The following is a 230686-nucleotide window of genomic DNA, read 5'->3' on the forward strand; positions in this document are numbered from 1 at the left end:
TACTGATTTTATGCTTAATAATTCTTTATTTTCCATCGTCTTATTAGATAGGTAAAGGGAAATCACCTATCGTTCTCCTCTCTAGTTTATCTTAAAAATTTAGTCGAGTTGAGTCGTCCAGCTATTAATAGTGAAATTTTTGTTTTGCTGCTCGATATAAAGGTTGCCAAACAAAGGCGATACATAAACCAACAACGAAACACATCGCTAAGGTTCCTAAGGCAGATTTATCTTTTACGCCATCGTTTGCCGCAATATATTGTCCTAGGCCAGTAACATCTATTGATTTTTTGCCCCATTGAATGCTTTCTGCTGCGATATCAGCGTTCCAAGCAGCACCAGCAGCGTTAATAATTGCTGTAATGAGGTAAGGTAAAATAGAAGGGATCAAAAATTTTGTCCACCATTGCCATTTAGATAATTTAAAAAGTTTGGTTACGTCACGAATATCATCAGGGATGGCTAAGTAGCCAGCAATTACATTAAAGAAAAAATACCATTGGCAACCAACCATGATGAGTGGTAAAATCCACCATTCTAATTTGTTGAAGCCCATACTAATAATCAACACAATGAATGGAGTATAAACATTTGACGGAATGGAGCCTAAAATTTGTCCAATCGGTTGAACGATACTTAAGCGCCGATTATCATTCGCAACCCAGATTGCTAAGGGAGTAAAGATAATGCCAGCAACGACCATAGCCAAGGTAACCCGTAGCGTAGTATAAAGTGTTAATCTAGGAATCATGCTGAAATCTTGATGGGGCAAAAAATGATAGAGCTTAATAGAACAATAAACCCCAATAATGGTTAAGCTGACATACCATAATGTTTTGAAGAAATGGCGTAATTTTGCTAGTAATCGATAGAGATAGTCTAGCTTGAAAAAGTACCAAACTTTTGGTAAATCGTAAATCCAAAAATGACTGAATTTCACAAAAGCTTTTGAAAAGTATTTCGTTAAAGTTGCTTTTTTTAATAAATGATAAATGATGGATTTAGGTGGCGTCGTACTTTCGACATCTGTTTCATATTTAAAATAATAAGTGGCTCGAACTAAAGGTTGAAAAACTAAAAAGTTTAAAATCACCACATTGATTAATAAGGCAAAAACAGCCCATAAACAGGATTTAAAGTCGGCTCGATTTAATGCTACTTGGATATAAGAACCAATTCCTGGTAAATAAAGGTTGGTTTCTTTAGGAAAGGCAACAGAAGCTTGTTCGCTGGCCACCAAGGCAAACCAAGCCGCAGTTTGAGAAATAATAACGTTCCAAAGTAAGCCAGGAATTGAGTAAACAAATTCAAGACGCCAAAATTTTTCCCAAGCATTGTACTTGAACTGATCGGTCACATTCACTAGATCTGAAGGAATAACTTCCATTATTTGATAAAGAGTCAACATGATGTTCCAAGCTTGACCTGTGAAGATGGCAAAAATAGCAACCGCTTCTGCGCCCATCACATTTCCTGGAAATAAACCAAGTAACCAAGCAGTTGTAAAGGTCAAAAAACCTAGCAATGGAACAGATTCAAGGAAATTAACTAATGGTAAAATGACTCTTCTTGCCGTTTTATATTTTACGGCTAAAATACCAAAAACAAAGGAAAACAGGAAGGACCAAGCCATACCCACAATCATTCGAAACATGGTTCGAATTGAAAAGTAAAAAAGATTTGATGGAGATAAGAAATCATCTGTTTTACTTGGTGTTGCGAGGAATTCTTCTGAGGGAAGGGTGTGGAGAGGGCGATTCATTTTTAGCCAAGAGAAGACGATGATAAAAATGAAAATGCCTAAAATGATGAGCAAGGTAAGATTCCCGATACTTTTAGCAAGTAGGGTATTTTTCTTAGATGATGCAGTGACAGCTTTCAATTTAAAAACCTCCAATTAATCATATTAAAGAGGTCGCCGAATAAAAGAAGAAGATTATAGGGTAATCACAATAATTGAGCTTTGGCTTTCTGAGACGTAAGAAAAAAAATTCTAGTTATCTTAGGAAAGCCTTAATTCGACAATCCCTGCTTTACTCGTTACTGTCTCTCGACATTTCCGAGCGATAACCTGTGTTCTTCAGAGTAACCTCACCTAATATGATTCTATTTGATTTACATGCTTATCATACTCGTGACTAAAAATAAAACAATTTCTAGCTGGTTATACCTGAATTACTGTTTGTTGTTATTCTATTCAATGATTCTTAAAAAGATTGCCCACATTCTGTTTTTTTAGGGGAAAATTATCAGATGAGTATGTTATGTAACCCGAGGTTAATAGCGTAGGATGTTGTATTTTTAGTTTGTCTCGTTTACTGTTAAAGATGTAAGTAGTAACTATACGTGAATGGATAAAATTTTGGGAGGTAGTGTATTGAAAACAAAAGTGATAGTAATTAGCGGTGTGACAGCAAGTGGAAAAACGACACTCATTAATGCTTTATCTGATACTGTTGAAAATGCTTATGTACTTTCATTCGATGATTATAGTATTGATGCTTTGCCATCGGCACCATCCCATGCTTTTTTATTAAAAAATTTCAACGTTGCAGTCAATTTATTCGATATTACCCAGTTAATGAAAGACTTTTTTTCTGTGAATGCTCAAGGCAAATTTAATTATATTTTTATAGACTTTCCATTTGGCTATTTACACGATGATTTGAAGCCTTTTATTGATATTGTGATCTACCTGAAAACGCCATTAGATGTTTGTTTTGCTCGCCAAGTGATTAGAGATTATTCTTATTCTCAAGGAGAAAGTATTATTAAGTGGGCCCATAACTATTTAAATAATGTTAGACCGCTATTTATAGAACATGAAAAAAATGTATCAGCAAGTTCAGACTATCTTTTAGATGGCACACATAGCGTAGATGAACAAATACAAAAGCTAAAAAAATTAAAAGTAATCTAGCACCTAAATTAAACAACAAAGAAATTTGTTCAGAAGAAAGGAAATTATGATGATTATTTGGTTAAACGGTGCGTTTGGAGCCAGAAAAACGATCATTGCACATGAGTTACAACAAAAACTTCCCAATGCAATCATTTATGATCCAGAAATTATTGGTAGTGCATTGATGGAGCTAGTTCCCGAAGAAATGAAAGAAAATGATTTTCAAGAGTATCAGGAATGGCGTTGCTGGAATGCTCATTTATTAAAACGAATGTCCAAAGAGTCTGGACGGCCGATTATTGTTCCAATGACCCTTTATAAAAATGAATATGAAGAAGAGCTGATTGGATATCTGAGACGAGCAGGCATTGACGTTTATCATTTTTTGTTAGCGGTCGAGAAAGAAGAAATTTTACAAAGATTATTGAAAAGAAATGATGGAACTTTTGAATGGGGAAAAAATAAGTTGCCCGAAGTACTTGAAGGTTTTCGTCAGATTCAGTTTACCGAGATTTTTAGAAATCATTCAGCTGACACGACAGAAATTGTAGCAACCATTCTTAATAGAATAACCGAATAAAAACAAAATAAGGGACCTAAGCCGAAATGACTTAGGTCCTTTATTTTCTACTTCTTAAGATAATCAACTACCAGCTACCCTGATTTCTTCAAACTTTAAGATCGCACATTTACGACAATCTATTTTTACACTGTCAAAATTTTCTTTCAAGTCTTGCATTTTGTTATTTTTAGCAGTATATTTTAGGTGTACCTAAAATATATTAGAGGTTAACCTTCTAACGGGAAGGGCCTTTTAAAATTATTGCAAAACGAAAGAAGGAATTGAATTGAAAAATTCAGAAGAACATGAACCAAAGCAAAGACATCATTTGATTGAATATGCAAATGGTCCTTCGCTTGAAGAAATTAATGGCACCATCGACGTGCCTAAAAATATGAGTTTTTGGAAAACGTTATTTGCTTACTCAGGTCCAGGGGCATTGGTAGCAGTGGGGTATATGGATCCAGGAAACTGGTCTACTTCAATTACTGGGGGACAAAATTTTCAATATTTATTGATGTCGATTATTTTAATTTCCAGTTTGATTGCAATGTTGCTCCAATATATGGCTGCTAAATTAGGCATTGTTTCACAGATGGATTTAGCACAAGCGATTCGTGCTAGAACTAGTAAGACGTTAGGTATTGTATTATGGATTTTAACAGAGTTAGCAATTATGGCTACAGATATCGCTGAAGTTATCGGGGGCGCAATTGCCTTATATTTATTATTTCATATTCCTTTAGGTCTGGCTGTCTTCATTACGGTATTTGATGTTTTACTTTTGTTGTTATTGACAAAAATTGGTTTTAGAAAAATTGAAGCTATTGTTGTTGCTTTAATTGTTGTTATTTTTGTGATTTTTGCTTATCAAGTGGCATTGTCAAATCCAGTATGGGGAGATGTAATTAAAGGGCTGGTTCCTAGCGCAGAAGCTTTTTCTACATCACATGCGGTGAATGGGCAAACGCCACTGACAGGTGCATTGGGGATTATTGGTGCAACAGTGATGCCTCATAATTTGTATTTACATTCTTCTGTTGTGCAAAGTCGTAAAATTGATCGTAAAGATAAAACCGATATTCAACGCGCTTTACGCTTTTCAACTTGGGATTCTAATATTCAATTAACGATGGCATTTTTTGTTAACTCTTTATTATTGATTATGGGTGTGGCCGTTTTTAAATCCGGCAGTGTCAAAGATCCTTCATTCTTTGGTTTGTTTGATGCTTTATCAAATCCAGCGGTTATGAGTAATTCTATTTTAGCGCATATTGCAGGTTCTGGAATTTTATCAATTTTATTTGCGGTAGCCTTATTGGCATCAGGACAAAATTCAACAATTACAGGAACGTTAACTGGTCAAATCATTATGGAAGGGTTTATTCATATGCGCGTACCAATTTGGTTACGTCGGATGGTCACACGTTTGTTATCTGTTATTCCTGTCTTAATCTGTGTTTTAATGACCAGCGGAAAAAGTACAGTGGAGGAGCATATTGCGATTAATAATTTAATGAACAATTCACAAGTTTTTCTAGCATTTGCTTTGCCATTTTCGATGTTGCCTTTACTGATGTTTACAGATAGCCGTGTTGAAATGGGTGAACATTTTAAAAACTCGTGGTTAATTAAATTGTTAGGCTGGGTTTCTGTCATTGGCTTAATTTACCTCAATATGAAAGGCTTACCTGATCAAATTGAAGGATTTTTCGGTGATAATCCGACAGCGAGTCAAATTACGTTAGCCGATAATATTGCTTATGTCATCATAGCACTCGTCATCCTCTTGTTAGTTTGGACGGTTGTGGAATTATATAAAGGCGATAAACGATATGCACAGCAGCTTGCAGCTATGGAGCAACAAGTAGAGGAGGTTAAATAATGAAATTTTCAAAAATTATGGTTGGTGTTGAAGAGTCGCCAGATGCGTTAAAAGCATTTCATTATGCTATCCAAAAAGCAAAAGAAGAACAAGCTGAATTGGTTATTGTTTCGATTTTAGAAGAGAAAGAGATTAATGTTTACCAATCGTTAGATAAAAATTATTGGCAAGAACAGTTGGCGAAATTAGAGAAACAAACGGAAAAATATCAACAAGAAGCGTTAGCGAATGGCATCGATAAAGTAAGTGTAATTGTCAATGAAGGGAACCCAGGAGAATTAATTATTAATAAGCTTATTCCTTTGAATAAACCAGATTTGTTAATTATTGGCTCCAAGTCAACTAGCAAATTAAAAAGCTTTTTTGGTAGCCAAGCAGCTTATATGGCTCGATATGCCCCAATTTCTGTAATGATTATTCGCTAACAAAATTGAAACAGTTAAAAAAGCCGCCACGATTTACTATTCGTGGTGGCCTTTTTATAGTAATTTTTGTTTATATAAATAAACAGCCAAACTTAGTTGTAGCGAACTATCAGGAAATTCTAAAGTTAAGTGAAGAATCTCTTCTATTTTTTTTAAGCGGTAAATAATTGTATTACGATGTACATACATATTTGTGGCAGTCAACGAAATATTTTTATTCGATTGAAAGTAGGTGTTGATGGTTTCTAGTAGGGAACTTTCATGTTTTTGATCTTCTTTTTCTAATGGTTCAATCAATCGTTGATATATTTTTTGTTTGGCTTGTTTGGTCAGGGTTTCGATCATTAAACGATAAAAAAAGAGGTCGTCATAATTCAAAATAGTTCGTTGTTGTAATTCTTGACTTGCTTGTGCTAAGTGGAATGTTTCTTGTGCTAATTTATAAGAATCACACAGATTGGTGATTTTTTTGACAGTTGGCCCAATCGCTAATTTAAATGATAATTTTGGATTCAGTTTCATTAGTTGCTCTAGTAAATTCTTGGCAAGATGAGAGGTTTGTGCAAGGTAGGTGGCTTCCTCTTGTGCTGGATTTTCTAGTAATAAAATAAAGCCAGTTTGTGTAGGAAAGGCAGTAATTTTTTGTCGATATCCTTCTAAAATATAATTCAATTGATGGCCAATGCTATTCATTTGAATAGTCGGATTAAACAGTTGTTCCAATTGTTCAATGGCTACAAGCAAGAGACTAAATGTATCTTTTTCATTTAATTGCAGATAATTACTAAATTCTTGCCAAGCTTGAGGATTGGTATTTTTTTCTTGGATAAGGTCTTGAAACAGCGCCCCGATCTTTTGCCTCGTTGTTAAATTTTCCGAAGATTCTAATTGAAGTTGTGGTAAAAGGTAGTGAGCACAGACCTCCACAGATAATAAATCAATCGTCTGTAATTTTTTGGTAGTTTGCCAAATCACTAAGTAAGATAAGCTGAGATTTTTCTTTTTGATGGGTAAAATTCGCAAAGATAACTGATGGTTCGCTAAGGAAAATTCAACAGTCAATGGTTCTTTATAAAATAATAGGAGCTCATTGTTCTGGGCTTTTAAAGCTGTCTCAAACTGTTTTTTGAGAGTCGCGTTGTTTAAAATACTGGTGATTCTTGTTGGCGCATCAGGTAAATCAAAATGATTCATAATCTGAAAACGCTCGTCTAAAAGCATTACAGGCGCTTGAATCGCGGCACTTAATACTTCCAGTAATTGGGTACTTTTTCCGCCAGCTTTGATAATTGTATAAAATTTATTATGCATATGAACAGAATGTTGGCTAATCGTTTCGTCAGGTTGATTGACTCGGCGATTGACCAATGAAATAATTTGAGAAAAGTTGTAATTATAAGGTATTGAGAGAATTGGTAATCCGACGTCATTCGCTAATTGGATCATCTCTTGTGGAACTTCATTGAAATAACGTTGGACTTTAAAGCCTAGAGCAGCGCAGTTCATATTTGCTAGTTCTTGAATAAGACGTTTTTGCAAGCAAGGCTGATCTTTGAAAATATAGCCGGTAGTTAATAAAATTTCTCCTGGCGTTAACCAGTCAAAAGCATCAGGATTTTCTAAAATATTTGCTTGTAGAATTGGCGCATCTAAATTGGTCTCGTGCGTCAATAAGGTTAAACCAGGTAGTTCTTCTGCATGGAGTAGATCATTGACCGTCATCATTAGCAAGGCCTCCTTTTGTATGAATTATCTAAAAATTAAGTGTATTTATTGTAAGATGTTACAAAACTATTTTAGGGAAAATAAGGTATCCTTATACTAATAGAAAAAAGTTCCAAGTCATCACGTGATTGGTAGTCACAAGTGACCAAATAAGAACAATCAGCGCTTACAACCTATAGAAACGCATCGTTTAAAGATATAGCAATAGTATACTTAATTTTTAATGCTTTTACTATTGTTTCAGCTACTTTAAATTTCTCAAGTATTTCTATAATCTGTAAGTTTTTTGAGACTCTTATCAGATATGCTTCTTTTTCTATATTTTATCAGAAAATTCTGGTAACTTTGAAGGTTATAGTTTGTAAAATGGAGGGATCGGTATGAAGAAATTAAAAATGTTAGGATGCGTCGGTTTGCTTTTAGCTTTAACGGCTTGTCAGGCGGGAACGGGAAACTCGGCTGATAGTAACAAAGCAGCGGAACAAAAAATTGCAATTAGTTCTGAAGCGGCTATTTCGACAATGGAACCACACACAGCGGGGGATACGACCTCGACTTTAGTCATGAATCAAGTTTATGAAGGACTCTATGTTTTAGGTAAAGAAGATGAATTAGAGTTGGGGGTCGCTGCCGAAGAACCAGCGATTTCTGAAGATGAAACCGTTTATACATTTAAGATTAGAGAAGATGCCAAATGGTCGAATGATGATCCAGTAACAGCAAACGACTTTGTTTATGCATGGCAACAAGTTGCTTCCCCTAAATCAGGATCGATTCATCAAGCTTTATTTTTTGATGTCATTAAAAATGCTAAGGAAATTGCTTTAGAAGGCGCAGATGTGAATACTCTTGGGGTTAAGGAGCTAGATGATAAAACGTTAGAAATAACTTTAGAACGGCCCACCCCTTATTTGAAATCATTACTTTCGTTTCCTGTTTTGTTTCCACAAAATGAAAAATATATCAAAGAACAAGGGGATAAATATGCTACTGATGCAGAACATTTGATTTATAATGGTCCTTTTAAATTGAAAGAATGGGATAATGCCTCTTCTGATGACTGGACCTACGAAAAAAATGATACGTATTGGGATGCTGAAAAAGTTAAATTAACAGAAGCGAAAGTTTCAGTAATTAAGAGCCCAACGACAGCGGTGAATTTGTTTGACTCGAATGAATTGGATGTAGTGAATAAGCTAAGTGGTGAATTTATTCCTGGTTATGTTGATAATCCAGCCTTTCTTTCAATTCCTCAATTCGTCACATACTTTTTAAAAATGAACAGCGTTCGTGATGGAAAAGAAAATCCGGCTTTAGCGAACAACAATATTCGTAAAGCGTTGGCACAAGCTTTTGATAAAGAAAGTTTTGTAAAAGAAGTCTTGCAAGATCAATCAACGGCTACAGATCAAGTAATTCCGCCGGGACAAACGATTGCGCCAGATGGAACAGATTTCACAAAACTAGCTGCTAAGAAAAATAACTACTTAACCTACGATACAGCGAAAGCAAAAGAATTCTGGGAAAAAGGGAAAAAAGAAATTGGTCTGGATAAAATCAAATTAGAATTTTTAACAGATGATACAGACAGCGCCAAAAAAGCTGCTGAGTTTTTCCAATTTCAATTGGAAGAAAATCTAGATGGATTAGAAGTGAATGTTACTCAAGTTCCTTTTACTATTCGTGTTGATCGTGATCAAACGAGAGACTATGATTTAGAATTATCTGGTTGGGGAACCGATTATCGTGATCCATTAACAGTTATGCGCATCTTTACTTCGGATAGTACCTTGGGCGGCGTAACGTTCAAGAGTGATACGTATGATCAATTAATCCAAGAGACTAGAACAACACATGCGGCTGATCAAGAGGCTCGTTTAAATGACTTTGCTCAAGCACAAGATATTTTGGTGAATCAGGAAACGGTTTTAGCACCAATCTACAATCGAAGCATTTCTGTATTAGCTAATCAAAAAATCAAGGATCTGTATTGGCATTCATTTGGACCTACGTACAGTTTAAAATGGGCTTATGTTAACTAATTGAATGAAGGTAGGAAGGGGTTTGTCATGCTTTTAAAAAACTGTAAATTAGAAACAGGATTTTCTACTGTGAATCAGCGAATTGTTGCGACAGAAACAGCTAGCTATGATATTCGAATTGAAAACGAGGTCTGTACTGCGGTCGCACCGCAGTTAAGGCCTTTAGAGAACGAAACAGTTATCGATGTGAATCAGCAACTCGTTTTACCTGCTCTAAGAGAAATGCATATTCATATTGATAAAACGTATTTTGGGGGACCTTGGAAGGCCTGTCGTCCACTAACGAAAGGAATTTTAACACGTATTGAAGAAGAAACTTGGCTGTTACCTGAACAATTACCAACTAGTTTAGAACGTGCTTGCCAAGTTATTGAGCAGTATATTCAACAAGGCCATTATCATATTCGCAGTCATTGTAATGTAGATCCATCTATTGGAACGAAACATATTGAAATCACTAAAGAAGCATTTAGTCGATATGAACAATACATTACTCATGAAATTGTGGCTTTTCCTCAACACGGATTACTCCGCTCACAAGTCGAACCTTTGATGCGCGAAGCCTTACGCATGGGGGCAACTCATGTCGGCGGCGTTGATCCAGCCCTTGTGGATCGTCATGTGGATCATTCAATTGCAAAAATATTTGAATTAGCTACCACATTTAATAAAAAAATTGATGTTCATTTACACGCCCGTGATACTTTGGGACTTTATGAATTTAATAAATTTGTTGATTATACAGAACAAGCAAAAATGTTTGGCAAAGTTACTTTAAGTCATGCTTTAGCTTTGGGGAGCTTAGAAGAAGCAGCAATTAGAGATGTTGCGCAAAAATTCATCGAAACAGGTATTGATTTGACTTCGACTGTACCGATTGGAATGCCCACCATGCCGATTCCAACCTTGGTTGAACAAGGTGTTAAGATCTCCGTGGCTCATGACAGTTTGACGGATCATTGGTCGCCTTTTGGCAGTGGCAATACAATAGAAAAATTAAATACAGCCGCTCAAAGATTTAAAATTAGCGATGAGTATCGCTTGAATCGTTTATGGGGCTTAGCGAGTAATTTTGTAACGCCTCTTGATCCTAACGGGCAGCAAGTTTGGCCTAACGTCGGCGATTCTGCAGATTTCCTACTATTTAATGCTGAGAGCACTGCTCACGTGATTGCACGCCAACAGCCAATCCAACAACTGATACTAAAAGGACAACTGGTTGAAGCCGTTCAAAAGGGGGAAAAAGAATGACAGCATCCATTGTTTATTTGAATAATGTTCGTTTAGAAACTGGTTTTGCTAAAGACCACCACGAATTAACGTATACTAAAACCGCACGCTATACTTTAGCGATTCAAGAAGGGAAAATCCAAGCGATTATTCCGCAAAATCAAGTCACTGAAAAGCAACAAGGCACTGATTTAAACGGACAACTGGCTATTCCCGCTTTTCAAGAGAGCCATAATCACTTAGATAAAACCTACCTTTCATTAGGCTGGCGTGCTAGCCAACCTGTTAAGAATTTAAAAGAGCGTTTAGCAGACGAAGCCAGTGAACTTAAATTGTTAGCTCCGTCAACAGAACAACGAGCGACGGCCATGATTGAAAAATTGATTGGTTATGGAGCCTCTTATATTCGGACACATGTCAACATTGATCCTTATGTAGAACTAGAAAACTTCTGGGGCGTCAAAAGAGCCTTAGAAAAATATGCGCATGTGATTGATTATGATATTGTTGTCTTTCCACAGCATGGATTATTAAAAAATCCCCAAACGGTTTTACTCATGAGAGAAGCCCTAAAAAATGGTGGAACAATGGTTGGCGGTTTAGATCCTGCAGGCATTGATTATGCAATTGAAGAATCTTTAGAAACTATTTTCGATCTGGCAGAAGAATTTCAAGTAGGAATCGATATTCACTTGCATGATACGGGGGAAGTGGGTGTTTATACAATTGATAAATTTTTAGACATTTTGGAAGAACGAAAATTTACTCAGCGAACAGCTATCAGTCACGCCTTTGCGCTGCTAGATGTACGACCAGCAGAAAAAGAAAAACTATACCAACGCTTGGCAACGCATCAAACAGCGATTATGTCTACAATTCCCTATGATCCTCGTTATTTATTGCCACCAATTGATGTGTTACGCCAAGCTGGTGTATCGGTTCATTTAGGTAGTGATGGCTTTTTTGACTCTTGGAGTTCTAATGTTTCAGGTGATTTATTTGAAAAATTACGTAATTTTTGTGAAATGACAGGAAAGATTACAGAAGAGCAACTTACTCAAGCTTACGTCCATGGCTGTGGCAAAGAAGCACCTTTTTCATTTGAAGAAGAACGCCTTTGGTTTACAGAAGGCGACGAAGCAAACTTTATCTTTACAGAAGCAGCTTCTACAGCAGAAGTGATTGCTAGAAAACCGCAGAAACGCAAGATTATGTTGAAAGGACAATGGGTTTAACTTGCTTTAAAATTAGGTAGAAATAGAATGCTAAAAAGCCAAACAGAGGAAACAGGGTTCAGCTCTGAGCAACGCATAGTGTCAGTCCTGCGGTTACTCGTCACAGTTTAATCCTTATAAAGTGCTTCTGCTCACAACGTGGATCAGCGTTTCAAGTTTGTTTGTCTCACTTTAACATAGCACTTTTGCGTGTCTTCCTTTATAATAAGACAAAATGAAGGAGATGAACCAAGCATGACTGAACAAACGAGAGAAAACAAAAAAGCAGCCTACGAATTGTGCTTACAACAATTGAGCGGTTTGTTAGAAATAGAAACGGATGCTATTGCAAATTTAGCAAACTCGTCCGCGTTACTTGCACAAACGTTACCAGACACCGTTTTTGCTGGGTATTATTTATATAAAAATGAAGAATTAGTTTTGGGGCCTTTTCAAGGGAAAGTCTCTTGTACCAGAATTAAAATGGGCAAAGGTGTCTGCGGTGAATCAGCGGAAAAACAAGCTACATTGATTGTTGATAACGTGAAGACACACGCCAATTATATTTCTTGTGACTCAGCTGCGATGTCTGAAATCGTTGTACCGATGGTAAAAAATCATCAATTGGTCGGTGTTTTAGATATTGATAGTGGTGTAACAAATAGCTATGATGCGGTTGACCAACTGTATTTGGAAAAATTTGTTACCTTGTTACTAGAAAAATCAGATTTTTAAGCAGACTATTTTTGCTTTCTGACAAATCATGAGAAAATAAAGTATAAAATTTGATCATGAAAGAAGGTGAGTCATTTGTTAGAGCTGTATATAAATTTTAAAGGTGAAGCAAAAGAAGCAATTGCGTTCTATGAAGATGTTTTTGATACAAAATGTCAAAATTTAATGACTTTTGGCGAAGCACCTGAAGATCCTGAGCATCCTATAAACGACGAGATAAAGGATTTAGTGATGAACGCAAGTATCATTATTGAAGGAACCTATGTAATGATTTCAGATGTTCCTGATATGTTTGGTTTTGAAGTTACGGAAGGAAATAACCTTTCGCTCGTGGTTAGCACAGATGATGATGAAAAAATTGATCGCTTATTTAAGCGATTATCTGAAGGTGGCACTGTTACAATGCCGTTATCTGAAACTTTTTGGTCCAAAAAGTATGGTTCCCTAAAAGATCAGTTTGGCATCCATTGGATGTTTAATTATTATGAAGAAGATTAAAAAAATCCCCAATCCGTTATTTTCATTGGATTGGGGATTTTTTATTCATGAAAGAATTGCTTCTTAGCGATTTGATACTGCCGTTGCTTTTCTGTCCAAAATTGCTGATCGTTTTCATCAATTTTGCGAATGACTTTTGCTGGATTACCCCCAACAATCGTGTTGCCAGGAACGTCTTTTGTAACCACAGCACCAGCAGCAACAATAGCGTTTTTTCCAATTGTAACGCCAGGTAAAATGGTGGCACTTCCGCCAATCCACACGTTATCTTCAACAATAATTGGCGTACCGAATTCTAATTCTGCAGTTCGAATCGTTGGATCAATTGGATGGCCGGCAGTATAAAAACTAGCACGAGGGCCAACCATGACATTATCACCGAAGATGATTTTGTTTACATCTAAAAAAATGCAATCCATATTTGCATAAAAATTTTCTCCTACCTCAATATGGCGACCGTAATCTACATAGAGGGGTGGGGTGATATATAACTCATTGCCAGTTTTTCCTAATAATTCTTTTTCTAGGGCCACAATTTCTTTCACGTTATCGATAGGAAGTTGATTGATTTTTTGAGCTAACACCTTGCCTTTTGTTGATTTATTTTCGGGTAAAATGGTTGGGGCGTAATATAATTCACCTTTTAACATTTGCATATAATCAAAGTCATTTTGTTTCATGTAAGCGCTCCTTTAGGCTTTTTCTCTATTGTATCAAATCAACACAATAAGTCGAGGAATATGTAAAATAAAAAAGGATAGATAGCAAAATAGCCTTGCTTATCTATCCTTTACCTAAGGTTATCCAATTTTTTTAACTCTCCCGCCAATTTTATCTGCTAATTTTTGTGCTTCTTTTTCAGAGTGGTAAACTAAACAACCTGATTTATCTCGCGTACGTTTACCATCTGCAGTTAAATAGCCATGAAAAAATTTGATTGCATACATAGACATCACCGCCTTTCTAATTGAAAATAGTGTAAATGGAGCGATTAAAAATGTCAAATAATAGAAGTGCTCTTAACCATTCTTATCTTTTTTAGTTCGAAGATAAGCTTGGTTAAGAGCACCATTTCACTTAATAAATTAGTTTGAAACGGGTCGTTGAGTGAAATTCCTGTTCAGGTGAGAGGGTGATAGAACCGAACAACGGAAATCTTTCAGCACCAGGACAGACTTGGGTTTCAAATGTGAGCGCTCCGTGATTGACTAATTTTTGCCCTTGAATATCGGGACCGTTATCAGCAAAATTTGCTGAAAAAATAACAACTGAAGGTTGATCAGTGAACATCTCTAAGGTGATATCTTTAGTAGGACTTTTTAAGATAACATCTGGGTTAATTAAATCATGATTGGTTAAGATGAAAGGGTGATCGAAGCCGTTCATCTTTTGAATTTGTTCATCGGTACTTGAAAAAACCTCAGCTAATTTTTTAGGTTTTTGTAAATCAAAAGCTGTCTGGTCGACGGAAGCTAATTCTCCAAGCGGTAAAACTCTTTCATCAAGCGGGACAAACTTTTGGGCATTTATTTGTAACTCATGCGCATCAATGGGAATTGCAGGATTTCCAGTTAAATTAAAGTAGACATGATTGGTTGGATTAAAAAGTGTTTGTTCATCTGTAGTTGCCTGATACTCAATTTGCCATTCATTTTCTTCAGTCAATGTATACGTGACTGAAACAGTGAGATTTCCAGGAAAACCATTTTCACCAGCAGGACTCTCTAGCCAAAATTTCACAGAAGGATTCACTTGTGCCTCTTGGATTTCGCTGTGCCATTTTTTACTTTCAAACCCAGGTGTGCCGCCGTGAAGTGTTGTTTGAGTAGGAGTATTAATCATCGTTTGATACGTTTTACCCGCTAGTTCAAAGGAGCCATCGGCAATTCGACCAGCTGTTCGACCAATTGTTGCACCAAAATATAAGTCTTTAGACAAATATTCATCTGCTGAGGGAAAGCCTAGCACGAGTGATCGGGATTCATTTTTTGTAAGAGGAACGTCGAGCTCAACAATTCGCGCACCAAAATCTGTTGCTTTTAAAGTCACACCATTTTTATTTGTCAGTGTGTAAAGAAGCATTCCTTGTCCAAATGATTCAGTTGAAATAGTCAAAATAATCAATCCTTCCTTTAAGTAAATATTTAGTAAATTTAATTTTGTTTTTTAGATTATTTAAATAGTCGAAAAGAAACACTAAGAAAATAAATCTTTATTTAATTATATTGTACACGTTTTCAACCGAAATGACAATTAAGGAAATGTTAAGTAAATATTTGCAAAAGTTTAGTAAATATTATACAATTTGTTTACTAGTGAAAGGAGCGATTAGTGATGGAAGAACTGTTAATGAATCGATTTGTAGAAATATTTGGTGAGAAAGGGACAGCCTGTTATTTTGCCCCTGGAAGAATTAATTTGATTGGTGAACATACAGATTACAATGGCGGTCATGTTTTCCCAGCGGCTATTACGTTAGGGACATTTGGTGTGGCAAGAAAAAGAGACGACCAAAAAATTCGGATGTTTTCTGATAATTTTAAAGAGGTTGGTCTCATCGAATTTTCATTAGAAGATTTAACCTATTCAGATTCAGATGATTGGGCAAATTATCCGAAAGGCGTTTTAAATTACTTGATTGAAAGCGGACACAATATTGATTCTGGCTTAGATGTGCTCTTCTACGGTACGATTCCTAATGGTGCTGGCTTGTCTTCTTCTGCTTCTATTGAACTTTTAATGGGAACGATCTGTAATGATTTATATGCTTTACACTGTCCAATGCTTGAATTGGTGCAAATCGGTAAAAAAGTGGAGAATGAATTTATTGGCGTTAATTCGGGAATTATGGACCAATTTGCCGTAGGAATGGGAGAAAAAGATCAAGCTATTCTACTAGATACCAATAATATGCACTATGAAATGGTTCCCGCCAAATTAGGTGAGTATACGATTGTTATTATGAATACTAACAAACGTCGCGAATTAGCAGATTCAAAATATAATGAACGCCGTGCAGAATGCGAAGAAGCCGTTCGTTTGCTTCAAAAAGAGTTATCTATTGAATTTTTAGGTGAATTAGACAGCGAGACATTTGAACAATATCAAGCATTGATTGGAGATCCAACGTTGATTAAACGAGCGCGTCATGCCGTCACAGAAAATGAACGAACTTTATTGGCAAAACAAGCGCTAACTGAAGGGGATTTGGAAGAATTTGGCTTATTATTAAATGCCTCACATCGTTCGCTAAAAGAAGATTACGAAGTAACTGGCATTGAGTTGGATACCTTAGTGGCTTGTGCGCAAGAACAACCAGGCGTTTTGGGCGCACGGATGACTGGTGCAGGGTTTGGCGGTTGTAGTATTGCTTTGGTACCAAAGCAAAATATAGATGCATTTATTGAAGCTGTTGGCCAGAGTTATCAAGATAAAATTGGCTATGCTGCTGATTTTTATCCTGCATCAATTGATGATGGTGCCAGAAAGTTATTTTAGAAAGGAAGGCTTTAAATGTCTATTTTAGTATTAGGTGGCGCAGGCTACATCGGCTCACATGCCGTTGATCAATTAATTTCAAAAGGATATGCCGTTGTTGTTGTTGATAATTTATTAACGGGGCATCGTTCAGCAGTTCATGAACAAGCGACTTTCTATGAAGGCGATATTCGTGATAAAGCTTTTTTACGTAGTGTCTTTGAAAAAGAATCAATTGAAGGGGTGTTGCACTTTGCGGCCAATTCTTTAGTAGGAGAATCCGTGGAGAAACCGTTAATGTATTTCAATAACAATGTTCACGGCACTCAAATTGCCTTGGAAGTCATGCAAGAATTTGGAGTGAAACATATTGTTTTTTCTTCCACAGCGGCCACTTATGGCGAACCAAAAGCAATGCCTATTACAGAAGAAACCCCAACGAATCCTAAAAATCCGTATGGGGAAAGTAAATTAATGATGGAAAAAATCATGAAATGGTGCGACAACGCTTATGGAATGAAATATGTTGCTTTGCGTTATTTTAATGTTGCAGGAGCAAAAAAAGATGCCTCAATTGGTGAGGATCACACGCCAGAAACGCATATTGTGCCAATTATTTTACAAGTGGCATTGGGCCAACGAGCAGAGCTAAGTATTTTTGGGGATGATTATGATACACCAGATGGCACGTGCATTCGAGATTATGTTTATATTGAAGACTTGATTGCAGCACATATTTTGGCTTTAGAATATTTGAAAAATGGCGGCGAAAGTGACGTCTTTAACTTGGGAAGCAACAACGGCTATTCTGTTAAAGAAATGTTAGATGCTGCTCGCGAAGTGACAGGCCAAGAAATTCCTGCAACAATCGCGCCACGCCGAGCAGGGGATCCTAGTACGTTAATTGCTTCTAGTGAAAAAGCCAAACGAGTTTTAGGCTGGCAACCAGAAGTAACTGAGGTCAAGGATATTATCGCCACCGCTTGGCAATGGCATGTGAAACATCCTCAAGGCTATAATGAATAGGAGAACATCAGATGATGAAAGAAAGTAGTAAATGGATTGCTGCATTTGTAGAGATAATCATAGAAAATGGCGATTGGACGGAAACAGACCGTTATTATTTGACGAATCGGATTGCCAAACTAGTTGGCTGTGATTTTTTTGAACAACCAGAAGCGGTTGCTTGTGAGCAAGAACCGTTGCGTGTGGTGGAACATCTTTTAAACATTGCACAAGCCAATCACCAAATCGATGACTCAATTACGGAAGCAGAACAACTAGAAGCGGAGTTAATGGATTTTATTACGCCGACCCCAACCATCATTAATCAGAAGTTTATGGATTATTATCAAGAGTCTCCACGAAAAGCAACGGATTATTTTTATCAGTTATGTAAAACGAATAACTACATTAAAACGAAAGCAATCGCCAAAAATATTATTTTCCCAATGGACTCACCCTATGGTAAACTAGAAATTACCATTAACTTATCGAAGCCAGAAAAGGATGCTCGAAAAATTTTGGCTGAAAAGAAAATGAGTCAAAAAAAATATCCAGCGTGTATGTTATGTATGGAGAATGAAGGCTATTATGGCCGTGTAAATTATCCAGCACGTACAAACCATCGGATTATCCGACTAAATTTAGAGGACGAAGCTTGGGGCTTTCAATATTCGCCATATGCTTACTATAATGAGCATGCGATTTTCTTGGACCAACAACATCGAGAAATGAAAATCGAGAAAAAAACGTTCCAGCGACTCCTTAAAATTACGGAGTTATTCCCTGAATATTTTGTGGGCTCTAATGCAGATTTGCCAATTGTTGGTGGTTCTATTTTATCTCATGATCATTACCAAGCAGGACGTCATACATTTCCAATGGATTTAGCACCAATGGAAAAAAGATTTTCTTTGAAAAAATATCCTGAGATAACTGCTGGTATTTTAAAATGGCCGATGTCTGTGATTCGTCTTCAAAGTGATCGTCAAGAGGAACTAGTTGAGGCGGCCGAATTAATTTTGACCAAATGGCGCAATTATTCTGATGAACGTGTCTCAGTTCGGGCCTATTCAGAAGATGGCACACCGCATCATACGATTACGCCAATTGCCCGACGCAAAGGGTCATTATTTGAATTGGATTTAGTTTTACGAGATAATAATGTTTCGGAGGAATTTCCAGATGGCATTTTTCATCCACATCCAGAAGTACAACATATTAAGAAAGAAAATATTGGCTTAATTGAAGTAATGGGACTAGCTATTTTGCCACCAAGGCTGGCACAAGAATTAAGAGAAGTCGAAAAGTATTTATTAAAGCAACCCAATCAAATTGCTGAAAGTCATCGAGCTTGGGCGGATGAACTCAGTCAGCAAACCATCACTGAAGCCAATGTCAAAGAAGTGATCCAACAAGGAATTGGGACAATTTTTGTTCAAATTTTAACAGATGCCGGCGTCTTTAAACGTGATGAAGAAGGCCGTCGTGCTTTTGAACGATTTATTCAATGTATTGAAAATGATTAATTTGAGGTGAGGAACATCGTAACCATTAAAGATATAGCAGAGCAAGTCGGTGTTTCTTCAGCGACAGTTTCGAGAGTTTTGAACTATGATGAAACATTATCAGTTAGTGATGAAACGAAGAAGAAAATATTTGAAACAGCAGAAACGTTAAATTATAAAAAGCGAGCCAGAAAAAAACAAGCAGGCAAAAAGAAAATTCGGTTTGTCCAATGGTTCAGCGATCCAGAAGAACTGGATGATATTTACTATTTATCGATTCGTTTAGGTGTTGAAAAGCGGGCAGAGGAATTGGGTTTTCTTTTAGTCAAAGAATCTCTGACAAACCTGTCTCAAAAAAGATTTGATGGGACAATTGCCCTAGGAAAATTTGATGAAAAGCAAGTGGCGGCCTTAGCCGCCTTAGGCGCACCTCTTCTATTTGTAGACTTTGATGCAATGGCTTTTGGCCAAAACTCCATTGTTGTTGATTTTGCTGGAAGTGTTAAAACAATTGTGCAAGAATTTTTGGCGCAAGGGCATCAGAAAATTGGTATGCTTTCTGGGCAAGAATATACGAAAGAGTCCCACGTGGCATTGGTTGATCCACGTTTTGTCGCTTTTAAAGAAACCTTAAAAGATCTGGACCTTTATCATCAAGAATGGGTTGTCGAAGCAGCTTTTTCTGTTGAAGAAGGCTATCAAGCGATGAAAGACTTTATTGAAGAAGCGGACACTCGTCCAACCGCTTTTTTCGCTGCAAGTGATACATTGGCGATTGGTGCAATGCGGGCGTTACAAGAAGCAGCCATTCGTGTGCCAGAAGATATTTCTATCATTGGTTTTAATGATATTAGTGTCGCAAAATATGTTTCACCAACATTAACAACAGTTAAAGTTCATACTGAATGGATGGGTGAGCTAGCCGTTGAGACAATGAAAGAGTTATGCTTGAATACCCCCCCAGTTCCTAGAAAAATTATTGTCGGAACGGAATTCATTCAGCGAGATTCAACGAAACATTCATCAAAATAACAGCAAAACTTGGAGAGTTTTTTCCAAGTTTTTTGCTCTTTTGTGCTGGTTTTCAACAATCAAGAAAATGGAGGGAAACAGATGCAACCGAAATTAATTATTTTACGTGGTAATTCTGGTAGTGGTAAAACAACGATAGCTAACGCGCTTCATCAGTGTCTTAAAGAACAATCGTTATTGATTTCTCAAGATGTGGTGCGCAGAGAAATGCTTCGTGTTAAAGATGAAACAGGTAATCTAAGTATTGCTTTGTTAAAACAGTTGGTAGCTTTTGGGTATCAAGAATGCCAGTATGTGATTGTTGAAGGGATTTTTCAAAAAGCCATTTATCATTCCTTTTTTCAGGAAATAATCCATCTCTTTGAAGGAAACGTTCAGGTTTATTATTTTGATATTTCTTTTGAAGAAACGTTGAAAAGACATAGCCAGAGAAACAAGAATCAAGAATTTGGTGTCGTGGAAATGAAACGTTGGTGGCTACCAGAAGATTATTTAGGGCTTGCGGGAGAACAGCGGTTATCTGAACAACTGTCTGAAAAGCAGATTATCAGGCAAATTTTAGCAGATATTCAGTAGTAAGTGCTGCGCTTTTTAGAGAAATGGATGTTGTGGTATGATAAAAAAGAAGGAGTGGTTTCAATGGATTACCAAGAACGATTAAAAAATTTACCACCTGAAGTCATGACAGCTTTTTCAGAATCATTTATTTTTTTAATCAGTAACGATAAAGTTCAACATTTTCCTGCACGAGACTTAACGCAAGCTGAAATGATTCAACGAGTGAAAGAGAAATTAGGTGAAGCGGTGACGTGGTCCTTATGGCAAGGGTTCGTTATTGCTGTTAATTCAGAAAAAACATGTGTTGCTGTTTTGCCCAAATATCATCAACTCGATGGTTTTTGAAAATGAATAAGGGAGCGAAGAAGTATTCGCTTCGTTTTATAAAATGAAAACGCTTTTCGGGAGGAAATGCTAATGTCTGAGCTAGTGGTTATTAGAGAAATGCAAGAGAAAGATATCTTAGCGCTGGATACTCAATTTGTCCAACAAGGTTGGCCAAGTCGCCAAGAGATTTTAATGAACTATTTAGAAGAACAATTAGTCAAGCAACGAACGGTTTTTGTAGCGGAGAAAAAGGCAACGCTGTTAGGTTATGTGACGTTACTGCCATTAGCTAAGGAAGGACCTTTTAAAAATTTATATCCTGAAATAGCTGATTTCAATGTATTCTTGCCATTTCAAAAACAAGGAGTGGGGCGGTTATTATTAAATCGTGCAGAAAATGTTGCCAAAAGTTATGCAGATACTGTTTCTTTGGAAGTAGGCCTGCATCCTGGTTATGGTGCAGCGCAAAGATTATATATCAAACAAGGATATGTGCCAGATGGTTCAGGAGTCTGGTTTCAAAATAAGCAGCTGAAACCAAACGAACGGTGTGTTAATGATGATGAGTTAGTTCTTTATTTATCGAAAAAACTATAGAGTAGCCAAAGTAATACTCTATAAATATCATTTAGGAGGTTGTTACCCTTGATTAGAAAAATGAAGCCAACAGATGCAGCGGCGTTAACTATCATTAATAAAGAACAATTGGGCTATGAAGTTCCCGTTGACGTGACCTGTAAACAGATTGAGAAATTACTACTAGCCAGTGACAGAGAGTTTTTATATGTTTATGAAGAAACGAAGACAGGGAAGATTTTAGGCTATGTGCATGCGCAACTGTATGAAACAATTTATTCCCAAACGTTATTGAACGTTCTGGGGTTAGCAGTGGCAAAAGAATCAGAAGGCCGTGGAATTGGCAAACAATTAATGACGAAACTAGAAACGGAAGCTAAAAAGTGTAACTTGTCTGCGATTCGCTTAAATTCAGGGGAACAGCGTACAGCAGCACATCAATTTTATGAACACATTGGCTATGTTTCTGATAAAAAACAAAAGCGATTCATTAAATACTTGGATACTTAAGTTATGTCTTTAAAAAATAACAATTTCCTTTAAAAAAATAAGTAAAAACTAGTGAAATTTTCAGTGAATTAGTGTAAAATGTATCTCAATGACTCAACGAGTGTTTCAGCCGAAACACTGTCAAAGAAAGTACATACAAAGAAACAGAAATAGCCATTTTTGATGGCTGTTTTTTTATGGAGGAGGCAAATTATGACGAAAAAAAATAGTATGATGTACTTAGCAATTTCTAACTTATTTCTTGTTTTTCTAGGCGTAGGCCTAGTCATTCCCGTAATTCCCCAATTAAAAGAAGAAATGCATTTTTCTGGTACCACAATGGGAATGATGATTTCTATTTTTGCGATTGCCCAATTAATCACGTCGCCAATCGCAGGTGTCCTTTCGGATAAAATTGGTCGGAAAAAAATGATTGCGACGGGTATGTTGGTTTTTTCAATTTCTGAGTTATTATTTGGTTTAGCCCAAGCGAAAAGCGGTTTTTATATTTCTCGTGGTTTAGGTGGGATTGCCGCCGCTTTATTAATGCCGTCAGTGACAGCTTTTGTGGCAGATATGACCACGATTTCTGAACGTCCGAAAGCGATGGGACTTGTGTCAGCTGCAATTAGTGGTGGTTTTATTATCGGACCAGGAGTTGGTGGTTTTATTGCTTATTTAGGCATTCGCGCCCCGTTTTTTGCCGCCGCATTTTTAGCGTTTATTGGTTTTATTTTGACATTAACTGTTTTGAAGGAGCCAGAGAAACGAATTTTAGCCGCTGTTGAAGCGAAAAAAGGTTCATTTATGGATATTTTAAGAAATCCAATGTTTACCTCATTATTTGTGATTATCTTAATTTCCTCTTTTGGCCTGCAAGCGTTCGAATCTATTTATAGTATTATGGCGACTATTAATTTTGGCTTTACCACAAGTGAAATAGCAATCGTGATTACGGTTAGTGGTATTTTAGCGTTGATTTGTCAGTTGTTTTTCTTTGATGCAATCGTCCAAAAAATAGGTGAAATGGGTTTAATCCAATTAACCTTTTTTGCAAGTGCCATTTTTATTGCCGTGATTGCCTTTACAAAAAATAATTTAGTTGTTGTATTTTCAACGTTTATTGTCTTTTTAGCGTTTGACTTGTTTAGACCAGCAGTAACTACTTATTTATCCAAACATGCTGGAGATCAACAAGGAACCATCAACGGACTAAATTCGACATTTACAAGTTTTGGTAATATTTTAGGACCAATGGCAGCAGGAGCTTTATTTGATATCAATCACTTTTTCCCTTATTATGTTTCAGCAGTAATTCTGTTAGGAACGGGCTTTTTATCGTTATTTTTAAATCGAAATAAGATATAAAATAAAAAATAAGTATTTGGAATATAATAATTCCGAATACTTATTTTTTTTTGATCACCGACCGTTCTTGAAAAAAACAAAAAAATAAACAGTGTTCGCTTGATTAATCGAACGTTTGTTCGTATAATGATTTTGCAAGTGAGGTGATGTTTATGAAATTTGATTATGAAAAAGAACCTAGTCGCGATATTCTTTGTATTGATTGCAAAAGTTTTTACGCTAGTGTAGAATGCGCAGAACGTGGGTTAGATCCGTTGAAAACGATGTTGGTAGTGATGAGTAATGCCGAAAATGCGGGGGGATTAGTTTTATCAGCATCGCCAATGGCAAAAAAAGTTTTAGGTGTTTCAAATGTTACGCGTAAAAATCAAGTGCCCGCTCATCCTGATTTATATGTGGTTCCGCCACGAATGAATTTGTACATGAAAAAAAATCAAGAAATTAATAATTTATATAAAAAGTTTGTCGCAGATGAAGATCACTCTGTGTTTAGTGTAGATGAATCATTTCTTGATGTAACGGCTTCTTTAAGTTATTTTCATTGTGAAACTGCCTATAAAATGGCTCGGATTATCCAAAGAGTCGTTTATAATCATGTGGGTATTTATGTGACCGTTGGGATAGGGGACAATCCGTTACTGGCTAAATTGGCGTTGGACAATGGCGCCAAACATTCGCCAGATTTTATTGCAGAATGGCGGTATGATCGTGTACCAGATACTGTCTGGCAGTTGCCTTCTTTGACAGATTTTTGTGGGATTGGTCGCAGAATGGCTAAACGACTGAATCGTTTAGGAATTGATTCTGTATATGAGTTAGCGCAAGCGAATCCGCATCTTTTACAAGAAACATTTGGCGTGATGGGGCTTCAATTGTATGCTCATTCATGGGGGATTGATCGTACCTTTTTAGGGAAAAAAGCGCAACATAAAGCTGAAAAATCATTTGGAAATAGTCAGATTTTGCCGAGAGATTATGCGCGAAGAGATCAGATTGAACTAGTCTTAAAGGAACTGACAGAACAAGTGGCTGCTCGTTTAAGAAAAGCGCATTGTCAAACGGAATGTATCACAGTCTACGTTGGTTATTCCAAAGGTCAAATTGACTGCGAAGGACGAACTGGTTGGCGAAAACAACAAACGATTCCTGCAACAAACAATACAAAAGTTTTGATCACCTATGTATTAGCCCTTTTTAGAGAACATTATCTAGCGGGAACAGATGTCCGGCAATTAGGGCTTTCTTATGGGAAATTAGTTTGGAATGAATCTTTACAATTAGATTTATTTTCGGAACCAGAAGAGCAAATTAGTGAAATGGAGTTAAACTATCTGATTGATAAAATCCGACAAAAATTTGGCTTTCAAGCTTTAATCCACGCCTCTTCTTTGTTGGAAGGCGCGACGGCAATTCATCGTTCAGGATTAGTCGGTGGACATGCTGGAGGAAATGTCGGTTTAGGAGGATAACATCATGAAACGAACAAAAAAAGAATTTACACCTTATAATGAGTACCATGATCGGCCCTTTGAACTGAAATGGGCGACCGCTTTTGCATTGGGGGAGTTACAAGAAGGAATCGAAGCTTCTGACGAATATTCTAAGAGAGCGTTTGAACGCTTACCGCAACAGACAACAGAAGAAATTGAAGAATACTTAGAGCAGTCTTTAAAAAATAACCAAGTTTTAGAAATCCAATTGAATACTTTGGATGATTTTGGCCGTGTTCAACCGCCAATTGTTGGTGTTTTTGAAGGGATGAGTTCAATGGAGTATGCAAAAGTTGGAAATACACATATTTTATTTGAAGAGATTCGGCATATTAAAAGTCATGAGTTTACAAAGTGGTCGAGCCTTGATTAAAAAACTATTGTTATACGTGCGTTTTGTGAAAACATATGAGATAATGTTCATAGGTAATAGAAATAAAAATTATGGAGGTGGCTAGGATGGGACATCATTTAAAAGGACACCATGGCAAAAAAACAAACGCAAATGGCGGCTTTTTAACAAAGTTATTGGCAGGCGGCGCCTTAGTGGGCGTAGGAAAAAAGTTATACGACAATCGTGAAAAAATTAAAGAGCTGTTAAGTGACGACAAAGAAAAAAGCAACGACACTGAAAACAAATAAAGGACTGGATTGACGGAATGGTAAAAGATGCAGCGTATATTATTGAAGAGATTACCACGATTTTAGAAGGAACCTATTTTGTGATAACCAAGAAAGCGAATAAGCGCCGCATGTGTTTACATGTTTCAGATACCGCGAAAGAATTTTTACGTTGTCGACTGGAGTATGAAACATTCTTAGAGCAACAGTTTGATTATGCCACAAGGTTTTTAGAAACATGTACGGAAGATGTTTCTGTTGAAATTCAAACGGGACTACTTGAAGAAACAAATTATCAAGCATTAACCGTGGAAAAATTACAACAAATAGCCACTAAAATGTAACACAGCTGTTGTGTTAGTTTTGATTCTTAATTTGGTTAAGGAGGCGGATAAAATGTCAGTATATCAACATATTTTGGTTGCTCTTGATGGCTCAGATCAATCTGAAAAAGCTTTTCATGAAGCTGTCAGGATTGCCAAAGAGGAACAAGCCACTCTTTATTTAGCTACAATTATTAATGATGCTGAATTTACGACGAGTCCATTTTCTTTTGAAGAATTGTATGATTTAGAAAAACACAAGTCAGAAGAGATGCTCACTGAAAAGGCAAAACAAGCGAGTGAAATTGGTGTAAAAACAGTCAAAAAAATTGTTGAGCTTGGGAGCCCAAAACGTTATCTTGCCAATACGATTTCTGAAAATTATGCCATAGATTTAATTGTGCTAGGTGCTACGGGAAGAGGTGCTATTCAACGAACCTTGATTGGTTCTACTACAGATTATGTAGTTAACCATGCTTTGTGCAATGTTTTAGTTGTTCGCTAATTGTGAGTAAATAATCAAGGGAACAATGTTTTATCGGGACGTTTTTTTAAATTAAACGAGAGGTGAGTTTATGAAAACAAAAATCGGAAAAACAGTTATCTTGTCAGCGTTTTTATTCACAAGTTTCCTTTTACTGAGTGGTTGTACCTCGGCTGGCGAAGAGATGGAAAAAACAATTGATTGACAGAAAGAAAAAGTCGATAAAACGGTCGATAAGCAGAAACATAAAAATGAAAATTCCATGGAAAGTTACGACGAAAAAGTTGACCGTTCTTTAGATAGTCAAGAAGACAAAATCGATACTACTGAGTAACGGGAAAGCTTTCAACTATCGGCTAGTAAATAAATAATATACAAAAGGGAGCATCCACTGCAGTTATTTCTCACAGCGGATCCTCTATTTTGTGGTTAAAAAGAAAAAGTTAACTGCTCCCCAACAGTTAACTTTTAATCATGTTGCACATAGTTAAAACACTCTATATATCATTTATATCATTTGAAACGGGTAGTGTAAAAAGAAATCTCTTGAAAAGAGTCTCCATTTATAGGGAAGATTTCCCATAAAAAAGAGAAACGTATAATCACAGAGAGTTAGAGAAAGCAAAGGGAAATAAGTATGTTAAAATAAGAAGCAAGAAAGAATACAAGTATGCAGAAAATAACAACTAATTAGGTGAAAATAATGGAAATACATTTTGAAAAAGTAACAAGCGATAATCGTAAAGCAGTGGAAAACCTACAAGTTTTCGCTGAACAACAAACCTTCATTGAATCAATGGCAGAAAATCTAAAAGAATCGGACCAATTTCCAGAATGGGAATCGGCAGGTATTTATGACGGCAATCAATTAATCGGCTATGCCATGTATGGACGTTGGCAAGATGGGCGCGTTTGGCTAGACCGCTTTTTAATTGATCAACGGTTCCAAGGACAAGGTTATGGGAAAGCAGCCTGTCGACTTTTAATGTTAATGCTAATAGAAAAATACCAAACAAACAAGCTATACTTGAGTGTTTATGATACGAACAGCTCAGCAATTCGGTTGTATCAACAACTTAGTTTTGTATTTAATGGTGAATTAGATACGAATGGCGAGCGGGTAATGGAATGGACATATCAGAATAAGTAGATAGAACAGGTGAGACAAAAGCCACAGCGCATTTTGTTTCACCTTTTTCTTTTAATTGGCTTCATTTGTTTACTTTTAGTAAGTAAAATGGTAAATTTAGTTCAATCTGTTTTGAAAAAAGAGTTACTGGAGGGTAAGGATGAAAATAGAATTTTTCCATGATGTTATTTGTAGTTTTTGTTTTCCAATGTCTGACCGCATGCATGAGATTCAACAAGAATTTCCTGAAATTGAATTGATTCATCGGTCGTTTGCGTTGGGGTGGTCCGCAAACGATTTTGAAACAATGTTTGGCTCACGAGCAGCAGTAAAAGAAGAAGTTTTGACGCATTGGGTGCATGCCAATCAAAACGATTCAAAGCATCGTTTTAATATTGAAGGGATGAGGAAGCAACGATTTGATTTTCCAACATCAAAGAATGCATTATTAGCAGCAAAAGCAGCTGGATACATTGGCAACCAAGACACCTATTGGTTACTGTTTGATAAGTTACAAGAAGGTTTATTTATGAGAAGTTTAAATATTGAAGAGCCAGAAGTAATTGAGGAGCTAGTGAAAGAGACAACGATTGATTTTGCTTTATGGAAAGAAGCTGTTGCTTCCGAGGCTGTTTGGACGGCGGTTCAAGAAGATTTCGCGCTAGCTTCTGCTTATGGTCTACAAGGAGTTCCCGCACTAATCATTAATCAAAAATATTTAATTAATGGTGCAGTACCGAAACAGCAAATCAGCCAAACTATTCAAAAAATTCTCGCAGAAGAAAAACAACAGCAACCGTTAGTTTCATTAACTCCTTCTTCTGAAGAGTCAGCTTCGTGTGAGTTTAAGGAAGGCACATGGACGTGTCATTAAGCGGCATAAAATAACGTTATTCTTTGACAAAACGAAAGACTTCTGTAATAGTTAATGCGGGGGTGATAATATGTTTAACGCGTATAGAGAATACTGGAATAATATTACAACAATGAATGCGTCAGCAACACGAGCACAATATTGGTGGCCACAATTAATTAATTATTTGGTGTTAGGGATTTATTCAGCAATTACGGGCGTTTACAGATATATTGAAGTAACACCCAATGATGGAACAATCATTAAAGAATGGAATACTGTGACCATTATCTTTTTCTTGCTGACTGCTTTAATTTGGTTGGCAAACTTTACTGTTCGAGCAAGAAGATTGCATGATCGCGACCACAGTAACTGGTGGATTTTATTCTATTTACTTCCTTTTATCGGTACTTTAGTGATCTTCATTACATTAATTTTGCCAAGTAAAAGTCACACAAGATGGCCAGTGAATCAATCAGAAATTTAATTTGCTGGTTTAGCTGATTATCTTAAGAGTGAAAATAGGACATAAGTCATTTCGACTTATGTCCTATTTTCTTTTTTATTTCAGAAAAATAAAAATATCTTCTGTATGATGGCACCTCACATTACGCGGTTCTTGCTAAAAGGGCTATCTTTTTGGTAGATAGGGAAAACCATTAAGACGTTAAAAGTTTAATAAATCGAGCAATTCTCTTTTGTTAGAAAATAAGATAGCATCATTAATTAAAATACTTGGAACACTGGTTTCAATAATTGGTTGATTGGTAATAATCAAGTCAAATTCTTCGAGTCGATGGTCACCTAATTGTTCTTCCGTAATTGCTAACGTATTTGAACGAATCCGATGCAAAGCTAAAATATCGTGGACATAGTTTCCAATATATTGACTATGATTCAGGCCCATGTCGCTAATAATCAAAATCTTTTTTGAGTCGAAACTCTGGTTAATTTCTGGAAAAGTATTAAGCAACCAAAAAATATAAGAAGATGAATAGTTTAATAGATTTGTTTCTAAAAGAGCGGAAAAGAAATGCAATTCTGCTTTTAATCGTGCATATAAGTGAAGCTGAGTAAAATGAATTTGTCGAGTGAAAAAGGTGGCCCTTTGTGTCAATTCGGAGGTGTCAAAAGGCACTAATTGAGAAAACAAATAAAGACAGGTTAACAAGTGAACAGCGAAGTCGACGACTTCTTCTGTTAATTGTTCAATCTGTGAAAAAGCATTAAATTTTAAATTTTCACGTATTCTTTGACTGATGACTTCTTGGTCTTCGGAGTAGTATTGCTGAAAAGCGCCTCTTTGAAAATACCGGAGAACTTCCCGATAGGTTTCACGGCTGAGCCCAGTAAAATGACGACTGAGTAAAAGATAATCTTCCATTTTGATTGGACTCTTTTTATCTGTTTTTTTCTGGAAACGTTGCTGAAAGCCTTGATGCTCTCTTAATAAATCAACAATAAAATACATAATAAAGAAATCGTGTTCATAACTGTTATCCATACTAATAATATTTAATTGGCATTGATTACGACGCATTAATTGTTTGATTTCCTGCTTATCTAATTGATAAGGCAATTCATAATGACCATAATACATTAAAAAGAAAAAGGTTGTAAAAATACGTAAAGGCAATTCTTCTGTTTGGCTAGTTAATTGATAGCCTTGATCAACGATAACGCGAAGAGAGTAAGTTTCCAAGACCTGATTACACTGCTTCAATTTTCGAGCAAAAGAAGAGCGACTAATATTAATGGTATCGCAATAATATTCGATGGTTTTGCCAGGATTTTGGATAAACTCATGGAGCAATTGGGTGGTCGTTGACGTTTTTGCCATATCCGTCAGCACGTTTAAATATAAGGACACATTAAAGTTTTCTAAACGATAGCCTAATTTATGCGATGTTTTAATGGTTAAACTTTCGCCCCAACGCTGTTTAATCTCCTCAATATAACGAATAAAAGTAGACTCAGAACTACCAATATATTTTGCAAGTTCTTTTTTAGTCATCCATTTATCAGAAATGGATAAGACACGAATGATTTCTTCCATTTTCCGATAATTTTTTTCTAAAAACCTAATCATATTGTTTCCTCCCAAGTCCTTTACTTTAATGAAACAATCATCGAAACAATAACGCAATTTCAGAAATGAAACCGCTTGGTATGAAAGCTGGTGTGATTTAATGAGCTCCTTCTCTGTATAATAATTATCAGATTAGAATAATGAAATTTTACGTGCTAGGCAATTCTAATTTAACTGTTAATTCATAAAAGAAAGGAGAGAACAGACATTAAATTACTAAAGAAATTTGGGGTTTTCGGCGTAGTCTTTTTACTTGTCTCATCCTATTTCATACCGCTCATTGGCTATGCAGAAACAGCCAAAGAAGTTGAAATTACATCCGCTCAAATGATAACAGATGAGAATGATAAAACGAATATTAATATCGAGTTAAATCTTCTCAACCAAACAGAGCAGCCATTACAACGAGAAATTCAATTGAAAAATGCACAGTTCATGGATACTGCTGTAATTGAAAAAGACGGATATTCTTACCAAGTGACTAATGGTACGCTTTATCTGACTTTGGACGCACAAGTAAAAAAGCCGGTACAGCTTTCGTTAGCTGTTGAGCAAAGTTCGCTTCAAACAGCTCAGCCACCTAAGTTATTGTATGAAAACAACGAATATGATGTTTCAGTTACTTCTGAAAAAATAACAGTAGAGGATTCTGCTAAAGAATCAACTGAACCAGAAAAAATAACTGTACCAGAAAATACGAAAGAAACTAACAAAAATGATTCGGCTCCAGAAAAAACAGAACAGCCGACCGCAACAGAAGAGGTAACCAATCCATTTGCAGAAGCAAGAATGGCGCCAGCTACTTTGAGAGCGAATCTGGCACTGCCTTTAATTGCACCACAATACACGACGGATAATTCTGGGACTTATCCGACAGCTAATTGGCAGCCCACAGGCAATCAAAATGTGTTAAACCATCAAGGGAATAAAGACGGTAGTGCACAATGGGACGGCCAAACGAGTTGGAATGGGGACCCTACTAATCGCACAAATTCTTATATTGAGTATGGCGGTACAGGAGACCAAGCCGATTATGCCATCCGAAAATATGCTAGAGAAACAACAACACCAGGGCTTTTTGATGTATATCTTAATGTGCGTGGGAATGTTCAGAAAGAAATCACGCCATTGGATTTGGTCTTAGTCGTTGACTGGTCCGGAAGTATGAATGAAAACAATCGGATTGGTGAAGTTCAAAAAGGAGTGAACCGTTTTGTTGATACATTGGCAGATAGCGGTATTACCAATAACATCAACATGGGCTATGTTGGCTACTCAAGTGACGGTTATAATAACAACGCCATTCAAATGGGACCGTTTGATACAGTCAAAAATCCAATTAAAAATATTACGCCAAGTAGCACTAGAGGAGGAACTTTCACTCAAAAAGCATTAAGAGATGCTGGTGATATGTTAGCAACGCCAAATGGACATAAGAAAGTCATTGTACTTTTAACGGATGGCGTCCCAACCTTCTCTTATAAAGTGAGTCGAGTTCAAACAGAGGCGGATGGTCGCTTTTACGGGACACAATTTACGAATCGACAAGATCAACCAGGTAGCACTTCTTATATCTCTGGTAGCTATAATGCGCCAGATCAAAACAATATCAATAAACGGATTAACAGTACGTTTATCGCCACGATAGGTGAGGCAATGGCCTTAAAACAACGTGGGATTGAAATACATGGATTGGGCATTCAATTGCAAAGCGATCCACGAGCTAATTTATCTAAACAACAAGTTGAAGATAAAATGCGTGAGATGGTGTCAGCCGATGAAAATGGAGACCTTTATTATGAATCCGCGGATTATGCACCAGACATTTCTGATTATTTAGCGAAAAAAGCCGTTCAGATTTCAGGAACGGTTGTAAACGGAAAAGTAGTTGATCCAATTGCTGAACCTTTTAAATACGAGCCAAATACATTATCAATGAAAAGTGTGGGTCCTGTTCAGGTTCAAACATTACCAGAAGTGTCGCTAACAGGCGCTACAATTAATAGTAATGAGATTTATTTGGGTAAAGGGCAAGAAATTCAAATTCATTATCAAGTACGTATTCAAACAGAGTCAGAAAACTTCAAACCTGATTTTTGGTATCAAATGAATGGTCGGACAACGTTTCAGCCATTAGCCACGGCCCCTGAAAAAGTTGATTTTGGGGTTCCTTCGGGAAAAGCACCTGGCGTGAAGTTAAACGTGAAAAAAATCTGGGAAGAGTATGATCAAGACCCAATAAGTCGGCCAGATAACGTGATTTATGAAATTAGTAGAAAGCAAGTAACTGACACAGCCAACTGGCAAACTGGGTATATTAAATTATCAAAACCAGAAAATGATACCAGCAATAGTTGGGAGCGCAAAAATGTAACCCAACTTTCCAAAACCGCGGATGAAAGCTATCAAGAAGTTCTTGGACTTCCCCAATACAACAATCAAGGACAAGCTTTCAATTATCAAACAACCCGTGAATTAGCAGTTCCTGGTTACAGTCAAGAAAAAATCGACGATACTACTTGGAAAAACACGAAGCAGTTCAAGCCATTAGATTTAAAAGTAATCAAAAATTCTTCCTCAGGTGAGAAAAACTTAGTGGGAGCCGTCTTTGAATTGAGTGGTAAAAATGTTCAAACAACATTAGTGGACAATAAAGATGGGAGCTATTCCTTGCCAAAAGATGTGCGCCTACAAAAAGGGGAACGCTATACATTAACTGAAGTAAAAGCACCTGCAGGACATGAGTTAGGTAAGAAAACGACTTGGCAAATTGAGGTGAATGAGCAAGGCAAAGTAAGCATCGATGGACAAGAAGTGACCACCACAAATCAAGTTATTCCATTGGAAATTGAAAATAAATTTTCTTCTTTGCCAATCAGAATTAGAAAATACACTATGCAAAATGGCAAACAAGTGAACTTAGCAGAGGCGACTTTTGCGTTGCAAAGAAAAAATGCTCAAGGAAGTTACCAAACTGTGGCAACTCAAAAAACAGATACTGCAGGATTGAGCTATTTTAAAATTAGTGAACCTGGTGAGTATCGAATGGTGGAACAATCAGGACCATTAGGCTACGACACTCTTGCTGGAAATTATGAATTTACTGTTGATAAATATGGGGAAATTCACTATGCAGGCAAAAATATTGAAGAAAATGCGCCAGAATGGACACTGACACATCAAAATCATTTGAAACCTTTTGACTTAACGGTTCATAAAAAAGCCGATAATCAGACGCCACTTAAAGGAGCGAAATTCCGTTTAACAGGACCAGATACGGATATTGAATTACCAAAAGATGGCAAAGAAACGGATACTTTTGTTTTTGAAAACTTAAAACCAGGGAAATATGTCCTAACAGAAACCTTTACGCCAGAAGGATATCAGGGGTTAAAAGAACCAATCGAATTAATAATTCGTGAAGATGGTTCAGTCACGATAGATGGGGAAAAAGTAGCAGATGTTTTAATTTCTGGAGAGAAGAATAATCAAATTACTTTAGATGTTACGAACCAAGCAAAGGTTCCTTTACCTGAAACTGGTGGCATAGGACGCTTGTGGTTTTACTTGATAGCGATTAGTACATTCGTGATAGCGGGTGTTTATCTCTTTATTAGACGACCAGAAGGGAGTGTGTAATCAATGAAAAACGCACGTTGGTTAAGTATTTGCGTCATGCTACTCGCTCTTTTCGGGTTTTCACAGCAAGCATTAGCAGAGGCATCGCAAGCAAGCGTTCAAGTTACGTTGCACAAATTATTGTTCCCTGATGGTCAATTACCAGAACAGCAGCAAAACACAGGGGAAGAGGGAACGCTGCTTCAAAATTATCGGGGCTTAAATGACGTCACTTATCAAGTCTATGATGTGACGGATCCGTTTTATCAGCTTCGTTCTGAAGGAAAAACGGTCCAAGAGGCACAGCGTCAATTAGCAGAAACCGGTGCAATGAATAGAAAACCGATCGCAGAAGATAAAACACAGACAATAAATGGAGAAGATGGAGTGGTTTCTTTTTCATTAGCTAGCAAAGATTCGCAGCAACGAGATAAAGCCTATTTATTTGTTGAAGCGGAAGCACCAGAAGTGGTAAAGGAAAAAGCTAGCAACCTAGTAGTGATTTTGCCTGTTCAAGATCCACAAGGGCAATCGTTAACGCATATTCATTTATATCCAAAAAATGAAGAAAATGCCTATGACTTACCACCACTTGAAAAAACGGTACTCGATAAGCAACAAGGCTTTAATCAAGGAGAGCACATTAACTATCAGTTAACGACTCAGATTCCAGCGAATATTTTAGGATATCAGGAATTCCGTTTGTCAGATAAGGCGGATACAACGTTGACACTTTTACCAGAATCAATTGAGGTAAAAGTGGCTGGAAAAACAGTTACTACAGGTTACACATTGACGACGCAAAAGCATGGATTTACGCTTGATTTTTCAATTAAAGACTTACAAAACTTTGCAAATCAAACAATGACTGTGTCGTATCAAATGCGTTTAGAAAAGACCGCTGAACCAGACACTGCGATTAACAACGAAGGACAATTAGTCACGGACAAGCATACCTTGACTAAAAGAGCCGCAGTTCGTACAGGCGGCAAGTCTTTTGTCAAAGTTGATAGTGAAAATGCGAAAATCACCTTGCCAGAGGCTGCTTTTATCGTCAAAAATCAAGCGGGGGAATACCTCAATGAAACAGCAAACGGGTATCGTTGGCAAAAAGAAAAAGCATTAGCTAAAAAATTCACGTCTAATCAAGCCGGTGAATTTTCAGTTAAAGGCTTAAAAGATGGCCAGTACTTCTTGGAAGAAATCTCTGCACCAAAAGGTTATCTTCTGAATCAAACAGAAATTCCTTTTACGGTGGAAAAAAATTCTTATGCAACGAACGGACAACGAACAGCACCGTTACATGTAATCAATAAAAAAGTAAAAGAGTCAGGCTTCTTACCAAAAACAAATGAAGAACGTTCTATTTGGTTGACGATTGCAGGCCTGCTAATCATTGGGCTGGTAGTCATTTGGCTATTTTATCAAAAACAAAAAAGAGGAGAGAGAAAATGAAGCAATTAAAAAAAGTTTGGTACACCGTTAGTACCTTGTTACTAATTTTGCCACTTTTCACAAGTGTATTAGGGACAACAACTGCATTTGCAGAAGAAAATGGGGAGAGCGCACAGCTCGTGATTCACAAAAAGAAAATGACGGATTTACCAGATCCGCTTATTCAAAATAGCGGGAAAGAAATGAGCGAGTTTGATAAATATCAAGGACTGGCAGATGTGACGTTTAGTATTTATAACGTGACGAGCGAATTTTACGAGCAACGAGCGGCAGGCGCAAGCGTTGATGCAGCTAAACAAGCTGTCCAAAGTTTAACTCCTGGGAAACCTGTTGTTCAAGGAACCACCGATGCAAATGGGAATGTCACTGTTCAGTTACCTAAAAAACAAAATGGTAAAGATGCAGTGTATACCATTAAAGAAGAACCAAAAGAGGGTGTAGTTGCTGCTACGAATATGGTGGTGGCGTTCCCAGTTTACGAAATGATCAAGCAAGCAGATGGTTCCTATAAATATGGAACAGAAGAATTAGCGGTTGTTCATATTTATCCTAAAAATGTGGTAGCCAATGATGGTAGTTTACATGTGAAAAAAGTAGGAACTGCTGAAAATGAAGGATTAAATGGCGCAGAATTTGTTATTTCCAAAAGCGAAGGCTCACCAGGCACAGTAAAATATATCCAAGGAGTCAAAGATGGATTATATACATGGACAACGGATAAAGAACAAGCAAAACGCTTTATTACTGGGAAAAGTTATGAAATTGGCGAAAATGATTTCACAGAAGCAGAGAATGGAACGGGAGAATTAACAGTTAAAAATCTTGAGGTTGGTTCGTATATTTTAGAAGAAGTAAAAGCTCCAAATAATGCAGAATTAATTGAAAATCAAACAAAAACACCATTTACAATTGAAGCAAACAATCAAACACCTGTTGAAAAAACAGTCAAAAATGATACCTCTAAAGTTGATAAAACAACACCAAACTTAGATGGTAAAGATGTGGCAATTGGCGAAAAAATTAAATATCAAATTTCTGTAAATATTCCATTGGGGATTGCAGACAAAGAAGGCGACGCTAATAAATACGTCAAATTCAATTTAGTTGATAAACATGATGCAGCCTTAACTTTTGATAACGTGACTTCTGGAGAGTATGCCTATGCGTTATATGATGGGGATACAGTGATTGCTCCTGAAAATTATCAAGTGACTGAACAAGCAAATGGCTTCACTGTCGCCGTTAATCCAGCGTATATTCCTACGCTAACACCAGGCGGCACACTAAAATTCGTTTACTTTATGCATTTAAATGAAAAAGCAGATCCTACGAAAGGCTTTAAAAATGAGGCGAATGTTGATAACGGTCATACCGACGACCAAACACCACCAACTGTTGAAGTTGTGACAGGTGGGAAACGTTTCATTAAAGTCGATGGCGATGTGACAGCGACACAAGCCTTGGCGGGAGCTTCCTTTGTCGTCCGTGATCAAAACAGCGACACAGCAAATTATTTGAAAATCGATGAAACAACGAAAGCAGCAACTTGGGTGAAAACAAAAGCTGAAGCAACTACTTTTACAACAACGGCTGATGGATTAGTTGATATCACAGGGCTTAAATACGGTACCTATTATTTAGAAGAAACTGTAGCTCCTGATGATTATGTCTTGTTAACAAATCGGATTGAATTTGTGGTCAATGAACAATCATATGGCACAACAGAAAACCTAGTTTCACCAGAAAAAGTACCAAACAAACACAAAGGTACCTTACCTTCAACAGGTGGCAAAGGAATCTACGTTTACTTAGGAAGTGGCGCAGTCTTGCTACTTATTGCAGGAGTCTACTTTGCTAGACGTAGAAAAGAAAATGCTTAATTTCTAGCATCACCGAAGAAATTTTTAGAAAAACAAAGAGCCTGGGCCAATCACTGTCCCAGGCTTTCATGCTTTATTTTTAAGGAGGAAGCAATGAAGTCAAAAAAGAAACGTCGTATCATTGATGGTTTTATGATTCTTTTACTGATTATTGGAATAGGTGCATTTGCGTATCCTTTTGTTAGCGATGCATTAAATAACTATCTGGATCAACAAATTATCGCTCATTATCAAGCAAAAGCAAGCCAAGAAAACACCAAAGAAATGGCTGAACTTCAAGAAAAAATGGAAAAGAAAAACCAAGAATTAGCGAAAAAAGGCAGCAATCCTGGATTAGATCCTTTTTCTGAAACGCAAAAAACAACGAAAAAACCAGACAAATCCTATTTTGAAAGTCATACGATTGGTGTTTTAACCATTCCAAAAATAAATGTCCGTTTACCAATTTTTGATAAAACGAATGCATTGCTATTGGAAAAAGGAAGCTCCTTGTTAGAAGGAACCTCCTATCCTACAGGTGGTGCGAATACACATGCGGTCATTTCAGGCCATCGTGGTCTCCCTCAAGCCAAATTATTTACAGATTTGCCAGAATTAAAAAAAGGCGATGAATTTTATATCGAAGTCAATGGGAAGACGCTCGCTTATCAAGTGGATCAAATAAAAACCGTTGAACCAACTGATACAAAAGATTTACACATTGAGTCTGGCCAAGATCTCGTCACTTTATTAACTTGCACACCGTATATGATAAACAGTCATCGGTTATTAGTTCGAGGACATCGTATCCCATATCAACCAGAAAAAGCAGCAGCGGGGATGAAAAAAGTGGCACAACAACAAAATTTACTATTATGGACATTACTTTTAATTGCCTGTGCGTTAATTATTAGCGGCTTCATTATCTGGTACAAGCGACGGAAAAAGACGACCAGAAAGCATGGAAATTAACGATTCGTATAATAAAAGTGACTATGTTTTTATTTTTTTAAACCCTTTACGTAGTAAATCAATGACCAAACCTAAGCAAAAATAAGTACAAAAATGAAGCCCAGAAGAAATCAACATTCTGGTTGTTAAAGGCTGCTGGGAATAATAAGTATCCAGCACAGGCGTTTGGTGAATAATAGAAAAACCTAGAAAATCTGTAAGGGCCAATAGAAATCCCTTACTATCATATCCAGAAAACCAAAGTAGTATGACGAAAAGGCTAAACATACTAAAAAAAAGAGTAAAAAAATAGCTTTTCAATTTTTAATCCTCCTTATCGTGCATAATTGAACCAGAGAAACAGAAGTATTAACGAAATAACTAAAAGAGCAAGCCCTGAATAAAAAGCGACAAAGGGCCAATCAATCGACTGTTTAAATTCCTGCCAAGTTTGGATTTTTCTGTTTTTTTTCGCGCTATCCTCAAGCGTGAGTAAATAATTCAATAGTAAGAGGAGCAGCAACACCGTGAAATCATTTGTGGTAAAAAGCACATGTAAAAATAGAATGACAAAGACAACACGGGATAACACTCGATTCCGCAAAATTAAAAATAACTTAGCACGCATAATAAACCACCATTTCTTATCAGAGATAATGAATCTGTTTTTGTCTACTCTTTAGTTATATCATAAAATTCTTAATAACGAAAAAATGATTCGAGAAAATAATTGAAAAAAGTTTTTTTCCTGAATCATTATTTTCGTAAATAAAGAATAAACGTGTTACTCTTGGCTTATCAAATTTGGAAGGAGTGTTAAAAATGAAATATCTGGATATTATTGCTTTAATTTTATTGATTGTCGGAGGTTTAAACTGGTTATTAGTTGGTGCATTTAATTTTGATTTAGTTGCAACAATTAGTGGCGGTGCAACCACACCATTAGCAAAAATTATCTATATTATTGTCGGAATTTGTGCGATTTATTCTATTAAGTTTTTAGCTCCTTTGTTCCGCGAACCATAGGATTGATTTAAAAGATTTAGATAACGTGAAGTTATTTTGACTTAGCAATTGAGAGTTTCCTTGAGAAAGGGGACTCTTTTTTTATTTTCTATATTCGTTTCAGAAGGTTTAGACAAGCTCAAAAAATATTTCAAGAGAGCTGCGTTGTTTTCAAAATAGAACCTAGCATTACCTCGAACGTACCTCAAATAACCTGTGTCTTTTTTTGAATCATTAGTTCAAATTGATGTGATCACTAGTGAGAAAAATCAGCTCTAGGATATATAGGAAAATATAAGCATCAAATAGGGATTTTGATGATAAATTATCTTTTTCCTTGTTATGATTATAACAAGGAAAAAGAAAGTAGGGATTTATTTATGGAATTACAGGTGACAAAAAAGGCTAAATTTTTTTGTTTGGCGATGGCATTACTAATGACATTAGGTATTTTTATCAGCGCTGGTACAAGTGTTTATGCATCTGACCAGCTAGAGGATTCAGAAGTTGAGGCTGTAGCAAAAGGACTGGAAGAAATGTATGCGAATGGAGTGACGGAAGATAACTTTAAAAACTATGTCAAAAATAATTTTGCTCAGCAAGAGATTTCTTCAGTTGAGGAAGAGTTAAATGTAAATATTTCTGATGCTTCAACAGTAGTTCAAGCACGTTTTAATTGGAATGCATTAGGAAGTTGCGTTGCTAACAAAATCAAAGATGAGTTTTTTGCAATGATTAGTATCAGCGCAATTGTAAAAGCTGCACAAAAGAAAGCCTGGAAAGAATTAGCAGTGACTGTATTACGCTTCGCTAAAGCCAATGGGTTAAAGACGAATGCTATTATTGTAGCTGGACAACTAGCTTTATGGGCAGTTCAATGTGGGCTAAGCTAATGAATTTAAAAGATCATGTTACGGAAATAGTAATTACTTTTATCATCGCTTTTGTGTATACTTGGATAGATTCAGGAGAAATTGAAATCTTAAAAACTCTTTTGATAACAATAATATTTTTAGCCATGTTCTATGCAATACCCAAAATCACCAATAGAAAAAGAAAATGAAGTGGTTTTAGAAAGATAATGTGATAGGAAGTGTAAGAGGAGGTAACGAGCCTTCTCTTGCTTATAGAAAAAAAGAGCTAAAACCTTTATTTTATAAGGTTTTAGCTCTTTTTTGTTTTTCTCTACTTTTCTAAAAATGGAGACGGCGGGAGTCGAACCCGCGTCCAAACATATTGCCACTTAAATCTCTACGTTCATAGACACTCATTTAAAGGTTCGCTTTACAGCGTGCCGAGTGACAGGCATTCTGTATTGCTAGTCTGGTAAGCTCCTCTAAATTTTACAGACGGAAAAATTTAGCGTATCCCACTTCGATTAGGACCCTGACCCGAGCACATGGGCGATGCCGGGAGGATCTTCGCTAGCTGGTTTTTAGGCAGCTAAAGCGAAAGAATTGTTTTCGTTTTTAGCAGTTATATTTAACTGTAACGTTTTAACGTAGCCGTAACCTACGAAACGCAATTCAAGCTCAACTATGCCTGTCGAATCCGTAACGCCCCCGAAATAACATAAGTATCCCTTGATACTTATCAAAGTATAGCATAAATTCCTTGTTTTTTCAAAGAGTAGGATAACACTCTGTTAGATATTCATAAAAAGAGGAAGGATGGACCGTAACTCAGTTCATCCTTCCTCTTTTTATGAAAGTGTGTGGGTATGTTTTGTAATCCATTGTTGCAAACGGATATTCAACCAAAAACCATAAATTCCTAAAGTAATTATAGTTAATAAAAGCCATTTAATCCAATGACCGAATAATTGCATAGCTGTACCGTCAAAATAAAGGCGTTTACCATCAATAACGGTATGCTTGATTTTCCAGTTGTACATCATACAAATTCCCCAAGGTGCGCAAATGCCTAATGTAAAGACAGTAATCAAGGTTGCTAAAATTGAAGTCCCGATATACGTGGCTAAATCACCGTCAAAATATGAATTTTTCATTCTTTTCCTTCTTATCTCATAACTTTTATTATAACAAGAATAAATGGCCTGGGAAACAAAATGAGGATGAAATAAGTATTTTTATTCATTATTGATGTGAAATATGTTATTTATGCAACTCAAACTTGGCAGCATTAGATATTTTGTAACAAATGTTATCTAATGTAACTACCATAATAAAACGTTTTCCTTAGGAAGTGAATTAGAAATTTAAAAAAAAGGCTACTTAAATGAGCATTAATATTGTACGAGACATATCTTTTTGCTATTGTCAACTTCTGAAAAAGACCACTAAGTGGAAAAAATAAGAGAAAAGAAGGGTGAATAATTTTTTATGACAAAAAGTGTAAAATTTTTAGTGTTACTGTTGGTAATGATTCTACCAATTGCGGGGGCGTTATTGATTGGTCCAATTTCGTTTGGCGCCGAATTGAGCAAAAGTTCAATCGTTGACAAAGTAGAATTAGATCACACTACTTTATATCAAGGAGAGATGACCTCAATTAAAGTATCTTTTAGTGACAAAGAAAATCAGAAAATAAAACCTGGCGATACTATTACTTTAACTTTACCAAATGCATTAGTTGGAATGACCGAGAACGATGGCTCACCACGAAAAATCAATTTAAATGGTTTAGGGGAAGTTTTTATCTATAAAGATCATGTTGTAGCAACATTTAATGAAAAAGTTGAATCTTTACATAATGTGAATGGGCATTTTTCTTTCGGGATTAAAACGCTTATCACCAATAGTTCGCAACCGAATGTGATAGAAACGGATTTCGGAACAGCAACGGCGACTCAACGTTTGACGATTGAAGGAGTGACCAACACAGAGACTGGCCAAATTGAGCGAGACTATCCGTTTTTTTATAAAGTAGGCGATTTGGCTGGAGAGTCAAATCAAGTACGTTGGTTTTTAAATGTGAACCTCAATAAATCCGATGTCACAGAAGATATTTCAATTGCGGATCGACAAGGAAGTGGTCAACAATTAAATAAAGAGAGTTTTACATTTGATATTGTGAATGACAAAGAAACTAAATATATTTCACTTGCCGAGTTTGAGCAACAAGGTTATGGCAAAATTGACTTCGTAACAGATAATGACTTTAATTTACGTTTTTATCGGGATAAAGCACGCTTTACTTCCTTTATCGTCCGTTACACTTCGACAATCACGGAAGCAGGCCAACATCAAGCAACATTTGAAAATAGTTATGACATCAATTATCAACTAAACAATCAAGACGCAACGAATGAAAAAAATACATCACAGGTTAAAAATGTTTTTGTAGAAGGCGAGGCAAGCGGCAATCAAAATGTGGAAATGCCAACAGAAGAAAGTCTAGACATTCCTTTAGAGACAATAGAAGAATGGGAACCAAAGATACCTACTTCGGAACAGGCAACAGAAACAACTGAAGAGAATGGCGCAACAGAAACCGCAGAAAGCAGCCAACCAGAAGTTCATGTCTCACCAACAGAAGAAGAAAATCCAGATGAAAGTGAAACGTTAGGTACAATTACACCAATTATTCCTGAAAAACCAAGCGTAACAACTGAAGAGAACGGCGCAACAGAAACTGCAGAAAGCAGCCAACCAGAAGTTCATGTCTCACCAGCGGAAGAAGAAAATCCAGATGAAAGTGAAACGTTAGGTACAATTTTACCAATCCTACCTGAAAAACCAAGTGTGACAACTGAAGAGAATGGCACAACGGAAACTGCAGAAAGCAGTCAACCAGAAGTCCATGTGTCGCCAACGGAAGAAGAAAATCCAGATGAAAGTGAAACACTAGGCACGATTGCACCAATCCTACCTGAAAAACCAAGCGTAACAACTGAAGAGAATGGTATAACGGAAACGGCAGAAAGCAGCCAGCCAGAAGTTCATGTCTCACCAACAAAAGAAATTACTACAACTGAGAAAAAACAGCCATCCACAGAAACAACTGTGGAGACAAATAAAAATGTTACATCAAAAAATCAACCACAAATACTAAACGCTCCATTAAATACATTGAAAAATGAAGGAAGCCCACAGTTGGCTCCCCAACTGCTTAGTGAACCAATTCAAAAATTAAATGAAGCAAACGGGCAACGAGAACTTCCCGAAACAGGCACAACAAAAACACCGTTTATGCTAATAGCAGGAATACTGGCAAGTACATTTGCCGTTTTAGGTGTAAGTTATCTACAAATCAGAAAGAATTAACAATAGAAAAGCCATCCAGCTTTCGCTGGGGGGCTTTTTTATTATCTGGAGATAAATTGCTGATAGGCGCCAATCAAAAACTATGCTACAGTAAGGTATGTACTGCTCGAAAAGGAGGGAGTAAATGACTAAAAAAATATGGTCGCACTTTCAGAAAAGCTTCACTTGGTACATTTTGATTGGTGTGATTGTTTCATTATGTAGTGCTTTAGCAATTTATTTTTTTCAACAGTTGTTAGATCATTATCAAAAAAGTTTCCAACTAGGGTTGTTAGTAGCGTATGGAACAACAATTATTTTAATTCCGCTATTGTCTTACTGTGAACAGAAACCGAAAGCTTACTTAACTAATGGCATCTATTTCTATTTGAAGAAATTAAGTTTAATAAAAATGAGCAAGATTTCCTATGAAGAATATCTAAAACTGGGAGCGGGAGCTTTACTACAAAAAGTAGAAGTTGGTGCAGCAGCTGGGAGAAATATCCACTTGAATTTTTATGGGCGCTTATTTCGAGAGCTAATTCCAGAGACGTTATTTAATTTGTTTTTCATAGCATTGATTGATAAAAAATTACTGCCAGCAATTCTAATTGGTTATGTGATTGTATTTATTTTAACCAAAACGCTTTTGAAAACGCTACAAAAAATGAAAGAAAAAACACTTATTTCTGAAGAAGCAATGAATGCTACTTTGATACGAGGGATGACAGAACTAGTAACTTTTAGAATTAATCGAAAATATAAAAAAGAGATTGAAAATTACGCGTTAATGGCAGAGGAAAATAGTCAAAATATAACAAAAATGACTATGATCCATGAATTTTTCTTTGGCTTTTTTGCCTTGTTAGTTGCACTTATCAAAGTAAGTATTGTCGTACTTAGTTTTACTAACGTCGTGACGCTAAGTTTAGGTGGACTTGTAGCGATAGTGATGTATATCGATCGAATTTATACGCCGATAGCCATATTTAATGTTTTATTTGTTCAATATAATTTGGATAAAGTAGCCTATCAGCGCTTGGAAGATTTTTATAAAAAAGAAGATGATCCTGACTTAATGGTTTCCGGCAAAGCGTTACCTGAAATTCAAACAATTTCATTAAAAGATGTATGTTTTAGCGTAGATAGTCAAACGATTATGTCCCAACAAAATCGACAATTTTCAATGAATAAAACCTATGGCTTGATTGGAAAAAGTGGGACAGGTAAATCTACCCTGATTAAATTGATTTTAGGATTATTGAAGCCGACAGAGGGGACAGTTTATGTGAATCAATTTCCTCTAACACAATTCAATTTGGAAGATTATTATGAAAAAGTTTTTTATTTATCGCAAGATGTGCCAATATTTCAAGGAACGTTGAAAGAAAATATTGTATTGAATCAAGAAATTTCTGATGAACAAGTAATTGAAGCTATGTATCGTTTTCAGTTGGGGGAACTTTATGAACGGTTACCGGAAGGTTTAAACACTATTGTGAGTGAAAAAGGAATGAATTTTTCTGGTGGCGAGAAACAACGGATTGCTTTCACACGCTTAGCATTTACACAAGCAGAGATCCTTATTTTAGATGAGGCGACTTCTGCATTGGACGAAAAGACCGAAGAAAAAGTGTTACAAGAAGTACAAAAATTTACCCACAATAAGTTGACTATTTTGGTTACTCATCGACCTAAAACCCTGCGATTTGTAGATGAAATTATTGATTTAAATGAGTGAACTTGTTAGCTCTTTGGCGCTTCTTTTGCTACACTTTTTATAAGAATTGAGAGAAAGGGGCAATTGTTGATGAATAATAATGAGCAAGAATTGGCGGAATTTTGGGATGAATTTGCAGAAGAATATGAAGAAATTCAACAAGAATCGCCATTTCCAATTGCTCGAGAATTACGTGATTTCTTGGTCCAAGAAGGCATTTTTCCGTGTCAGACATTTCTGGATATCGCAGGTGGGACAGGACGATACTTACCTTTTTTTCAAGAGCAAGTCACGGAGTATACGCTAGCCGATATTTCTCAGAGAATGTTGGAGATTGCGGAAGCAAAAGCACAAAGCAACGTTGTTTTTCTTCACCAAAGCCAAGAAAGACTGATTGAGACTGGGAAAAAATTTCAAGTCGTTTTTTCAGCGATGAACCCTGCTTTGGATACGCCTGAAAAAGTTAATGCATTGTGCCAATTAAGTGAGAAATGGTGTCTTATATTTCGGCTAGTGGAAGAGCAAGATTCGTTATTTTCTCCTTTTGAGCAAGAGAGCAACCCGCAGTTAAATTGGATGGCACAATACAAAGCATTTCTAAAAAAAGAACAGCGACCTTTTTTCACAAAAAAATTTTTCTTTGAAGCATCAGAAGCTATTTCAAAAGACTTTTTCCGCAGCTATTTTGAAGAACAATGGTCAGTTCCAATTTTAGAACAACGCGTACAAGAAATTTTTGGTTCTCATGAAATTAAGCAAAATCAGCGTACCATTATTTATGAATTAATTGTTATTCCATGTAAAAAAACAACCAGCGATGACTAATTATCGCTGGTTGTTTTTCGGTTATTTAATTGTGCGAAAGCTTTTTCTGGTATCTCTTTTTTATCAATTTTGACAGGAGATTGGATGATTCTTTTTTTACTAATGGTTGCTTCTATGTAAGCATTCGGTTCCAAAGGTTGAGGATTTTTGTCTGTCCGTTCGTAATCCATGACTTGCGTTTTTCCATTACTTTTAACAAAAGTTAGTCGATAGTGTAAAGAATATTGGCCATCTATGCTTTTTTGATTGTCATCTACTGTTTGTTTTCGTTCAGGAATTTCTAGAGGAACTTGTGCATAGGCTTTTTCACCCTTATATGTATCTGCATAATAACGATAGCCTGTATAACCACCAACAATAAATAAGCCAATAAATAAAATAGCGCCGATTTTTTTCATTTTTTCTCCTCCTAACAATTTACAAAAATAGCATAGCAAAAGAAGAAGGAGATGGAACATCGAAAAAACGAACAGTTGTCTTACAAAACTGTTCGTTTTTTTTGGTCTATTTAGCTTTCATCAGAGAGTAGAAAGGAATCATTTTTCTTACGATAACTAAAGAAAATAACAAAGTACAGTAGGCCTGTTAAAAGAGTGACGCCTAACGAATTTGTAAATAAGATGCCAATAAAGATGAGACCTAAAATGATTAAAGCAAGGAGATTAATACTTTTTTCAAAGAGAGACCCTCGTTTTAAAGAAAGAACAAACGCCGCAGCGCTAATTAAAATCCAAATTAGCAAGACAGTGTAAGAGAGAGAACCGGCTAAGTAACCAAATAATTCATCGCCAACAAAATAAGAAAGGATAACGCCCAGATATAAAACACTGGCGCAGAAGAAAACTGAACGTTGAGGTACTTGGTGCTTGTTTAAAACCGCAAGTTTACTCATGGGTCCTTTTTTATCTTTTAAGCGAAAATATAAAAGGCGAGAAGAGGCGTATACTCCAGAATTAATAGAAGAAAACAAGGCTAAAATAATCACAAAATTTACGATGTCAGCAGCAAAAGGAATATTCATTTTTTCAAAAACCATAACAAATGGACTCACCGTTGTGCCTGCTAAGGTATTCCAAGGGAAAATAATCAAAAGTAAGAATAATGGAATGATATAGAAGGAAATAATCCGTCCCATCACACCACGAATCGCTTTAGGAATGGCTTTTTTAGGATCATCTGCTTCACTGACAGTAATCGCGATTAATTCTGAACCGCCATAAGAATAAATAACTACTAATAAAGAATTAACTATACCTTTCATGCCATGTGGGGCGAAGCCACCATGATCGGTGATACTTTGTAAAGTAGGGAAGACACCACTGCCTAGCATTTGTTGTCCCACCAGATAAACACCAAAAATAATTAACAAAATGATGACACTAATTTTAGCAAACGCCAACCAATATTCTGTTTCTGCAAATAAACGAACCGAGTAAAGATTAATGAGCGTCGTTAAAATAGCTAAAATAAAAACAAAAAACCAAGCAGGAATATTAGGAAACCAAAGTTGTAAAAAGGAAGCTGCGGCAACCGCTTCTGCGATAATATTAATTGTCCACATGGAATAATAAACCCAATCAATAAAATCAGCAGAATGTGCACCTAAAAATGGTCGAACCAAGCCAGACAAACCATGATGTGTGTCTCCGCCATCTAAAACAAGTTTTCCTAAACCACTCATGACGATGAAGAGAACAGCACCGCCAATTAGAAAGGCGATTAAAACAGAAGGACCGGCAATACCAATTGCTTCGCCACTTCCTTTAAAAAGACCTGCGCCAATCGCTCCCCCTAAGGCTAACATCGTAATATGGCGCGAGCTTAATTGTTTTTTTAAGGTTGTTTGTTGTGTTTCACTCATAGGATTCTCCTTTAATTGAAAAAAATAATATGAAAATAACTTTCTTTATTATATACAATTTTCTGACAATTACAACTATTCTGTCAATGAAAATGAAAAAATAAGTGAAAAATATTATGAAAATAAAAAAATCGAGCAATTTAAGTGATTAAAATCGCTCAATTTTTTTATTAATTTTTATTTTTTAATAGAGTCATAATTGTTAATGGAACAGTAATGACTACATAGCCGATGATACTAGCCACTACTAAATAAGCTATAGGACTTGAGAAATTAAATAAGTCCGTTAAAAGTATTGCGACAATCATTGAAATAGCATAACAAATGAATAATTGAATAAACCGTTTTGCAGACAAAAAATCACCTCTTCCTAATTAGTTAAAGTCTCTTTTCAATCATTTAGTATACACCTGAAAAGAAGAATAAACTATCATTAATTAAAAGAAAAAGTGAAACAACTAGCGGATTTTTTGTTCAGCTGATTATCTTAAGAATTAGAAAATGGGACATAAGTCATCTCGACTTATGTCCCATTTTCATTTATGACGTTGGCTTCGTGTAAATTGAGAAGTCTCGTCCTCTCTAGTGGTTGGTTGCTGCGTTCGTTGTACGGCTTGCTTTTCCGGCTCGCTCTTTTTTGCAACATCAGTCACAACATTTGGCTTCTGAGAAGGGGGAACAGTTGTTTTTTTGTTTAAAGTTGGCGTAGTTCTTTTTGTTTCTTTCTTTTGTTTCTTTTTATTATTTTTATCATTTCCAGTGACTGTCAAATAGATAATCAGAAAAATCATTAGGATCGTTGCAACAATTAATAGAATAAACATGTTAAATGAAATGAACATGCATGGCCCTCGTTTCTCGTTTTTTCTTAGTTTACCAAAATTTCAAAATTTCGTCACTCTTTTCTTCAGAAAAAACGAATTTCAAAGGGGTTAAAAGAAACTTTTATAAAAAAGCCTCCTTTTTTGTGTGAAAATGCACAAAATTTCTGGAATCGTTTGCTGTTAAAACCAGATACTGGTAAAATAATTATTGTATAAGAATCATTTTAAAAAACGATTTTTGTTACAAATAACGTATTTGTTGAAAAGGCACTGTGAAGTAGTTAGAGACGACAGCCAAGTGACTTTTAATGACAGCCGCCCGATTGATTTCATGGAGCCTTTTCGTAGAAAACGAGGAGGTTATTTTGCGTGAAAGTGAGTATATTTTCGACATGCGTGGTGGATTTACTTTTTCCAAATGTAGGGCAAGCAATGGTAGAGGTTTTGGAACGTTATGGCTGTGAAACGGTTTTACCAACAAGCCAAACGTGTTGTGGTCAGCCAACGTATAATAGTGGCTATGTGACAGAGAGCACGACAACGCTTAAGAATCAAATTGATAGTTTTGACGGTGCCGATTATGTGGTGGGACCTGCGGGGTCTTGTGTCGGCATGATGAAAGAATACCACAAATTTTTAGCAGATGATCCTATTTATGGACCAAAAGCACAACGTTTAGCTGAGCGAACTTACGAGTTTAGTCAGTTTCTTTATCGTGTCTTAGGGGTCAAAGATGTTGGCGCAACGTTACATGGGAAAGCAACTTATCATCGTTCTTGTCATATGACGCGAATTTTAAATGAACGAGAATCACCCTTTGTTTTGTTGGATCATGTGAAAGGATTAGAAATGATTCCTTTAGGACATCTTGAAAATTGTTGCGGATTTGGCGGAACGTTTTCAGTGAAAATGCCAGCTATTTCTGAACAAATGGTGACGGAAAAAATGAACGATGTGATTGATACAGGCGCAGAAATTTTAATTAGTGCGGATATGGGTTGCCTGATGAATATCGGGGGTAAATTCAATCGTGATGGGAAAAAGATTAAGATTATGCATATTGCAGAAGTCCTTAATCACGAAGTGGATGAAGCACGCATGGATCAACCGCAAATCATATCGGTAGGGTAAGGGGGAAGAACTGTGGGATTATCAACGAGCAATAAGCCGTTAAGTGAACGAATTGAAGAAAGTAAAAAAGATGTGTTTATGCAAAAGGCTGTCGCCAAAGCACAAGATGCCCAATGGGAGAAACGAGAAGGTGCGCGGGAAGCTTTAGGCAATTGGCCACAATGGCGTGAACTGGGAGAACAAATTCGCCAACATACAATTCAATATCTGCCTGACTATTTAGAAGAGTTCAGTGATAACGTCGCCAAACGAGGTGGCAAAGTCTTTTTTGCTCAAACCGCCGAAGAGGCCAATGAATATGTGAAACAAGTGGTTCTAGAAAAAAAGGCGAAAAAAATTGTGAAATCTAAATCAATGGTGACGACCGAAGTCGATATTGATCCAATGTTATTGGGATTAGACGATGTCAGTGTGATGGAAACAGACTTGGCGGAATTCATTTTACAAATGGATGACTGGGATGAGCCGTCACATATTGTTTTCCCAAGTATTCATAAAAATCGCGAACAGATTCGTCAGGTTTTTGCGAAAAAATTAGGGTATCAAGGGGATAATGACCCGGTAAATTTGGCACGCTGTGCACGAGAAGTGATGCGCAAATTCTTTTTGGAAGCGGAGATTGGCATTACAGGTTGTAATTTCGCTATTGCGGATAGCGGCTTAATTAACTTAAATACAAATGAAGGAAATGCTGATTTGACCATCAGTATTCCTAAGACACAAATCGTGTTAATGGGGATGGAAAGAATCGTACCAACAATGCGTGAAGCAGAGGTTTTAGATAACCTTTTAGCCAGAAGTGCCGTTGGTCAAAATTTAACAACGTATGTGACGTTTGCTGGGCAAAAAAATGCGGATGAATCCGATGGTCCAGAAGAATTTCACGTGGTCATTTTGGATAACGGGCGTTCAAAAGCGTTAGGAACAGCCTTTCAGCCAGTCTTACAGTGTATTCGTTGTGGGTCTTGTCTGAACGTTTGTCCGGTCTATCGCCATATTGGTGGGCACGGTTATGGCTCTATTTATCCAGGCCCAATTGGTGCTGTGCTTTCTCCAATTTTGGGTGGATATAAACAGTTTGGGGAATTGCCTTATGCGTCTAGTCTTTGTGGGGCATGTACGGAAACGTGTCCTGTGAAAATTCCATTGCACGAATTATTAATTGAACATCGTAAAGTGATGACCGATGATCTGAAAATGAAACATGGATTTGAAGATTTCCAAATGCGTATGGTAGGTAAAGCCACTGGTTCACCAGCAATGTTTAAAGCAGCCATGAAAGTCGATCATGCTGCAGCGGGCATTTTAAGTAAACAAAAAGACATTACTGTTGAAAACATGTACAATCATGGAGGCTACCTTGATAAAGGACCAGGGTTAGTAAAAGGTTGGACCGATGTTCGTGATTTGCCAAGACCACCAAAATCTTCAGAAAACTTCAGAAGTTGGTTCAAAAAACATCAAGAAGGTGAAAAAAATGACTAATGAAGCGATTCAAAATCGAGAACCTTTTTTACAAAATCTACGAGAAAAATTAGGCGTAGAAAAACAGCCTGTTTCGGCCCATCCATTTGAGCCAGTTAATCATTTACCAGAAGAACAGTTGGCAGATAAAACACCAGCAGAGCTATTAACGATTGTGAAAGAACGTGTGGAAACGATTCACACGAACTTAGTGGAAACCACACAAGAAAATTTACTGACGACGATTCAGCAAATTGTTGCTGAGTTTGGTGGGGGCAATCTTTTATTGCCAACAGATGCACGTTTTGAAGCCTATGGATTAGCTGATTTAGCTAATTCATTAGAGGCTGTTTCTGTTAAGCAATGGCAACCTGGAAGTGAGCAACGAGAAGCGAATATTCAAACAGCTGCTCAGGCAAATATCGCGATTGCCTTTGCTGAGTTTTTACTAGCTGAATCAGGAACGATTGTGGTGGAGTCCAATGCGGGGCAAGGCAGAGCTTTACACTTTTTACCGAAGCATTACATTTCAATTATACCGTTTAGCAAACTCGTTCCACGTTCGACTCAGCCAGCAGCTTTTTATACAGATAAAATAGAAAAAGGCGAAAAAATCGGCTCAGCGATTCACTTTATTTCAGGGCCTTCTAATTCAGGAGATATTGAAATGCAACTGGTTGTCGGGTTGCATGGTCCTTTAGAAGTTTGTTACGTGGTTGTGATGGATCGCTAAAACGCTAGAAGCATAATCAATTCAGCCCTTTTTAGAATTGATTATGCTTTTTTTATGAGCAGGATCAAAAAAGTAAGAATCAAATTTGAAAGAAATACGTTTTTTTTCTGACTATTTTGTAAAAAAAGCGTACATAAAAATTAATTGGGTGTTAAGCACTATAGGATTGATTTACTTTGTGGTAGAATATGAGACATAAGATAATAAGGTTTTTGGAGGAATGAGTTTGAAATCAAAAGAATTAATTAAAACAGTCGTCTTTTTTGCCTGTTTAGCTTTGGGTCTGTTTTTACTGAGACAATTTGTATTTACGCCTGTCGTAGTGAGAGGTCATTCAATGGATCCAACGTTAGCAGATGGTGAACGGGTAATTACGTTAAAAAACACAGAAATTAATCGTTTCGATATTATTACTTTCCCAGCGCCAGATGAACCAGATAAAAATTATATTAAACGTGTGATTGGTTTACCTGGAGATACAATTGCGTACAAGGATGATACGTTGTACATCAATGGAAAAGAAGTTGACGAACCCTATTTAGATGAATTTAAAAAAGCCTTAACAGATGGTCAACCTTTGACAGGCGATTTTTCATTAAAAGAAAAAGTACCAGCAGATAGCTACTTTGTTTTAGGTGATAATCGACGGAATTCAAAAGACGGTCGTGTCATTGGTTTTATTCATAAAAAAGATATTTTGGGTGAAGTGAAATTCGTTATGTGGCCATTCTCACGGTTTGGTCCAATACCAGAAGTGTCAAAACAATAAAAGAGACAATGAGTAAAAGAGAAGGACGGAAATGTGTAAAAACAAACACATGTTTCCGTCCTTCTTTTGTGGTAAAATAAAGGCAGTGCAAAGGAAAAGGATGTGAAACCATGAGTGTGCAGTTTATTAGAGGAACCGCCGTGGCAGACTTAGAAGCGCCACTTATACAGGCGACAAAACAATGGCTAGAGGAAGACGCACAGCATGAAGTATTCTATTTAGTCCCGAACCATATTAAGTTTGAGCAAGAAATTCAAGTCTTGCAAAAGTTACGTCAATTACACACAACTACGTCTGATTCAATAACCAGTACCCGTCTGCAGGTTTTTAGTTTTTATCGTTTGGCTTGGTACTATTTACAACATACACCTTTTTACTCGGCAGATGTTTTATCTGATGCAGGTGCTGCGATGATTTTTCGCAAAATTTTAGTAGAAGCAGAAGAAGAGTTACAAATTTTTAGAGGTGAAATTAACAAGCCTGGCTTTATTCAGCAACTATTTCAGCTTTATCAAGAAATGCGCGAAGGCAATATTGAGATTGCGGAGCTTTATCCATTTTTAGAAAAACAAACGGAGAACCCTAAAGGACAAGATTTACAACTTAAGTTTCAAGATTTAACGTTAATTTTTACGCGATTCCAATTGCAAATGAGTCAGTATGGCTATGAATCAGCGGAGATTATTCAACATTTAAGCGAGTATTTACAAACGGTTGATTTGTCGAATGTTCAATTCGTTATTTCAGGCTATCAGCAGTTTACTGCCAGAGAATTAAAGTTGATTGAAGTGCTAATGGCGCAAGCAGGTTCTGTGAAAGTAGCCCTTTTATTGGACAAACAATATCCGCATGACTTACCTGATCCGCGGTCGTTATTTTATGAAGCGGGACAAACCTATCATCAGCTTTATCAACTAGCAAGACAGAAGCAAATCCCGATTCTTTCAGATTATGTGGAAAAGAAAGAGGTATTAATTACAAATCCAGATTTGCAAGGATTAAACGATTATTGGATTCAATCGCAAGAACACCTGCCTCCATTAAGCGCAGCTGACTGGAGGGGCGATGGCTTATTTCTGTGGCGTGCTGAAAACGTTAAAGAAGAATTAACACATGTTGCAACCGAAATTCGCCGTTTAGTGGTGGAAGAAGGGTATCGGTACAAAGAAATTCAGGTGTTGACTCGTGATTTAGATTGTTATGAAAATTTATTAGAACCGATTTTTGCGGAACACGAGATTCCTGTTTATGTCGACCGAGATATGGCTATGGATCGGCATCCTTTAGTCGAATGGATTGAATCTTTATTTGCTATTCATTCGTACAATTATCGTTATCGTGATGTGCTCCGTTTTTTGAGAACGGAATTATTTATGCCAATGAATCAACTCGCTACTTCTGAAGAAAGCTTGACTGATTGGTTAAACCAACGGAACGCTTGGCGCAGAAAAGTTGATATTACCGAAAATGTAGTCCTGGCATACGGCTATGAAGGTTATTATTGGTCACAAGAAAAAGATTGGGAATTTATTCGGTATGATTTTGAAGCGGAAGAGCAAGAAGATGTCGCTACGATGGAAGAAGAGTCAAATGCGATTCGTCAATCGCTTCAACGGCTGCTACCTAGTTACTTTCAAGCAATGATAAGTGCCAAAACTGGTTTGGAAGCAGCGACCGTCTTCTATCACTTTTTACTGCAAAGTGGTGTGGCAACACAATTAAAAATGTGGCGCTTACAAGCTATCGAAGCAGGTCAACTAGAAACAGCTCGTAACCATGAACAGACTTGGGATGCATTGATGTCGTTACTAGATGAATACGTCACTGTTTACGGAGAAAGTTCGTTTGATTTTACAACGTTTCAAGAAATATTTGTTAGTGGCTTGGAAGGTTTGCACTATAGTAAAGTGCCGACAGCGATTGACCAAGTACAAGTTCGCGCAATGGATTTAACTCGACCTGGCGCTGCCAAGGTTACTTTTGCTATTGGGATGACGGAAGAAATTTTTCCACAAAAGATTGAAAATAAAACACTATTGTCTGATGAAGAACGTCAGACAATCAATGATACTTTAACGGAAAACCAATATTTACGTGGGACAACCGGACGCAAAATTGCGCAAGAACCTTATGTTGCGTATCTCGTCTTTTCTTCAGCGCGAGAACGGTTATATTTAACCTATCCAAGTGTTAAAGACACCGCTCAAGAAGTCAAACCGTCTCCTTATTTTAAAAATATCCAAAAAGATTTAAACTTGCCCGTTTTTGAAAAAAATGAAACAACCATTTTCGATGATGAAACGACCAGTTTAGCCCATATTAGTACGTATCGGACGTTAATCGGTGAATTAACGCGTTTGAAAAGACAACGGAAAGAAACACAAGAAGGATTGTTGCCTTTCTGGTTAAATATGGAAAAAGCGCTAATGAACCAATCAATTGCGCCGCTAGCCAAGCAAGTTTTCGAAAGTTTAACGCATCAAAATATTCCTGAAAAGATTGATGAGGTCTTAGCAGAACCTTTATATGGTAAAGATATTTATACGTCCGTTTCTCGGATGGAGAGTTTTTATCGCTGTCAGTATCAATACTTTTCTCGCTATGGCTTACGTTTGAAAGAAAGAGATGTCTTTGGGCTTTCGCCAGCAGCTACAGGGGAATTTTTCCATGAAGCATTGGATCAGTTCTTTAAATTATTGATTATGAATCAACGGAACTTATCTGAATTAACCGATCAGGAAGTCAATTTATTGGCGGAGGAAGTGCTAAATAGTATTTTAGGGGATGCGCGTTTTTCTGTATTAACGACCTCTAGTCGCATGAACTATATTCGCTATCAATTGAGTCAAACAATTAAAAAAGTCAGTTGGGCGCTGAAACGTCAAAGCCAACGAAGTGGCATGACGACTGTTCAAACAGAAGTGTTATTTGGCCAAATTGCCGCTAAAAAAGGAATTTCTGGTTTGGAATTACCATTAAAAAATCAAGGGAAAATTCATGTTCGGGGGAAAATCGACCGGATTGATCAATTGGTTACACCCGAATCAACCTATTTAGGTGTGATTGATTATAAATCGAGTCACCGTAAATTTAATATGACAGAAGCGTATTACGGCTTAGCCATGCAAATGCTGACGTACTTGGATGTGGCTTTAATGGATGCTGTGCAATTAGTTGGTCAAGAAGCTAAACCTGCTGGCTCACTTTATCTGCATGTACACAATCCTACATTATCTTATGAAGGCAAAGACGACATTGAACAACAAATGCTTAAAAAATATCAGTTTGATGGTCTTTTGATGAAAGACCCAGATTTATTGGATCATTTAGATACGAGTCTGCAAGCTAAACAAAGTTCGTTGCTGTTTCCGATTGAAGAATCCGCCAAAGAACAAATTAAACCTGGTCGTCGCCAAGAAGATAAATTTGTGACAGAACCAGAATTAGGCGCGTTGCTTTCCCATAACCGAAATAAATTTATTGAAGCGGGGAATCAAATTATTGGCGGCGAAGTTCAACTTAATCCCGCTTATCAAGGCAAGGAACGGATTGCTTGTCGCTATTGTCCGTTTCGAAGTGTCTGTGATTTTGATGTGATGTTAAAAGAAAATAATTATCATCGTATTGAGAATTTATCCAAAGAGGAAATTATGGCGCGCTTGTTAAACAAAGATGAGGAAGGAGCAACCGAAGATGAGTAAAACAATTCCACTACGTCCAGCCAATGAGCAATTCACCGACAGTCAATGGCAAGCGGTGTTTGATGGCGATGAAAATATCTTAGTTTCTGCTTCGGCTGGCTCAGGAAAAACCACTGTTTTAGTCCGCCGTGTCATTGAAAAAGTCAAAAGCGGCGTCGATATCGATCGTCTCTTGATTGTGACGTACACTGAAGCCGCCGCCCGTGAGATGAAAGAACGTATCCAAGTGGCTTTACAAAAGGCAATGAATGAAGAACAAGATCCAGAAAAAAGACGGCATTTTTCTCGTCAAATTGCTCTTTTGCCAACAGCCAATATCAGCACGTTACATGCCTTTTGTTTAACTGTTATTCGTCGTTTTTATTATTTAATTGACATAGATCCAGTTTTTCGGATGTTAACAGATGAAACAGAAACATTGTTATTAAAAGAAGATGTTTGGGATGCATTACGTGAACAATTTTATGCGGAAAATCAAGAAGCGTTTTACCAATTAACAGCGAATTTTTCCAATGACCGTAGTGATGACGGACTCACTAACTTAATTTTTTCTTTTTATGAATTTGCCAAAGCCAATCCTGATCCAGAGGCGTGGATTAATGGCTTAACACAAGCCTACGAAGTAGGGGATCAGCTAGGCGAATCAACGTTATTTCAGACGTATTTAAAACCGCTAGCCGTTGAGACGTTACAACGAACTCTTCAGCGTTACGAAGAAATGGTGACCTTAACAGAGGGCGAAGAGAAACTTCAAAAGATTTGGTATTTAGCTCAAAATGAAAAGGAACAAACAAAACAATTTTTACAATTTTTAGAGAGAAATGATTTAGAAAGCGCCTATAATTTGACTGAATTGTTAAGCTTTGACCGCTACCCAACGGTTCGTGCCGAAGAGTTGAAACCAACCGCGGAACAAGCCAAACAGTTACGAGAACAAAATAAAAAAGCGTTAAATGATTTGAAAAAGCAACTGTTTACACTTTCTCCAGATGCCATGAAACAAGTCTTGAAAGAGGCCACGCCCATTGTTCAAGAAATGGCTCACGTGGGGAAACAATTTATGGAGGCCTATGGCGCAGAAAAACGGCTTAAAAATTTAGTGGATTTTAACGATTTAGAACATTATACGTTAGCTATTTTAGCGAAAAATCAGGCAGATGGCTGGCAAGCATCAGAAGCCTCTCTTTACTATCGCGAAAAATTTGATGAAGTGTTAGTCGATGAATACCAAGATATCAATCAATTACAAGAATCTATTTTGTATTGGTTGCGCCGTCCGCTTAGCACAGAAGGAAACCTTTTTATGGTAGGGGATGTGAAACAGTCTATTTATTCTTTCCGCTTGGCAGATCCTACATTGTTTATTGAAAAATACAATCAGTATGGGCAAGGCGAAGAGGGCAAACGAATTATTCTAGCTGAAAATTTTCGTTCCCGCAAAGACGTTTTAGACTTTACGAATTTAGTATTTAGTCAATTAATGGATGAGCGAGTGGGCCAAATTGCTTACGATGAGTCAGCTGCTTTGGTTCATGGTTTTGATCAATTTTCGGAGGCGGCTGATTATTCAACTGAATTGCTAATTTATGAAAAAAAAGCAACAGAATCAGTTGAATTTCCAGAATTACAATCCCCTGAGTTGTTGATTGAAGATAAGACAGAAGGGGAACTTTACGTTACTGCTTTGAAAATTCGTGAATTAATTGACCAAAATTTCTTGATTTATGATAAAAAGCTGAAAACGGATCGACCGATTACTTATCAAGATATTGTCTTATTAACGCCTACGAAGAAAAATAATTTAACTATTTTAGATGTTTTTAAATCATTAGAAATTCCAGTTCAAGTCAATGATGCTCAAAATTATTTCCAAGCAACGGAAATTCGTACAATGATTGCCTTGCTTCAATTGATTGATAATCCTTATCAAGACATTCCTTTGGCAGCTGTGTTACGTTCACCAATTGTTGGATTAAAAGAAAACGAATTAGTGCTTATTCGTTTGGCTAATAAGGAAACCAGTTACTACGAAGCATTTTTAACGTTTAATCAAAAGATGGAACCAACCATGGAGGAAGCAGTTGTTCAGGAAAAAACTATACGTTTTGCTGAATCATTAGAAAAATGGCGGGAACAGGCTCGACGCAACCAGATTAGCACCTTGCTGTGGACGATTTATCGGGAAACGGCCTATCTTGATTATGTTGGCGGGTTGCCTGTTGGCAAACAACGCCAAGCCAATTTATATGCGTTGGTCGATCGGGCCGCGGCGTATGAAAAAACAACCTTCCGCGGATTATTTCAATTTGTTCGCTTCATCGAAAAAATGCAAGAAAAAGACAAAGATTTAGCGGAACCAGTCGTTTTAAGTGAAGAGAATGCCGTACGCGTCATGACGATTCACGCTAGTAAAGGGTTAGAATTTCCGGTGGTATTCGTTTTAGATATGACCAAAGAATTTAATGTCAGTGATTTGAATGAACGCTATATCTTTGAAGAAAATTTAGGGGTAGGCATTCGTTATTTACAACCTGAAGAACGAGTTATGTACGATACTTTACCATTTTTGGCGATTAAACAAGTACGATTGAGAAAATTACTATCTGAAGAAATGCGGAAGCTATATGTGGCGTTGACACGTGCAGAACAGAAACTTTTTCTGGTGGGCTCCTATAAAGACCAAGCGGCGATGTGGAAAGAGTGGCTGAAAGTTGGCGATGTAGAAACACTGGTGCTACCAGCTGAAAATCGCTTGCAAAGTAAAAGTAGTTTAATGAATTGGGTTGGGATGACATTGGTACGCCATCAAAAAGCCGATGAATATCAGCAAGAAGTAGTAGTAAGTAACGTTCCGCAAGTCAAAAAGCACCCAGCTAACTTTCATATTCAGTGGTTCAACGAAGAACAACTACGAGCAGCCATTCAGCAATTACAATTGCCAGAAAGACAAGCAGAGGATTTAGCCGAAAAAGCGCAATTATCTGCTGACAAAATCAATCGTGGTCTTGCACGGTTAAGTTTCAATTATCCGTTTGAAGTGGCTACTCGGACCACCAGTTATCAGTCTGTTTCTGAAATCAAGCGAGTATTTGATGACCCCGATAACAAAGAAATTGGTAAAATTGAGGTTCGGGAAGACAATACTATTCAAGCGCAACCGTTGATTGTCAATCGAATGATTGAAGGAGATTTAAGTAAGCCTAAATTTTTAGATACGGTTCAAGCGCCCTCAGCAGCTGAAATTGGGACAGCAACCCATTATTTATTACAACTAATTGATTTAAGTAAGCAACCTTCTTACGAGGAAGTGCGAGCTGTTCAAGAACGCTTAGTGGAAAATAAATTGATTTTACCAGCAATTGCTGAAAAAATGAATCTGGAACAAATCGTGGCCTTCTTTGATACCGCCTTAGGAAAACAATTGATTCAACACCATCAAACCGTTAGAAGGGAACAACCTTTTTCTATGCTGATTGAAGCAGAAGAGCTCATTCAAAATTATCCAGAAACGACACAAGATGATTTATTAATTCATGGGATTATTGATGGCTATATCGAATTAGACAATCAATGCATTTTGTATGACTATAAAACCGATCATGTAAAAGGCACCTCTCCCCAAGCGATTTCTGAAATTGTCGAACGGTATCGCGGACAGATGAATCTTTATCGTAGAGCGCTACAAGAGGCAACGCATAAAGAGGTGTCGCACGTCTATTTAATTTTATTAAATGGAGGAGTAATTATTGACATGCAGACAGGAAATGTTGTAGATTTTATAAAGTAGAAAAAATTAGAAGCAGAAACACTTACATTTTGTAAGGAATGTGCTATACTCATTGAAGAGGTGAGGAAGATGGAAAAAGTAAAAACAGAATCGTTTGTACTTTGTCCCAAATTTGAAAAATCATTTTCAATACTTGGTAAAAAATGGAATGGTTTAATTATTGATGTTTTATTAGAACGAGGTCCTCAACGTTTTGGCGAATTAAAAGAAAAAATTCCAATGTTAAGTGATCGTGTCTTAGTAGAGCGATTGAAGGAACTAGAAGCTGAAGGAATTATCACCAAAGCTGTTCGTTGCGGTGAAGGAAATCGCTTAGAATATTTCCTAACCGAAAAAGGCGAAGACTTGCAATTAGCAATGGAACAAATTCAACATTGGGCAGAAAAATGGGTAAAAGACGAAGAATGCAGTTGACCGCAAGCAAAACTTCTTGTAAACTAAACGTAATTAAATAACTAAAAAAACAGTGATGGAAACAAGTAGTTTGAATTGACGTGTTTTAGGGAGAGTCAGCCAGAGACTGGAAGCTGATTTACACAGTCACCAAGCGAAATTCACTTCCTGAGTTTGTTTGTTTTCAAGAAGAAAGCAAACCGGTAATTGCCGTTAAATGAAATGAGTGCATGACAACAATTTGTTATGAATTAGGATGGTAACACGATAGCTCGTTCCTTTGAAAGGAATGGGTTATCGTTTTTTTTAGTTTAAATAAAAGATAGAGGGGAACGCATAATGACATTACAAGCGCAATTAGAAGCTCTTAGAGACAATACGCTCAAAGAAATCGCACAAGTTGCTACTTTAAAAGAATTAAACCAAATTCGCGTAGAAACATTAGGGAAAAAAGGGCCAATCACCGAAGTATTAAGAGGCATGAAAAACCTTTCACCAGAAGAACGACCAGTGGTGGGGGGCTTTGCAAATGAAATTCGTGATTTATTAACAGAAGCAATTGAAGCGCGCAAAGTTGTTTTAGAAAACGAAGCATTAAATGCGGCACTAAAAGAAGAAAGTTTAGATGTAACTTTACCTGGAAAACAAATGCCTCAAGGCACACGTCATATTTTGACACAAGTTATGGAAGAGATTGAAGATATTTTCTTAGGCATGGGTTATCAAGTAGTGGAAGGATACGAAGTAGAATCCGATCATTATAATTTCGAACGCATGAATCTACCAAAAGATCATCCGGCACGCGACATGCAAGATACGTTTTATATTTCAGATGAGATGTTAATTCGTACGCATACTTCACCAGTTCAAGCTCGAACAATGGAAAAACACGATTTTTCAAAAGGTGCATTACGAATGATTTCTCCTGGGAAAGTATTCCGTCGTGATACAGATGATGCGACACATAGTCACCAATTCCATCAGATTGAAGGCCTTGTTGTCGATAAAAATGTCACAATGGGTGATTTAAAAGGGACGTTAGAAGTCATGATGAAAAAAATGTTTGGTGAAGATCGTAAAATTCGTTTACGTCCTAGCTATTTCCCTTTTACAGAACCTTCAGTCGAAGTAGATGTTAGCTGTTTTAAATGTGGCGGGGCAGGTTGTAACGTCTGCAAACATACAGGTTGGATTGAAATTTTAGGTGCGGGGATGGTTCATCCAGATGTGTTACAAATGTCAGGGATTGATCCAACAGAGTACTCAGGCTTTGCCTTTGGCTTAGGACCAGATCGCGTTGCTATGTTACGTTACGGTGTAAATGATATCCGTAATTTTTATCAAAATGATTTACGTTTCTTAAATCAATTCAAGGTAAAGGAGTAGTTGAAAAATGTTAGTTTCTTATAAATGGTTAAATGAATATGTTAATCTTTCAAACGTTACTCCGCAAGAATTAGCGGACAAAATGTCTGTGACAGGTATCGAAGTTGAGGGCGTTGCTGTACCTGAAGAAGGATTAAAGAAAATTGTTGTCGGTGAAGTAAAAGAATGTGTTCCTCATCCAAACTCTGACCACTTATCAATTTGCCAAGTAGACATCGGTGAAGAAGAATTGTCACAAATTGTTTGTGGAGCACCAAATGTAAAAGCCGGAATTAAAGTCATCGTAGCATTACCTGGTTCAAGAATTGCAGGAAATCAAAAAATTAAAAAAGGCAAAATGCGTGGCGAAGTCTCTAACGGAATGATTTGTTCGTTAGAAGAGCTAGGATATTCAGATAATGTCGTACCAAAAGCCTATGCTGAAGGGATTTATTATTTACCTCAAGAAGCAGTGAATGGGACACCTGTTTTCCCTTATTTAGACATGGATGATGCGATTATTGAATTATCAATTACACCAAACCGTGCAGATGCACTAAGTATGAGAGGGGTAGCCTATGAAGTTGGCGCAATTTATCGTCAAACACCTCAGTTTAATGATCCCGAACTCAAAGAAGATGCTTCAGATAACGTGGAAAATTACGTAACAGTGACTGTTGAAGATTCACAAGATGCGCCAGCGTATCAAATTCGTGTTATTAAAGATGTGACGATTGCAGAAAGTCCTCAGTGGTTGCAAAACCGATTGATGAATGAAGGAATCCGTCCGATTAACAATGTGGTGGACGTGACAAATTATATTTTATTATTATTTGGTCAACCATTGCATGCATTTGATTACCAAAAATTAGATAGCAAAGAAATCTTGGTTCGTCGAGCAACAGCAGCAGAAGAACTAATTACATTAGATGGTGAAACACGTCAATTAACAGAAGAAAATATCGTCATTACGAATGGAAAAACGCCTGTCGGCTTAGCCGGTGTAATGGGTGGGGCTAATTCTGAAATCAGTCAAGAAACAACAACTGTGGCTTTAGAAGCGGCATTGTTCAATCCATTGTCTATTCGCAAAACGTCTAAACAATTCAATTTACGGAGTGAATCTTCAAGTAGATTTGAAAAAGGCATCAACCAAGCGACAGTGGGGCTAGCTTGTGATGTGGCAGCCGCGATGATTGCAGAGTTAGCCAACGGAACAGTGGTCTCAGGCACTGCAGTTGGTTCTGAAGTGGCCGTTAAAGAAGCGCAGGTAGCTGTGACTTTAGAGCGAATCAACCAATATTTAGGCACTGCATTAGATGAAGCAACGGTGAATGAAATTTTTGAAGCACTCGGTTTTGCTTATGAAGTAAATCAAGGCGCATATGAAATTACGATTCCACCAAGACGTTGGGATATTGCGATTGAAGCAGATATTATTGAAGAAGTGGCGCGCATTTATGGATATGATCATTTACCTTCAACATTGCCAAGTGGAGAAACAGTTGCTGGAAGTCTAACCAAAGCACAACATGTTACGCGCCAATTAAAGAGCTTACTGGAAGGTCATGGTACGAGTGAAGCCATCAGCTATGCATTGACAACAGAAGAAAAATCCCGTCAATTTATGATGAAAGAAAGTCAAACAACACGTTTGCAATGGCCAATGAGTGAAGAGCGTTCTGTGTTACGTATGAACTTAATTTCTGGTTTATTAGATGATGTCGCATACAATGTGGCACGTAAAAATAATAATATCGCCTTCTACGAAGTAGGACGCGTTTTCTACCAAACAGAAGATCCAACAAAAAATTTACCTACAGAAGAAAATCACTTAGCACTTGCTTTAACTGGTAATACAATGGTTAAAGATTGGCAAACAAAAGCAACAGCCGTTGATTTTTATACAGTAAAAGGCTTAGTGGAAAGTATTGTAGCTGTTTTAGGATTAACAGAAAAAATCAGTTATCAAGCGACAACGGCGATTCCAGAAATGCATCCAGGCCGGACAGCATGGATTTATTTAGAAGATGAAGTGGTTGGTTTTGTCGGACAAGTTCACCCAACGACAGCAAAAGCGTACGATATTCCTGAAACATATGTTGCTGAATTAAACTTGCAACAATTAGTAGCCACAGAAGCAGGCGGGGTTACTTATGAAGCAGTTTCTAAATTCCCAGCAGTTTCTCGAGATATTGCTTTATTAGTCGATGAAACAGTTACCAATCAAGAACTAGTTAAAACTATTTCAGATAACGCAGGTAAATATTTGAAAGAGATTCATTTATTTGATGTATATCAAGGTGAAAAACTAGGCGCTGGCAAAAAATCAATGGCGTATAGTTTAACTTTCGTTAATGCAGAAGCGACATTAGTGGATGAAGAAATTAACCGTTCAATGGAAAAGGTTGAAAAAGCGCTAATTGAAAAACATCAAGTAGAAGTAAGATAAAATAAAAACAGGAAAGTGGGGCATAAGTCGAAATGACTTATGCCCCACTTTCTAAATCTTAAGATAATCAGCTGAACAAAAGCAGCTCCTTCGGAAATAAGCCGAAATTCTCCAAAAATTAAAGAACAATTTTCGGAAATTCCTTCTTATTTCTTGGAGCTAAACACTTTTGTCTCAGCCTCCTGTTTTTAACTACATTAATAACTTTTCGCCCAATTTCGTGATAGCCAACGTGAAAATTGCGAGATACTAAAGTTAATAATGAAATAAATTAGGGCGACGATTCCGTAAAGAGTGAATACTTGTCCTGTTTGTGCGTAGCGCCCCATTAAGATATAAGATTTGCCAAAGAGTTCTTGTAAAGCAATTACGGAATACAAGAAACTTGTATCCTTGATGACAGTAACAAACTGAGAAACGATCGCTGGTAAAACATTGCGAATGGCTTGAGGCAAAACAATATGATAAAGAATTTGCCAATTTGAAAACCCTTGAGAACGCGCCGCTTCAATTTGGCCTTTATCAACACCATTTAAACCACCACGAATAATTTCCGCTAAAGCAGCGGTAGTAAACACAGTAAAACTCACAATTCCAGCAGGTGTGGATTTGATTTTGAAAATCAAAAAAATAACATAAATCCACAATAAGTTTGGAATATTACGCACCACTTCTACATAAATACTGGCAAGTAACTTCAGTGGTCCATGGGTTTGATTTCGCAAAACGGCTAGAATGGTGCCAAAAATCGTACTCAAAATAATTGAGACGAAGGAAATATAGAGCGTCAATTTTAAGCCGTTAAATAGAAATTGAAAATTATTTGCTGTCAGTAATTGACGCATTTCTTCTGAAAAAGGCATCTGTTTTCCTCCTATCTGCTATATGCTTTCTTATTTTTTTCTTCCATTTTTCTAGCCAAATTCGCTAATGGGAAGCAAAGAATGAAATATAAGAAACCAGCAAGCGCAAAGGCGGGAATATAGTTCAAGTTGACAGACGACCAACTATTGGCAGCAAACATTACGTCAGCGCCAGAAATAATGGCAACTGTTGACGTATTTTTAATTAGATTCACGACTTGATTAGTTAAAGGCGGTAACATAATCCGCCATGCTTGTGGTAAAATCACATACCGCATCGTTTGACCATACGTTAATCCTTGGGAGTAAGCCGCTTCAAATTGCCCTCTTGGGACAGCTCCGATTCCTGAGCGAACCACTTCAGAAATGTAGGCGCCATGATAGAGGCCTACACACAGAATGGCAATCGTAGTAATAGAAAATGAAAGCAGCGGGCTTAGCAGAGGAAAGCCGTAATAGACTACGATAAATTGAATCAACAAAGGTGTGTTTTGAAAAAATTCTACATAGACACGACTAATTGCGTGTAAAAGTTTACTTTTGGTCGCTGATAAACTGCCAAAGAAAATGCCTAAAGCAAAGGCAACTAAGATCGCTCCTAAAGAAAGCAGAATAGTATAGAGAAATGCCTGACCAAAAATTCGCCAATCTTGAAATAAAGCTTCCCAACGATATAAGGCAAATGGCCCTTCTTCAAGCCAGGAAATATTGGCTAACAAAAACATAAAAATCCCTCCTAAAATTTTTGATTCTTCAAGTCTTAGGAATGATTAATTTTTTAAGCCCCAGTCTTGATAAATTTTTTCTAGTGTGCCGTCTTTTTCCCATTTTTCAATTAAACCATTTAGATAATCATTTAATTCAGTATTTGCTTTCTTTGTGGTAATTCCATATTCTTGTGGCGAAAAACCATCTTTTAAAATTTCTGTCTTGCCATCCACATAGCCAGATAGGATTGATTTATCCACTGAAAATGCATCAATTCGTTTAGAAGTTAACGCTGTTTTTAATTCTGGATAGGAACCTAATTCTTGATAAGTAAATTTGATTCCTTCCTCTTGCGCTTTTTTCTCTAAGTTTTCTTTTGTCGTAGCAGATTGTGCAACGCCGATTGTTTTTCCGTCTAAATCTTTCATACTGGAGAAGTTATCCTCTTTGCGCACAAGGAAACCAATCTCATCTGTATAATAGGGAGTTGTAAAATTATAAGTCTTTTTACGTTCATCAGTAATTGTAAATGTAGCAATTACCATATCTAGTTCACCATTGTCTAAAAGGGGACCGCGCGTTTTCGCTGTCACGCCCACAAATTCCACATTCTCTTCGCTGCCGGTAATTTCTTTCGCAATCAAGCGTGCAATATCTGGTTCCATTCCTTCATTTTTGTTTGTATCAGGATTCATATAGCCAAAATTAGGAATGTCTTCTTTGACACCTACTTTAATTTTCCCTGCTTTTTTTAATTGTTCTACTGTGACCGTTTTGTTTGATGAAGCACTTTTGGAAGTTGAGTCATTGTTGCCGCTACCACAGCCAACAATGATGCCTGCTAATACAAGTAAGGAGAGTCCAGCTAGCCATTTATTTTGTTTTTTCATTGTTCATTCCTCCAATTTTTTGTTTTTTTATTCATTACCCGTTATGAATAATTTTGCTTAGAAATTCTTTTGCACGAGGGTTTTCAGTGCTTGTAAAGAAATGTTCAGGCGTTCCTTGTTCAATAATCTGTCCTTGGTCCATGAAGATTACACGGTCAGCCACTTGACGAGCAAAGCCCATCTCATGTGTGACACAAACCATGGTAATATTTTGTTTGGAAAGATCGACCATTACATCTAAAACTTCTTGAATCATTTCTGGATCAAGTGCCGAAGTCGGTTCATCAAAAAGGATAATCTCAGGATGCATATTTAAGGCACGAGCAATAGCGACCCGTTGTTGCTGCCCGCCAGAAAGCTGCGAAGGATAAGCAGAAGCTTTATCAGCTAAGCCGACCCGTTCTAAATACTCCATGCCAGTACGAACCGCTTCGTCTTTGGAAACGCCCATCACTTTAATCGGTGCTAACGTTAAATTATCAATAATCGTTTTGTGAGCATATAAGTTAAAATTTTGAAAGACCATGGCAACTTTCTGGCGAACTTTTTGAATCGGTGCTTTCGGTTTGGTGATGTCAATGTTATCAATTACGACGGAACCATCATTGACTTTTTCCAATTGGTTCATACACCGAATTAATGTACTTTTGCCAGAGCCGGAGGGTCCGATAATGACAATTTTTTCTCCTTGCTCTACATTCAAAGTAATATCTTTTAAAACGTGATGCTCCCCAAAATACTTATTTACATGTTCTAAAGAAATCATAGGCAGTCTCCTTTGCAATCATTTGGTAGAAAAGATAACAGAGGATTCGGTGAGAAACATGTTATTTAAATTAAATTAACCAAATGTATTTCTAATTGTATTCTCAATGTTAGGAATTATAACATACAAAAAAATGAATTACTAGTTTTTTAATCGAAAAAGATTTCCTTCAAAAAAAGAAATAAATGAGAGCAAAACAGGAAAAATTGACAATAGTCCTTAAAAAGTAGAAAATAAAGGCAGTGAATAAAAGGCAAAGGTAGGATGAGAATGAGCAATCAAGAAGCCATTGGATTAATTGATTCTGGCGTTGGTGGATTAACTGTTTTAAAGGAAGCGCTAAAACAATTACCAAATGAACGATTAATTTATTTAGGAGATACAGCCCGTTGCCCATATGGTCCACGACCAGCCGAACAAGTCGTTCAGTTTACTTGGGAAATGGCCGATTTTTTATTGAAAAAACGAATAAAAATGCTAGTAATCGCATGTAATACCGCGACGGCTGTCGCATTAGAAGAAATTAAAGCTGCCTTGCCAATTCCAGTTGTCGGTGTTATTTTACCTGGCGCACGAGCAGCCGTTAAAGTCACAAAAAATAACAAAATTGGTGTCATAGGTACCTTAGGTACAATCAAAAGTGCTTCCTATGAAATCGCCATTAAAAGTAAGGCACCAGCAATTGAGGTGACTAGTTTAGCTTGCCCTAAATTTGTCCCCATTGTTGAAAGTAATCAATATCGTTCTTCCGTAGCAAAAAAAATTGTGGCAGAAACACTTCAAGCACTACAATTAAAAGGACTTGATACGTTGATTTTAGGTTGTACCCATTACCCGTTGTTACGTCCGGTGATTCAAAATGTGATGGGGAGTCATGTGACATTAATTGACTCAGGAGCCGAAACAGTTGGCGAAGTCAGCATGCTTCTCGATTATTTTGACATTGCCCACACGCCTGAAGCGCCTACACAGCCCCATGAATTTTATACAACTGGTTCTGCAAAAATGTTTGAAGAGATTGCAAGCAGTTGGCTTGGTATAGAGAACTTAAAAGCACAACAGATTCACTTAGGAGGAAACGAAAATGATTAGACATGATAGTCGTGCACCAAAAGAATTGCGAAAGATCACTATTGAAACCAATGTTTTTAAACATCCAGAAGGTTCGGTGGTTATTTCGTTTGGCGATACAAAAGTAATTTGCTCAGCCACTGTCGAAGAAAAGGTTCCCCCATTTTTACGAGGCGGGGGAACAGGTTGGGTAGCAGCTGAATATAGCATGCTCCCTCGCGCGACGAACACAAGAAATATTCGGGAAAGTGCGAAAGGAAAATTAACAGGGCGAACAATGGAGATTCAACGTTTGATTGGGCGGTCATTGCGAGCTGTTGTTGACTTAGAAAAGTTAGGGGAACGGAGCATTGTTGTCGATTGTGATGTGATTCAAGCAGATGGGGGAACCCGTACAGCTAGTATTACAGGCGCTTTTGTTGCTCTACGCTTAGCAGTCAATCATTTATTGATGACTGGTGCGCTAGCGGAAGACCCAATTAAAGAGCATTTAGCTGCTGTCAGCGTGGGTATTTTACCCGATGGTTATTGTGTGCTGGACTTAGATTACGCAGAGGACTCGAATGCTGCAGTGGATATGAACATCGTGATGACCGAGTCTGGTGAATTTGTGGAAATTCAAGGAACGGGTGAAGAAGCTACCTTCTCAGGAGATGAGTTAAATGCCATGCTCTTTTATGGAAAAACAGGGATCGAGGAATTAATTGCGTATCAGAAAGAAGCGCTTTATGCTTTAGCCTCTGAAGAAGTCCCTTCGCAAGATTCAGAAGAGAAAGTGATTGTCATTGCAACTAGAAATCCTGGTAAAGCGAAAGAGTTTAGTTCAATTTTTGCTGAAAAAGGATATACGGTTAAGACGTTATTAGATTATCCGAATTTGCCAGATGTAGAAGAAACTGGTCGAACATTTGAAGAAAATGCTCGTCTAAAAGCTGAAACAATTGCAGAAATTTTACAGAAACCAGTATTAGCAGATGATTCAGGATTAATTGTTGATGCGTTAGGGGGAATGCCAGGAATCTATTCTGCTCGTTTTGCTGGTGAACCAACTAACGATGCTTCAAATAATGCGAAACTATTGCATGAGTTAACGGGCGTGCCAAAAGAAAAAAGACAAGCGCGTTTCCATTGTACATTGGTTTTTGCTGAACCAAAGAAAGAAAGTCTGGTGGTCGAAGCTGAATGGCCAGGAGAAGTCGGCACGATTCCTCGTGGTGAAGGAGGCTTTGGGTACGATTCACTTTTCTATGTTCCAGAGCTTGGTAAGACAGCAGCTGAATTGTCTGGAGAAGAGAAAAATAAAGTTAGTCATCGTGGACAAGCAGTGGCAAAATTAAAAGAACAATGGGAAGAATGGCTAAAAAAATAGGAGTTGAAACGTATGAAAATCTTGGTAGTAAGCGATAACCATGGCGATCGCGACTGTTTAGTTGACTTAGTGAATCATTATGAAGGACAAGTCGATGCACTCTTTCACTGTGGTGATTCTGAATTAGAACCGACAGATGAACTTTGGCAGAAATTAATTGTAGTCCAAGGAAATTGTGATTTTTATGATGAATTTCCCAAAACTGTGACTAAAAAAGTGGGGGATCAAGTTATTTATATGACACATGGTCATTTAGCCAATGTTAGAATGGGACTCACGACACTTGCTTTACAAGCGGAAGAAGCAGGAGCGACAATTGGCTTATTTGGTCACACTCATGTACTCGGCGCAGAGCGACACAATAACATTCTCTTTGTTAATCCGGGAAGTATTCGTTTACCTCGTGGACCAGTTCAAGAGAAAACATATGCCATAATTGAAAGTACACCTGAACAATATCTCGTTCAGTACTATAACAAAGAGCACCAACCATTGGAACGATTAAAGGCAACGTTTACGAAGTAAGTGAATGTTAAGAAATAAGTGCTACTTTTTTATTTATCAGATTTTGAGCGTAGGACAAAAATCCAAAAGAGATTTTTGTCCTACGCTCTTTTTTTAGTCGACTTGGATAACCTTTAAGCCGGTCTTACGAAGTTCTGTAATTAAAGTTGATGAGCAATGTTTGTCTGTAATCAAACAATCAAAAGCGGTAATATCAGCAATTTTAAATTTAGACGTCAAGCCGATTTTTCGATGGTCCGCGACCAGAATTTTTACTTTTGTTGTTTGTTTTATCATAAGCTCATTAATTTTTGCTTCATTGAAAATTTTTGTAGTGACGCCATGTTCTAAACTGACCCCGCTACAGCCAATTACGCAAACATCGGCATGCGTTGCGGTGATTGTGTTAATGGCAATATCTCCTACCAGAACTTCTTTGGGAAAACGTAATTCGCCTCCGGTCAAAATATAATTGTATTGAGAAACATGAGGCTTGGTGGCAATTTTTAAATTATTCGTTACGATGGTCAGATGGTCGGCCTTTAAATAATGGAGAATATTCAAAGCAGTGGAACTTGAATTAATGAAAACGGTATCATAATCACTTAGATAGCTACAAGCAACACGAGCAATGGCTTGTTTTAATAACTCCGGTCCTGATTGATCAAAGTCTTTCTGATTTTGGTCGTTGTAAATACAATACCCATATTTTCGAATGATGTCATTCTTAGTTTCTAAGACATTTAAATCACGACGAATTGTGCTTAAGGAAACATTTAAAGCATCTGCTAATTTATAGGTAGTCATTTGTTTGTTTTTTTGCAGCAGCGCGAGAATGTTTTGTTGCCTTTTTTCAATGGTTTCTAATGAACTTTTCAAGTAATACAACCTCCTTTAGTTATTTTTTTGGACACGGTCCCCCATGAAATAGTATAACTCATAGGAAAACAAAACACGTAAAAGAATCATTAAAAGTGCAAACAATCATATAAAAGGGTTTTCATTGTGATTTTTTGCGGCTATGATTTTCTTATAAAGCATAACACAATCATTTGAGAAGAGGAGTGGTAGCATGAACAAATCGATTCATGAAATTACAAAAGAAAGTTGGTTGAAGGCGACATTTCCAGAATGGGGCACTTATTTAAACGAAGAAATTAATCAGACAAATGTGCTTCAAGGAACGGTTGCACTTTGGTGGCTTGGTTGTACAGGTATTTGGCTGAAAACGCATGAGAACACGAATATTTTATGTGATTTATGGTGTGGAACAGGAAAACAAACGCACGGGAACGGCTTAATGAAAAATGGCCATCAAATGATGCGCATGAGTGGTTGCCAAAAAATGCAACCTAATTTAAGAACACAACCTTTTGTGATTGATCCTTTTGAAATAAAAGAGGTAGATGCTTTAGTTGTCACACATATTCATTCAGACCATTTGGATATTCACACAGCTGCTGCTGTTCATCAAAATTGTCCTAAGGCTCTATTTATTGGTCCAAAAGAAGTAGTGAAAACATGGCAACGTTGGGGTGTTCCGGCAGAAAAAACACGGGTTATAGAACCTGGTCAAGAAATCAAAGTGAATGATGTGAATGTAGTGGCCTTGGAAGCTTTTGATCGAACCGCGCTAATTACTTCTGATGATCCTGAAAATACATTTAAAGGTAAAATGCCTCAGGACATGAATGAACTAGCTGTCAATTATCTATTTGAAACCTCAGGTGGTACGGTATATCACGCCGGAGACTCTCATTATTCTAACTTGTTTGCGAAACATGGTAATCAATATGCAATTGATGTTTGCTTAGGAGCATATGGCGAAAATCCTCGCGGTATCACAGATAAAATAACTTCTGTTGATATGTTGAGAATGGCAGAATCTTTAAATGCGAAAGTAGTCATTCCCGTTCATTATGATATTTGGTCTAATTTTATGGCGGATCCAAAAGAAATCATGGAAATTTGGAAATTTAAAAAAGATCGTTTACATTATCAATTTAAACCATATATTTGGCAAGTGGGTGGCAAATTTGTTTATCCAGATGACAAAGACAACTTAGAATTTAACTTTGATCGTGGCTTTGATGATGTTTTTGTTAAAGAAAATGATACACCATTTCCTTCATTCTTGTAAGAAAGGCTGGATGTACAATGTTAACTTATTTTTGGGAACAAGAGCTTATTCATTACCCTGATAAAGAACCGATTAGTTGGCAAGAGGCGATTCAGGAAAGTTGTTTGATTTTACTCCAAAAACACATCATCGATCAGAGTTACGTCGATGAGATTATCCAGTGTGTCGAAACGTTTGGACCTTATATCATCATTGCTCCTGAAGTAGCTATGCCACATTCATCAGAGGAAAGCGCAGGTGTTTTTGGAACGGCCATTTCTTTTACAAAATTTAAGCAATCTGTCACTTTTACTGGCGATCAAGAAGCAAAAACAGCAACCTTATTTTTTACATTGGCAGCCCAAAATCCCGCCGAACATCTTGAAAATATTCAGCAATTGATGGATTTATTGATGACGGATGGCGTGATTGCTGACTTGTTAGAAACAAACACGCCAATGGATTTTAAAGAAGTTATGGAGAAATATCAATTATAGGGGGAAAAATCAATGGGGGAGTTCTTGTTAAATAGTTGGACTTATTTTGCTACGAACGTTTTAACACAGCCAGCATATTTGATTGGTTTCATCGTGTTATTAGGTTATCTCTTGTTACGGAGGCCCTTTTATGAATGTTTAGCAGGTTTTCTGAAAGCGACAGTTGGTTATTTTATTTTGAGTGTTGGTTCTGGTGGTTTGGTTAATAATTTTCGCCCTATTCTAGTAGGCTTGAAAGAGCGATTTAATTTACAGGCGATGGTTACCGATCCATATTTCGGGCAAAATGCAGTCGATGCAGGATTGATGAAAACCTTTGGACGAACCTTTGGTGATGTGATGATTTTGTTATTGATTGCATTTATTATGAATATTTTGTTGGTTCGTTTTCAAAAATATACAAAATTGAGAGCCGTTTTTACAACAGGGAATGTTCAGATTCAACAAGCAGCTACCGCTTTCTGGATTTTACTCTTTTGTTTTCCTAACTTAGGTAGAATCGAAGTACTAATTTTTATGGGCTTAATTCTTGGGTGTTATTGGGCAGTTGCTTCAAATTTAACGGTAGGGATTACGCAGGAATTAACAGAAGGTGCTGGTTTTGCGGTAGCCCATCAACAAATGTTTGGCATATTTATTTTTGCAAAATTAGCAGAATGGTTGAAAAAACGTGATCAAAAGAAACATCGTTCAGAGAAGGTCGATAAAAAATTGGAAGATATCGAATTACCAGGATTTCTATCCATTTTTAATGAAAATATGGTTGCTACGTCCATTTTGATGCTCTTTTTCTTTGGCATTATCTTGCTTGTTTTGGGACAAGATTATTTAATTCAAGCTAAATTTATGCAAGAAGGGCAGAGTTTCTTCTTTTATATCATGACCACTTCATTAAATTTTGCTGTCTACTTAGCTATCTTACAATTAGGCGTTAGAACCTTTGTCGACGAGTTGACGCAGTCATTCCAAGGGATTTCAAATACCATTTTACCAGGCGCTGTTCCTGGGATTGACGTAGCAGCGACTTTCGGATTTGGCTCGCCCAACGCAGTAACAATTGGGTTTCTCTTTGGCGCATTAGGCCAGTTTTTAATGATTGGCTTACTGATTCTATTAAAGTCTCCGACAATCGTTATTGCGGGTTTTATCCCATTGTTTTTTGATAACGCTGTCATAGCTGTTTATGCAAATAATCGTGGCGGAGTAAAAGCTGCTTGTTTATTCCCATTCCTTTCAGGTTTAATCCAAGTAGGTGGCTCAGCTTTATTTGCTACATGGATTGGATTATCTCAATATGGCGGTTATTTGGGCATGTTCGATTGGGCGACAGCTTGGCCGTTATTTACAATCATTATGAAAGTTCTAGGCTATGTTGGCGTAGCAGTGGTGGTGATTGGGTTACTAATAATTCCGCAACTTCAGTATCGAAAAAATCCAGAAGGTTACTTTATGATTGTCAATGATTATGAACAATATGCTAAAAAATTTCAAGAGAATTAAAGGAGGAATTTGAAATGAGAATACTTGTTTCCTGTGCCAATGGTTCTGGCACGAGTCTAATGATGATGCGGAGTGTTGAAAAAGCAATGAAAGAACTAGGTGTACCGATTACAAAAATTCATCATTGCGCCATTTCAGAAGGAAAAAGCTCTGCTAGCCAATACGACGTTGTTTTTACTCCAGTCAATTTTTTACAAATGTTTCAGCAAGCAGAAAAACGTGGAGTCACAGTGATTGGCATTAAAAATGTAATGTCTGCAAAAGAAATTCAAGAAAAATATATGGCTTCAGATCGTTATCAAAAATCTGAATAAAAGGATGGGAAAGATGAAAAGACCAAACTTACAAATCGCTTTAGATCATAATAGCTTAGAAGACGCTTTAGCAGATTGTATGAAAGTCGGAGAAATTGTCGATATTATCGAAGTTGGCACTATTTTGTGTTTACAAGAAGGCCAAAAAGCAATTCGTTGTTTAAAACGCATGTTTCCTAATAAAACGATTGTTGCTGATACAAAATGTGCTGATGCGGGCGGTACAGTTGCTCGTAATGTCGCACAAGCAGGCGCTGATTTCATGACGGTCATTTGTTGCGCCACCTTACCAACGATGGCTGCAGCTCAAAAAGAAGTCCGAGAATTACAAGTAGAACTATATGGAAATTGGACAATGCAACAAGCTCGACAATGGCGAGAATTAGGGATTAATCAGGTGATTTATCATCAAAGTAGAGATGCTCTTTTAGCTGGCGGCAGTTGGGGAGAGAAAGATTTGAATAAAGTTCAAGAACTAATTGACTTAGGCTTTGAAGTGTCCGTCACAGGTGGTTTAACTGTCGAAACGCTTGAATTGTTTCAAACAATGGCAGTCGCAACATTTATTGCGGGCCGTGGGATTACTGAATCAAAAAATCCTGAACAAGCAGCCAAAGATTTTCAAAAAAAAATCGATCAGATTTGGAAGTGATAAAATGGCACGAATTGGACTGTATGAAAAAGCACTCCCGCAAAATTTAACTTGGGCAGAACGATTAACATGGGCCAAAAAGTTAGGGTTTGATTTTTTAGAAATGTCAATTGATGAATCCGATGAACGTTTAGCACGATTGGCTTGGACACCAAGCCAGTTACAAGAACTTTCTCAATTAATGGTGAAAGAAGATTTTTTTATCCATTCTTTGTGTTTAAGTGGTCATCGGCGGTTCCCTTTAGGCTCTTTAAATAAAGAAACACGTGAAAAAGGACGGAAAATTTTATCTCAAGCGATTCGTTTGGCTCATCAATTAAACATACGGGTAATTCAAATAGCTGGCTATGACGTCTTTTACGAAGAAAAAACTGCCGAAACAAGGGAATTTTTTCTTCAAGGTCTGAAAAAGGGCGTTGAGGAAGCTGCACAATACGGTGTCATTCTGGCTGTTGAGATTATGGATGACCCTTTTATGAATAGCATACAAAAATTTCTAGAAATTAAGGAACAAATTCCGTCTCCTTTTTTGCATGTCTATCCTGATTTAGGTAATTTGTCTGCTTGGCCGGAAAATAATCCGGCGGTTGAGCTTGAAAAGGGAATTGCTGAAATCGCTGCTATTCACTTAAAAGATACCTTCGCTGTAACAGACACATTTGAAGGGAAGTTTCGGGAAGTTACTTTTGGAGAAGGCTGTGTTGATTTTACAGGCTTATTGAAAACACTCAAGCGTTTAAACTATAGTGGTCCTTTTTTAATTGAAATGTGGAATGAAACGGATTTGAATTTTCAAGAAAAAATTCAAGCCGCGCAGCAGTATCTCTATCCCAAATTAGCAGAGGTGGGTTATTATGAACAATAAAGCGATCATCCAAGCAATGAAACAACGTGTTTATGAAGCGAATCTGGCTTTGCCAAAACTGGGCTTAGTCAAATTAACGTGGGGCAATGTTAGTGAAATCAATCGGTCATTAGGGATTATCGTAATTAAACCAAGCGGCGTCAAGTATCAAGAAATGTCCAAGGAACAGATGGTAGTGACTGATTTAAACGGACAACTATTGGAAACCAATGCATTAAAGCCGTCTTCTGATTTACCCACGCATCTTTATCTTTATCAAAAAATGCCAGAAATTGGAGCGATTGCGCACACGCACTCCCTGAATAGTGTTACGTGGGCTCAAGCAGGGCGAGCCTTACCTCCTTACGGTACCACCCATGCGGATGCTTTTTATGGCGCTGTACCTTGCACAAGAGCGCTCTCTGAAAGTGAAATTAAAGAAAACTATGAAGAAGAGACTGGCAAAGTCATTGTTGAAACATTTCATGAACAAGAATTAGATCCTTTAGCAGTTCCAGGAGTGTTAGTTTATGGACATGGCCCATTTACTTGGGGAATGACTCCGGAAAAAGCAGTTGAAAACAGCTTGATTTTAGATGAAATCTGTTCAATGGCACGTTTGACGGAAATAATTAACCCAGCTGTTGAACCAATTGATCATTTTTTATTGGATAAACACTATCTTAGAAAACATGGGATTTCCGCTTATTATGGTCAGTGATGGCTGTGATGAAACGTGTGAAAAAGAAGGATAATTGACTGATTAATTGGTCTTTTATAAAAACTTAGTTGTCTGTTATGGGACAACTAAGTTTTTGTTTTTTTAAGAAAGCGTTCTCTTATTTTGGGGGAGAATAGAACAAAACGTTAATTTTCGTTTGTTAAGTTATGAAGAATTTGCGAATTCCAAGACTTTTTCCGCAGAATTAGGTACAATAAGTTACGTGTTAAAGAATTAGAAATGGAGGCAACCCAATCATGATAGGGACTGCTGTAAAAGAATTATTATTAGAAAAACAAGAAACGTTTTTAGTACCCGCCGAAAATGTCGCCAACGTAATGTGTTTAAATCCATTAAGTCATGCGGCATTAGTCTTATCGCAAGTTCGCTATTCCAAGATTCCTGTGTTAGATAAGGGAGATCGCTTTGTTGGCTTAATCGGCTTGACAGACGTTGTAGATAAAATGTTTGATTTGACTTCAGTGGATTTTGAAAAATTGAATGAATTTACTGTGGCCGATGTAATGGAAGTCAATGTTCCTGTAATTGGTGAATCGTGGGATTTAGAAGAAGTGTTACATTTATTAGTAGATGCTTCTTTTTTACCAGTGGTTGATGATAATCAACGCTTTAAGGGCATCATTACACGCAAAGAAATTTTAAAAGCGGTCAATCATATGGCGCATGAATTAGAAAAACATCATCTTGTTCTGCCTAAATCAGAAGAAGAAATGAAAGTAATTTAAATAAAACGCAAGAAACTCTTTACTTTTTTCTCATAAATGCGTTATTCTGTATGATAACACGAAGTAAAGGAGTGCTGTGATTGGACGCATATGAGATTATTCAGTATATTGGCGATGCCAAAAAGCAAACGCCTGTTAAAGTAACACTGAAAGGGCAATTAAAAGAAGTCACGTTTCCGGAAACAATTAAGGTCTTTAATAATTGTAAAACTGGGACATTGTTTGGCGATTGGGCTGACGTAAAACCTTTTTTAGAAGCAAACAAAGAAAAAATTGAGGATTATGTTGTAGAAAACGATGCACGTAACTCAGCAATTCCTTTTCTTGATTTGAAAGACATTAATGCTCGGATTGAACCAGGTGCTTTGATTCGCGAAAAAGTTGAAATTGGCGATCAAGCGGTGATTATGATGGGGGCTATTCTAAATATTGGCGCCGTCATTGGTGCAGGGACTATGATTGATATGGGCGCTGTTTTAGGCGGTCGTGCAACTGTAGGGAAGCATTGTCATATTGGCGCAGGAACGGTTTTAGCTGGTGTCATTGAACCACCAAGTGCCGCACCTGTGGTTATTGAAAACGAGGTTGTCATTGGAGCGAATGCGGTCGTACTAGAAGGGGTTCGTGTTGGTGAAGGTGCCGTTGTGGCTGCTGGGGCAGTAGTTGTGGAAGACGTTCCAGCGCATACCGTTGTCGCAGGCGTGCCAGCAAAAGTAATTAAACAAATTGATGATAAAACCAAGAGTAAAACAGAGATTTTAGAAGAATTACGTAAACTCTAAAAATAAATTAGTCAGTCGCGATGAAGAAACTTCTTCATGGCGGCTTTCGATTACCCAAAAAATGAAGGAGTGGCTTTTGTGGAGCAAGAAGAATTAATTGCGATTAGACGGCAACTACATCAAATACCTGAAATCGGTCTAGAAGAAAAGGAAACACAAGCCTTTTTACTTAATGAAATTGATAAAATGAAGCAACCTTATCTGCAAGTTAGAACATGGCAAACGGGGATTTTAGTCTTCATAGAAGGCAAAAATCCTCAGAAAACCATCGGCTGGCGTGCTGATATTGATGGTTTGCCTATTCAAGAGGAAGTGGTTTCTGCTTTTCAATCAAAACGACCAGGGTTTATGCATGCCTGTGGGCACGATTTTCACATGACAATCGGTTTAGGGGTTTTGAAAGAATTAAGTCAACAGCAACCAGACAATAACTTTTTATTTTTATTTCAACCTGCTGAAGAAAATGAAGCAGGGGGGATGTTGATGTATGAAGACCATGCGTTTGGTGAGTGGTTACCTGATGAATTTTATGCGCTTCATGTTAATCCTGATTTGCCAGTCGGAACTATTAGTACCAGAGTAGGGACATTGTTTGCTGCCACTTGTGAAGTGAACATTACCTTAAAAGGAAAAGGTGGACATGCGGCTTTTCCGCATCAAGCGAATGATATGGTCTTAGCGGCCACCAATTTAATTCAGCAAGCGCAAACGATCGTTAGTCGAAATGTTGATCCTGTGGTTGGGGCAGTCGTTACCTTTGGAACTTTTCATGCAGGGACTGCCTGCAATGTGATTGCCGAAGAAGCAACTTTATCTGGTACAATTCGCACATTGACAGCAGAAACGAATGAACAAACGCAGCGAAGAATTCGCGAAATTAGTGAAGGTATTGCGCAATCTTTTCAATGTGAAGTAACTGTTCATCTTGATCAGAAAGGGTATTTACCTGTAGTGAATGAGCCAGCATGTACCACGAATTTTATTGAATACATGAGCAAACAAGCAACAGTTCAATTTCAACAAGCACCGGTTGCAATGACAGGTGAAGATTTTGGCTATCTATTGTCTAAAGTCCCAGGCACGATGTTTTGGTTAGGCGTGGCAAGTCCCTACAGCCTTCATTCTGCTAAGTTTGAACCGAACGAAGAGGCGTTATTGTTTGGAGTGGAGGCAGTTAGTGGCTTTTTAAAATCATTGGACAATTAGAAAAACAGCCACCAGATAACTAATAAATATCTGGTGGCTGTTTTTTATTTTGCAATAATGGGCGTATTGGGAATCGTAAAACCGGCCTCTGTTAATGCTTTGATATATTGGGCTAGAAATTCTTCTTTGACCGCAAATTGTTTGCCGTTTAGTACATACATGGTCGTTCGCACCGCAAAGTTGCCATTGCCTAAATCGACCATACCAAAAATATCTGGCCCAGTTTGAATACTTTCGATATACTTTTCTTTTAATGTTTCATTGACTTCTGTAATCACTTCACAAATTTTTTCATAACCTTCTTCAGGATTGATGCGGACATCAATTAACACTTGCATATTGGCACGAGACAGGTTACTGATTGTGGTGATGTTTCGGTTTGGAATAAAATGAACAGTTCCATCAACCGCTTTAATTTGAGTGGTTCGTAATCCGACAGAAGTAACAGTTCCTTCAATATTTAACGCCAATAAGCGAATATAATCGCCTACATCCATTTGTTGTTCTAAAATAATGAAAAATCCGGTAATTAAGTCATTCATGAATCCTTGAGCCCCTAAACCAATGGCAACACCGGCAATTCCCGCTCCGGCTAATAATGAGCCAACAGGCACACCGACAATGGTCAAAAGAGAATAGATGAAGAAAAAGAACAGCGTATATTGAAATGCATTAATGATTAAAGTGTGTAATGTTTTTAAACGGCTTTCACTAAAATGTTGCTTTTTACTATAATTTGCATAGGTGCGATCAATTAAATATTTCCCGATTCGCTGAATGATAAAAAATAGAAAAATTAAAAATAAAATTGATAAACTTTTTTCAATTAAGGTAGCGACAATGGCATCCCAATTAATATTGTTCCAAAAGCGTTGTAGCGCGCTCACTTTTTTTACGGTCGCTTCTGCTAAATCAGGAGCAGAAGAATCGACTGTTTCAGTACTGGCTAAACCAAGTATCAACATAAAAATCCAACTTTCTCTAAAATTTCTTCTTTTAGTATACTAAATCTCTCGGCGAAAGGGGAAGAAAATAGAAAGTTTTTTTAAAGACTTAACATGTTTTTTTAGGAATGTTATAATTTTGTAAATAAATAATATATTTTATAATTTTGTTAAAGGTTGTGAGTGCTGCGTGAAAGTTTCAATTGAATGGGCAAAAAATGATTTACTTTCTAAATTACCTGTAACAATTTTTATTGATGAGCGATGTGCTACTCGCTTAACGGCTGACAAGCGACGAACATTCATCTTCCATAATCCAGTCGCTTTACGATTAGGGAGTCGTTTTTTTAGTAGTCAGATAATCGAAATTGCGGAATCATGTACATTGAAAGTTTCCTTTAATTGGTCCTGTGTTTATCTCTTTTGTATCTGGTTACTTGCAGTTAAACTGTGGATTGGAAGCGTTAGCGGTCGAACAATTGTAGTTGTGGCACTAATCGGAGTGCTGACCTATTGGCGTCGTTATTTATTGAAAATAAAGAAAATGACCTGACGAGTCGTGATTGTTTCGTGAAAGAAGAATGCGTAGTATACTAAAAGTAATGAAAATGAAGGGACTGAAGAAACACATGACTTTGGATAAAACAAAAAAATTAGCAAACGGCAATGAAATGCCACGCCTAGGTTTAGGCGTTTGGCGTGTAGAAGATGGCTCAGAAGCAACCAATTCAGTAAAATGGGCTTTAGAAGCGGGTTATCGCTTGATTGATACGGCAGCCGTTTATAAAAACGAAGCAGGGGTGGGCGAAGGCATTCGTCAATCGGGTATTCCCCGCGAAGAAATTTTCGTGACGACGAAATTATGGAATGAAGATCAAGGCTATGAAAATGCGATTAAAGCATTTGATAAAAGCTTAGAAAAATTAGGGTTAGACTATGTTGATTTATATTTAATTCACTGGCCTGTTGCTGGTAAATATAAAGAATCATGGAAAGCATTAGAAGAAATTTACGCAAGTGGTCGTGCCAAAGCAATTGGCGTTTCCAATTTTCATCAACATCATTTGGAAGATTTATTAACAGAAGCAAATGTTGTGCCAATGGTGGATCAAATTGAATTACATCCTACGTTAACACAAGAACCGCTACGAAAATATTTAGCCGAAAATAAGATTGCCGTGGAGGCTTGGTCTCCTCTAGGACAAGGTAATTTATTATCTGAACCAGTACTAGTGAAAATTGGTGAAAAATATGGTAAATCAGCGGCCCAAGTGATTATTCGTTGGCACTTACAAAATGATATTATCGTGATTCCTAAATCTGTTCACGAAAAAAGAATTCAGGAAAATTTTGCTGTCTTTGATTTTGAATTAACACCAGAAGAAATAACCGCAATTAATCAGTTAAATAAGGATCATCGTTTTGGTGCAGATCCAGATAATTTTGATTTTTAAGTATGATAGCAAGTAAAAACGGAGGGGCGAAAGACGTCCCTCCGTTTTTACTATAATTTTTGAACAAAGTAGTTAAAGAGTGCTTGGGATTTGGCATCACGTGCGTACATTAGTTCAGGATGCCATTGAACAGCTAATAAAGGCTGCTGTTCATTTGTTGATTCCACTGCTTCTGCAAGGCCATCAGAGGACCAAGCAGTAACGCGTAAATCTTTTCCTAAAGTATGTAGTGCTTGGTGATGGTACGAGTTGACTTGACCAGTTGTACCATATATGTTTGATAATTGACTGTCTGGTTCAACATCAATACGATGCGTCGCAAAGATTGGTTGAGTGGGTTGTTGTCCGTGCTTAACTGACCATTGAGGATACATCGATAAATCTTGATATAATGTGCCACCTAAAGCAACATTGACTAATTGCATTCCACGGCAAACCGCAAAAATAGGTTTGTTTTGTTTTAAGGCTTCTTCAATTAGGGCTAATTCAAACTCGTCACGATCACGATTCGTTTCTTCTAATTTTATATGGGGTTCTTGTCCGTAAAATTCAGGGGCAACATCTTGACCGCCTGCTAAAAGTAGTTTATCAATTTGTTGTATATACGTAGCGGCTAATTCTTTGGGGCCAATTGGCAAAACGAGAGGAACGCCACCTGCGGCTTGAACAGCGCTAACAAAACCTTGTGGGGTGTAAGTCACTTGGTTACCGTGAAACACTTCAGCTGCCTGCAAAAGTTGATTGCCAGCGATTCCAATAATTTTTTTTGTCATAATAACATCACATCCTCAATAAATTCATACGTTCTATTGTAGCACTTTTTTTGAAAAAAGTGTTTGAGAAGAAGTCGAGACAAGTTTTGTCTCGGACAGCTCTCAAACACAAAAAGCTCAGTAAGTGAACAAGTGAAACTTTTTAACGTTCACGAATGACTTCGATTTTATAACCATCTGGGTCGACAACAAAGTAATAAGATGGTGCAGTTCCAGGTAAGCCTTTTAAGTCAGTGACAGTTAAGCCAGCCGCTTGATGTTTTTCGTGTAATCCTTCTAAATCATCTGTACTGATGGCGATATGACCATAACCGTTTCCTAAATCGTATGCTTCATGATCATAATTATAAGTTAGTTCTAGTTCGTAGTCGTCTCCTGGTAAAGTTAGATAAACCAAAGTAAATTTATTTTCTGGAAAATCACGACGGCGACTTTCTTCAAAATTGAAGGCTTTTTGATAGAAATCTAATGATGCCTCTAAATCTTTTACACGCACACATGTATGAGCCATTTTCATAGTTAAAAACTCCCTTTCAAACTTAATTATATTTCCAACGTTAATAGTAGCATAGATAAACGTGAAATGTAGAGAAAAACGCTTGGTTTCTGACTTGTTCTAAAGGAATTTCTCAGGTAAAATAGATGAAAAGAGAAGAGGTGCGCCAATGAAAACGCCAACGTTTGGAAAAAGAGAAGAGACATTGACCTATCAAACAAGATATGCTGCATACATTATTGTTTCAAAGCCAGAAAATAACACAATGGTTCTGGTACAAGCGCCAAATGGAGCTTATTTTTTACCAGGAGGCGAAATTGAAGGCACCGAAACGAAAGAAGAAGCGATCCATCGAGAAGTGCTAGAAGAATTGGGAATTAGTGTAGAAATTGGCCGTTATTTAGGGGAAGCTGATGAATATTTTTATTCGAACCATCGCCAAACTGCCTATTATAATCCTGGCTATTTTTATGTAGCGAATACTTGGCGGCAACTTAGCGAACCCTTAGAAAGGACCAATACTTTACACTGGGTTGCACCAGAAGAAGCAGTCCGTTTATTAAAAAGAGGAAGCCACCGTTGGGCCGTTGAAAAATGGCTAGCGGCAGCATCATAAAATAACAACGAATAACCCTCAATCTATGTTGATTAGATTGAGGGTTATTGTTATTGAAAAGAATGTTTAAATTAAAACCATTTTTTCAATAATTTGAGCGACACCATCTTCGTCATTACTAGTGGTATGCACATCGGCAATTGTTTTAACATTTTCTGTCGCATTGCCCATCGCAACACCAATCCCAGCGTAATCAATCATGGATAAGTCATTTTCATTGTCACCAATGGCCATCACTTCGTCTTTATTTAAGCCTAAATGGTCTGCCAATTTTGCTAGAGCATTGCCTTTGCTAGCATTTTTATTCATGATTTCATAGTAAAAAGGCGTACTTTTAACAGTCGTATATTTTTCGGTAAAATGTAATGGTAATTTTGCAATGGCAGGATCTAAAACTTCCGGCTCATCAATCATCATCATTTTAATAATGTTCATCTCTGGTGTCATTTCATCCACCGTACGATATTTCAAAGGCATGTTCACTAAAGATGCTTCGTGAATCGTATATTTACCAATATTGCGATTGGCAGTGTAAATAGCGGAATCATCAATTGTATGCAAGTGAGCGCCGACTTTACGAGAATACATTTCAATTTCTAAAAAATCCTCATAACTCAAGGTATAGCGTGAAATAATCGTATTATCTTTGGTTGCTTGGACAAGCGAACCGTTGTAGGTAATCACGAAATCATTTTCACCATATAAGGCTAATTCATCCAATTGTTCTTTCACGCCTGGCAAAGGACGGCCTGTACATAAAACAATACGAACGCCTTGATCATTTGCTTTTTGGAGCGCTTCTTTGACCCGTGGGGTAATCTTGTGTTGTGAATTTAGCAATGTTCCGTCGATATCAATAGCAACTAACTTAATTGACATAGAATCCTCCTAGAAAACCTATTTTTTTAAAACTAACGCACCATTATGAATGTAACTTGAAAACTCACGATACGTCTCATCAAATAAATCGTAATGTTTTTTATTTACTTGGTCAAGCATTTCTTTAGGGAAATAGAAACGTTCATCTCCTTGACTCTGACCAGCAAGTGCTGCAACTAGGGGACTGACCGTTGCCAATTCCACTAATGAGCCATCTTTTTGCATCAATTCAATTTGTGTACGATGACGGTCTTTATTTGGACGATAAAAATCGTAAGGTAAATCATAGCTTGAATTAATGGCAGTATAATATTTAGGGTTGAAACCAACTTTTTCAATCAATTCCCTTAAATAAGCAATCGTTGCTGCGCTCTCTTTTTCGTTCGTAAAGGTGGCTGACTTCAGAGGCTTACGCATAAGGAAACGTTTGGCTAAATCACCTAGAATTGAATCAGGCACATCCATCCATTGTGTAAAGTACGTAGAGAGGACGCCATCATCCAATTTTAAATATTCTTGTAAGGTGAAGTCCCCTTTAAAGAATGGTACAAGCAGAGAGGCTTGTAAATCATAGTCAAATTCAGGGTTTTCAAATAATTCTTTCGCCCGATGCAATAAATGATCAAGAATCACTTCCATCCCTCGAGAAACAGGGTGGAAATAGACTTGGACATACATTTGGTAACGACTAACGATATAGTCTTCCACAGCATGCATCCCATTCATAGCAAAGGCAATGCCTCCTTTGTAGGGTCGAATCACACGTAAGATTCTAGTTAAATCGAAAGTTCCGTATTCCGTCCCTGTAAAGTAAGCATCACGTAACAGATAGTCCATGCGATCGGCATCAATTTGACTAGAAATCATTTGCACCACTTGAGGATTTGGGTATTGTTTAGTAATAACGCTGGCGACTTTTTCAGGAAAATCTGCCGAAACACGGTTTAAAATTTGATAGACTTCCGTTTCTGGTGAGGTGATGATTTGGACCGTGATTGCTTCATGGTTTGTATCAAAAATATGCTCGAATGTATGTGAATAAGGACCATGACCGACATCATGTAATAAAGCTGCGCAAAGTGTAATCAGGCGCTCGTCGTCATTCCAGCCGTTTTCACCTAATCGTTCCACAGAGTAGTTACGTTGGAAAATCTCACAAATCCGACGTGTAATTTCGTAAACACCCAAAGAATGGGAAAAACGACTATGTTCGGCACCGTGAAACGTAAAAGAAGAAGTACCTAGTTGCTTAATGCGACGTAATCGTTGCACTTCAGCAGAATTAATAAGATCTAAAATCACTTGGTGTTGGACATGAATATAATTATGGACGGGATCACGAAAAACTTTTTCGATTGGTAATCGCTGCTCTTTATACGGAATCGTCATACGATCTCTCCTTTAATTAAGGCGTTTCGTTGCGCCATTTTTTCCAGCTGGACAGTTAAATTTGTTTGGAACCATTCTGAGGTTATAATTGGTTCGGTTAAGTTTGGATCAATAGATTTTTCAAATTGTTGAGGTAATGCTTCGATTAAACGGGTTTTTACGGCGTCTATTGTTAATGGAGTCTCAATCAGGGTTTCTAAATTTGCCATCACTGCTGGATCAACGGGTGGATAGCCATTTTCACCAAATTGTTCTTGTAACCCAGCAAGGTAAAAGTCTCGAACCACTTCTCCACGAGCAAGTTGATTGCCGTTAACGCTGATGTAAATCATGACAGCAATACCGTCTTTGACGCGTCGTTGGGCAATCCCTGCAAACTTTTGACCGCCAATACTTAAATCATAAGTACCGGGACAATAGGATGTAGTAATTTCAAAGGCGTCAATCTCTTTCTCCGGAAAACTCTGACGGAGCCAAGCCCACATTAATTCATAAGCCGCATCGATACTTAATTTGTGTTCAGAATTATTTGGTAAAATAAGTGAAACATTTAAAATACCCAAATCGGCAATCACCCCTAAACCGCCGGCATTGCGAACGACTACAGAATAATCGTTTTCTTGCAGAGAAGCGATGCCTTCTTTTAGATGTGGTACACGGGTATCTTTCATGCCAAGAATCATTGCTTGATCCAATTGCCAGAAATGAATGATTGGTTGGTGCTGCATTCCTGAAAAAGTAGTTAAAACATCGGTCAAGGCAAAAGGTAAAAAATAGTCACTGTTTGTTAAACAACCTGAATCAAGGAGCATAAATGATTCGGTGTGAAGGGGAAAAGTTGTGCTCATAAAAAACGTCCTGTCTATTTATAATTACGTCATTTAATACGTTTATTTTCTTACTCTCTCTTATATTATATACAAAAAACGCAAAAAAGCATGTTATATAAACGAATTCTGAAGGAATTCTCTAAAATAGTAAACGGTTTTCTTATTAAATAGATGAAACAAATGCTTGCAACCCGTGAAAAGAGCTTATACAATAAGAAAAGGTACATAAACAAGGAAAAATTGACTTTAGTTGACAAATATATTGAAAAAGTCAACAATAAGAAAGTTATATTTTGGAAAAGGAGTGACCATTATGGATTTATCAACAGGCGTTCCTGTATCGATTCAACTAAAAACGATTGTCCAACAAGGCAACGAACAAAAAGATTTTTTCTTTGACTTAGAAGGTCAATTAGTAAAAATGGGTGATACATTATACATTCGTTACAAAGAAGAATTATTAGAGGATACAGAGCCAACCCCCGTAACCATTAAAATTGAACCAGACGGGCATGTTCAGTTGATTCGTGCTGGCGAATTACGGATGCGTTTAAGATTTGGCTATCAGGAAAAATTAGATACAAGTTATCGAACCCCTTATGGCTTGCTGCAGATTAGTACGTTTACACATAATTTGCGTGTTAGTTTAAAAGATCAACCAATGTCTGGTAAGATTTTAGTTGATTATGATTTATACTCTCAAACAGAGCGAATCGGAGAATATCATTTAGAATTAGAATTTACTGCATAAATATTGCAGAATAGAATTGATTTTTTTTCAATGTTTTTGTATGATAAGGAGTAGACTGTGAAAGGACGTGTACCTCTTGGAAATTAATGTATTTGAAGGGTTAAACAAAAAAGAATTATCCATGATTGAAGTAGCACACGCTATTTTAGAACAACATGCAGATGTAATGGATTTTTCTGATTTAGTTAACCAAATCCAAAATTATCTTGGCAAGTCTGATAGTGAAATTCGTGACCAATTAGCACAATTTTATACAGATTTAAACATCGACGGTAGCTTTATCTCATTGGGAGACAATCGTTGGGGCTTACGTTCATGGTATCCAATCGATTCAATCGATGAAGAAGTTACACATGGCTTGGAAGAAGACGAAGAAGATGCACCACGTCGTAGAAAACGTAAAAAAGTAAATGCCTTCATCACTAATCCAAACGATGAAGATGTAATTGACTATAACGATGACGATCCAGAAGATGCTGAATTAACAAATGATGATGAAGAAGACATCTTGTACGATGATGAAGAAGATGAAGATGAAGAAATCAAAGCATACAACTCTGACTTACAAGAGATTGGTGCAGATTCAGACGATGATGAAGAAGACATTCCACAAATCGAAGAAGATTTAACAATCATTGATGACGATGATGTTGAAGATGAAGACGATTTTGATGACGAATATTCTGAAGAGTAAGAAACCAAAAAGCTTGATTCCTAAGAAGGAGTCAAGCTTTTTAGTTGAATGCTTAAGAAAAATGAGAAAATAGAAAAAATTATTTTCTTGAATAGAAGTACTTGACCTGATGTCCGTTTGCTTGTATTATACTACTTGGGCACCTTTAAGAAGGTCAGAAGTTTGAACGAACTTACAAGCTCCCTATTCGTAATGGATAGGGAGCTTTTCTATTTTTGTTTCTTTTTTATTTGGAGAAACGTAAGAGTCTCAAAGTTGTTTTACTTCTCTCTACAAAATATTATCAAAGAAAGGGTTTTTAACTATTATGACAAAATACATCTTTGTTACAGGTGGCGTGGTTTCTTCTATCGGAAAAGGGATTGTCGCAGCATCTTTAGGACGATTATTAAAAAATCGTGGATTAAAAGTAACGATTCAAAAATTCGATCCATATATTAATGTGGATCCGGGGACAATGAGTCCTTACCAACATGGAGAGGTTTTTGTCACAGATGATGGTGCCGAAACAGATTTGGACTTAGGTCACTATGAACGTTTTATTGATATTAACTTAAATAAATACTCAAACGTAACCACTGGGAAAATTTATTCAGAAGTCTTACGTAAAGAACGTAAAGGGGAATACTTAGGTGCAACAGTGCAAGTTATTCCACACATTACCAATGAAATCAAAGAAAAAATTATGCGTGCAGCGAAAATGACGGATGCCGATGTGATTATCACAGAAGTAGGTGGTACTGTCGGCGACATCGAATCATTACCTTTCCTAGAAGCATTGCGTCAAATGAAAGCTGATATGGGTAGTGACAACGTAATGTACATCCATACAACCTTGATTCCTTACTTAAAAGCGGCTGGCGAAATGAAAACTAAACCAACACAACATAGTGTCAAAGAATTAAGAAGTTTAGGGATTCAACCAAATATTTTAGTGGTCCGTACGGAATTACCTGTTTCTCAAAACACTAAAAACAAATTAGCACAATTCTGTGATGTTAATCCGGAAGCGGTAATTGAATCTCGTGATGTTGAAACGTTATACTCCATTCCATTAGCACTTCAAGCACAAAACATGGATCAAATTGTTTGTGATCATTTAAAATTGGATGCACCGGCTGCAGACATGACTGAGTGGCGTGCATTAGAAGAAAAAGTTCTTAACTTGAAAAAGAAAACAAAAATTGCGCTGGTTGGTAAATATGTTGAATTACCAGATGCCTATATTTCTGTTGTAGAAGCATTAAAACATGCTGGGTTTGATTTTGATTCAGATATCGAAATTGATTGGGTTGATTCACAAGAATTAACTGCTGAAAATGTCGCTGAAAGAATTGGTTCAGCAGATGGTATTTTGGTTCCTGGTGGTTTTGGTGATCGTGGAATTGAAGGAAAAATTGAAGCGATTCGTTTTGCTCGCGAAAATGACGTACCATTCCTTGGTATTTGTTTAGGTATGCAAATGGCCTGTGTAGAATTTGGTCGTAACGTTGTGGGCTTAGAAGATGCTGGTTCTGCAGAAACTAATCCTGACGTGACAAATAACATTATTGATTTAATGGCAGATCAAGAAAACATCGAGAATTTAGGTGGCACACTACGTTTAGGTTTATATCCATGTAAATTGAAAAAAGGGACGAAAACTGCGGCAGCATACGGAAATGAAGATGTTGTCCAAGAACGTCACCGTCATCGTTATGAATTTAACAACAAATATCGTCAATTATTTGAAGAAAATGGCTTAGTTTTCTCTGGAGTTTCACCAGATAATCGTTTAGTTGAGATTGTTGAAATTCCTGAAAAACAATTCTTTGTGGCTTGTCAATTCCACCCAGAATTAATTTCTCGTCCAAATCGCCCACAACGCTTAATCAAAGGATTTGTTGGTGCAGCTTTGGCAAATAAAGAAAGTAAATAAGCAAAAATGGACGAAGTGATTCAGTTCACTTCGTCCATTTTTAATCTAAAAAAGTACGGGGCTCATCATGAGCCCCGTACTTTTTATGCTGCTTTATTTTCATCTGGTTTAGAACTACTTTCAGGTGGTTGCGGCGGTTCTTGTGAACTAGAACTTGATGGTTCAGGTGGTTGTTCCGATGTTGCCGGTTGCTCTGCTGAGGAAGAGCTTGCCGGTTGTTCGGTTGATGGTGGCGCTTCAGAGGAAGAAGGCGCACTTTCTGAACTAGAACTTGATGAACTTTCCGCTTCTTTTGTGGAAGAGGATTCCACCGTACTGCTAGATTCTGGCTGTGGTGCTGAAGAGGTAGTACTTGGTAAAACTTGTACATTTGGTACCTCATAGGCATCTTTCACGTATAATTCATTACCTACACGCACAACACTGTCTGGCTGCACCCAGTCATCGTTTGAAACATTTTGAGACAAGTAACTCATTATTTCACGATAAACATCCGAGGCAATTCCATAGTATTCTTGATAGATTGGTGTATTTCGATCATTGTATCCAGTCCAAACAGAAACGGCATAGTGTGTTGTATAACCAACAAAGGTACTATCCGGGGCAATTCCTTTTTCTGTTGTGCCCATTCGCGCTAAATCTTCATCAGTATAGTTAGAAGTCCCTGTTTTGGCCGCTTGGATTAAGCCTGGAATGGCGCCGTTAAATCCTGTTCCGCCGTTTAAAACATCTTTTAACATATCCGTCATCATATAGGCGGTAGAGTCTTTCATCGCACGTTTACCATCAGGTTGATAATCAACGCTAGTTCCATCATTGAAAACGACTTTGTTTACGTAATACGGTTTGTTATAAATCCCGTTATTGGCGAAAGCCGCATAAGCTGCTGCTAATTTCAATGAGGAAATTCCATATTTATCGCCATCTACATCGCTTGTGTTACTTGAAATGGCATTCGAAGCTTCTAAGTTTTTATAGTCAATTCCTAGCCCTTTAATGAAAGGCATGATGTTTTCTTTACCAACTTCATCAAACGTCTGGACCGCGGTGGTGTTACGAGAACCCATAATCGCACGGCGCATAGTAATGACGCCTTGGTATGTTAAATCAGAGTTGAAGACATCAATGTCGGTACCAGGATATTTCGTTGGTTTATCCACCATGAGGCGACCTGTCGAATAATTTAAATTCTCAATTGCGGGACCATAATCCATGATTGGTTTCACGGTTGAACCAACATCACGTTGGGTGTTAACAGCTAAATTGTTTCCTAATTGCACATCATCAGGAATGTGACGACCACCAATCTGTGCTCGGACTTGTCCAGAGGCAACATCAATAACGGTTGAAGCCACTTGCATTTTATCATCTGGAAACGCAACGTATTGATCACTGTTGACAATATCGTAAAGTTGTTTTTGGGCATTCATATCTAAGTTTGTGTAGATATCTAGTCCGTCTGTGTAAACATTTTTACCAGTTTTTGCTTTCACTTCATTGATTACTTCTTTGACATAATTATCTACGACTTTTCGATTGTCATCACTGGCTTTTAATGGCACTAAGCCTTCATCGATTGGGGTAGCTTTAGCTTTTTCGTACTCTGCTTTCGAGATTTTTTTATTGTCGTACATTGTGTAGAGTACAACATCCCGGCGTTCTTTAGCAGTATCTGGCTTTGTATAGGGATCGTATGAGTTTGGCGCTTGTGGCATTCCTGCCAGTAGGGCCGTTTGTGGTAAATCAAGTTCAGATAAATGTTTACCATAATAATTTTCAGCCGCTGTTTCCATTCCATAAAAACCATTCGCCATGTAGACTTTGTTAATGTAGTAAGTTAAAATTTCTTCTTTTGATTTTTCACGTTCTAAACGAACAGCCATCCATGCTTCTTGTGCTTTCCGTTTCAAGGTTTGGTCAGATTCTTTTGTAGAGAAGTAGGACAATTTAATTAATTGTTGGGTTAAGGTACTTCCGCCTTGTAATCCACCATTTTTGACATTTGAAAGGGCAGAACCGATAATCCGAATCGGATCCACACCAATGTGTTTATAGAAACGACGGTCTTCGACAGAAACAATGGCATCTTTTAATAATTGAGGCACATCATTTGGTTGAATTAATTCACGCTTTTCTGCGCCTAAATCCTCAAAAATTTCATTATTAATATCGTAAAGCTTCGATGAAACTGTCGCATTCAGTTTGTCATCTTCTAATTTTGGGGCTTGTCGTGCATAGAACCAAAAAAGACCAACGCCTGCTAAAAAAGCGACCATCCCAGCGATAAGTAAGCCAAGAAAGATTTTTAAAACAAGCCGTTTTTTCTTTTTCGGCGGTTGTGTCTTTTTCTTGTAACTCGACTTCGATGAGGTGTTGGATGCATGTCTAGCAGCTCGCGAGCCTGAATTTGCGGTTGGCATAAATAGCAACTCCTTTGTTATACTTTCAAAACTTTATGAATCTAGTGTGTCTGAATATATTGTTCCACTGCGTCGAGATAAGGGATTCGCGGTGCGATTCCAAAAGATAATTCAATTCCTTCTTTCTCGATGAGTGCAAGCGGCATAGATTTTTTTCCAGTAACTGCTTGGTTTTTCCAATGCGTTATTAGATTTTCACCACTAAAAAAGAAGCAGCGTTTTAAGCTTGAAAACCATAATAGCACAAAACAAATCCCTTGTTGTGCTATACATTGTTCCATATGATCAATTTGATGTTGATGAAAATTTTTAAAGGGAAAGGACGTGGTATTTTTCGTTTCTTTCGCTTCAAAATCTATGTAACGGCCTTGATATACACCGTTATAATCAGTCGTTGAAGCTTGTCTAAAGTAGGCCTCCTTAATAACAGCCGCACTTCGTTTGGGATAATCTACTTTAACAATTTGAACAGGAGTGGGTTTCTTATGAACGACTGCTTGCTTATTCAATAGATAATATTGATTGCTTTGATTGATCGCTTCTTCGAAATCCATCCCACGATTACCAAATTCAACGGGGCGTTTCTTTTTTACTTGTTTTTTTGGTGATTGTGCTTCATGATGATTATAAGGTATTCCGTTAGGATAATGGAACGTCACGTTTATCACACTCCTAGCCTGTATTATACCAAAAAAAAGACCTGAAAGAAAAGGGATGACTTATGGAAATGATAAAAACCCTCTATGTCACCGGTTATCGCAGCTTTGAATTGGGGATATTTCAAGGAAAAGACCCGAAAATTACAGTTATTAAAAATGTCTTAAAAAAAGAGTTAGCCAGTTATATTGAAGCGGGAGTAGAATGGATTTTGATTTCTGGCAATTTAGGTGTTGAACTTTGGACAGCTGAAGTAGTTGGGGAATTAAAAACGGAATATCCAGAAGTCCAGCTAGGTTTGCTTTATCCATTTAAAGACTTTGGCAATAATTGGAATGAACAAAATCGAGAACTGTTAACGAAAGCGGAAAGTTTGGCTGATTATATCAACTCAGTAAGTCACCAGCCCTATCAATCGCCAGCACAATTAAAAATGCATACAAAATTTCTTTTGGAACATTCTGGAGGCAGCTTACTTATTTATGACAAAGAGTACCCTGGCAAAACGGAGTATTTTTTAAAGGATGCACAACATTTTTCGGAACGAGAACCCTATGATATTCGCTTAATTACAATGGATGATTTACAAAACTCGGTGATTGATTAGAGAATCTGTTTGATTTTCTAGCTATTTTTCGTTACAATAGTATTTGTGGAACTATGAAATTTTCTATCGTAAATAAACAAATGAGGTGTAAACATGGCAAATTTAGTATATAGTCCTAAAGACATTTTACAAAAAGAATTTAAAACGAAAATGATGAACGGGTATGACCCGATTGAAGTAGACGAATTTTTAGACAATGTTATTAAAGACTACGAAGCTTATAATAAAGAATTATTAAGCTTGCAAGAAGAAAACAGCCGCTTAATGGCAAAATTAGACCAATTATCAAAAGCCCAACCAACGCCTCGTGTTGCTCAAGAAGTACCAAAAAGTGCAGCAGTGACCAACTTTGATATTTTAAAACGTTTATCAAACTTAGAGCGTGAAGTTTTTGGTAAAAAGTTAGATGAAACACCTTCAACACCTGTAACGCCTTCCGCACCGTCAATGACTGCAGAACCAGCGAACCATGATGTTGATAATGCACAAACTCGTCAATTTTAGCAAGACAATTTAAGTCAAGTTTTCACGAGGAACAAAAAGCATTTGTTAGAATAGCGGACACTTGTTTTAGTGTATAAATTTTTGCTGTTCGTTTAAACAGATTTGTAATTTTCGGGTGATCGCGGTTTGCTTTTGCAAGCTGAGGAAAGTCCATGCTCGCACAAGCTGAGATGCTTGTAGTGTTCGTGCTTAGCGAAATCATAAGCTAAGGTACTCTTTTAGAGTAACGGCAGGAAAAATGACTAAGGTTTCGACTATGTCAAAGTATCCTTGAAAGTGCCACAGTGACGAAGCGATGTGGGAAACTCCATCGGTGGAACGCGGTAAACCCCTCGAGCGAGCAACCCAAACAATGGTAGGGGCGCTCTTCTAAAGGAAATGAACGAGTAGAAGAGGCAGAGTCTACTCTGCAGATAGATGATGACCGTCACCAATTTTTCCTGAAGAATTGGTGATACAGAACATGGCTTATAGAAAATTACAAGTAATTCAGGAAGACCTTCCAACGTAGTTGTGAAGGCTTTTTTTACGAAAAGAATAAAAAAATGTTAAAATAAAGAAACTGAGATAAAAGTAGTAAGCTGTCTGTTCTAAAGAGGCCGCGACAGGACCGTTTAGTTCAGAGAAAGCGGACAATTATAAAAAACAAGCGGAGCAGTAGTCGGCAGGACTGTTAGCTCCAGACAATAAAAAAGAGTCAAGAAGGAGTTTTTATGACGAAAGAAAAAACATTCAAACTTGTTGCAACGGCTGCTAGTGGCTTAGAAGCATTAGTTGGAAAAGAATTGCGTGATTTAGGGATTCCCTGTGAAGTAGAAAATGGCCGGGCCGTCTTTGAAGGCACTGTTGAAACAATTGCTACTGCCAATTTATGGCTACGGACAGCAGATCGGATTAAAATCGTCGTTGGCGAATTTAACGCCTATAGTTTTGATGAATTATTTGAAAAAGTTAAAGCACTTCCTTGGGAAGATTATTTGCCTTTAGATGCAGAATTTCCAGTTGCAGGTAAATCAATTAAGTCAAAATTGTATAGTGTTCCTGATTGCCAAGCCATCACCAAAAAAGCCATTGTTAACCGTTTAAGAGAAGTTTACCATCGTCCAGCGACGGTGCCTTTAACCGAAACAGGAGCTTTGTTTAAATTAGAAGTGGCTCTGCTAAAAGATAAAGTGACGTTGACGTTGGACACGACTGGACCAAGTTTATTTAAACGAGGCTATCGCATTGAAAAGGGGGGCGCACCTCTTAAGGAAAACATGGCAGCTGCTTTAGTGATGTTGACCAATTGGCGCAAAGATCGTCCTTTTTATGATCCAGTTTGTGGTTCTGGAACAATTTGTATTGAAGCAGCATTAATTGGCCATAACATTGCCCCTGGCTTTAATCGTAGTTTCACTTGTGAAACATGGGATTGGGTTGATCCAGCGATTTTTGAAAAAGTACGTAACGAAGCCGAGGCAAAGGCAGACTACGATGTTGAATTAGATATCTGTGGTTCAGATGTTGATGGGCGAATGATTGAAGTCGCACGAGCGAATGCTGAGGAAGTTGGTTTAGGTGATTCAATTACTTTTAAACAATTGGCATTAAAAGATTTTACAACCGAGAAGGAATATGGTGTAATGGTAGCTAACCCGCCTTATGGTGAGCGTTTAGGAGAAGAGGAAAGTGTTCGTCGTTTGTATAAAGAAATGGGCCATGTTTTCCGTCCGTTAACTACTTGGAGCAAGTATATACTGACGAGTGATCTTGCTTTTGAAGAATATTATGGTGCCAAAGCTACTAAAAAACGGAAGCTTTACAACGGAGCCTTACGAACAGATTTATTCCAATACTGGGGAACACGTCCACCAAGAAAACCACGGGAAGACTAAGAAAGCTGGTGTAAAAAAATGAAGGAAGCTGTATTTTTACAAGAAGTGAAAGAAATTCAATTACTAAAAAATGCCTTGACATTATTAGACTGGGATTCATCAACTGGGATGCCAGAAAAAAGTAGTCCTTTTCGAGGAGAAGTAGAAGGGTATTTAACCGGATTATATTTTGAACGAAGTATTGGCCCAGTTATTCAAGAAGCATTGGCCTATTTTGAGACACGCCCTGAAGAATTATCTGAATTAGGGAAACTGGTTTTTGAAAAAGTAAAAGAAGAATATGCTTTGAATAAAAATGTTCCAGCTGAACGTATGCAAGAATATGTTAAAGTATTAAACCAAGCACATACAGATTGGTTAAAAGCACGCGCTGCACAAGATTTCGGCTTGTTAGAAGAAACCTTAACGAAGGTCGTTGCGTTCCAAAAAGAGTTCATTCCTTATTGGCAAAAAGAAGAAAAAACTCCGTATGATGTGTTATTAAATCAATTTGAACCAGGGATGACGGTTGAGAAACTAGACCAAGTATTCGACCAAGTAAAACAAGGGATTCAAGAGATTCGGACCGTTTTGGCAGAAAAAGGTACGCCGCCTAGAACTGACTTTTTATCTAGAAAAATGACCAAAGAACAACAACGCCGTTTTGTGATTGGTGTGGTTGAGCAATTAGGCTATGATTTTTCAAAAGGACGATTAGATGATACAGTTCATCCATTTATGACAGCTCTAAATCGAAATGATGCGCGGATTACTACGCGCTGGGAAGAAAATAATTTCTCAATGGCAACATTTGGTGTGATTCATGAAGCGGGTCATGGGATGTATGAACAAAATTTTGATCCTAAATTTGACTTTACGCCGCTAAGCGAAGGTGCCTCTATGGGGATTCACGAATCACAATCGCTCTTTAATGAAATTATCATTGGTAGCAACCGGGCTTTTTGGCAAAAACAATACCCGTTTTTCCAAGACTGCGCAGAAGGTACTTTTGATGATATTGCTTTTGAAGATTTCTATGCTTCTTTAAAAGAAACGAAAGCAAGTTTGATTCGGATTGATTCCGATAGTCTCACCTATCCTTTGCATATCATTATTCGTTATGAAATTGAAAAAATGTTATTTAATGGTTCTTTGGAAGTCGCTGATTTGCCAAAAGTGTGGAACGAAAAATACCAAGAGTACTTAGGCGTATCACCTGAAAATGATTTAGAAGGTGTCCTTCAAGATGTTCATTGGTCTGGAGGTAGCTTTGGTTATTTCCCATCTTATGCCTTGGGTTATATGTACGCCGCGCAACTATTTCACGCAATGAAACAAGAATTATCTGTTGATGAAATTTTAGCTTCGGAGGATTATTCTGATATCCGTAAATGGTTAACACAACATATTCATCAGTACGGCGCTTCACGTAAACCAAATCAATTAATTTATGATGCAACGGGAGAAGAATTGAATCCTAGTTATTTAATTGATTATATGAAAGCTATTTATTTTGATGTTTATCAAGTGCAATAAGTGAAACAAGCAAGGGGAAGTGGACAACAACAATGTTATCAATTCGTGAATATTTAGAAGCTGGTGAAACAACAATCTCAAACTTACTATTTGATCATTACCAAAAAATTGGTTTGAAAGATGATGAATTTCTCTTTTTACTGCAACTTTTTCGTTCGCAAAATGCAGGCGATTTATTTCCAGACTTAATGGCGATTGCAGAGACGATGGGTAAAACGCCAGATACGATTTATAAGTTATTAAATCAATTGGTTTCTCGCGGTTTTATTCGAATTGAAACACAACAAAACCAAAAAGGTCAAATGATGGATACGTATGATTTACTGCCTGTTTTTCAAAAGATTCAATTATTTTTACAAACGAGCAAAGAAAAACAAGTTGTCGCAAACCACGAAGATGAAATTAAACAGCTTTACCAAGGCTTTGAAAAAGAATTCGGACGTCCACTTTCACCCATTGAATTAGAAATGATTGGTCAGTGGTTGAACACGGACCATTATTCCCCTGAGTTAATCCGGTTAGCGTTGCGAGAAGCTGTTTTAAATCAGGCGTATAGTTTGAAATATATTGATCGTATTTTACTTGCGTGGGAGCGTAAAAATATTACCACCAAAGAACAAGTGGCTGCTGATCAGAAAAAACGAAAAGATTCTATGATTCAAAATGAGATTGAACAACAAGGTCAGACACAAGAATCGTTGCCAAAGGTTACATTACACAATTGGTTAAATCCAGAAGACAGTGAATAAAAAGGAGGTGGGCCATGCTATCAAAAGAGAAAACGATGGAAGCTATTGAAATTATGTATGAGATGTTTCCAAATGCAGAATGTGAATTAAAACATAAGAATCCTTTTGAATTATTAATTGCTGTGATTTTAAGTGCGCAAGCAACCGATGTATCGGTAAATAAAGCGACTCCTGGTTTATTCGCAGCTTTTCCAACACCAGAAGCTTTAGCAGCTGCGCCGGTGGAGGAGATTATTGCTAAAATAAAAACCATTGGCTTATATCGCAATAAAGCAAAAAATATTAAAGCATGCGCACAACAACTTTTAGAACGTTTCAATGGAGAAGTTCCGCAAACCAGAGATGAACTGGTCAGTTTACCTGGCGTGGGGAGAAAAACAGCCAATGTAGTAATGGGAGATGCTTTTGGCGAACCGGCTTTTGCAGTAGATACACATGTGGAACGAGTGTCCAAGCGCCTTAGAATTTGTAAGCTAAATGCGAATGTTACTGAAGTTGAGCAAACCTTAATGCGTAAAGTTCCGAAAGAACTCTGGGTGAAAACGCACCATACCATGATTTTCTTTGGGCGTTATCATTGCCTAGCAAGAGCGCCTAAATGTGAAGCCTGTCCGCTACTCTATATGTGTCAAGAAGGCAAAGAACGGATGAAAGGGAAATAACATATTTTTTCCTAAGAAAGCGAGCCACAAGTCCAACCGACTTGTGGCTCGCTTTCTTTTTTGATTTTTAAGAAACACAACAAATGATTGCGGTTTCTTAAAAATTGATTTAGTATAGACAGTGTGGTATATACTAGGGAATTTATTTTTTGAAGAAAGTTAGGCGATGAAATGACAGAAAATGCACCTAAATTTAAGCAAATTTCTGCAGAAATTGAAAAGAAAATTCGAGATGGTCTGTATGTAAGTGCACAAAAATTACCTTCAGAGTATGATTTAGCTAAAGAATACAACTGCAGTCGCTTGACCATTCGTAAAGCGATTGATGATTTGATTCGCAAAAATATTTTGGTAAAACGACATGGTAAAGGTAGTTATGTGATGTCACAAGCGAAAATTCAAAGTGGTCGCGCTGGCTTACAAGGTTTTACTGAGGCAGCCAAAGCTTACGGGAAAAAAAGCCAGACAGAAGTCATTTCCTTTGAAGAAGTAGTACATCCCGATGAGAAAATTCGGGAGGCGCTCCAAGTGGGCAAAAATGAGGCAATTTATGAACTGATTCGCCGCCGAATGTTAGACGGCGAGCCAATGACAGTTGAAAAAATTTATTTGCCACAGGCATACGTACAAGGCCATACGAAGCAAGACTTCGAGGGCTCTCTTTTCTGCTTAATCGAGAAAAACGTCGAGATTGCTTATTCGCATCAAGAAATTGAAGCAATTTTAGTTGAAGCGGAAATTTCAGAATTATTGAATGTTCCTGTGGGCCAACCACTTTTACAAGTCCACTCTATCACCTATGCGCTTGATGCAACCCCCATTTTATATGATGTCTCTTTATATCGAGCAGATCGGTACACGTTTAAAAACACACTGACCCGCTATAGCCCGTCTGAAAACAACCAAGTGGAGCTAGGAGGTTCTTGGAACGAATGAAGATCAAAGAAGAAATAGCCGCTCAAAAAGATTTATTTTATGAAGACTTAAACAAAATTATCGCGATTCGAAGTGTGAAAGGGTCGCCTAAAAAAGAGGCACCTTTTGGCGAAGGACCGAAAAGAGCCTTGGAAGAAACGCTGAAACTTGCAGAGCGTTATGGCTTTCAAACTGAGATTGTCAATGACGCAGTTGGCTATGCGCAATGGGGAACAGCGGAAGAATATCTGGGGATTATTGGTCATTTAGACGTAGTACCAGAAGGTTCTGGCTGGTCAGTGCCGCCCTTTCAATTAACGAAAAAAAATCAACGTTTGTATGGTAGAGGAATTCTAGATAATAAAGGTCCTATCTTGGCTTGCCTGTATGGAATGAAATTACTGAAAGAACTTGGTTACCAACCAAAGAAAACCATTCGCTTAATGTTTGGCACGGATGAAGAAAGTGGGAGTGGAGATATCCCCTTATATTTAGAGAAGGAAAACGCACCCGTTTTTGGATTTACTCCAGATTGTAAATATCCAGTAGTTTATGGGGAGCGAGGGATTGTTAATTATGAGATCACAACGACCATCCCAGATGATTCAAGTGAACAAATTGGTCAGATTATAGGTGATCAAGCAAAAGACCACGTACCTGATCAATTAAGTGTGGTGATTGCGGGAAAAACAACAGCAATCACGGGAAAACGTGCTCCTTCCAATGCGCCAGAACTAGGCAAGAACGCGATTACTTTATTGGCACAGAAAATTAGCGAGGAACAGTTAGTCAAAGGAAATTTATTACAGTATTTCGACTGGTTAACCGCTAGTTTTCACGAAAAGCACTATGGCGAAGGAGTAGCTCTGGACTTTAAGGATCAGGATAGTGGGCAATTGATTTTAACGCCCTATGCGTTGGAAAAACGAGGACAGCAATTGGTGTTATCATTGGCCGTGCGTTATCCTGTTTCTATTACAGAAAACGAAGTAACCACGCAGCTAACGAAGGCACTATTTCCAGAAAGTGAAGTGACCGTCATCCGCCGCCTCCCTAGTACGCTGTTTCCAAAAGATGAGCGCAATGTTCAAAAATTAACCAAGGTTTATGAACAAATTACTGGCTTAGATGGGACGCCAGTCACAACTACAGGTGCTACGTATGCTCGCTTTATGCCGAATATCGTTGCTTTTGGTCCATCATTTCCTGGTCAAAAAGGCATTGCGCATAACCAAGATGAATATATGGATGAAAAAGATTTACTGCTTAATCTGGAAATCTATATGCAAGCGATGATTGCATTAACAGAAGCATAAAACCAATAGAAGATACACGTATGAGAAGAAGCCAATGTGTTTCGTAGAGGTCGCATACGTGTATCTTCTATTTTTCTGTATAAAATTTCATTTTCAGTATATACAAAACAGTATATACTAGTTTATAATGGTGGAGAAATGTAAGCGTTAACGAAAGGGCGGATGGAAAATGACTTGGGGTGCAATTGCGACATGGCGGATGGCACATGATGGGTTACTAAAAGCTACAGAAGAATTACAACAAGGAGGTGCTGCAGGCACGGCCGTGGAACAATTAATTAAAGAAGTAGAAGACTATCCTTTTTATAAGTCAGTGGGCTACGGCGGTTTACCTAATGAGGAAGGGATTTTAGAAATGGATGCTGCCTATATGGATGGAGACACATTTGCAATTGGTGCTGTGGCAGGAATTACAGATGTTAAAAATCCGATTTCAGTGGCTAAAGCATTAAGTAAAGAGAAGTTTAATAGTTTTCGTGTTGGCGCAGGTGCAACGAAATATTCAATGTTGCACGGTTTTGAAAGAAAGAATATGTTGACAGAACGCGCTAATCAATGGTGGCAAAAGCGTTTAAAAGAAATTCAGGAAAATCAGTTGAACCCCTATGATGGGCATGATACTGTCGGCGCTATTACGTTAGACCAAACAGGATCAATGGCAGCTGGCACTTCCAGTTCGGGACTCTTCATGAAAAAAGCAGGACGTGTTGGCGATTCACCACTGTCAGGTTCTGGTTTTTATGTTGATAGCGAAATTGGTGGTGCTGCGGCTACAGGATTAGGTGAAGATTTAATGAAAGGCTGTCTTTCTTATGAAATCGTCCGTTTAATGGGGGAAGGGTGCTCGCCACAACAAGCATGTGATCAAGCCGTCTATGCTTTTCATGAAAAATTGACCCAACGTTATGGGAAAGCAGGAGCTTTTTCACTAGTGGCCATGAACAAACAGGGAGACTGGGGCGTAGCTACGAATGTGGAATTTACTTTTACGGTTGGTACTGATATGCAGCAACCAGAAATCTATATTGCAAATCCAGGCAAGAATCATACCACAGAGATTCAGCCGATTTCGCAAGAATGGTTAGCAGCCTATGAAAAAAGAATCAAAGCACCAATTGAATAAATGAGGAGAGTGAAGGAACATGAGTAAAAAACAAATTTATCTTTTTTGTGATGCAGGGATGTCTACAAGTATTATGGTGAATAAAATGATGGAAGTGGTGGAAAAACATCAAATGCCTTTAATGATTACTGCTTTTCCTATTGCAAGAGCACAGGAAGTGGTTGAAGCAGAGAAGCCTGTTGCTATTTTATTAGGACCACAAGTCCGTTTTTTATTAGAAAAAACAAAAGAACAATTTGCTCCTCAAGGGATTCCTGTCGCTGCAATTGCGCCAGAAATTTATGGCATGATGGATGGCGAAAAAGCATTGAAAGAAGCGCTGCGGTTAATTAAGCAAAATAAAAAATAATAGATAGGAGTGACGACCGTGCAAAAATTTTTGGATTGGTTAGAGCGCGTATTGACCCCTTTGGCAAAAGTGATAGGAGAAAATAAGTATTTAGTAGCGATTCGTGATGGCTTCCTTTTATCAACGCCCTTGTTGATTGTTGGTTCGGTCTTCTTATTAATTGCTAATTTTCCTTTGCCGCAATGGGATACTTGGATGTCTCATTTGCTTGGTAAAGACTGGGCGACAATGATGTCTGTTCCAGCTAGTGCTAGTTTTGATGTAATGACTATTCTGGCCGTTGTCGGTATTGCCTATAGTTTAGGAAAACAATTCAATGTGGATGCAATGCAAGCAGGAATTATCGCATTGGTTTCATTTTTTATTGTAACGCCTTATCAAACATTATTTACACCGGAAAATAGTTCAAAGGTTTATGAAGTTACTAGTTTACCTTTAAAATGGATGGGTTCCAGTGGCTTGTTTTTAGGAATGATTGTCGCATTAATTGCGACTCGTTTATTTGTGGCCATTGTTCGTAAAGGGTGGACAATAAAAATGCCAGAAGGAGTGCCACCAACAGTGGTTAAGTCTTTTGAGGCCCTGATTCCGAGTTTTTTAGTTGTTACTCTCATGTTTTTAGTCAATTGGCTGGCTGCTTTAACTCCTTATGGTAATTTACAAGATGTTATTTTTGAATTTCTACAAACGCCCTTATTGAGTCTTGGTAATACCTTAGGTGCAATGAGCATTGCTTATTTATTTTTACACTTCTTTTGGTTCTTTGGCATTAACGGAGGTAGCGTGGTTGGTGCAGTCTTTAATCCTGTTTTGCGGGCATTGTCTGTTGAAAATTTACAAGCATTTAAAGACGGTCATGAAATTCCCAACATCATCACTGGACAATTTCAAGATATGTTTGCAACATTTGGTGGCGCCGGTTCCACACTCTCATTAATCATTGTGATGGTCTTATTCTGTAAAAGTCAACGAATTAAAAAGCTTTCGCAACTTTCACTAATTCCTGGTGTTTTTGGGATTAACGAACCAATCATTTTTGGGTTGCCAATTGTTTTAAATCCAATCCTTTTAATTCCATTTGTATTAGTACCTGCGATTAATATTATTATTGCCTATTTTGCTATGGATTGGGGCTTAGTTCCATTGACGAATGGTATTCAATTGCCGTGGACGACCCCGCCAATTATCTCAGGATTTTTAGTCAGCGGTTGGCAAGGATCAATTCTGCAAGCTCTCTTATTGGTACTAGGAATGTTCATTTACTATCCTTTTATTCGAGTTATGGATGACCAATATTTACGTGAAGAATGGAAAGCACAAGAAGAAGAGAGTGAAGAAATTGATTTTGATTCCTTTGACTTCGATGATTTATAAAAAAGGAGGAAATAGGCGTGAAAAAAATCCTTTTAGTCTTAAACCACAGTTTAGCAGGATTTGGCAGTGATGAACAAGCTCAGCTGAAACCAAGTGGTAAAAAAGCTCCCTTAGGTCCAGGGGTAACATTGCTACCATTTTTACAGAAGCAAGGAGCGGAAATTGTTGCGACACTTTATTGTGGTGACCAATATTATTTGGAAAACGAGGAAGAGGTAGCAAAGAAATTTATTGGCTTTGCAAAAAAGTTTCATGCCGATGCGGTTCTTTGCGGACCTGCCATGCATTATCCTAATTTTGGAGAAATGGCCGCTCATCTAGCTTGTAAGTTTAATGCTGCAGGCATTCCTGCAATTGCAGCGATGGCAGAAGAAAATCCAGCAGTTAGTCACTATTATCAGCAAGTACCGATTGTGAAGATGCCCAAAAAGGGCGGCATTGGTTTAAATAATTCGTTTAAACAAATGGCGCAATTGGTCGTGGCAAAAGCAAATGGAAAAGAAACCAAACAGTTAGAAGAAACAAGTTGTTTTTAATTGTTGATAATCTAAAGAGAAATCCAGAATGAACACATGATTGTGTTCGTTTTGGATTTTTTGCTTTTGTTTAGCGAATGTATGTTCTATAATAGGGAGGCAGATAGGTGGGATTACGTGAAATCAACGAGAAAAATTGCGGTTCGTCAAGTGGTCGAATTTATTTTAAGGCGGGGAAGTATCGATTCTCGCCATGTGAGTGAACATACACCACAAGAAGGTAGTCGCCTTCATCGAATGTTGCAAAAGGAAGCGGGGAGCCTTTATCAAAAGGAAGTATCTTTAAAAATTGAGGTGCCTTTAAATGGCCATAATTATTGTGTAGAAGGTCGTGCAGACGGCATTTTTGTGAAAGAAACTGGACAAGTGGTCATTGATGAAATTAAAACATCCGAACCAGCGTTTGAAGAATTACCGCCAGAAAAGGTCGAATTGTTTTGGTATCAAGCGATGTGTTATGGTCACATGTATTGCCAACAAGAACAACTTTCTGAAATAACGCTTCAACTCACTTATTATCAGACCACCACAAAACAAATCACACGACAAGAACGCCATTTTACAGAAGCTGCATTAGCGGAGTTTTTTACTGATTTGATGAAGCGCTATGAACAGTGGGTAATTTTTAAAGAAGAGTGGCGTATTTTGAGAAATAAATCATTAAAAAATCTTAGTTTTCCTTACGGGGAGTATCGCAAAGGGCAACGAGAATTGGCGGTAGCCGTCTATAAAACAATTCTTAGTAAACAGCGGCTCTTCGTGGAAGCACCAACTGGAACAGGCAAGACAATGTCCACTCTTTTTCCAGCGATGAAAGCAATTGGTGAAGAAGAAGGTGAACGGATTTTTTATTTAACAGCTAAGACCATTACGCGGCAAGTGGCTGAAGATGCCGTCAAAGCGCTGTCCGAAAAACAAGCGCAAACTAAGAGTATTACGTTGACAGCAAAAGATAAAATTTGTTTTTTAACTGAACGAAATTGTACGCCAGAACATTGCCCGTTTGCTGACGGCTATTATGATCGTTTAAATGAGGGACTGTGGGATTTATTGCAACATGAAAATCATTTAACGAGAGAGGTTATTGAACGGTATGCACAAAAGCACCAATTGTGTCCATTCGAGTTGTCGCTAGATGCAAGTCTTTGGTGTGATTTAATTATTGGCGATTACAATTATCTATTTGATCCAACTGTTTATTTACGGCGCTTCTTTGAAGAACCCCAAAGTGCAGAAGAGAATATTTTTTTAGTGGATGAAACCCATAATTTGGTTAATCGTTCACGGGAGATGTATTCGGCCGCTATTTCTAGGAATGCGGTTTTGCAAATTCAAAAAAGATTGCAAAAAGAATCTATTCAATTAAAAAGAGCTTGTCAAAAAGTCTTAACTACGTTTGATGATATTGAAGCAATCTGTGAAGAAAAAGACACGGATTTTTTTGCCCAACGCGCGCCAATTGATTCATTAGTTAAACAGATACATCGATTAACAGAAGTAATTGCAGAATGGTTGCCAGAAAATCAACACATTGAGGAATTGGCGTCGATTCTCAGTTTTTATTTTGATTGTTTAAGTTATCTTCGAATCAGCGAGTATTACGACAACGGCTTTTATACGTCTATTTCTTTGCGAAACTATGACTGCGTTGTGAAACAATTTTGTGTCGATCCGGCTTATTTATTGTCACAACGATTAGATAAAGGGAAAGCGAGTATCTTATTTTCGGCAAGTTTAACACCTCTGAATTATTATCAAGAAGTGCTTGGTGGAGGTGAAGAAAGCCTACGTTATCGGATTCCGTATCCTTTTCCAGAAGAAAATCAATTGTTGATGATTGGTAGTCATCTTCAAACAACCTATAAAAACCGTGAAAAAAGTTATCCACAGATTAGTGAACTTTTAGGGAAGTTAAGTGAAACAAAAACAGGTAATTATTTAATTTTCTTCCCTTCTTATGCCTATATGGATGATGTCTATCAAGTATTTAGCCAATGCTACCCGCAAGTAAAAACTCAAATTCAGGGAACGGACTTAAACGAAAAAGAGCGAGAAGCATTTTTAGCTGAATTTAAAGAGAATCCTCAAGAAACTTTCATCGGTTTTTGTGTTTTAGGTGGTATATTTTCAGAAGGAATTGACTTGAAAGGTACCCGATTGATTGGTACGATAATTGTTAGTGTCGGGCTACCACAAATGAATCCGGAGCAAGAACTGATTCGCACTTTTTATCAAGAAGAGCGAGGGCAAGGGTTTCAATTTGCGTATCAAATTCCTGGCATGAATAAAGTCTTGCAAGCGGCTGGACGTGTCATTCGAGATGCGCGAGATAAAGGCTTTGTGTTGTTATTAGACGAACGATTTGAATTACCAAGTGTCCAGCGTTTCTTTCCGCCGCATTGGTTGGCGCATCGAAAGGCAAACACCAATGAACAACTCATTCAACAAGTGAAACAATTTTGGTTAAAAAATAAAGAAAACAAAGGAGGAAACAAATGAAGACCATTTTAGTCCTTCATACAGGTGGGACCATTTCCATGTCGAAAGTAGCAGGAGGAAGTGTTGCCCCGAATGAAAAAAATCCGTTGATGGAACAAGAAGCATTATTTTCTGGCAAGGTTCATTTAGTTGTCGAAGATATTTTTAATATTCCCTCACCACACATGACCTTAGAACGGATGTTTCAATTAAAAGAACGGATTCAAGAAGCTTATTCTGAACCAATTGATGGCGTGGTTATTACGCATGGAACAGATACATTAGAAGAAACTGCTTATTTTTTAGATATAACCTTAGAGAAAAAAATCCCCATTGTTTTAACAGGAGCAATGCGGTCAAGTAACGAAATCGGTAGTGATGGCTTGTATAATTTCATCAGTGCTATTTGGACTGCTTGTTCAGACGAATCGTACGATAAAGGTGTTTTAGTCGTGATGAATGATGAAATTCATACGGCGCGTTATGTGACAAAAACACATACAACGAACGTAGCGACGTTTCGGACGCCAACTTTTGGACCAATTGGAACCATTGCGAAAGAACGTGCTTTTTTTGCGAAAGAGGTCTTACCGCAAGAAGTTTGCGATGTTTCTTCTGTGAAAGGGAATGTTCACGTAGTGAAGGCCTATGCGGGGATGGGTGAACGGATGTTTGAATTATTAAACACCCCAGAAACGGATGGGTTAGTAATTGAAGCGCTAGGCGCGGGTAATTTACCGCCAGAAACGCTCCCAGCATTACAAAAAATGCTAGACAACGGGATTCCAGTCGTTTTAGTTTCTCGTTGTTCTAATGGCATCGCTGAAGATATCTATGATTATGCTGGTGGTGGCGTTGGCTTGAAAAAAATGGGGGTCGTTTTTGCCCGTGGTTTAAACGGACCGAAAGCGCGGATTCGTTTAATTGTTGGTTTAAACAGCGAAAAAAATCCTGCAGAGTTAAAAGAATTTTTGGAACAGTAACTAATTTTAAGGAGAAAATAAATGAAGCTGTTTGAACGCATTCATCAAGATACTGAAATTCGACAAATTTATGATGCAATTGGTCAAATGGAAGATGAAGAAGCTGGGTGGGCATACCACAATTGGTTTCATGTAACCAATGTCGTGGCCATGACGGAAATTATTTTGAAACAACTTGCTGTTTCAGAGGAGTATTTAGAAGCGGCAAAAATTGCGGCACTGCTCCATGATGTGGGTGCGCTACAAGGAAAAGCAGGACATGCGCTTCGGGGGAAACAATTTGCAGAAGCATATTTTCGTAAGCAAAAGATTTGTTTGCCTTATCAAGAAGAAATTTTATCTTCTATAGAAAATCATAGTAATGGCTTTGATTCGGAAGAGTTAATGACGCTAGCGATAATCATTAGTGATAAATTAGATATTACAACCTCTCGTGTTGCAAAGGCTGGTTATTTCGTGCCAGGAATGCGGCAATTTCAATTTTTAAAGAAAATTGAAATTATGCTTTCAGAACAAGAGGTTTGTGTCTCGTTTACGGCAGAAGAAGAACTGGATTTAGAAGAATTAAATGCGTTTTATTTTATGCCAAAGGTCTTCAAAGCAATTGCCGCTTTTTCAGAAAAAATCCAACGCCGACCAATCGTTTTATTGAATAAACAAGAATGGCCGGTACCAAAACAAAAAAATCCTTCAACTGTTCATTAACAGTTGAAGGATTTTTTTAGCGATAATTATTAAACTCAAGAGCCATTGGTAAATCTAATTCTCGTAAAAGAGCCATGACTTTTTGTAAATCATCCCGACTTTTTCCAGTTACCCGAATTTTGTCTTCTTGGATTTGTGACTTAACTTTAATCCCAGAGTTTTTGATAGCTGTGTTGATTTTTTTCGCATTTTCTTTATCAATACCACTGATTAAATCACCATATTGGCGAGCAGTACCGCCTAAGGCTTTTTCACTTTCTGAGAAATGAATATTTTTAATCGGAACATTGCGTTTGACTAATTTTCCAAATAAAATATCCTTCACTTGCTCGACTTTATAATCATCTTCAGCTACGACTACTAGTTTATCGTTTTCCAATTTAATATCAGCAATTGACCCTTTAAAGTCAAAACGATTTTTCAATTCTTTCAAGGCAATTTGAATCGCGTTTTTGACTTCCTCCATATTCACCTCTGAAACTACATCAAAACTTGCTTCTTTTGCAGCCATGTAAAAACCTCCTAAAATATTCTTTGCTTCATCATATCATGAAATAGTAAAAAAGGTTAGGCTAGAATCATTTTGAATAGAGAAATAAGAAGATCAGTTTTTAGGGATATCTTCCCGCATTCTTTCATGGAAACGTTGCAAAAAAATTTTTTTCAATGTTCGCTTTTAGCCCCTTTTCTTTTAGGATAGAACCTGTTATTCTAAGTCAGAAGAATAGCGAAGGAGCGAAGAAAAATGAGTCGATTGGTTAGTACTTACCAAAGAAATGAATCGATAAAAAAAATAGCAGTGATGGCGATAACCGCTTTGACTTCTGCGGTCGGTTTGAATTTCTTTTTGATTCCGGCAAAAGTTTTTTCGGCAGGGATGAACGGAATTGCGCAAATCATTGCTACATTATTATATACAAATTTAGGAATCCATATTAATACAGGGATCTTCATTTTATTTTTAAACATTCCCGTCTTCATTCTAGGGTTTGTAAAATTAGGGAAACAATCAACGATTCTTAGTTTCATCAATGTTATTGGCATTTCCGTTGTCACTATGTTTGTGCCAATCGTAACAGTCACAACGAATCCTTTGATGAACGCAATTATGGGTGGTGTCTTAGTCGGCGTTGGCGCAGGGCTTTCATTGAAAATGGGCTTTAACACTGGCGGCATGGACATTATTTCACTGATTCTTTCAAAAACAACAGGGAAAACAGTTGGTAATTTTATGTTCTTATTAAATGGTATTATTGTGCTGTTGGCTGGTTTTGTATTTAACTGGGAAAGTGCGTTGTATACTATTATTTCTATTTACTGTTTGAGTCAGGTGGTCGACATGATTCATACCAGTCACCAAAAAGTCACAGCAATGATTGTCACCACGAGACCAGAAGCTGTTGCCTTAGAAGTTTCTCAACAAATCGCTCGTGGCATGACCTTGTTGCCTTCAATCGGCGGCTATTCAGGTGCAGAAGGTCGGATGATTATGATGGTCATTACTCGCTACGAGCTCTATGATTTAGAACAAGCAGTTTACAGTATCGATGAGAATGCCTTTGTAAATATTTTACCAACACAATCGGTTTTAGGGCGTTTTGCCAATGAAGATGAACAACGGATTTTTCATAGTACAGGAACATTTCCTGAGCTTCAATCCTACAAGGTGAAACGTTATCCATCAAAGAAAAAATTAAAATAGCAAGTCGGCCTTCAGGTCCCAAAGTCTTAACGGGAAAACTGGAGGTTTTTTTATAAAAATGAAGGTTATGTGAAAGAATAGACAAAAATTTTCTGAAAAAGGGAATTTTACTAGAAAAGTGTCAGGAATTCTGCTAAAATAGAACCGTTGGTTAGGGAACACCTAACAAATAAAGTTTTTAAAAACTTAGGAGGAATTTTTTATGCCAGTAGTATCAGGAGCAGAATTCTTAAAAGCAGCACGTAAAGGCGGCTATGCAGTAGGTGGCTATAACACAAATAACTTAGAATGGACACAAGCGATTTTAGAAGCAGCAGAAGCTAAAAAAGCACCAGTTCTAATCCAAACATCAATGGGCGCTGCTAAATACATGGGCGGCTACAAAGTAGCTAAAGACATGATTACTAATTTAGTAGACTCAATGAATATCACAGTTCCAGTAGCAATTCACTTAGACCACGGTGACTACGAAGCTGCTTTAGAATGTATCGAAGTTGGCTATACTTCAATCATGTTTGATGGTTCTCACTTACCATTCGAAGAAAACTTAAAATTAGCGAAAGATGTAGTTGAAAAAGCTCACGCTAAAGGTATTTCTGTCGAATGTGAAGTTGGTTCAATCGGTGGTGAAGAAGACGGAATCATCGGTACTGGTGAATTAGCTGATATCGAAGAATGTAAACAAATGGTTGCTACAGGTATTGACTACTTAGCATGTGGTATCGGTAACATCCATGGTCAATATCCAGAAAACTGGAAAGGTTTAGCATTTGATCACTTACAAGCAATTGCTGAAGCTGTCGGTTCTGATGTACCTCTAGTATTACACGGAGGTTCTGGTATTCCTCAAGAACAAATTGAAAAAGCAATTTCAATGGGTATCTCAAAAGTTAACGTAAATACAGAATTCCAATTATCATTCGCTAAAGCAACGCGCGAATATATTGAAGCTGGTAAAGATTTAGAAGGTAAAGGATTTGACCCTCGTAAATTATTAGCACCAGGTAAAGCTGCAATCATCAAAGATGCAGAAGAACACATTGATTGGTTCGGTTCAGCTAACAAAGCTTAATCAACTAGTTACGTTAAAGACAGCCACAGCACGTGGCTGTCTTTTTTATTTTTTGTTATTTTTTCATTCTATTAAAATACCTGAGAAGTTTTCTTTTTTCTTAAGCCTGATTATGATAGAATGATTGGGTAGTTTATTTAGAAAACGTATATTACAGATAGGTGAGAATATAAATGAAAAAAATCGTAATCAATGGGAATCGTCCATTAAAAGGCGAAGTAACCATTAGCGGCGCCAAAAATAGTGTGGTCGCTTTAATTCCAGCTGCTATTTTAGCAGATTCGCCCGTGACTTTAGATGGCGTTCCTGACATTCAGGATGTTCACTCATTAATTGAAATTTTAGAAATTATGGGTGCTAAAATTACTTTTGAAAATAATACATTAATTATTGACCCAACAGAAGTTGTTTCTGTGCCTATGCCAAAAGGAAAAATCAATAGCTTACGTGCGTCCTATTATTTTATGGGCTCACTTCTTGGTCGATTTGGGGAAGGCGTTGTCGGCTTACCTGGCGGTTGTTACTTAGGCCCTCGTCCAATTGATTTACATATCAAAGGATTTGAAGCATTAGGCGCTCATGTAACCAACGAACATGGGGCGATGTACTTGAGAACAGACGAAGCTGGCTTACAAGGAACCCGAATTTTTATGGATATGGTATCTATTGGCGCTACAATCAATGTCATGTTAGCCGCAGTTAAAGCCAAAGGCAAAACGATTATTGAAAATGCTGCGCGTGAGCCAGAAATTATTGATATTGCTACATTATTAAATAACATGGGTGCAAAAGTTCGAGGAGCCGGAACGGATGTTATTCGGATTGAAGGTGTCGAAGAATTACATGGCTGTCGTCACTCGATTATTCCAGATCGAATTGAAGCTGGGACTTATTTAGCTATGGCAGCAGCTATGGGTGAAGGAATCAAGGTTCGAAATGTTATTTATGAGCATTTAGAAAGCTTCATTGCGAAATTGCAAGAAATGGGCGTTAAGATGACAATTGAAGAAGACATGATTGAAGTTCATCCGTCACATGATCTGAAAATGACGACGGTGAAAACCTATCCGTATCCTGGTTTTGCCACAGACTTGCAACAACCGTTAACGCCATTACTTTTAAAAGCGCAAGGAACTGGTGAAATTATTGATACGATATATGCTCAACGAAATAAGCATATCCCTGAGTTGGTGAGGATGGGGGCTGATGCTTCGGTTGAAGGCAATATGATTATTTTAAATGGTCCAAATCAATTGCACGGTGCAGAAGTAGTCGCCTCTGATTTACGGGCAGGCGCGTGCCTAGTCACTGCCGGCTTGATGGCTGAAGGTATGACAACTATTTATAATGTAGAATATATTTTACGTGGGTACGACCACATTATCGAAAAGTTAACTGCTTTGGGCGCTGATATTCAAATGCTAGAAACCGAAGAACAAGAAGGTCCGTTTGAGGTGGATCAATGAGCGACTATTTAACAATGGCTGAATTGGAAAACAGTACGTTAAAAGATATTTATGCGTACGCGAAAGAGTTTAAAATTCCTTATTATAGCCAAATGAACAAAAAAGAATTGTCTTTAGCTGTGATTCGTGCACAAGCTGAGAAGCAAGGTTTTTTCTTCATGGAAGGAATTTTAGATATTGTTTCTCAGGATGGTTATGGCTTTTTGCGGCCAATTAATTATGGACCAAGTGCAGAAGACATTTATATTTCTTCTTCTCAAATTCGTCGTTTCGGATTGAGAAATGGGGACAAAGTAGCTGGCAAGGCGCGTCCGCCAAAGGAATCAGAACGTTACTATGGACTCATGCATGTTGAAAGTGTCAATGGGAAAGATCCTGAAGAAGCGAAAGAGCGGCCACATTTTCCAGCGCTAACACCGTTGTATCCTGAAAAACAATTAACGTTAGAAACAACGGCTGGCAGATTATCAACACGAATGATTGATGTATTTGCCCCAATTGGTTTTGGGCAACGTGGTTTAATTGTAGCGCCGCCAAAAGCGGGGAAAACAAGTGTTTTAAAGGAAATTGCTAATGGGATTACAGAAAATCATCCTGATGTGGAATTGATTCTGTTGTTAATTGACGAGCGTCCTGAAGAAGTGACTGATTTAGAGCGAAGTGTTAAAGGCGATGTGGTTTCTTCAACTTTTGATCAACAACCACAAAATCATACGCGAGTTGCTGAATTGGTTCTGGATCGAGCAATGCGCTTAGTTGAAGACAAACGGGACGTAGTTATTTTAATGGACAGCATCACTCGTTTAGCAAGGGCCTATAATTTAGTGGTCCCGCCTAGTGGTCGAACCTTAAGTGGCGGAATAGATCCAGCTGCGTTTTTCAAACCTAAACGATTTTTTGGTGCTGCCAGAAATATCGAAGAAGGGGGCAGTCTGACTATTTTAGCCACGGCATTGGTGGATACAGGTAGCCGAATGGATGATGTTATCTATGAAGAATTCAAAGGCACAGGCAATATGGAGCTCCATTTATCTCGTGAATTAGCAGAGCGCCGTATTTTCCCAGCAATTGATATTAAAAAATCAAGTACGCGAAAAGAAGAGTTGCTAATGACACCAGAACAACTAGAAGAAACGTGGAAATTGAGAAATAATATGTCAGGAGACTCGCTGGAATATACGGATCAATTCATAAAAATGTTGAAACGGACCCAAAATAATCAACAATTATTTGAAGTTTTCCATGATGTTTCGTTTGGCAAACAAATTAAAAGAAATCCAAAAAGATAATTGCATACCAACTGAAAACATGGTAAGATAGCATTGTTGTATACCGACAAAATAACTCTGATACAGCAAATGGATCAGGGCAAAGGAGCGAAAAAACGTATGAAACAAGATATCCATCCAAATTACCAACCAGTAGTATTCATGGATTCAACAACAGGTTTCAAATTCCTTTCAGGTTCAACTAAAGGATCTTCAGAAACTGTTGAATGGGAAGATGGCAACACTTATCCATTATTACGTGTTGAGGTTACTTCAGACTCACACCCATTCTACACTGGTCGTCAAAAATTCACACAAGCCGACGGACGTGTGGACCGTTTCAACAAAAAATACGGTCTCAAAGACGAAAACGCAAATCCAGACGCATAGTCTTTCAAAACATTGTTATGACAAGGTTTATAGAGGTTTTCCACTGTGGTGGGAAACCTCTTTTTTTGTTGGATAGGCAGTTTTAAATTCAGAGAAATTATTTAAATATTATTTTATTTAACTGAAAGTATAGCTAGTCCGTATACCGTATAATTTAAATTATTTGGATAGTATACATATTGTAAAGTGCAATTGTCTTTTTAGAATCTTTAAGGTATAATTTGTTTTAATGAGTTTATATGTAAGCTTTTTCTTTTTAAAGACTTTGATCATATCTTTTTTATAAGAAAACTATTGTTTGTGAAAGGATATAAAAGTGCTAAAACAATTGTACTTAACAGTATTAAGATGGAGACCGTACAAGCATAAAAAAGTAAAAATTGTGTACATAATGAGTTTCCCAAGAAATGATGGACATTTAATTGAACAATTAGAACAACAATATCACGGAATGATAATAGTACTTTATACAAAAAATTGTCAATCATACGCAGCATCCTTAAATCAAAAAGGCATAAAGACGATACTTTTTGATAAGAAAACTTTGTTGATTACAACGGCGATTTCATACTTGAAGTCAGCGCCGTTAATTTTTGTAGATAATTATTTTCCAGAATTGGCAATTTTAAAAAAAAAGCAAGTAGTTATCCAATTATGGCATGCTAATGGGGCTTTAAAACAGTTTGGCTGGGGTGCTTATCACACGAAACATAGAAGTAGCAAGGATCAAATCAGGTTTCAAAAAGTTTACGATAAAATGAATTATTTTATCGTTAATTCACTAAAAATGGAAGCAATTTTTAGAAACAATTATCGTCTCGAGAATGCTCAATTTTTTCATTTTGGTTCGCCGCGTCTTGCTTATCTTGAAAAATTAGAGGTAGGAGAAACAAATCAGAATAACAAAATTTTATATGCACCAACTTATCGAGAGGGATCGAACGAAATGATGCTTGTGATAAATCAAGCAATAAAGGCTTTTTCTGCTATGCCAAAGTTTCATTTTTATATGAAATTACATCCATCAATCCAGTTAGATGCCATTGAACTACCGAGAAATGTTTCTATTTGGGAAAAGCATATTTTTGAAAGCTTTAGTGAAATAGGCTACTTGATTACTGATTATTCGAGTGTGGTCTTTGAATACATGCATGTTAAAGAGCAACCGAACATTTTATTTTTTTGTCCAGATTTAGAAAAATACGCATTAAATCCTGGAATTGAGCCTGATTTTTTTGAATATTTACCAGGACCGTTAGTTGAAAATGAAAAACAGTTGATTGTGGCATTGTCAAATTTTTCAATAAATAGTTATAAAGATAATATTACTAGAATTAACGAAGAATGGAATCAATATCAGTCAAAAGAGACCATTAATAAAATAGTAGAGTTGGTAGAGAGAATCTTGGGGGGATTTTGTGAAAAGTAAGGTACGCACTGAATATATTGGGGGATTACCAGTTGACGTATTAACACATCAAGAAATTATGGATGACTTAGAAAGTTATCTCAAAGCTAAAGAGAAAATGATTGTAACTAGCGTTAATCCGCAAATTTCATTGTTAGCATTTGAACATCCAGAAGTTAAGTTATATTTGAAAAGAGCAACTCATCGGATTGCGGATGGGATAGGTGTGGTCAAGGCATCGAAACTAATGGGTGGGTCTATTCGTGAAAGAGTTACAGGAATTGATGTCATGGATAATTTTTTAGAGTATGCAAATCAACATAAGGAACGAATCTTCTTGTATGGTGCAAAGCAAGAAGTAGTTGAAGCAGCAGCTAAAAATATTCAACAACAATATCCAGGGATTGTTATTAGCGGTATTTTACATGGCTATACAAAGAAAAAACAGCAAGAAATTGTGGAACAAATTAACAAAGCTGAACCAAGGTTTGTCTTTGTAGCATTAGGTTCACCGAAACAAGAGATTTTTTTGGAACAAACAATTGATCACCTGACAGCTAATGTATTTTTAGACGTAGGCGGTACTTTTGACGTATTAGCTGGATCAGTAAAAAGAGCGCCAGAATTTTATATAAATCACAATTTGGAATGGTTATATCGTTGTTTGACAATGAAGAGATACGATCGGTTAATGCAAATTCCTAAATATATTTATTTGACTATTAAGTATCGGAACAACAAGTCTAGGGGGCAGTAAATGATTATTTTGTTTATTTGGGAAAATGACTTAGACACAACTTTTTATATCGTGAAAATAGAGAAAGATGAGAAGTTCATTTTACGAGTACCACCTATTCACAAACTAAGTAAATTTGTTCAAAATAATCAATGGAATAGTTTGATAGAAGAATTAAGAAAATTGTCTTCATATGAAGTAACTGAGTACATAATTATAAAAAAAGCAATGCTTTTTTCGTATCTTTTTGAAGACGATAAAGAAATTGTTATTTCAAATCAAAGTGAGCGGCATCTAATAGATCAAAATGGCAAAGAATGGTTTTTACCAAAAGGAAAAGTTGCTGTAAATCAAGAGGTGCTTTCAGAATATCTTCGTTTTAGTCATTCAGATGCTGAACGTTCATTTGAGCATCAGGAACACATTTTTCGTTTAACGAAAATTAAATTATTAAAAGATAAAAATCCGTTAAAATTGCAAAAGCAGTTAAAGCAATTAAAAAAAGCTACAACAACGTCTTTCTCTATAAAATCTCTGAGTAAGTTATTACTAATTTATACTGCTACAGAAAATAAAAAATTTGATCGAAAAACCATCAAAGTCAATCAAGAGTAGCCTTTTTTCTATTCATAAAAATTGATAATTAACGAAGAAATATCAAAGTACAAATGGAGGTTTTTATGAAAAAAATACTTACTTACGGCACATTTGACCTCCTACACTATGGTCATATTAATTTGTTGAAAAAAGCGAAACAACAAGGGGACTACCTGATTGTTGGACTTTCAACAGATGCTTTTAATTTAGAAAAAAAGAAACAAAGTTATTTTTCATATGAAAAACGTAAACAATTATTAGAGGCAATTCGTTATGTTGATTTAGTTATTCCTGAAACTAGTTGGAAACAAAAAGTTTCCGATATTGCTGAATTTAAAATTGATACTTTAGTCATGGGTGATGATTGGCAAGGGGCTTTTGATTTTCTAGAAGTTGAAACAACCGCAAAGGTTCTTTATTTGCCACGAACGCCAGAAGTATCAACCACACAGATAAAAAAAGAATTATATTATAGTGAATAATAAAAAGTCTCCTTGGTATTTTTCAAGGAGACTTTTTTCAAGATTATCCTTCCCAAAAGTCAAAGATTGATCAGCATTGTTTCGCTGATTTGTTAGACTAGTAGGTACATTCAGCTTTATAAAGGAGATCTTGAAGAAATGAGTAGAAAAAAAGTCGGTGTTTTCTGTCTATTTCTGTTTTTCACATTTTTTATTATTGTTCCAAAAGTAGAAGCTACAGAAGAAATGAAGACTAAATTTACAGTAACGCCTGTTTTACCAGAAAATCAAGTGTCAGGAACATCTAGTTATTATGATTTAATTCTGGCACCAAAGCAATCTTCCACTATTGTCCTAGATATAAAAAATAAGACAGACGAAAAATTGTCCATCGTATTGACTCTAGCAAATGCATCAACAAATGATAATGGGTTGATTGTGTACAATGATTTTGATAAACCACTTGATTCATCGTTAAAGGTTCCGCTGACAGACTTGGTTACTTTAGAAAATGAGGAAGTGAGTGTGCCGCCTCATCAAACAGTATCAGCAAAGATGAAGGTGAAGGGACTTGATCAGCCTATCAAAGGAGTTGTGTTAGGCGGGGTTTATGCGCATCTCAAAGATGAAAAAACAGAGGAAGAGAACCAAACAACGGGATTAACCAGTCGCTACGGGTTTAATGTTGCGATTGCCATGAGGAGTGCTGAGAATGCTCCTTTAACAGAGGTGAACCAACTGAAATTAGCGAAAGTAACACCTACAATTGCTTTAGGGGCCAAATCACTAAAGGCGGTCATTCAAAATCCATATGCTGCTATTTTTCCAGAAGTTCGTTTAGAAGGTCAAGTGATAAAAAAAGAATCCTCTAAAAAAATTGCACAACGGACACTAAAAAATGTTCGCTTTGCCCCAAATAGTTCCATGAATTTTCATCTTGATTTGGGTAAACAACCGCTAGATGCTGGGACTTATATATTTACAGGACGTGCTATTTTACAACAAGATGAACAACAGTCTTGGCCTTTTCAACAAGAATTTACGATTAACACTCGTGAAGCAAAAAAATTGAATCAAGAGGCTACGGTCAAATGGGTCCTACCTACATGGTGGTTACCGACTTTCTACACGTTGTTAGTAATCACAATTGGGGCAATTTGTAGTGTCATTTGGCGCAATAATTATCAAAAAACAAGCGAAAAGGAGAGTGAGAATAATGGCTAGTTGGTTTTGGTTGTCTGGCGGTTTAGCGGTCATTTGTTTTATGTTTTTCCTCTTTTCTTTGGTGACTAGTATGAGTTTTATTCAGCATGCAAAAGAGCCCAGAAGTATTCTAAAAGAAACGCTTTTAAGTTGGTTAATGCTTTTACTTAGTGGTGGGTGGATTACAATCGGACTATTGTTATATTTTTCGCTAAAGAATCAATAAACAAAAAACGAGCATTCATTGTTAGATAACCGTGAATGCTCGTTTTTTTGTTTTAGAAAAATGCTCTTTAGCAACTTGCCAGATTTCATTGGGCAACCTGACTGAAATTGTTAAATTGTTCTGTCGAAACGACAAAAAAGTGGTAAACTAAACGTGTATGTTAGTTATTTAATCAAAAGTAATGTATCCGCTTACTTATAAAATGGAAACGAAGGAGCATATTGCAATGACAGAAAAACTTTTAGGAAGTATCGAAGCCGGTGGCACAAAATTTGTATGTGGCGTTGGGACAGATGATTTGACCATCGTAGAACGTGTCAGTTTTCCCACAACAACCCCAGAAGAAACAATGAAAAAAGTAATAGAATTTTTCCAACAATATCCTTTAAAAGCGATTGGGATTGGTTCGTTTGGTCCGATTGATATTCACGTTGATTCTCCTACGTATGGTTATATCACTTCTACACCAAAATTAGCTTGGCGTAACTTTGACTTGTTAGGAACTATGAAACAACATTTTGATGTGCCAATGGCTTGGACAACGGATGTGAATGCTGCGGCATATGGTGAGTATGTTGCTGGAAATGGGCAACATACATCTAGTTGTGTATATTATACAATTGGAACTGGTGTTGGCGCTGGAGCGATTCAAAACGGTGAGTTTATTGAAGGCTTTAGCCACCCAGAAATGGGGCATGCGTTAGTTCGTCGTCATCCTGAAGATACGTATGCAGGAAATTGTCCTTATCATGGAGATTGTTTAGAAGGGATTGCAGCAGGACCAGCAGTTGAAGGTCGTTCTGGTAAAAAAGGTCATTTATTGGAAGAGGATCATAAAACTTGGGAACTAGAAGCTTATTATTTAGCGCAAGCAGCGTACAATACAACTTTATTATTAGCGCCAGAAGTGATCATCTTAGGTGGCGGCGTCATGAAACAACGTCATTTGATGCCGAAAGTTCGTGAAAAATTTGCTGAATTAGTCAATGGATATGTGGAAACACCGCCTTTAGAAAAATACTTGGTGACACCTCTTTTAGAAGATAATCCAGGAACAATTGGTTGCTTTGCCTTGGCAAAAAAAGCTTTAATGGCTCAAAAATAACCATTTATTCGTAGTTCATGCATTATATTTGAAGGAAATGGCTAAGAATGATACTCTTATTATGTAATTAATTATTTAGGAGGGATTAGCATGGCAGATTTAAAAGGACGTTTTGACGATGCAAAAGATAAAGTAGAAGGTACTGCAAAAGAAGCACAAGGCAAAGTTACGGATGATAAAGGCAAAGAACTTGAAGGAAAAGCTCAATCAACCTTTGCTGACGTAAAAGACAAAGCACGTGATGCCGGCGACGACCTTAAAGAAGGCGCTGAAAAATTAACTGATAAAGTTAAAGAAGGCTTTGAAGACTTAAAAGACAAATTTAGTAAAGATAAATAAAAATTAACAAAAGAGCGTGGGCTTACGTTATTTCAACGTAAGCCCACGCTCTTTTGTTTAGACATCAAATCCTTGTTTTTGCAAGAAAATTTTTACTTCTGGGCGACGATTATAAGAAAAATAGGACAAAGACTTCTGTGACCAATCCGCTGTTTGGGCGTTACTTGAGCGGCTGGCATAATAATCTTTTAATAATTCATCATACGCGTGCATATCTGTCAATTTGTCTGATTGGTAGTGATTTTCGCTTAAAATATTTTCAAAAGGCATCCGTGGTTTTACACCATTTAACGTTTCTGGTACACCGATTGTTAATCCAAAAAGTGGTACAGTTAATTCAGGCAAAGATAAGCGTTTGGCTACTGTGTCTAAGTCATTTCGAATGCCGCCAATATAACAAATCCCTAAATCCATAGATTCAGCCGCAATGGCCATGTTTTGCGCAGCAATCGTTGTATCAACGGCAGCTACTAATAATGATTCTGGTGTCTTTAAGGGTTCCAATGATTGCCCCTCTTTTGACAAAATCGTTGCATGACGATACAAATCAGCAACAAAAACATAGAACACACCAGTGTTAACGACATAGTCTTCACAATTCGCTAAACGTCCCAATTCTCTGCGTAGCTCAGGATCTTTGATTTCTATAATTGTATAAGCTTGTAAAAAATTGGAGCTTGATCCTGCTTGAGCTGCAGTAATTAACTGTTGTTTCTGCTTGTCCGTTAACGCTTGCTTTTTAAAATGACGAACGGAACGGTGACTTAGTAATTGTTCAATTGTTTGATTCATAAAAAACCTCCGTTTAAATTAAGAAAGAGAACAGAAAAACCCACAGCTTAATAGTGGGTTTCTCTGTCGTTAATTGCTAAAGATTACAGAATACGTTCAAATGGATCTAAACTAATTCCTTGGTCTAAAACGATTTTTGCGTATTCTTTCGCTGCAAATAAAGAATGATCTTTGTAGTTTCCGCACTCTTTTGCAGAGACTGCTGGAACAACTTCTGTATTGATTACTTTGTTTAAAACGTTGACTAATGCATCACGGATTTCTTGTGGTGAATGTTGATCCCACATAATCATATAAAAACCAGTGCGGCAACCCATTGGCGAAATGTCAATGATTCCTTTTAATTCATCACGCATGTTAACTGCTAATAAATGTTCCAACGTGTGTAATGCGCCTGTTGGTAGGGCATCTTTGTTTGGTTGTAAGAAACGTAAGTCATATTTTTCGACTAACGCATCACCATTTTGTTCTGTGCCAGCAAGGCGAACATATGGTGCTTTTACTGTGTTGTGATCTAATTCAAAACTTTCTACGCGTGCCATGAAATTTCGCTCCCTTTATAATTAAATTCGTTTTAACTATAACAAATTTAAGTCAAAAGTCAATGGATAGTCCTTTGATGGGTAATAGTTTTAAAATATCATGGGAAAATAAAAAAATCATTTTTTTGACTATGTAGGTTTTTTCAATACTATGGTAAAATAGGACAAGTAGCTTTTACAAGAAGGTAAGAGGGGAGTATGAAAATATGGGAAAAGAATATCATGTTGCCGTGGTAGGAGCAACAGGTGCTGTCGGGACAAGAATGATTGAATTGTTAGCAGAAACAAGTTTGCCAATTGCCAGTGTGAGGTTATTGGCGTCTAAGCGTTCTGCTGGACAAGAGATTCAGTTTAAAGGACAACCTCTTATCGTGGAAGAATTAGTCCCGGAATCATTTGAAGGAATCGATTTAGCATTATTTAGTGCTGGTGGGAGTATTTCCGAAAAGTTTGCACCAGAAGCAGTTAAGCGCGGAGCTGTTGTTGTTGACAACACTAGCCATTTTAGAATGGCAAAAGATGTTCCTTTAGTTGTTCCGGAAGTGAACCCGGAAGCCTTGAAAAATCATCAGGGAATCATCGCAAATCCCAATTGTTCTACGATTCAAATGATGGTGGCCTTAGAACCAATTCGGCAAGCGTTTGGCTTAGAACGAATCATCGTTTCAACGTATCAAGCTGTGAGTGGCGCAGGTATCCGTGCAATTAATGAGCTAAAAGAACAAGCCGAAGATTTTTTAGAGGGAAAACCTGTCAGCGAATGGTCAGCTGAAATTTTACCAGCTGGCAGTGACGAAAAACATTATCCAATTGCTTTTAATGCGTTGCCTCAAATTGATGTTTTTTCAGAAGCAGGGTATACCTACGAAGAATGGAAAATGATGAATGAAACAAAAAAAATCATGGGAGACAACAAGCTAAAAGTCGTTGCCACCTGTGTCCGTATTCCGGTAATTTCAGGACATTCTGAATCTGTTTATATAGAAGTGAAACAAGCAGATGCATCGGTCTCAGCCATCCAAGAATTAATGGCGCAAGCTCCAGGTGTAATTTTGCAAGATGAGCCAAGTGAACAACTATATCCACAAGCGCTAAATAGCGTCAACCAGAAAGAAACATTTGTCGGCCGTATTCGTCAAGACGTTGACGTGAAGAACGGTTTCCATTTATGGATTGTGTCAGACAACCTATTAAAAGGAGCTGCTTGGAACTCGGTCCAAATTGCTGAAACGCTACACGAAATGAATTTGCTTCGTGTACCTGAAAACGACTAGAAGGTTTGTATTGTATACTCGGGAGGGAATAGGATGGATTTAACGAATGCAACAATTATTACGGCAATGGTTACGCCGTTTCAAGAATCGGGAGAAATAGATTTTGATAAACTACCGCAATTGGTAGACTATTTATTGGCCAATCATACAGAAGGCGTTATTTTAGCAGGAACAACTGGTGAATCACCCACGTTAACTCATGAAGAAGAATTACAATTATTCCAGCGAATTATTGAACTGATCGATGGACGTATTCCGATTATTTGTGGTGTAGGTACGAATGATACACGTGACTCAGTCGCTTTTGTGAAAGAGTTAGCGACAATCGCTGGTATCGATGCTGTTTTGGCGGTTGTTCCTTATTATAATAAACCAAATCAAGAAGGTATGTATCAACATTTTAAAACCATCGCAGAAGCAAGTGAACTGCCAATTATTTTGTACAATGTTCCTGGTAGAACGGCTGCATGTCTAGAAGTGGAAACTACTTTGCGCTTAGCACAATTGGAAAAAATTGTGGCAATTAAAGAATGTGCAGGGTTAGATGCAATTACTGAGTTGATTGAAAGAGCGCCAAAAGACTTTCTAGTGTATACTGGAGAAGACGGGTTGGCTTTTGCCACCAAGGCACTTGGCGGACAAGGGGTTATTTCGGTAGCCAGTCATGTCTTCGGTTCGTCAATGTATGAGATGTATCAAGCGCTGGAGCAGGGGAACTTGCCGGAAGCGGCTAAAATTCAACGACAGTTATTACCAAAAATGAACGCATTGTTTTCAGTGCCTTCGCCGGCACCCGTGAAAGCGGCCTTAAATCATTTAGGTATTCCTGTTGGAAATTTACGTTTACCTCTAGTTGCTTGTACACCAGAAGAAGAGCAAAGAATTATTCGCACGTTAGAGATTTAAAGAACGTGTAATCATAGAGAGGTGAAAAGAGTGAGTACAATAAAAATCGTTCCATTAGGCGGCGTTCGTGAAAATGGAAAAAATATGTACGTTGCTGAAGTGGAAGATGAAATTTTTGTACTGGATTGTGGATTACAATATCCAGAGAACGAACTTTTAGGAATTGACGTCGTCATTCCGGATTTTACGTATTTAGAAGAAAATAGTGAGCGAATTGCAGGGGTCTTTTTAACACATGGCCATGCTGATGCAATTGGGGCCTTACCGTATTTGCTTTCAAAAATTCAAGTGCCTGTTTTTGGGACAGAATTAACGATTGAACTAGCAAAACTAAGTGTCAACAGTCATGCGGAAACGAAGAAATTTAAAGATTTCCATGTGATTGACCCGCATACAGAAATTGATTTTGGTCAAGCAACGGTGAGCTTCTTTAAAACAACGCACACCATTCCAGATTCGATTGGCGTTAGCATCAAAACAAAAGAAGGCAACATTGTTTATACTGGTGATTTTAAATTTGATCAAAGTGCGATTGAGATGTATCAAACCGATTATGGCCGCTTGGCTGAAATTGGGAAAGAAGGCGTCTTGGCGCTACTTAGTGATTCATCAAATGCTGAAAACCCAGCCCAAGTTGCATCGGAAGCCCAAATCGCTGATGAAGTGTTCGACACGATTCGCTATTGGGAAGGACGAATCATCGTGGCATGTGTGGCAAGTAATTTGCAACGGGTCCAACAAGTATTGAATGCAGCGGATCGTTCTGGTCGTAAAGTCGTTTTGACAGGCCAAGATTTTGAACGGATTATTCGGACGGCGATGAAATTGGAAAAATTACAATTGCCAAGTGAAGATCTATTAGTGAAACCAAAAGAAATGAAAAAATATGCACCCGAACAGTTATTAATTTTAGAAACAGGCCGGATGGGAGAACCTATTAAGTCACTTCAAAAAATGGCTAATAATACACATGGTGTCGTTCGAATTGAAGAAGGCGATTTAGTTTATATTACGACAACGCCGACAACGGCCATGGAAACAACGGTTGCCAAAACAGAGGATATTGTCTATCGGGCCGGTGCTACGGTGAAGCAAATTTCCGACAATTTACGTGTGTCTGGTCACGCTAATCCGAATGACTTGCAATTGATGCTGAACTTAATGAAACCAAAATATTTCATTCCTGTCCAAGGTGAATACCGCCAGTTAGCTGCGCATGCGGACTTAGCACACGAAATTGGCATGCCTTATAAAGATATCTTTATTACAGGTCGTGGGGACATTCTAGAGTATACAAAAGGTAGAATGTCGGTAGCTGGCAGCACAACGGCCGAAAATATTATGATTGACGGGATTGGTGTCGGCGATATTGGTAATATCGTTTTACGGGATCGTCGTATTCTTTCCGAAGATGGTATTTTTGTGGCTGTTGTGACAATTAATCGTCGAGAAAAACGAATTGTTTCACCAGCTAAAATTACTTCTAGAGGTTTTGTTTACGTTAAAACAAGTAAAGACCTAATGAAAGAAAGTAGCAATATTGTTACAGAAATTGTTGAAAAGCATTTAGAAAGTGACGATTTCGAATGGAGCAAACTGAAACAAGAAATCCGCGAAAACTTAAGCCGTTATTTATTTGAACAAACCAAACGTCGTCCTGTGATCTTACCAGTTATCATGGAAGCGACGCAACGCAAGCGTCCCAAAAATAACGCATAGTTCGTCCTGATAAAAGCAGGTGATTTTAGGAGAAATTCTTCTAAAGTCATCTGTTCTTTTTTGTAACTTTCTTCTATAAATATGGTACTATTAATCAGAGCGCTGAATAAAGGAGGCGATTTTAGTGGAAGAGATTGTGTTGTTCCATACCAATGATCTTCATTCTCACTTTGAAAATTGGCCCAAAATACGGCGTCTGGTTAAAGCCAAACGTTCGCTGTACCAAAAAGAGGGCAAAACAGTCGTAACCATTGATTTAGGTGACTTTTCAGATCGGTGTCATCCTTTGACCGAAGCAACAGATGGTCGAGCAAATGTAGCTATAATGAATACATTAGCGTATGATCTGGTTACAATTGGAAATAATGAAGGAATCGGCAATTCAAAGAAACAATTAGAGCATTTATATGATCAGGCAACATTTGAAGTGGTCTTAGCTAATTTAGAAGATCCAAAAACCCAAACGTTACCAGATTTTTGTCAAGCATATAAAATTATGACAACTAAAGAAGGCACAAAGTTAGGGTTTATTGGCTTAACCGCACCATTTCCTTTAACGTATAATCCCAATGGCTGGACAATCAAACAAGTGGAAGCAGTCCTTCCTCAACTGATTACAGAAGTTGCGCCTCAATGTGATGTTCTCATTTTGCTTAGTCACTTGGGGATAGATACTGATTTTATGATTGCGGCGAATTATCCTGAAATTCAAGTGATTTTAGGTTCCCATACACATCATTTATTTAAAGATGGTGAAAAAATTAATCATGTGCAACTAGCAGCTGCTGGCAAATATGGACAGTATATTGGTGAAGTGCATCTGTTTGTGGATGCCGACACGAAGCAAGTCACAAGTTATGCGAAAACCATTGAAACAGCAAGTTTAGAAGAGCAAGCAACGGATGCCAAGGAAATTGCGGGTTACTTAACGGAAGGTCATCGACTATTGCAAGCGCAGCAAATTGCACAAATCCCTGAAACCTTGTCAACGGACTTACGGCAACCGCATGCCTTTATAACTGTTGCCTTGAAGGCGTTAAAAGAAGCGGGGCAGACCGAAGCGGCTGTGTTGAACAACGGGTTATTTTTAGCAGATTTACCAGAAGGAATAATCAATGCAGACCAATTACATGAGGCCTTGCCTCATCCAATGCATTTAATCAAGGTTACCTTGAAAGGGTCAGACATGAGCCGTTTGATTCGTGAAATGGAAAAAAGTCGTCAATTTCTGCGGAAATTTCCGATTCGCGGGATGGGCTTCCGCGGGAAAATTTTTGGCGAATTATGTTATGATGGGATTCGTTTTGAGCGAAATAGCCAGACCGTTTTTTGGCAAGGGAAACCTATTCAGCCAGAGCAGAAGTATACGCTGACAACAGTGGATCACTTTCAATTTGTTCCGTTTTTCCCAACGATTGAGTTAGTTGGAGAAGTCGAATTTTTATTTCCAGACGTTTTAAGAACTGTCGTGGCGAACTATCTGCATGCCCACTATCCAATCAAATAAAAACAAGGTATAATAAAAACTAGGTGGTGAAAAAATGACAGACAAAAAGACAACCGAAAAAAAAGAAACAGAAACAGAAACTGCTGCAACCTTTACAGAAGAACTAACAGCAGTTCTTGAAGAAATAAAAGAAGAACCTGTAAAAGAAAAGAAAAAAGGGGAAATTGTCACCATTGTGAATGAAACAGATATTCAAATTGGTGAAAGAGAGTACCGAATTGTTAAAAATCATCGTGATGCCTTTGATCCTGAACGCTTAGGTGAACGGTTTAGTGAAGTATTAGCGCGTTATGATTATATCGTAGGAGACTGGGGCTATGAACAGTTACGCTTGCGTGGCTTTTTTGATACTTCTAATCGTCGGGCAGCGCCGGATCAACGCATTGATACACTAGAAGACTATTTGTATGAATATTGTAATTTTGGCTGTGCCTATTTTGTAATTGAACGAACAGGGGAACGTAAAGAAAAAACAACGCATCGTCGTCGTCGCCATAAAAAAAATAATCGTTCTAACGCGTTTGTCGAGGAAAAGAGTGCGCCCGCTAATAAAAATAGCAAGCCAGTGATTCGTACGCGAAAAGAAGAAAATAAAAAAACGACTACACCCAAACAGCCTAGTCCCAAAAAATCTGGCAAAGGCTTTACGATTCGTCAACGTGAGGAGTAAACAGAGTGAAAAAAGACTATCAAGGATATTTAATTGATTTAGATGGAACGATTTATTTAGGAAAAGAACCAATTCCAGCCGGAAAACGTTTTGTCGAGCGGTTACAGGAAAAAGATTTGCCTTTTTTATTTGTAACGAATAATACCACTAAATCTCCTGAAACAGTGGCACAACGTTTAGCAAATGAATTTGATATTCATGTCCCAGCATCCCTTGTTTATACAGCGACTTTAGCGACGATTGATTACATGAAAGAAGCCAATCGGGGCAAGAAAGTCTTTGTCATCGGCGAGGCTGGTTTAATTGACTTAATTTTAGAAGCAGGTTTTGTATGGGATGAAACAAATCCTGATTATGTTGTCGTGGGACTTGATACAGAATTATCTTACGAAAAAGTGGTTTTAGCTACCTTAGCCATTCAAAAAGGGGCGTTGTTTATTGGGACCAATCCAGATAAGAACATTCCGACAGAAAGAGGCTTATTACCTGGTGCAGGTTCAGTTGTGACGTTTGTGGAGACAGCTACTCAAACAAAACCAGTTTATATTGGCAAACCAAAAGCGATTATCATGGAACGAGCCATTGCGCATTTAGGCGTGGAAAAAGAGCAAGTGATTATGGTTGGAGATAATTATGAAACCGATATTCAATCAGGGATTCAAAATGGTATTGATAGCTTGTTAGTTACATCAGGTTTTACCCCTAAGTCAGCTGTTCCAACTTTGCCAACGCCACCAACCTATGTTGTTGATTCCTTAGATGAATGGACTTTTTGAGTATGATGAGGTCGAAATTGCGTTTAAGGGAAACACTTGGACTCATTTGTTTGTTTTTAACGATTGTGGCTTTAAGTATCACGATCACGATTAATTTTCGTCCATTGTATCTTTTTGATATCCAACACTTAAATATTTTAAAAGATGTAGAGGTTGATCGTGTGACCTTGATTAAAAATTACGATCATTTAATGATGTACTTAAACAATCCTTTTGAAAAAAAATTAGTATTTCCTGATTTTCCAATGTCTGATAGCGCGGCTTTTCATTTTTATGAAGTGAAAAAATTATTTTTATTGTGCTATGGCGTATTACTAGTTACGTTGTTGCCTAGTGTCCTTTATTTAAAATATTTGGTAAAAAATCAGCGTTTATGGACATTGATACGGCCATTTCAGTGGGGAATGTTTTTGCCTGTGCTTTTTGGCTTTTTCATGCTGATTGGCTTTGATCAATTTTTTATTGCGTTTCATGGATTATTTTTTAACAACGATGCTTGGTTATTTAATCCGCTGACTGATCCGATTATCAATGCCTTACCTGAAGCCTACTTTATGCATTGTTTTATCTTGTTTTTTGTTTTATTAGAAGGCCTGTTTTTGATAGGTGTTTTAATCGGAAAACGTTCTTTAAAAAAATAAAGAGAGAAAAGTGAACAATTCCAAAATTGCTCGCTTTTCTTTTTTATTCAATCTAGTTTTAAAAACTAGATTGAATAATTGTCAAAAGTATGATATTCTTTTTTAGAAATGGTTAGGAGGGTTTTTATGGACGAGATAGAAAAATCACTACAAAATTGGGGCCAACAATTGGAAAATGTTCATTTGCCAAGATGGCATGAGTTACCAGACATTGAATTATATATGGATCAAGTGATTACTCTGATAGAAAAATACTTATCCCCATTGATTACACTGGAAAAACATACTTTGTTAACGTCCTCAATGGTTAATAATTATGTCAAACACGGGTTAATCCCGGCCCCAGTGAAAAAGCGCTACAATCAAAAGCATTTAGCGTTTTTAATTGCGATTACGTTGTTGAAACAAGTGTTAACATTGCCAGAAATTAAGCAAGGCATTTTATTCCAAGGAGCCACGGTTGGTATTCGTGAAGCGTACAATTTATTTTGTCAAGAACAGGAACGAGCGATTTATGTGATTGCTGCTCAAGCGCAAGAAAAAGAAGTTCAGGCCAAATCACAAGAACCTATGGGGATTGAATATTTGGCTGTAAAAGCAGCGACAATGTCTTTTGCTACTAAAATGTTTAGTGAAAAAGTGATTGAATTGGAACAAGAATACTTAAAAGAAATGGATGAGATGACACATGAATAAAGAAAAGATCGCACTACTGGTTGATTCTGGGACAGATGTTCCAGAGGCATTAGTCAAACAATACGGCATGTATGTCTTGCCTTTACAGATTATTTATCCTGAAAAAACCTATACAGATAAGGTAGATATTACACCAGAAGAAGTGTATCAACGTTTAGAGAAAGAAATACCTAGTACTTCATTACCTGATGGTGCAACAATCCAAGCTATTTTTGACAAAATTAAAGAAGCGGGTTACGAAAAAGTCTTAGCGGTGACCATTTCTAGTGGTTTAAGTGGAACGTATAATGTGGTTCGCTTGCTCGGAGAACAAACCGAAGGACTAGATGTATTTGTTTTAGATACAAAGAACATTGGTATCGGGGCTGGCATTCAGGCGATACGAGCAGCAGAATTAATTGAAACAGGATTAGGATGGCAAGAATTACAACAAAAATTAACAGAAGAAGTAGCCAACGCAAAAGTATTTTTTAATGTAGCCACTTTAGAATATTTACAAAAAGGTGGACGAATTGGTTTAGTCACTTCTATTTTAGGGAATGCGCTAAAATTAAACCCCATTATTTCTTGTAATGAAGAAGGCATTTACTATACGGTGGCTAAGTCTCGCGGCCGTAAAAAAAGTCTTGATAAAACGTTTGAGTTGGTGACGAACTTTATAGGTGAGGCACCCCGTTTCCGTTTGGCAGTCGCTCACGGTGCGGCAGAGGAAGAAGCAAAAGCAATGATGGAACGCTTGAAAGCGGCTTTTCCACAAGCAGAAGAAATTTACTTTGGAACGATTAGTCCGGCATTAGTTGTTCATACAGGACCAGGACTTTTAGGTGTTGGTATACAGTTATTAAATGATTAATTAAATGAAAAATCTCCTCAAATTTTTTTGAGGGGATTTTTCATTTAAGATTTCTCTTTTTCATAGAAATATCATTTTGATGAAAAAACAACGAAAATTATATTGAAAATTTCACGAATGTGTTACAATTTGTCTACAAAGGGGGAATTTTTTGTGAAAAAAGCAATAGCAGAATGTTTAGGAACATTTATTCTTGTCTTTTTTGGGACAGGAACAGCCGTTCTAGGAAATGGTATGGAAGGGATTGGAACAACGGGGATTGCCTTAGCATTTGGCTTAACAATCGTTGCTGCTGCCTATAGTATTGGCACAATTTCAGGTGCACATCTAAATCCAGCTGTTTCTCTAGGAATGTGGCTTAATAAACGAATGACAACAATGGAATTAATCTACTATGTAGTGGGACAAATTGTTGGTGGCTTGATTGCCTCATTTGCATTATTAAGCATTCTAAAAGGTGCTGGTAAAAGTATTGAGAACTTAGGTCAAAATGGCGTAGGGGAATTAAGTGTTGCTGGTGCATTGACAGTCGAAATTATTTTAACATTTATTTTTGTTTTAGTTGTCATGACAGTTACAAGTGCTAAGAAAGGCAATGCTTCATTAGCAGGAATCGTAATTGGGTTAACACTAACAATGATTCACTTAGTCGGCATTCCTTTGACAGGAACTTCTGTCAACCCAGCTCGTAGCATCGCGCCAGCCGTTTTTGCGGGTGGTTCAGCGTTATCTGAGTTGTGGATTTTTATCGTTGCGCCATTAATTGGTGGATTATTAGCCGCTCTTGTAGCAAAATTCGTCTTAGATACGGAAGAATAGATTAGCGAAAGAAGAATCTTTGATAACAAGCGTCAATTGTTGTCAGAGATTCTTTTTTTGTTATACTAGGAGAACCTGAAGGCGCATTTTTAGCTAAAGATGAAAACATCATCAAAATAAGGTATAATAGGAAAGTATCAAATAAGATTAGAAGGAAAAAGAGGTGTCTCTTTGTGAAGAAAATTTTAGTAGTTGATGACGAGAAGCCAATTTCAGAGATCGTTAAATATAATTTGGTTAAAGAAGGATATGAAGTATTTACTGCTTATGATGGAGAAGAAGCACTTGAAAAAGTGGAAGAAGTGGAACCAGACTTAATTATTTTAGACTTAATGCTCCCTAAAATGGATGGTTTAGAAGTCGCGCGAGAAGTGCGCAAAACACATGATATGCCAATCATTATGGTGACTGCCAAAGATTCTGAAATTGATAAGGTTTTAGGATTAGAATTAGGAGCCGATGACTATGTAACGAAACCATTTTCAAATCGTGAATTAGTTGCTCGTGTAAAAGCCAATTTACGGCGAGGTGCAACCAATGCGAAAGAAGCCGAGGTGACAACGCAATCTGAATTAACGATTGGTGATTTAACCATTCATCCTGATGCATACATGGTCTCAAAACGGGGTGAAAAAATTGAATTAACCCACCGTGAATTTGAGTTACTTTATTACTTAGCAAAACATATCGGACAAGTGATGACTCGTGAACATTTATTACAAACCGTTTGGGGTTATGATTATTTTGGTGATGTGCGGACAGTGGACGTAACCGTACGTCGTTTAAGAGAAAAAATTGAAGATAGTCCAAGTCATCCAACGTATTTAGTTACTCGTCGTGGGGTTGGTTATTATCTAAGAAATCCTGAACAGGAGTAATCAGGTATGAAGAAAAAAGTTCACTTTTTTCAATCTGTTAATTTTAAGATTGCGTTATCATTTATTCTGCTGTTACTGATTGCGATTCAAATCATTGGTGGCTATTTCATTCGTGAATTGGAAGCCACTACAATTTCCGATTTTAAAAAAAATATGGATTCCCAAGTTGTCCAATTGTCAAACACGTTAAGTACGCAGATGAGCAACAAAGATCTCGAACGTAGTGACGTTGATGCAAATTTAAAAAAAGCGTTATCTGATTTTTCAAATGCAGATATTTCTGAAGCGAGAATTGTCGATGATAAAGGGATTATTCGGGCAACCAATGATTTAAATCAACAAAATATTATTGGCAAAAAGAATGATTATCGTGATTTAAATGACTTTACGAGTAAAAAATATCAAGCTTTAGATAATGATAAACGCGTGTATGTGAATGTCCAGCCGATTCAATCGCCTACTGGAGAAACAGTGATTGGCGTCCTTTATGTGAAAAGTAATTTAGAAAATAAATACCAAGAAATTACCAACACAGCAAGTATCTTTTTCACTGCTTCTATTATTGCCGCAGCAATCTCGATTATTGTGACCTTACTGATTGCACGATCAATCACGAAGCCGATTGGTGAAATGCGCGAGCAAGCCATTCGAATCGCTCGTGGTGATTACGCTGGAAAAGTAGAAGTCCATGGAAAAGATGAATTAGGCCAATTAGCAGAAACATTTAATCAATTATCAGAACGGATTGAAGAAGCACAAGAAACAATGGAAGCAGAAAGAAATCGTTTAGATAGTGTCTTAACGCATATGACAGATGGTGTCATTGCGACGGATCGCCGCGGAAAGGTGATTACGATTAATGAGATGGCCCTTTCATTATTAAATGTAAAAAATGAAAATGTGATTGGGACCTCGTTATTAGAGTTGTTAGATATTGAAGAAGATTACACATTGCGGAAGCTGTTAGAAGAGCCAGATGAACTGCTGATTGATCGCTCAACGTCTGATCGTGAAGAAGACCAAATGATTATCCGGGTAGACTTTACGATGATTCGTCGGGAATCAGGATTTATTACTGGCTTAGTTTGCGTACTTCATGACGTCACAGAACAGGAAAAAAACGAACGGGAAAGACGGGAATTTGTTTCCAATGTTTCTCATGAGTTGCGAACGCCTTTGACAAGTATGCGTAGTTATATAGAGGCTTTGAGTGAAGGAGCTTGGGAAAACCCTGAGATTGCGCCGAACTTCTTAAAAGTCACGTTAGAAGAAACCGACCGGATGATTCGTATGATTAATGATTTGTTGAATTTATCTCGGATGGACTCTGGGAATACACATCTTCAATTAGAGTATGTGAATTTTAACGAATTGATTAATTTTGTCTTGGATCGCTTTGATATGATGATTGAAAATGAGCAAAAAAATTACAAAATTCGCCGTGAATTTACTAAACGCGATTTATGGGTAGAGTTAGATACAGACAAAGTAATTCAGGTTTTAGACAACATTTTGAACAATGCGATTAAGTATTCGCCAGATGGCGGCGTCATTACCTGCCGACTAGTTGAAACACATAATAATGTCGTCTTTAGTATCTCGGACCAAGGTTTGGGCATCCCTAAAAAAGATCTCGGGAAAGTCTTCGAGCGTTTTTATCGTGTGGATAAAGCACGTGCGCGAGCACAAGGTGGGACTGGTTTAGGTTTAGCAATTTCTAAAGAAGTAATTCGGGCCCATAACGGGAGTATTTGGGTGGAAAGTACAGAAGGTGAAGGATCGACTTTCTATATTTCACTACCATATGAACCTTATGAAGAGGATTGGTGGGAATGATGAAATTATCAGAATGGATTACAAGAATTGGCTTGATTTTGATGGTCATTTTAAGTATATATTTTTCAGTCAATATCTGGCTGAATTCTGCCAAAAAAATACCAGAAATGAAGTCGGGAAGCCAAGTCACAACAGCTGTCAATGAAAAAGCCATTGGCGATGTCTATTTACCTTTGCAATTGATTCGAATAGCCGATGGAAAAGCGATGCAAAGTAATCGTGAAACATTAATTAGTAATGTTCAAAATGATATTAAAATGGCTACGTTTGGTAAATTGACACAAGTTGTGACAAAAAATGCAGAGCAACTTAAGCGCTACAACCAAATGGAACAAGGCATTGAACTTCTTTATCAAGGTCCCTTTTTAATCTCGGACTATGCTTCGATTTATAATCTATCCATTAATTTTACTAACTTTAATGAGTTGACGGACCAGTATTTTACGAAAATTCAATTGGATTTTAACGAAAATAAGATACGCTTTTTAGATTATGACCAAGCCAACGTCTATGAAGCGCCCATGACTGTCAATAAGGCGCGCTTAATGGGAATTATCAATAAAGAGGGATTGCAATATCAAGACGTTTCCGAAAATACGCTAACCAAACAAGGGCAATGTTATTTAACCAATGATATGAAGTTGAAAAAGTACAGTTATATCTTAGCTTCGCAACCAGTTACTCGTTTTAGGAATGCTTTTTTCAATGAAACGGAAGATATCCAAACCAATGAAGACAGTCAAGACTTAACCTATACGAGTAAAGAAGAACGATTGTTTGCAGAAGAAAAACTGGGAAAAATCGATTTTAAAGGGACCTTGCCAGAAGAGAATAAACGGGATTCAATCTATAATCAAAGCTTTTCTTATGTAAAACGTTTAGGAACCAATATGGGGAATTTACGTTACTTTGATCGAACGAAAGATAGTGTCAATTATCGGACTTTTGTGGAAGGTTTCCCAGTGTTCAGTAATGATTTAAAAGGCCAAGTGGATATTCGCATCACGAACAACGATGGTGCTGCGCCAAGCGTAACCATTAACACAAGTGTGAATACAATCCAAGTACCGATTCCTTCAGAAGAAGAAGTGACGCTGGAAAGCACGGAAAAATTGATTAAGCGTTTAGAAACGGCTGGTGCTAAAAAGGAAAAAATCCAATCGGCTGTTATCGGTTATACGTGGCAGACAATTGAAGAAGTCAAACAAGTCGTTGATTTAAGTCCGGAATGGTATGTCCTTTATAACAACAATTGGTACACTGCAACGGACTTGGTAAAACAATTACCAAGCTTGGAGGTGGGCTAATGGATTTTAAACGAATTGAGTGGATTTTCTTCTTAGCGTTTTTAGGATTAAATATCTTTTTATTTGGAATTTATCGGGAAGGTCAACAAGAGGAGAGCAACGTCTCTTCTTCCAGCCAAACAGAATCGATTGAAAGTCGGTTGGAAAAAGATAACATCTCGTATAAAGGGACACTTTCTTCAGAACGATTGGAAGGTTATTATTTAAGTGGCGAACAAACCAATTTTTCTGCTGCTTTAAAAATCCAACGTGAAAAGAATAAAAACTTTTTGAGAAATGGGCTGCAAATTGCGGATAATACTTTAACGAGTGTGCCTAGTAAAAACTATTTTATTGATCCTAAGAAAATTGATAAAGATTTAAGTACCTTTTTAAATGAAAAAAATGCTTTATTATTCGGAGACGAATATCAATACTTACCAGAATTTTCTCATTTAAAAGAGCCGACGGCAGAAATTGTGGCTGCACAATCGTATAAAGGAATTCCTTTTAGAGACGACACGGCAAAATTAAGTATTTTAGCAGATACGTCAGGTGAATTATGGAAAATTAGTAAATATTCGCAAACGCACATTGAAAATATTGAAGAGTTACGAGACAAAACGGATTTATATTCCAATCGTGATGCGATAGACACGCTCTATATGAATAATCGGATTCCTAGTAATTCTAAAATAACATTCATTAAATTGGCCTATTCAAGAATTTATAAAATTCGTGAGAAAAATGTATACGTTCCAGTCTGGTTTGTAGGAATTTCTACTGGTGAAGATTCAGTTGAAATTGAACAGGTGAATGCCGTAAGTAATACCATCATCACAAATAATACTGTGCCAAAGGTGGAAAAACATTAAGGTCCGTTGTATAATGAAACACGTTAATGTTGTAATGTAGAAGGGAAGAGTTTTAAATGGATTCAGAGTTTGCTTTTAATATCAGTGTTCTTGCCAGTGGCAGTACAGGCAATTCCCTTTTTATTGAAACCAACCAAAAGAAAGTATTAGTAGATGCGGGTTTAAGTGGCAAAAAAATCACTTCACTGTTAGCAGAAGTCAATCGCAAACCAGAAGATTTAGATGCGATTTTAGTTACACATGAACATCGGGATCACATTCATGGCGTTGGCGTGTTAGCGCGAAAATATAAGTTAGATGTCTATGCCAATGAAAAAACGTGGCAAGCGATGGATCCCATGATTGGCAAAGTCGATGTCGCTCAAAAACATATTTTTGAAATGGGCAAAGTTTTGACCTTGGGAGATATGGACATTGAAAGTTTTGGTGTCTCACATGATGCGATTGCGCCTCAATTTTATCGTTTTCATCGCAATAATCGTTCCTTTGTTGTTCTAACGGATACAGGTTATTGTAGCGATCATATTCGTGGTACGATTGAAAATGCAGATGCTTATTTAGTCGAAAGCAATCATGAAATTGAAATTTTGCGAGCAGGACCTTATCCATGGAGTCTTAAACAACGGATTTTAGGAGATAAAGGCCATTTATCCAATGATGATGGTGCTCTTGTGATGGCGGATGTGTTAGGTGATAAAACAAAACGCATTTATTTAGGTCATCTTAGCAAAGAAAATAATACGAAACTTCATGCGCGAATGGCAATGGAGTCTACTTTGAAGCAAAAGGATTTAGGCGTCGGTGAAGCATTTAAGGTATATGATACAGACCCCAATTCAGCCTCAGAGTTATTTCAAATTTAGAATAATGGTGGTTTATCAGTTTTTGAGCGTGGAGCAAAAATCCAAAGTGATTTTTGTCCCATGCTCATTTTTTGTTCTTTTATCCAGCTGGTTTGACAGAGACATCGGTGATAATACTTTTAAACTCTTAGTTAATTTTTTGACAAATACTTGTGTTTGTCTGGTGTTAGGAGTATAGTTAACTAGATTTTTACTAGTGGGAGGTCTATAATGTTTCAATTTTTACCAAACTCTGTTTTACAGATGAGCACTATTTTTCTTTCGATTATTATCGAAGCATTGCCTTTTGTCATGTTAGGTTGCTTGATTTCAGGCGCTTTACATGTTTTTTTAACACCAGAACGAGTAAAAAAAGTGTTACCTAAAAATAAATTTTTATCAATTTGTGTAGGGAGTTTCCTAGGGTTTTTCTTCCCTTCTTGTGAATGCGGGATTGTACCAATTGTGCATCAATTTGTAAAAAAAGATGTACCAACACATACCGCTTTTGCTTTTATGTTAACGGCACCAATCATTAATCCAATTGTGCTATTCTCAACATACGTAGCTTTTAGTGGCGCAACAAAATTTGTGATTTGGCGAGTTTTAGGTAGTATGATTGTCGCGTGGGTTATCGGCATTTGGTTAGCTTATTTTCGAAAAGAATCAATTTTAACAGAAAAAGAGTTGGCGCAGATTAAAGAAGAGCAGGTTGCTCATACGCATGAACACGTTGATGAAGTTCGTTCATTTTGGAAAAACGGCTGGTCAGCGTTAACCCATAGTATTGATGAATTTTTTGATACAGGTCGCTATTTAATTTTTGGTTCTTTGTTGGCAGCAATCATGCAAACGTATATCCCAACTGGTGCACTTATGCAATTAGGCCATTCAAAGATTTTAGCGATTCTAGTCATGCTAGTCATCGCTGCCACTCTATCACTTTGTTCAGAAGCGGATGCATTTATTGGTTCTTCTCTTTTGAGTTTATTTGGCACAGGACCAATTGTCGCCTTCTTAGTTTTTGGTCCAATGGTAGATATTAAAAATTTATTGATGATGAAACGTTATTTTAAGATGTCATTCATTGTACAATTTGTTTTGATAGTGGCGCTTGTCGTAACTATTTATGCGGCAGTAGTTTAGAAAGGAGGCCTACAATCGATGATACGATTTATTATTTTAATTGGATATATGGGGTTGATGATGTATCTTCAAATTTCAGGTGAACTGAACCAATATATCAATATTCATTATAATTACTTAGCTGTTTTATCAATGGTTTTAGCTTTTATTATGGCGATTGTCCAATTGATTTTGTGGAACCAAGCAGATCCATCAATACAAAAAAAACATGAAGACATGCACCAACATGGGGGACATGAACATCATGGCCATCAGCATAATTTGGAAAAACCCAGCCAAAGAGGGCTTGCCTATTTACTACTTTCTTTACCGTTGATTGTTGGCTTATTATTTCCGACAGTTAGTTTAGACACAACAATTGTTGAAGCAAAAGGATTTAACTTTCCAGTAAGTAAAGAATCAGTAGGGGATCCTGATATGCAAACGCAATATTTGAAACCTGATACAAGTATGTATTTCAATAAGACGGATTATGACAAGCAGATGGCAAAAGCCATGAAACAATATGATGGCCAATCTGTGATTTCAATTACGGATGAAAACTATTTGGAAATTATGGAACTAATCTATAATTATCCAAGTCAATTTGCAGGGAAAAGGATTTCTTATAAAGGCTTTGTCTATAATTCAAAACGAGAAGAAAGTGTTGACCAGTTTGTCTTCCGTTTTGGGATTATTCATTGTGTCGCTGATTCTGGTGTTTTTGGCTTGTTGGTTCATTTTCCTGAACATACGCAATTTCAAAACAATGATTGGGTAACGATTACCGGCACGGTTGAGTTGTCCTATTATCCACCGTTTAAACGACAAATACCAACTGTGCAAGTGGAGAAAGTCAAAGCAGATCAAGCACCAAAAAATCAATATGTCTATCGTTCCTTTTAAAAAAAGTTGGTTGCTTCCTTATCAAATGGAAGCAACCAACTTTTTTGCTGTCTATTTTTTAATTTTGTTGCGTTTACGACGAATAAAACCCAAAGATTCTCTTTTTTCTCGAAAGCTGCGGATATTCTGATTGAAAACCTCAGAAGCGACTAAGCCTAACGCAATTGCCCCAGCAATCATTACAGCTTGCACGGTAAAATAGGCACCTTTTTCATAATTGCCAATTACGATATTCCGAACAGCTTGATAAGCTAAGCCACCAGGTACCAATGGAACAATACCAGGAATATTAAAAATCGTGACAGGCATTTTCAATATTTTTGAGAATAGGTAGCTTACTGCCGCAACACCGACAGCACCGATGAGGGAACCTAATGCTGCATTTCCACTAAAAACTTCAACGATTACCCAATAAAGCATCCAGCTCACACTACCAGTTAGACCACAAGCCACCAGTGATCGTCGAGGAACATTAATAATAATCGCAAACGCCGCAGAAGCTAAAAAACTAAAGATAAATTGTACCAAAACGATTCCTAGCAAGTAAGTCACTCCTTTTAATAGAAAAGTTGAAAGACAAAAGCAATGCCAAAACCAATCATTCCTGAAGTCATTAATGCTTCAGTCCCACGAGAAACACCCGATAAGTAGTGTCCAGCTAGCAAATCGCGAAGAGCATTGGTAATTTGCACACCAGGCACTAAAGGCATGACACAACCAATGATGATTAAATCTTGTGATTGTCCGAGTCCCAATTTGACTGAAAGAATAGCGGCTGCACCAATGAACAACGAAGCTAAAAATTCAGATAAAAATTTAATCTTGAGAAACTTTAAACTAAAATAATAAAGACTATAGCCGCAACCACCAATCAGAAAAGTCAAGAATAAATCGGACCAGACACCACCAAAAAGAATCATAATTGTAGCGCTGACAACGGCCGCACTAACAATGCGTGCGCTAATTGGAAAATGTCGGTGTTCACTATCTATCACTTTTAGTTTATTCAGTAATTCCTCTAAAGAAAAATCACCAGCCACATAAGCACGAGATAGCTGATTCACACGAGAGATTTTTTCTAAATCAATGCCACGTTTCATTACTTGAACCATACGAATCGTGGAGGTTCCATCTATGCCAACAAATAACCCGGTTTGTGTCACATAGCTAACCATTCGATAGTTGCCAGAAGCAAGCGCAATTCGGCTCATTGTATCTTCAACACGGTACATTTCTGCATCGCTTTCTATCATAATTTTACCAGCTAACAAACAGGTTTCTAAAAGTAAATCCAAATGAGCAGGAGTCATTGAGCAAGCCTCACTTTATGTATTTTCTTCTAGTGTACTACAAACGAACCAAAAAGAGGAAATAAATAACAGCTGCAATCGAAAATTTACATCGTAAACAGATTGTTAGCGAATTGTAACATTAAAAGGCTGATATTATTTAATCATAGATATTTAAAAGTTTTCAAAAGAAAAACGTCGATTTTTTCGCAAAATGAATTGGAGGGAAAGGTGATATTCTGGCGATTTAGCAGAGCTTTATTCTTGTTTTATAAAGTTGTGTATTTGTTTTTATAATTTTAAAATTATCGATGGCTGTCATTTTTTTACGAAGCCTTTATTAATAAAAGACTAAGAAATAACAAAAAAGAGAGAAGGAGAAGAAATTTTGTTTGTAGTTTCGGTTCTTTTCTAGTAAAATGAAATTGTATAAAAGTAGAAGTGAGGTGTAGTAAAATGGGTTTTACAGACGAAACAGTACGCTTTGATTTTGATGATAATCGAAAAAAAGCAATCAGTGAAACGTTAGAAACCGTATATCGGGCATTAGAAGAAAAGGGATACAATCCTATTAACCAAATAGTAGGGTATTTACTTTCTGGGGACCCGGCTTACATTCCTCGTTATCAAGATGCTCGAAACTTAATTCGTCGTCATGAACGTGATGAAATCATGGAAGAATTAACCAAATATTACTTAGCGAACCACGGAATCGATATCAAATGAGGATCATGGGGCTAGATGTAGGTTCACGGACAGTCGGTGTGGCTGTTAGTGATTTATTAGGTTGGACAGCACAAGGCATCGAAATTATTCGCATCAATGAAGAGGAAGAGAACTTCGGTTTTGAGCGATTAGGTGAATTGGTGAAAGAATACGAAGTCACGAAATTTGTCGTAGGTTTACCGAAAAACATGAATAATTCCATCGGTCCTAGAGCTGAAGCATCCATGGCATATGGTGATAAGATTCAAGAATTATTTCAATTACCTGTTGACTATCAAGATGAACGATTAACAACTGTCCAAGCAGAGCGTTTCTTGGTGGAGCAAGCAGATGCTTCAAGAGCCAAAAGAAAAAAAGTCATTGATAAACTAGCGGCAGTAATGATTCTACAAAATTATTTAGATGCACATAGCCGATAATTATCGAGCTTTGAATACATCAAGGGAGAGAAGAAGAATGACAGAACATAACCACGATCATGATCACGAAGGACATGAACACATTACTTTAGTAGACGAACAAGGAAATGAAACATTATACGAGATCTTACTAACTGTTGACGGTCAAGAAGAATTCGGTAAAAATTATGTTTTATTATATCCAGCAGGAATTCCTGAGGATGAAGATGTTGAATTGCAAGCTTACTCATATGTGGAAAACGCAGAAGGTACAGAAGGCGATTTACAGCAAATCGAAACAGACGCTGAATGGGATATGATTGAAGAAGTTTTCAATACATTCATGGCTGAAGAAGAAGAGTAAAACTGTAACGAGAGAAGCGCTACTTCTCCTATTGAGAAGTAGCTTTCTTAATAATAATTGTTATAATGTACATGTTGTTTCTATCATAAGATACTATCACTATCATTGAGTGTGGTGGATAAAGAAGGACAGCATTGTCTAGTTTTACAAGATGTTGTAAAAACGTAACATCCTTGTAATGACGTTAATTTGGTAACTGTCTAGCATAATTTATAATTTGTGTTATACTAAGTGTGAGGTTTCAGAAATACTGTTAATTTTATAATATTAAATAAAAAAATGGCTCCACCTACTGGCATAGGTAGAGCCGTCAGAAATTCAGTTAAACAAACACGTAATTATTGGTGTGGTGCATTGCCACGAACTGAAATTCCAGTTAATAAAGCAAGTAAATCAAACATATATTTCACCTCCTTTATTATGATAGCTTCATTATAACATTATCTGTAAAATGATGGTATGTTTAATACAAAAAAAATAGAAAGATTGGAGTTTTGACTGTGAGAGTAGCGGGAGAAAAAATCAAAACAGCGCGTAAAAAGAAAAAATTATCGCAAGCTGAATTGGCAAAAGGAATTTGTACACAAGCAACAATTAGTAACATTGAAAACAAAAATGTGTGTGACAGTTTAGACATTTTCTCATCTGTATGTCTACGTTTAGACTTACAAGTAGAAGAATGTATCGAAGGTTCTAGTGAGAAAAAACTCGAAAGCTTATTAAATAAAGTAGAAGAATTATGCTTTTACTTTAAGCACGATGAAGCCTATGATTTGTTGAAAGACTATCCAGATGATATCGAAAGTTCAAACAGAATTTTAGAAACAAAATTTTTCTATTATAAAGGAATTACGAGTTTATTAGGTAAGAAAAATAATAGCGAAGCATTGTTCTATTTACATCGTGGTTCTGAAATTAGTCGTGATATTAATATTTATAATATTTTGAGTATGAATGCGATCGGTATTTTATATGAATTAGAAGATGATATTGAAAAAGCAAAAGTTTATTACGATAAATCTTTACAATTGCTAAGCGAATTCAAATTAGATTATCCATTAGAGCAATGCCGTATTTATTATAATACCGCAAAATTCTATTCATTAATTAAAGACTATGCAAAGAGTATTGAATTAAGTGATAAAGGAATCGAAATTAATCGGACACACAGTTCTATTTACTCTTTAGATTGCTTATTATACGAAAAAGCGTTTAATAAACAAATGCTAGGACTAGATGCTGTTGAAGATTATCGTATTGCGTACTACTTTACACGTTTCTTTGAAAATAAAAAATTACTTACTTATATTGAAAAAGATATGCAAGAGTTTAACATCAGTTTTAAATAATGAATTATCGTTTCAGATTTTAAAAAGAACAACCTAACTCAAGAGGAGTTAGGTTGTTCTTTTTTTCTCTTTTTAATTTGTTTCTTTGACAGCGTTACGGACGCTTTCGGCGACGACTTTTGCGACTCCTTCTTGGAATGGATCGGGAATAATATTGGTCGGCGTGAGTTCGTTATCGGGAATCAATTTTGCAATACCTTTGGCAGCGGCAATTTGCATTTCAATCGTAATCTTTTTCGCCCGAGCATCTAAGGCACCGCGGAAGATACCAGGGAAGGCCAACACATTATTAATTTGATTCGGAAAGTCACTACGACCAGTTCCGACAATATAAGCGCCTGCCGCTAAAGCTTCATCAGGAAAAATTTCAGGAACTGGGTTAGCCATTGCAAAAATAACTGGCTGCTCATTCATCTGTTGAATCCACTCAGGTTTTAAAACACCTGGTGCCGAAACACCAACAAAGACATCAGCGCCTTCAAGAGCAGTAGCTAAATCACCGGTACGGTGTTCCCGATTGGTTAGCTTCGCAATTTCTGCGTGGTGTGGTGGCAGAGCTGTATCTGTTTCGCTCAGAATCCCTGCACGGTCAACAATGATAATATGTTTTACGCCAGCAGCTAAAAATTTTCTTGTGATCGAAAGACCAGCGGAGCCACCGCCGTTGATTACCACATGAATGTCCTCTATTTTCTTGTTGATTAATTTTAAGCTGTTGTACAAAGCCGCTAGAACAACAATCGCTGTCCCGTGTTGATCATCATGGAAAACGGGAATATCTAGTTCATCGATTAAACGCTGTTCAATTTCAAAACAACGAGGAGCGCTGATATCTTCCAAGTTAATCCCCCCAAAGGTTGGAGCCAAAAATTTCACCGTTTGAATAATTTCTTCGGTATCTTGTGTATCTAAAACAAGGGGAATCGAATCCACACCAGCAAAGCGTTTAAACAATGCAGCTTTTCCTTCCATGACAGGCATCGCTGCTTCAGGACCAATGTTACCTAAACCTAAAACTGCTGAACCATCACTAATAACGGCGACGGTGTTTTTCTTTGTCGTTAATTCGTAAGCGCGTTCTTTTTTTTCATGTATGGCAGAAGAAACAGCCGCAACACCTGGTGTGTAGGCAATTCCTAAATCTGCTTTTGTTTCAATCGGAACTTTAGGGCAGACTTCTAATTTCCCCCCAAATTTTTTTGCTTGCTCAATCGCTAATTCTTTTACATCTTTTGTTGACATATCATTTTCCTCCTAAATAATTCACTTATAGTTAAAAAAGCATTCTAAAAATAGCAGTCATTGTTATTACTGTAATGGCACCGCCTAAACGTGTCGCAACTTGTGCAAACGGCATTAAGTTCATTCGATTGGCTGTACTTAAAATAGCCACATCGCCAGTCCCACCCATACCACTTTGGCAAGCGGAGACAATGGCAGCCTCAACGGGATTCATATTCATGAAGCGTGAAACGAAAAATCCTGTAGCAATAACAGTGAAAACGACACTAATTACCACAACAAAATATTGCCAGCTAAGCATTCCTACGACATCTTTTAAAGGAATATATAACATACCTAAGCCGACCATTAACGGGAACGTAAAATTGCCAGAGATAAATTTATAAAGCTGTTTTGATCCGCGTTGGGTTTCTTTCGGTACTACGTTTAAGTATTTTAAAAAGGCTGCGACAACAATCATCAAAACAGGACCAGGAAAGCCTGTTAAGTGTTGCAATAAACCGCCTGTAATAAATAAGGTACATGCAATTAAAACACCAGCGCCCATTAATTTTACATCAATTGGTGCTTTGTCTTCTTCTAAAGCATCACTTAAATCATCTGAATTGGTAATTTTAATCAACTGACCTTGTCCAGAAAGTTCAGGGCGTTTTTCTCCTAAACGACTAAGTAAACCTGAACACATGATAGCAAAAAAATTACCAATAATGGTTGCGGGAATTAATTGCCCCACTAATTGTTCACTTGGCAACCCAGTAATGGCACTATAACCAAGGGATAAAGGAAGAATACCTTCACCGATTCCACCAGCTAAAACAGGAGTGACGATATAGAAAAGGCTATGTTTCCAACCGAGACCTAACAGTGTTCCAACAAGGGTCCCAACGCCCATTGCTAAAATCATTCCTAATGCCATCGGGACAATCATGCGCATTAAACCTTGGACTAAAATTTTGCGGTTCATTCCAAGGATACTTCCACAAACTAAACAAGCAATATAGAAATAGAGAAAGTTTGCTTGTTTCATTAAAATATCTGTTGAGTCTAAGACATTTTGGTTGAGTGAATTGAAAAAGACCATAATTGATGGTACTAATAAAGATAAAATTGCGGGACCGCCAAAATGTTTCAAAATAGGAATATTTCCACCAATTGTTCCAAGTAACCAACCCATTGTTAAAATTACGGCAAAACCACCTAACATATTGACTGGTAGTTGTTCTAATAGAGCCGTAACAAGAATAATGCTAGCTGTTACAAGATAAACAGGTAACGTAACCGAACCAATCCTCGTTTTGGTTAATTTGTTGCGCCAATCTGTTTCATTAGCAGCTGTTGCGTGCAATTTCTTTTCCATGCTATTTCCTCCTATAACTTTAATCTATATTCATCATAATGTAAACGTTTTCTCTGGAGTAGATTATTTAATTAATTTAACTAAAGAAAAGTTTTTTAACCAAATCTTCCTATGCTATACTTTATTTGAAGAGAAAAGAGGGATGGAATGAAGCGTGGCGGGAAATTATGGTGCTTCTTATCAGTGATTTTTATTGCAACATTAATTATTATGATTACTTTCTTTTACGGAGTAACGACGGTCCAAACAATTAAAGAAGTTCGTAAAAACCAAGAGCAAGCACTTTTAGCCGTCGGGGAACAGTTGGCTATTGAACCGAATGTTATTGAAGCCTTAAAGAATGATCACTATTCAGATGAATTGGAAGCGTATACGGTTCGTTTAGGTGAAATCCATCAGTTGGATTTTATCGTGATTATGAATATGCAGGGGATTCGTTTAACACATCCTGATCGCCAAAAAATAGGTAAGCATTTTGAAGGTGGCGATGAAGTGCGAGCATTAAAAGGGGAGGAACATTTGTCTGTTAGTCAAGGAAGTTTAGGAGAATCATTACGAGGTTTTGTCCCAGTCTATGATCAAGGAAAACAAATTGGGGTTGTGGCAATGGGCATTAAAATGACCTCGCTTTCACAATTGATTGAACGAACAAAAAATGATTACACAGTGAGTGTCCTTTTAAGTATTGGTTTTGGCTTTATATTAGCCATCGTAGTTTCTTATTATTTAAAAAAACAACTTCACGATTTAGAGCCAAGAGAAATTGCTCGTTTATTAGAAGAGCGAAACGCCATGCTTGAGGAAACGAAAGACGCAATCCTTGTGATTGATACCGATCAAAATATTTTATTAGCAAATATTGAGGCGACTAAAATGTATCATAATATAACAAATAGTGAAGAAAATTTACTAGGAAAGAAACTTTCAGCATTGGTTTTATCTCCTGAAAAATTAGTCGTACATTCAAAAACAGAGCAATTCTATCGTCAAAATGGCCAGGATTATTTCGTCTCAATCGCCCCGATTAATGTCCGTAAAAAAACAATTGGGCATGTTATCTTTCTGAAAAATGCGACGGAAACGTTTATTGTCGCAGAGCAGCTTGTCAGCACAACAACATATGCTTCGGCATTACAAAGTCAATCACACGAATTTATGAATAAGATGCATGTCATTTATGGCTTAGTCGATTTAGAAGATTATGAGGCGCTAAAACATTATCTAGCCGATTTATTGAAACCAGAAAAGGAATTTGCACAGCGCTTAGCTATTTTGGTCAGAAATCCTATTCTAGCAGGTTTTTTAAGTGGGGAAAGAATCAAGTTTGCAGAAATTAAAACACAATTAGCTATTGAAATTTATCCAGAAATTCCACCAAATAAACGAGATGAAGATACGCAAAATTTGATTGCTATCTACCGTTATATTCATCGTTTCCTGATGGAGCAAACGTTGCCAGAAGAGATCATTGAAACCATTGATTATCAGCCAGGAAGTTTGACGACGACTTATTCGTTTGCTTATCCAAAAGAACAACTGGAACGCTTTGAGCAAGAGTTTTTCACTTCTTATTTGGCAAGATTATTAGAGAATGCGGAAGCGACATTGACTTGGGAAAACCAACAAAACAATTGGCTTGTCCTTCGCATAAATGTTCATTACGAAGGAGCAGAGGAAAATGAACCTATTGATTATTGAAGACGATCCTATGGTTGCATATATACATCAAAAATATCTTGAAAAATTAATTCACCAACCGACTATTTTTACGGTTGCAACAATTGCTGAAGGTCTACAACTAACGAAAGAAAAACAACCAGCACTTGTTTTATTAGATGTTCATTTAAAAGATGGCAATGGCTTGACCTATCTGGCAACAATTAGAGATGAAAAAATTGATACAGAAGTTATCCTGATTACGGCTGCCAATGAGTTGGAAAACGTTAAACGAAGCTTACATTTAGGCGTTTTAGACTATTTAGTTAAACCCTTTTCTTTTGAGCGATTTCAACAAAGTATCGAAAACTATCAGAAAAAAGCTGCTCAATTCACGCTGGAAACGAAGGAGCTTTCGCAAACAAAAGTGGACCAATTGTTTCATTCTTCACAGACAAACGCACGTAAAAATGAACAAGATCTTCAAAACCTGTCCTTAGAAAAAGGACTAACACAAGCAACATTACAATTATTGTTAAAAAAAATAGACGAATTTACCGACTATTTTACGATTCAAGAATTATCAGAAGCGAGTCAGCTTTCACATGTTTCTGTTCGTAAATATGTGTTGTTTCTAGAAAAAAATAACCTTTTAGAAAGTAAAAATAGCTATTTAAAAGTGGGGCGTCCCTATCAATCGTATCGGAGAATTTAGTATTTTTTATTTTTTAGTAAATTAAAAAGTAATTGAAAAGTGGCGAAATACAGAGGATACTCCTTTTTATTCTCATTTAAAGAACTTAATTGAGAATGGAAAAGAGGATATTATTTGTTATTTTTTGAGAATATATGATATTCTTTATTATGTAAGAAATAATATTATATGGGAGGAACGAGCGATGAAAGTTATTGTTTTAGGATCATCACATGGAGGTTATGAAGCGGTAGAGGAATTACTAAATCTTCATCCTGATGCAGAAATTCAATGGTATGAGAAAGGTGATTTTATCTCATTCTTGTCTTGTGGCATGCAGTTGTACCTAGAAGGAAAAGTGAAAGATGTTAATTCTGTTCGCTATATGACTGGCGAAAAAATGGAGAGTCGTGGTGTGAATGTCTTTTCTAATACTGAAATTACAGCGATTCAACCAAAAGAACATCAAGTGACAGTGAAAGATTTAGTGTCAGGTGAAGAACGTGTTGAAAATTATGATAAATTAATCATCAGTCCCGGAGCTGTCCCATTTGAATTAGATATTCCAGGTAAAGATTTGGATAATATTTACTTGATGCGTGGTCGTCAATGGGCCATTAAATTAAAACAAAAAACAGTAGATCCAGAAGTCAATAATGTGGTTGTGATTGGTAGTGGTTATATTGGGATTGAAGCTGCCGAAGCATTTGCAAAAGCCGGCAAAAAGGTTACTGTTATTGACATTTTAGATCGTCCATTAGGGGTATATCTAGATAAAGAATTTACAGATGTTTTAACAGAAGAGATGGAAGCTAATAATATTACCATTGCAACTGGTGAAACAGTTGAACGTTACGAAGGCGACGGTCGTGTGCAAAAAGTCGTTACAGATAAAAATGCGTACGATGCTGATTTGGTCGTTGTAGCGGTTGGTGTCCGTCCAAACACTTCTTGGTTAAAAGGTACCTTAGAATTACATCCGAATGGCCTAATCAAGACGGATGAATACATGCGGACAAGTGAGCCGGATGTATTTGCAGTAGGGGATGCTACGTTAATTAAATACAATCCTGCAGACACAGAAGTAAATATTGCCTTAGCAACGAATGCTCGTAAACAAGGTCGCTTTGCTGTGAAAAACCTAGAGGAACCAGTTAAACCTTTCCCTGGTGTTCAAGGATCTTCTGGCTTGGCCGTCTTTGATTATAAATTTGCTTCAACAGGGATTAACGAAGTCATGGCTCAAAAATTAGGAAAAGAAACAAAAGCGGTGACAGTAGTAGAAGACTACTTGATGGACTTTAATCCAGACAAACAAAAAGCTTGGTTTAAATTAGTGTATGATCCTGAAACAACACAAATTTTAGGCGCTCAATTAATGTCAAAAGCAGATTTAACTGCAAACATTAATGCTATTTCATTAGCGATTCAAGCCAAAATGACGATTGAAGACTTAGCCTATGCGGATTTCTTCTTCCAACCAGCGTTTGACAAACCTTGGAATATTATTAATACAGCGGCTTTAGAAGCGGTGAAACAAGAACGTTAATAGAAGAGAAAATAAAACCCATGAGTATTTATAGTACTCGTGGGTTTTATTTTTATTTTGTATTCAATTGATTTTTCAACTCTTGTTGGACACGAGTTAATTCTTGTTCATCCACACGTTGATAGGAAACACCATCTTGCATAAAACCAGTACCTTGAAGTTGGTCTTGTTTCACTTTACCAAAGGCACTGCGATAATCTAAGGCAATTTTTTTCATGTCATCAAAACTTAAATCTGTCTTCATATTATCAGAAACAGCTGTTAAAATTTCTTGATAGTTGCTCACGCTATTAAGACTTAAGACTTTTTGGACGATGCCTTCAATCACTTTTCTTTGACGTTCTTGGCGGCCGTAGTCACCATTAGGATCTTCGTAACGCATTCTTGAATAGGAGAGTGCTTGTTCACCATCCAATGAAATTTTACCAATCGTAAAATCATACCCGTCTTGAGAAAAAGTCAGATTATTGTTCACTTCGATTCCGCCAACCGCGTTGACTAATTCTTTTAAACCAGCCATATTAATTGAAACATAATGATTAATAGGTATATTTAAATAGTTTTCAACTGTATCCATTGCTAAAGATGCGCCACCAAAAGCATAGGCGTGATTCAATTTATCTTGTTTTCCTTGACCTGGAATATCAACATAGGTATCGCGAGCAAGACTGACTAAGGTTGTTTGCTTGTCACGAGGATTAACTGTTGCAACAATTGTTGTATCCGAACGACCTTGCTCGACACGCCCATCATCGCCTGTATCAATCCCTAATAATAAAACAGAAAAAGGCTCCTTATTGTTTAAATTGACCTGACTTTTTTTAGATCGTTCTACTGTTTCATAGGTTTTATCCATTGATTTAGAAACATCCCAATAAAGTTTTGCTCCCATTCCAACAACTGCAAGAAATAGAACCAAGATAATTCCAAAGATAATGGCAAAAATTTTCTTCCCTTTTGACATATTTTTCCTCCAATAATTTATCACAGGTTGTGATTTTTTTCTTATAGGTTAATCTTACTAATTTTTAGTGAAGAAGTATATAATAATTGTTGAAAGACTATAAAACTTTAAGGTATTTTGCATTATTTTTGCTTAATCTTTTGAAATATCTCAATTCTATTAAAATATGCGAATTAGTATATTACACGTTTTCAAGGTGTTTCATTGTTGATTAATTAGAATTTTAGTGGTATTTTTGTATTTGTAATTAGTACAGATTTTAATCGGAGGTATAACAGTGAGTAAAAAAGGATCAGATATCATAGTAGAAAGTTTAATCAATCACGAAGTGCCCTATATTTTTGGGATTCCCGGTGCAAAAATTGATGGGGTTTTTGATGCATTAGTTGACAAAGGTCCAGAATTAATTTTAGCTCGACATGAACAAAATGCAGCCTTTATGGCACAAGGGATTGGTCGTTTGACGGGAGAGCCTGGCTTAGTTATTGCAACTAGTGGACCTGGTGCCAGCAATTTAGCAACTGGGTTAGTAACTGCGACTGCAGAAGGGGACCCTGTTTTAGCATTGGCTGGACAGGTGAAACGGTCCGATTTGTCAAAATTAACTCACCAAAGCATGAATAATGCTGCATTATTTAGTCCAATAACAAAATTCAGTACAGAAATTCAAGATCCAGAAACATTATCTGAAAATATTGCCAATGCTTACCGTATCGCCAAAACAGCGAAAAAAGGCGCAACATTCTTATCGATCCCACAAGATGTCACAGATAGTCCGGTGACAGGCGAAGCAATTAAGCCTTTGTCGGCTCCGAAACTGGGCCATGCATCAGCAGAAACAATCGCAGCTTTAGCTGAACGAATCAAGCAAGCGAAATTACCTGTTTTACTTTTAGGAATGCGGGCCTCTGCACGAAAAGTTACCGCAGCCATTCGTGAATTGGTTGCTATAACTGGTTTGCCAGTCGTGGAAACGTTCCAAGGAGCAGGAATTATTTCAAAAGAATTAGAAGAACATTTCTTTGGGCGTGTTGGTTTATTTCGAAACCAACCTGGGGATCGTTTGTTAAAAAGAAGTGATTTAGTGATTGCGATTGGTTATGACCCCATTGAATATGAGGCACGTAATTGGAATGCAGAAAAAGATGCGCGCGTTATTGTCATTGATGAAGTTCAAATGGAAATTGATCAATATATGCAACCGGAAGAAGAGCTAATTGGTGATATGTCTAAAAATATTTTGAAATTATCAGAAGCATTTAGTGAACCAATATTAACAGAAGATGCGCAAGATTATTTAGAAACGCTTCAAGAAAAATTAACGATTAAAGAAGTAAAAACAAGTACAATTGAAAATCGATTACATCCATTAGAAATTGTTCAAACGCTTCAAGAAAAAACCACGAATGAAATGACAGTTACTGTTGATGTAGGGAGCCATTACATTTGGATGGCTCGCCACTTTAGAAGTTATGAACCGCGTCATTTATTATTTAGTAACGGTATGCAAACATTAGGTGTCGCTTTGCCTTGGGCAATCTCGGCTGCGCTGGTTCGTCCAAATACACAAATTATCTCTGTTTCTGGGGATGGCGGTTTCCTATTTTCAGCGCAAGAATTAGAAACAGCGGTTCGGTTAAAGCAAAATATCGTGCATATTATTTGGAATGATGGTAGTTATGATATGGTTAAATTCCAAGAAGAAATGAAATATAATCGATCCTCTGGCGTAGATTTTGGTCCAGTTGATTTTGTGAAATATGCTGAAGCTTTTGGAGCCAAAGGGGTTCGAGTACATTCACAAGCAGAATTTGCCGCAGCTTTAGAAGAAGGAATGCAAACAGAAGGCCCAGTGATTATTGATGTTCCTGTGGATTATTCAGATAATCAAGAATTAGGTAAAACATTGTTACCAGATCAACTTTATTAGGAGATGGAAAAATGAGCGAACAATATGTTTATCAACATGGTACGCTAGGCGGTTTAATGGAAAGTTTGATGGCAGGAACGGCAGAAATTGGTACGTTACTCACGCAAGGTGATTTTGGAATTGGGACATTAGAAGGATCAAATGGCGAAATTATTTTATTGGACGGTACATTGTATCATGCAAATCAAACTGGCGAAATTACTATTCTAGAAGGCGAAGAATTAACGCCATATGCCGCAGTTACTCGTTTTCAAGAAGATGGCGCATTCCCTGTATCAACGGAAACCGATGAAAATATTAAAGCACAAATTTTAGAAAAAATTAGTCCTAATTTTTTTGCGGCAATTAAAATTAGCGGTCTTTTTGCGAAGATGCATGTCCGTGTGGCACCTAAACAAGAAAAACCGTATCCACCATTTGTAGAAGCAGCACGCAATCAACCTGAATTTACAGCGGATAATATTCAGGGAACAGTTGTAGGGTTCTTTACACCTAAATTATTTCATGGTGCTTCTGCTGCAGGATTTCATTTGCACTTTATCAGTGAGGATCACCAATTTGGTGGGCACATTCTTGATTTTGGCATTAAACAAGGGACTGTTTCGTGGATGGAAACAGCAGAATTGCGACAGCATTTTCCAGTTCATGATGCTGATTATCGGAATAAAGAAATTGATATTGCAAAAGCTTTGTCCGCAATTGAAGAAGCGGAATAACTGAATAACAAGGCACATTTCTCCACGCCCATTCAAGTTGACCTAGTTAGTCAACTTGAATGGGCTTATTGCTGTTCGTCGCTTTTTGTTGTTATTTTTCAAAAAAAAATAGTATCCTTTTTATAATAAGCAAATAACAATTGGAAAGGATGGCGTAATGGACACACTTTATAGAAGTTGGCAATTGTCTGGTTGGCTCTATCATGATATTTTTGTTATCATTGTAGCAATTATTTTTATAGTAATTAGTGGTATTTTGGTTATTTCCTTAATAAGAAGGCGGAGTACAAGGAGACTAGTTCCCTATGCGTTAATTTTGTTGGTTTATCTTGCAGTGGTACATTTTGCTGGTTTAATCTTTTTCGGAATGTTTCGTTCAGTAACGATTGAAGAGAAAAGTGCGACGTTTTATTCTGAAAAAACGAAAGGCTTAACTTCTATAGAGCGAATGATTATTCCGAATGGACGAACGAATGGCATTAGCACCAGTAACTCATTGTTCCAAGTGATTTCTGTTAATAGTCAGACGGGCGAACGAATGTGGAGTAAACGTTTAGGCTGGCGTGATTATTTAATTGGTCAAACAGATCAATATGTGGTTTTGAATAATGCTGATAACGAGGCCATTTACTTACTAGATACAAAAACAGGGAAAAAACAGTTTTCTGAAGCAGATTTAGTGAAGAAATTCCCTGAATTAGAAGACTATTTAAGCTCTGATTTCGTTGATTATCGTTTTATGGATAATCGCTATCTCTATATTTATGGATTAAACAATCGATATTATCAATTAGATTTGAAAAATTGGCAGTTAAAACAAGACCCAACTTTCAAAGAAGTCTTTCAAACACAAGAAGCACCTAAATGGACGGTAGATTCAAATGAGAGTCAAATTGGTCAAGTGCTGTCATCGGAAGAGCGTACAACAGTGCAAGGAAAACTAGAAGAGCAACTAATAGCACCAGTTTTACTAGGCAAGAAAGATGAAGCAAATTATTATGTTCTGTCATACAAGAAAAGACAAAGTAATCAAGCGATAGTTGGCTTATACAATTGGCAGAAAAAAACATACGAGTGGCAAACACCGTTGCTTTTAACTAAAGAAAATGTACCTATTGAAGCTTTTCAAGTAGAGGATGCGTTATTCATTAAAGTCCCGCGTTATTTATACAAAATTAACCTGAATAATGGTAATCAAGAGTATCAGTTTGATTACCGTTGGGGCCAAGTGATTCGTTAAACGAAAAGTGGTAAAGCATGCTTAGACAAATAGAAGGAGCAAATAGTCCTTATGATATAAAAAAACGCTTAGAAGAGTAGTGATTCCGCTAGTTTTCTAAGCGTTTTTTTTATTTTATGCAGGTCCAGAGATTAAATTCCAGATAATCGAACCTGTATATGCGCCAGGAAATAATTGTGAAACAGGGGTTTGGATTGCAAGAGAAATATCGGTCATGCGGCCGCTCCACATTCCTTGTCCTTTTCTATCACCAGCGTTACTCATTAAAGTCGCACCGTTACCGATAATAATTGGGTTGGTCGGGAAGTCGGGTGCAGCAGGATCTTCTGAAAAATCCAGTCCATACATTGTATTTGTCATAAAGAAACGCCTTAACGTTTTGTCATAGCGAGCATAGCCGCCTGTTAATTGAAACGTAATGATGCCTAGTAAAGAATGAGCTTCGTTTCGCATGTGTGGGATTTCAGCAGTGACATGCCAACCAGTTAAGGCTCCGCGAACATCCCCCATCCCGAAGTGTCTCATTGTATGAGTATTGCCTTCAGAAGGTCGTATAGGAACTGCCGTTAAATCACCAGAAATCGCTTGGGTTTCAAAAGTAAATTCTTTCGGAATAAAGAGCAAGTCAAAACTAGTGTTAGGATTTTCTAAATCAGGATCAATGGCATCGTCAACCGATTCATCACCAGGCAGCCCTCCAATTTCTAGTTCAACTGAAACGGGCGTTTTTCCAGAACGGGTGGCAAAAGAAACCGATGGGTCAAAACTAAAGAGACTGAATACTAGCAACAAGGCTGCAAGTGATTGATAAGTGAGTAGATTTTTTTGCTTCAAGAAAGTTCCTCCTTTAGGTGCTGATAATATAAGTATACGCAAAAGGAGCTGTTTTTATTTATCAGTAATTTACAGGGAATTCGAAAATATTGAGACAAATAGTGTTTAATATTAGTAGAGAAAGATGAGTCGACAATTTTTACTTGTTGATTCTGTCTTTTTTGAGCACAATTCGTTATATCAAGCATGCTAAAATATAAAAGAAATCATCAAGTATCACTAATCAAAATGGAGAGGAGGAGAAAACTTTGAGTAAGTGTTTCGGGTTGTTGATGATTTTATTTGTATTATCTGGCTGTTCAGGAAGTAGGAATTCGCAACAGGAAGTCGTTATAGAAAAGTCTGCTAATAATGACAAAGCAAGACAATTTGTTGATCAAAAAAATCCGCATTTAGGAACGCAATTAGAAGCAGAATCTTATACTAAACAGGAAGCGATTGAATTTTTACAAAATGGTTTAGGGATACCAACGAATGACTCGGCGTTTCACTATACGTTTAAGCAGTCAAATAAAGGAAGTTATGTTGTTCAAATTATATCTGAAAAGAATAGTGTCTCAAAAGAGAATGAATTGTTCGGATATTATCAGGTGTATCAAGATGGTATTATAGTGAAAATGATGGAAAAGGATCAAACGTTCCAAGAAAATTAAGTGATAAATAAAAAAGTTGACAAAAAACACAAACAGTTTTGTTTGTGTTTTTTTGTTTAATGTTCGTGTTTTATTTTTTAATAACCTTTTTCGAAAAAATATACGAACGTTCGGGTTTAAAAACGAACAAAAAGATGAAAATGTGTTGAAATATACGTTTTCCTTGCGTATACTGATGAAGTGAAAAAACGAACGAGGAGTGTACGAATGAACAAGAAAGTTCCTTATTTAATTGTGGCACCGGGGCTAGTACTATTATTATTTTTCTTAATGATTCCATTAATTACTAGCATTTTGCCAACCATTTTTACTGATCATGGCTTGACACTAAATCAGTATGTTACTTTTTTTAAAGATGACTATAATGTTTCAATTTTCTGGCGAACGATAAGAGTTTCGTTAATTGTGACGGGTATTTCAATCGTGTTGGGCATTCCAACGGCATACTTTATTGCTGGAGTTTCCAAAAAATGGCGTGGGTTTTTAATGGCTATGACCTTGTTTCCACTATTAACCAATTCAGTTATTCGAAGTTTTGCTTGGATTAACATTTTAGGAAAAAACGGTGTAGTGAATACGTTGTTATTAAAAACAGGCTTAATTGAGCAACCGCTGAATTTATTGTATACAGAATTTGCAATTATTATCGGTTCAGTGTATTTATTTTTACCAACAATGATTATGACCTTAGTTGGGGTTATGGAAAACATTGAAGGAGAAATGCTAGAAGCGGCTGAGACGCTAGGCGCCAATCCAATGACGGCTTTTCGGAAAATTGTTTTACCTTTATCAATTCCAGGCACCATTGTAGGAAGTATATTAGTGTTTACAGGAACTTTAACGGCTTATACGACGCCACAGCTGTTAGGTGGTAACCAAAAAATGATGATGTCGACCTTCTTATATCAAAAGGCTAATACTTTAGGTGATTGGCAATCGGCGAGTGTTCTTGCATTTATTATGATTTTAACGACATTAATTGTGATGAAAGGCCTAGACATGGTCGCTAAGAAAGTAGATCGGAGAGAAGCAAATCATGCGTAAGCAAAAAGGACTATCTGTTATTGCAATTCTAGTTTTTCTGTTTTTATTTTTACCATTATGTTTGATTGTGGTGACTTCTTTTGGAACAGCCGCAGCGATTCAATTTCCGATTAAAGGATTTACTTTAGATTGGTACGCCAAAGCCTTACAATCGGAAACGTTTATGGACAGTTTTAAGTTAAGCTTGTTGATTGGGGTATTAGCGACTGTTTTAGCATTAATAGTAGGGATTCCGGCTTCCTATGCGCTGGCACGTTATTCCGTTCGTGGGCGCAACTTTATTAAAAGCTTTTTCTTATCCCCAACTGTGATTCCAGGAATTGTGGTCGGGTATACGTTATTTCAATATATTGTTATTAAATTAGGTTTGCCTGTCTTTCAAGGATTATTAATGGGGCATTTTTTAATTAGTTTGCCTTATATTATTCGAGTGGTTGGGTCAAGTATGGAACAACTAGATTATTCAATGGAAGAAGTAGCTTGGACATTAGGTTGTACAAGATTGCGAGCTTTCATTCAAATTGTTTTACCCAATGTGTCTTCAGGAATTTTTGCAGCCTTTATGTTAGCATTTGTCAATTCGTTTAACAATGTTCCTGTATCGATGTTTTTATCAGGTCCCGGTGTGACGATGTTGCCTACTTCTTTATTAAGTTATATGGAATACAATTATGATCCAACTGTTTCAGCAATTTCTGTATTGTTGATGCTACTAACAATGGGCTTAATGTTTTTAATTGAAAAAACGTTGGGACTAGCTTCCATTGCCTAAAACATGGAAGAAGCACGAGATAGAAAGAGGAGAAAATTTTGACTTTTGTGGATTTAAAAGATATTCGCGTCAGCTATGACGGAAAACAAGATATTTTAAAAGATTTAAATATTTCAATGGAAAAAGGAGAGTTAGTTTCTTTATTAGGACCGAGTGGTTGTGGTAAAACGACTACGCTAAGAGTGATTGCTGGATTAATTAAGCCAAACGACGGACAGTTTTTCGTTGACCAAGAAGAACTAACAAAGGTTCCTGTCCATAAAAGAAACTTCGGGATGGTTTTTCAAAGCTATGCGTTATTTCCCCATTTAACGATTGCAGAAAATGTCGCTTTTGGGCTGAAATTACGCAAAGAAAATAAACAAACCATGAACCAAAAAGTCACAGAAATGCTAAAAGTATGTGGTTTAGAAAGCTTGGGCGACCGTTATCCAAAACAATTATCTGGTGGTCAAAGACAGCGGGTTGCGCTAGCACGTGCTCTGATTATTGAACCTAAACTATTACTACTAGATGAACCGTTGAGTAATTTAGATGCAAAATTGCGAGTGGCAATGCGGATTGAAATCAAACGGATTCAACAACAATTAGGCATTACGACAGTTTTTGTCACACATGACCAAGAAGAATGTTTTTCTATTTCAGATAAAGTGGCCATTATGAATAATGGCGTGATTGAACAATATGATTCACCAGAAACGATTTATCGTTTGCCTCGTACTAAGTTTGTCGCTGAATTTATCGGTTTTGAAAACTTTTTCTCTGTCGAAAAAATGGAAGCCGGTCATTATCGGACACAAACAAATCAAATAGTGAAAACGACTAATCCTGAACCAAATGTTACAACGACGGTGGCAACGATTCGTCCAGAGGACATTGAGATTGTTTCAGAAGCTGCTACTAATACTGTCGCAGGTACTGTCGCTGTCCGAACATTTTTAGGGAAAAGCTATCAATATGAAGTGGAAACAGCGTTAGGTACATTGCTGGTTAATGGAACAAGTGAACAGTTATATGAAACAAACGAAACCATTCACTTGGCTTTTCCAGCTGAGAAATTAGTTATTTTAGAAAAATAAAAACCATTTTGGAGGAAGATTTAAAAATGAAAAAACGCGTAATTTTAGGGACATTAGTCGCTGCAACGTTATTAATGACTGCTTGTGGAAACAGCGAAGCAACTACGAAAAGCGAGAGCAAAGGTGGAAGTAATGCTTTAGTCGTTTCAACTTTCGGATTAAGTGAAGATATTGTCAAAAAAGACATTATCGCTCCGTTTGAAAAAGAAAATGAAGCGAAAGTTACCTTAGAAGTAGGTAATAGCGCAGACCGCTTTACGAAATTAAAAAATAATCCCAATGCGGGAATTGATGTCATTGAATTAGCACAAGCAAATGCAGCACAAGGTGGAAAAGAAGGGTTATTTGAAAAAATTACAGAAAAAGAAGTACCTAATTTAAGTCAGTTAACGCCGGGAGCAAAAGAGGTTTTTGAAAGTGGTGCTGGCGTACCAATCGCTGTAAACAGTATCGGGATTGTTTACAACAAAGAAAAATTAGGCAAAGAAATTAAAAACTGGGATGACTTATGGTCAGCTGATTTGAAAGGTAAAATTTCTGTTCCAGATGTTGCCACGACGGCAGGTCCTTTAATGTTATACGTTGCCAGTGAACATGCTGGTCAAGATATTACAAAAGATAACGGGAAGGCCGCTTTTGAAGCGATGAAAGAATTAAAACCAAACGTTGTTAAAACGTATTCAAAATCGTCAGACTTAGCTAATATGTTCCAATCTGGTGAAATTGAAGCAGCTGTGGTTGCTGATTTTGCGGTTGATATTATTCAAGGCGCAGCAGAAAACGTGACATATGTTGTCCCAGAAAGCGGCACGTATGCCAACTATAATACAGTCAATATTCCTAAAAAAGCACAAAACAAAGAAACCGCCTTTAAATTTGTTAACGCACGGATTAGTGAAGAATCACAAAAGGCCAAAGCGATTTCATTAAATGAAGGACCTACAAATCAACAAGTAACGCTAAGCGAAAAAGAAGCGAAAAATAAAACATATGGTGCCATTGCCGAACGTGCCAAAACAGTCGATTTTAATTTTATTAATAGTCAACTAGCGGATTGGATTGATCAATGGAACCGGACGATGAATCAATAGTTTTAGAAAAGAGGGACAAAATGAACGTCGATGTATTACTAAAAAATGTGTGGCTGTATCAAACAGTCACTCAAACATTCGTTCAACGAAATGTTGCGATTAAAAATGATAAATTTTATTACATTTATGAAGAAGAGAACGTCAATTTGCAGCCCAAAAAAACAATTAATGCCGAGAATCAATGGATGATTCCCGGCTTAATTGATGCACACATGCATATTGAAAGTTCCATGACGACACCTACTATTTTTTCCAAAGCAGTAGTGCGTTACGGTGTGACAACGGTGATTGCCGATGCCCATGAAATGGCTAACGTATTTGGCTTAGAAGGCTTAAAAGCTTTTATGGCCGCTGAAACAGAACTAGATATCTTTCACGCAATTCCTTCCTCGGTTCCTTCGACCACTCCCGAATTAGAAACAACTGGTGGGATTATCGGCTTAGCAGAAGTAGCAGAATTACTCAAAGAGCCAAAAGTGATTTGTTTAGGGGAAGCCATGAATTTTAAAGGGATTTCCTATGAGCCAGATTCTTTAATTCGTCAAATTATCGATTTGTGCCAAAAACAACGACCAACCATGCCTTTAGAAGGCCACTGTCCTAAAATCGAAGATCAAGAGTTAGCAGATTTTCTATATAGTGGTATCACTTCAGATCATACCCATCAATTTCCTAAAACGTTAAAAGAAAAAATTGAAGCGGGCGTCTTTATTCAATTTCAAAATAAATCAATCACTCCTGAAAACATTCAGGTGATAGTAGACAATGACTTCTACAATTATGCAAGTATTATCACGGATGACGTGATGGCTGATGATTTGCTAAAAGGTCATCTAAATGAAAATGTCAAAAAAGCCGTTCAAGCAGGGTTGCCTATCGAAAAAGCCATTTATATGGCAACTTATACGCCGGCCAAACGAATGGGTCTCCATGATCGTGGCGAAATTGCACCTGGTAAAAAAGCTGACTTTTTGTTATTAAATGACTTAGAAAGTTTTGATATTACTACGGTTTATAAATCTGGAAAGGTTGTTTTTGAAAAAGGCGAGCCCTTCCATTACCCAGAAAAAATCGAAGAGTTTCCAGCCACTTATCAACAAACCATCCAATGTAAAAAGTTAACAGAAGAAGATTTACTTTTAAAGGTGGCTACAACAAAAGAAACAGTTCGTTGTAATGTGATTCAAAAACAAGAAATTGGCACATTTACAGAGCGAATTACAAAAGAAATTCCTGTTGAAAATGGATTGTTGCAATGGCAAAAAGCCAACTGTGCCTTATTAATTGTGATGGAACGTTACGGAAAAAATGGCAATATTTCTTTTTCTTTAATGGATCAACCCCTTTCCGAGAAAGGAGCCATTGCGACAACCTGGGCCCATGATCATCATAATTTAATGGTGATGGGTAATACGATTGAGGATATTCTGTTAGCGCAGAATGAATTATTAGCGATGCAAGGCGGCTATTTGGTTGCTTCGGATCAGCAAGTGATGGCAACTTGTCCTTTACCAATTGGTGGGATTTTATCGCAAGCACCGATTGAACAATTAGGCGCTTCTTTACAAAAAGTTCGACAAGCTATGCAAGCGTTAGGCTATCAAAATATGAATGAAATCATGTCCTTTTCCACACTATCATTGCCTGTCTCGCCAGCCATTAAAGTGACAGATTTTGGGATGATGGATACGAAGTCACAACGTTTCTATCCATTAGTTTTTCCAGAGGATGGAGTTCTTTTGCATGAAAACACTCATTAAAAATGTGCATATACTAACAATGGATGAGCAATTTTCAGAAATCAAAGCCGGCTATTTAGTGATTGAAGAAGACACAATTGTGGAATTAGCATCAATGACCACACTTGATGAAAAGCGAGTGGCTGCAAATCAAGTAATCGATGGCCAAAATGGAATTTTAATACCTGGGATGATTAACACCCATACCCATGTAGGCATGATTCCGTTTCGTTCGTTAGGAGACGATGTGCCAGATCGACTCCGGCGTTTTCTTTTTCCATTAGAACAATTCATGACAAAAGAATTAGTAGGATGCAGTAGTGATTATGCAATTGCTGAAATGTTACTGAGTGGTATTACGAGCTTTTGTGATATGTATTATTTTGAAGATGAAATTGCTAAAAGTTGTGAAAAAATGAGTGTTCGTGCTTTGCTCGGAGAGACGATCATTGATATGCCCACTTGTGATAGTCCAGAACCTTCAGGCGGTCTTTTTTACGCGGAAACCTTTTTTCGCAAGTGGCAAGGCCATCCGTTGATTACGCCTATACTTGCGCCACATGCACCGAATACCAATTCACCAGAAGTGTTGGCGAAAATTATTGAACTTAGTCGGCAATACCAAGTTCCTGTGACCATGCACGTTGCTGAAATGACTTATGAAATGGCTGAGTTTGAAAAAGCCTATCAAAAAACACCAATTGCTTTCTTAGAAGAACTGGGTTATTTGAGCGAGCCGTTTATTTTAGCGCATTGTATTTTGGCAACAGATGAAGATCTTGCGAGTTTAGCTGCTACTAATGGAAAAGCGCGTGTCGCTCATTGTATCGGTGCGAATACTAAATCAGCCAAAGGCGTAGCGCCGATTAAGCAAATGCTTGATCAAGGGATTATTGTCGGTTTAGGCACGGATGGACCTAGTAGTGGGAATACATTAGATTTATTCACCCAAATGCGTATGGTTGCGAATTTTCATAAGACAGCACACCAAGATCGCTCCTTGTTTCCTGCGAAAGAAATTGTTTATCTGGCAACGATGGGGGGCGCTAAAACGTTAGGCTTGGCGGAGCAAGTCGGCTCATTGGAAGTGGGCAAAAAAGCGGATATAACATTAATTGAAACGCAATCAGTTAATATGTTTCCGATTTTTGATGCCTATTCAGCGTTGGTTTATTCAGCAAATGCTAGCAATGTTGAAGCCGTTTGGGTGAACGGTCAACAGTTAGTTGCCAATAAAGAATTACAACAAGCTAATCTCAAAGAAATCAAGGAAAAATTATATCAGGCCATGAATACGTTTGTGAAAGAAGCTAAAAAAAGAGCAGCTCTCTAAACAGAACAAGTAGGACGTATCGGATTGATTAAATAACGCTGGATTGACGTTTAGTGATTCAGGTTCTAATAGAGCGCAGACAAACTTTTAATGAAAGAGTTGTCTGTGTTCTTTTTTGTTATAAACATTTTTCTTTTTCTATATATATTTTTAAGGTAAGTTGTATTATAGTAAGTTTGAGAAGATGAGAATGAGAGGAAAAGCAATGAATATACAACGGTTTATAGAAAAACGCAAAGCACGTGGTTTGTCGCAAAGTGAATTGGCTAAAGGGATTTGTACGCAAGTTACGGTTAGTCGCTTTGAAAAGAATGGTCAAGTCCCAACTTTAAAAATATTGATCCAACTATGTAATCGTTTAGAGCTACCTTTGGGGGAACTCTTCCCGCGCGTAGGGATTAAACAACCTGAAATTCTTGAAAAAATGGAAGAAGCAGAATTCTTCTTGATTACCAGCGAACATGACCAATTGCAAACAATTTTAAAAAATATTCCTTTTGATGAAATCAAAGATTCCCAACTGTTATTAGAATATTATTATTTACAAGGCTTTGTCATGATTTTTCAAAATGCTTCGTTGATGGATTGCTTATTTACCTTTGAAAAACTTCTGTTTGAAGAGCAAAAATACACGAGCGATATTTACCGTTTGTTAGCTTTTACTGGAATTGGCATGGCCTATGCCAAAGAAGGCGAAATTGAGAAAGCCGAATTTTATTTCAATAAGGTCTTCAAGGAAATTTATCTCTATACTATTCAATCAATGGAAGATACTTGGCGAGTATTAAATGTTGTCTTTCACTGTGGTGTTTTTTATGCAGAAAAAGGCGATTTAGAAACAAGTGATGCTTTGTTAGAGTATGCGATTTCCATCTGTTCTGATAATCACGTCACGTATTACTTGGCAAGAGCAGCTTTCCAACTTGCGAAAAATGCCTTAGCTGAAGAAAAGCCGCAAGAGCAAATTTTAGAACTACTACAAGATGCCCGCGCGTATGCAAAAATCAATAAAAACCGCATCTTGTTGGAAGCAATTCAAACATTGAAAGAAACAATTTTATCTAAGGAGAATTAGTTTATATAGAAAATTATATATTTATTTTAAAAATATAATAAAAAAAGCGTTTTTTAAAAGAGTTAAAGACACGTTACGACCTTAAATGAAAATTTTAAGGTCGTTATTTTATATAAAAAAATATATAAACGACTTGACTGGCATCAAATAAAGGCGTATGATTCATTTGTGAATAAATGTGAAATAAAACACAATCTTTCGTGGAGAGGAAGTCTTGAGGTGCAACAAAGTCAAACTATTTATTTGATGGGCACAGTAATAGATGTATTTGTAGACCATGAAGAACCTGAAAAAATTCTAGAAGAAGTGCATCAACGATTGATCACTTATGAACAACGCTTTAGTGCAAATGATTCAACTTCGGAACTGATGGCTGTCAATCAACAAGCTGGGCAAAAACCAGTCAGCGTTCATCCAGAGTTGTATCAATTAATTGCATTAGGGAAAAAACATAGTTGTGATCCAGCTAGTCATTTGAATGTTACCATTGGCCCGTTAGTTCAAACATGGCGAATCGGTTTTAAAGATGCCCGTGTCCCATCAGAAGAGGAAATTAAAGCCTGTTTGAAAAAAATTAATCCAGAAAAGATTCACTTAAATCCCTTAAAACAAACGGTTTTTTTGGAAGAAGAAGGAATGAAATTAGATCTGGGGGCTTTAGCAAAAGGCTATATCGCTGATTTACTAATTGCCTATTTGAAAGAAGTCCATGTGACGTCTGCTTTGATTAATCTGGGCGGCAATATTGTGACGTTGGGGCCCTCTACGCATCAAAACAAAAAATGGCGAATTGGTATTCGCAATCCGCAAGAATCCAGAGAAACAATCAGCTTACTTGTCGAAGTGGCTAATCAATCGGTTGTGACGTCGGGCATTTATGAAAGAAGTTTAACCGAAGCTGGGCGAGTCTATCACCATTTGTTGGATCCGACAACCGGATACCCATTGGAAACTGAAATGGCCAGCATCACAATTATCTCGGATGCTTCAGTGGATGGTGAGATTTGGACAACGCGTTTATTTGGTTATCCAATTCCAGAAGCGCTTGAAATCCTCAATCAACTAGATGGGATTGAAGGAGTCATCATTACACAAGATCAGCAAATTTTATATAGCAGCGGGTTAGCAGATACTCTTCACATTATCCATTCATAGAACCGAAAAAGAAAGGACAGCTCATTATGAAAAAAATTATCGGCTTAGTAGGAACGAACTCAGAGCAATCAACCAATCGTCAACTTTTGCAATTTATGCAACACTATTTTGCGCAGGAGGCTGACATTGAACTAGTTGAAATTGTTGACTTTCCTATGTTTAACAAGCCAGAAGACAAAGTTTTGCCAGAAATAGTTAAAACGGTTGCTGAAAAAATTGAAGCAGCAGATGGCGTCATTATCAGTACGCCTGAATATGACCATGCGGTGCCGGCTTCTTTGATGAATGCCCTAAGTTGGTTATCTTACGGGATTTTTCCGTTTGTTGATAAACCAGTTATGATTACTGGTGCATCCTATGGCACGTTAGGTTCCTCTAGAGCACAAGCGCATCTGCGTCAAATTTTAGATGCTCCTGAATTGAAAGCACGAATTATGCCAAGCTCTGAATTTCTATTAGCGCATTCCTTACAAGCTTTTGATGAAAACAATGCGTTAAAAGATTCAGAAAAAATAGATAAACTAGCTGGTTTGTTTGCAGATTTTTGTGTATTTATTGAAATTACAGAACAGCTGAAACATGCGCATGCGCAAAATAAAAAAGAAACAGAAAATTTCTCATGGGAAACGATTTAACGAAATGGAGTGAATAAAATGAAATTAATTGGGATCGTCGGATCAAACGCTGATTCTTCTTATAATCGGTTACTACTGCAATATATTGGCAAAGAGTTTTATAAAATGTTCGACTTGGAAATTTTAGAAATTAAAGATATTCCAATGTTTAATCAAAGTAAGGATCAAACGAACAGTGTCTTGATTCAGAATATGAATCGCAAAATTTTACAAGCAGACGGCGTAATTATTGCGACGCCCGAACATAACCATACCATTCCTGCCGGTTTGAAAAGTGTGTTAGAATGGTTATCTTTCAAAATTCATCCGCTGGAAAATAAACCAGTAATGATTGTTGGATGCTCTTATTATGATCAAGGAACCTCGCGTGCGCAATTACATCTCCGTCAAATTCTTGATGCACCTGGTGTCAATGCGATCGTGATGCCTGGAAACGAGTTTTTATTAGGGAAAGCGAAAGAAGCATTTGATGAAAACGGCAACTTAATTGCGGAGGGAACACGTCAATTTTTAGAAAGTACATTACAAAAATTCGTGGAATTCATTGATGTGATTTCAAAATTAGAAGGGGCTAAGCCAAAAGACTTACCTGAAGATTTACATGCAAAAGGAACCATTGAAACAACGATCGAAGGGGTTGATATGGCAGCAGATGATTGGGTAGAACAAGCAGCAGAAGCGGTTCAGGCTGTGGAAGGCGACACATATGTAAAATTAGATCGAGGCATTTTAACCGTAGATCAGCTAAATTATTTCTTAAAATCAATGCCAATGGAATTGACTTATGCAGACAGTAACAATCAATTTTTATATTACAATAAAAAAATGGCTGCTGAAGAAATGTTTGCTAAACGGCAACCAGGACAAGTTGGTAATCCATTAGCGAATTGCCATCCGCCAAAAGCATTGAAAAATGTAGAATGGGTGATTCAACAATTACGGTCAGGAAAAACAGATGCTATTCGCGTTCATGTTCCAATGCACGGACCAGATACCTATGTAGTGCATAACTATCAAGCGATGTATGATGATAATGGAAATTACGCGGGAATTAATGAGTATATTTTAGACTTTAAACCAATTGTTGATTGGTATTTAAAACAAACTGGGCAAGAATTAGTCGGTGGAAAAAACGTCGATGCAGTCAGTGGTGCCTCCAAAAAAGAAGCGCCAGAAACGGCAGATAGTGTCTCAAGTGCATCAGTCCATGAAGAAGAGTCAGCGACCGAAAAGCCAACAGTTGACAGCGTTTCTAGCGCTTCAATTAAAGAGTAAAATAACAGCAAAAAATAGCGGCAACAAGTAGTCATACTGTATTCAGATTAGCAATGCCAAATGAGGACTTTTATTGACAGAAGCTGATACTTAAAAGAGTAAGAACTTTATAGGAAGATAGTATAGAAGACGAACCAAAAGTTTCAATCATTTTTGACGAATAGGCTAGAAAAGAAACAGAAAATTAGTCAAACAAATCAGCTTTTCTTTAAATTTAAAGTAAAAAAATAACAAAAAAAGCCTCCTTGGTGACGCAAGGGGGCTTTTTTTGGTTAAAATAATACTTTTCTATGAAGATTCCTAAATATTGAAAGAATCATTTTTAAATTTGTGGAAAAAATAAGCAAGATTGACACTCACGTCTTGTTAAAAAAATAGATACTTAAGGCGTGATAGTTTGGAGTTGAAAATGTGACTACTTTGTTAGATGAATTATTAGACCAAGAATTCCGAGATAAATTACTTATTTATCAAACTTTTATGAATAGTGAAGGTCCATTATTAAAAGAAGAATTTTATGGATATTTTGATTTATCCACTCAAAAGTTAGAATCGTTGTGTCGTCAAATAAATTATGAATGTACACAGATTTCTTCAAGGAGTCAAATTCTTTTTCCAGCTAAAGGACTGATTAGTGCGCAAAAATTATCGCAAATTGATTATCAAGCCTTAAGAAAATATTATTTTGATCAATCACTAATGGCCAAGTTGCTTCTTGATGTGGGCCTCTATCAAAAGCACACGATTCAAGAATTTTCTCAAATTCATTTTATGAGCAAAAGCAAAATTTATGCCTTCTCGTATAAACTAAATCTGATTTTAGCTAATTGGCGTATTAAATTAAAGTCAACAGGCTTGGTTGGAGAAGAGAAAAATATCCGAAGTTTTTGTTTTCAATGCTTGTATTATTTTTATGGAAGTAATCAAGAAAGGCTGCCTAACATTTTGCTGGAAAATAGTCCTGGCATTAAGCGATTTATAAACGATTTACAACTGATGTATCAAAGAACGTTTAGTCTTAATCAAAGCGCACAACTATTTATTCTTTTAACGATCCAACGTTTTCGTGTATTTTCTGATCATGTAGTGGACTCTTTTACGGAAGTTCATGTGCCTAGTTGTTTACAGCATGCGTTTGAAAAAATTTATACAAGCGAAACCCCTCTTTTTAAAGAGGATTTTGGCAAAGAGACTTCATATATTTTTCTTTTTTTAAGTTTAAATGAATACATTGATAGTCCGATTGTTTTTCCAGATAAGTTAACCATGTTAGACGAATTTATTGATCATATGAATAGTGTTATTCCTTTCTTTGAAAAGCGAATTACGGTGGAAACAAAAGAAAAATTAAAGTTGATTTGTTATCGCTGGGACCGCCTATACTTTTCGGTGGCTGCATTTATTCCCGCCAAGCAGAGCAGTTTCTTTGAAGAGCGGTTTCCTCAAATTCATCGCGCCTTAGATGGTTTTATACAAAAGACAGAGTCGCTGCATCAAAAACGATTTTTAATGTATGAACGCGTGCATCTATACTATGATTTTATGTTTTGTTTGTTAAATGATCGTTCTTTTTGCGCAATTGAAAAAACGATTCATGTATTTGTTGATTTTTCTGGTGGGGAGGATTATAACCGCTTTATTGCAAAAATTATTGCTTCTTTCAATTATATGGATGTTATGATTGATCACAAATTAACCTTAGAAACCGATTTGTATTTGTCCGATTTTTATAGTTCGAAAGTACGGTGTCGTCAATTGACATGGCGTCATTTGCCGGAAACAAAAGATTGGCAAGTATTTGCTGAGGTAGTCAGAGAACTAAGAAAGGGAGAGACTCAGAAAAATGAGTACTATGGCAGAGACGCAATCGAGATGTGGCGAGAACAAGAATACGAAGGATAGTCAATTGAGACAAGCAGTTAACTATAAAGACTTAACTGGTCAAAAGTTTGGTGAGTTGACAGTAGTAGCACCAACGGCAAAAAGAAAAGAAGGGCTGATTGTTTGGGCCTGTCGCTGTTCTTGTGGGAGCTATGCAGAAGCTTCAAGAAGACAACTAATTCGTGGGTATCGAACGAAATGTGCGCACCATCGCTATCAAACAATGTTGAAAAAAAACTATCATGAATTAGTCGTGGTACGGATTGAAAGTATTCAACAGACAATGAAAGCGTATTGTCTGTGTTCGTGCGGACAATCTTGCTGGGTTCGCTGTGAAAATTTGTTGAATGGCCATACCAAAAGTTGCGGTCATCGTAAAAAGAAGGATTACCGACAAAGAGTTGCTGGCGTAATTCCAGGGAAGTTACAAAGTAAACGCCCCAAAAATAATAGCAGTGGACACAAAGGAGTGAGCCAGACCGCTTCTGGGAAATGGCTGGCTTATATCTCTTTGAAAGGCAAGCGCCATAACTTAGGTATCTTTACGAAAAAAAGTGAAGCAATTTTAGCAAGAAAATTAGCAGAACGTCGTCTATTTCAACCAATTTTACAACAAGAAATAGTGACTACAAATAAGGAAGTTTAGCAACAGAGAGGATGCGAAAGATGTTAGCAGGCTTATTTTCAGTAACTGGAATGATTTTATTGGGGATTTTATTTTGCTTAATTGGTTATCAAACGTTTCGAAAACATCATCATTAAGAGAAGAATGTTCTAGCTAGATAATTTCATCGACAGATGAAATTATCTAGCTTTTTTTATAAAAAAGCTAAGAAAAGGATAAGAGATTGTGGAAATTCTTTAGGTTGTTTAACAAAGCCTTAATTTCCTTTGTTTTAGATTGTGGTTAAGAAGATTTTTCTCTATACTAAGTCTTCGGAAATCAAAGAAAAGAAAGGAGCGAGTGATGTGGTTAAAAAAATTGGTTTAAGTATAATGCTCTTATTTTTTTTCTTAATTATCGCACTCCCAATCTATGCGTGGAAGATTGAGCCGAATTTAGTTCACGTTAATCAGGTGACTTTGGGAAAGAAAAATCAACGAGAACCATTGAATGTTGTGCAACTTTCGGATATACAAGTTTCAGAATTTTATGAGACGAAGCGGTTAGATAAAGTCATAAAAAAAGTCAATCGTGAAAAACCAGATATTATCGTTTTTACAGGTGATTTATTTGACAATTATGCCAAAAATCCGCAACAAAAAGAACCGATGATTGAAAAATTAAAACAGTTGCAAGCGACAATTGGAAAATATGCAGTTTGGGGAAATCATGATTATGGTGGCGGTGCTTCTGCGGTGTATGATGAAGTCATGGAGGCCAGTGGCTTTACCGTTATGAAAAACCAAGGAGAAACAGTAACCTTAGCAGATGGACGCCGTCTTTTTATTGGTGGTTTAGATGACTCGTTATTAGGAAATCCTTCCGTTTCAGAAACATTATCCTATCGAGAAACGTATGACTATGCGTTATTAATGACCCATGAACCAGATGTCGCGGATGCATTTGTTGGTACGGGTACACAGTTAGTTTTAGCAGGACATAGCCATGGCGGACAAATTTGGATTCCTTTTTATCCAATCACAAATGTTTTAGCAGAAAAATATACCAGAGGATTGTATCAGTTGGACCAAGAAACGCAACTATATGTTAATACAGGCCTAGGAACGACCGCCATTCATGCCCGTTTTGGGGTGATCCCTGAAATTACACATTTTACTATCTATATTTAAAAAGTCTGGTCGGATTGACCAGACTTTTTTCTGTTATTTAACAGAATTATTTTTAAGAAAAAGATGTTCATATTTTAGTGAAACGTTTCTATAAAATGCTTTAAAATATCTAGAAAAGAGTATTTTTATGGAAAAAGAATCAGGGAAAATAATTTCTTTATAAATGGTCTATAGCGCTTTTTAATGCTGTTATTTTTAAATAAAACCATAATGTAAGGGTTTACAACTGTTTGAAGTGAATGTATAATCTGTTTGTAGAAACGTTTCACTAAAAAGAAAGGAACCCTGCTTATGAAAAAACTAAAAAAGTTTTATGATCAGCGGCAATTGCATTGGATGGTACTTCCGGGTGTAGCATTCATGATTGTCTTTAACTACATTCCAATTTATGGAATTATCATTGCTTTTAAAAATTATACGATTGTTGACACGGTTTCTTCTGCACCATGGGTTGGACTTGAAAATTTTCGAATCATTATGGAAGATAGTTTTTTTTGGGAAGCAGTTCGTAATACCTTAGCGATTAGTTTAATGAAACTTTTTTTAGGATTCGCTATTCCGATTATCTTAGCGGTAATGATTTTTGAAATGAGAGATGGACATTTAAAAAAAGTGATTCAGACAATTTCTTATATTCCGCACTTTTTTTCTTGGATCGTTTTAGGCGGGATGTTGATTTCGTGGCTTTCAACAAATGGCTTTATCAACCAAGTCATGATGTCGTTAGGCTTAATGAATCAGGGCGTCAATCATTTGTTAGATCCTGATAAGTATTGGTGGATTGCTGTTCTTTCTGATTTGTGGAAAGAAGTAGGTTGGGGCACGATTCTCTATCTTGCTGGTATGTCTCGCATTGATCCAACGTTTTATGAAGCCGCGAGAATTGATGGTGCTTCAAAATTAACACAAATCCGAACGATTACTTTGCCCTTATTAGCGCCGATTATTTCGTTGAACTTAATTCTAAATGTTAGCGGTTTATTGGGATCGAACTTAGATCAAACGTTGGTTTTAATGAATGCTCAAAACCAAAACAAATCAGAAGTAATTAATTCATTTGTTTATCGTATGGGGCTAACGCAAGGGGACTTTTCTTATGCGACGGCAGTTGGTTTAGGGATTTCTGTTATTTCAATTGTTTTATTAGTCATTACAGATCGCATTACTAGAAAAATGAACAATGGTCGGTCGGTTATTTTATAAAGGAGGCAACAGCTGTGATTAAAAGAAAATCAAAAGAAAACAAATGGTTTTACTTTTTCAATACGTTAATTCTTGTGTTGTTTTCTTTATTAATTATCGTGCCAATTTGGAATATTTTAGTTTCCTCAGTTTCGTCAAGTTCGGGTTTAGCCGGTAAAGGCTTGGTTTTATGGCCGAAAGGATTTACGCTAGAAAATTATCGGAAAGTTTTTTCGGATAGTAGCATTCCGCGAGCGTTTTTGATTTCTGTTTTAAAAACAGTCATCGGTGCGTCGACGCATACGCTGTTCTGTGCAATTGTCGCCTATGGACTTAGTAAATCTAGACTAGTCGGGCGTAACATTTATACAACGATGGGTGTTATTACAATGTACTTTGGTGGGGGCATGATTCCCACGTATCTTTTGATTAAGTCATTAGGACTCTTAGATACTTTCTGGGTATATATCATTCCAGCTTTATTTAGCTATTATGATGTAGTCATCTTAATGAACTTTTTCCGAGAAATTCCACCATCTTTAGAAGAATCCGCCAAAATAGACGGCGCCAGTGAATTTCAAATTTTTTATAAAATCTTTTTACCTTTAACAAAACCGGCATTAGCCACCATTATTTTATTTAATGGGGTTGGTCAATGGAATGACTTTATGACCACGAAATTATATATTACCAAAGAATATCTGTATCCATTGCAGATGAAAATTTATGAAATTATTGTTCAATCCAACTTGAGTACCATGACAGAGAGCGGCAGTACAGATATGGTGGTGCAGGCAACGACACGTGGTGTTCAGCTGGCAACAATTGTCATTACAACGATACCAATTTTAATCATTTATCCATTACTACAAAAACACTTTATCGGCGGTATGATGGCCGGTGCAGTAAAAGAATAAAGAAAGTAGGGAACAATATGAAAAAAGTTTTAGGCGGTTTATTGGTGGCAACGGCGGTCGTTAGTTTAGCGGCCTGTAGCGGTGGGGAAAAGAAAGCTGGCTCAGATGTCTCAATTAAGGATCGGTATGAATTAGATGAAAAGACGCCTGCTTGGAAGTTAGATAAGAAGAAAGAACCGACCAAGATTAAATGGTATATTAACTCAGATTGGACGGCGCTGCCTTTTGGAAAAGACGTGACCACTGCGCAGATTAAAAAAGACTTAAATGTGGATATTGAATTTATTTCCGGCGATGATTCAAAATTAAATGCCATGATTTCAAGTGGAGATATGCCTGATATCGTGACATTAACTGAAAAAACTGGACAAGCAGCATTGAAAGCAGATTCTTGGGCCTATTCTTTAAACGATTTAGCTAAAAAATATGACCCCTATTTAATGAAAGTTGTTAACCAAGATACGTTTAAATGGTATGCCTTAGAGGATGGAAAAACATATGGTTACCCTAATTACTCTAATACAAAAGCGGATTATGAAAGTGGAAATATCCCAGTAAATGATAATTTTGTTATTCGTGAAGATGTCTATAATGCATTAGGCAAGCCAGACGTTTCAACACCAGAAAATTTTGAAAAAGTCATGCAACAGATTAAAGAAAAATATCCTGAGATGACCCCAATGGGCTTCACCACAGTGGGCGATGGTGCAGGACCATTTTTAGACAAATTACAAGACTTCTTAGGTGTTCCTTTAGAGGATAAAAATGGTAAATACTATGATCGAAATTTAGATAAAGAATATTTAGAATGGTTAAAAACATTTAATGATGTTTACCGAGCAGGAAATATTAGTGATGATAGCTTCACAGATGATGGGGCAACGTTTGATGAAAAAGTGAAACAAGGAAATTATGCAACCATGCTCGTTGCTGGAACCAGCGGTCAAGGTGGGAACTTTACAGAATTTATGAAAAAATCTGGCACACGTTATATAGCCATTGATGGACCAAGTAGCACTTCTGGCCGAAAACCAACATTAAATCAAACCGGCATTTCAGGTTGGTTAAGTAATTACATTACGAAAGATGCGAAAGATCCAGCGAAAGTCACTCAACTATTCACATATTTAATTGATGAACCAGGACAAATTTTAACAAAATATGGTGTTGAAGGAGTTACTTATGCGTACAATGATCAAGGAAAAATTGATTATTTACCAGAAGTGAAAAAATTAGAACAAACAGACAATGATGCCTACAACAAAAAATATGGCATTAGTCGTTTCCTATACTTTAACAATGACCGTGTTAATAAACTAAAAGTGCCAATGGAAAGTGCCTTAACGCAAATGCAAGAATGGGGCAAAGGAAAATTAGTCCCACATTTCGTAATTGAAAATATTAATCCAGATGCGGGAACGCCGGAAGCTCGGGCGAATGAAGCGATTGAAACCAAACTAAATACAACCGTTATTTCAATGATTCGTGCGAAAGATGATAAAGCCTTTGACAAATCTTTAGAAGACTACAAAGCATTCTTAAAATCAAATAAATGGGATGCAATTGAAAAAATAAAATCTGAGAAAATGGCGGAAAACAGAGACAAACTTAAGTAAGAGAGGAGGAGAGAAAAGCGGATAAAGCAACGAGAAATCCGCTTTTCTCTTTTAATATGAATAAGCTATTTGCATATGAAGGTTGGTATTATCGGATTTTTTCTTTTATTGCCAACTTGATCATTATTAATTTTCTCTTTTTAATTACCTGTATAACAGGCATCTTTAGCGGTGTCGGCTTAATTGCGTTGTATCGAACGATCTATCGTTTGTATCGTGAAAAAGATATTCCTGTTTTGCGAACGTTTTGGACAGCATTAAAAAATAACATCATGCGAGGTTTTATTTTAACAGGTGTCTTGTTCGTTGCTTTTTTACTGGGCGGTATTGTCGTAACAAGTTTATTTAAAATAGCCACTAGTTTAGGTTTCTTAGCTATTTTTCTATTAAGTTTTGTTGCATTATTTTTGACGAGTTTTCTTTTTCTCTTTTCCGTTTTTAATTGGTCCGTTAAAAAGACACTAGGTGAGACGGTTTATGTGGTCTTAAGTAATAGTGCAAATGCGATTATTTTGTTTATTTTACCTCTTTTAACGTTTGTTTTTTTCTATAAGCTTAATTTGTTTTTATATATTGCGTTAGGATTCGGGACAACGGCTTTTCTTCAAGTTGCGTTTTTTCAGAAAGTGTTAGGTGTGGAACATGAATGAGTATTTTGAGTTTTGGGAAAAGACAAAGGAAGAACTTCAAAAAATACCGCTAGATATCCATCGGCGGGTCATTGACTATCCATTGGAAAATGTTCAAGTGGAACAGGTCGACTTTTTAAGTTTCCTAGGTGAGCGCATCTTTGGCTATTTGTTACTTCCTAAAACGGCGGGGAAACAGCCAATAGTGATTGACTGTTTAGGCTATATGAATCATATTCAAGAACCTTGGCAATTTGCTCATTGGACACAAATTGGTTGTGCTTGTTTTGTCATTGATAATCGAGGTCAAGGGGGATTAACCAAAGATCGCGTGCCATATCAAACAATTTGGCATGAAGCACCAATGGGACGAGGATTTCTAGACAAAGAAGATTGGTACCAACGCCGTTTGTTTGCCGACCATTTACGTAGCGTAGAAGTGGTGCGTACCTTTACTGAAATTAATCAGGACCAAATCATTCTTCGTGGTGGTTCCCAAGGGGGTGGCGTAGTGTTAATGGTGAACAGTTTAGTCGACTTCCCGATTTTAGCTACTTTTGCAGATGTTCCAAGTCATTCTTGTTTAGAAAATCGAGTAGCAGAAGGAACGGGTTCGTATCAAATTATTCATCAGTACTTACAAGAGCATCCTCAAGCGCATGAAAAAATTGCCGCGGTTCTTCCTTATTTTGATAGTCGTCACTTTGTTTCGCAAATTAAAAATCCAGTCTTTGCTTCTGTTGGGAGTCACGATCCGATATGTCCAATGAAAGATTTTTTCCCTTCTTATCATCAGATAAAGGCAAGAAAAGCAGTCAGAGTATATTGGAAAAAAGGTCATGGTGGCGGTGAAACAACCCAGATCCGTCGTGAAATGCGTCAAATTCAACAACTATTGCAGGAGGTTAAAAATGAAAATAGCTACGTATAATGTCCGGGTAGATACAGAGTATGACCAAGATTGGCAATGGTCTTTTCGTAAAGAGGCTGTTTGTCAGTTAATCAATTTTCATGATTGGAGCCTTTGTTGTATTCAAGAAGTACGACCGAATCAAGTCAGGGATTTAAAGGCGTATACAACATTCACCTGTCTTTCTGCGGAAAGAGAAGGGGATGGTCAAGGAGAAGGACTAGCGATTCTCTATAACGAACAAAAAATTCAGGCTATTGATACAGGGTATTTTTGGTTATCTGAAACACCTCAGCAGCCAAGTATCCATCCTGAAGCTGGCTGTCCAAGAATTGCTTTGTGGGGACTATTTAAGGAAACGACTCAAAATACGCCTTTTTTAGTCATCAATGTTCACTTGGATCATATTTCAGCTCATGCTCGTTTAGCAGGAATGACCGTTATCTTAGAGGAGTTACATGACAAAATTGCACAGTATCCAACTTTATTAATGGGCGATTTTAATGCAGAGTCGGGGGAAGAGGTTCATCAACTTGTTCAAAAAAAATTTCAAGATAGCAAAAATTTAGCTACTCATTATGGCCCAAGAGGAACATTTCAAAATTTTACTTACACAAAACCTTGGGCGGAATTAGAAGAAATTGATTATATTTATGTAAAAGGTTGGCAAGTACAGCAAACCGCAAGTTTAACAGATAGTATTGATGGACGTTTTCCCTCCGACCATTTTCCTTTAGAAGCAGAAGTATGTATTGAAGAAAGGTGAGAGTATGAAAGAAAATCAACTGATTCAATTAGTCGAAGAAATGACAATTGATGAGAAAATTAATCAATTATTACAATTAGCAGCAGCGTTTTATTCAGATAAAGCAGAAGAAAAGACCGGCCCTATGTCAGAGCTAGGACTAAGTCAAGAAACGATTGATACGGCGGGGACAACATTGGGTGTTTCCGGTGCAAACGAAGCAAAACGTGTTCAAAAAGAATATATGCAAAATCATCGATTAAATATTCCAACACTTTTAATGGCGGATATTATTCATGGTTTCAGAACCATCTTTCCGATTCCTTTGGCTTTAGGAAGCACTTGGGATGAAGCAGCGGTTGAAAAAATGGCGGAGATTTCAGCAAAAGAAGCTGCTGTTTCAGGATTACATGTAACCTTTTCACCAATGGTTGATTTAGTGCGCGATCCACGTTGGGGACGTGTCATGGAGTCAACAGGTGAAGATCCATTACTCAACAGCCGCTTAGCTGCTGCAATGGTTAGAGGTTACCAAGGAGAAAATTTAAAAGAAGACAATTGGCGAGTAGCCGCGTGCGTGAAGCACTTTGCGGCATATGGTGGTGCCTTAGCTGGTCGGGATTATAATACGGTAGATATGTCTGAACGGCAGCTAAGAGAAATGTATTTACCTGGCTATAAAGCTGGATTAGATGCGGGTGCAAAACTTGTCATGACGTCCTTCAATACAGTGGATGGGATTCCTGCTACAGGCAACCAATGGCTGTTTAGAGACGTATTACGAAATGAATTTGGCTTTGAAGGGGTTGTGATTTCAGACTGGGGAGCGATTAAAGAATTAATTCCTCATGGCGTTGCCAAAGATGAAAAACAGGCAGCAGAATTGGCTATCAAAGCTGGTGTAGATATTGAAATGATGACCACGTGTTATCCAGATTATTTAAAAGAATTACTTGAAGAAGGCCGGATTGCTGAAACACTTATTGATGAAGCAGTTATGCGAATTTTAAAACTAAAAAATGAGCTAGGCTTATTTGAAAATCCCTATCGTGGTGCGGATGAACAAGCGGAAGCAGAAGTGATTTTAAGCAAAGAACATCGAGAAATAGCTAAAAAGATTGCTCAAAAATCAATGGTTCTTTTAAAAAATGAAAATATTTTGCCTTTTACACCGCAAGAAAAAATCGCGCTTGTCGGCCCAGGGGCCCAATCACAAGATATTTTAGGGGCCTGGTCATGGCAAGGAAAGAAAGAAGAAGCCATTTCCCTCGTGGCTGGTGCCCAAAAATTAACTACAAATCTTCTAGTTGCCCAAGAACCCTTTGATTACTTTGAACCGACCGCGGCGGCCATTGAAGAGGCTTTAACGTTAGCTAGTCAAGCAGATAAAGTAGTAGTGGCACTAGGCGAAACAGATTGGATGAGTGGGGAAGCTGCCAGTCGCAGTGATATTCGTCTACCCGAAAAACAATTAGCAGTAGTGGCACAAATTATTGAGAAAAATCCCAATGTTGTTGTCACGGTCTACAGTGGTCGGCCCTTAGATTTACAAGGGATAGATGTTGCAAAAGGAATTGTGCAAGCTTGGCAACCTGGAACAGAAGGGGGCAATGCGCTAGCAGAAATTTTGTGGGGAGAGTACAATCCAAGTGGTCGCTTAAGTATGTCGTTTCCAGAAACGGTTGGTCAAGTGCCAATTTTTTACAATGTCGACAATACTGGGCGTCCTTATGAGTCAGCACCAGAAGAAAAATATGTTTCTAAATATTTAGATGTCTCTAATTACGCTAAATATCCCTTTGGATTTGGCTTAAGTTATAGTCATTTCTCTTATCAACCAATTCAACTAAGTGCATTAACATTTACCAAAGAACAACCAGTCACGGTCTCTGTTTTAGTAAGAAATGACAGTCCAATCGCTGGAGAGGAAACCGTGCAATTTTATGTACGTGATTTGGTGGGACAAGTGGTTCGCCCAATTAAAGAGTTAAAAGATTTTCAAAAAGTTTGGCTGGAACCAAAGGAAGAAAAAGAAGTTCAGTTTCTTCTTTCAGAGGATATGGTGCGCTATGTTCATTCAGACAATCAGGTAACCAGTGATGCAGGTGAATTTATCGTAATGATTGGTGGAAATAGTCGCGATGTACAAACCGCAACAGTCACGTTAAATGAATAAGATGGGAAGGATAAGTTATGCAGATAAAGAAGCTTAAGCAAGCAGACACAGTTGCTACATTTCTAGAGACAGGTGATTTAAAAGAATTGAATAGCTATGGCATGATGATTAATCAATTAGAAGGTAATCCTTTAGACGGCAGTATGAACCAACTCTATTTGCGGATAATTACAGGGGACACAATTAATTATCGACCAATGATTGGTTCCAACAGTCAAAGTGATTTTTATCTTTCAGATAACCAATTGACATGGCGGGGCGAATTTGAAGCGGTTCGTTACCAAGTTGACTTTCGTTTGGGGCCAAGCAATCAATGGTTCTGGCGGGTTAATGTCACTGGAACTGGCTTAGTAGATATTGTTTATGGTCAAGATATTGGCTTAGCGACCAAAGGAGCCGTTCAGTCAAATGAAGCGTATGTGTCGCAGTATCTTGATCATCACATTTGGCAAGAGGGCGAAGAGCTTGTTGTTTTATCGAGACAAAATCAACCGCAAAATGAGAAGTTTCCAGCCCTTATTCAAGGGAGTTTTCAAAAATTAGTAGGCTACTCAACGGACGGCTATCAATTTTTCGGACGTTCATTTAAACAAACAAACACACCAGAAGCATTGGGGAAAAGATATTTAGCAAATGAAGTCTATCAATATGAATTTGCTTACACCGCTTTACAAACGGAAGCCGTCCAATTAACGAATGAAAGTAAGGAATTTGTTTTTTATGGTGCGGTAACAGAAACACATCCGCAAGCATTAGCTGAACCTTTTTTATCGAAAGAAGCCTTCCAAGCTATTTATGAAACTGTGACATTCGATTCATTAGAAGAAACACAGGACTCTCCTACGAAACTTTTAGGAGAACCTATCACAGGAAATCCATTAACAGAAGAAGAGTTGGCCGCACTTTATCCCCTTCAGACACAAATTGAAAAAGTAGCAGGTCAGACGTATTCCTTTTTCACGGAAAATTACCATCATGTTGTTCTTCAAGAAAAAGAAATTGCCATGGAAAGAGCGCATGGCCACATTTTATTAAGTGGTAAAGGCTTAACGGTTGACGAACCTTTGCTTAGTACGACAGTGTATATGTATGGCATTTTCAATTCACAAGTAGTTTTAGGAAATACGACCATGAACAAATTAATGAGTAATAGCCGAAACGCTTTAAACGTTATGAAACGCTCTGGTCAACGAATCTACATTTTAGAGAATGGCTTATGGCGCTTACTAACAATGCCTTCTGCTTTTGAAATGGGGTTGAACTCTGCTACGTGGTATTATAAGTTGCCAAAGGACACAATTCGTGTACGCACCTTCACTTCGCCTGATTCAAGAGTGATTCAATTGGAAGTGACCAGTCAAAAGGATGCATATATGTGGGCTGTTTCTAACCATTTGTTATTAGGACCGGAAGAAGTACCAACCTATCAATTAGAACAAACTGGCAAAACGCTTCGAGTGACGGGAAATCATTCTGCTACAGAAAATTATTACCCAGAACTAACCTATACATTGACAGTTGATAAATCATTTCAAGTAACCGATAGCACATTATTTGGTGGAGCTGAAGCGGACTTATTAGTCTTGGCAATCGAAAAGACCCAAAAATTTTCACTACTTATTACGGGCAGTATAGAGGACCAAGCATTAGTTAATACACCATTAGATTTTGAAAAAGCAGAAAGTCAATATTTGGCATTCATTAATGGCTTGTTGCATCATTTTGAGTTAACACACACAGACTCAAGTGTGCAGCAAATGAATCAATTAACTCGTTGGTATACTCATAATATGCTCGTTCATTATTTGTCGCCACATGGCTTAGAACAATATGGTGGAGCAGCTTGGGGCACACGAGATGTGTCGCAAGGACCGACAGAATTTTTCTTTGCGACGCAACAGCCTAAGATCGTGGCCTCCATTATTCAGCATCTATTTGAAAATCAATTTGAGGACGATGGCAACTGGCCGCAATGGTTTATGTTTGACCGATACGAAGAACAAAAAGCCAGTGAAAGCCATGGCGATATTATCGTCTGGCCGTTGAAAGTAGTGACTGATTATTTGGAACAAACCGCAGATTATTCAATCTTAGCTACGGAAATCCCTTATACAAGTCGCAAAGATAATCACAAAACAAAAGAAACAGCATCTTTATTTGAACATTTGAAAAAAGAAATAAATTATATTGAACAACATTTTTTACCAGAAACTTTTCTATCCTGTTACGGTGACGGCGATTGGGATGACACGTTACAACCTTATGATAATCGTCTTAAAGAGCAAATGGCTAGTAGTTGGACCGTTGCCTTAACGTATCAAGTGTTGAAAAAATTTGCGGCTTTAATTACGGAAATCGATGCTACTTATAGTCAGCACTTAGCAATTTTAGTCGCAGGAATAAAGAACGATTTTCAAAAATATATGTTGGCGGATGAAACGATTCCAGGGTTTATTTATATGGAAACGCCAGAAACTTTTGAACAAATGATTCACCCAAATGACAAAAAAACAGGGATTCAATATCGATTATTGCCAATGACCCGTAGTATGTTAGCTGAATTATTAACACCGGAACAAGTAAGTCATCATTTAGAAATTATTGAAAAAGAATTAACGTTTCCTGATGGCGTGCGTTTAATGAACAAACCAGCGAACTATCGAGGCGGTGTGAGCACTAATTTTAAACGAGCAGAACAGGCGGCTAATTTTGGTCGCGAAATTGGCTTACAGTATGTTCATGCGCACATTCGCTATACAGAAGCGATGGCGAAAATTGGTCAGCGAGACAAAACCTGGCAAGCATTAATGCAAATCAATCCAGTTCAATTAAAAGAAGTGGTTCACAATGCAGAGTTACGCCAAGCCAATGCCTATTTTAGTAGTTCCGATGGCGATTTTAAAACAAGGTATGAATCACAAGAAAATTTTGGTAAACTAAAAGATGGAAGTATTGGGGTAAAAGGTGGTTGGCGAATTTATTCAAGTGGGCCAGGAATTTATTTAAATCAATTAATTACAGCTGTTTTAGGGATTCGGCAAAAGGCCCAAAGCGTGGTTTTTGATCCCATGTTACCAGAAAAATTGTCTGGTTTAACACTAACTTACCAATTGTTTGATAAACCTGTCACATATAAATTTTATCCAAATCAGTCAGCGAAAATAGTTATCGATGGTCAAGAAGTTCCGTTTAAGTTTGAAGAAAACCCTTATCGAGAAGGGGGAATGGAAGTTCAAAAAGACGAGGTGCTTTCATTATTAAATGAAGCAAGTGTTATTGAAATTTACCATTAGAAAGGAGAGTAGTCCATGGTAGGAATTAAAGATATTGCAAAAAAAGCAGGCGTATCAATCTCGACCGTTTCTTACGCATTGAATGGTAGTTCAAAGGTAACTGAAGAAACACGAACGCGCATCCAAGCAATTGCTGAAGAGCTAAACTATGTTCCTAACATGGCCGCTCGCACATTAAAACGCCGTCAAACCAATATTATTGGTGTCTATTTGGCCGATTATGGCGGTAGTTTTTATGGTGAATTGTTGGAGGGGATTAAGAAAGGCTTAGCACTGTTTGATTATGAGATGATTGTCTGCAGCGGTAAAAAGTCACATCTTTTCATTCCTGAAAAAATGGTGGATGGGGCAATTATTTTAGATTGGACATTTCCAACAAAAGAAATTGAAAAGTTTGCTGAACGTGGCCATTCGATCGTTGTCCTTGATCGAACCACTGAGCATAGGAATATTCGGCAAGTTCTCTTGGATAATCGTGGCGGTGCCACGCAGGCAATTGAGCAATTTGTCAATGTGGGTTCAAAAAAGGTTCTTCTGCTTTCTGGACCAGAAAAAGGTTATGATAGCCAAGAACGATTGGCTGTTAGTACACGAGAATTAACTCGTTTTGGGATACCTTATGAAATTATCCAAGGCGATTTTACCGAACCTTCTGGTTATGCTGCTGCTAAAAAAATTTTGAGTCAACCACAGACAGAACCAGTCGATGTTTTTGCTTTTAATGATGAAATGGCGATTGGTGTCTATAAATATGTTGCAGAAACAAATTACCAAATGGGGAAAGACATTCGGATGATTGGTTTTGATAATTCTGAACTAGGTGCGTTTGTGCAACCGCGATTAGCAACAATTGCCTATTCTAAACATCGATGGGGCATGGTGGCTGCAGAGAAAATTATTCATTTAATGCGGGGAGAAGCTGCTGAGAGCGAACACATTTACACACGTTTTATAGAAGGAGAATCTTTTCCATCTGAATAATAAATAAAAAGTTTGGTCCAATGCTAGCTAAGCTAGCGGACCAAACTTTTTTCTGTAATGGTAATTTCTTCTGATGCAATGGGTTCATCCAGACTGAGAAGGCGATCTCTAAATTTAAAATGGACCGGCTTATTCTCATTAATAAATTCATACGGGTAAGCGCCTTGGATTGTTTCACCAGGATTGATTTCATCTGCTAAACGATCTAATTTGTCTTGGAAAGGTGAATCTGTTAAGACTGCATATTGTAAATTTTGGGCTTTTCCGTGGACAGTTTGACTAACTTCCATAAAACTTTGAATCATTAGCTGAATATTTTGTGTTTTTTCGGTTGTATTGGTTAATTCAAACAGGACATAAAACATTGGTTTGCCTTGATAATCTTTTCCTTTATGCAAGGCAGTTAAGGCTAAACGCCCATCTGGAACCAACAATGTTCGATTTTCATACGTCCCAATACTTGTCGCCAACACTTCATCAGGTGCGGGCGCACTTTGACTTGCTGGGCTGCCACTTACAGTTGAACAAGCACTTAATAAGGTACTTAGAACGAGTAAGCTCATTAAAATGTAGGGTTTCCTCATATAAAGTCCTCACTTTGGTTAATTGACTATGTAAAAAACAAATTGCTTGTATCTATATTAAAAAGAGTGCTACAAGCAATATTTTAATCGTAGTTCTAGTAAATAGCAATACTTTTATCAAAATTCATGTTTGGAAATATAATTTGAAAAATATTTTTAACTAGCAGAAAAACATTTCTAACAAAAAGTATTGGCTCAAAGTAAAGAGATCGTTTTGTTAGAAATGAGAAATGGCAACATAAAAGTTTTCTATTTTTCTGCAATTAAGACAGTTTCAAAAGTGAATTCACTAGGAATATGATTCGCAATTGAGTATTCAAAAATATGTCCATTGCCTAGGTAAGCAATTTGTTCTGCACGCATCAGGAAATCATTATCGGTTAAGTTTAAATATTTTTTTTCCAACGCAGAAGGACGGATCCCAGAAATGCTGACCCGCGCACTTTGAATTTTTTGATGCAATTGTTCCGAAATATATTGATAAATGGAGACTTTCAATTCTTTCATTGTCAAGTTCGGAATTAAAGCAACGGGCATCCAAGTGTATTCAATAATTGAGGGCACATCTTCGATAATCCGTAAACGAATAATTTTGTAGACTAACTCTTCTTCTGTAATACTTAATTTTTCAGTCACCCAAGGCTCAGGTACTTCTGTTGCAAAGCCTAAAACCACGGATTCAACTTTTCCATCGTAGGTTGAGTAAGTGCCGGTTAACGGAGAAAATTTAGTAATGGTTCGATTTTGAAAGTCTTGAACAAAGCTGCCCGAGCCACGTCGTCTGACAACATAACCTTCTTGCACAAGCAAATGTAAGGCTTTTGTAATGGTTAGTTCGCTGACCTGATATTTTTCTGCAAGAAGACGACCTTGGGGTAACTTTTGATTAATGGGATAAACACCTGCTTCAATATCCTGTTTTATAGCTGCATAAATTTCTTTATAACGTGTATTTGTCCGCATCAGAGTCCTCCTTTATCACCAGTATTTCTCTCATTATACCATGAATTTAACATGTTAAAACTATATATTTATTTTTAACGTAACCACTTAATAATCAAGTACTTAAATAAAAGTAGTTGACTTATTCTTTTTAAAACTATATAGTTTTAAAAGTAAACAGAAGAACTTATTGATCTGATTGGTACTTTTTGTGAAAACCTTTTACAATAAAAGGGCAGCACAGAAAAGAGGGAGGAATGACAATGGAACATCACCAACTAAAAGCATTTCCGCAAGATTTTTTATGGGGCTCTGCTTCGGCCGCTTATCAAGTAGAAGGTGCTTGGAATGAAGATGGCAAAGGCGCATCTGTTTGGGATGAATTTGTTCGGCTACCAGGAAAAACGTTCAAAGAGACAACTGGTGATTTAGCCGTCGATCATTATCATCGTTTCAAAGAAGATGTGGCTTTAATGAAACAACAAGGTTTAAAAGCATATCGTTTCTCGATTGCATGGACACGAATTTTACCTGAAGGGCGTGGTCAAGTAAATCAAGCGGGACTGAAATTTTATTCAGATTTAATTGATGAGTTATTAGCGGCAGGAATTGAACCAATGGTAACTTTGTATCATTGGGATTTGCCAGCTGTTTTGCAAAAAGAATATGGTGGCTGGGAATCAAGAAAAATTATTGCTGATTTTGTGGCCTATGCGAAAATTTTATTTGACGCTTTCCGTGGCAAAGTTCGCTATTGGATTAGTTTAAACGAACAAAATGTGTTTACTTCGTTAGGTTATCAATTAGCCGTGCATCCTCCCGGCGTAACAGACAATAAACGGATGTATGAGGCCAATCATATTGCTAATTTAGCCAATGCAGCAGTGATTAATGCGTTTCATGAATTAGAAATGCCTGGCAAAATTGGCCCTAGCTTTGCTTATACGCCTGTTTATGCCGTTGATGCGCATCCTGCCAATGTTTTGGCGGCAGAAAATGCAGAAGATTTGTTGTCGCATTTTTGGTTAGATGTCTATCTTTGGGGAGAATACCCAATTGCCGCATTAAATTACTTACAGGAGCAAGGTGTGGCCCCAACGATAAAAGAGGGCGATTTAGCGTTACTACGTTCAGCCAAACCTGATTTTCTAGGTATTAATTATTATCGGACGGATACGGTTGCTGCTAATCCATTAGATGGTGTTGGAATAGGGAAGATGAATACAACGGGTGAAAAGGGTTCTGAAACGGAATCTGGGGTACCGGGTTTATTTAAAAAAGTAAATAATCCATATGTTGAACGAACGAACTGGGATTGGGCCATTGACCCGCAAGGTTTGAGAATTGCCTTACGACGATTAGCTAGTCGCTATCAAGTCCCTATTTTAATTACTGAAAATGGGTTAGGCGAATATGATACCTTAACAGAAGATAAACAAATTCATGATACGTATCGCATTGATTATTTGCGAAGCCATATCCAAGCGATTCAAGAGGCGATTACGGATGGTGTTTCAGTTATTGGTTATTGTACATGGAGTTACACCGATTTACTGTCGTGGCTTAACGGCTATCAAAAGCGTTATGGTTTTGTCTATGTGGATCAAGATGAAACACAAAAAGGTTCCTTAGAAAGAATCCCGAAAGACAGTTATTATTGGTATCAAAAAGTCATTGAAACAAATGGACTTATCTAATTATAAGAAAAGAGTGTGGAAAATATGACAGTAAAAATGGGGTTTATTGGATTTGGTAAAAGTGCCAATCGTTACCATTTACCTTACGTAATGATTCGAGAAACACTAGAAGTGAAAACAATTTTCGATTTACATGTTAATGAAAAAGCAGCAGCGCCCTTTAAAGAAAAAGGCGTAAATTTTACCGCTGACCTTAATGAATTATTGACGGATCCAGAAATTGAATTGATCACAATCTGTACACCTGCGCATACACATTATGATTTAGCCAAACAAGCCATTTTAGCTGGTAAATCAGTGATTGTGGAAAAACCATTTTGTGATACGTTAGAACATGCAGAGGAATTATTTGCTTTAGGGCAAGAAAAAGGGGTAGTAGTGATGCCTTATCAAAATCGACGTTTCGACGGCGATTACCTAGCGATGAAGCAAGTAGTAGAGCAAGGCTTTTTAGGAGAAATCAATGAAGTGGAAACACATATTGATTATTATCGACCAGGAAGTATCACGGAACAAGGACCTAAAGAAAATGGTTCGTTTTACGGACTAGGCATTCATTTAATGGATCGCATGATTGCTCTTTTCGGGCGTCCAGATCAAGTCACTTATGATATTCGTAATAATGAAGTGAGCGAGGCAGTCGATAATTATTTTGACGTTGATTTACATTATGGTTCAAAATTAAAAGTAAAAGTTAAAACGAATCATTCTGTCGCTAGTCCGTATCCACGTTTTATTGTTCATGGCAGCAATGGCTCGTTCATCAAATATGGTGAAGATCAACAAGAAAATGATTTAAAAGCCGGAAGCATGCCAGATGCACCAGGCTTTGGAGAAGATTCACCAATGTATTATGGAGAAGTGACCTACCGTAATGGCAATGGCGACTGGATTAAAAAACAAATTAAAACGCCTGTAGGTGATTACGGTCGTTATTATGATGCCGTTTATGAAACGTTGAAAAATGGTGCACCGCAACTAGTAACTAAAGAGCAAGCATTAACTAACATCGAAATTTTAGAAGCAGGTTTTCTTAACCCAAGTCCAAGTGTTTATCATTTGAAAGAAAACTAAAGCGTATTTAAATGACTTGAAAAGCGCCTGCCCTACAGTCCAGACAACTGTGGGGCAGGCGCTTTTATTTATAAAGAATTGTGAATTTTAATATAAGAAACGTATATTGTTAGTAAAAATAAAAAAAGGAAAGACATCTTAGTAGCACTACTTCCCCAAGAATTGCTACTAAAATGTCTTTTGTGATGCTCGCTCAATTGAAGAGCCTTAAATAGGATATCGAATATCCAGTATAAATGCAAGTAAACTACTTTATAGTTAATATTAGTATACTTCATAAAATAATTTTTCAAAGAGAAAAAGGCTTGTTATGAGAAAAAATTAATTTTTAACTCGTTTTTTCTAAGCAAGATTCGGGTGAAAAAGACAATAATTACTGAAGCTGAATGGTAATTAAAGAGGTTCTTTGCTAAAATAGGAAAGACAAGAAAGTTTGGTTAACGAAAGAACCAAATCAGAAAGGAGGACAACCAGTGGAGAGTTGGCTTTTTTTACTACTGATTGCCTTGATTGCGTTTGTTGCAAAAAATCAAAGTTTATTAATTGCGTCAGTTGTTGTGCTTGCTTTAAAAGCTTTACCAAATAGTGCGAAAATCATGTCGTGGTTGTCAGATAAAGGCATTAATTTAGGGGTCACAATTATTTCAATTACCATTTTAGTCCCGATTGCTACAGGACAAATTGGCTTAAAGGATTTAATCCAATCATTCAAAACACCGATGGGATGGCTGGGGATACTTTGTGGAATTCTGGTAGCTGTTTTATCCTCAAAAGGAGTAGGTTTAATTAATCAATCACCAGAGATTACGGTGGCCTTAGTTTTTGGAACGATTCTTGGCGTCGTTTTTTTAAAAGGAATTGCAGCTGGTCCGATTATTGCATCGGGGATGATGTACGTAATCATTACTACCTTTCAAGCCTTTCAACACTAAAAAAGCAAACAAAACGCGTAAACGTTTTGTTTGCTTTTTTAGTGTTGATAAATGTCCACATTACTATCTAATATGCCACTTTCATTTTTTAAAGTAATGGTTCCCGCATTCGGATGAATCACTAGCTGTAAATGCCCTGTTAAAAACATTTGGTCATACGTCGAAGTATAGACGTGAAAAGAATCATTAGCAATTGTTTTGGTATAAGGCGCTTCTGCTTGATCAACAGGAACGATAATGAAACGATCGCCAATCATACAACAACCTTCTGCGGAAGAATAAGGATTAGAGCCGTCATTTGCTACCAACAAGAAGGTGTTCGTTTCAGTTAAGAAAGGGGCTAAACGTTGTTTTACTTCTTCAGAAATAGTCAGAGACATTTGCCTCACTCCTTTAAATAGTATGTAAAAGGAAGAGGGTAGCTTGTCGCTATGCCGCTCTTCAAAGGTTTTATTATTTGCTTGTTTCTTTACTGCTTTTTTTGAAAAGAGCAATAGAAAAGGCGACAACTAAGACAACTGTTGCAGCTAAAACAAATGGATTTTTTGTTGCTGATGTGAACCCTAGGACTGTTGAACCAATCGCACCTACGTAAGATAAAATAATCGCTGCTTTCTTTGGTGTTGAAAGTTCTGTAAAGCTATCGCGGAAGGCGACACCTAAACCTAAAGCGCCAATAAAGGCAAACATCCCAAAAATAATGTGTAAAAAGACCATGAATTTCACCTCCAACAGTCAGTATAGAGAGAAATGGCTAGTTTGTAAACTAATTGAGCTTACTTGTGTTATTTATCACTTGATAAATGTCTTTGCCAATGCAAAAAAACAACGTACGATCAATCGGCAGTACGTTGTTTTTTAGTTTAATATAATTAGGAAGCAGAAGCCTTATTTTGCTGGATTTTTTTGATCGATTCTTCTGTTGGCGTCACATATAACGTTCGTTGGTTTTCATAAATCACATAACCTGGTTTTGCTCCATTGGGTTTGTGCACATGTTTTACTTGGACATAGTCGACAGGCACTTGTGAAGAAAGTCGATATTTTGAAAAATAAGCTGCTAGAAGTGCGGCTTCAGTAAGGGTTTCTTCGCTAGGATGTGCGTCACGAATAATTACATGAGATCCAGGAATATCTTTGGCATGGAGCCAATAATCAGTTTTTTTAGCGGTTCGTAAAGTCAATTGATCATTTTGCAAATTGTTTTTTCCAACGAGAATAGGTGTGCTATCTGTGGCATAAAAAAGATCGGGTTGGCTTTTTTTCGGCTGTTTTTGTTTTTTATTTTTTTTACGTTTTAAATAGCCTTGCTCAATCAGTTCTTCACGAATCACTTCAATGTCCATTGGTGTCGCAATTTCAAGTTGTGCCACAACTGACTCTAAATAAGAAATTTCTTGTTGCGTTTGCTGAATTTGTGTCTTAACAACTCGGACAGCATTTTTCAATTTTTGATATTTTTGAAAATATTTTTGTGCATTTTGATTAGGTGAAAGTGCAGGATTTAGCGAGATACGCAACGGTGCATTTTCTTCATAATAATTTGGTAATTCCACCTCGGTGGCTCCTTTTGGGACTTGTGCCATGAAGGTTGTTAATAGTTCTCCGTCGCGACGGTAATTTTCAGCGTTTTCTGTATCGGCTAAGGTTTGTTGTAATTTTTTAAGTTTCTTTTGATTTCTTTTTAGTTCATTTTCAATTTTGCGAATTAGTTCGCCGCCTTGTTGTTTGACACGGTCTTTCTCTGCTTTACCAGAATAAAAAGCATCTAGTAATTCACTGAGTGTCGGATACGTTGTTTGTTCACCAACTAATGATTGATAAGGAGTGGGCGTAAAATATTCTTTTTTTTCAGTGACTGTTAATGTCGGTACAACAGCTTCAGTGACTGAGGACCAAAATTCCGTCCAGATGGCCATTTTTTCATTTGGTTGTGCAAGTAAACGGGCACTTAATTCGTCTGCTGTATCTTTGCCTAGACCTTGGAAATGTTGTTGTAAATAGCGTCCGTTTAATTCAGGAGCTGTAGAAAGAAGCGCAAAGACTTCTTCTTTTGAGGCCGTGAGCGGATTAAGTCCCATTGGTTTTGGCGGTTCAATATAAGTTGCTCCAGGAAGCAACGAACGATAACTATTTTGGCTCATTCCAATGTGTTTTATTGCATCTAAGATTTTTCCAGAAGATTGGTTAACTAAAACGATTGTACTGTGACGTCCCATTAATTCAACAATCAAAACAATATTTTGTAAGTCACCTAGTTCATCTCTTTTTGAAAAGGTGAAGTGAATCACGCGATCATTTTCTATTTGTTGAATCGTTTCTAAAATGGCACCGTCTAGAAATTTTCGTAACATCATCACAAAATTAGGAGGTGTTTCTGGATTGCTATAGGTAATTGTAGATAGTTGTATGCGCGCATAACTAGGATGTGCTGATAATAATAATTTATGGTTTTTACCTTTCGCACGAATGACTAAAACGACTTCGTTTTCATAAGGCTGATGGATTTTTGAAATCCGGCCACTTACGAGTGTTTCTGTCAACTCATGAACCATGCTATGAGTAAATACGCCATCAAATGACATAATAAATCCCTCGTTTCTTTCCGACTAATAGCTTTATTATAGCGGAGTTTTTGAATTTAAGAAAGAAGCTTGTTAAAAAGGAGTTGGGTTTTCCTTAGAAAGCTGGGGAAGTTTGCTGGTTTTTTTAGTAATTAAAGCGCAAGGGTAGGCAAGAAAGAAAATGATTAGTATAATAGATAAGAACTAAAAGCGAGGAGCGATTAGAAGTTGAATAATTTTATGGAAGAACTAAAAGAGGCACTTTATGAATTAAGACAAAGAAAACTGTTAATGATTACCGCTATTGTAGCATTAGTATTAATAATTGGCTCAATCATTTTTATTCCAACGATGCAAAAAAATATTCGAGCTGCTCAAGTTGAATCGTTAGTCGCAGGACCCATCAAATCAGAGAAAGTCAGTGTCTTAGATTACAAAACAGCAGACAAGAAAATCCAAGAAACAGGAGCCATGTCAGTCATGTTTGCTAAACCATCTGGCAAGCAATACGATCAAATGGTGAAGCTGTTTAATTCAGATAAAATGAATGAATTTCATCGTTCGCTGTATATCTATCCGTTAATTTATAATGCTGGCAAAGCACAAGAGCAATACAATGTTAGCGGCGATGAGATCACGCTTGTTTTCTTTGAAAACGGCAAAGAAAAGACACGGACGGTTGTCGAAAAATCTATGGATTTAAAAACACAATTAATACCAGAATTAAATCGATTACCAATGGCTGGCGTTTTGAAAGACCAGCAAAAAGCGGCGCAAGAAGCTGAAAAAGAAGCAGCAAAGACCGCTGAAACACAGACGACGACCAGCACGACTGGCGTTGCTCAATCTACTGAAACGACGACAGAAAGCACTGATACAGTACCAGAAACTGGTGAATAATAGCTAGCTATGTTAAACTTAGATTGTAGAAAGTTTTAAGGAATTAGAAAGAGGCGATTTTCGATGGCATTAGTAATTTCAATGACGATTTTAGTAAGTTTATGGCTGATTCAATCGCAAAAACAAGCAGTTAAAGTTCCCGTGAAAATTGAAAGAAACCGAAACAATTAAGTGGTAAATATGCTGAAATAAAGAAAAACGAGCCTCTCATAAGAGTGGCTCGTTTTTTAGAAGTAAAAGAAATGCAAGAAAATAAAAACTTTTTCTTGACGAACAAAATCAATATAGTGTAGACTACCTTTAACAACATAACTAGGAGGGAAAATACATGACACAATTATCTAACGTAAAAGAAATGCACCAATCATGGCAAAACTGGCGTAGATAGTTGTATGTATGATTCTTTCATAGATACAACTTTAGAAGACTTATTCTAAAAAGTGTATCTATGCTGGTTATATTCAAGAAGAAAAAACGACCACATAGAGGACCCATCTATGTGGTTTTTGTTTTGCATAAAAACAACGACCACTCCTAAACACTTAGGATAAGTCGTTGTTTTTTTGCTACGAATCACTACGATTGGCACGAAGTGACAGAGTAGATGATGAGTAGCACAAGGTGAGCGAAGAGAACGTTGTCCCATTCGTAGAAAAGTGCTCCTGCGATTCTCACCAAAGTTGCGATCCTCGTCGCAGTTAAATCCTGACAAGCACTACGATTGGCACGAAGTGACAGAGTAGATGCAGGCTGCGCATACTCGCCGCAGTTTGGCCTTCAAGAGTGATGAGTAGCACAAGGTGAACGAAGAGAACGTTGTCACAATCGTAGAAAAAGTACTCCTGCGATTCTCACCAAAGTTGCGATCCTCGTCGCAACTAAATCCTGACATTTGTAAAAAAGTGTTCCTAGGATTTTGACTAAGCAGAGGATTACGAATTACAGTTTCACTTTCAACGGAAGAAATGCCCTATAGATAATGGTTTTATTATTAAAAAGAAAAAGTTGCCAAACAAAAGGGCAGTTAGGAGAATGCAAAATGAAAAATAAACGTTTAACGTTTGTCGTGTCTTTATTAGCTATTTATTTAATTGGTGCTTTTTTTGTGAATCAAAAAGTGACGAATTCAAAGAAAGAAACAGTTACTGTAGGGGTTCTGCAGTTTGTCAGTCACCCCGCATTGGACGAAATTTATAAAGGTGTTGAGGAAGGGTTAAAGGAAAATGGCTATGACAAAGGCAAAAACTTAGAAATTATTTTTCAAAATGGTCAAGCCGACCAGAGTAAGTTAGCAATCATGAGTCAACAATTAGTACAAAAAAAGGCAGACGTTTTAATTGGCATCGCCACGCCAGCTGCGCAAGCGTTAGCCAACACTACCCAAGAAATCCCAATTATTTTAGGCGCCATTACGGACCCTGTTAGTGCTGGATTGGTGAAAGACAATCAAAAGCCAGGTGGTAACATCACGGGTGTTAGTGATCAATCACCTTTGTCAGCCCAGATGGATTTACTAAAAGAATTGATACCAGCTGCCAAAAAAATAGGTATTCTCTATGCTTCCTCAGAAGAAAACTCTCGATACCAAGTAGCTGAAGCGCAGAAAGCAGCTGAAGCCAAAGGATTGACAGTGAAAACATATGCTGTGCCATCAAGTAATGAAATTGCACAAACGGTTCAAGTGATGACTAAGGAAACAGATGTGATTTATATACCAACTGATAATACGATTGCTAATGCCATGCAAACGGTAGTCGGAGAAGCAAATCGAACCAAGACGCCGATTATTCCTTCAGTGGATACAATGGTAGAACAAGGCGGTTTAGCAACTGTTGGGATTAATCAACATGCATTGGGGGTACAAGCCGGCAAAATGGCAGCAGAGGTTCTGTCTGGAAAAAGTCAACCAGCAACTACACCCATTTATACCTTTAATACAGGCGACACAATTATCAATGAAAAACAAGCTCAAAAGTTAGGAATTACAATTCCCGCAGAGTTAGCAAAAAAATCGAAATTGATTAACTAATTATCAAAGAAAGTAGGAGAAGCGATGATTGTTTCAGCAATTGGACAAGGAATGTTATGGGCCTTGTTAGGACTAGGTATTTTTATGACTTATCGTATTTTAAATTTTCCAGATATGACCACAGAAGGTTCATTTCCGTTAGGAGGGGCGGTTTGTGTAACTGCCATTACAACAGGGGTTTCACCATTTGTAGCGACTCTTTTAGGGGTCGGAGCAGGAATGCTTGCCGGTTTAGTGACTGGTTTACTATTTACAAAAGGAAAAATTCCAATTATTTTAGCAGGAATTTTAGTGATGTCTGGTTTAAATTCCGTGATTTTATTTGTGATGAAATCGCCAAATAAGTCTTTATTAAACCAACCGAAGATTCAAGATGTTTTTCAAAAAATGGCCTTACCAGATTATTATGATACTATTTTTTTAGGGATTAGTGTTTTGGCTGTGGTAATGATTTTACTGTTATTTTTCTTTAACACTAGTTTAGGACAAGCCTATATTGCGACAGGTGACAATGAAGAAATGGCTCGCTCGATTGGCATTCAAACGGATCGCATGAAAATTTTAGGATTGGTTTTATCGAATGGCTTGATTGGCTTATCTGGCGCTTTGATTGCCCAAAATGATGGATATGCGGATGTAAGTAAAGGAACCGGCGTCATTGTGATTGGCTTAGCTTCACTCATTATTGGTGAAGTACTGTTTGGAGAATTAACGTTTGGTGAACGGTTGATGGCGATTGTTGTAGGGAGTATTATTTATCAACTATTGATTTTATTAGTGATTAAATTAGGCTTTGATACGACATATTTGAAAATCTTCTCAGCAGTGATTTTAGCAATCTGTTTAATGATCCCACAATTGAAAAAAGCATTACGACTACATGGCTTTTCTGATAAGGGGGAAACGAAATGAAACCAGTTGTTGAATTAAAAAATGCGACAAAAATCATTGATAATGGGATGAATGAAAAAAAAGTGATTTTGGATCATGTGAACTTAGCCATTTATCCTGGGGACTTCATTACTGTTTTAGGTGGAAATGGCGCAGGCAAGAGTACGCTATTCAATAGTTTAGCAGGAACTTTGACACTAACAGAAGGACAATTTTTAATTGAAGGAGTCAATCGCACCAATCTTTCTGAAGTCAAACGGGCCAAATCTCTAGCGCGTGTTTTTCAAGATCCTAAAATGGGGACAGCACCAAGAATGACTGTGGCAGAAAATTTATTGCTTGCCATGAAACGCGGACAAAAACGTCCCTTAACATTACGGAAGATAAATGAGCAACGCGCCTTGTTTACAAAAATCTGTCAAGAAGTTGGCAATGGCTTGGAAAATCATCTGGATACACCGACAGGTAACCTTTCTGGCGGTCAACGCCAAGCCTTAAGTTTATTAATGGCCACTATCACAAAACCAGAATTATTACTTTTAGATGAACATACTGCTGCTTTAGATCCCAAAACATCCAAGCAGCTGATGCACTTAACGGAACAACGGATTGAAGAAGGGAACTTAACTTGTTTAATGATTACCCATCGAATGGAAGATGCTTTACGATATGGCAATCGTTTAATTGTTTTACAAAAAGGTAAAATTGTTCAAGATTTAAACGCTGCTGAAAAAGCACAATTAACGCTACAAGATTTGTTGCTGTTCTTTGAAGAAGTAGAATAAAAAAACAAGCTCAGAAAATGAGCTTGTTTTTTTATTTTTTGACCAATCGGAAGAGTCGCTTGGGGAAAAAACGTTTGACAATTCGTTCCAGTAACGAGGTCACCATAAAGCCCGCTGCGATAGCTGCAGCAGTAAAGACAACTTTTAAAATCAACTGCAAACCGTCATCAATATTTCCTAACAAAATGCTCCGAACCGCTTGATAGGCAGGGCCTCCTGGCACTAAAGGAACCAAACTTGGAATATAAAAAATAATCATCGGCATTTTTTTGTAACGGGAAAAAAAGATACTAGCGATTCCTAACCCGACCGTTCCTAAAAAGTTTGCAAAGGTTTGACTAGCATCAAAAGTTTGCGTTAAGACATAATAAATCATCCAGCCTGTCATGCCAGTAATGCCACAAGCCACCAGTGCTTTACGAGGAATGTTCGTAATAATACCAAACGTCACAGTTGCTAAAAAACTAAAGAGAAGATGAAAAATTAGTTCCATTTGAACACTCCTTACATAAATAATTTAAAAATCAAGGCAATTCCCAGGCCAACAGACCCAGCAATAAAAATAGCTTCTGTCCCTCGCGCCGTCCCGCTGATGAGGTGGCCCGCTAAAATGTCGCGAAAAGAGTTCGTAATCGCCACACCTGGAACTAACGGCATTACCGCACCAATAATAATATTATCAATGTTGACCGCTAAGTGAAAATGCACAGCCAAATAGGCCAACAAACCAATGACAAAAGCGGCTGCGAATGAATCGAGGTAAGGAACTTGGAATAACTTTTGGGTAAAAAGATAACTGGCATACCCAATCACGCCAACAAAAAAAGTTGCAATAAAATCTTGCCAAGTGCCACCAAAAATGTACATTAACGTACAACTAACAATCCCGGCTGCTAACAAGCGTAACGAAATTGAAAAAGTGGGGGTATCTGTTTCTAATAGAGTTAAGCGCTGATAAAGCTCTGGCAAAGTAATCTCCTTTTGCGCAAATTCTCTTGATAATTGATTGACAAGGCTAACTTTTTCCAAATTAATCGAGCGCTGGGGGATGTTTTCTAATTGCGTATAATTACTGGAACGAAAGCCCACGAAAATCCCTGTAGCCGTCGTGTAACAAACGCTCTCTGGCTCGCCAGCATTTGCAGCAATCCGAGTAATTGTATCTTCGGTTCTATATACTTCAGATCCGCTTTCCAGCATAATTTTTCCAGCTAAAATGCATGTATCAATAATTAATTGTTTTCTTTTTTCGCTATTAACCAAAGGAATGGCTCCTTTCATTTCGAGTTCACTTTTAGTGTATCATTTTTTTTAAGAACTGTACGCAATTTAAAACAGAGATAGAAAAAAAGTGTGATTTTTTACAAAAATGAAACGAATCTTAAGAATAAATGAAAACAAATAAGGAATTAGTAAAAATTATGGGTTAGTTGTAAGAATCTAGGATCTTTCCTTGCATTTTAGTAGGAAACATCCTATCCTAAACATAGAAAAACAAAGGGGTCAATAAAAATGGACAACCAATGGTTACTCTACGGAATTAGCAGTGTCGTATTAATTATTTTAATCAGAAGAACAATCCTATCAGGAAACATCGTATTAAGTTGTTTGTTGGGAGCGATTTTGCTGATTCAAGTAGTGGGAGTAGCTCTCTGTGCTCAGCAGAAAAAGAAAAATGAACATACAAAAGAACTACCTTCTTCTAAAGTACATCAATAGAAGAAGGTAGTTTTCTCTTATAGTAAATCAAATTTTTTCAAGCCATTAACAATGCCATTCTCAGTATTTTTAGTTGAAATAAAGGTGGCTTTTTCTTTTAGTTCTTCTCGCGCATTACCCATGGCAATTCCATAATCACAGGCCTCAAACAGCGCCAAATCATTGATGCCATCACCAAAGGCATAAGTCGGAATGCCGTTTAATCCCAAGGTGTTAAAAAGATTTTTGACACCAGAGCCTTTAGAGACCCCTTTACGAACAATATCTATTGAAAAAGGACCATTGCGATAAAAGGTCAATTCAGGAAACCGCTCATAGTAATATTCATCATCATCGCCATGTTGACTTAAGACCAACATCATGTTGACGGCATCATTCTCATAACCTGTGGGATCAATTTCTGGAACAGCTGAATGAATATAATCATAGGCTTGTTTCACTGTGCCAGTATGCCCTGTACAAAAAATACGGCGCTCATTGTAAAAAGCCAATTCATGACCACGCTGTTTGACATGTTCATGCAGTGAAACACATTCCTCTGTTGTAAATTCATCTGAATAAATCGTCTTTCCTTCATAATGAATAAATTGCCCGTTCATTACAATCGCTGAGTCAATACCACTGGCTTTCATGATTGGCTGAATCTCACACAAGGTCCGTCCTGTCGCAATTAAAGGTAAAATTTGATTGTCTTTCAAGGCCGCCACTGCTGCGGTAATCTCAGGAGTAATTTGCGATGTTCCATCTAACAAAGTTCCATCTAAATCAAAAAAAGTAATAGCTTTCATTTTATCCATACCCTAACATCCTCTCTACGCTTGTTATTTTAACAAACTTTTCTGAAAAGACAATGGGTTCACTTCGTTTTCTTTAAAAGAGCAGGAAAAAAAGTGATTTTTGATGGTTCTGTAAAGGATTTTTGAAGAAATATAGAATCGGTTGGTACAAATTCAATTTTAGAGTATACTACAATAGAGCAGTTTTATGAAAAGTGAATAAGGAGTGAATGAAATGAATATATTAATGATTGAAGACAATGAATCCGTCTCAGAAATGATGCAAATGTTTTTCTTAAATGAAGGGTGGGAAGCTACCTTTAAAGATGATGGCAAAGAAGGATTGACGACTTTTCTTGCTTCGCCAGAAAAATGGGACATGATTACGTTAGACTTAAACTTACCTAGTATGGATGGGATGGCTGTTTGTCGTGAAATTCGCAAAGTTTCAGCCAATGTTCCCATTATTATGTTGACCGCTCGTGATTCTGAAAGTGACCAAGTAATTGGCCTTGAAATGGGTGCGGATGATTATGTGACAAAACCATTTAGTCCATTAACTTTGATTGCACGGATGAAAGCTCTACATCGTCGTGCCGAGGTGGCAGAGGCTGCGCATGATACGTCTGAGAATACAGATGAAACGTTTGATGTGATTACGGATCATTTTAAAATGAATACGAAAACACGAGAAACATATTTAGATAATCAATTAATTGAAGGCTTAACACCTAAAGAATTTGATTTGCTATACACTTTAGCAAAAAAACCACGCCAAGTCTTTTCACGCGAACAACTACTAGAATTGGTTTGGGACTATCAATACTTTGGCGATGAACGGACAGTTGATGCCCATATCAAAAAATTACGACAAAAAATTGAAAAAGTGGGTCCTCAAGTCATCCAAACGGTTTGGGGCGTAGGGTATAAATTCGACGATTCAGGTGTTGCTTAATGAAGTATTTGTATCAACAATTACTTGCTTTTATAGGTGTGATTGCTCTGATTATTCTCATTGTCGGAACGTCTTTCACACAATTGACCAAGCGCACAATGCAAGAAAATAACTATGAACAGCTGTATGGTTATGCAGAATCGGCTTTAGAAACACGTGACTTTTTTATTAATGTCGCAGGCGTTTCGGATCGAGATGTTTTATCCTATTCATTTCAGTTGACTGAACGTGTACTCCAGAAGCAAGATGTGCAATTTGTGTTTATTAACAAGGACCGCGAAGTGCAGTACCCACCAGTTGATAGCACAAAAAAATTAGACTTTTCCTTAATCGATAAAAATTGGGATCAAATCATGAAAGGCAATCGTGTTTATGCAACAGAAAACATTGATATTTACGGGGCCCGAAATACTTCGTCCTATGTAATGTTACCGGTGTATGCATCAAATCAGTCTTCTGATAAAAAAGTGATTATTGGTTCACTCGTTATTACACAACCTGCCAAAAACGTTGACCGAAGTGTTCAGTCCGTGACACAAAACTTGATTAAAGGCTTTATTTTTTCTGGTGTGATTGCCTTGTTACTAAGTTATCTATTTGCGACTTTCCAAGTGAAACGAATTAATCGGATGCGTAAAGCCACCAAAGAAATCACTAGTGGAAATTTTGATATTCAATTACCGGTTCATGACAAAGATGAATTTGATGACCTAGCAGAAGATTTTAATAAAATGGCTGCGTCTTTAAAAGAATCACAAGAAGAAATCAATCGGCAAGAAGAGCGCCGTCGTCAATTTATGGCGGATGCCTCTCATGAAATGCGGACGCCTTTAACAACTATTAATGGCTTGTTAGAGGGATTGCAGTATAATGCTATTCCTGAAAATCAAAAAGAGAATGCGATTAAACTGATGCAAAATGAGACAGCTCGCTTGATTCGCTTAGTCAATGAAAATCTTGATTATGAAAAAATTCGGACCAACCAGATTCAAATTGTTGTGAAGAAGTTCAACGGAACAGAAGCTTTAGAAAATATTGTGACTCAACTAACGGCCAAAGCTGAAGCCGCTGGTAATCAATTGTATTTAGACACCACCGAACCAATTGATGTGTATGCCGATTATGATCGTTTCGTTCAAGTAGTTGTCAATATTGTTCAAAATGCTATCCAATTTACTGAAAATGGCGAAATTCATATTGCTTTAGAAAAAGGCTATTTAGAAACTATTGTCCGTATTTCTGATACAGGAATCGGCATGACGGAAGAGCAAATTCTGAATATCTGGGATCGTTATTACAAAGTAGATCCATCCCGTAAAAATACGAAATATGGAGAATCAGGATTAGGCTTACCAATCGTTCAACAATTGGTCCGCTTGCATAAAGGAAAAATCAATGTTGAGAGTGAACTTGGTAAAGGCACCACGTTTATTATTTCATTTCCTGATGTTGAAATTACTGAAAACTAAAGAAAACGTCTGGTCACAATCAGTGCCAGACGTTTTTTTAGTTTAATAACGCATGTAGAGACAGGGGGTGCACATAGGGACTATCAATAATTTGTGGATCTTTTGTCAGAAATAGCAAGCGCTTGTTTCTTTTTTGAACTGCTATTTTTAATTGAGGTAAAATTTCTTGACGTTGTCCAATCGTTAATGAAGAAAAGATGTCATCAATCACTAACGTACTTGTTTTTGAAAGCAAAAGTTGTATTATGCGCATTTTAATTTTTTCAAAAGTCGTAAAAGAAGTAAAGGAACGACCAAGTAAGGCAGGTTCTAATTGGAACACCTGGAAAGCTTCGGCTAGAACTACTTTTCGATCCCGTTCTTTGATTGTACTAGCGATAAATAAATTTTCTTCTAATGGCAAGTAGGGCAGAAAGGTTTCACTAGAAGAAAGCCTAGTAATGGTTAGTTGATTTGTTTGGAAAAAATCGGCCAATGCGAGTTCTTGTTCTGGAGCAGAATAAATGATTCCATAAACTTCTCGCAAAGCTAACGCGTCGAATGAGGATTTTTTTTCGGTTGTTTTTTTGAATGATGGTGTGACATTCATAGAAAATCCCTCCCTTATTTCTTATGTGTACGTAAATAAATCAACGTGAAAGGAGTCCCGCAAACAAGAGGAATGCCAAGCAAGATTAAGCAGTTAACAAAGCAGTTACGGATTGTATAAAGTGACTGCATACTTTTAAAATCAAAAGAAAACGCTTGGATCGTTTGAATCCCTAAATGCTGGATATTTGTAATCGTGACATCCTGGTCGGTACTTTTAGCTAAAAATGCTGGAGTTTCCAAATGAGACCACTGTAAAATAGCATCACGAGCAGCCCAAAGAACAGTATTATACGTTTCTTGAAACATTAAAGTGAAAAGTAAAAAACTGAAAATTCCTAATAGAGCCGGTAAACATAACTCTAGTAAGAGCTGTTTGGTGACATACATATTTGAAAAGTGCATGTGATACCATGTATGTATTTCTTCCTTTTTTATGCGTAATGTCACATACATCAACAGAAGAAAAGTAACACCAAAGAAAATGACACTACCTAGATAGAGGTGCCAATAGTATTGGATCAGTTGGTAATGGTAACTAGTTTGTTTTTCAATATCGACAAAGTCTGGCATCGTTCGTAAAAACTCTTTTTCAAAATCAATTAAGTTAAACAGCCCAGTCAATAAGAAAGAGAACAGGAAGAAGAAGAGTGCGGTGATTAACGTGATTTTTTTATGATAAAAACTACTAGCTGTAGCGTAACGGACACTTCTCATCAACTTTCACCTCTCTAAACTATCTTTAGTATAGTGAAATAATATGAATTAATTATGAAAAAGTAGCAAAAAAGCTTGAGCAAATTGCTCAAGCTTTTTGAAGATTTATTTACCAGTTTTTTGATAGCCTTGATAACTGTCAGTGTGATATTCATCAACGGTGGATTTATTATTGTTTTTACTGTAAACACTCGTTGATTTTTCACCTTTTTCTTTTTCAATTGCTTCCAGTTGTTGCAATTGGTTCTTGTAATCATAGTCTTCTGGGTTAACTGGTTTTAAGCCGCTATTGGTATAGAAACGAAGCAAGTCACCGTTAGTAATTTGGTCAGACGTTTCTAATTGTTTCGTCGCTTTGGCTTTTAAATCAGCGACTTCTTTCTTAACTTCTTCGGTTGGCTCTGTAATTAAAGTGCCTGTTTTAGTATCGTAAATGCTAGAACCTAAAATAGTATATTTAGGTGTTACAACATTGCCGTTACGGAAAGCAACGATTTGATTGTGTTGTTTAGAGAATAAATCTTGGCCTAACTGAATGTAGTTTTTCGTATCGACACCAAGTAAGTGTAGAAGGGTTGGTAAGGCATCAACTTGGCCACCATACGTATGGTTCACACCACCATTTTCTTGACCAGGAACGTGAATCATATAAGGAACACGTTGCATATTGGCGTTGTCAAAATCGTTCCAATCTGCTTTGGTTTTACCTACTAACTCTGCTAAGTTTTGGTTTCTTGAATTAGAAACCCCATAGTGATCGCCATAAAGAACAATGACTGAGTTTTCATAGAGACCTGAAGATTTCAAGTAGTTAAAGAATTCTTCGACCGCTTTATCTAAATAATTCGCTGTTGCAAAGTAACCATTAATTGTTTCGTCAGAGGTTTTTGCAATTGGGAATCCTGCTTCATCGTTTGTAAATTGAGAATAAGGATAATGATTGGATACAGCAATAAATTTAGAATAGAACGGTTGTTGTAAATGTTCTAAATATTGAACGGATTGATTAAAGAATGGTTTATCGTGTAACCCATATTGGAATGAGTTATCTGAATTAACATCATAATAACTAGCATCAAAGAAATAGTCATAGCCTAAACGTTTATAGGTTTCATTTCGATTCCAGAAGTTACCGGCATTTCCGTGGAAAGCAGCGCTAGTGTATCCTTGCGTTTGTTTTAAAATATCGGGTGCTGCTTCAAACGTATTTTTCCCACCAACTTGTGTAAAGAGTGAACCTTGGTCTAAACCAAATAGTGAATTTTCAAGTAACGTTTCGGCATCACTTGTTTTTCCTTGACCAACTTGGTGGAAGAAGTTATCAAAGCTAAAGGTACTTTTACTATTGTAAAGACTATTGATAAATGGTGTGACTTCGTGTTCTACGCCATTTTCATCTTTTAATTTGTAATTAACTAAAAATTGTTGGAAACTTTCTAAATGGATATAAATTACATTTTTGCCTTTTGCAATACCAAACTTACTATCATCGGGTGCCGCATATTGTTGTTTCACGTAATCTTCAACTTGTTTCATATCGTTAGCACTAGCTTCGGCACGGACTTGGTTTGTTTGGTAAGTTGTAATGCCATCGTATACGGTAAAGGCATTTAAGCCTAAGAATTTCACGATATAGTCACGAGAGAATTGACGTCCTAATAATTGGGGACGTTCTGTTTCAGCCATAAATAGATTGAATAAGAAAAAGACAACAGAAAGGAGTGTGACAGAGACTGCTACACGTGCGCGGACTGGACGCGCATCTGTTTTAATTTTTTTCGTTAATAATAATACGCCAATAATAATGAAGTCTAAGAAATAAATGACGTCATAAGGTCTAAAGAGACGTAAGGCACTTTCGCCAAGACCGCTAGCTACTTTGCCAGCACCAAGCATCGTATTAACTGTGATGAAGTCAGTAAATTCTCGATAATACACGACATTTGAGAAGAGCAGTAAACTCATCAAGAAGTAAATAATCATCATTGTAATATAAGAAGCTTTTTTACGGCGAACATACAAAGCGATGGCTAATAAAAAGACCGTTGTGGCAATTGGATTAATTAAGAGTATGAAGTACTCGTTAATATTTTCCAAACGTAAATGGAAATCAACGGCGTACGCAAAGAGGTTTTTTAGCCACAGTAAGATGGCGATTAGTGAGAATAACCCCAGTCGCGTGTTCAAAATATTTGTTTTAAATAATTTTTTCAAAATAAACGTCCTTTCTAAACGATGATTCTATAAAAGTAAAATTAGGTAAATTTCGTATTTTACAATATCGCTTTAATTTTACTCTTTCACAAATTTTATGTCAATTCTTACCGAAGTGAGGAATGGGGATGTTAAAGAAAACTTACTATTTCCTTAAACTTTTTAGTTCGTTAAATGACGTGAAGCTTGAATCCTTTAAAGACAGATGGGCCTTTTTTTGCTATACTAGATAGGACTTTGAAAAGTAGGTGTACAGAATGAAACTTCAAGTAACTAAAAAAGCAGAACATAAATTTAAAAAAGGATATCCTTTAATTCAGAAAGAAGATTTGCAACAAGTGCCAGCGCCGTTGCCAACAGATTGGCTTACTTTGATTGATAGTAAAGGCCAGCGTTTAGCCGAAGGATATTTAGGCGAACAAAATAAAGGAATTGGTTGGTTGCTGTCATGGCATGGACCAATTAATCAATCTTTTTTTCAGCAACTTTTTGAAATAAGTCGTGAGAAGCGGACGTCTTTTGAAAAGGATTCGCTGACAACCGCTTATCGATTATTTAATGGAGAAGGGGATGGCATTGGGGGAGTGATCATCGATCGCTATGCAGATTACGCCGTTTTTTCATGGTATAATGAAACCCTTTATCAGAAAAAAGCCGAACTTTTGACGGCGTTTCGCACAGTTTACCCTGACATTATTGGTGCCTACGAAAAGATTCGCTTTTCCACAAAAAATTTACCCGAATCACAGTTTTTGTATGGCGAACAAGCACCCGAGCCATTACTTGTCACTGAAAATGGCGTTCAATTTGCTACCTATTTAAACGAAGGATTAATGACAGGCATCTTTTTAGATCAAAAAGAAGTTCGTGGTCGATTAGTAGATGGGTTTGCAGTAGGTAAAACAGTCTTAAATATGTTTAGTTATACAGGTGCTTTTTCAGTAGCTGCCGCTATGGGGGGTGCCGTGGCCACCACTAGTGTGGATTTAGCTAAACGAAGCTTACCGAAAACGACTGAGCAATTTGAAGTCAATCATTTAAATCTTGCCCCGCAAAAGATTATTGTCATGGATGTTTTTGACTACTTTAAATATGCTTCACGTAAAGGCTTGAGTTATGATATGATCATTTTGGATCCGCCGAGTTTTGCTCGCAACAAAAAGAAAGTTTTTTCCGTTGCTAAAAATTATGGGGAGCTAGTGAAAGATTCTATTGATATTTTAACGGATAAGGGAACGCTTATTGCCTCAACCAATGCGGCAAATTTATCCTTAGCCAAATATCAAAAAATGGTGATTACTGCCTTGCAAGAGAAAAATGTCCGTTACAAGATTACGGACACGTATCAATTACCGGCAGACTTTCAAGTGAATCCTAATTTTCCAGAAGGTAATTACTTAAAAGTCCTGTTTATCGAAATTGAAAAATAATTTTTTACACCAAGCAAAAGTCCCAGCGCCGCTAATCGGCATTGGGACTTTTGCTTGGTTTTTATTTTATAGTAACTTTTGGGCTTTTTGGGTGTTTGCAAAATGCAGCTTCGCGTAGTTCGCTAATAAGTCTAGGCCGCCTTTTTTCAAAATACGGGCGGCTACTTGGTCTGATTTGCTGCCGGCACCAGAGGGCACAGAGAAACCCAATTCTGCAGATTCTTTGTCTAACTCTTCTAAAAAAGCAGCGCGGCTAATAATAGAGGCGGCAGCAACAGCAACATGATACTGCTCTCCTTTAGTGACGAAGAACAATTTTTCAGTGACTTGATTTTTTTCATTACGAACATATTTCCGATAATTCTTTTCAGGGGTGAATTGGTCAATCAAAATCCCTTCTGGCTTTGTGGGAGCCAATTCTTGTAGCAACAGATAAATCGCTTGGTTATGCAAAGCGACTTTCATGTGTACAGCATTGTAGTTTGGTTGAATCTCATTGTATTTTTTTGGTTCAACGATTAATAACTTGTAAGGAATCAGTTCTTTAATGACATGTGACAATTGAATAATTTGTGGGTCGGTTAATTCTTTGGAATCACGAACACCCAATGCTTTTAGTTTGCTAATCATGCTTTTGTCAACATAGGCAGCACAGACAGTTACAGGACCAAAATAGCTACCATTACCGACTTCATCGGAACCTATCACAGACCAGTTGCCAAAATCAGCAGGCAGTGTAGTAGTCTGGGGAGAAACTTTTTTCTTTGGTGTGGTACTCGTTCCTTCCCAACGAGCGGCCTCTTTTTCAGCTTGAGGTCCCTGAAACATGACTTTACCTGATTGATAAGCAGTGATGGTAGTGGTACCAACCTTGGCCAGAAAGACAGTATAAGGGACCGTTTTATTTAAACGATTGGGTTGATAAACAGTGGTCATCTCTGCTAATGTTTTTTTACTAACTTTAATTACGTGATTCTGTGCCATCAATTGTTCCTCATTTCTTGATATTTCTTCTTTACTATAGTAAAGGAAAAACAAGTAAATGAAAAGGTTTTGCGTTAGCTTGTTCCTGAAAATGACAATGTTTAGGAAATGTATAATTTTTTTCTATAGTTGGACGCTAGTTGTTATCTAAATTTTTATTCAGTGCTATACTGTGGGAGAGAAGGAGACGATGAAAGAGTCGACTAGAACAAGGGGTGATGTGTTTGAGAAGAAAAAAAGAAATGCAAGAAAATGAACCAATAGCAGTGACTGCTAACGCAGAACGCTATTATCCAGAAGATAAACAAGGCTTGACGGCCGCACAAGTTGAAGAAAGACAGCGAAAAGGCTTAGTCAATGCCGCCGTCGATACAGAGTTTATCACAACGAAACAGATTGTTATTAATAACGTATTTACGTATTTCAACTTAATTTTTGTGGTACTAGGTGTGTTATTAATGCTGGTACAATCTTATAAAAATATGACCTTTTTGCCAGTAGTAATCATTAATACGGTCATTGGAATTTACCAAGAAATTAAGTCGAAGAAAGTATTAGATAGCTTAAATATTCTAAATGCTACAAAAGTAACCGTTGTGAGGGATGGCCAAGAACAAGAAATTTCGCCAGATGAACTGGTTTTGGACGATGTGGTGCTCTTTAAATCGGGTGAACAGATTTCTGGGGATGCAATTGTCTTATCTGGTGAAGTCCGTGTGAATGAATCCTTGTTAACCGGGGAATCTGATGAGATTACCAAAGTAGCAGATAGCCAACTTTTGTCAGGTAGCTTTATTGTGTCAGGTTCTTGTTATGCAAGAATTGATAAAATTGGCGCTGAGGCCTATGTTCATCAATTAACGCTTGAAGCGAAATCAATTAAAAAAGGGGAACAATCAGAGATGGTCGGTTCCATTAACCGTTTGGTGAAATGGGTAGGAATTATTATTATTCCAATCGGCTGTGTTCTATTTTTCCAAAGTTATTTCATCAACCATCAAGGGCTTCATGACAGCATTGTCTCCATGGAAGCTGCCTTGATTGGGATGATTCCGGAAGGGTTGTACCTTTTAACAACCGTTGCATTAGCTGCCAGCACAATGCGCTTAGCGAAGCGCGGCGTTTTATTGCACAACATGAAAAGTATCGAATCCTTAGCACGTGTCGATGTGTTATGTGTAGATAAAACAGGAACAATTACTGAAAACACGATGGAAGTCCAAGAGTTGGTTCCTGTGGTGAGTATCGAAAATGATGGTACAGACTTAACCAATGTCGAAAAATTAATTGGCGATTTTTGCCGAACAATGTCAGCTGACAACGATACGATGAAAGCGATGAAAGAATTTTTTGTTACTAATAATCAGAGGGAAGCCGTTAGCTATACCTCGTTTTCGTCTGTCGAAAAATTTAGTAGCGTGACTTTCCCAGAAGCGACGTATATTCTTGGAGCGCCAGAGATGATTTTGAGAGACAATTATGAAATGTATCAATCTGAAGTGGAACATTATACAAGTCAAGGCTATCGCTTATTGGTGTTCGGAAAGTATTTAGGAGAATTTCAGGAAACGTTGACAGCAGAGGTACAACCTCTAGGCTACATTCTTCTTTGGAATCCGATTCGTAAAGAAGCCAAAGCAACTTTTGAATATTTCGCTGAACAAAATGTGGCTATTAAGGTCATTTCTGGCGATAATCCTTTAACAGTATCCAATGTAGCACAAGCGGCAGGCATTATTGGTGCTGAAAATTATGTGGACGCGCGAACATTAACTACAATGGAAGCCCAGACAGAAGCGTTAGAAAAATACACCGTTTTTGGTCGTGTCACGCCAGAACAAAAGAAACAATTTGTACTATTGTTGAAAAAATTAGATCATACAGTGGCGATGACAGGGGATGGAGTCAATGATATTTTAGCCATGAAAGAAGCAGATTGTAGTATTGCCATGGCTTCAGGAAATCAAGCTACAGCACAAGCCTCGCAAGTTGTGTTGTTGGATTCTGATTTTTCAACGATGCCGGAGGTTGTCTTTGAAGGTCGCCAAGTAGTTAATAACATTGAACGTTCTTCAAGTTTATTCCTTGTAAAAAATATTTTCTCCTTGCTGATGTCTGTCTTTGCTATGATTTTTGCCGTGACATATCCTTTACAACCGACACAAGTCACATTGATTAGTTTATTTACAATTGGGATTCCTTCGACATTTCTAGCTTTGGAACCAAATCATCGTCGCATTGAAGGGAAATTTCTTTTCAATGTGTTATCAAAAGCAATTCCTGGTGGGTTAACGGATATGTTAGTAGTCGGTGCCTTACTAATTTGTGGTGATATTCTTGCACTTCAAAAAACGGACATTTCAACGACTGCAACATTGTTGCTAGTTTCAGTCGGCTTTATGGTTCTTTATAAAATTAGTTCACCAATGAATCGTTACCGCAAGCGCGTAATGATTGGCTGTTTAATCGGAATGGTTATTACAAGTATTTCCATGAAAAACTTGTTCTCGTTAACTTCGGTATCGCCAACAGCCTTGTTACTTTTAGCCATTCTTTTCTTTGCAGCAGACTCAACTTTCCAACATTTATCAACCATTTCTGAAAAAGTTCAATTATGGTTTTATAAGAAAAGACATTAGGAGCAAAACACCGAGCCAAAATTATTTTGGTTCGGTGTTTTTTGTTTTTTATCGTTGGGAAAAATAAAAACACTTGCACCTAGTTAATCCTTGATAGTATAAACCTAACCAATTATTTTAGATAGGAAGGATTGAATAAAAATGAAAAAAAGAAGTTTTGTCTATTGGGGAATGTTTTTCATTCTTTTGTCGACGCTGATAACGCCTTTTCTGAAACTTGAAACAGGATATGCGCAAACGGAACCAACTAGTACCAGTGAAACCAATCAAATTTCTGCTACGCCAAATGTAGTACCGCGTAAACAAGTGGGCAACATTGTGACAGCGATTCAACTAACGGACAAAGAGGGAAACCCACTTGGGACCATTAATCAATATACAGACATCTACCTCCGAATTGAGTTCAACTTACCGGATAATACCGTTAATAGTGGGGATACGAGTGTGATTACTTTACCCGAAGAGCTACGTCTCGAGAAAAATATGACCTTTAATGTAGTAGATGATACAGGTGCTGTGGTTGCAATTGCACAGACCGATGTAGCAAATAAAACGGTCACGTTAACGTATACAGATTACGTAGAAAACCATGCCAATATTAGTGGGTCTTTATATTTTACAAGTTTGATTGATTTCGAAAATGTCGAAAATGAATCCAAGATTCCTATTTACGTCACGGTTGAAGGGGAAAAAATATTTGCTGGCGATCTTGATTACCAAGGTGAAGGCGATGATGTTAACGAAAAATTTAGCAAGTATTCATGGTTTATCGAAGACGATCCAACCGAAATTTACAATGTGCTACGGATTAATCCAACAGGGCAAACGTATACTGATTTAGAAGTGGAAGATGTGCTAAAAACAGAAAGTTTAAGTTATATCAAAGACACTATGAAAATTGAACGAGGACAATGGACACTGGATGGAAATGCTATTTGGCAGTTCACGCCAGAGGAAGATATAACTGGTCAGTTGGCTGTCCAGTATGGTCCTGGTGACCGCAATTTTTTGGTGCATTTTGGCAATATTGGGACTAACGAATATCGTATCACCTATAAAACCAAAATCGATCATCTTCCCGAAAAAGGTGAAACCTTCACAAATTATGCAAAATTAACAGAAAATCAAACGGTGGTGGAAGAAGTCGAAGTGAGTCGTGTCTCACAAACGGGTGGTGGAGAAGCTAATGGTGAACAATATGTTGTTGAAATTCATAAAGAAGATGAAGCAGGCCAGCGTTTAGCAGGTGCAGAGTTTAAACTCATTCGTAACTCAACCAATCAAACAGTGGCCAAAATCACAACAGATCAAAACGGAACAGCGATTGTTAAAGGCTTGTTAAAAGATAACTATACTTTAGAAGAAACCAAAGCACCTACCGGTTACCAGCTTTCGCAAAACAAGATTTCAATAACACCTGAAGACTTTGGTAAAAACTTAGTTGCACTGAAAACTGTTGTGAATCATAAGATTTCATATCAACCAGTCGCTGCTTCATTTTTAGCTGGAAAAGTTCTTTTAGGAAAACCACTGAAGGATGCTGAATTTCAATTTGAATTGTTAGATGAGAAAGGTACAGTACTAGAAACGGTTAGTAACGATACTTTAGGGAAAATTCAATTTTCACCATTAACCTTTGAAACTCCCGGAAACTATCAATACACCATTCGGGAAGTAAACACGCAACAGGCAGGTGTTTCCTACGATACGCACAACCTTCAAGTTCAAGTAACCGTCGAGGCGCTTTTAGGAAATCTTGTGGCGACTACTCAGTATGATGGAGGTCAAGTATTTACTAATCACTATACGCCAGAAGAACCTATAGAAAGTACCACACCACCAACGAGTGGGACAACAGATACTACCACGAATTCAACCACAGAAACTACTTTAAAAAACCATGAAAAACAGGCGATTCGTAATAAGGAATTGCCAAAAACAGGAGAAACAAAAGAAAACGCGTTTCTTTTCTTAGGTAGCCTTCTTTTGATTCAAGGATTATTTATCTATTTTAAAACGAAAAAATAATCGCTTAGATAGTTTCAGTAATCGAGACAAAATGTGCAAATTTCGAGAGATTCAGCTTGTTCATTTGAGTTTGGAGTGGTTCTGTGCTATACTATCTTTAGCGTAATGATACTAGTTGGGAGTGAGCGGATTTCTGCTCACTCTTTTTGATGGAAAAGTCATCAGGACACGGTTCGTTACATCAATCTCGAAGGAGGCGAAAATTTTGAGTAGTGCTGTGGAAACTGTAACAAAGTTAGTCACACCAATCTTAGAAGAACAAAATTTTGAACTTGTGGAAGTAGAGTTTGTTAAGGAAGGAAAAAATTGGTTTTTACGAGTATTTATCGATAAAGAAGGTGGCATTGATATTGAGGAATGTGCCTTTGTCAGCGAAAAATTAAGTGAAAAACTAGATGCAATGGATCCAGATCCAATTCCGCAAGCGTACTTTCTGGAAGTTTCTTCTCCGGGAGCAGAACGTCCGTTAAAGAAAGAAAGCGATTATGAACAAGCGGTAGGTAAGTACATTCATATTTCTCTTTATCAAGCAGTTGATGGAGAAAAACAGATTGAGGGTACCTTAGTCCATCTTGATTCAGAACAATTAACATTAAGTGTAAAAATTAAAACCAGAGTGAAGGAAATGACTTTTGAACGTAAAAATATCGCAAAAGCTCGTTTAGCCATTCAATTTTAATCAACAGACTCGAATGTAAAAAAGGGTCCACTAAAAGTTTTACTTTTAGCCGGGCCTGTGACAAGTTTTAACGAGAAGTTTTTCCCTTGGAAGAAGAACCACTCGTTCAGCTTTAACGAATCCATAGGAGGAAAAGAAAAACAATGAGCAAAGAAATGTTAAATGCATTAGACGTATTAGAAGCTGAAAAAGGGATTCCTAAAGATACGGTGATTGAAGCGTTACAAGCAGCTTTAGTTTCTGCATATAAAAGACATTATGGACAAGCAAGCAACGTCGAAGTTGAATTTGAACCAAAAAAAGGCAATATTCACGTGTATGCTGTCAAAGAAGTAACAGAAGAAGTATTTGATTCACAACTGGAAGTTTCATTAAAAGATGCGGTTGCATTAAATGGTGCATATGAAATCGGCGACAAAATTCGTTTTGAAGTTACGCCAAAAGACTTTGGCCGCATTGCTGCCCAAACAGCAAAGCAAGTAATTTTACAACGTGTCCGTGAAGCAGAAAGAACAATTATTTATAATGAATTTAGCGAATACGAAAATGACATCATGCAAGGAATTGTTGAACGTCAAGATCGTCGTTATATCTATGTAAACTTAGGTAAAATCGAAGCAGTCTTATCAAAACAAGATCAAATGCCAAATGAATTTTACCAACCGCATGATCGGATTAAAGTTTACGTATCACGTGTTGAAAACACATCAAAAGGCCCACAAGTTTTTGTAAGCCGTAGTCATCCAGATTTACTAAAACGTCTTTTTGAACAAGAAATTCCAGAAGTTTATGATGGAATTGTTGAAATCGTAAGTGTCGCTCGTGAAGCTGGCGATCGTTCAAAAGTAGCCGTTCGTTCAACAGATCCTAATATTGATCCAGTGGGTACCTGTGTCGGTCCAAAAGGCCAACGTGTCCAAGCGATTGTGAATGAATTAAAAGGCGAAAATATGGATATTGTGGAATGGAACGAAGATCCAGCTATTTATATTAGTAATGCCTTGAATCCAGCTCAAGTATTAGATGTTATTTTTGATCCAGAAAATAGCAAAGCATGTACAGTTGTTGTACCTGATTATCAATTGTCATTAGCTATTGGTAAACGTGGTCAAAATGCGCGCTTAGCTGCTAAATTAACGGGCCATAAAATTGATATCAAATCAGAATCTGATATGGCTGAATTTTATGAACAACAAGCCAATCAAGAAGTTGCCGAAGTGGCAGAAGAAATGGATGAAGCAATTATCCATTCAGATATGACGGCAGATGATTACGAAAACTTGGCTGCTGAAGAAGCAGTTGTTGAAGCAGAAATTACAGAAGAATTACCTGAACAAGAATAACGTTTTTGGAGGGTGAAAAAATGAAAAAGAGAAAAATTCCAATGCGTAAATCGGTTGTTTCAGGCGAAATGAAACCGAAAAAAGAATTAGTCAGAATTACTCGCTCCAAAGAAGGCGAAGTGGCCTTAGATCCAACTGGTAAATTACCAGGACGTGGCGCTTACGTTGATTTGGATCCTGCGGAAGTCCAAAAAGCTTGGGATAAAAAAATTCTTGATCGTGTCTTAGAAACAAAATTAAGTGATGAATTTTATCAAGAACTATTGGATTATGTAACGCACCAAAAAGCCCGCAAAGAGTTGTTTGGCGATGGAAAATAAAACCAAAATTTTGAACCTTTTAGGTTTAGCAATGCGCGCCGGTAAATTAGTCACAGGCGAGGAATTAACCCTTAAAGATATTCGTGCAAACAAAGCGAAATTTGTGTTTGTTGCGCAAGATGCCAGTGAGAATACTAGAAAGAAAATCAAGGACAAAAGTTCTTATTATAATGTTCCTGTTAGCGAACTGTTCAGTCAATTCGAGCTCAGCCAAGCGATTGGGCGACCACGAATGGTTATCGGAGTAACTGATGCAGGATTTGCCACCAAAATCAAGGAATTACTAAAAGGTTAGGAAGGTGATTGCATGGGAAAAAAAAGAATTTATGAACTAGCAAAAGAAATGAATAAAGCAAGCAAAGACGTTGTCGATAAAGCGCATCAATTAGGTATGGATGTTAAAAACCATATGGGCGCAATTAGTTCCGAGCAAGAAACAAAGCTTCGTCAAGCATTCGGAGGAGGAAGTACCGTAAATACTCAATCAAAAGCAACAAACAACCAAAAGCAACAAACAACACAAAATAAACCAGCCAATAAGAAACCAATGAACAATAAACCTGGTGAACAAAGAAATAACCAAAATCGTCCAAACAATCAATCAACGAATGGACAACAAAGAAACAACAACAACCAAAATCGTCACGGCCAAAGCAACACACAAAACCGTAGCAATCAAACAAATACAAACAATCAAAACCGCAATACCCAAAACAATAACGGTTCTACAACGAATCAAAATCGGACCAGCCAAAATAACAATGGCGGGAACAACCAAAACCGTGGCGGCCAAAACCGTAACAACAATTTTGGTGGCGGTCAAAATCGTAATAACCGGAATAACTTTAATAACCAAAACCGCAATCGTTTCAACAAAAAAGGGAAAAAAGGCAAACATCAACAAGAATCAGCGAAGCCAGCAGTACCAGCACGTAAATTCCGTGAATTACCAGATGTTTTAGAATATACAGAAGGTATGAACGTGGCAGATATTGCGAAAAAAATCCACCGCGAACCAGCGGAAATCATCAAAAAATTATTTATGATGGGTGTCATGGTTAACCAAAACCAAGCCTTAGATAAAGATACAATTGAATTATTAGCTGTGGACTATGGCATGGAACCGCAAGAAAAAGTCCAAGTTGATATTGCGGACATTGATAAATTCTTCGAACCGGAAGCAGTTGTTGAAGAAAACTTAACTACACGTCCCCCTGTTGTCACAATCATGGGACACGTAGACCACGGGAAAACGACATTATTAGATACATTGCGCCATTCTCGTGTGACTTCAGGTGAAGCGGGCGGTATCACGCAGCATATTGGTGCCTATCAGTTAGATATTGATGGCAAACCAATTACGTTCTTAGATACACCAGGACATGCGGCCTTTACAAGTATGCGCGCACGTGGTGCCAGCATCACTGATATTACCATCTTAGTTGTTGCAGCGGACGATGGAGTAATGCCACAAACAATCGAGGCGATTAACCATGCGAAAGCGGCAAAAGTGCCGATTATTGTAGCAGTTAACAAAATTGATAAGCCTGGTGCAAATCCTGATCATGTGAAACAAGAATTAAGTGAACATGAATTAATTCCTGAAGAATGGGGTGGAGATACGATTTTCGTCAATATTTCAGCGAAATTCAATCAAAACATTGATGAGCTATTGGAAAATATTTTATTGATTGCTGAAGTAGAAGACTTAAAAGCTGATCCAACGCAAAAAGCAATTGGAACAGTGATTGAAGCGCGCTTAGATAAAGGTAAAGGTCCGGTTGCGACATTACTCGTTCAACAAGGAACTTTACATGTTGGTGATCCAATCGTTGTTGGTAATACTTACGGACGTGTTCGTGTGATGACCAATGACATGGGCCGCCGTGATAAAGAAGCAGGACCCGCAACTCCTGTAGAAATTACCGGATTAAATGATGTTCCTCAAGCGGGTGATCGTTTTGTGGTCTTTGAAGATGAAAAAACAGCACGTCAAGCAGGGGAAGAACGGGCTAAACGTGCGTTGCTTGAACAACGTTCAGCAAGTAGCCGTGTGACATTGGATAACTTATTTGAAAGCCTAAAAGAAGGCGAATTAAAAGAAGTTAATATCATTGTCAAAGCAGACGTACAAGGATCTGCCGAAGCCGTTTCAGCAAGTTTACAAAAAATTGATGTAGAAGGCGTTCGTGTGAAAATTGTTCACGCGGCAGTTGGGGCCATCAATGAAAGCGACGTAACTTTAGCCGCAGCAAGTAATGCGATTATTATCGGCTTTAACGTTCGCCCAACACCACAAGCGAAACAACAAGCAGAACAAGAAGAAGTTGATATTCGTTTACACCGTATTATCTATAAAGCCCTAGAAGAAATCGAAACAGCGATGAAAGGGTTATTAGATCCAGAATTTGAAGAAAAAATTACGGGTCAAATGACGGTTCGTGAATTGTACAAAGTATCTAAAGTTGGCACAATCGCTGGCTGTTATGTTACAGAAGGCTTTATTCGCCGCGATAGTGGCGTGCGTGTCATTCGTGATGGTATTGTTATTTATGAAGGTAAATTAGCAAGCTTGAAACGCTTTAAAGATGACGTGAAAGAAGTCAAACTTGGTTTTGAATGTGGCGCTATGATTGAAAACTTCAATGATTTACGTGTAGATGATGCGATTGAAGGCTTCATTATGGAAGAAATCAAACAATAATTTTAGTAATTGGAGGAAGACACTATGGCAAATTATCGTGACCGTCGTGTAGGTCAAGAAATCATGCGTGAAGTGAATGATATCTTGAACAAACGCATCAGAGATCCACGCGTCCAAGGCATCACTATTACAGATGTTCGTGTGACCGGTGATTTACAACAAGCAACGATTTATTACAGCTTGTTATCTGATTTAGCTTCCGAACAACAAAAAGCTCAACAAGGCTTAGACAAAGCCAAAGGACTGATTCGTAAAGAATTAGGACAACGGTTAACCTTGTATAAAACACCAGAGTTGATTTTTGAAAGAGACGAATCTGTCCAATACGGAAATCACATTGATGAGTTGATTCGTAAGTTGAATCAAGGTGAATAATTAAAAAGAAAAAGCACACCAGACGAATGGTGTGCTTTTTCTTTTCATGATTTCTTGATAAAATAGTCATGGAGGTGCAAAGATGAAAAGAATTGTTGCTTTCTATAAAAATGGAGATCGTTATTTAAAAGAAATGGGTTCAGGCAAGAGTTCCCTGTACTTTTTTCTTTTCTTCTTTGTACTACATAGTATGCGGGAACATATTATTCAGTTCATCGGATTTTGGCCGTCATTTATATTCGTCCTCATACTTGTCCCAAATCTTATGCTTGGCGTCGGACATATTAACCATTGGTACAAAAACCGCTCTTGAATTTTCCAGAATACTTTTAAGCATGGAACAAAATCCTTATTGATTTTGTTCCATGCTTTTTAAGTTAACCCAGTATTTAATACCATCACAGAATAATCCCTAAATTCAAAAATCCGTCCTTTATAAAGATAAGTGGCGCCATACTTTTGTCGATAGTACGTAATCACATTTTTTAATGTTTCAACATCGATTTCCAAAAATTCAGCACAAGAATAATGGTTACTTAAGCCAGCTTCAGAGCAACGAATTAAATCGTCTAATGTAACTAATTGCTCTAAGGCCACATTGCGAGCTTTCAACTCTTGCTTCCGATTTTCTGTACAATTTTGATTTAAAATAGTGCCAACGGATGTTTGATAATGCCCGTATTCCTCGGCTAAAATGTTCTTCTTTTGACGGGTACTCAATGTTTTTTCAATATAAATTTTGCCATTTCGATACAACCCATAACAACCTGTTTGATTGTATAAATCAATTTCTAAAACCGTCACATCCTTTTGAATGGAACTGACGAGTTTTTCATAATCATTCACTTTACCATTCACCTGCCATTACTTAATAAAAAGAGTAGATGGGAAGTTAATCCTCTTTTTTGTCAGAAGAAATCGATTGTTGATATTTGGCATCAATTTCATCCAAGTAATCGTGAATTTTCTCGATTTCTTCTTTTGAAAATATCTTTTCTGGATCCCCAGCGTGGGCAGCCAGTGTCATTTCGTCACGGCGAGGGAATGAGAGAATTTCTGCTTGCGTTTGTTGTTCGTGTAATTGTTGTTCGGCAAATTGATAAACGATGGCTTGTCGTTGGGGCTCTAATTTTTTATAAATGCGGTCGATAGTTGAGGCATTTTTTTCCATGGGAACTTCTTGTCCCATCAACCAGGCCTCATTAATGTCTAATGCATCTGCAATGCGATAAACTTTGTCTTGTTTTGCTTCGTAACGACCAGCTAGCCAATCGCTGATCGAAGATTTACCGATGCCAGTTTTTTTCGCTAATTCACTAGGTTTGATGTTCTTGGCTGTTAAAGCTTCTTTTAAACGGATAGCAAAAATGTTCATATTTCCGAACCTCCTATTGCCTCAAAGTATACTATACCTGTTTAGAGAAGGCAAGTAACAATCGCAATTAAAATTAGCGGTTCATAAAACCGAACTTATGAGTTGACAGTGAAAATATTTGATGCTAAGATAGAGCCATTCGAATGTTCGGTTAACTGAACTATTTTTTTGAACACTTCGTTCGGAAAACCGTATTTTTGTAGAAAGGGTGAAGAAATGAGTCGGAATTATAAAAAAACGTTGTCGGATATGTTACTTTTAGCAATTATTTTATTAATAAGCAGTGTCTCAATAAAAATTGGAGCCATCGTGATTGGTATGATTGGCCTCATGGAATTACTAACAGAATAACAATAATTTAGTCAAAAGGAGAGAAGCGGATTGGCAGAACGACGCATGTTTGCAAAAACGATTATTGATAGTGATGCGTTTTTAGATATGCCCTTATCAAGTCAGGCCCTGTATTTTCATTTAGCGATGCGTGCCGATGATGATGGATTTATCAATAATCCCAAAAAATTGCAGCGAATGGTCGGTTGTGGGGAAGACGATCTAAAATTGCTAATGGTTAAAAAATTTATTCTAGTATTTGAAAGCGGTGTGATCGTTATCAAACATTGGAAAATTCATAATTATATTCGCAGTGATCGTTACAAACCAACCTTGTATCAAGAAGAGAAAAATCAGATTGTTGAAAAAAATAGCAAAGCTTATACGTTTAAAGCAGAATCGTCTGTCAGTGGTCAACCAGCTGACTACCAACGGTTACCACAGGAAAGCATAGTCCAGTCTAAGTTAGGTCAGAGTCAAGGTAGTAGTTCAGAAAACGATTGTTTAAAGATGATTTATCATTTTTATGAGGAAAACGGCTTTGGTACACTGGCCTCAAAAACAAGCCAAGATTTTAAGTATTGGTTGCAAGATTTTATGCAAAAAGGGGCTAGCCAAGAGGAAGCATGCCAATTAATCTTGCATGCTTTAGGAATTGCCATCGATCGAAATAAACGGAATTATGGCTATGTAAATGCTATTTTGAAAAGTTGGGAGCAACAAAATTATTTATCCGTACATGAAGTTCTGGTAAATGATAAAAAACAAGTGTCGGAGCATGCGCCGCAAATGACAGAAGAATATCAAGAGTTAGGTTTTTAAAGAAAGGAGGAAATCAGTATGCATGCGACAGATCAAACTTTTCAAATACTATTGAGTCAATTGTTAGAAAAAGTTGAAGACCGTTGTCCTGAATGTGGCAGTGAACAATATGTTTGGCAACAAAAAAATAAAGATGGCACAGAACGTTGTGCCCCAACTTGTTGGTCGTGTGGGTATAAAATGCTAAAAAAACATGAACAACAAGCCAATCAACAACGTTCTCAAGAGAGTTTTATGGCACGTACACAAAAATTTTTTCATCAAGGGTCCTTAATTGCTGATGATGCGCTACGGCAATGTCGTTTAACCAATTACCAAACCACTGAATTAGAAACAAGACAAGCAAAAGAACGGGCCTTAGCAGCAGTTTCAGCGATTGTTGAAGGAAAGCCAATCCACGTTATTTTTTCAGGGAAACCTGGTGTCGGTAAAAGTCATTTGGCTATCAGTATTTTAGTTGAAGTCTTAGAACGCTCTGCATATCAAAAGTATTGTTTATTTGTCAGCTACTCTGAGTTATTAGAAAAACTAAAAATGTCCATGAATGAATCGGCCAAAAGCCAAGCAAAGGCTCAAGCGTATATTACTAGAATGAAAAAAGCAGACGTTTTGGTCTTAGATGATTTAGGTGCTGAATTAGGAATTAAAAATAAAGTTAGTACGGATTTTAATAATGATATCTTAAACCGAATTTTAGAAGCTAGACAGAATAAAGCAACTATTTTTACTACTAATTTTTCTGGAAAACAACTGGTGGAGGCCTATGGAACACGCATTATTTCTCGTCTAATGAAGCACGCCAGTGGCTATGTTTTCCAATATAAAGACACAACAGACAAACGAATGAGGAGTGTGAAATAAATATGTTAACAATTATTATTGGGTTTATCTTTTGGACAATGACACTAATGTTAGGTTATCTAATTGGTGAAAGAGAAGGCCGTAAACATGAGTAATTTAACAAAACGTAAAAAAGATTTATTTGAAATGAAAAGCGTTGTATTTAAAGATATTTCAAAGCAACAAAGCGAAAAAGCACAAAAAAGAAAACGACTCTTACAACTAATGAATCAATATCCCGATTGGGCAAGTCAAAAAAATAAACTTATTATGCAGGAAATTCAAGAATTAGGACAAGCAATCGGTAATTGGTCGATGGATCAATCAAGACCCATCCAATCCATCAAGGCCGCATCGTTTACAAAAAGCGAGTATCTCTATTTAATTTGGCTCGGTTATTCAGATGAAGCGATTCGTCACGGCTTAGACATGTCGAAAGAGTGTTATTTTATTTATCGATTAACACTTTTAAATGAATAAAAGTAAAGGAGATTAACCAATGCGTACGTCAACATTTAATTATATCAAAGATATTTTAGCAGACTTTTATAAAACAGATGAGTATATCCGTCAACGGGAAGAAGAATTACGGCACCCTTATCAAGAAGCAGATTTAAATGCTGGTATTAGAGGACAAGGACTTCACTCTGTAGTGACCGAACGAATGGCGATTACGATAGCTATGGATCGTCGTCTGTGGAACTTAGAGAGAAATCGAGACATTATCAAAAATTGTTTAGCTGAAGCGGATGAACAAACGCGGGTGATTATTGAAGAACTATATATGAAAAAACGGCCCTCTTTAACATTAATTGGACTTGCCCAGCAATTATTTATTAGTAAAAGCCAAGCCTATAAATTAAGAAATCATTTCTTTGAAGCGGTGGCGGATGAACTAGGGATGTAAACATGGAAAAAGCGTGGAATTTTTTCAGGTGTCAACATGGTAAATTAATAGTGTCGAAAGAGATAGATAAACGTGAGGCAACCAAAAAATGAAGACACGTAATTCTATAATTTTGACTGCTTTCTTGTGTCAGCTATGAAGGAGCAGAAAATGCCGGCTACTTTCAAAATCCTTCATTTTGACTAGAAGAGAGCCAATTTGTTAACCAATCCTGAATTTTTTGAATGGAAAGGTGGCGCTAAAAATGAATGAAGCGGAACAAGAGTTATATGAAGCCCTTGTTGCAATCTGCCAGACGTCAGGATTTTTGTTGCTAGAGGAACTGCCGACAGATTTACCAGATCAGCCATTTGTTTACTTAGGTGATAGTAAAGAATTACCTAAGCCAACTAAATCAGCTATTTTGGGAGAAATTGAATTAGTAATGCATGTTTATGGTGCGTTATCTGAACGACAACAAATTTCTACAATTAAAGGAACGATTTTACGGCAGGCAACCAGTAACTTAAAACGAACGGCTCATTTTAATTGGGGTATCAAACATCAAGAAGTCAAAGCACAAATGGTAAAAGATACCAAACAAATGAAAAAAACAATTTGGCATGCTGTACTACCATTACACATGCAATTTTACTAGGAGGAATTATCAATGGGAGAAGTTATGCAAGGAAAAGACCGTATTTTATTAGTTCGTCGCTTGGATGAAGCAGCGACAAAGAAAGCAATGAAACCCTTATTTCAAATTGAACATGAATGGGAATTCTCACGTGAATCGAGCGGTACGCAAACAAAAGATGGCGTTGCGAATGCTGTTTCTGGTTTAGAAGTTACGTTATCGTTAAGCGGTTTAGCCTCTCGAGATGATGAAAATTTATACATGAAAGACGCAGTTGAAGATGGCATCTTAATGGAATTTTGGGATGTTGATTTAAAAGGTGAAAAAAATGCGGAAGGTAAATATCCAGCAATTTATGCCCAAGGTTATGTAAATTCATGGAGTTTACCAGCCAATGTAGAAGAATTAGTAGAAATCGAAACAGAAGCCTCTATTAATGGCAAACCACAAGATGGTTTTGCAACAGTAGAAGCAGATATTATTGCGGAAGCACAATATGCGTTCCAAGATACCGTTCCAGAGAAAGCACCACAACCTGGCGCATAATCAAAAAGTGTTGAATTTTAGGAGGATAAAAAATGAATTTAGAGATTAACGGAAAAACAATTGAAGTGAAATTTACGATTGGCGCGATTCGTGAATTAGATAAACGTTACCAAATTGAAAATGGCGCTGCCAAATTCGGCATGGGCATCAGTTCAGCAATGATTTATTTACGCCAATACAATCCAGTAATCTTAGTTGACATCATTGAAGCTTTACAAAGTGGGCAATTAAAAATAGGTAAGTCGGAAATTGAAGCATGGTTAATGACCCAAGATGTCAAAAAACTTTCAGATGATTTGCTTAAAGAAATGGGAAAGCAACCTCTTACAAAACCAATGATCGATCAGTTCAGCAAAGAAGCGAAGAAAGCAGAAGCGCAAGCGACCAACTAATTAAAACGAGCGATGACGTGTATCACGACATCGCTCTTTCTGCTTTTCGCTACTTAGGCTGTCATTCATTTGAAGAAGTGGATCGGATGACCATGTCTGAATTTGAATTACGAATGATTGCTTTTAATTTAGCAGAAGTAGATGAAGAGCGGAAAAGGCACGAGCTTGCCTACTTAAATGTTAAAGCGCAAGCGACGAACAAAAAAGGAAAACCCGTTTTTGAAAGCTTTAAAAGTTTTTATGATTATGAAAAACGAGTTGCTGAAGTTCTGGCAGCTAACCAGCCACAACGAACGAAATTAAATGAGCGGAAAAAAACGCAACTTGCCACTGTGGCAGAGCGTCTACGCCGCTATCGAGAAGGGAGGAGAGTAGATGGAGAATGACAAAGAAAAAACGCCGTTGTCGGAGGCAAAGAAAAGCCTTGCAGGCGTCCAACAAGCATTAAAAAGTATGAGCGGTGAGTATGCCTTATTAAGTGGATATTTAGGGAAAATTAGTGCGGGTGTCAATCAGTCAGCCACGGTCATGAACACATTTAAAACCGTCATGCAACAATCTGGAGAAACAGTGAAAAAAACAGGAGACGAAACAGCAAAGGCAGCAGATCAAATGAACACAGCGTTAACAGATTCTGCTGAACAAGCCGGTGAAGCAGCTAAAAAAGCGGGGAAAGAAACCTCTGATGGCTTTACTAATGCACAAAATAATATGCTGAGCTTTGGGACGGCCATGACTAGTGCCGTTTCCTTACCTATGCTGAACGTTTTAAAAACAGCTATGGGCGTCGGTGCTGGGGTCAGTGGCGAATTTCAAGGAATGCAAGGACTGATTATGGCTAGTGCAGGAGGGATTTCTGATTCATTGCAGGGCGAGTTGCAAGGGGCATTGACTCAGATGAATCAATCATTTGAAGCGGCAGCACAAGTGATTCAAAGCGTGATGGCTCCAGGAATGGAAATTTTGGTTCAAGTGGTTATCACAGTCGTCAAAGGCATTACAGCTTTGGTGAATTTATTTATCAAATTACCAAAACCCGTCCAAGTTTTTATTGTTGCCATTATGGGCATTTTAGCCGCCATTGGCCCCATGTTGATTATGGTAACGATGGCTCAGCAAAAATTTCAACAGTTTAGTGCTGGTTTGGCTCTTGTACAAGGAAACATTGGGAAGTTAGGTGGTGGCTTATCAAAACTAAGTGCTAGTTTTAGTGCCTTAGGTGGAGGACCATTAATTTTAATTGTAGCAGCCGTTTTAGCAGCGGTAGCAGCGTTTATTTATTTCTATAAAACCAATGAAACATTTAGAAATAGTATCAATAGCTTAGCTAGTGCCATTCAAGGAGCTGTTTCAGCGGCGTTTGGCAAATTGGTAGGATTGCTACAACAGATCCAGCCGGCCTTTCAGCAAGTAATGGCAGTTTTTAAACAATTTTTTGCAGTAGGCTTAGAGAAAATGGCGACTATTTTTTCAACAATTGGTCGTGTGCTAGCAGGCGTTTTTGCCAGCGGTTTGCAATTAGGTAGTAACTTATTAGGGCAATTTGGTGGCACCTTTGACAAAGCTGGTTTAGCGGTTGGTCTTTTGGTAAAAGTTCTGACAAAGGTTGCACTGGCTGCATTAGGAATTTCTGGGCCGTTTGGTCTAATTATTTCCTTGATTGTTTCATTCGTGACGGCCTGGATGAAAACCGGTGATTTGAGTGCGGGTGGTATTACCCAAGTCTTTGATAATTTAGGTAACACGATTACATCGGTTACAACAATGCTGGCAGCTAATCTACCGAAAGTTATACAACTTTTTACAACCGTCTTAACCAGTATTCTCGGGAAAATAACAGAAGCTATTCCAAGCATCGTAACCGCGTTATCTAGTTTAATTACGTTAATTGTTGGTGCGATCGTTGCCAATTTGCCAGTCTTAATTGAAGCGGCAACACAAATTATTACTACGTTGATTCAGGGGATTACAACAGTCTTACCAATGTTGATAGAAGTTGGTTTGAGCTTATTAATGACTTTAGTTAATGCGATTGTCACCGCCTTGCCAACAATTACAACTGCAGCGATTAATATCATCACTACATTAGTGACAGCTTTTGTCACAGCGTTACCAATGCTAGTTACAGCAGGTGTTTCAATTATCACGGCCTTAGTCAATGCATTTGTTACGATGTTACCGTTGATTTTGACTGCTGGTTTACAAATTTTGATGGCATTAATCACTGGGATTATGACGATTTTACCTCAGTTAATTCAATCAGCGCTGACGATTATTCTAGCGTTAGTGACTGCGTTGGTAGGTGCCTTACCACAGATTATCAGCGCAGGTGTCAAATTGTTAATGGCGTTAATTCAAGGAATTATTTCGATTTTACCAACCTTAGTTGCGGCAGCTATTACCTTAATTTTGACATTGGTAAATGCCTTAATTGGTGCCTTGCCACAAATCATCAGCGCAGGCGTCAAATTGCTAATGGCTTTGATCCAAGGGATTATTTCAATTTTACCGCAACTGGTTACTGCAGCAATTACGCTAATTACCGCTTTAATGGGTGCGTTAATCAATGCGTTGCCACAGTTGTTAAGTGCTGGGATTCAACTGATTCAAGCCTTAATTAATGGTGTACTCAGTCTATTGGGTACCTTGCTGTCCGCAGCAGGAACATTAATCTCACAAATGATCACGAAGATTGGTTCTTATTTTGGTCAACTGTTAGCTTCGGGCGGACAGTTAGTTGAAAATATCAAAAATGGGGTTACCAATGCAGCCGATCAGGTAAAAAATGCCATTGGTTCTGTAATTGAAGGTGCTTGGCAAGCAATCCAAGGTTGGTTTTCAAAATTTACCGATGCTGGTGCGAATATTGTCGGCATGATTGCTGATGGAATTACAGGCGCAATTGGAAAAGCCAAAGAAGCAATCGATGGGGTCGTCAGTAAAATTCGTAACTTTTTACCATTTTCACCAGCAAAAGAAGGTCCCTTATCTGATTTGCATAAATTGAATTTCGGCGGCACGATTGCCACGGGGATTTATGCAGGCGAAACAGCCGTTAGTAGAGCAATGGCTTCTATTTTAGATTTACCGCTGTTAAATGATTTTGCCTTGGACTTAGCTGGTCGAGGAAACTTCACGGCAACGATTGACCATCGTTTAGAAAATGATGCATACAATCGACCATTATTTGTGACAGTAGAGTCAACGTTAGATGGAAAAGTTGTCGCAGCAACTACGGCGCCTTATTTAGCAACAGAGTTACAACGACAACAAGTGAAACAAAATAACCGCTTAGGAAGGAGAGGATAACATGTATAAATTTGTTGATACCAATCAAGCAACTCATTCAACGCCTCTTCCTTCAGAAGCGTTGAATTTTAACGGCCAATTTTTAGAAAAAGTCATCCCTGGCTATCAAACATTATCAGTTTCAGGACGAGAATTAGTTCCAAGCGAAATTGAAAGCTATCAATTAGGGATTCGTGATGGTAAACGTCACGTTTATGCGCGAATTCCAGAACGAGAATTAACAGTCAAATATCGCCTTTCAGCTGTGAATAATGAAGCATTTCGAGATGCATTTAATCATTTAAACGTTGCTTTGTTTACGGAAAAAGACGTTTCTATTTGGTTTAACGATGAACCGGAAATGCTGTGGTTTGGCAGTAAGTCTTCAGTGAGTGATGTACCCGAAGGTGTTAACCAAGTAACAGGCACCTTTACTTTATTGCTTTCTGATCCGTATAAATACACACGGAGTGATGCGACTAGTGTGATGTGGGGTTCGCCAACCATTACATTTCAAGCGAATTACTTAATGGGGAATACAGGCTCAGGTGCAGTTGATTTTCCAATTTTAATTGAAGGCGGGGCTTATTGGGGATCAACCATGATTACCTTTCAAAATCGGGCTTACACGATGGGGGATTTAGGCAAAGAAGTTCGGCCAATTGAAATTTATCCTACGGTTGAAGGATTAAAAGTCAAACCGACCATTATTTTAACAGGAACCGGACGTGGTGTTTGGATTAAAACACGGAACGATACAATTAACTTAGGAGACTTTGATCGTTCGGAAATTATCATTGATACTGAAAATTTTTATCTGACAAAAAATGGTGCACCGATGATTCGACCAATGAACGATTTTCATCTATATCCCAATGAACCGCTGTATATTCAAGCCAAAGATAGCGACTTCCGCTTGACGATTCGCTATCCTAACCGATTTGTGTAGGAGGGTGATTAAATGTTAATGGCGCTGGATTTGAAAAGAACATATACGGCAATCTTGGATAATGCCTATCAAGTCAGTTATGAAAAAATAGAGAACAAAATTGGCAGTTTAGATTTTACCATGCCGCTAGATGATCCTAAAAATGAATTTATTGCAGAAATGCAATGGGTGGAACTGACCGACAATGAGAATGAATATATTGGTTTATATCGCGTGATGCCAACCACAATTAAGAAAGATGCGAACAATAATCAAATTCACTACTCTGCCACAGAAGCACTATGTACCTTAGGCGATACTGTCCTTTTTGGTTGTCACGAAATTAAAAACAAAACAACGAAAGAGGCCATTCAATTTCTATTGAATAAACAAAAAACAAAGCATTGGGTCCTGAAAAAATGTGATTTTTCAAGGAAATTAACCTATAAATGGGAAAATGAAAATGGGTTAGTTGAGCCTTTATTTAGCATCCCAGCCGATTTCGAAGAGGAATATCTTTGGCAATGGAATACAGAGGTCTATCCTTTTGAACTTTCATTAGTCAAACCGCCAACAGAACCAGTTGCGCGAATTCAAGAAGGTTACAACATGCAAGGATTTGAAATAGAACGTAATCCCAAGATGCTAATCAATCGGATTTATCCATTAGGTTCAGGCGAAGGTGTTAACAAAGTCAATATTCGCTCGGTCAATCAAGGGGTTCCGTATTTAGAGAACAAGGCCGCAATTGACCGCTATGGTTTATTGGAGTCAATTTGGGTGGAACAGCGTTTTTCTGATCCCAAGGCATTAAAGGAAAATGCTTTGCGAATGTTAGAAGAATGGACCAAACCACAAGTTTCTTGGGTAGTGACTGCAGCTGATTTAATTAAATTAACAGATCAACCTTTGGCAATCGATCGTTTGCGGTTGGGTACGGTTATCATGATTAATACGAATGAATTTGGGAGTGTCAACCTTCGTATCAAAAAAGAAAGTAAAAAAGATGTCTTTGGTGCCCCCCAAGACATTCAGCTAGAGTTGGGAAATCTGCAAGAAACAATTCATAGTACCATGACAGCTTTCAGTCGGAAACAAGAGATTAGCGAAACTTACGCACAAGGGGCGACGACACTTTTAAATCGTTCAGTACAAGGAGAACTTAGCAAGACACAGCCACTGGAGCTGAATTTATACTTTGACGAGGACATTCTTTATGTAAACACCGCAGAATTAACGTTCAAGGCAACTGCTAAAGGACCTTCGCATTCTGTAACGAATATTGATTTGGTAGTGGATGGCAAAAAATTACCCCAACTATCATTGCAACAACAACGGCTAAACATTTTGAGTTATTTACGAAAAACAACAGATGGAAAAATCGAACGCGGCAATCACACGCTTCAATTTTTCTCTCATCAGCCACTATGGTTGGATGCTTCGGTCATCTGTCGTGTGTATATTCAATCCCAATTGGGTGGCCAGTTTTAATAAAATAATGAAAACTAGAGGAGTGTGACGAAATGTCAGTAGAACATATTGAAGAATTAGATACCCTGAATCAAGGTCGCCTTAAAATCAATGCAATCTTGGATCAGTCGAATGCATCAGCTGAGAAAGTAGATGCTTACCAAGTCCAGTTAACGAATGGAATTTCTGAAGCGAAAAACATAGCAGATGAAGCTGGCAAAGAAGCCGTACAAATTGCCACCGATGCAGGCAATCAAGCAAATGAAACAGCCAACCAAGCGATGAACAATGCCAAAACAGCAATCATGATTGCAGGAAATGCAGTTTCAACGGCAAATAATAATAAACAAGAATTTGATACTTTACGAAATGATTTCGATCAATTAGTAGCAGAAGCGGGTGATAGTAATCCAGAAATTGTCCAAGCACGTACAGATACACAAGGCATCAAACAAGCTACCTTAGCGAATCGTCTTCAAATTGATTTGAATGACCGTATGACAAAAGCAGACGGTATTTCTTTATTGGCTAAGCCAACTACTGTCAAAATGAAGTTAGACTTTAACGGTAAAACGGCCGGCAATACAGCCACCAATGCAAACAGTTATTCCACTGATTTTACGGCAAAAATTCTTAAGAAGCCAACAGACGTTTGGGAGGAAGTTTCCCAAGCGGACTACAATAAAATGGCCAGCCGTGATGATGAGGGCGTGAAAACAGGTTCCACCCAAAGCGGTGTGATTCCGCAACAATTAGCGGCCTTCAATCTCGTTGAAGCCGCTAAAAAATTAATTCCACAAATGTTTGAAACAGTCACAACTGACGAGGCGGTGGCATTTATTCGCCAGAACGTTCAATTTTTTACGATTAATCAACGTGTGAAAGCCGCTGCGCCCAATAATCAAAC

The 230686-nt window shown here is 37.3% G+C and carries 224 protein-coding genes, 2 other RNA genes, 1 pseudogene, 1 riboswitch and 1 other annotated feature (2 of these 229 cut by a window edge); of the genes and pseudogenes, 176 read left to right on the plus strand and 51 right to left on the minus strand.

Going from position 1 to position 230686, the window contains the following annotated elements; all coding sequences use genetic code 11:
• Positions 1 to 36, minus strand: the beginning of a protein-coding gene (locus tag IGL42_RS04020) for an ABC transporter ATP-binding protein (protein WP_002360638.1). The gene continues 744 nt to the left of window position 1, outside the view; only the first 36 of its 780 coding nucleotides appear in the window; its start codon is at positions 34 to 36; the stop codon falls past the left edge of the window.
• Positions 37 to 124: 88 nt separating this feature from the next.
• A complete protein-coding gene (locus IGL42_RS04025) occupies positions 125 to 1897 on the minus strand; it encodes an ABC transporter permease subunit (protein WP_002384764.1) in 1773 nt (590 codons plus the stop codon).
• Between the two features lie 44 nt (positions 1898 to 1941).
• Positions 1942 to 2110: riboswitch (M-box (ykoK) riboswitch) on the minus strand.
• Positions 2111 to 2350: 240 nt separating this feature from the next.
• On the opposite strand from IGL42_RS04025, the gene IGL42_RS04030 reads away from it, so the two are divergent.
• The 4 genes from IGL42_RS04030 (at position 2351) to IGL42_RS04045 (ending at position 5774) form a co-directional block, all read left to right on the plus strand.
• On the plus strand, positions 2351 to 2920 hold the full coding sequence (locus IGL42_RS04030; RefSeq protein WP_025191845.1) for an adenylyl-sulfate kinase: 570 nt from the start codon (positions 2351 to 2353) through the stop codon (positions 2918 to 2920).
• 46 nt (positions 2921 to 2966) lie between these two features.
• Positions 2967 to 3482, plus strand: a complete 516-nt coding sequence (locus IGL42_RS04035) for an AAA family ATPase (protein ID WP_002386030.1) — start codon at positions 2967 to 2969, stop codon at positions 3480 to 3482.
• Positions 3483 to 3750: 268 nt separating this feature from the next.
• Positions 3751 to 5349 carry an Nramp family divalent metal transporter gene (locus tag IGL42_RS04040; protein ID WP_002382010.1) on the plus strand — a complete coding sequence of 533 codons (1599 nt, stop codon included), beginning with the start codon at positions 3751 to 3753 and terminating at the stop codon, positions 5347 to 5349.
• On the plus strand, positions 5349 to 5774 hold the full coding sequence (locus IGL42_RS04045) for a universal stress protein (RefSeq protein WP_002358161.1): 426 nt from the start codon (positions 5349 to 5351) through the stop codon (positions 5772 to 5774). The genes IGL42_RS04040 and IGL42_RS04045 overlap by 1 nt, the downstream gene beginning before the upstream one ends.
• Positions 5775 to 5828: 54 nt before the next feature.
• Here the strand turns inward: IGL42_RS04045 and IGL42_RS04050 are convergent, their stop codons facing one another.
• Positions 5829 to 7499, minus strand: coding sequence for a PucR family transcriptional regulator (locus tag IGL42_RS04050; RefSeq protein WP_010710525.1), 1671 nt, complete (start codon positions 7497 to 7499; stop codon positions 5829 to 5831).
• Positions 7500 to 7879: 380 nt separating this feature from the next.
• Here IGL42_RS04050 and IGL42_RS04055 point away from each other — a divergent pair, with 380 nt between their 5' ends.
• From IGL42_RS04055 to IGL42_RS04075, 5 genes are all read left to right on the plus strand, one after another.
• Entirely contained in the window at positions 7880 to 9541 is a 1662-nt protein-coding gene (locus IGL42_RS04055) for a peptide ABC transporter substrate-binding protein (RefSeq protein WP_010710524.1), read from the plus strand.
• The gene (locus IGL42_RS04060) at positions 9542 to 10792 is read left to right on the plus strand and encodes an amidohydrolase family protein (protein ID WP_002363657.1); all 1251 of its coding nucleotides are present in this window, start codon (positions 9542 to 9544) and stop codon (positions 10790 to 10792) included. It abuts the gene before it with no gap.
• Complete coding sequence (locus tag IGL42_RS04065; RefSeq protein WP_010710523.1) at positions 10789 to 12006, plus strand: amidohydrolase; 1218 nt, start codon at positions 10789 to 10791, stop codon at positions 12004 to 12006. The genes IGL42_RS04060 and IGL42_RS04065 overlap by 4 nt, the downstream gene beginning before the upstream one ends.
• 234 nt (positions 12007 to 12240) lie before the next feature.
• The gene (locus tag IGL42_RS04070; protein ID WP_002365470.1) at positions 12241 to 12720 is read left to right on the plus strand and encodes a GAF domain-containing protein; all 480 of its coding nucleotides are present in this window, start codon (positions 12241 to 12243) and stop codon (positions 12718 to 12720) included.
• 66 nt (positions 12721 to 12786) lie between these two features.
• Positions 12787 to 13218: a VOC family protein gene (locus IGL42_RS04075; RefSeq protein ID WP_002382065.1), complete on the plus strand. Its 432-nt coding sequence runs from the start codon at positions 12787 to 12789 to the stop codon at positions 13216 to 13218.
• A gap of 41 nt (positions 13219 to 13259) precedes the next feature.
• On the opposite strand, the gene IGL42_RS04080 is transcribed toward IGL42_RS04075, so the two are convergent.
• The 3 genes from IGL42_RS04080 to galM form a co-directional block, all read right to left on the minus strand.
• The gene (locus IGL42_RS04080; protein WP_002371355.1) at positions 13260 to 13898 is read right to left on the minus strand and encodes a sugar O-acetyltransferase; all 639 of its coding nucleotides are present in this window, start codon (positions 13896 to 13898) and stop codon (positions 13260 to 13262) included.
• Positions 13899 to 14018: 120 nt separating this feature from the next.
• Complete coding sequence (locus IGL42_RS04085) at positions 14019 to 14165, minus strand: hypothetical protein (RefSeq protein ID WP_002384758.1); 147 nt, start codon at positions 14163 to 14165, stop codon at positions 14019 to 14021.
• A 130-nt stretch (positions 14166 to 14295) separates the two neighbouring features.
• Entirely contained in the window at positions 14296 to 15300 is a 1005-nt protein-coding gene (gene galM, locus IGL42_RS04090; protein ID WP_025191844.1) for a galactose-1-epimerase, read from the minus strand.
• Positions 15301 to 15552: 252 nt separating this feature from the next.
• Here galM and IGL42_RS04095 point away from each other — a divergent pair, with 252 nt between their 5' ends.
• The 18 genes and pseudogenes from IGL42_RS04095 (at position 15553) to IGL42_RS04180 (ending at position 28942) form a co-directional block, all read left to right on the plus strand.
• Positions 15553 to 16716: a galactokinase gene (locus IGL42_RS04095; protein ID WP_002382071.1), complete on the plus strand. Its 1164-nt coding sequence runs from the start codon at positions 15553 to 15555 to the stop codon at positions 16714 to 16716.
• Between the two features lie 15 nt (positions 16717 to 16731).
• Entirely contained in the window at positions 16732 to 17721 is a 990-nt protein-coding gene (gene galE, locus IGL42_RS04100; protein ID WP_002361578.1) for a UDP-glucose 4-epimerase GalE, read from the plus strand.
• 14 nt (positions 17722 to 17735) lie between these two features.
• The gene (gene galT / locus IGL42_RS04105; RefSeq protein ID WP_025191843.1) at positions 17736 to 19226 is read left to right on the plus strand and encodes a UDP-glucose--hexose-1-phosphate uridylyltransferase; all 1491 of its coding nucleotides are present in this window, start codon (positions 17736 to 17738) and stop codon (positions 19224 to 19226) included.
• Positions 19227 to 19232: 6 nt separating this feature from the next.
• Positions 19233 to 20237 (plus strand): LacI family DNA-binding transcriptional regulator, encoded by a 1005-nt coding sequence (locus IGL42_RS04110; protein WP_002358146.1) that lies wholly within the window; start codon positions 19233 to 19235, stop codon positions 20235 to 20237.
• Between the two features lie 9 nt (positions 20238 to 20246).
• The gene (locus IGL42_RS04115; RefSeq protein ID WP_002414355.1) at positions 20247 to 20813 is read left to right on the plus strand and encodes a kinase; all 567 of its coding nucleotides are present in this window, start codon (positions 20247 to 20249) and stop codon (positions 20811 to 20813) included.
• 27 nt (positions 20814 to 20840) lie between these two features.
• Positions 20841 to 21140, plus strand: coding sequence for a hypothetical protein (locus IGL42_RS04120; protein ID WP_002384750.1), 300 nt, complete (start codon positions 20841 to 20843; stop codon positions 21138 to 21140).
• 66 nt (positions 21141 to 21206) lie between these two features.
• A complete protein-coding gene (locus tag IGL42_RS04125) occupies positions 21207 to 21719 on the plus strand; it encodes a GNAT family N-acetyltransferase (protein WP_185776378.1) in 513 nt (170 codons plus the stop codon).
• A gap of 48 nt (positions 21720 to 21767) precedes the next feature.
• The gene (locus IGL42_RS04130; protein ID WP_002365477.1) at positions 21768 to 22208 is read left to right on the plus strand and encodes a GNAT family N-acetyltransferase; all 441 of its coding nucleotides are present in this window, start codon (positions 21768 to 21770) and stop codon (positions 22206 to 22208) included.
• A gap of 192 nt (positions 22209 to 22400) precedes the next feature.
• A complete protein-coding gene (emeA, locus tag IGL42_RS04135) occupies positions 22401 to 23555 on the plus strand; it encodes a multidrug efflux MFS transporter EmeA (protein ID WP_185776377.1) in 1155 nt (384 codons plus the stop codon).
• A 152-nt stretch (positions 23556 to 23707) separates the two neighbouring features.
• Positions 23708 to 25024, plus strand: a complete 1317-nt coding sequence (locus IGL42_RS04140) for a Y-family DNA polymerase (protein ID WP_010711165.1) — start codon at positions 23708 to 23710, stop codon at positions 25022 to 25024.
• A 4-nt stretch (positions 25025 to 25028) separates the two neighbouring features.
• Positions 25029 to 25418 carry a hypothetical protein gene (locus IGL42_RS04145; protein WP_010710518.1) on the plus strand — a complete coding sequence of 130 codons (390 nt, stop codon included), beginning with the start codon at positions 25029 to 25031 and terminating at the stop codon, positions 25416 to 25418.
• Positions 25419 to 25489: 71 nt separating this feature from the next.
• Positions 25490 to 25687 (plus strand): hypothetical protein, encoded by a 198-nt coding sequence (locus IGL42_RS04150; protein WP_002360617.1) that lies wholly within the window; start codon positions 25490 to 25492, stop codon positions 25685 to 25687.
• A 17-nt stretch (positions 25688 to 25704) separates the two neighbouring features.
• Positions 25705 to 26010, plus strand: coding sequence for a hypothetical protein (locus IGL42_RS04155; protein ID WP_002397742.1), 306 nt, complete (start codon positions 25705 to 25707; stop codon positions 26008 to 26010).
• 52 nt (positions 26011 to 26062) lie between these two features.
• Positions 26063 to 26494 (plus strand): universal stress protein, encoded by a 432-nt coding sequence (locus tag IGL42_RS04160; RefSeq protein WP_002391595.1) that lies wholly within the window; start codon positions 26063 to 26065, stop codon positions 26492 to 26494.
• Positions 26495 to 26564: 70 nt separating this feature from the next.
• Positions 26565 to 26807: pseudogene (locus tag IGL42_RS04165) on the plus strand (hypothetical protein).
• 369 nt (positions 26808 to 27176) lie between these two features.
• Positions 27177 to 27623, plus strand: coding sequence for a GNAT family N-acetyltransferase (locus IGL42_RS04170; protein ID WP_104842527.1), 447 nt, complete (start codon positions 27177 to 27179; stop codon positions 27621 to 27623).
• A gap of 139 nt (positions 27624 to 27762) precedes the next feature.
• Positions 27763 to 28476 carry a DsbA family oxidoreductase gene (locus IGL42_RS04175; RefSeq protein WP_002369662.1) on the plus strand — a complete coding sequence of 238 codons (714 nt, stop codon included), beginning with the start codon at positions 27763 to 27765 and terminating at the stop codon, positions 28474 to 28476.
• A 70-nt stretch (positions 28477 to 28546) separates the two neighbouring features.
• Complete coding sequence (locus tag IGL42_RS04180) at positions 28547 to 28942, plus strand: DUF805 domain-containing protein (protein ID WP_002358131.1); 396 nt, start codon at positions 28547 to 28549, stop codon at positions 28940 to 28942.
• A 180-nt stretch (positions 28943 to 29122) separates the two neighbouring features.
• On the opposite strand, the gene IGL42_RS04185 is transcribed toward IGL42_RS04180, so the two are convergent.
• Complete coding sequence (locus IGL42_RS04185; protein WP_002382000.1) at positions 29123 to 30544, minus strand: helix-turn-helix domain-containing protein; 1422 nt, start codon at positions 30542 to 30544, stop codon at positions 29123 to 29125.
• Positions 30545 to 30718: 174 nt separating this feature from the next.
• On the opposite strand from IGL42_RS04185, the gene ebpA reads away from it, so the two are divergent.
• The 4 genes from ebpA (at position 30719) to srtC (ending at position 38448) form a co-directional block, all read left to right on the plus strand.
• Positions 30719 to 34183, plus strand: a complete 3465-nt coding sequence (gene ebpA / locus IGL42_RS04190) for an endocarditis and biofilm-associated pilus tip protein EbpA (protein WP_002371619.1) — start codon at positions 30719 to 30721, stop codon at positions 34181 to 34183.
• 3 nt (positions 34184 to 34186) lie between these two features.
• Positions 34187 to 35617 carry an endocarditis and biofilm-associated pilus minor subunit EbpB gene (gene ebpB / locus IGL42_RS04195; protein ID WP_002371618.1) on the plus strand — a complete coding sequence of 477 codons (1431 nt, stop codon included), beginning with the start codon at positions 34187 to 34189 and terminating at the stop codon, positions 35615 to 35617.
• On the plus strand, positions 35614 to 37497 hold the full coding sequence (gene ebpC / locus IGL42_RS04200) for an endocarditis and biofilm-associated pilus major subunit EbpC (RefSeq protein WP_010710514.1): 1884 nt from the start codon (positions 35614 to 35616) through the stop codon (positions 37495 to 37497). The genes ebpB and ebpC overlap by 4 nt, the downstream gene beginning before the upstream one ends.
• 93 nt (positions 37498 to 37590) lie before the next feature.
• Entirely contained in the window at positions 37591 to 38448 is an 858-nt protein-coding gene (gene srtC / locus IGL42_RS04205) for an Ebp pilus assembly class C sortase (RefSeq protein WP_002360607.1), read from the plus strand.
• 21 nt (positions 38449 to 38469) lie between these two features.
• Here the strand turns inward: srtC and IGL42_RS04210 are convergent, their stop codons facing one another.
• Both IGL42_RS04210 and IGL42_RS04215 read right to left on the minus strand, forming a co-directional pair.
• Positions 38470 to 38748: a hypothetical protein gene (locus IGL42_RS04210; protein WP_002363681.1), complete on the minus strand. Its 279-nt coding sequence runs from the start codon at positions 38746 to 38748 to the stop codon at positions 38470 to 38472.
• Positions 38749 to 38761: 13 nt separating this feature from the next.
• Positions 38762 to 39055, minus strand: coding sequence for a hypothetical protein (locus IGL42_RS04215; RefSeq protein WP_002358125.1), 294 nt, complete (start codon positions 39053 to 39055; stop codon positions 38762 to 38764).
• A gap of 194 nt (positions 39056 to 39249) precedes the next feature.
• Between IGL42_RS04215 and IGL42_RS04220 the strand changes: the two genes are divergently transcribed.
• From IGL42_RS04220 to IGL42_RS04230, 3 genes are all read left to right on the plus strand, one after another.
• Positions 39250 to 39453 carry a DUF378 domain-containing protein gene (locus tag IGL42_RS04220; RefSeq protein ID WP_002381996.1) on the plus strand — a complete coding sequence of 68 codons (204 nt, stop codon included), beginning with the start codon at positions 39250 to 39252 and terminating at the stop codon, positions 39451 to 39453.
• A gap of 359 nt (positions 39454 to 39812) precedes the next feature.
• On the plus strand, positions 39813 to 40325 hold the full coding sequence (gene entV / locus IGL42_RS04225; RefSeq protein WP_002358120.1) for an enterococcin EntV: 513 nt from the start codon (positions 39813 to 39815) through the stop codon (positions 40323 to 40325).
• Positions 40310 to 40495, plus strand: coding sequence for a hypothetical protein (locus tag IGL42_RS04230; RefSeq protein ID WP_002384733.1), 186 nt, complete (start codon positions 40310 to 40312; stop codon positions 40493 to 40495). Before entV ends, IGL42_RS04230 begins: the two co-directional genes overlap by 16 nt.
• Positions 40496 to 40629: 134 nt before the next feature.
• Here IGL42_RS04230 and ssrA read toward each other — a convergent pair.
• Positions 40630 to 40996: a transfer-messenger RNA gene (gene ssrA / locus IGL42_RS04235) on the minus strand.
• A 138-nt stretch (positions 40997 to 41134) separates the two neighbouring features.
• Positions 41135 to 41440, minus strand: coding sequence for a DUF898 family protein (locus tag IGL42_RS04240; protein WP_002358053.1), 306 nt, complete (start codon positions 41438 to 41440; stop codon positions 41135 to 41137).
• Between the two features lie 334 nt (positions 41441 to 41774).
• Here IGL42_RS04240 and IGL42_RS04245 point away from each other — a divergent pair, with 334 nt between their 5' ends.
• The 3 genes from IGL42_RS04245 to IGL42_RS04255 all read left to right on the plus strand — a co-directional run bounded on the left by IGL42_RS04245 (position 41775) and on the right by IGL42_RS04255 (position 46182).
• Complete coding sequence (locus IGL42_RS04245) at positions 41775 to 43658, plus strand: collagen binding domain-containing protein (protein WP_010710486.1); 1884 nt, start codon at positions 41775 to 41777, stop codon at positions 43656 to 43658.
• Between the two features lie 124 nt (positions 43659 to 43782).
• Positions 43783 to 45378, plus strand: coding sequence for an ATP-binding cassette domain-containing protein (locus tag IGL42_RS04250; RefSeq protein WP_002394167.1), 1596 nt, complete (start codon positions 43783 to 43785; stop codon positions 45376 to 45378).
• A 69-nt stretch (positions 45379 to 45447) separates the two neighbouring features.
• A complete protein-coding gene (locus tag IGL42_RS04255; RefSeq protein WP_010710485.1) occupies positions 45448 to 46182 on the plus strand; it encodes a class I SAM-dependent methyltransferase in 735 nt (244 codons plus the stop codon).
• Here the strand turns inward: IGL42_RS04255 and IGL42_RS04260 are convergent.
• The 4 genes from IGL42_RS04260 to IGL42_RS04275 form a co-directional block, all read right to left on the minus strand.
• Positions 46179 to 46580, minus strand: a complete 402-nt coding sequence (locus IGL42_RS04260) for a YxeA family protein (protein ID WP_002358048.1) — start codon at positions 46578 to 46580, stop codon at positions 46179 to 46181. The two genes, IGL42_RS04255 and IGL42_RS04260, sit on opposite strands and share 4 nt — an antisense overlap.
• A gap of 110 nt (positions 46581 to 46690) precedes the next feature.
• The gene (locus tag IGL42_RS04265) at positions 46691 to 48043 is read right to left on the minus strand and encodes an amino acid permease (RefSeq protein ID WP_002382100.1); all 1353 of its coding nucleotides are present in this window, start codon (positions 48041 to 48043) and stop codon (positions 46691 to 46693) included.
• A 170-nt stretch (positions 48044 to 48213) separates the two neighbouring features.
• Positions 48214 to 48399, minus strand: coding sequence for a hypothetical protein (locus tag IGL42_RS04270; protein WP_002358046.1), 186 nt, complete (start codon positions 48397 to 48399; stop codon positions 48214 to 48216).
• 180 nt (positions 48400 to 48579) lie between these two features.
• The gene (locus IGL42_RS04275; protein WP_002386008.1) at positions 48580 to 48867 is read right to left on the minus strand and encodes a hypothetical protein; all 288 of its coding nucleotides are present in this window, start codon (positions 48865 to 48867) and stop codon (positions 48580 to 48582) included.
• Between the two features lie 369 nt (positions 48868 to 49236).
• On the opposite strand from IGL42_RS04275, the gene IGL42_RS04280 reads away from it, so the two are divergent.
• The 9 genes from IGL42_RS04280 (at position 49237) to pheT (ending at position 64662) form a co-directional block, all read left to right on the plus strand.
• Positions 49237 to 49998 carry a (Fe-S)-binding protein gene (locus IGL42_RS04280; RefSeq protein ID WP_002365495.1) on the plus strand — a complete coding sequence of 254 codons (762 nt, stop codon included), beginning with the start codon at positions 49237 to 49239 and terminating at the stop codon, positions 49996 to 49998.
• A gap of 12 nt (positions 49999 to 50010) precedes the next feature.
• Positions 50011 to 51483, plus strand: coding sequence for a LutB/LldF family L-lactate oxidation iron-sulfur protein (locus IGL42_RS04285; protein WP_002365496.1), 1473 nt, complete (start codon positions 50011 to 50013; stop codon positions 51481 to 51483).
• On the plus strand, positions 51476 to 52195 hold the full coding sequence (locus IGL42_RS04290) for a LutC/YkgG family protein (protein WP_010710484.1): 720 nt from the start codon (positions 51476 to 51478) through the stop codon (positions 52193 to 52195). The genes IGL42_RS04285 and IGL42_RS04290 overlap by 8 nt, the downstream gene beginning before the upstream one ends.
• Before the next feature lie 220 nt (positions 52196 to 52415).
• Complete coding sequence (gene lepB, locus IGL42_RS04295) at positions 52416 to 52964, plus strand: signal peptidase I (RefSeq protein WP_002358039.1); 549 nt, start codon at positions 52416 to 52418, stop codon at positions 52962 to 52964.
• 110 nt (positions 52965 to 53074) lie between these two features.
• Positions 53075 to 56665, plus strand: a complete 3591-nt coding sequence (locus tag IGL42_RS04300; protein WP_185776376.1) for a PD-(D/E)XK nuclease family protein — start codon at positions 53075 to 53077, stop codon at positions 56663 to 56665.
• Positions 56658 to 60452 carry a helicase-exonuclease AddAB subunit AddA gene (addA, locus tag IGL42_RS04305; protein ID WP_002394173.1) on the plus strand — a complete coding sequence of 1265 codons (3795 nt, stop codon included), beginning with the start codon at positions 56658 to 56660 and terminating at the stop codon, positions 60450 to 60452. The genes IGL42_RS04300 and addA overlap by 8 nt, the downstream gene beginning before the upstream one ends.
• 69 nt (positions 60453 to 60521) lie before the next feature.
• A complete protein-coding gene (locus IGL42_RS04310) occupies positions 60522 to 60866 on the plus strand; it encodes a winged helix-turn-helix transcriptional regulator (RefSeq protein WP_002358035.1) in 345 nt (114 codons plus the stop codon).
• A gap of 43 nt (positions 60867 to 60909) precedes the next feature.
• Positions 60910 to 61128, plus strand: a binding site (T-box leader).
• A gap of 56 nt (positions 61129 to 61184) precedes the next feature.
• Positions 61185 to 62231 carry a phenylalanine--tRNA ligase subunit alpha gene (pheS, locus tag IGL42_RS04315; RefSeq protein ID WP_002358034.1) on the plus strand — a complete coding sequence of 349 codons (1047 nt, stop codon included), beginning with the start codon at positions 61185 to 61187 and terminating at the stop codon, positions 62229 to 62231.
• A 7-nt stretch (positions 62232 to 62238) separates the two neighbouring features.
• Positions 62239 to 64662, plus strand: coding sequence for a phenylalanine--tRNA ligase subunit beta (gene pheT, locus IGL42_RS04320; RefSeq protein ID WP_002366454.1), 2424 nt, complete (start codon positions 62239 to 62241; stop codon positions 64660 to 64662).
• Positions 64663 to 64859: 197 nt separating this feature from the next.
• On the opposite strand, the gene IGL42_RS04325 is transcribed toward pheT, so the two are convergent.
• From IGL42_RS04325 to IGL42_RS04340, 4 genes are read right to left on the minus strand one after another with little or no spacing between them, the layout of a single operon-like run.
• Entirely contained in the window at positions 64860 to 65525 is a 666-nt protein-coding gene (locus IGL42_RS04325) for an amino acid ABC transporter permease (protein WP_185776375.1), read from the minus strand.
• An 11-nt stretch (positions 65526 to 65536) separates the two neighbouring features.
• Entirely contained in the window at positions 65537 to 66250 is a 714-nt protein-coding gene (locus IGL42_RS04330; RefSeq protein WP_002363695.1) for an amino acid ABC transporter permease, read from the minus strand.
• A 45-nt stretch (positions 66251 to 66295) separates the two neighbouring features.
• Positions 66296 to 67123 (minus strand): transporter substrate-binding domain-containing protein, encoded by an 828-nt coding sequence (locus IGL42_RS04335; protein WP_002360586.1) that lies wholly within the window; start codon positions 67121 to 67123, stop codon positions 66296 to 66298.
• 34 nt (positions 67124 to 67157) lie between these two features.
• The gene (locus IGL42_RS04340; RefSeq protein WP_002360585.1) at positions 67158 to 67889 is read right to left on the minus strand and encodes an amino acid ABC transporter ATP-binding protein; all 732 of its coding nucleotides are present in this window, start codon (positions 67887 to 67889) and stop codon (positions 67158 to 67160) included.
• Between the two features lie 264 nt (positions 67890 to 68153).
• Between IGL42_RS04340 and racE the strand changes: the two genes are divergently transcribed.
• Genes racE through IGL42_RS04355 form a run of 3 tightly spaced genes read left to right on the plus strand, consistent with a single transcriptional unit; the run spans position 68154 to position 70854 of the window.
• The gene (gene racE, locus IGL42_RS04345) at positions 68154 to 68981 is read left to right on the plus strand and encodes a glutamate racemase (RefSeq protein ID WP_002358027.1); all 828 of its coding nucleotides are present in this window, start codon (positions 68154 to 68156) and stop codon (positions 68979 to 68981) included.
• The gene (gene rph / locus IGL42_RS04350; RefSeq protein ID WP_010710483.1) at positions 68974 to 70329 is read left to right on the plus strand and encodes a ribonuclease PH; all 1356 of its coding nucleotides are present in this window, start codon (positions 68974 to 68976) and stop codon (positions 70327 to 70329) included. Before racE ends, rph begins: the two co-directional genes overlap by 8 nt.
• A 12-nt stretch (positions 70330 to 70341) precedes the next feature.
• Positions 70342 to 70854 carry a metallophosphoesterase gene (locus IGL42_RS04355; RefSeq protein ID WP_010710482.1) on the plus strand — a complete coding sequence of 171 codons (513 nt, stop codon included), beginning with the start codon at positions 70342 to 70344 and terminating at the stop codon, positions 70852 to 70854.
• Between the two features lie 93 nt (positions 70855 to 70947).
• Here the strand turns inward: IGL42_RS04355 and IGL42_RS04360 are convergent, their stop codons facing one another.
• Positions 70948 to 71712: a DeoR/GlpR family DNA-binding transcription regulator gene (locus IGL42_RS04360; RefSeq protein ID WP_002382117.1), complete on the minus strand. Its 765-nt coding sequence runs from the start codon at positions 71710 to 71712 to the stop codon at positions 70948 to 70950.
• A gap of 193 nt (positions 71713 to 71905) precedes the next feature.
• On the opposite strand from IGL42_RS04360, the gene ulaG reads away from it, so the two are divergent.
• From ulaG to IGL42_RS04410, 10 genes are all read left to right on the plus strand, one after another.
• Positions 71906 to 72973: an L-ascorbate 6-phosphate lactonase gene (gene ulaG / locus IGL42_RS04365; protein ID WP_010709332.1), complete on the plus strand. Its 1068-nt coding sequence runs from the start codon at positions 71906 to 71908 to the stop codon at positions 72971 to 72973.
• A 17-nt stretch (positions 72974 to 72990) separates the two neighbouring features.
• Positions 72991 to 73449, plus strand: a complete 459-nt coding sequence (locus IGL42_RS04370) for a PTS sugar transporter subunit IIA (protein WP_010710480.1) — start codon at positions 72991 to 72993, stop codon at positions 73447 to 73449.
• A gap of 12 nt (positions 73450 to 73461) precedes the next feature.
• On the plus strand, positions 73462 to 74949 hold the full coding sequence (locus tag IGL42_RS04375) for a PTS ascorbate transporter subunit IIC (RefSeq protein WP_002366460.1): 1488 nt from the start codon (positions 73462 to 73464) through the stop codon (positions 74947 to 74949).
• 14 nt (positions 74950 to 74963) lie between these two features.
• Positions 74964 to 75263, plus strand: coding sequence for a PTS sugar transporter subunit IIB (locus tag IGL42_RS04380; RefSeq protein WP_002358018.1), 300 nt, complete (start codon positions 74964 to 74966; stop codon positions 75261 to 75263).
• 13 nt (positions 75264 to 75276) lie between these two features.
• A complete protein-coding gene (locus tag IGL42_RS04385; protein WP_002381985.1) occupies positions 75277 to 75915 on the plus strand; it encodes a 3-keto-L-gulonate-6-phosphate decarboxylase UlaD in 639 nt (212 codons plus the stop codon).
• A 4-nt stretch (positions 75916 to 75919) separates the two neighbouring features.
• Entirely contained in the window at positions 75920 to 76780 is an 861-nt protein-coding gene (locus tag IGL42_RS04390) for an L-ribulose-5-phosphate 3-epimerase (protein ID WP_002358016.1), read from the plus strand.
• The gene (locus tag IGL42_RS04395; protein ID WP_002358015.1) at positions 76770 to 77480 is read left to right on the plus strand and encodes an L-ribulose-5-phosphate 4-epimerase; all 711 of its coding nucleotides are present in this window, start codon (positions 76770 to 76772) and stop codon (positions 77478 to 77480) included. Before IGL42_RS04390 ends, IGL42_RS04395 begins: the two co-directional genes overlap by 11 nt.
• Positions 77481 to 77737: 257 nt before the next feature.
• Positions 77738 to 78226, plus strand: coding sequence for a cyclic-di-AMP-binding protein CbpB (cbpB, locus tag IGL42_RS04400; RefSeq protein ID WP_002358013.1), 489 nt, complete (start codon positions 77738 to 77740; stop codon positions 78224 to 78226).
• Positions 78227 to 78306: 80 nt separating this feature from the next.
• Positions 78307 to 79008, plus strand: coding sequence for a 2,3,4,5-tetrahydropyridine-2,6-dicarboxylate N-acetyltransferase (dapD, locus tag IGL42_RS04405; RefSeq protein WP_104842511.1), 702 nt, complete (start codon positions 78307 to 78309; stop codon positions 79006 to 79008).
• Positions 79009 to 79044: 36 nt separating this feature from the next.
• Positions 79045 to 80214 (plus strand): N-acetyldiaminopimelate deacetylase, encoded by a 1170-nt coding sequence (locus IGL42_RS04410; RefSeq protein ID WP_002386002.1) that lies wholly within the window; start codon positions 79045 to 79047, stop codon positions 80212 to 80214.
• Positions 80215 to 80258: 44 nt separating this feature from the next.
• Here the strand turns inward: IGL42_RS04410 and IGL42_RS04415 are convergent, their stop codons facing one another.
• Complete coding sequence (locus IGL42_RS04415; RefSeq protein ID WP_002382128.1) at positions 80259 to 81179, minus strand: mechanosensitive ion channel family protein; 921 nt, start codon at positions 81177 to 81179, stop codon at positions 80259 to 80261.
• 169 nt (positions 81180 to 81348) lie between these two features.
• On the opposite strand from IGL42_RS04415, the gene IGL42_RS04420 reads away from it, so the two are divergent.
• Both IGL42_RS04420 and IGL42_RS04425 read left to right on the plus strand, forming a co-directional pair.
• Positions 81349 to 81711 (plus strand): hypothetical protein, encoded by a 363-nt coding sequence (locus tag IGL42_RS04420; RefSeq protein ID WP_002358008.1) that lies wholly within the window; start codon positions 81349 to 81351, stop codon positions 81709 to 81711.
• Positions 81712 to 81739: 28 nt separating this feature from the next.
• Positions 81740 to 82612 (plus strand): aldo/keto reductase, encoded by an 873-nt coding sequence (locus IGL42_RS04425; protein WP_002382129.1) that lies wholly within the window; start codon positions 81740 to 81742, stop codon positions 82610 to 82612.
• Positions 82613 to 82662: 50 nt separating this feature from the next.
• Here IGL42_RS04425 and IGL42_RS04430 read toward each other — a convergent pair whose 3' ends face one another.
• Together IGL42_RS04430 and gloA are read right to left on the minus strand one after the other, a co-directional pair.
• Complete coding sequence (locus IGL42_RS04430; protein WP_002358005.1) at positions 82663 to 83385, minus strand: gamma-glutamyl-gamma-aminobutyrate hydrolase family protein; 723 nt, start codon at positions 83383 to 83385, stop codon at positions 82663 to 82665.
• A gap of 142 nt (positions 83386 to 83527) precedes the next feature.
• Positions 83528 to 83902, minus strand: coding sequence for a lactoylglutathione lyase (gloA, locus tag IGL42_RS04435; protein ID WP_002358003.1), 375 nt, complete (start codon positions 83900 to 83902; stop codon positions 83528 to 83530).
• 148 nt (positions 83903 to 84050) lie between these two features.
• On the opposite strand from gloA, the gene IGL42_RS04440 reads away from it, so the two are divergent.
• Positions 84051 to 84497, plus strand: coding sequence for an NUDIX hydrolase (locus IGL42_RS04440; RefSeq protein ID WP_002363716.1), 447 nt, complete (start codon positions 84051 to 84053; stop codon positions 84495 to 84497).
• Positions 84498 to 84563: 66 nt separating this feature from the next.
• Here IGL42_RS04440 and yidA read toward each other — a convergent pair whose 3' ends face one another.
• The 3 genes from yidA to IGL42_RS04455 are packed head-to-tail and all read right to left on the minus strand — an operon-like array spanning position 84564 to position 87577.
• Complete coding sequence (yidA, locus tag IGL42_RS04445) at positions 84564 to 85376, minus strand: sugar-phosphatase (RefSeq protein ID WP_002361624.1); 813 nt, start codon at positions 85374 to 85376, stop codon at positions 84564 to 84566.
• Positions 85377 to 85394: 18 nt separating this feature from the next.
• Positions 85395 to 86765 (minus strand): dNTPase, encoded by a 1371-nt coding sequence (locus IGL42_RS04450; protein ID WP_002407097.1) that lies wholly within the window; start codon positions 86763 to 86765, stop codon positions 85395 to 85397.
• Positions 86762 to 87577 carry a lipoate--protein ligase family protein gene (locus IGL42_RS04455; protein WP_025191836.1) on the minus strand — a complete coding sequence of 272 codons (816 nt, stop codon included), beginning with the start codon at positions 87575 to 87577 and terminating at the stop codon, positions 86762 to 86764. Before IGL42_RS04455 ends, IGL42_RS04450 begins: the two co-directional genes overlap by 4 nt.
• Before the next feature lie 331 nt (positions 87578 to 87908).
• Between IGL42_RS04455 and IGL42_RS04460 the strand changes: the two genes are divergently transcribed.
• The 3 genes from IGL42_RS04460 (at position 87909) to IGL42_RS04470 (ending at position 90958) form a co-directional block, all read left to right on the plus strand.
• Positions 87909 to 88346, plus strand: coding sequence for a DUF1934 domain-containing protein (locus IGL42_RS04460; RefSeq protein ID WP_002382132.1), 438 nt, complete (start codon positions 87909 to 87911; stop codon positions 88344 to 88346).
• A 76-nt stretch (positions 88347 to 88422) separates the two neighbouring features.
• Entirely contained in the window at positions 88423 to 89040 is a 618-nt protein-coding gene (gene rpoE / locus IGL42_RS04465; RefSeq protein ID WP_002357996.1) for a DNA-directed RNA polymerase subunit delta, read from the plus strand.
• A gap of 307 nt (positions 89041 to 89347) precedes the next feature.
• A complete protein-coding gene (locus tag IGL42_RS04470) occupies positions 89348 to 90958 on the plus strand; it encodes a CTP synthase (RefSeq protein ID WP_002357995.1) in 1611 nt (536 codons plus the stop codon).
• A gap of 83 nt (positions 90959 to 91041) precedes the next feature.
• Here the strand turns inward: IGL42_RS04470 and IGL42_RS04475 are convergent, their stop codons facing one another.
• Positions 91042 to 93378, minus strand: coding sequence for a PBP1A family penicillin-binding protein (locus IGL42_RS04475; protein ID WP_002360569.1), 2337 nt, complete (start codon positions 93376 to 93378; stop codon positions 91042 to 91044).
• A 41-nt stretch (positions 93379 to 93419) separates the two neighbouring features.
• The gene (gene recU / locus IGL42_RS04480) at positions 93420 to 94037 is read right to left on the minus strand and encodes a Holliday junction resolvase RecU (protein WP_002388848.1); all 618 of its coding nucleotides are present in this window, start codon (positions 94035 to 94037) and stop codon (positions 93420 to 93422) included.
• A 62-nt stretch (positions 94038 to 94099) separates the two neighbouring features.
• Here recU and IGL42_RS04485 point away from each other — a divergent pair, with 62 nt between their 5' ends.
• The 16 genes from IGL42_RS04485 (at position 94100) to IGL42_RS04560 (ending at position 109728) form a co-directional block, all read left to right on the plus strand.
• Positions 94100 to 94642 carry a DUF1273 domain-containing protein gene (locus IGL42_RS04485; RefSeq protein WP_002360568.1) on the plus strand — a complete coding sequence of 181 codons (543 nt, stop codon included), beginning with the start codon at positions 94100 to 94102 and terminating at the stop codon, positions 94640 to 94642.
• Positions 94643 to 94735: 93 nt separating this feature from the next.
• The gene (gene gpsB, locus IGL42_RS04490) at positions 94736 to 95146 is read left to right on the plus strand and encodes a cell division regulator GpsB (protein ID WP_002357990.1); all 411 of its coding nucleotides are present in this window, start codon (positions 94736 to 94738) and stop codon (positions 95144 to 95146) included.
• A 107-nt stretch (positions 95147 to 95253) separates the two neighbouring features.
• Positions 95254 to 95622, plus strand: an RNA gene (gene rnpB, locus IGL42_RS04495) — RNase P RNA component class B.
• 237 nt (positions 95623 to 95859) lie between these two features.
• Positions 95860 to 97023 carry a THUMP domain-containing class I SAM-dependent RNA methyltransferase gene (locus IGL42_RS04500; protein WP_002357989.1) on the plus strand — a complete coding sequence of 388 codons (1164 nt, stop codon included), beginning with the start codon at positions 95860 to 95862 and terminating at the stop codon, positions 97021 to 97023.
• An 18-nt stretch (positions 97024 to 97041) separates the two neighbouring features.
• Positions 97042 to 98538: a carboxypeptidase M32 gene (locus IGL42_RS04505; RefSeq protein ID WP_002357988.1), complete on the plus strand. Its 1497-nt coding sequence runs from the start codon at positions 97042 to 97044 to the stop codon at positions 98536 to 98538.
• Positions 98539 to 98570: 32 nt separating this feature from the next.
• Complete coding sequence (locus tag IGL42_RS04510; RefSeq protein WP_002357986.1) at positions 98571 to 99287, plus strand: DnaD domain protein; 717 nt, start codon at positions 98571 to 98573, stop codon at positions 99285 to 99287.
• A 14-nt stretch (positions 99288 to 99301) separates the two neighbouring features.
• On the plus strand, positions 99302 to 99949 hold the full coding sequence (nth, locus tag IGL42_RS04515) for an endonuclease III (protein WP_002357985.1): 648 nt from the start codon (positions 99302 to 99304) through the stop codon (positions 99947 to 99949).
• A 171-nt stretch (positions 99950 to 100120) separates the two neighbouring features.
• On the plus strand, positions 100121 to 100885 hold the full coding sequence (locus IGL42_RS04520; protein ID WP_002361633.1) for a GntR family transcriptional regulator, LSA1692 subfamily: 765 nt from the start codon (positions 100121 to 100123) through the stop codon (positions 100883 to 100885).
• On the plus strand, positions 100882 to 102180 hold the full coding sequence (locus tag IGL42_RS04525; protein WP_010710477.1) for a Sapep family Mn(2+)-dependent dipeptidase: 1299 nt from the start codon (positions 100882 to 100884) through the stop codon (positions 102178 to 102180). The genes IGL42_RS04520 and IGL42_RS04525 overlap by 4 nt, the downstream gene beginning before the upstream one ends.
• 169 nt (positions 102181 to 102349) lie before the next feature.
• Positions 102350 to 103303 carry a N(4)-(beta-N-acetylglucosaminyl)-L-asparaginase gene (locus IGL42_RS04530; protein ID WP_002380170.1) on the plus strand — a complete coding sequence of 318 codons (954 nt, stop codon included), beginning with the start codon at positions 102350 to 102352 and terminating at the stop codon, positions 103301 to 103303.
• A gap of 19 nt (positions 103304 to 103322) precedes the next feature.
• Complete coding sequence (locus IGL42_RS04535) at positions 103323 to 103652, plus strand: PTS sugar transporter subunit IIB (RefSeq protein WP_002357981.1); 330 nt, start codon at positions 103323 to 103325, stop codon at positions 103650 to 103652.
• 18 nt (positions 103653 to 103670) lie between these two features.
• Entirely contained in the window at positions 103671 to 105026 is a 1356-nt protein-coding gene (gene celB / locus IGL42_RS04540) for a PTS cellobiose transporter subunit IIC (protein ID WP_002384702.1), read from the plus strand.
• Positions 105027 to 105043: 17 nt separating this feature from the next.
• On the plus strand, positions 105044 to 105562 hold the full coding sequence (locus IGL42_RS04545; RefSeq protein WP_002360563.1) for a GrdB-related putative oxidoreductase: 519 nt from the start codon (positions 105044 to 105046) through the stop codon (positions 105560 to 105562).
• Between the two features lie 36 nt (positions 105563 to 105598).
• Positions 105599 to 108061: a helicase C-terminal domain-containing protein gene (locus IGL42_RS04550; RefSeq protein ID WP_025191835.1), complete on the plus strand. Its 2463-nt coding sequence runs from the start codon at positions 105599 to 105601 to the stop codon at positions 108059 to 108061.
• Positions 108058 to 109023 carry an asparaginase gene (locus IGL42_RS04555; RefSeq protein WP_010710474.1) on the plus strand — a complete coding sequence of 322 codons (966 nt, stop codon included), beginning with the start codon at positions 108058 to 108060 and terminating at the stop codon, positions 109021 to 109023. Before IGL42_RS04550 ends, IGL42_RS04555 begins: the two co-directional genes overlap by 4 nt.
• 21 nt (positions 109024 to 109044) lie before the next feature.
• Positions 109045 to 109728 carry an HD domain-containing protein gene (locus IGL42_RS04560; RefSeq protein WP_126263646.1) on the plus strand — a complete coding sequence of 228 codons (684 nt, stop codon included), beginning with the start codon at positions 109045 to 109047 and terminating at the stop codon, positions 109726 to 109728.
• 16 nt (positions 109729 to 109744) lie between these two features.
• Here IGL42_RS04560 and IGL42_RS04565 read toward each other — a convergent pair whose 3' ends face one another.
• Positions 109745 to 110239, minus strand: coding sequence for a YajQ family cyclic di-GMP-binding protein (locus tag IGL42_RS04565; protein WP_002357974.1), 495 nt, complete (start codon positions 110237 to 110239; stop codon positions 109745 to 109747).
• Positions 110240 to 110473: 234 nt separating this feature from the next.
• On the opposite strand from IGL42_RS04565, the gene IGL42_RS04570 reads away from it, so the two are divergent.
• The 13 genes from IGL42_RS04570 to IGL42_RS04630 all read left to right on the plus strand — a co-directional run bounded on the left by IGL42_RS04570 (position 110474) and on the right by IGL42_RS04630 (position 121701).
• Positions 110474 to 111430, plus strand: a complete 957-nt coding sequence (locus IGL42_RS04570) for a YitT family protein (RefSeq protein WP_010710472.1) — start codon at positions 110474 to 110476, stop codon at positions 111428 to 111430.
• 202 nt (positions 111431 to 111632) lie between these two features.
• The gene (locus IGL42_RS04575) at positions 111633 to 112502 is read left to right on the plus strand and encodes a class II fructose-bisphosphate aldolase (RefSeq protein WP_002357972.1); all 870 of its coding nucleotides are present in this window, start codon (positions 111633 to 111635) and stop codon (positions 112500 to 112502) included.
• A gap of 173 nt (positions 112503 to 112675) precedes the next feature.
• Positions 112676 to 113968: a UDP-N-acetylglucosamine 1-carboxyvinyltransferase gene (locus IGL42_RS04580; RefSeq protein ID WP_078122802.1), complete on the plus strand. Its 1293-nt coding sequence runs from the start codon at positions 112676 to 112678 to the stop codon at positions 113966 to 113968.
• Positions 113965 to 115257, plus strand: a complete 1293-nt coding sequence (gene rho, locus IGL42_RS04585; protein WP_002357968.1) for a transcription termination factor Rho — start codon at positions 113965 to 113967, stop codon at positions 115255 to 115257. The genes IGL42_RS04580 and rho overlap by 4 nt, the downstream gene beginning before the upstream one ends.
• 99 nt (positions 115258 to 115356) lie before the next feature.
• Entirely contained in the window at positions 115357 to 115626 is a 270-nt protein-coding gene (locus tag IGL42_RS04590; RefSeq protein WP_002357967.1) for a type B 50S ribosomal protein L31, read from the plus strand.
• Positions 115627 to 115942: 316 nt separating this feature from the next.
• A complete protein-coding gene (tagB, locus tag IGL42_RS04595; RefSeq protein WP_002371315.1) occupies positions 115943 to 117055 on the plus strand; it encodes a teichoic acid biosynthesis protein TagB in 1113 nt (370 codons plus the stop codon).
• A complete protein-coding gene (locus tag IGL42_RS04600; RefSeq protein ID WP_002371313.1) occupies positions 117045 to 117791 on the plus strand; it encodes a WecB/TagA/CpsF family glycosyltransferase in 747 nt (248 codons plus the stop codon). Before tagB ends, IGL42_RS04600 begins: the two co-directional genes overlap by 11 nt.
• Positions 117792 to 118385, plus strand: coding sequence for a hypothetical protein (locus tag IGL42_RS04605; protein ID WP_002363732.1), 594 nt, complete (start codon positions 117792 to 117794; stop codon positions 118383 to 118385).
• A 53-nt stretch (positions 118386 to 118438) separates the two neighbouring features.
• The gene (gene tagD, locus IGL42_RS04610) at positions 118439 to 118849 is read left to right on the plus strand and encodes a glycerol-3-phosphate cytidylyltransferase (RefSeq protein WP_002384695.1); all 411 of its coding nucleotides are present in this window, start codon (positions 118439 to 118441) and stop codon (positions 118847 to 118849) included.
• 138 nt (positions 118850 to 118987) lie between these two features.
• Positions 118988 to 120052, plus strand: a complete 1065-nt coding sequence (locus IGL42_RS04615) for a DUF916 and DUF3324 domain-containing protein (protein ID WP_010710469.1) — start codon at positions 118988 to 118990, stop codon at positions 120050 to 120052.
• Positions 120045 to 120257 carry a hypothetical protein gene (locus IGL42_RS04620; RefSeq protein WP_010710468.1) on the plus strand — a complete coding sequence of 71 codons (213 nt, stop codon included), beginning with the start codon at positions 120045 to 120047 and terminating at the stop codon, positions 120255 to 120257. Before IGL42_RS04615 ends, IGL42_RS04620 begins: the two co-directional genes overlap by 8 nt.
• 226 nt (positions 120258 to 120483) lie before the next feature.
• Positions 120484 to 121362, plus strand: a complete 879-nt coding sequence (gene scrK / locus IGL42_RS04625) for a fructokinase ScrK (RefSeq protein WP_002361643.1) — start codon at positions 120484 to 120486, stop codon at positions 121360 to 121362.
• A 90-nt stretch (positions 121363 to 121452) separates the two neighbouring features.
• Positions 121453 to 121701 (plus strand): YtxH domain-containing protein, encoded by a 249-nt coding sequence (locus IGL42_RS04630; protein ID WP_002357962.1) that lies wholly within the window; start codon positions 121453 to 121455, stop codon positions 121699 to 121701.
• A gap of 57 nt (positions 121702 to 121758) precedes the next feature.
• On the opposite strand, the gene nfsA is transcribed toward IGL42_RS04630, so the two are convergent.
• Positions 121759 to 122493 carry an oxygen-insensitive NADPH nitroreductase gene (nfsA, locus tag IGL42_RS04635; protein WP_010710467.1) on the minus strand — a complete coding sequence of 245 codons (735 nt, stop codon included), beginning with the start codon at positions 122491 to 122493 and terminating at the stop codon, positions 121759 to 121761.
• Positions 122494 to 122576: 83 nt separating this feature from the next.
• Positions 122577 to 123035 (minus strand): S-ribosylhomocysteine lyase, encoded by a 459-nt coding sequence (locus tag IGL42_RS04640; protein WP_002357960.1) that lies wholly within the window; start codon positions 123033 to 123035, stop codon positions 122577 to 122579.
• A gap of 206 nt (positions 123036 to 123241) precedes the next feature.
• Here IGL42_RS04640 and IGL42_RS04645 point away from each other — a divergent pair, with 206 nt between their 5' ends.
• From IGL42_RS04645 to IGL42_RS04725, 17 genes are all read left to right on the plus strand, one after another.
• Positions 123242 to 124309, plus strand: a complete 1068-nt coding sequence (locus IGL42_RS04645) for an aspartate-semialdehyde dehydrogenase (RefSeq protein WP_002381968.1) — start codon at positions 123242 to 123244, stop codon at positions 124307 to 124309.
• A 33-nt stretch (positions 124310 to 124342) separates the two neighbouring features.
• The gene (dapA, locus tag IGL42_RS04650; RefSeq protein WP_002361644.1) at positions 124343 to 125215 is read left to right on the plus strand and encodes a 4-hydroxy-tetrahydrodipicolinate synthase; all 873 of its coding nucleotides are present in this window, start codon (positions 124343 to 124345) and stop codon (positions 125213 to 125215) included.
• Between the two features lie 30 nt (positions 125216 to 125245).
• A complete protein-coding gene (locus IGL42_RS04655; RefSeq protein WP_002357956.1) occupies positions 125246 to 126934 on the plus strand; it encodes a ribonuclease J in 1689 nt (562 codons plus the stop codon).
• A 124-nt stretch (positions 126935 to 127058) separates the two neighbouring features.
• Positions 127059 to 128441 (plus strand): bifunctional metallophosphatase/5'-nucleotidase, encoded by a 1383-nt coding sequence (locus tag IGL42_RS04660; protein WP_002357955.1) that lies wholly within the window; start codon positions 127059 to 127061, stop codon positions 128439 to 128441.
• 34 nt (positions 128442 to 128475) lie between these two features.
• Positions 128476 to 129111: a YutD family protein gene (locus tag IGL42_RS04665; RefSeq protein ID WP_010710466.1), complete on the plus strand. Its 636-nt coding sequence runs from the start codon at positions 128476 to 128478 to the stop codon at positions 129109 to 129111.
• Between the two features lie 5 nt (positions 129112 to 129116).
• Complete coding sequence (locus IGL42_RS04670) at positions 129117 to 129887, plus strand: TIGR01457 family HAD-type hydrolase (protein ID WP_010710465.1); 771 nt, start codon at positions 129117 to 129119, stop codon at positions 129885 to 129887.
• Positions 129875 to 130528 (plus strand): TIGR01906 family membrane protein, encoded by a 654-nt coding sequence (locus IGL42_RS04675; RefSeq protein ID WP_025191833.1) that lies wholly within the window; start codon positions 129875 to 129877, stop codon positions 130526 to 130528. The genes IGL42_RS04670 and IGL42_RS04675 overlap by 13 nt, the downstream gene beginning before the upstream one ends.
• 126 nt (positions 130529 to 130654) lie before the next feature.
• Positions 130655 to 131224 carry a DUF1836 domain-containing protein gene (locus IGL42_RS04680; RefSeq protein WP_002357951.1) on the plus strand — a complete coding sequence of 190 codons (570 nt, stop codon included), beginning with the start codon at positions 130655 to 130657 and terminating at the stop codon, positions 131222 to 131224.
• Entirely contained in the window at positions 131217 to 132077 is an 861-nt protein-coding gene (locus tag IGL42_RS04685) for a DegV family protein (RefSeq protein WP_002357950.1), read from the plus strand. Before IGL42_RS04680 ends, IGL42_RS04685 begins: the two co-directional genes overlap by 8 nt.
• 117 nt (positions 132078 to 132194) lie before the next feature.
• Positions 132195 to 132896: an MIP/aquaporin family protein gene (locus IGL42_RS04690; RefSeq protein ID WP_016622267.1), complete on the plus strand. Its 702-nt coding sequence runs from the start codon at positions 132195 to 132197 to the stop codon at positions 132894 to 132896.
• A 173-nt stretch (positions 132897 to 133069) separates the two neighbouring features.
• The gene (gene yycF / locus IGL42_RS04695; RefSeq protein WP_002357947.1) at positions 133070 to 133774 is read left to right on the plus strand and encodes a response regulator YycF; all 705 of its coding nucleotides are present in this window, start codon (positions 133070 to 133072) and stop codon (positions 133772 to 133774) included.
• A 6-nt stretch (positions 133775 to 133780) separates the two neighbouring features.
• Positions 133781 to 135610 (plus strand): cell wall metabolism sensor histidine kinase WalK, encoded by a 1830-nt coding sequence (walK, locus tag IGL42_RS04700; RefSeq protein WP_002357946.1) that lies wholly within the window; start codon positions 133781 to 133783, stop codon positions 135608 to 135610.
• Positions 135607 to 136917 (plus strand): YycH family regulatory protein, encoded by a 1311-nt coding sequence (locus IGL42_RS04705; RefSeq protein WP_002397184.1) that lies wholly within the window; start codon positions 135607 to 135609, stop codon positions 136915 to 136917. The genes walK and IGL42_RS04705 overlap by 4 nt, the downstream gene beginning before the upstream one ends.
• Positions 136917 to 137771, plus strand: a complete 855-nt coding sequence (locus IGL42_RS04710; protein ID WP_002365516.1) for a two-component system regulatory protein YycI — start codon at positions 136917 to 136919, stop codon at positions 137769 to 137771. The genes IGL42_RS04705 and IGL42_RS04710 overlap by 1 nt, the downstream gene beginning before the upstream one ends.
• Before the next feature lie 56 nt (positions 137772 to 137827).
• Positions 137828 to 138634, plus strand: coding sequence for an MBL fold metallo-hydrolase (locus tag IGL42_RS04715; RefSeq protein ID WP_104842523.1), 807 nt, complete (start codon positions 137828 to 137830; stop codon positions 138632 to 138634).
• A gap of 210 nt (positions 138635 to 138844) precedes the next feature.
• Entirely contained in the window at positions 138845 to 139759 is a 915-nt protein-coding gene (locus IGL42_RS04720; RefSeq protein ID WP_002379342.1) for a permease, read from the plus strand.
• Between the two features lie 18 nt (positions 139760 to 139777).
• Positions 139778 to 140644, plus strand: a complete 867-nt coding sequence (locus tag IGL42_RS04725) for a TIGR03943 family putative permease subunit (protein ID WP_002379343.1) — start codon at positions 139778 to 139780, stop codon at positions 140642 to 140644.
• Positions 140645 to 140695: 51 nt separating this feature from the next.
• Here the strand turns inward: IGL42_RS04725 and IGL42_RS04730 are convergent, their stop codons facing one another.
• Complete coding sequence (locus tag IGL42_RS04730; protein ID WP_002382172.1) at positions 140696 to 141196, minus strand: threonine/serine exporter family protein; 501 nt, start codon at positions 141194 to 141196, stop codon at positions 140696 to 140698.
• Positions 141197 to 141201: 5 nt separating this feature from the next.
• Positions 141202 to 141954 (minus strand): threonine/serine exporter family protein, encoded by a 753-nt coding sequence (locus IGL42_RS04735; RefSeq protein WP_002357938.1) that lies wholly within the window; start codon positions 141952 to 141954, stop codon positions 141202 to 141204.
• A gap of 435 nt (positions 141955 to 142389) precedes the next feature.
• On the opposite strand from IGL42_RS04735, the gene ireB reads away from it, so the two are divergent.
• The 4 genes from ireB (at position 142390) to IGL42_RS04755 (ending at position 144770) form a co-directional block, all read left to right on the plus strand.
• Entirely contained in the window at positions 142390 to 142659 is a 270-nt protein-coding gene (gene ireB / locus IGL42_RS04740; protein WP_002357937.1) for a regulatory phosphoprotein IreB, read from the plus strand.
• Entirely contained in the window at positions 142656 to 143078 is a 423-nt protein-coding gene (gene ruvX, locus IGL42_RS04745; protein WP_002357936.1) for a Holliday junction resolvase RuvX, read from the plus strand. Before ireB ends, ruvX begins: the two co-directional genes overlap by 4 nt.
• Before the next feature lie 37 nt (positions 143079 to 143115).
• On the plus strand, positions 143116 to 143421 hold the full coding sequence (locus IGL42_RS04750) for a DUF1292 domain-containing protein (protein WP_002357933.1): 306 nt from the start codon (positions 143116 to 143118) through the stop codon (positions 143419 to 143421).
• Positions 143422 to 143921: 500 nt separating this feature from the next.
• The gene (locus IGL42_RS04755; protein WP_002385984.1) at positions 143922 to 144770 is read left to right on the plus strand and encodes a helix-turn-helix domain-containing protein; all 849 of its coding nucleotides are present in this window, start codon (positions 143922 to 143924) and stop codon (positions 144768 to 144770) included.
• Between the two features lie 72 nt (positions 144771 to 144842).
• Here IGL42_RS04755 and IGL42_RS04760 read toward each other — a convergent pair whose 3' ends face one another.
• Both IGL42_RS04760 and IGL42_RS04765 read right to left on the minus strand, forming a co-directional pair.
• Complete coding sequence (locus IGL42_RS04760; RefSeq protein ID WP_002360544.1) at positions 144843 to 146012, minus strand: NAD(P)-dependent malic enzyme; 1170 nt, start codon at positions 146010 to 146012, stop codon at positions 144843 to 144845.
• Between the two features lie 31 nt (positions 146013 to 146043).
• Entirely contained in the window at positions 146044 to 147369 is a 1326-nt protein-coding gene (locus tag IGL42_RS04765; protein WP_010710461.1) for a 2-hydroxycarboxylate transporter family protein, read from the minus strand.
• A 147-nt stretch (positions 147370 to 147516) separates the two neighbouring features.
• On the opposite strand from IGL42_RS04765, the gene IGL42_RS04770 reads away from it, so the two are divergent.
• The 3 genes from IGL42_RS04770 to IGL42_RS04780 all read left to right on the plus strand — a co-directional run bounded on the left by IGL42_RS04770 (position 147517) and on the right by IGL42_RS04780 (position 151268).
• Positions 147517 to 149067, plus strand: a complete 1551-nt coding sequence (locus tag IGL42_RS04770; protein ID WP_010710460.1) for a Spo0B domain-containing protein — start codon at positions 147517 to 147519, stop codon at positions 149065 to 149067.
• Positions 149048 to 149740, plus strand: a complete 693-nt coding sequence (locus tag IGL42_RS04775; protein WP_002410754.1) for a response regulator — start codon at positions 149048 to 149050, stop codon at positions 149738 to 149740. The genes IGL42_RS04770 and IGL42_RS04775 overlap by 20 nt, the downstream gene beginning before the upstream one ends.
• Before the next feature lie 184 nt (positions 149741 to 149924).
• The gene (locus IGL42_RS04780) at positions 149925 to 151268 is read left to right on the plus strand and encodes an NADH peroxidase (RefSeq protein WP_010711218.1); all 1344 of its coding nucleotides are present in this window, start codon (positions 149925 to 149927) and stop codon (positions 151266 to 151268) included.
• A 52-nt stretch (positions 151269 to 151320) separates the two neighbouring features.
• Here IGL42_RS04780 and IGL42_RS04785 read toward each other — a convergent pair whose 3' ends face one another.
• Positions 151321 to 152232, minus strand: a complete 912-nt coding sequence (locus IGL42_RS04785; RefSeq protein WP_002385983.1) for an LCP family protein — start codon at positions 152230 to 152232, stop codon at positions 151321 to 151323.
• A 277-nt stretch (positions 152233 to 152509) separates the two neighbouring features.
• Here IGL42_RS04785 and alsS point away from each other — a divergent pair, with 277 nt between their 5' ends.
• The 3 genes from alsS to IGL42_RS04800 all read left to right on the plus strand — a co-directional run bounded on the left by alsS (position 152510) and on the right by IGL42_RS04800 (position 156118).
• Complete coding sequence (gene alsS, locus IGL42_RS04790; protein WP_002357923.1) at positions 152510 to 154162, plus strand: acetolactate synthase AlsS; 1653 nt, start codon at positions 152510 to 152512, stop codon at positions 154160 to 154162.
• A gap of 11 nt (positions 154163 to 154173) precedes the next feature.
• Complete coding sequence (gene budA / locus IGL42_RS04795; protein WP_010710458.1) at positions 154174 to 154878, plus strand: acetolactate decarboxylase; 705 nt, start codon at positions 154174 to 154176, stop codon at positions 154876 to 154878.
• A 157-nt stretch (positions 154879 to 155035) separates the two neighbouring features.
• Positions 155036 to 156118, plus strand: coding sequence for a PA2928 family protein (locus IGL42_RS04800; RefSeq protein WP_010710457.1), 1083 nt, complete (start codon positions 155036 to 155038; stop codon positions 156116 to 156118).
• A 114-nt stretch (positions 156119 to 156232) separates the two neighbouring features.
• On the opposite strand, the gene IGL42_RS04805 is transcribed toward IGL42_RS04800, so the two are convergent.
• The gene (locus IGL42_RS04805) at positions 156233 to 156994 is read right to left on the minus strand and encodes a WxL domain-containing protein (protein WP_002380188.1); all 762 of its coding nucleotides are present in this window, start codon (positions 156992 to 156994) and stop codon (positions 156233 to 156235) included.
• A 230-nt stretch (positions 156995 to 157224) separates the two neighbouring features.
• On the opposite strand from IGL42_RS04805, the gene IGL42_RS04810 reads away from it, so the two are divergent.
• The 23 genes from IGL42_RS04810 (at position 157225) to IGL42_RS04920 (ending at position 184927) form a co-directional block, all read left to right on the plus strand.
• Positions 157225 to 157605: a hypothetical protein gene (locus IGL42_RS04810; protein ID WP_002392180.1), complete on the plus strand. Its 381-nt coding sequence runs from the start codon at positions 157225 to 157227 to the stop codon at positions 157603 to 157605.
• A 207-nt stretch (positions 157606 to 157812) separates the two neighbouring features.
• The gene (locus IGL42_RS04815) at positions 157813 to 158649 is read left to right on the plus strand and encodes an ABC transporter permease (protein ID WP_002382189.1); all 837 of its coding nucleotides are present in this window, start codon (positions 157813 to 157815) and stop codon (positions 158647 to 158649) included.
• Positions 158642 to 159421 carry an ABC transporter permease gene (locus tag IGL42_RS04820; RefSeq protein WP_002357916.1) on the plus strand — a complete coding sequence of 260 codons (780 nt, stop codon included), beginning with the start codon at positions 158642 to 158644 and terminating at the stop codon, positions 159419 to 159421. Before IGL42_RS04815 ends, IGL42_RS04820 begins: the two co-directional genes overlap by 8 nt.
• Positions 159422 to 159459: 38 nt before the next feature.
• On the plus strand, positions 159460 to 160500 hold the full coding sequence (locus tag IGL42_RS04825; protein ID WP_002419164.1) for an ABC transporter ATP-binding protein: 1041 nt from the start codon (positions 159460 to 159462) through the stop codon (positions 160498 to 160500).
• Between the two features lie 26 nt (positions 160501 to 160526).
• A complete protein-coding gene (locus IGL42_RS04830; RefSeq protein WP_002357914.1) occupies positions 160527 to 161591 on the plus strand; it encodes an ABC transporter substrate-binding protein in 1065 nt (354 codons plus the stop codon).
• Positions 161567 to 163351 (plus strand): adenine deaminase, encoded by a 1785-nt coding sequence (locus IGL42_RS04835; protein ID WP_025191832.1) that lies wholly within the window; start codon positions 161567 to 161569, stop codon positions 163349 to 163351. The genes IGL42_RS04830 and IGL42_RS04835 overlap by 25 nt, the downstream gene beginning before the upstream one ends.
• Positions 163335 to 164663 carry an amidohydrolase gene (locus tag IGL42_RS04840; RefSeq protein ID WP_010710454.1) on the plus strand — a complete coding sequence of 443 codons (1329 nt, stop codon included), beginning with the start codon at positions 163335 to 163337 and terminating at the stop codon, positions 164661 to 164663. Before IGL42_RS04835 ends, IGL42_RS04840 begins: the two co-directional genes overlap by 17 nt.
• 184 nt (positions 164664 to 164847) lie before the next feature.
• Positions 164848 to 165738 (plus strand): helix-turn-helix domain-containing protein, encoded by an 891-nt coding sequence (locus IGL42_RS04845; RefSeq protein WP_002385979.1) that lies wholly within the window; start codon positions 164848 to 164850, stop codon positions 165736 to 165738.
• Positions 165739 to 165957: 219 nt separating this feature from the next.
• The gene (locus IGL42_RS04850; RefSeq protein WP_002371810.1) at positions 165958 to 166893 is read left to right on the plus strand and encodes an FAD:protein FMN transferase; all 936 of its coding nucleotides are present in this window, start codon (positions 165958 to 165960) and stop codon (positions 166891 to 166893) included.
• Positions 166894 to 166919: 26 nt separating this feature from the next.
• Complete coding sequence (locus IGL42_RS04855; RefSeq protein ID WP_185776374.1) at positions 166920 to 167528, plus strand: NADPH-dependent FMN reductase; 609 nt, start codon at positions 166920 to 166922, stop codon at positions 167526 to 167528.
• Between the two features lie 18 nt (positions 167529 to 167546).
• On the plus strand, positions 167547 to 168803 hold the full coding sequence (locus tag IGL42_RS04860; RefSeq protein ID WP_002360528.1) for an NADPH-dependent oxidoreductase: 1257 nt from the start codon (positions 167547 to 167549) through the stop codon (positions 168801 to 168803).
• A gap of 411 nt (positions 168804 to 169214) precedes the next feature.
• Positions 169215 to 170705 (plus strand): helix-turn-helix domain-containing protein, encoded by a 1491-nt coding sequence (locus IGL42_RS04865; RefSeq protein ID WP_010710452.1) that lies wholly within the window; start codon positions 169215 to 169217, stop codon positions 170703 to 170705.
• Positions 170656 to 171330 carry an AP2 domain-containing protein gene (locus tag IGL42_RS04870; protein ID WP_002410743.1) on the plus strand — a complete coding sequence of 225 codons (675 nt, stop codon included), beginning with the start codon at positions 170656 to 170658 and terminating at the stop codon, positions 171328 to 171330. Before IGL42_RS04865 ends, IGL42_RS04870 begins: the two co-directional genes overlap by 50 nt.
• Positions 171331 to 171587: 257 nt before the next feature.
• The gene (locus IGL42_RS04875; protein ID WP_002384670.1) at positions 171588 to 172478 is read left to right on the plus strand and encodes a metallophosphoesterase; all 891 of its coding nucleotides are present in this window, start codon (positions 171588 to 171590) and stop codon (positions 172476 to 172478) included.
• 291 nt (positions 172479 to 172769) lie between these two features.
• Complete coding sequence (locus IGL42_RS04880) at positions 172770 to 173681, plus strand: ABC transporter permease (RefSeq protein WP_002382199.1); 912 nt, start codon at positions 172770 to 172772, stop codon at positions 173679 to 173681.
• Positions 173682 to 173695: 14 nt separating this feature from the next.
• Positions 173696 to 174577: a carbohydrate ABC transporter permease gene (locus tag IGL42_RS04885; protein WP_002357901.1), complete on the plus strand. Its 882-nt coding sequence runs from the start codon at positions 173696 to 173698 to the stop codon at positions 174575 to 174577.
• Between the two features lie 17 nt (positions 174578 to 174594).
• The gene (locus IGL42_RS04890; protein WP_010710450.1) at positions 174595 to 176193 is read left to right on the plus strand and encodes an ABC transporter substrate-binding protein; all 1599 of its coding nucleotides are present in this window, start codon (positions 174595 to 174597) and stop codon (positions 176191 to 176193) included.
• Between the two features lie 56 nt (positions 176194 to 176249).
• On the plus strand, positions 176250 to 176843 hold the full coding sequence (locus tag IGL42_RS04895; RefSeq protein ID WP_002357898.1) for a DUF624 domain-containing protein: 594 nt from the start codon (positions 176250 to 176252) through the stop codon (positions 176841 to 176843).
• Positions 176836 to 177753, plus strand: a complete 918-nt coding sequence (locus tag IGL42_RS04900; RefSeq protein ID WP_002385975.1) for an acetylxylan esterase — start codon at positions 176836 to 176838, stop codon at positions 177751 to 177753. The genes IGL42_RS04895 and IGL42_RS04900 overlap by 8 nt, the downstream gene beginning before the upstream one ends.
• Positions 177734 to 178498: an endonuclease/exonuclease/phosphatase family protein gene (locus IGL42_RS04905; protein ID WP_002357896.1), complete on the plus strand. Its 765-nt coding sequence runs from the start codon at positions 177734 to 177736 to the stop codon at positions 178496 to 178498. The genes IGL42_RS04900 and IGL42_RS04905 overlap by 20 nt, the downstream gene beginning before the upstream one ends.
• A 4-nt stretch (positions 178499 to 178502) precedes the next feature.
• On the plus strand, positions 178503 to 180653 hold the full coding sequence (locus tag IGL42_RS04910) for a glycoside hydrolase family 3 N-terminal domain-containing protein (RefSeq protein ID WP_002388949.1): 2151 nt from the start codon (positions 178503 to 178505) through the stop codon (positions 180651 to 180653).
• A gap of 17 nt (positions 180654 to 180670) precedes the next feature.
• Positions 180671 to 183946 carry a GH36-type glycosyl hydrolase domain-containing protein gene (locus tag IGL42_RS04915; RefSeq protein WP_010710449.1) on the plus strand — a complete coding sequence of 1092 codons (3276 nt, stop codon included), beginning with the start codon at positions 180671 to 180673 and terminating at the stop codon, positions 183944 to 183946.
• A gap of 15 nt (positions 183947 to 183961) precedes the next feature.
• Positions 183962 to 184927, plus strand: a complete 966-nt coding sequence (locus IGL42_RS04920) for a LacI family DNA-binding transcriptional regulator (RefSeq protein ID WP_002382203.1) — start codon at positions 183962 to 183964, stop codon at positions 184925 to 184927.
• Between the two features lie 32 nt (positions 184928 to 184959).
• Here IGL42_RS04920 and IGL42_RS04925 read toward each other — a convergent pair whose 3' ends face one another.
• Together IGL42_RS04925 and IGL42_RS04930 are read right to left on the minus strand one after the other, a co-directional pair.
• Positions 184960 to 185490 (minus strand): DUF5067 domain-containing protein, encoded by a 531-nt coding sequence (locus tag IGL42_RS04925; protein ID WP_002384665.1) that lies wholly within the window; start codon positions 185488 to 185490, stop codon positions 184960 to 184962.
• A 270-nt stretch (positions 185491 to 185760) separates the two neighbouring features.
• Complete coding sequence (locus tag IGL42_RS04930; RefSeq protein ID WP_002366529.1) at positions 185761 to 186474, minus strand: GntR family transcriptional regulator; 714 nt, start codon at positions 186472 to 186474, stop codon at positions 185761 to 185763.
• Positions 186475 to 186716: 242 nt separating this feature from the next.
• Here IGL42_RS04930 and IGL42_RS04935 point away from each other — a divergent pair, with 242 nt between their 5' ends.
• From IGL42_RS04935 to IGL42_RS04945, 3 genes are all read left to right on the plus strand, one after another.
• A complete protein-coding gene (locus IGL42_RS04935; RefSeq protein ID WP_002375063.1) occupies positions 186717 to 188150 on the plus strand; it encodes a glycoside hydrolase family 1 protein in 1434 nt (477 codons plus the stop codon).
• Positions 188151 to 188174: 24 nt separating this feature from the next.
• Positions 188175 to 189224 (plus strand): oxidoreductase, encoded by a 1050-nt coding sequence (locus IGL42_RS04940; RefSeq protein WP_010710448.1) that lies wholly within the window; start codon positions 188175 to 188177, stop codon positions 189222 to 189224.
• Between the two features lie 473 nt (positions 189225 to 189697).
• Positions 189698 to 190156: a DUF441 domain-containing protein gene (locus IGL42_RS04945; protein ID WP_002357887.1), complete on the plus strand. Its 459-nt coding sequence runs from the start codon at positions 189698 to 189700 to the stop codon at positions 190154 to 190156.
• 38 nt (positions 190157 to 190194) lie between these two features.
• Here IGL42_RS04945 and IGL42_RS04950 read toward each other — a convergent pair whose 3' ends face one another.
• The 3 genes from IGL42_RS04950 to efbA all read right to left on the minus strand — a co-directional run bounded on the left by IGL42_RS04950 (position 190195) and on the right by efbA (position 192741).
• Positions 190195 to 190536 carry an iron-sulfur cluster biosynthesis family protein gene (locus IGL42_RS04950; protein WP_002388927.1) on the minus strand — a complete coding sequence of 114 codons (342 nt, stop codon included), beginning with the start codon at positions 190534 to 190536 and terminating at the stop codon, positions 190195 to 190197.
• A gap of 73 nt (positions 190537 to 190609) precedes the next feature.
• Positions 190610 to 190873, minus strand: coding sequence for a hypothetical protein (locus IGL42_RS04955; protein WP_002381957.1), 264 nt, complete (start codon positions 190871 to 190873; stop codon positions 190610 to 190612).
• A gap of 155 nt (positions 190874 to 191028) precedes the next feature.
• Positions 191029 to 192741: a fibronectin-binding protein EfbA gene (gene efbA / locus IGL42_RS04960; protein ID WP_010710447.1), complete on the minus strand. Its 1713-nt coding sequence runs from the start codon at positions 192739 to 192741 to the stop codon at positions 191029 to 191031.
• A gap of 219 nt (positions 192742 to 192960) precedes the next feature.
• Here efbA and IGL42_RS04965 point away from each other — a divergent pair, with 219 nt between their 5' ends.
• The 4 genes from IGL42_RS04965 to IGL42_RS04980 all read left to right on the plus strand — a co-directional run bounded on the left by IGL42_RS04965 (position 192961) and on the right by IGL42_RS04980 (position 197325).
• The gene (locus IGL42_RS04965; RefSeq protein ID WP_002386659.1) at positions 192961 to 193620 is read left to right on the plus strand and encodes a hypothetical protein; all 660 of its coding nucleotides are present in this window, start codon (positions 192961 to 192963) and stop codon (positions 193618 to 193620) included.
• 1039 nt (positions 193621 to 194659) lie between these two features.
• A complete protein-coding gene (trpX, locus tag IGL42_RS04970; protein WP_002391629.1) occupies positions 194660 to 195649 on the plus strand; it encodes a tryptophan ABC transporter substrate-binding protein in 990 nt (329 codons plus the stop codon).
• Positions 195650 to 195673: 24 nt separating this feature from the next.
• Entirely contained in the window at positions 195674 to 196561 is an 888-nt protein-coding gene (locus IGL42_RS04975; protein WP_002357879.1) for an ABC transporter permease, read from the plus strand.
• Entirely contained in the window at positions 196558 to 197325 is a 768-nt protein-coding gene (locus tag IGL42_RS04980) for an ABC transporter ATP-binding protein (RefSeq protein ID WP_002357878.1), read from the plus strand. Before IGL42_RS04975 ends, IGL42_RS04980 begins: the two co-directional genes overlap by 4 nt.
• 31 nt (positions 197326 to 197356) lie before the next feature.
• Here IGL42_RS04980 and IGL42_RS04985 read toward each other — a convergent pair whose 3' ends face one another.
• Together IGL42_RS04985 and IGL42_RS04990 are read right to left on the minus strand one after the other, a co-directional pair.
• Complete coding sequence (locus IGL42_RS04985; protein WP_002357877.1) at positions 197357 to 197818, minus strand: threonine/serine exporter family protein; 462 nt, start codon at positions 197816 to 197818, stop codon at positions 197357 to 197359.
• Between the two features lie 11 nt (positions 197819 to 197829).
• Entirely contained in the window at positions 197830 to 198606 is a 777-nt protein-coding gene (locus IGL42_RS04990) for a threonine/serine exporter family protein (RefSeq protein ID WP_002378231.1), read from the minus strand.
• A gap of 231 nt (positions 198607 to 198837) precedes the next feature.
• On the opposite strand from IGL42_RS04990, the gene IGL42_RS04995 reads away from it, so the two are divergent.
• Complete coding sequence (locus IGL42_RS04995) at positions 198838 to 199044, plus strand: hypothetical protein (RefSeq protein ID WP_002357875.1); 207 nt, start codon at positions 198838 to 198840, stop codon at positions 199042 to 199044.
• 17 nt (positions 199045 to 199061) lie between these two features.
• On the opposite strand, the gene IGL42_RS05000 is transcribed toward IGL42_RS04995, so the two are convergent.
• The gene (locus IGL42_RS05000) at positions 199062 to 199841 is read right to left on the minus strand and encodes a Cof-type HAD-IIB family hydrolase (RefSeq protein WP_002363786.1); all 780 of its coding nucleotides are present in this window, start codon (positions 199839 to 199841) and stop codon (positions 199062 to 199064) included.
• Positions 199842 to 200055: 214 nt separating this feature from the next.
• On the opposite strand from IGL42_RS05000, the gene IGL42_RS05005 reads away from it, so the two are divergent.
• Positions 200056 to 200775, plus strand: a complete 720-nt coding sequence (locus IGL42_RS05005) for a response regulator transcription factor (RefSeq protein WP_010709366.1) — start codon at positions 200056 to 200058, stop codon at positions 200773 to 200775.
• Complete coding sequence (locus tag IGL42_RS05010; protein ID WP_002357872.1) at positions 200775 to 202244, plus strand: sensor histidine kinase; 1470 nt, start codon at positions 200775 to 200777, stop codon at positions 202242 to 202244. The genes IGL42_RS05005 and IGL42_RS05010 overlap by 1 nt, the downstream gene beginning before the upstream one ends.
• A 37-nt stretch (positions 202245 to 202281) precedes the next feature.
• Here the strand turns inward: IGL42_RS05010 and IGL42_RS05015 are convergent, their stop codons facing one another.
• The 3 genes from IGL42_RS05015 to IGL42_RS05025 all read right to left on the minus strand — a co-directional run bounded on the left by IGL42_RS05015 (position 202282) and on the right by IGL42_RS05025 (position 205763).
• Complete coding sequence (locus IGL42_RS05015) at positions 202282 to 202833, minus strand: hypothetical protein (RefSeq protein WP_002360506.1); 552 nt, start codon at positions 202831 to 202833, stop codon at positions 202282 to 202284.
• A 14-nt stretch (positions 202834 to 202847) separates the two neighbouring features.
• Positions 202848 to 203549: a hypothetical protein gene (locus IGL42_RS05020; RefSeq protein WP_002360505.1), complete on the minus strand. Its 702-nt coding sequence runs from the start codon at positions 203547 to 203549 to the stop codon at positions 202848 to 202850.
• Between the two features lie 105 nt (positions 203550 to 203654).
• Positions 203655 to 205763: an LTA synthase family protein gene (locus tag IGL42_RS05025; protein WP_002357869.1), complete on the minus strand. Its 2109-nt coding sequence runs from the start codon at positions 205761 to 205763 to the stop codon at positions 203655 to 203657.
• A gap of 257 nt (positions 205764 to 206020) precedes the next feature.
• Between IGL42_RS05025 and IGL42_RS05030 the strand changes: the two genes are divergently transcribed.
• Positions 206021 to 207193 carry a class I SAM-dependent rRNA methyltransferase gene (locus IGL42_RS05030; protein ID WP_010710445.1) on the plus strand — a complete coding sequence of 391 codons (1173 nt, stop codon included), beginning with the start codon at positions 206021 to 206023 and terminating at the stop codon, positions 207191 to 207193.
• Between the two features lie 66 nt (positions 207194 to 207259).
• On the opposite strand, the gene rnhC is transcribed toward IGL42_RS05030, so the two are convergent.
• Positions 207260 to 208177, minus strand: a complete 918-nt coding sequence (gene rnhC / locus IGL42_RS05035; protein WP_010710444.1) for a ribonuclease HIII — start codon at positions 208175 to 208177, stop codon at positions 207260 to 207262.
• A gap of 218 nt (positions 208178 to 208395) precedes the next feature.
• Between rnhC and IGL42_RS05040 the strand changes: the two genes are divergently transcribed.
• The 8 genes from IGL42_RS05040 (at position 208396) to rbfA (ending at position 218265) form a co-directional block, all read left to right on the plus strand.
• Positions 208396 to 210816 carry a cation-translocating P-type ATPase gene (locus IGL42_RS05040; RefSeq protein ID WP_002393199.1) on the plus strand — a complete coding sequence of 807 codons (2421 nt, stop codon included), beginning with the start codon at positions 208396 to 208398 and terminating at the stop codon, positions 210814 to 210816.
• Between the two features lie 141 nt (positions 210817 to 210957).
• On the plus strand, positions 210958 to 212844 hold the full coding sequence (locus IGL42_RS05045) for an Ig-like domain-containing protein (RefSeq protein WP_010710443.1): 1887 nt from the start codon (positions 210958 to 210960) through the stop codon (positions 212842 to 212844).
• A gap of 205 nt (positions 212845 to 213049) precedes the next feature.
• Positions 213050 to 213523 carry a ribosome maturation factor RimP gene (gene rimP, locus IGL42_RS05050; RefSeq protein ID WP_002357863.1) on the plus strand — a complete coding sequence of 158 codons (474 nt, stop codon included), beginning with the start codon at positions 213050 to 213052 and terminating at the stop codon, positions 213521 to 213523.
• Between the two features lie 143 nt (positions 213524 to 213666).
• Positions 213667 to 214866 (plus strand): transcription termination factor NusA, encoded by a 1200-nt coding sequence (nusA, locus tag IGL42_RS05055; protein ID WP_002357862.1) that lies wholly within the window; start codon positions 213667 to 213669, stop codon positions 214864 to 214866.
• 20 nt (positions 214867 to 214886) lie between these two features.
• Positions 214887 to 215186 carry an RNase P modulator RnpM gene (gene rnpM, locus IGL42_RS05060; protein ID WP_002363794.1) on the plus strand — a complete coding sequence of 100 codons (300 nt, stop codon included), beginning with the start codon at positions 214887 to 214889 and terminating at the stop codon, positions 215184 to 215186.
• On the plus strand, positions 215176 to 215481 hold the full coding sequence (locus IGL42_RS05065) for a YlxQ-related RNA-binding protein (protein WP_002357860.1): 306 nt from the start codon (positions 215176 to 215178) through the stop codon (positions 215479 to 215481). Before rnpM ends, IGL42_RS05065 begins: the two co-directional genes overlap by 11 nt.
• A gap of 12 nt (positions 215482 to 215493) precedes the next feature.
• The gene (gene infB, locus IGL42_RS05070) at positions 215494 to 217890 is read left to right on the plus strand and encodes a translation initiation factor IF-2 (protein WP_002357859.1); all 2397 of its coding nucleotides are present in this window, start codon (positions 215494 to 215496) and stop codon (positions 217888 to 217890) included.
• A 24-nt stretch (positions 217891 to 217914) separates the two neighbouring features.
• Positions 217915 to 218265 (plus strand): 30S ribosome-binding factor RbfA, encoded by a 351-nt coding sequence (rbfA, locus tag IGL42_RS05075; protein ID WP_002360497.1) that lies wholly within the window; start codon positions 217915 to 217917, stop codon positions 218263 to 218265.
• Between the two features lie 372 nt (positions 218266 to 218637).
• Here the strand turns inward: rbfA and IGL42_RS05080 are convergent, their stop codons facing one another.
• Positions 218638 to 219123 carry a toxin gene (locus IGL42_RS05080; RefSeq protein ID WP_002382232.1) on the minus strand — a complete coding sequence of 162 codons (486 nt, stop codon included), beginning with the start codon at positions 219121 to 219123 and terminating at the stop codon, positions 218638 to 218640.
• A 34-nt stretch (positions 219124 to 219157) separates the two neighbouring features.
• Positions 219158 to 219640 (minus strand): helix-turn-helix domain-containing protein, encoded by a 483-nt coding sequence (locus tag IGL42_RS05085; RefSeq protein WP_002357856.1) that lies wholly within the window; start codon positions 219638 to 219640, stop codon positions 219158 to 219160.
• A gap of 168 nt (positions 219641 to 219808) precedes the next feature.
• Here IGL42_RS05085 and IGL42_RS05090 point away from each other — a divergent pair, with 168 nt between their 5' ends.
• From IGL42_RS05090 to IGL42_RS05150, 13 genes are all read left to right on the plus strand, one after another.
• The gene (locus IGL42_RS05090) at positions 219809 to 219991 is read left to right on the plus strand and encodes a hypothetical protein (RefSeq protein WP_075551614.1); all 183 of its coding nucleotides are present in this window, start codon (positions 219809 to 219811) and stop codon (positions 219989 to 219991) included.
• A gap of 45 nt (positions 219992 to 220036) precedes the next feature.
• Positions 220037 to 220792, plus strand: coding sequence for a DnaD domain protein (locus IGL42_RS05095; protein ID WP_002392532.1), 756 nt, complete (start codon positions 220037 to 220039; stop codon positions 220790 to 220792).
• An 18-nt stretch (positions 220793 to 220810) separates the two neighbouring features.
• Entirely contained in the window at positions 220811 to 221653 is an 843-nt protein-coding gene (locus IGL42_RS05100; protein WP_002379370.1) for an ATP-binding protein, read from the plus strand.
• A gap of 66 nt (positions 221654 to 221719) precedes the next feature.
• Positions 221720 to 222112, plus strand: a complete 393-nt coding sequence (locus tag IGL42_RS05105; protein ID WP_002360492.1) for a hypothetical protein — start codon at positions 221720 to 221722, stop codon at positions 222110 to 222112.
• Between the two features lie 19 nt (positions 222113 to 222131).
• Positions 222132 to 222539, plus strand: a complete 408-nt coding sequence (locus IGL42_RS05110; RefSeq protein ID WP_002360491.1) for a RinA family phage transcriptional activator — start codon at positions 222132 to 222134, stop codon at positions 222537 to 222539.
• A 220-nt stretch (positions 222540 to 222759) separates the two neighbouring features.
• Positions 222760 to 223176, plus strand: a complete 417-nt coding sequence (locus tag IGL42_RS05115) for a hypothetical protein (protein WP_002395083.1) — start codon at positions 222760 to 222762, stop codon at positions 223174 to 223176.
• Positions 223177 to 223188: 12 nt separating this feature from the next.
• The gene (locus IGL42_RS05120; RefSeq protein WP_002366557.1) at positions 223189 to 223701 is read left to right on the plus strand and encodes a phage major tail protein, TP901-1 family; all 513 of its coding nucleotides are present in this window, start codon (positions 223189 to 223191) and stop codon (positions 223699 to 223701) included.
• 32 nt (positions 223702 to 223733) lie between these two features.
• Positions 223734 to 224093 (plus strand): tail assembly chaperone, encoded by a 360-nt coding sequence (locus tag IGL42_RS05125; protein WP_010710440.1) that lies wholly within the window; start codon positions 223734 to 223736, stop codon positions 224091 to 224093.
• 17 nt (positions 224094 to 224110) lie between these two features.
• Positions 224111 to 224479: a hypothetical protein gene (locus IGL42_RS05130; protein WP_002365551.1), complete on the plus strand. Its 369-nt coding sequence runs from the start codon at positions 224111 to 224113 to the stop codon at positions 224477 to 224479.
• Positions 224469 to 227402 (plus strand): phage tail protein, encoded by a 2934-nt coding sequence (locus IGL42_RS05135; RefSeq protein ID WP_010710439.1) that lies wholly within the window; start codon positions 224469 to 224471, stop codon positions 227400 to 227402. The genes IGL42_RS05130 and IGL42_RS05135 overlap by 11 nt, the downstream gene beginning before the upstream one ends.
• A gap of 1 nt (position 227403) precedes the next feature.
• Complete coding sequence (locus IGL42_RS05140) at positions 227404 to 228330, plus strand: distal tail protein Dit (protein WP_002413346.1); 927 nt, start codon at positions 227404 to 227406, stop codon at positions 228328 to 228330.
• Positions 228331 to 228342: 12 nt separating this feature from the next.
• The gene (locus IGL42_RS05145; RefSeq protein ID WP_010710438.1) at positions 228343 to 229800 is read left to right on the plus strand and encodes a phage tail protein; all 1458 of its coding nucleotides are present in this window, start codon (positions 228343 to 228345) and stop codon (positions 229798 to 229800) included.
• Positions 229801 to 229832: 32 nt separating this feature from the next.
• Positions 229833 to 230686: the 5' end (the start) of a hypothetical protein gene (locus IGL42_RS05150; RefSeq protein WP_010710437.1), read on the plus strand. The gene runs 982 nt beyond the window's last position; only the first 854 of its 1836 coding nucleotides appear in the window; the start codon lies at positions 229833 to 229835; its stop codon lies beyond the right edge, outside the window.

The organism is Enterococcus sp. DIV0712 (assembly GCF_050554855.1).
Lineage (GTDB): Bacteria > Bacillota > Bacilli > Lactobacillales > Enterococcaceae > Enterococcus > Enterococcus faecalis.

Coding starts and splice junctions, on each gene's coding strand:
- IGL42_RS04030 (WP_025191845.1), top strand. CDS start 2,351: ATGGATAAAATTTTGGGAGGTAGTGTATTGAAAACAAAAGTGATAGTA.
- IGL42_RS04035 (WP_002386030.1), top strand. CDS start 2,967: ATGATGATTATTTGGTTAAACGGTGCGTTTGGAGCCAGAAAAACGATC.
- IGL42_RS04045 (WP_002358161.1), top strand. CDS start 5,349: ATGAAATTTTCAAAAATTATGGTTGGTGTTGAAGAGTCGCCAGATGCG.
- IGL42_RS04050 (WP_010710525.1), bottom strand. CDS start 7,499: ATGATGACGGTCAATGATCTACTCCATGCAGAAGAACTACCTGGTTTA.
- IGL42_RS04055 (WP_010710524.1), top strand. CDS start 7,880: ATGAAGAAATTAAAAATGTTAGGATGCGTCGGTTTGCTTTTAGCTTTA.
- IGL42_RS04065 (WP_010710523.1), top strand. CDS start 10,789: ATGACAGCATCCATTGTTTATTTGAATAATGTTCGTTTAGAAACTGGT.
- IGL42_RS04070 (WP_002365470.1), top strand. CDS start 12,241: ATGACTGAACAAACGAGAGAAAACAAAAAAGCAGCCTACGAATTGTGC.
- IGL42_RS04080 (WP_002371355.1), bottom strand. CDS start 13,898: ATGAAACAAAATGACTTTGATTATATGCAAATGTTAAAAGGTGAATTA.
- IGL42_RS04085 (WP_002384758.1), bottom strand. CDS start 14,165: ATGTATGCAATCAAATTTTTTCATGGCTATTTAACTGCAGATGGTAAA.
- galM (WP_025191844.1), bottom strand. CDS start 15,300: ATGCTTCTTTACACACTGACAAATAAAAATGGTGTGACTTTAAAAGCA.
- IGL42_RS04095 (WP_002382071.1), top strand. CDS start 15,553: ATGGAAGAACTGTTAATGAATCGATTTGTAGAAATATTTGGTGAGAAA.
- galE (WP_002361578.1), top strand. CDS start 16,732: ATGTCTATTTTAGTATTAGGTGGCGCAGGCTACATCGGCTCACATGCC.
- galT (WP_025191843.1), top strand. CDS start 17,736: ATGAAAGAAAGTAGTAAATGGATTGCTGCATTTGTAGAGATAATCATA.
- IGL42_RS04120 (WP_002384750.1), top strand. CDS start 20,841: ATGTTGTGGTATGATAAAAAAGAAGGAGTGGTTTCAATGGATTACCAA.
- IGL42_RS04125 (WP_185776378.1), top strand. CDS start 21,207: ATGCTAATGTCTGAGCTAGTGGTTATTAGAGAAATGCAAGAGAAAGAT.
- emeA (WP_185776377.1), top strand. CDS start 22,401: ATGACGAAAAAAAATAGTATGATGTACTTAGCAATTTCTAACTTATTT.
- IGL42_RS04140 (WP_010711165.1), top strand. CDS start 23,708: ATGAAATTTGATTATGAAAAAGAACCTAGTCGCGATATTCTTTGTATT.
- IGL42_RS04145 (WP_010710518.1), top strand. CDS start 25,029: ATGAAACGAACAAAAAAAGAATTTACACCTTATAATGAGTACCATGAT.
- IGL42_RS04150 (WP_002360617.1), top strand. CDS start 25,490: ATGGAGGTGGCTAGGATGGGACATCATTTAAAAGGACACCATGGCAAA.
- IGL42_RS04155 (WP_002397742.1), top strand. CDS start 25,705: ATGGTAAAAGATGCAGCGTATATTATTGAAGAGATTACCACGATTTTA.
- IGL42_RS04160 (WP_002391595.1), top strand. CDS start 26,063: ATGTCAGTATATCAACATATTTTGGTTGCTCTTGATGGCTCAGATCAA.
- IGL42_RS04170 (WP_104842527.1), top strand. CDS start 27,177: ATGGAAATACATTTTGAAAAAGTAACAAGCGATAATCGTAAAGCAGTG.
- IGL42_RS04175 (WP_002369662.1), top strand. CDS start 27,763: ATGAAAATAGAATTTTTCCATGATGTTATTTGTAGTTTTTGTTTTCCA.
- IGL42_RS04180 (WP_002358131.1), top strand. CDS start 28,547: ATGTTTAACGCGTATAGAGAATACTGGAATAATATTACAACAATGAAT.
- IGL42_RS04185 (WP_002382000.1), bottom strand. CDS start 30,544: ATGATTAGGTTTTTAGAAAAAAATTATCGGAAAATGGAAGAAATCATT.
- ebpB (WP_002371618.1), top strand. CDS start 34,187: ATGAAAAACGCACGTTGGTTAAGTATTTGCGTCATGCTACTCGCTCTT.
- ebpC (WP_010710514.1), top strand. CDS start 35,614: ATGAAGCAATTAAAAAAAGTTTGGTACACCGTTAGTACCTTGTTACTA.
- srtC (WP_002360607.1), top strand. CDS start 37,591: ATGAAGTCAAAAAAGAAACGTCGTATCATTGATGGTTTTATGATTCTT.
- IGL42_RS04215 (WP_002358125.1), bottom strand. CDS start 39,055: ATGCGTGCTAAGTTATTTTTAATTTTGCGGAATCGAGTGTTATCCCGT.
- IGL42_RS04220 (WP_002381996.1), top strand. CDS start 39,250: ATGAAATATCTGGATATTATTGCTTTAATTTTATTGATTGTCGGAGGT.
- entV (WP_002358120.1), top strand. CDS start 39,813: ATGGAATTACAGGTGACAAAAAAGGCTAAATTTTTTTGTTTGGCGATG.
- IGL42_RS04230 (WP_002384733.1), top strand. CDS start 40,310: ATGTGGGCTAAGCTAATGAATTTAAAAGATCATGTTACGGAAATAGTA.
- IGL42_RS04240 (WP_002358053.1), bottom strand. CDS start 41,440: ATGAAAAATTCATATTTTGACGGTGATTTAGCCACGTATATCGGGACT.
- IGL42_RS04245 (WP_010710486.1), top strand. CDS start 41,775: ATGACAAAAAGTGTAAAATTTTTAGTGTTACTGTTGGTAATGATTCTA.
- IGL42_RS04250 (WP_002394167.1), top strand. CDS start 43,783: ATGACTAAAAAAATATGGTCGCACTTTCAGAAAAGCTTCACTTGGTAC.
- IGL42_RS04255 (WP_010710485.1), top strand. CDS start 45,448: ATGAATAATAATGAGCAAGAATTGGCGGAATTTTGGGATGAATTTGCA.
- IGL42_RS04260 (WP_002358048.1), bottom strand. CDS start 46,580: ATGAAAAAAATCGGCGCTATTTTATTTATTGGCTTATTTATTGTTGGT.
- IGL42_RS04265 (WP_002382100.1), bottom strand. CDS start 48,043: ATGAGTGAAACACAACAAACAACCTTAAAAAAACAATTAAGCTCGCGC.
- IGL42_RS04275 (WP_002386008.1), bottom strand. CDS start 48,867: ATGTTTATTCTATTAATTGTTGCAACGATCCTAATGATTTTTCTGATT.
- IGL42_RS04290 (WP_010710484.1), top strand. CDS start 51,476: ATGACTAATGAAGCGATTCAAAATCGAGAACCTTTTTTACAAAATCTA.
- lepB (WP_002358039.1), top strand. CDS start 52,416: ATGAGTTTGAAATCAAAAGAATTAATTAAAACAGTCGTCTTTTTTGCC.
- IGL42_RS04300 (WP_185776376.1), top strand. CDS start 53,075: ATGAGTGTGCAGTTTATTAGAGGAACCGCCGTGGCAGACTTAGAAGCG.
- addA (WP_002394173.1), top strand. CDS start 56,658: ATGAGTAAAACAATTCCACTACGTCCAGCCAATGAGCAATTCACCGAC.
- IGL42_RS04310 (WP_002358035.1), top strand. CDS start 60,522: ATGGAAAAAGTAAAAACAGAATCGTTTGTACTTTGTCCCAAATTTGAA.
- pheS (WP_002358034.1), top strand. CDS start 61,185: ATGACATTACAAGCGCAATTAGAAGCTCTTAGAGACAATACGCTCAAA.
- pheT (WP_002366454.1), top strand. CDS start 62,239: ATGTTAGTTTCTTATAAATGGTTAAATGAATATGTTAATCTTTCAAAC.
- IGL42_RS04325 (WP_185776375.1), bottom strand. CDS start 65,525: ATGCCTTTTTCAGAAGAAATGCGTCAATTACTGACAGCAAATAATTTT.
- IGL42_RS04330 (WP_002363695.1), bottom strand. CDS start 66,250: ATGTTTTTGTTAGCCAATATTTCCTGGCTTGAAGAAGGGCCATTTGCC.
- IGL42_RS04335 (WP_002360586.1), bottom strand. CDS start 67,123: ATGAAAAAACAAAATAAATGGCTAGCTGGACTCTCCTTACTTGTATTA.
- IGL42_RS04340 (WP_002360585.1), bottom strand. CDS start 67,889: ATGATTTCTTTAGAACATGTAAATAAGTATTTTGGGGAGCATCACGTT.
- racE (WP_002358027.1), top strand. CDS start 68,154: ATGAGAATGAGCAATCAAGAAGCCATTGGATTAATTGATTCTGGCGTT.
- rph (WP_010710483.1), top strand. CDS start 68,974: ATGATTAGACATGATAGTCGTGCACCAAAAGAATTGCGAAAGATCACT.
- IGL42_RS04355 (WP_010710482.1), top strand. CDS start 70,342: ATGAAAATCTTGGTAGTAAGCGATAACCATGGCGATCGCGACTGTTTA.
- ulaG (WP_010709332.1), top strand. CDS start 71,906: ATGAACAAATCGATTCATGAAATTACAAAAGAAAGTTGGTTGAAGGCG.
- IGL42_RS04370 (WP_010710480.1), top strand. CDS start 72,991: ATGTTAACTTATTTTTGGGAACAAGAGCTTATTCATTACCCTGATAAA.
- IGL42_RS04375 (WP_002366460.1), top strand. CDS start 73,462: ATGGGGGAGTTCTTGTTAAATAGTTGGACTTATTTTGCTACGAACGTT.
- IGL42_RS04380 (WP_002358018.1), top strand. CDS start 74,964: ATGAGAATACTTGTTTCCTGTGCCAATGGTTCTGGCACGAGTCTAATG.
- IGL42_RS04385 (WP_002381985.1), top strand. CDS start 75,277: ATGAAAAGACCAAACTTACAAATCGCTTTAGATCATAATAGCTTAGAA.
- IGL42_RS04390 (WP_002358016.1), top strand. CDS start 75,920: ATGGCACGAATTGGACTGTATGAAAAAGCACTCCCGCAAAATTTAACT.
- IGL42_RS04395 (WP_002358015.1), top strand. CDS start 76,770: ATGAACAATAAAGCGATCATCCAAGCAATGAAACAACGTGTTTATGAA.
- cbpB (WP_002358013.1), top strand. CDS start 77,738: ATGATAGGGACTGCTGTAAAAGAATTATTATTAGAAAAACAAGAAACG.
- IGL42_RS04410 (WP_002386002.1), top strand. CDS start 79,045: ATGGCGGCTTTCGATTACCCAAAAAATGAAGGAGTGGCTTTTGTGGAG.
- IGL42_RS04415 (WP_002382128.1), bottom strand. CDS start 81,179: ATGTTGATACTTGGTTTAGCCAGTACTGAAACAGTCGATTCTTCTGCT.
- IGL42_RS04425 (WP_002382129.1), top strand. CDS start 81,740: ATGCGTAGTATACTAAAAGTAATGAAAATGAAGGGACTGAAGAAACAC.
- IGL42_RS04430 (WP_002358005.1), bottom strand. CDS start 83,385: ATGACAAAAAAAATTATTGGAATCGCTGGCAATCAACTTTTGCAGGCA.
- gloA (WP_002358003.1), bottom strand. CDS start 83,902: ATGAAAATGGCTCATACATGTGTGCGTGTAAAAGATTTAGAGGCATCA.
- IGL42_RS04440 (WP_002363716.1), top strand. CDS start 84,051: ATGAAAACGCCAACGTTTGGAAAAAGAGAAGAGACATTGACCTATCAA.
- yidA (WP_002361624.1), bottom strand. CDS start 85,376: ATGTCAATTAAGTTAGTTGCTATTGATATCGACGGAACATTGCTAAAT.
- IGL42_RS04450 (WP_002407097.1), bottom strand. CDS start 86,765: ATGACGATTCCGTATAAAGAGCAGCGATTACCAATCGAAAAAGTTTTT.
- IGL42_RS04455 (WP_025191836.1), bottom strand. CDS start 87,577: ATGCTCCTTGATTCAGGTTGTTTAACAAACAGTGACTATTTTTTACCT.
- IGL42_RS04460 (WP_002382132.1), top strand. CDS start 87,909: ATGGATTTATCAACAGGCGTTCCTGTATCGATTCAACTAAAAACGATT.
- IGL42_RS04470 (WP_002357995.1), top strand. CDS start 89,348: ATGACAAAATACATCTTTGTTACAGGTGGCGTGGTTTCTTCTATCGGA.
- IGL42_RS04475 (WP_002360569.1), bottom strand. CDS start 93,378: ATGCCAACCGCAAATTCAGGCTCGCGAGCTGCTAGACATGCATCCAAC.
- IGL42_RS04485 (WP_002360568.1), top strand. CDS start 94,100: ATGGAAATGATAAAAACCCTCTATGTCACCGGTTATCGCAGCTTTGAA.
- gpsB (WP_002357990.1), top strand. CDS start 94,736: ATGGCAAATTTAGTATATAGTCCTAAAGACATTTTACAAAAAGAATTT.
- IGL42_RS04500 (WP_002357989.1), top strand. CDS start 95,860: ATGACGAAAGAAAAAACATTCAAACTTGTTGCAACGGCTGCTAGTGGC.
- IGL42_RS04505 (WP_002357988.1), top strand. CDS start 97,042: ATGAAGGAAGCTGTATTTTTACAAGAAGTGAAAGAAATTCAATTACTA.
- IGL42_RS04510 (WP_002357986.1), top strand. CDS start 98,571: ATGTTATCAATTCGTGAATATTTAGAAGCTGGTGAAACAACAATCTCA.
- nth (WP_002357985.1), top strand. CDS start 99,302: ATGCTATCAAAAGAGAAAACGATGGAAGCTATTGAAATTATGTATGAG.
- IGL42_RS04520 (WP_002361633.1), top strand. CDS start 100,121: ATGACAGAAAATGCACCTAAATTTAAGCAAATTTCTGCAGAAATTGAA.
- IGL42_RS04525 (WP_010710477.1), top strand. CDS start 100,882: ATGAAGATCAAAGAAGAAATAGCCGCTCAAAAAGATTTATTTTATGAA.
- IGL42_RS04530 (WP_002380170.1), top strand. CDS start 102,350: ATGACTTGGGGTGCAATTGCGACATGGCGGATGGCACATGATGGGTTA.
- IGL42_RS04535 (WP_002357981.1), top strand. CDS start 103,323: ATGAGTAAAAAACAAATTTATCTTTTTTGTGATGCAGGGATGTCTACA.
- IGL42_RS04550 (WP_025191835.1), top strand. CDS start 105,599: ATGATTGTGTTCGTTTTGGATTTTTTGCTTTTGTTTAGCGAATGTATG.
- IGL42_RS04555 (WP_010710474.1), top strand. CDS start 108,058: ATGAAGACCATTTTAGTCCTTCATACAGGTGGGACCATTTCCATGTCG.
- IGL42_RS04560 (WP_126263646.1), top strand. CDS start 109,045: ATGAAGCTGTTTGAACGCATTCATCAAGATACTGAAATTCGACAAATT.
- IGL42_RS04565 (WP_002357974.1), bottom strand. CDS start 110,239: ATGGCTGCAAAAGAAGCAAGTTTTGATGTAGTTTCAGAGGTGAATATG.
- IGL42_RS04570 (WP_010710472.1), top strand. CDS start 110,474: ATGAGTCGATTGGTTAGTACTTACCAAAGAAATGAATCGATAAAAAAA.
- IGL42_RS04575 (WP_002357972.1), top strand. CDS start 111,633: ATGCCAGTAGTATCAGGAGCAGAATTCTTAAAAGCAGCACGTAAAGGC.
- IGL42_RS04580 (WP_078122802.1), top strand. CDS start 112,676: ATGAAAAAAATCGTAATCAATGGGAATCGTCCATTAAAAGGCGAAGTA.
- rho (WP_002357968.1), top strand. CDS start 113,965: ATGAGCGACTATTTAACAATGGCTGAATTGGAAAACAGTACGTTAAAA.
- IGL42_RS04590 (WP_002357967.1), top strand. CDS start 115,357: ATGAAACAAGATATCCATCCAAATTACCAACCAGTAGTATTCATGGAT.
- IGL42_RS04605 (WP_002363732.1), top strand. CDS start 117,792: ATGATTATTTTGTTTATTTGGGAAAATGACTTAGACACAACTTTTTAT.
- tagD (WP_002384695.1), top strand. CDS start 118,439: ATGGAGGTTTTTATGAAAAAAATACTTACTTACGGCACATTTGACCTC.
- IGL42_RS04615 (WP_010710469.1), top strand. CDS start 118,988: ATGAGTAGAAAAAAAGTCGGTGTTTTCTGTCTATTTCTGTTTTTCACA.
- IGL42_RS04620 (WP_010710468.1), top strand. CDS start 120,045: ATGGCTAGTTGGTTTTGGTTGTCTGGCGGTTTAGCGGTCATTTGTTTT.
- scrK (WP_002361643.1), top strand. CDS start 120,484: ATGACAGAAAAACTTTTAGGAAGTATCGAAGCCGGTGGCACAAAATTT.
- IGL42_RS04630 (WP_002357962.1), top strand. CDS start 121,453: ATGGCAGATTTAAAAGGACGTTTTGACGATGCAAAAGATAAAGTAGAA.
- nfsA (WP_010710467.1), bottom strand. CDS start 122,493: ATGAATCAAACAATTGAACAATTACTAAGTCACCGTTCCGTTCGTCAT.
- IGL42_RS04640 (WP_002357960.1), bottom strand. CDS start 123,035: ATGGCACGCGTAGAAAGTTTTGAATTAGATCACAACACAGTAAAAGCA.
- IGL42_RS04645 (WP_002381968.1), top strand. CDS start 123,242: ATGGGAAAAGAATATCATGTTGCCGTGGTAGGAGCAACAGGTGCTGTC.
- dapA (WP_002361644.1), top strand. CDS start 124,343: ATGGATTTAACGAATGCAACAATTATTACGGCAATGGTTACGCCGTTT.
- IGL42_RS04665 (WP_010710466.1), top strand. CDS start 128,476: ATGACAGACAAAAAGACAACCGAAAAAAAAGAAACAGAAACAGAAACT.
- IGL42_RS04675 (WP_025191833.1), top strand. CDS start 129,875: ATGGACTTTTTGAGTATGATGAGGTCGAAATTGCGTTTAAGGGAAACA.
- IGL42_RS04680 (WP_002357951.1), top strand. CDS start 130,655: ATGGACGAGATAGAAAAATCACTACAAAATTGGGGCCAACAATTGGAA.
- IGL42_RS04685 (WP_002357950.1), top strand. CDS start 131,217: ATGAATAAAGAAAAGATCGCACTACTGGTTGATTCTGGGACAGATGTT.
- IGL42_RS04690 (WP_016622267.1), top strand. CDS start 132,195: ATGTGTTACAATTTGTCTACAAAGGGGGAATTTTTTGTGAAAAAAGCA.
- walK (WP_002357946.1), top strand. CDS start 133,781: ATGAAGAAAAAAGTTCACTTTTTTCAATCTGTTAATTTTAAGATTGCG.
- IGL42_RS04705 (WP_002397184.1), top strand. CDS start 135,607: ATGATGAAATTATCAGAATGGATTACAAGAATTGGCTTGATTTTGATG.
- IGL42_RS04710 (WP_002365516.1), top strand. CDS start 136,917: ATGGATTTTAAACGAATTGAGTGGATTTTCTTCTTAGCGTTTTTAGGA.
- IGL42_RS04715 (WP_104842523.1), top strand. CDS start 137,828: ATGGATTCAGAGTTTGCTTTTAATATCAGTGTTCTTGCCAGTGGCAGT.
- IGL42_RS04720 (WP_002379342.1), top strand. CDS start 138,845: ATGTTTCAATTTTTACCAAACTCTGTTTTACAGATGAGCACTATTTTT.
- IGL42_RS04725 (WP_002379343.1), top strand. CDS start 139,778: ATGATACGATTTATTATTTTAATTGGATATATGGGGTTGATGATGTAT.
- IGL42_RS04735 (WP_002357938.1), bottom strand. CDS start 141,954: ATGACTCCTGCTCATTTGGATTTACTTTTAGAAACCTGTTTGTTAGCT.
- ireB (WP_002357937.1), top strand. CDS start 142,390: ATGGGTTTTACAGACGAAACAGTACGCTTTGATTTTGATGATAATCGA.
- ruvX (WP_002357936.1), top strand. CDS start 142,656: ATGAGGATCATGGGGCTAGATGTAGGTTCACGGACAGTCGGTGTGGCT.
- IGL42_RS04750 (WP_002357933.1), top strand. CDS start 143,116: ATGACAGAACATAACCACGATCATGATCACGAAGGACATGAACACATT.
- IGL42_RS04760 (WP_002360544.1), bottom strand. CDS start 146,012: ATGTCAACAAAAGATGTAAAAGAATTAGCGATTGAGCAAGCAAAAAAA.
- IGL42_RS04765 (WP_010710461.1), bottom strand. CDS start 147,369: ATGGAAAAGAAATTGCACGCAACAGCTGCTAATGAAACAGATTGGCGC.
- IGL42_RS04770 (WP_010710460.1), top strand. CDS start 147,517: ATGAAGCGTGGCGGGAAATTATGGTGCTTCTTATCAGTGATTTTTATT.
- IGL42_RS04775 (WP_002410754.1), top strand. CDS start 149,048: ATGAACCTATTGATTATTGAAGACGATCCTATGGTTGCATATATACAT.
- IGL42_RS04780 (WP_010711218.1), top strand. CDS start 149,925: ATGAAAGTTATTGTTTTAGGATCATCACATGGAGGTTATGAAGCGGTA.
- IGL42_RS04785 (WP_002385983.1), bottom strand. CDS start 152,232: ATGTCAAAAGGGAAGAAAATTTTTGCCATTATCTTTGGAATTATCTTG.
- budA (WP_010710458.1), top strand. CDS start 154,174: ATGAGCGAACAATATGTTTATCAACATGGTACGCTAGGCGGTTTAATG.
- IGL42_RS04800 (WP_010710457.1), top strand. CDS start 155,036: ATGGACACACTTTATAGAAGTTGGCAATTGTCTGGTTGGCTCTATCAT.
- IGL42_RS04810 (WP_002392180.1), top strand. CDS start 157,225: ATGATTTTATTTGTATTATCTGGCTGTTCAGGAAGTAGGAATTCGCAA.
- IGL42_RS04815 (WP_002382189.1), top strand. CDS start 157,813: ATGAACAAGAAAGTTCCTTATTTAATTGTGGCACCGGGGCTAGTACTA.
- IGL42_RS04820 (WP_002357916.1), top strand. CDS start 158,642: ATGCGTAAGCAAAAAGGACTATCTGTTATTGCAATTCTAGTTTTTCTG.
- IGL42_RS04830 (WP_002357914.1), top strand. CDS start 160,527: ATGAAAAAACGCGTAATTTTAGGGACATTAGTCGCTGCAACGTTATTA.
- IGL42_RS04835 (WP_025191832.1), top strand. CDS start 161,567: ATGGAACCGGACGATGAATCAATAGTTTTAGAAAAGAGGGACAAAATG.
- IGL42_RS04840 (WP_010710454.1), top strand. CDS start 163,335: ATGAAAACACTCATTAAAAATGTGCATATACTAACAATGGATGAGCAA.
- IGL42_RS04845 (WP_002385979.1), top strand. CDS start 164,848: ATGAGAATGAGAGGAAAAGCAATGAATATACAACGGTTTATAGAAAAA.
- IGL42_RS04855 (WP_185776374.1), top strand. CDS start 166,920: ATGAAAAAAATTATCGGCTTAGTAGGAACGAACTCAGAGCAATCAACC.
- IGL42_RS04860 (WP_002360528.1), top strand. CDS start 167,547: ATGAAATTAATTGGGATCGTCGGATCAAACGCTGATTCTTCTTATAAT.
- IGL42_RS04870 (WP_002410743.1), top strand. CDS start 170,656: ATGGCAGAGACGCAATCGAGATGTGGCGAGAACAAGAATACGAAGGAT.
- IGL42_RS04880 (WP_002382199.1), top strand. CDS start 172,770: ATGAAAAAACTAAAAAAGTTTTATGATCAGCGGCAATTGCATTGGATG.
- IGL42_RS04890 (WP_010710450.1), top strand. CDS start 174,595: ATGAAAAAAGTTTTAGGCGGTTTATTGGTGGCAACGGCGGTCGTTAGT.
- IGL42_RS04895 (WP_002357898.1), top strand. CDS start 176,250: ATGAATAAGCTATTTGCATATGAAGGTTGGTATTATCGGATTTTTTCT.
- IGL42_RS04900 (WP_002385975.1), top strand. CDS start 176,836: ATGAATGAGTATTTTGAGTTTTGGGAAAAGACAAAGGAAGAACTTCAA.
- IGL42_RS04905 (WP_002357896.1), top strand. CDS start 177,734: ATGAAAATAGCTACGTATAATGTCCGGGTAGATACAGAGTATGACCAA.
- IGL42_RS04910 (WP_002388949.1), top strand. CDS start 178,503: ATGAAAGAAAATCAACTGATTCAATTAGTCGAAGAAATGACAATTGAT.
- IGL42_RS04915 (WP_010710449.1), top strand. CDS start 180,671: ATGCAGATAAAGAAGCTTAAGCAAGCAGACACAGTTGCTACATTTCTA.
- IGL42_RS04920 (WP_002382203.1), top strand. CDS start 183,962: ATGGTAGGAATTAAAGATATTGCAAAAAAAGCAGGCGTATCAATCTCG.
- IGL42_RS04925 (WP_002384665.1), bottom strand. CDS start 185,490: ATGAGCTTACTCGTTCTAAGTACCTTATTAAGTGCTTGTTCAACTGTA.
- IGL42_RS04930 (WP_002366529.1), bottom strand. CDS start 186,474: ATGCGGACAAATACACGTTATAAAGAAATTTATGCAGCTATAAAACAG.
- IGL42_RS04935 (WP_002375063.1), top strand. CDS start 186,717: ATGGAACATCACCAACTAAAAGCATTTCCGCAAGATTTTTTATGGGGC.
- IGL42_RS04940 (WP_010710448.1), top strand. CDS start 188,175: ATGACAGTAAAAATGGGGTTTATTGGATTTGGTAAAAGTGCCAATCGT.
- IGL42_RS04950 (WP_002388927.1), bottom strand. CDS start 190,536: ATGTCTCTGACTATTTCTGAAGAAGTAAAACAACGTTTAGCCCCTTTC.
- IGL42_RS04955 (WP_002381957.1), bottom strand. CDS start 190,873: ATGGTCTTTTTACACATTATTTTTGGGATGTTTGCCTTTATTGGCGCT.
- efbA (WP_010710447.1), bottom strand. CDS start 192,741: ATGTCATTTGATGGCGTATTTACTCATAGCATGGTTCATGAGTTGACA.
- IGL42_RS04965 (WP_002386659.1), top strand. CDS start 192,961: ATGGAAGAACTAAAAGAGGCACTTTATGAATTAAGACAAAGAAAACTG.
- trpX (WP_002391629.1), top strand. CDS start 194,660: ATGAAAAATAAACGTTTAACGTTTGTCGTGTCTTTATTAGCTATTTAT.
- IGL42_RS04975 (WP_002357879.1), top strand. CDS start 195,674: ATGATTGTTTCAGCAATTGGACAAGGAATGTTATGGGCCTTGTTAGGA.
- IGL42_RS04980 (WP_002357878.1), top strand. CDS start 196,558: ATGAAACCAGTTGTTGAATTAAAAAATGCGACAAAAATCATTGATAAT.
- IGL42_RS04985 (WP_002357877.1), bottom strand. CDS start 197,818: ATGGAACTAATTTTTCATCTTCTCTTTAGTTTTTTAGCAACTGTGACG.
- IGL42_RS04990 (WP_002378231.1), bottom strand. CDS start 198,606: ATGAAAGGAGCCATTCCTTTGGTTAATAGCGAAAAAAGAAAACAATTA.
- IGL42_RS04995 (WP_002357875.1), top strand. CDS start 198,838: ATGGACAACCAATGGTTACTCTACGGAATTAGCAGTGTCGTATTAATT.
- IGL42_RS05000 (WP_002363786.1), bottom strand. CDS start 199,841: ATGGATAAAATGAAAGCTATTACTTTTTTTGATTTAGATGGAACTTTG.
- IGL42_RS05005 (WP_010709366.1), top strand. CDS start 200,056: ATGAATATATTAATGATTGAAGACAATGAATCCGTCTCAGAAATGATG.
- IGL42_RS05010 (WP_002357872.1), top strand. CDS start 200,775: ATGAAGTATTTGTATCAACAATTACTTGCTTTTATAGGTGTGATTGCT.
- IGL42_RS05015 (WP_002360506.1), bottom strand. CDS start 202,833: ATGAATGTCACACCATCATTCAAAAAAACAACCGAAAAAAAATCCTCA.
- IGL42_RS05020 (WP_002360505.1), bottom strand. CDS start 203,549: ATGAGAAGTGTCCGTTACGCTACAGCTAGTAGTTTTTATCATAAAAAA.
- IGL42_RS05030 (WP_010710445.1), top strand. CDS start 206,021: ATGAAACTTCAAGTAACTAAAAAAGCAGAACATAAATTTAAAAAAGGA.
- rnhC (WP_010710444.1), bottom strand. CDS start 208,177: ATGGCACAGAATCACGTAATTAAAGTTAGTAAAAAAACATTAGCAGAG.
- IGL42_RS05040 (WP_002393199.1), top strand. CDS start 208,396: ATGTGTTTGAGAAGAAAAAAAGAAATGCAAGAAAATGAACCAATAGCA.
- IGL42_RS05045 (WP_010710443.1), top strand. CDS start 210,958: ATGAAAAAAAGAAGTTTTGTCTATTGGGGAATGTTTTTCATTCTTTTG.
- nusA (WP_002357862.1), top strand. CDS start 213,667: ATGAGCAAAGAAATGTTAAATGCATTAGACGTATTAGAAGCTGAAAAA.
- rnpM (WP_002363794.1), top strand. CDS start 214,887: ATGAAAAAGAGAAAAATTCCAATGCGTAAATCGGTTGTTTCAGGCGAA.
- IGL42_RS05065 (WP_002357860.1), top strand. CDS start 215,176: ATGGAAAATAAAACCAAAATTTTGAACCTTTTAGGTTTAGCAATGCGC.
- infB (WP_002357859.1), top strand. CDS start 215,494: ATGGGAAAAAAAAGAATTTATGAACTAGCAAAAGAAATGAATAAAGCA.
- rbfA (WP_002360497.1), top strand. CDS start 217,915: ATGGCAAATTATCGTGACCGTCGTGTAGGTCAAGAAATCATGCGTGAA.
- IGL42_RS05085 (WP_002357856.1), bottom strand. CDS start 219,640: ATGAACATTTTTGCTATCCGTTTAAAAGAAGCTTTAACAGCCAAGAAC.
- IGL42_RS05095 (WP_002392532.1), top strand. CDS start 220,037: ATGTTTGCAAAAACGATTATTGATAGTGATGCGTTTTTAGATATGCCC.
- IGL42_RS05100 (WP_002379370.1), top strand. CDS start 220,811: ATGCATGCGACAGATCAAACTTTTCAAATACTATTGAGTCAATTGTTA.
- IGL42_RS05110 (WP_002360491.1), top strand. CDS start 222,132: ATGCGTACGTCAACATTTAATTATATCAAAGATATTTTAGCAGACTTT.
- IGL42_RS05120 (WP_002366557.1), top strand. CDS start 223,189: ATGGGAGAAGTTATGCAAGGAAAAGACCGTATTTTATTAGTTCGTCGC.
- IGL42_RS05125 (WP_010710440.1), top strand. CDS start 223,734: ATGAATTTAGAGATTAACGGAAAAACAATTGAAGTGAAATTTACGATT.
- IGL42_RS05135 (WP_010710439.1), top strand. CDS start 224,469: ATGGAGAATGACAAAGAAAAAACGCCGTTGTCGGAGGCAAAGAAAAGC.
- IGL42_RS05140 (WP_002413346.1), top strand. CDS start 227,404: ATGTATAAATTTGTTGATACCAATCAAGCAACTCATTCAACGCCTCTT.
- IGL42_RS05145 (WP_010710438.1), top strand. CDS start 228,343: ATGTTAATGGCGCTGGATTTGAAAAGAACATATACGGCAATCTTGGAT.